This window comes from Bradyrhizobium sp. WSM1417 (assembly GCF_000515415.1).
GTDB lineage: Bacteria > Pseudomonadota > Alphaproteobacteria > Rhizobiales > Xanthobacteraceae > Bradyrhizobium.
Genome location: NZ_KI911783.1, coordinates 5,009,034 through 5,195,730 on the forward strand (window position 1 = coordinate 5,009,034; position 186,697 = coordinate 5,195,730).

General features: G+C 63.4%; 182 protein-coding genes and 1 pseudogene (1 of these 183 running past the window's edge). 80 read left to right on the forward strand and 103 right to left on the reverse strand.

The genetic code is table 11. The annotated features are described in order from the left end of the window. The 4 genes in view from BRA1417_RS0124345 to BRA1417_RS0124360 are tightly spaced (at most 57 nt apart) and all read left to right on the forward strand, a layout consistent with a single transcriptional unit that may run on beyond the window. On the forward strand, positions 1 to 125 hold the 3' end of the coding sequence (locus tag BRA1417_RS0124345; protein ID WP_027518047.1) for a Rap1a/Tai family immunity protein. 232 nt of this gene lie to the left of the window's left edge; only the last 125 of its 357 coding nucleotides appear in the window; its start codon lies beyond the left edge, outside the window; the stop codon is at positions 123 to 125. Between the two features lie 57 nt (positions 126 to 182). After that, positions 183 to 2,144, forward strand: coding sequence for an AAA family ATPase (locus BRA1417_RS0124350; protein ID WP_027518048.1), 1,962 nt, complete (start codon positions 183 to 185; stop codon positions 2,142 to 2,144). 12 nt (positions 2,145 to 2,156) lie between these two features. After that, positions 2,157 to 2,387, forward strand: a complete 231-nt coding sequence (locus BRA1417_RS0124355; RefSeq protein WP_027518049.1) for a hypothetical protein — start codon at positions 2,157 to 2,159, stop codon at positions 2,385 to 2,387. Between the two features lie 36 nt (positions 2,388 to 2,423). Continuing rightward, positions 2,424 to 2,948 (forward strand): hypothetical protein, encoded by a 525-nt coding sequence (locus tag BRA1417_RS0124360; RefSeq protein WP_027518050.1) that lies wholly within the window; start codon positions 2,424 to 2,426, stop codon positions 2,946 to 2,948. Between the two features lie 22 nt (positions 2,949 to 2,970). On the opposite strand, the gene BRA1417_RS0124365 is transcribed toward BRA1417_RS0124360, so the two are convergent. Together BRA1417_RS0124365 and BRA1417_RS44250 are read right to left on the reverse strand one after the other, a co-directional pair. Next, positions 2,971 to 3,267 (reverse strand): hypothetical protein, encoded by a 297-nt coding sequence (locus BRA1417_RS0124365; RefSeq protein WP_027518051.1) that lies wholly within the window; start codon positions 3,265 to 3,267, stop codon positions 2,971 to 2,973. Between the two features lie 994 nt (positions 3,268 to 4,261). Further along, positions 4,262 to 5,332, reverse strand: coding sequence for a hypothetical protein (locus BRA1417_RS44250; RefSeq protein ID WP_156948900.1), 1,071 nt, complete (start codon positions 5,330 to 5,332; stop codon positions 4,262 to 4,264). Positions 5,333 to 6,507: 1,175 nt separating this feature from the next. Here BRA1417_RS44250 and BRA1417_RS0124375 point away from each other — a divergent pair. Then, positions 6,508 to 9,036 carry a hypothetical protein gene (locus BRA1417_RS0124375; RefSeq protein WP_156948901.1) on the forward strand — a complete coding sequence of 843 codons (2,529 nt, stop codon included), beginning with the start codon at positions 6,508 to 6,510 and terminating at the stop codon, positions 9,034 to 9,036. Between the two features lie 125 nt (positions 9,037 to 9,161). Here BRA1417_RS0124375 and BRA1417_RS0124380 read toward each other — a convergent pair whose 3' ends face one another. From BRA1417_RS0124380 to BRA1417_RS44255, 5 genes are all read right to left on the reverse strand, one after another. Beyond that, positions 9,162 to 11,651: a hypothetical protein gene (locus tag BRA1417_RS0124380; RefSeq protein ID WP_027518053.1), complete on the reverse strand. Its 2,490-nt coding sequence runs from the start codon at positions 11,649 to 11,651 to the stop codon at positions 9,162 to 9,164. Further along, a complete protein-coding gene (locus BRA1417_RS0124385; RefSeq protein WP_027518054.1) occupies positions 11,648 to 12,235 on the reverse strand; it encodes a hypothetical protein in 588 nt (195 codons plus the stop codon). Before BRA1417_RS0124385 ends, BRA1417_RS0124380 begins: the two co-directional genes overlap by 4 nt. Next, a complete protein-coding gene (locus tag BRA1417_RS0124390; protein WP_156948902.1) occupies positions 12,232 to 12,525 on the reverse strand; it encodes a hypothetical protein in 294 nt (97 codons plus the stop codon). Before BRA1417_RS0124390 ends, BRA1417_RS0124385 begins: the two co-directional genes overlap by 4 nt. A 182-nt stretch (positions 12,526 to 12,707) precedes the next feature. Next, on the reverse strand, positions 12,708 to 12,977 hold the full coding sequence (locus BRA1417_RS0124395) for a helix-turn-helix domain-containing protein (protein WP_027518056.1): 270 nt from the start codon (positions 12,975 to 12,977) through the stop codon (positions 12,708 to 12,710). A 1,208-nt stretch (positions 12,978 to 14,185) separates the two neighbouring features. Then, positions 14,186 to 14,323, reverse strand: coding sequence for a hypothetical protein (locus tag BRA1417_RS44255; RefSeq protein WP_156948903.1), 138 nt, complete (start codon positions 14,321 to 14,323; stop codon positions 14,186 to 14,188). Between the two features lie 123 nt (positions 14,324 to 14,446). On the opposite strand from BRA1417_RS44255, the gene BRA1417_RS0124410 reads away from it, so the two are divergent. The 4 genes from BRA1417_RS0124410 (at position 14,447) to BRA1417_RS0124425 (ending at position 16,078) form a co-directional block, all read left to right on the forward strand. Beyond that, positions 14,447 to 14,671: a hypothetical protein gene (locus tag BRA1417_RS0124410; protein ID WP_027518057.1), complete on the forward strand. Its 225-nt coding sequence runs from the start codon at positions 14,447 to 14,449 to the stop codon at positions 14,669 to 14,671. A 269-nt stretch (positions 14,672 to 14,940) separates the two neighbouring features. Continuing rightward, a complete protein-coding gene (locus tag BRA1417_RS0124415) occupies positions 14,941 to 15,117 on the forward strand; it encodes a hypothetical protein (protein WP_156948904.1) in 177 nt (58 codons plus the stop codon). A 106-nt stretch (positions 15,118 to 15,223) separates the two neighbouring features. Beyond that, entirely contained in the window at positions 15,224 to 15,580 is a 357-nt protein-coding gene (locus tag BRA1417_RS0124420; protein ID WP_027518059.1) for a hypothetical protein, read from the forward strand. A gap of 114 nt (positions 15,581 to 15,694) precedes the next feature. Further along, positions 15,695 to 16,078, forward strand: coding sequence for a hypothetical protein (locus BRA1417_RS0124425; RefSeq protein ID WP_027518060.1), 384 nt, complete (start codon positions 15,695 to 15,697; stop codon positions 16,076 to 16,078). A gap of 1,063 nt (positions 16,079 to 17,141) precedes the next feature. On the opposite strand, the gene BRA1417_RS0124435 is transcribed toward BRA1417_RS0124425, so the two are convergent. Next, positions 17,142 to 17,348: a hypothetical protein gene (locus tag BRA1417_RS0124435; RefSeq protein WP_027518061.1), complete on the reverse strand. Its 207-nt coding sequence runs from the start codon at positions 17,346 to 17,348 to the stop codon at positions 17,142 to 17,144. Positions 17,349 to 17,511: 163 nt separating this feature from the next. On the opposite strand from BRA1417_RS0124435, the gene BRA1417_RS44260 reads away from it, so the two are divergent. Further along, positions 17,512 to 17,871, forward strand: coding sequence for a hypothetical protein (locus BRA1417_RS44260; protein WP_156948905.1), 360 nt, complete (start codon positions 17,512 to 17,514; stop codon positions 17,869 to 17,871). A gap of 208 nt (positions 17,872 to 18,079) precedes the next feature. Here BRA1417_RS44260 and BRA1417_RS0124445 read toward each other — a convergent pair whose 3' ends face one another. Beyond that, the gene (locus BRA1417_RS0124445) at positions 18,080 to 18,742 is read right to left on the reverse strand and encodes a hypothetical protein (RefSeq protein WP_027518063.1); all 663 of its coding nucleotides are present in this window, start codon (positions 18,740 to 18,742) and stop codon (positions 18,080 to 18,082) included. Positions 18,743 to 19,229: 487 nt separating this feature from the next. On the opposite strand from BRA1417_RS0124445, the gene BRA1417_RS44955 reads away from it, so the two are divergent. Then, the gene (locus BRA1417_RS44955; RefSeq protein WP_007590796.1) at positions 19,230 to 19,400 is read left to right on the forward strand and encodes a hypothetical protein; all 171 of its coding nucleotides are present in this window, start codon (positions 19,230 to 19,232) and stop codon (positions 19,398 to 19,400) included. A gap of 16 nt (positions 19,401 to 19,416) precedes the next feature. Here BRA1417_RS44955 and BRA1417_RS44265 read toward each other — a convergent pair whose 3' ends face one another. Further along, the gene (locus tag BRA1417_RS44265) at positions 19,417 to 19,602 is read right to left on the reverse strand and encodes a hypothetical protein (RefSeq protein WP_156948906.1); all 186 of its coding nucleotides are present in this window, start codon (positions 19,600 to 19,602) and stop codon (positions 19,417 to 19,419) included. A 121-nt stretch (positions 19,603 to 19,723) separates the two neighbouring features. Here BRA1417_RS44265 and BRA1417_RS0124455 point away from each other — a divergent pair, with 121 nt between their 5' ends. The 3 genes from BRA1417_RS0124455 to BRA1417_RS0124465 all read left to right on the forward strand — a co-directional run bounded on the left by BRA1417_RS0124455 (position 19,724) and on the right by BRA1417_RS0124465 (position 20,759). Continuing rightward, the gene (locus BRA1417_RS0124455; RefSeq protein WP_007610592.1) at positions 19,724 to 19,966 is read left to right on the forward strand and encodes a hypothetical protein; all 243 of its coding nucleotides are present in this window, start codon (positions 19,724 to 19,726) and stop codon (positions 19,964 to 19,966) included. Positions 19,967 to 20,122: 156 nt separating this feature from the next. Beyond that, entirely contained in the window at positions 20,123 to 20,362 is a 240-nt protein-coding gene (locus BRA1417_RS0124460) for a hypothetical protein (RefSeq protein ID WP_027518064.1), read from the forward strand. A gap of 106 nt (positions 20,363 to 20,468) precedes the next feature. Further along, a complete protein-coding gene (locus BRA1417_RS0124465; RefSeq protein ID WP_027518065.1) occupies positions 20,469 to 20,759 on the forward strand; it encodes a Zn-ribbon containing protein in 291 nt (96 codons plus the stop codon). A gap of 1 nt (position 20,760) precedes the next feature. Here BRA1417_RS0124465 and BRA1417_RS0124470 read toward each other — a convergent pair whose 3' ends face one another. After that, the gene (locus tag BRA1417_RS0124470) at positions 20,761 to 21,147 is read right to left on the reverse strand and encodes an NUDIX hydrolase (RefSeq protein WP_027518066.1); all 387 of its coding nucleotides are present in this window, start codon (positions 21,145 to 21,147) and stop codon (positions 20,761 to 20,763) included. 60 nt (positions 21,148 to 21,207) lie between these two features. After that, the gene (locus tag BRA1417_RS0124475) at positions 21,208 to 22,317 is read right to left on the reverse strand and encodes an AI-2E family transporter (RefSeq protein ID WP_027518067.1); all 1,110 of its coding nucleotides are present in this window, start codon (positions 22,315 to 22,317) and stop codon (positions 21,208 to 21,210) included. Between the two features lie 224 nt (positions 22,318 to 22,541). Here BRA1417_RS0124475 and BRA1417_RS0124480 point away from each other — a divergent pair, with 224 nt between their 5' ends. From BRA1417_RS0124480 to BRA1417_RS0124490, 3 genes are all read left to right on the forward strand, one after another. Then, entirely contained in the window at positions 22,542 to 22,769 is a 228-nt protein-coding gene (locus BRA1417_RS0124480) for a hypothetical protein (RefSeq protein ID WP_027518068.1), read from the forward strand. 118 nt (positions 22,770 to 22,887) lie between these two features. After that, entirely contained in the window at positions 22,888 to 24,933 is a 2,046-nt protein-coding gene (locus BRA1417_RS0124485; RefSeq protein WP_027518069.1) for an acetoacetate--CoA ligase, read from the forward strand. A gap of 93 nt (positions 24,934 to 25,026) precedes the next feature. After that, complete coding sequence (locus BRA1417_RS0124490) at positions 25,027 to 25,329, forward strand: hypothetical protein (RefSeq protein ID WP_027518070.1); 303 nt, start codon at positions 25,027 to 25,029, stop codon at positions 25,327 to 25,329. Positions 25,330 to 25,332: 3 nt separating this feature from the next. Here the strand turns inward: BRA1417_RS0124490 and BRA1417_RS0124495 are convergent, their stop codons facing one another. Together BRA1417_RS0124495 and BRA1417_RS0124500 are read right to left on the reverse strand one after the other, a co-directional pair. Further along, the gene (locus tag BRA1417_RS0124495; RefSeq protein ID WP_027518071.1) at positions 25,333 to 25,569 is read right to left on the reverse strand and encodes a hypothetical protein; all 237 of its coding nucleotides are present in this window, start codon (positions 25,567 to 25,569) and stop codon (positions 25,333 to 25,335) included. Between the two features lie 336 nt (positions 25,570 to 25,905). Further along, positions 25,906 to 26,193 (reverse strand): hypothetical protein, encoded by a 288-nt coding sequence (locus tag BRA1417_RS0124500; RefSeq protein ID WP_027518072.1) that lies wholly within the window; start codon positions 26,191 to 26,193, stop codon positions 25,906 to 25,908. Positions 26,194 to 26,383: 190 nt separating this feature from the next. On the opposite strand from BRA1417_RS0124500, the gene BRA1417_RS0124505 reads away from it, so the two are divergent. The 3 genes from BRA1417_RS0124505 (at position 26,384) to BRA1417_RS0124515 (ending at position 28,004) form a co-directional block, all read left to right on the forward strand. After that, positions 26,384 to 26,971 (forward strand): formyltransferase family protein, encoded by a 588-nt coding sequence (locus BRA1417_RS0124505; protein ID WP_027518073.1) that lies wholly within the window; start codon positions 26,384 to 26,386, stop codon positions 26,969 to 26,971. Positions 26,972 to 27,169: 198 nt separating this feature from the next. Further along, complete coding sequence (locus BRA1417_RS42980) at positions 27,170 to 27,514, forward strand: hypothetical protein (protein ID WP_084462288.1); 345 nt, start codon at positions 27,170 to 27,172, stop codon at positions 27,512 to 27,514. After that, entirely contained in the window at positions 27,459 to 28,004 is a 546-nt protein-coding gene (locus BRA1417_RS0124515) for a hypothetical protein (protein WP_027518074.1), read from the forward strand. The genes BRA1417_RS42980 and BRA1417_RS0124515 overlap by 56 nt, the downstream gene beginning before the upstream one ends. Before the next feature lie 52 nt (positions 28,005 to 28,056). Here BRA1417_RS0124515 and BRA1417_RS0124520 read toward each other — a convergent pair whose 3' ends face one another. Next, complete coding sequence (locus BRA1417_RS0124520; RefSeq protein ID WP_027518075.1) at positions 28,057 to 28,455, reverse strand: RidA family protein; 399 nt, start codon at positions 28,453 to 28,455, stop codon at positions 28,057 to 28,059. A 151-nt stretch (positions 28,456 to 28,606) separates the two neighbouring features. Between BRA1417_RS0124520 and BRA1417_RS0124525 the strand changes: the two genes are divergently transcribed. Both BRA1417_RS0124525 and BRA1417_RS0124530 read left to right on the forward strand, forming a co-directional pair. Beyond that, on the forward strand, positions 28,607 to 29,482 hold the full coding sequence (locus BRA1417_RS0124525; protein ID WP_027518076.1) for a DMT family transporter: 876 nt from the start codon (positions 28,607 to 28,609) through the stop codon (positions 29,480 to 29,482). 204 nt (positions 29,483 to 29,686) lie between these two features. After that, positions 29,687 to 31,117 (forward strand): caspase family protein, encoded by a 1,431-nt coding sequence (locus tag BRA1417_RS0124530; protein WP_027518077.1) that lies wholly within the window; start codon positions 29,687 to 29,689, stop codon positions 31,115 to 31,117. 75 nt (positions 31,118 to 31,192) lie between these two features. Here BRA1417_RS0124530 and BRA1417_RS0124535 read toward each other — a convergent pair whose 3' ends face one another. After that, positions 31,193 to 31,435, reverse strand: coding sequence for a BrnA antitoxin family protein (locus tag BRA1417_RS0124535; RefSeq protein ID WP_027518078.1), 243 nt, complete (start codon positions 31,433 to 31,435; stop codon positions 31,193 to 31,195). 3 nt (positions 31,436 to 31,438) lie between these two features. Further along, on the reverse strand, positions 31,439 to 32,416 hold the full coding sequence (gene cysK, locus BRA1417_RS0124540; protein WP_027518079.1) for a cysteine synthase A: 978 nt from the start codon (positions 32,414 to 32,416) through the stop codon (positions 31,439 to 31,441). A 222-nt stretch (positions 32,417 to 32,638) separates the two neighbouring features. Between cysK and BRA1417_RS0124545 the strand changes: the two genes are divergently transcribed. Further along, on the forward strand, positions 32,639 to 32,857 hold the full coding sequence (locus tag BRA1417_RS0124545; protein ID WP_026233474.1) for a hypothetical protein: 219 nt from the start codon (positions 32,639 to 32,641) through the stop codon (positions 32,855 to 32,857). A gap of 15 nt (positions 32,858 to 32,872) precedes the next feature. Here the strand turns inward: BRA1417_RS0124545 and tgt are convergent, their stop codons facing one another. Continuing rightward, entirely contained in the window at positions 32,873 to 34,021 is a 1,149-nt protein-coding gene (gene tgt / locus BRA1417_RS0124550; protein WP_027518080.1) for a tRNA guanosine(34) transglycosylase Tgt, read from the reverse strand. Between the two features lie 227 nt (positions 34,022 to 34,248). On the opposite strand from tgt, the gene BRA1417_RS0124555 reads away from it, so the two are divergent. The 4 genes from BRA1417_RS0124555 to BRA1417_RS0124570 all read left to right on the forward strand — a co-directional run bounded on the left by BRA1417_RS0124555 (position 34,249) and on the right by BRA1417_RS0124570 (position 38,424). Continuing rightward, positions 34,249 to 35,433 (forward strand): patatin-like phospholipase family protein, encoded by a 1,185-nt coding sequence (locus tag BRA1417_RS0124555; RefSeq protein ID WP_245286266.1) that lies wholly within the window; start codon positions 34,249 to 34,251, stop codon positions 35,431 to 35,433. A gap of 134 nt (positions 35,434 to 35,567) precedes the next feature. Then, complete coding sequence (locus tag BRA1417_RS0124560; protein ID WP_027518082.1) at positions 35,568 to 36,314, forward strand: TetR/AcrR family transcriptional regulator; 747 nt, start codon at positions 35,568 to 35,570, stop codon at positions 36,312 to 36,314. 249 nt (positions 36,315 to 36,563) lie between these two features. Next, positions 36,564 to 37,166, forward strand: a complete 603-nt coding sequence (locus BRA1417_RS0124565; protein WP_027518083.1) for a PepSY domain-containing protein — start codon at positions 36,564 to 36,566, stop codon at positions 37,164 to 37,166. A 220-nt stretch (positions 37,167 to 37,386) separates the two neighbouring features. Next, entirely contained in the window at positions 37,387 to 38,424 is a 1,038-nt protein-coding gene (locus BRA1417_RS0124570; protein ID WP_027518084.1) for an aspartate-semialdehyde dehydrogenase, read from the forward strand. A gap of 111 nt (positions 38,425 to 38,535) precedes the next feature. Here BRA1417_RS0124570 and queA read toward each other — a convergent pair whose 3' ends face one another. The 5 genes from queA to coaD all read right to left on the reverse strand — a co-directional run bounded on the left by queA (position 38,536) and on the right by coaD (position 41,745). Further along, complete coding sequence (gene queA, locus BRA1417_RS0124575; RefSeq protein WP_027518085.1) at positions 38,536 to 39,609, reverse strand: tRNA preQ1(34) S-adenosylmethionine ribosyltransferase-isomerase QueA; 1,074 nt, start codon at positions 39,607 to 39,609, stop codon at positions 38,536 to 38,538. A gap of 141 nt (positions 39,610 to 39,750) precedes the next feature. Then, complete coding sequence (locus BRA1417_RS0124580; protein ID WP_027518086.1) at positions 39,751 to 40,215, reverse strand: peptidylprolyl isomerase; 465 nt, start codon at positions 40,213 to 40,215, stop codon at positions 39,751 to 39,753. Further along, positions 40,212 to 40,637 (reverse strand): hypothetical protein, encoded by a 426-nt coding sequence (locus tag BRA1417_RS0124585; protein ID WP_027518087.1) that lies wholly within the window; start codon positions 40,635 to 40,637, stop codon positions 40,212 to 40,214. Before BRA1417_RS0124585 ends, BRA1417_RS0124580 begins: the two co-directional genes overlap by 4 nt. An 8-nt stretch (positions 40,638 to 40,645) precedes the next feature. Then, complete coding sequence (locus tag BRA1417_RS0124590) at positions 40,646 to 41,209, reverse strand: peptidylprolyl isomerase (protein WP_007590733.1); 564 nt, start codon at positions 41,207 to 41,209, stop codon at positions 40,646 to 40,648. Between the two features lie 41 nt (positions 41,210 to 41,250). After that, the gene (coaD, locus tag BRA1417_RS0124595; protein ID WP_007610644.1) at positions 41,251 to 41,745 is read right to left on the reverse strand and encodes a pantetheine-phosphate adenylyltransferase; all 495 of its coding nucleotides are present in this window, start codon (positions 41,743 to 41,745) and stop codon (positions 41,251 to 41,253) included. A gap of 247 nt (positions 41,746 to 41,992) precedes the next feature. On the opposite strand from coaD, the gene BRA1417_RS0124600 reads away from it, so the two are divergent. Beyond that, positions 41,993 to 42,250, forward strand: coding sequence for a hypothetical protein (locus BRA1417_RS0124600; RefSeq protein WP_027518088.1), 258 nt, complete (start codon positions 41,993 to 41,995; stop codon positions 42,248 to 42,250). 215 nt (positions 42,251 to 42,465) lie between these two features. Further along, positions 42,466 to 44,319, forward strand: coding sequence for a potassium transporter Kup (locus tag BRA1417_RS0124605; RefSeq protein ID WP_027518089.1), 1,854 nt, complete (start codon positions 42,466 to 42,468; stop codon positions 44,317 to 44,319). A 270-nt stretch (positions 44,320 to 44,589) separates the two neighbouring features. Here BRA1417_RS0124605 and BRA1417_RS0124610 read toward each other — a convergent pair whose 3' ends face one another. From BRA1417_RS0124610 to BRA1417_RS0124620, 3 genes are all read right to left on the reverse strand, one after another. Next, positions 44,590 to 44,967, reverse strand: coding sequence for a BA14K family protein (locus tag BRA1417_RS0124610; protein WP_027518090.1), 378 nt, complete (start codon positions 44,965 to 44,967; stop codon positions 44,590 to 44,592). 127 nt (positions 44,968 to 45,094) lie between these two features. Next, a complete protein-coding gene (gene gyrA / locus BRA1417_RS0124615) occupies positions 45,095 to 47,839 on the reverse strand; it encodes a DNA gyrase subunit A (protein ID WP_027518091.1) in 2,745 nt (914 codons plus the stop codon). 371 nt (positions 47,840 to 48,210) lie between these two features. After that, positions 48,211 to 48,708 carry a single-stranded DNA-binding protein gene (locus tag BRA1417_RS0124620; RefSeq protein ID WP_007590726.1) on the reverse strand — a complete coding sequence of 166 codons (498 nt, stop codon included), beginning with the start codon at positions 48,706 to 48,708 and terminating at the stop codon, positions 48,211 to 48,213. A 459-nt stretch (positions 48,709 to 49,167) separates the two neighbouring features. Between BRA1417_RS0124620 and BRA1417_RS0124625 the strand changes: the two genes are divergently transcribed. From BRA1417_RS0124625 to BRA1417_RS0124645, 5 genes are all read left to right on the forward strand, one after another. After that, complete coding sequence (locus tag BRA1417_RS0124625) at positions 49,168 to 49,950, forward strand: outer membrane protein (protein WP_027518092.1); 783 nt, start codon at positions 49,168 to 49,170, stop codon at positions 49,948 to 49,950. A gap of 229 nt (positions 49,951 to 50,179) precedes the next feature. Beyond that, complete coding sequence (locus BRA1417_RS0124630) at positions 50,180 to 50,869, forward strand: outer membrane protein (protein WP_027518093.1); 690 nt, start codon at positions 50,180 to 50,182, stop codon at positions 50,867 to 50,869. A gap of 277 nt (positions 50,870 to 51,146) precedes the next feature. Continuing rightward, positions 51,147 to 54,128: an excinuclease ABC subunit UvrA gene (uvrA, locus tag BRA1417_RS0124635; RefSeq protein WP_027518094.1), complete on the forward strand. Its 2,982-nt coding sequence runs from the start codon at positions 51,147 to 51,149 to the stop codon at positions 54,126 to 54,128. 119 nt (positions 54,129 to 54,247) lie between these two features. Continuing rightward, the gene (locus tag BRA1417_RS0124640) at positions 54,248 to 54,826 is read left to right on the forward strand and encodes a YcxB family protein (protein WP_156948909.1); all 579 of its coding nucleotides are present in this window, start codon (positions 54,248 to 54,250) and stop codon (positions 54,824 to 54,826) included. Positions 54,827 to 54,867: 41 nt separating this feature from the next. After that, positions 54,868 to 55,542: an HAD family hydrolase gene (locus BRA1417_RS0124645; RefSeq protein ID WP_027518096.1), complete on the forward strand. Its 675-nt coding sequence runs from the start codon at positions 54,868 to 54,870 to the stop codon at positions 55,540 to 55,542. A gap of 49 nt (positions 55,543 to 55,591) precedes the next feature. Here BRA1417_RS0124645 and BRA1417_RS0124650 read toward each other — a convergent pair whose 3' ends face one another. Then, positions 55,592 to 56,545: a cytochrome D1 domain-containing protein gene (locus BRA1417_RS0124650; protein WP_027518097.1), complete on the reverse strand. Its 954-nt coding sequence runs from the start codon at positions 56,543 to 56,545 to the stop codon at positions 55,592 to 55,594. Between the two features lie 2 nt (positions 56,546 to 56,547). Next, complete coding sequence (locus BRA1417_RS0124655; protein WP_027518098.1) at positions 56,548 to 57,129, reverse strand: SRPBCC family protein; 582 nt, start codon at positions 57,127 to 57,129, stop codon at positions 56,548 to 56,550. A gap of 117 nt (positions 57,130 to 57,246) precedes the next feature. On the opposite strand from BRA1417_RS0124655, the gene BRA1417_RS45695 reads away from it, so the two are divergent. Both BRA1417_RS45695 and BRA1417_RS0124665 read left to right on the forward strand, forming a co-directional pair. Then, positions 57,247 to 57,648: a hypothetical protein gene (locus BRA1417_RS45695; RefSeq protein ID WP_035969514.1), complete on the forward strand. Its 402-nt coding sequence runs from the start codon at positions 57,247 to 57,249 to the stop codon at positions 57,646 to 57,648. A gap of 469 nt (positions 57,649 to 58,117) precedes the next feature. Beyond that, on the forward strand, positions 58,118 to 60,190 hold the full coding sequence (locus tag BRA1417_RS0124665) for a DUF1217 domain-containing protein (RefSeq protein WP_027518100.1): 2,073 nt from the start codon (positions 58,118 to 58,120) through the stop codon (positions 60,188 to 60,190). 13 nt (positions 60,191 to 60,203) lie between these two features. Here the strand turns inward: BRA1417_RS0124665 and BRA1417_RS0124670 are convergent, their stop codons facing one another. Beyond that, a complete protein-coding gene (locus tag BRA1417_RS0124670) occupies positions 60,204 to 61,064 on the reverse strand; it encodes a PCC domain-containing protein (RefSeq protein WP_027518101.1) in 861 nt (286 codons plus the stop codon). Between the two features lie 9 nt (positions 61,065 to 61,073). Further along, positions 61,074 to 62,681: an acyl-CoA synthetase gene (locus BRA1417_RS0124675; protein ID WP_027518102.1), complete on the reverse strand. Its 1,608-nt coding sequence runs from the start codon at positions 62,679 to 62,681 to the stop codon at positions 61,074 to 61,076. Positions 62,682 to 62,860: 179 nt separating this feature from the next. Between BRA1417_RS0124675 and BRA1417_RS0124680 the strand changes: the two genes are divergently transcribed. Further along, positions 62,861 to 63,217 carry a hypothetical protein gene (locus tag BRA1417_RS0124680; RefSeq protein ID WP_027518103.1) on the forward strand — a complete coding sequence of 119 codons (357 nt, stop codon included), beginning with the start codon at positions 62,861 to 62,863 and terminating at the stop codon, positions 63,215 to 63,217. A 63-nt stretch (positions 63,218 to 63,280) separates the two neighbouring features. On the opposite strand, the gene BRA1417_RS0124685 is transcribed toward BRA1417_RS0124680, so the two are convergent. After that, positions 63,281 to 64,210, reverse strand: a complete 930-nt coding sequence (locus BRA1417_RS0124685) for a tetratricopeptide repeat protein (RefSeq protein ID WP_027518104.1) — start codon at positions 64,208 to 64,210, stop codon at positions 63,281 to 63,283. Positions 64,211 to 64,313: 103 nt separating this feature from the next. On the opposite strand from BRA1417_RS0124685, the gene BRA1417_RS0124690 reads away from it, so the two are divergent. Beyond that, entirely contained in the window at positions 64,314 to 64,589 is a 276-nt protein-coding gene (locus BRA1417_RS0124690; protein ID WP_018458006.1) for a GNAT family N-acetyltransferase, read from the forward strand. Positions 64,590 to 64,642: 53 nt separating this feature from the next. On the opposite strand, the gene BRA1417_RS0124695 is transcribed toward BRA1417_RS0124690, so the two are convergent. After that, complete coding sequence (locus BRA1417_RS0124695; protein ID WP_027518105.1) at positions 64,643 to 65,032, reverse strand: DUF3597 domain-containing protein; 390 nt, start codon at positions 65,030 to 65,032, stop codon at positions 64,643 to 64,645. 333 nt (positions 65,033 to 65,365) lie between these two features. Here BRA1417_RS0124695 and BRA1417_RS0124700 point away from each other — a divergent pair, with 333 nt between their 5' ends. The 8 genes from BRA1417_RS0124700 to BRA1417_RS0124735 all read left to right on the forward strand — a co-directional run bounded on the left by BRA1417_RS0124700 (position 65,366) and on the right by BRA1417_RS0124735 (position 72,882). Further along, positions 65,366 to 66,274 (forward strand): DUF2189 domain-containing protein, encoded by a 909-nt coding sequence (locus tag BRA1417_RS0124700; RefSeq protein WP_027518106.1) that lies wholly within the window; start codon positions 65,366 to 65,368, stop codon positions 66,272 to 66,274. A gap of 130 nt (positions 66,275 to 66,404) precedes the next feature. Then, positions 66,405 to 67,229, forward strand: coding sequence for a lytic murein transglycosylase (locus BRA1417_RS0124705; RefSeq protein WP_027518107.1), 825 nt, complete (start codon positions 66,405 to 66,407; stop codon positions 67,227 to 67,229). A gap of 473 nt (positions 67,230 to 67,702) precedes the next feature. Continuing rightward, positions 67,703 to 67,855 (forward strand): DUF1127 domain-containing protein, encoded by a 153-nt coding sequence (locus tag BRA1417_RS42990; RefSeq protein WP_007590701.1) that lies wholly within the window; start codon positions 67,703 to 67,705, stop codon positions 67,853 to 67,855. Positions 67,856 to 67,981: 126 nt separating this feature from the next. Further along, on the forward strand, positions 67,982 to 69,409 hold the full coding sequence (trmFO, locus tag BRA1417_RS0124715) for a methylenetetrahydrofolate--tRNA-(uracil(54)-C(5))-methyltransferase (FADH(2)-oxidizing) TrmFO (protein ID WP_027518108.1): 1,428 nt from the start codon (positions 67,982 to 67,984) through the stop codon (positions 69,407 to 69,409). A 7-nt stretch (positions 69,410 to 69,416) separates the two neighbouring features. After that, positions 69,417 to 70,511, forward strand: coding sequence for a serine/threonine protein kinase (locus tag BRA1417_RS0124720; RefSeq protein WP_027518109.1), 1,095 nt, complete (start codon positions 69,417 to 69,419; stop codon positions 70,509 to 70,511). A gap of 105 nt (positions 70,512 to 70,616) precedes the next feature. Further along, on the forward strand, positions 70,617 to 71,168 hold the full coding sequence (locus BRA1417_RS0124725) for a CAP domain-containing protein (protein WP_035969516.1): 552 nt from the start codon (positions 70,617 to 70,619) through the stop codon (positions 71,166 to 71,168). Positions 71,169 to 71,260: 92 nt separating this feature from the next. Further along, positions 71,261 to 71,674 carry a GFA family protein gene (locus BRA1417_RS0124730; protein WP_027518111.1) on the forward strand — a complete coding sequence of 138 codons (414 nt, stop codon included), beginning with the start codon at positions 71,261 to 71,263 and terminating at the stop codon, positions 71,672 to 71,674. A 29-nt stretch (positions 71,675 to 71,703) separates the two neighbouring features. Continuing rightward, the gene (locus tag BRA1417_RS0124735) at positions 71,704 to 72,882 is read left to right on the forward strand and encodes an aminotransferase class V-fold PLP-dependent enzyme (protein ID WP_027518112.1); all 1,179 of its coding nucleotides are present in this window, start codon (positions 71,704 to 71,706) and stop codon (positions 72,880 to 72,882) included. 17 nt (positions 72,883 to 72,899) lie between these two features. Here BRA1417_RS0124735 and BRA1417_RS0124740 read toward each other — a convergent pair whose 3' ends face one another. From BRA1417_RS0124740 to yajC, 6 genes are read right to left on the reverse strand one after another with little or no spacing between them, the layout of a single operon-like run. Then, positions 72,900 to 74,144, reverse strand: a complete 1,245-nt coding sequence (locus BRA1417_RS0124740) for a threonine ammonia-lyase (protein WP_027518113.1) — start codon at positions 74,142 to 74,144, stop codon at positions 72,900 to 72,902. A gap of 45 nt (positions 74,145 to 74,189) precedes the next feature. Next, entirely contained in the window at positions 74,190 to 75,053 is an 864-nt protein-coding gene (locus tag BRA1417_RS0124745) for a phytoene/squalene synthase family protein (RefSeq protein ID WP_027518114.1), read from the reverse strand. Further along, positions 75,050 to 75,433, reverse strand: a complete 384-nt coding sequence (locus tag BRA1417_RS0124750; protein WP_027518115.1) for an Mth938-like domain-containing protein — start codon at positions 75,431 to 75,433, stop codon at positions 75,050 to 75,052. The genes BRA1417_RS0124745 and BRA1417_RS0124750 overlap by 4 nt, the downstream gene beginning before the upstream one ends. A 60-nt stretch (positions 75,434 to 75,493) precedes the next feature. Then, positions 75,494 to 76,519, reverse strand: coding sequence for a protein translocase subunit SecF (gene secF / locus BRA1417_RS0124755; RefSeq protein WP_027518116.1), 1,026 nt, complete (start codon positions 76,517 to 76,519; stop codon positions 75,494 to 75,496). Positions 76,520 to 76,535: 16 nt separating this feature from the next. Then, positions 76,536 to 78,140 carry a protein translocase subunit SecD gene (gene secD / locus BRA1417_RS0124760; RefSeq protein WP_027518117.1) on the reverse strand — a complete coding sequence of 535 codons (1,605 nt, stop codon included), beginning with the start codon at positions 78,138 to 78,140 and terminating at the stop codon, positions 76,536 to 76,538. A 47-nt stretch (positions 78,141 to 78,187) separates the two neighbouring features. Next, positions 78,188 to 78,565, reverse strand: a complete 378-nt coding sequence (yajC, locus tag BRA1417_RS0124765; protein ID WP_027518118.1) for a preprotein translocase subunit YajC — start codon at positions 78,563 to 78,565, stop codon at positions 78,188 to 78,190. Positions 78,566 to 78,745: 180 nt separating this feature from the next. On the opposite strand from yajC, the gene BRA1417_RS0124770 reads away from it, so the two are divergent. Next, positions 78,746 to 79,750, forward strand: a complete 1,005-nt coding sequence (locus BRA1417_RS0124770) for an ATP-binding protein (RefSeq protein ID WP_027518119.1) — start codon at positions 78,746 to 78,748, stop codon at positions 79,748 to 79,750. A gap of 161 nt (positions 79,751 to 79,911) precedes the next feature. Here the strand turns inward: BRA1417_RS0124770 and BRA1417_RS0124775 are convergent, their stop codons facing one another. Further along, positions 79,912 to 81,303 carry a LysM peptidoglycan-binding domain-containing M23 family metallopeptidase gene (locus BRA1417_RS0124775; protein ID WP_027518120.1) on the reverse strand — a complete coding sequence of 464 codons (1,392 nt, stop codon included), beginning with the start codon at positions 81,301 to 81,303 and terminating at the stop codon, positions 79,912 to 79,914. Between the two features lie 109 nt (positions 81,304 to 81,412). Beyond that, a complete protein-coding gene (locus BRA1417_RS0124780; protein ID WP_027518121.1) occupies positions 81,413 to 82,063 on the reverse strand; it encodes a protein-L-isoaspartate(D-aspartate) O-methyltransferase in 651 nt (216 codons plus the stop codon). Between the two features lie 222 nt (positions 82,064 to 82,285). Here BRA1417_RS0124780 and BRA1417_RS0124785 point away from each other — a divergent pair, with 222 nt between their 5' ends. After that, complete coding sequence (locus BRA1417_RS0124785) at positions 82,286 to 82,657, forward strand: response regulator (protein ID WP_007590670.1); 372 nt, start codon at positions 82,286 to 82,288, stop codon at positions 82,655 to 82,657. 24 nt (positions 82,658 to 82,681) lie between these two features. Here the strand turns inward: BRA1417_RS0124785 and surE are convergent, their stop codons facing one another. From surE to BRA1417_RS0124845, 12 genes are all read right to left on the reverse strand, one after another. Beyond that, complete coding sequence (gene surE / locus BRA1417_RS0124790) at positions 82,682 to 83,449, reverse strand: 5'/3'-nucleotidase SurE (RefSeq protein WP_027518122.1); 768 nt, start codon at positions 83,447 to 83,449, stop codon at positions 82,682 to 82,684. Between the two features lie 105 nt (positions 83,450 to 83,554). Then, a complete protein-coding gene (locus BRA1417_RS0124795) occupies positions 83,555 to 83,917 on the reverse strand; it encodes a hypothetical protein (protein ID WP_027518123.1) in 363 nt (120 codons plus the stop codon). A gap of 94 nt (positions 83,918 to 84,011) precedes the next feature. Further along, positions 84,012 to 85,343 (reverse strand): serine--tRNA ligase, encoded by a 1,332-nt coding sequence (gene serS / locus BRA1417_RS0124800; RefSeq protein WP_027518124.1) that lies wholly within the window; start codon positions 85,341 to 85,343, stop codon positions 84,012 to 84,014. Between the two features lie 198 nt (positions 85,344 to 85,541). Next, positions 85,542 to 86,354, reverse strand: a complete 813-nt coding sequence (gene tatC / locus BRA1417_RS0124805; RefSeq protein ID WP_027518125.1) for a twin-arginine translocase subunit TatC — start codon at positions 86,352 to 86,354, stop codon at positions 85,542 to 85,544. Further along, positions 86,351 to 86,920, reverse strand: a complete 570-nt coding sequence (gene tatB / locus BRA1417_RS0124810; RefSeq protein ID WP_027518126.1) for a Sec-independent protein translocase protein TatB — start codon at positions 86,918 to 86,920, stop codon at positions 86,351 to 86,353. Before tatB ends, tatC begins: the two co-directional genes overlap by 4 nt. Positions 86,921 to 87,009: 89 nt before the next feature. Further along, entirely contained in the window at positions 87,010 to 87,246 is a 237-nt protein-coding gene (locus BRA1417_RS0124815; protein WP_007610722.1) for a twin-arginine translocase TatA/TatE family subunit, read from the reverse strand. A 165-nt stretch (positions 87,247 to 87,411) separates the two neighbouring features. Continuing rightward, on the reverse strand, positions 87,412 to 88,164 hold the full coding sequence (scpB, locus tag BRA1417_RS0124820; protein WP_007590655.1) for an SMC-Scp complex subunit ScpB: 753 nt from the start codon (positions 88,162 to 88,164) through the stop codon (positions 87,412 to 87,414). A gap of 21 nt (positions 88,165 to 88,185) precedes the next feature. Continuing rightward, positions 88,186 to 89,025: a ScpA family protein gene (locus BRA1417_RS0124825; protein WP_027518127.1), complete on the reverse strand. Its 840-nt coding sequence runs from the start codon at positions 89,023 to 89,025 to the stop codon at positions 88,186 to 88,188. Then, positions 89,022 to 90,050, reverse strand: coding sequence for a beta-N-acetylhexosaminidase (gene nagZ, locus BRA1417_RS0124830; protein WP_027518128.1), 1,029 nt, complete (start codon positions 90,048 to 90,050; stop codon positions 89,022 to 89,024). Before nagZ ends, BRA1417_RS0124825 begins: the two co-directional genes overlap by 4 nt. Before the next feature lie 45 nt (positions 90,051 to 90,095). After that, entirely contained in the window at positions 90,096 to 91,694 is a 1,599-nt protein-coding gene (locus BRA1417_RS0124835) for an SPOR domain-containing protein (protein WP_027518129.1), read from the reverse strand. A 139-nt stretch (positions 91,695 to 91,833) separates the two neighbouring features. Continuing rightward, on the reverse strand, positions 91,834 to 93,624 hold the full coding sequence (argS, locus tag BRA1417_RS0124840; RefSeq protein WP_027518130.1) for an arginine--tRNA ligase: 1,791 nt from the start codon (positions 93,622 to 93,624) through the stop codon (positions 91,834 to 91,836). 9 nt (positions 93,625 to 93,633) lie between these two features. Next, positions 93,634 to 94,842 (reverse strand): deoxyguanosinetriphosphate triphosphohydrolase, encoded by a 1,209-nt coding sequence (locus BRA1417_RS0124845; protein ID WP_027518131.1) that lies wholly within the window; start codon positions 94,840 to 94,842, stop codon positions 93,634 to 93,636. A 123-nt stretch (positions 94,843 to 94,965) separates the two neighbouring features. On the opposite strand from BRA1417_RS0124845, the gene erpA reads away from it, so the two are divergent. Further along, a complete protein-coding gene (gene erpA / locus BRA1417_RS0124850; protein WP_007610737.1) occupies positions 94,966 to 95,295 on the forward strand; it encodes an iron-sulfur cluster insertion protein ErpA in 330 nt (109 codons plus the stop codon). Positions 95,296 to 95,304: 9 nt separating this feature from the next. On the opposite strand, the gene BRA1417_RS0124855 is transcribed toward erpA, so the two are convergent. After that, positions 95,305 to 97,635 carry an ATP-binding protein gene (locus BRA1417_RS0124855; protein WP_027518132.1) on the reverse strand — a complete coding sequence of 777 codons (2,331 nt, stop codon included), beginning with the start codon at positions 97,633 to 97,635 and terminating at the stop codon, positions 95,305 to 95,307. A gap of 132 nt (positions 97,636 to 97,767) precedes the next feature. On the opposite strand from BRA1417_RS0124855, the gene xth reads away from it, so the two are divergent. Further along, complete coding sequence (gene xth, locus BRA1417_RS0124860; protein WP_035968779.1) at positions 97,768 to 98,565, forward strand: exodeoxyribonuclease III; 798 nt, start codon at positions 97,768 to 97,770, stop codon at positions 98,563 to 98,565. Between the two features lie 15 nt (positions 98,566 to 98,580). Here the strand turns inward: xth and BRA1417_RS0124865 are convergent, their stop codons facing one another. From BRA1417_RS0124865 to BRA1417_RS0124890, 6 genes are all read right to left on the reverse strand, one after another. Continuing rightward, entirely contained in the window at positions 98,581 to 99,405 is an 825-nt protein-coding gene (locus BRA1417_RS0124865; RefSeq protein ID WP_027518134.1) for a tetratricopeptide repeat protein, read from the reverse strand. After that, positions 99,392 to 101,116 carry a dihydroxy-acid dehydratase gene (gene ilvD, locus BRA1417_RS0124870; RefSeq protein ID WP_027518135.1) on the reverse strand — a complete coding sequence of 575 codons (1,725 nt, stop codon included), beginning with the start codon at positions 101,114 to 101,116 and terminating at the stop codon, positions 99,392 to 99,394. The genes BRA1417_RS0124865 and ilvD overlap by 14 nt, the downstream gene beginning before the upstream one ends. Before the next feature lie 1,326 nt (positions 101,117 to 102,442). Continuing rightward, the gene (locus tag BRA1417_RS42995; protein ID WP_007590640.1) at positions 102,443 to 102,700 is read right to left on the reverse strand and encodes a hypothetical protein; all 258 of its coding nucleotides are present in this window, start codon (positions 102,698 to 102,700) and stop codon (positions 102,443 to 102,445) included. 121 nt (positions 102,701 to 102,821) lie between these two features. Next, the gene (locus BRA1417_RS0124880) at positions 102,822 to 103,034 is read right to left on the reverse strand and encodes a hypothetical protein (protein ID WP_027518137.1); all 213 of its coding nucleotides are present in this window, start codon (positions 103,032 to 103,034) and stop codon (positions 102,822 to 102,824) included. A 148-nt stretch (positions 103,035 to 103,182) separates the two neighbouring features. Continuing rightward, positions 103,183 to 103,359, reverse strand: a complete 177-nt coding sequence (locus BRA1417_RS44960; RefSeq protein WP_007590638.1) for a hypothetical protein — start codon at positions 103,357 to 103,359, stop codon at positions 103,183 to 103,185. A 105-nt stretch (positions 103,360 to 103,464) separates the two neighbouring features. Further along, entirely contained in the window at positions 103,465 to 105,201 is a 1,737-nt protein-coding gene (locus BRA1417_RS0124890; RefSeq protein WP_027518138.1) for an adenylate/guanylate cyclase domain-containing protein, read from the reverse strand. A 323-nt stretch (positions 105,202 to 105,524) separates the two neighbouring features. Here BRA1417_RS0124890 and BRA1417_RS0124900 point away from each other — a divergent pair, with 323 nt between their 5' ends. Next, a complete protein-coding gene (locus BRA1417_RS0124900; RefSeq protein WP_027518140.1) occupies positions 105,525 to 107,729 on the forward strand; it encodes a lytic transglycosylase domain-containing protein in 2,205 nt (734 codons plus the stop codon). A gap of 148 nt (positions 107,730 to 107,877) precedes the next feature. Here BRA1417_RS0124900 and BRA1417_RS0124905 read toward each other — a convergent pair whose 3' ends face one another. The 16 genes from BRA1417_RS0124905 to eno all read right to left on the reverse strand — a co-directional run bounded on the left by BRA1417_RS0124905 (position 107,878) and on the right by eno (position 124,537). Further along, positions 107,878 to 108,846 carry a tripartite tricarboxylate transporter substrate binding protein BugD gene (locus BRA1417_RS0124905; protein ID WP_027518141.1) on the reverse strand — a complete coding sequence of 323 codons (969 nt, stop codon included), beginning with the start codon at positions 108,844 to 108,846 and terminating at the stop codon, positions 107,878 to 107,880. 87 nt (positions 108,847 to 108,933) lie between these two features. After that, entirely contained in the window at positions 108,934 to 110,175 is a 1,242-nt protein-coding gene (locus BRA1417_RS0124910; RefSeq protein ID WP_027518142.1) for a threonine synthase, read from the reverse strand. Between the two features lie 134 nt (positions 110,176 to 110,309). Beyond that, complete coding sequence (gene lpdA / locus BRA1417_RS0124915; protein WP_027518143.1) at positions 110,310 to 111,728, reverse strand: dihydrolipoyl dehydrogenase; 1,419 nt, start codon at positions 111,726 to 111,728, stop codon at positions 110,310 to 110,312. Between the two features lie 17 nt (positions 111,729 to 111,745). Further along, complete coding sequence (locus BRA1417_RS0124920) at positions 111,746 to 111,973, reverse strand: hypothetical protein (RefSeq protein WP_027518144.1); 228 nt, start codon at positions 111,971 to 111,973, stop codon at positions 111,746 to 111,748. A gap of 20 nt (positions 111,974 to 111,993) precedes the next feature. After that, positions 111,994 to 113,337: a pyruvate dehydrogenase complex dihydrolipoamide acetyltransferase gene (locus tag BRA1417_RS0124925; RefSeq protein ID WP_027518145.1), complete on the reverse strand. Its 1,344-nt coding sequence runs from the start codon at positions 113,335 to 113,337 to the stop codon at positions 111,994 to 111,996. A 60-nt stretch (positions 113,338 to 113,397) separates the two neighbouring features. Then, a complete protein-coding gene (locus tag BRA1417_RS0124930) occupies positions 113,398 to 113,850 on the reverse strand; it encodes a nucleoside deaminase (protein ID WP_007590624.1) in 453 nt (150 codons plus the stop codon). Positions 113,851 to 113,852: 2 nt separating this feature from the next. Next, a complete protein-coding gene (locus BRA1417_RS0124935) occupies positions 113,853 to 114,155 on the reverse strand; it encodes a DUF5076 domain-containing protein (RefSeq protein ID WP_007590623.1) in 303 nt (100 codons plus the stop codon). Between the two features lie 3 nt (positions 114,156 to 114,158). Continuing rightward, entirely contained in the window at positions 114,159 to 115,547 is a 1,389-nt protein-coding gene (locus BRA1417_RS0124940; protein ID WP_027518146.1) for a pyruvate dehydrogenase complex E1 component subunit beta, read from the reverse strand. A 29-nt stretch (positions 115,548 to 115,576) separates the two neighbouring features. Further along, a complete protein-coding gene (pdhA, locus tag BRA1417_RS0124945) occupies positions 115,577 to 116,599 on the reverse strand; it encodes a pyruvate dehydrogenase (acetyl-transferring) E1 component subunit alpha (protein WP_007590620.1) in 1,023 nt (340 codons plus the stop codon). Positions 116,600 to 116,864: 265 nt separating this feature from the next. Continuing rightward, positions 116,865 to 118,382 (reverse strand): aldehyde dehydrogenase, encoded by a 1,518-nt coding sequence (gene adh / locus BRA1417_RS0124950; protein WP_027518147.1) that lies wholly within the window; start codon positions 118,380 to 118,382, stop codon positions 116,865 to 116,867. 291 nt (positions 118,383 to 118,673) lie between these two features. Next, on the reverse strand, positions 118,674 to 119,636 hold the full coding sequence (locus BRA1417_RS0124955) for a GAF domain-containing protein (protein ID WP_027518148.1): 963 nt from the start codon (positions 119,634 to 119,636) through the stop codon (positions 118,674 to 118,676). A gap of 183 nt (positions 119,637 to 119,819) precedes the next feature. Continuing rightward, entirely contained in the window at positions 119,820 to 120,137 is a 318-nt protein-coding gene (locus BRA1417_RS0124960; protein ID WP_007590617.1) for a septum formation initiator family protein, read from the reverse strand. Positions 120,138 to 120,239: 102 nt separating this feature from the next. After that, on the reverse strand, positions 120,240 to 120,791 hold the full coding sequence (locus BRA1417_RS0124965) for an NADPH-dependent FMN reductase (protein WP_027518149.1): 552 nt from the start codon (positions 120,789 to 120,791) through the stop codon (positions 120,240 to 120,242). 175 nt (positions 120,792 to 120,966) lie between these two features. Further along, complete coding sequence (locus BRA1417_RS0124970; RefSeq protein WP_027518150.1) at positions 120,967 to 121,965, reverse strand: MBL fold metallo-hydrolase; 999 nt, start codon at positions 121,963 to 121,965, stop codon at positions 120,967 to 120,969. Positions 121,966 to 122,085: 120 nt separating this feature from the next. Further along, positions 122,086 to 123,219 (reverse strand): zinc-binding dehydrogenase, encoded by a 1,134-nt coding sequence (locus tag BRA1417_RS0124975; protein ID WP_027518151.1) that lies wholly within the window; start codon positions 123,217 to 123,219, stop codon positions 122,086 to 122,088. 34 nt (positions 123,220 to 123,253) lie between these two features. Next, complete coding sequence (eno, locus tag BRA1417_RS0124980; protein WP_007590612.1) at positions 123,254 to 124,537, reverse strand: phosphopyruvate hydratase; 1,284 nt, start codon at positions 124,535 to 124,537, stop codon at positions 123,254 to 123,256. A 126-nt stretch (positions 124,538 to 124,663) separates the two neighbouring features. On the opposite strand from eno, the gene queF reads away from it, so the two are divergent. Next, positions 124,664 to 125,140 carry a preQ(1) synthase gene (gene queF / locus BRA1417_RS0124985; protein WP_027518152.1) on the forward strand — a complete coding sequence of 159 codons (477 nt, stop codon included), beginning with the start codon at positions 124,664 to 124,666 and terminating at the stop codon, positions 125,138 to 125,140. 23 nt (positions 125,141 to 125,163) lie between these two features. Here the strand turns inward: queF and BRA1417_RS0124990 are convergent, their stop codons facing one another. The 3 genes from BRA1417_RS0124990 to BRA1417_RS0125000 all read right to left on the reverse strand — a co-directional run bounded on the left by BRA1417_RS0124990 (position 125,164) and on the right by BRA1417_RS0125000 (position 127,684). Further along, positions 125,164 to 126,369 carry an MFS transporter gene (locus BRA1417_RS0124990; RefSeq protein WP_027518153.1) on the reverse strand — a complete coding sequence of 402 codons (1,206 nt, stop codon included), beginning with the start codon at positions 126,367 to 126,369 and terminating at the stop codon, positions 125,164 to 125,166. After that, the gene (gene kdsA, locus BRA1417_RS0124995) at positions 126,369 to 127,232 is read right to left on the reverse strand and encodes a 3-deoxy-8-phosphooctulonate synthase (protein WP_027518154.1); all 864 of its coding nucleotides are present in this window, start codon (positions 127,230 to 127,232) and stop codon (positions 126,369 to 126,371) included. The genes BRA1417_RS0124990 and kdsA overlap by 1 nt, the downstream gene beginning before the upstream one ends. Before the next feature lie 125 nt (positions 127,233 to 127,357). Continuing rightward, positions 127,358 to 127,684, reverse strand: a complete 327-nt coding sequence (locus BRA1417_RS0125000; protein WP_007590607.1) for an NIPSNAP family protein — start codon at positions 127,682 to 127,684, stop codon at positions 127,358 to 127,360. A 197-nt stretch (positions 127,685 to 127,881) separates the two neighbouring features. Between BRA1417_RS0125000 and BRA1417_RS0125005 the strand changes: the two genes are divergently transcribed. The 3 genes from BRA1417_RS0125005 to BRA1417_RS0125015 all read left to right on the forward strand — a co-directional run bounded on the left by BRA1417_RS0125005 (position 127,882) and on the right by BRA1417_RS0125015 (position 130,695). Then, positions 127,882 to 128,556 (forward strand): response regulator transcription factor, encoded by a 675-nt coding sequence (locus BRA1417_RS0125005; protein WP_027518155.1) that lies wholly within the window; start codon positions 127,882 to 127,884, stop codon positions 128,554 to 128,556. Further along, positions 128,553 to 129,929, forward strand: a complete 1,377-nt coding sequence (locus tag BRA1417_RS0125010) for a HAMP domain-containing sensor histidine kinase (RefSeq protein ID WP_027518156.1) — start codon at positions 128,553 to 128,555, stop codon at positions 129,927 to 129,929. The genes BRA1417_RS0125005 and BRA1417_RS0125010 overlap by 4 nt, the downstream gene beginning before the upstream one ends. A gap of 103 nt (positions 129,930 to 130,032) precedes the next feature. Continuing rightward, positions 130,033 to 130,695 (forward strand): class I SAM-dependent methyltransferase, encoded by a 663-nt coding sequence (locus BRA1417_RS0125015; protein WP_035968783.1) that lies wholly within the window; start codon positions 130,033 to 130,035, stop codon positions 130,693 to 130,695. A 5-nt stretch (positions 130,696 to 130,700) separates the two neighbouring features. Here the strand turns inward: BRA1417_RS0125015 and BRA1417_RS0125020 are convergent, their stop codons facing one another. From BRA1417_RS0125020 to tpiA, 3 genes are all read right to left on the reverse strand, one after another. Then, entirely contained in the window at positions 130,701 to 132,332 is a 1,632-nt protein-coding gene (locus BRA1417_RS0125020; protein ID WP_027518158.1) for a CTP synthase, read from the reverse strand. 166 nt (positions 132,333 to 132,498) lie between these two features. Beyond that, on the reverse strand, positions 132,499 to 132,885 hold the full coding sequence (secG, locus tag BRA1417_RS0125025; protein ID WP_007590603.1) for a preprotein translocase subunit SecG: 387 nt from the start codon (positions 132,883 to 132,885) through the stop codon (positions 132,499 to 132,501). A 141-nt stretch (positions 132,886 to 133,026) separates the two neighbouring features. Next, complete coding sequence (gene tpiA / locus BRA1417_RS0125030) at positions 133,027 to 133,782, reverse strand: triose-phosphate isomerase (RefSeq protein WP_027518159.1); 756 nt, start codon at positions 133,780 to 133,782, stop codon at positions 133,027 to 133,029. Positions 133,783 to 134,005: 223 nt separating this feature from the next. Between tpiA and BRA1417_RS0125035 the strand changes: the two genes are divergently transcribed. From BRA1417_RS0125035 to moaC, 4 genes are read left to right on the forward strand one after another with little or no spacing between them, the layout of a single operon-like run. Then, entirely contained in the window at positions 134,006 to 135,904 is a 1,899-nt protein-coding gene (locus BRA1417_RS0125035; protein ID WP_027518160.1) for a peptidylprolyl isomerase, read from the forward strand. Between the two features lie 14 nt (positions 135,905 to 135,918). Continuing rightward, positions 135,919 to 136,932, forward strand: a complete 1,014-nt coding sequence (trpD, locus tag BRA1417_RS0125040; RefSeq protein WP_027518161.1) for an anthranilate phosphoribosyltransferase — start codon at positions 135,919 to 135,921, stop codon at positions 136,930 to 136,932. A gap of 7 nt (positions 136,933 to 136,939) precedes the next feature. Continuing rightward, entirely contained in the window at positions 136,940 to 137,761 is an 822-nt protein-coding gene (gene trpC / locus BRA1417_RS0125045; RefSeq protein WP_027518162.1) for an indole-3-glycerol phosphate synthase TrpC, read from the forward strand. 1 nt (position 137,762) lies between these two features. After that, on the forward strand, positions 137,763 to 138,299 hold the full coding sequence (gene moaC / locus BRA1417_RS0125050) for a cyclic pyranopterin monophosphate synthase MoaC (protein ID WP_027518163.1): 537 nt from the start codon (positions 137,763 to 137,765) through the stop codon (positions 138,297 to 138,299). A gap of 9 nt (positions 138,300 to 138,308) precedes the next feature. Here moaC and BRA1417_RS43000 read toward each other — a convergent pair whose 3' ends face one another. Then, positions 138,309 to 138,422 carry a Flp family type IVb pilin gene (locus BRA1417_RS43000; RefSeq protein ID WP_084462509.1) on the reverse strand — a complete coding sequence of 38 codons (114 nt, stop codon included), beginning with the start codon at positions 138,420 to 138,422 and terminating at the stop codon, positions 138,309 to 138,311. A gap of 142 nt (positions 138,423 to 138,564) precedes the next feature. On the opposite strand from BRA1417_RS43000, the gene BRA1417_RS0125055 reads away from it, so the two are divergent. Next, complete coding sequence (locus BRA1417_RS0125055) at positions 138,565 to 141,297, forward strand: EAL domain-containing protein (RefSeq protein ID WP_027518164.1); 2,733 nt, start codon at positions 138,565 to 138,567, stop codon at positions 141,295 to 141,297. A 28-nt stretch (positions 141,298 to 141,325) separates the two neighbouring features. Beyond that, positions 141,326 to 141,448 (forward strand): hypothetical protein, encoded by a 123-nt coding sequence (locus tag BRA1417_RS46050; RefSeq protein ID WP_256379193.1) that lies wholly within the window; start codon positions 141,326 to 141,328, stop codon positions 141,446 to 141,448. 76 nt (positions 141,449 to 141,524) lie between these two features. Here BRA1417_RS46050 and BRA1417_RS0125065 read toward each other — a convergent pair whose 3' ends face one another. Next, a complete protein-coding gene (locus BRA1417_RS0125065) occupies positions 141,525 to 142,862 on the reverse strand; it encodes a S41 family peptidase (protein WP_027518165.1) in 1,338 nt (445 codons plus the stop codon). 306 nt (positions 142,863 to 143,168) lie between these two features. Here BRA1417_RS0125065 and BRA1417_RS0125070 point away from each other — a divergent pair, with 306 nt between their 5' ends. From BRA1417_RS0125070 to BRA1417_RS0125095, 6 genes are all read left to right on the forward strand, one after another. Then, entirely contained in the window at positions 143,169 to 144,302 is a 1,134-nt protein-coding gene (locus BRA1417_RS0125070; protein WP_027518166.1) for an alpha-hydroxy acid oxidase, read from the forward strand. Positions 144,303 to 144,310: 8 nt separating this feature from the next. Next, positions 144,311 to 144,943 (forward strand): HAD family phosphatase, encoded by a 633-nt coding sequence (locus BRA1417_RS0125075; RefSeq protein ID WP_027518167.1) that lies wholly within the window; start codon positions 144,311 to 144,313, stop codon positions 144,941 to 144,943. Between the two features lie 170 nt (positions 144,944 to 145,113). Beyond that, positions 145,114 to 145,305 (forward strand): hypothetical protein, encoded by a 192-nt coding sequence (locus BRA1417_RS0125080; protein ID WP_027518168.1) that lies wholly within the window; start codon positions 145,114 to 145,116, stop codon positions 145,303 to 145,305. A gap of 226 nt (positions 145,306 to 145,531) precedes the next feature. Then, complete coding sequence (glp, locus tag BRA1417_RS0125085) at positions 145,532 to 146,743, forward strand: gephyrin-like molybdotransferase Glp (protein ID WP_027518169.1); 1,212 nt, start codon at positions 145,532 to 145,534, stop codon at positions 146,741 to 146,743. Between the two features lie 175 nt (positions 146,744 to 146,918). Further along, positions 146,919 to 147,620: a transcriptional repressor LexA gene (gene lexA, locus BRA1417_RS0125090; RefSeq protein WP_027518170.1), complete on the forward strand. Its 702-nt coding sequence runs from the start codon at positions 146,919 to 146,921 to the stop codon at positions 147,618 to 147,620. Between the two features lie 458 nt (positions 147,621 to 148,078). Next, positions 148,079 to 148,513 carry a hypothetical protein gene (locus BRA1417_RS0125095; protein WP_027518171.1) on the forward strand — a complete coding sequence of 145 codons (435 nt, stop codon included), beginning with the start codon at positions 148,079 to 148,081 and terminating at the stop codon, positions 148,511 to 148,513. Positions 148,514 to 148,651: 138 nt separating this feature from the next. On the opposite strand, the pseudogene BRA1417_RS40815 reads toward BRA1417_RS0125095, so the two are convergent. The 4 genes and pseudogenes from BRA1417_RS40815 to BRA1417_RS0125115 form a co-directional block, all read right to left on the reverse strand. Further along, a pseudogene (locus BRA1417_RS40815) lies at positions 148,652 to 150,929 on the reverse strand (ComEC/Rec2 family competence protein). Between the two features lie 95 nt (positions 150,930 to 151,024). Next, positions 151,025 to 151,258: a DUF2171 domain-containing protein gene (locus tag BRA1417_RS0125105; protein ID WP_007610829.1), complete on the reverse strand. Its 234-nt coding sequence runs from the start codon at positions 151,256 to 151,258 to the stop codon at positions 151,025 to 151,027. Between the two features lie 85 nt (positions 151,259 to 151,343). Beyond that, positions 151,344 to 151,730, reverse strand: coding sequence for a nuclear transport factor 2 family protein (locus BRA1417_RS0125110; RefSeq protein ID WP_027518172.1), 387 nt, complete (start codon positions 151,728 to 151,730; stop codon positions 151,344 to 151,346). Positions 151,731 to 151,749: 19 nt separating this feature from the next. Beyond that, positions 151,750 to 153,426, reverse strand: a complete 1,677-nt coding sequence (locus BRA1417_RS0125115) for a glutamine--tRNA ligase/YqeY domain fusion protein (protein WP_027518173.1) — start codon at positions 153,424 to 153,426, stop codon at positions 151,750 to 151,752. Between the two features lie 156 nt (positions 153,427 to 153,582). Here BRA1417_RS0125115 and gltX point away from each other — a divergent pair, with 156 nt between their 5' ends. The 10 genes from gltX to BRA1417_RS0125165 all read left to right on the forward strand — a co-directional run bounded on the left by gltX (position 153,583) and on the right by BRA1417_RS0125165 (position 166,854). Beyond that, positions 153,583 to 155,010: a glutamate--tRNA ligase gene (gene gltX, locus BRA1417_RS0125120; protein WP_027518174.1), complete on the forward strand. Its 1,428-nt coding sequence runs from the start codon at positions 153,583 to 153,585 to the stop codon at positions 155,008 to 155,010. Between the two features lie 195 nt (positions 155,011 to 155,205). Then, positions 155,206 to 156,510 carry a citrate synthase gene (gene gltA, locus BRA1417_RS0125125; RefSeq protein ID WP_027518175.1) on the forward strand — a complete coding sequence of 435 codons (1,305 nt, stop codon included), beginning with the start codon at positions 155,206 to 155,208 and terminating at the stop codon, positions 156,508 to 156,510. 158 nt (positions 156,511 to 156,668) lie between these two features. Continuing rightward, positions 156,669 to 159,137, forward strand: a complete 2,469-nt coding sequence (locus BRA1417_RS43005) for a CHAT domain-containing protein (protein WP_051448378.1) — start codon at positions 156,669 to 156,671, stop codon at positions 159,135 to 159,137. 25 nt (positions 159,138 to 159,162) lie between these two features. After that, complete coding sequence (locus BRA1417_RS40820) at positions 159,163 to 160,524, forward strand: triacylglycerol lipase (protein WP_051448379.1); 1,362 nt, start codon at positions 159,163 to 159,165, stop codon at positions 160,522 to 160,524. A 153-nt stretch (positions 160,525 to 160,677) separates the two neighbouring features. Beyond that, the gene (locus BRA1417_RS0125140) at positions 160,678 to 161,856 is read left to right on the forward strand and encodes an ROK family transcriptional regulator (RefSeq protein ID WP_027518177.1); all 1,179 of its coding nucleotides are present in this window, start codon (positions 160,678 to 160,680) and stop codon (positions 161,854 to 161,856) included. A gap of 57 nt (positions 161,857 to 161,913) precedes the next feature. Further along, positions 161,914 to 163,200 carry an ABC transporter substrate-binding protein gene (locus tag BRA1417_RS0125145; RefSeq protein ID WP_027518178.1) on the forward strand — a complete coding sequence of 429 codons (1,287 nt, stop codon included), beginning with the start codon at positions 161,914 to 161,916 and terminating at the stop codon, positions 163,198 to 163,200. Continuing rightward, a complete protein-coding gene (locus tag BRA1417_RS0125150) occupies positions 163,197 to 164,120 on the forward strand; it encodes a carbohydrate ABC transporter permease (RefSeq protein WP_027518179.1) in 924 nt (307 codons plus the stop codon). Before BRA1417_RS0125145 ends, BRA1417_RS0125150 begins: the two co-directional genes overlap by 4 nt. Then, positions 164,113 to 164,970: a carbohydrate ABC transporter permease gene (locus tag BRA1417_RS0125155; protein ID WP_007610848.1), complete on the forward strand. Its 858-nt coding sequence runs from the start codon at positions 164,113 to 164,115 to the stop codon at positions 164,968 to 164,970. Before BRA1417_RS0125150 ends, BRA1417_RS0125155 begins: the two co-directional genes overlap by 8 nt. Before the next feature lie 10 nt (positions 164,971 to 164,980). Further along, positions 164,981 to 166,090 carry an ABC transporter ATP-binding protein gene (locus BRA1417_RS0125160; RefSeq protein WP_027518180.1) on the forward strand — a complete coding sequence of 370 codons (1,110 nt, stop codon included), beginning with the start codon at positions 164,981 to 164,983 and terminating at the stop codon, positions 166,088 to 166,090. Next, complete coding sequence (locus BRA1417_RS0125165; RefSeq protein WP_027518181.1) at positions 166,087 to 166,854, forward strand: SDR family NAD(P)-dependent oxidoreductase; 768 nt, start codon at positions 166,087 to 166,089, stop codon at positions 166,852 to 166,854. The genes BRA1417_RS0125160 and BRA1417_RS0125165 overlap by 4 nt, the downstream gene beginning before the upstream one ends. 134 nt (positions 166,855 to 166,988) lie before the next feature. On the opposite strand, the gene BRA1417_RS0125170 is transcribed toward BRA1417_RS0125165, so the two are convergent. Then, positions 166,989 to 168,116 carry an IS630 family transposase gene (locus tag BRA1417_RS0125170; RefSeq protein ID WP_245286267.1) on the reverse strand — a complete coding sequence of 376 codons (1,128 nt, stop codon included), beginning with the start codon at positions 168,114 to 168,116 and terminating at the stop codon, positions 166,989 to 166,991. A 309-nt stretch (positions 168,117 to 168,425) separates the two neighbouring features. On the opposite strand from BRA1417_RS0125170, the gene BRA1417_RS0125175 reads away from it, so the two are divergent. Continuing rightward, the gene (locus BRA1417_RS0125175) at positions 168,426 to 168,743 is read left to right on the forward strand and encodes a hypothetical protein (protein WP_027518183.1); all 318 of its coding nucleotides are present in this window, start codon (positions 168,426 to 168,428) and stop codon (positions 168,741 to 168,743) included. 456 nt (positions 168,744 to 169,199) lie between these two features. On the opposite strand, the gene BRA1417_RS44275 is transcribed toward BRA1417_RS0125175, so the two are convergent. Continuing rightward, positions 169,200 to 169,349: a hypothetical protein gene (locus BRA1417_RS44275; RefSeq protein WP_156948915.1), complete on the reverse strand. Its 150-nt coding sequence runs from the start codon at positions 169,347 to 169,349 to the stop codon at positions 169,200 to 169,202. Between the two features lie 283 nt (positions 169,350 to 169,632). Between BRA1417_RS44275 and BRA1417_RS0125185 the strand changes: the two genes are divergently transcribed. Then, complete coding sequence (locus BRA1417_RS0125185; RefSeq protein WP_027518184.1) at positions 169,633 to 171,024, forward strand: serine hydrolase; 1,392 nt, start codon at positions 169,633 to 169,635, stop codon at positions 171,022 to 171,024. A gap of 115 nt (positions 171,025 to 171,139) precedes the next feature. Here BRA1417_RS0125185 and lpxB read toward each other — a convergent pair whose 3' ends face one another. From lpxB to lpxA, 3 genes are read right to left on the reverse strand one after another with little or no spacing between them, the layout of a single operon-like run. Continuing rightward, entirely contained in the window at positions 171,140 to 172,324 is a 1,185-nt protein-coding gene (gene lpxB / locus BRA1417_RS0125190) for a lipid-A-disaccharide synthase (RefSeq protein WP_027518185.1), read from the reverse strand. Next, the gene (locus BRA1417_RS0125195; protein WP_035969528.1) at positions 172,321 to 173,178 is read right to left on the reverse strand and encodes an LpxI family protein; all 858 of its coding nucleotides are present in this window, start codon (positions 173,176 to 173,178) and stop codon (positions 172,321 to 172,323) included. Before BRA1417_RS0125195 ends, lpxB begins: the two co-directional genes overlap by 4 nt. Positions 173,179 to 173,197: 19 nt before the next feature. Next, positions 173,198 to 173,989, reverse strand: coding sequence for an acyl-ACP--UDP-N-acetylglucosamine O-acyltransferase (gene lpxA, locus BRA1417_RS0125200; RefSeq protein WP_027518187.1), 792 nt, complete (start codon positions 173,987 to 173,989; stop codon positions 173,198 to 173,200). Positions 173,990 to 174,164: 175 nt separating this feature from the next. Between lpxA and BRA1417_RS0125205 the strand changes: the two genes are divergently transcribed. After that, positions 174,165 to 174,509 (forward strand): KTSC domain-containing protein, encoded by a 345-nt coding sequence (locus BRA1417_RS0125205; RefSeq protein WP_027518188.1) that lies wholly within the window; start codon positions 174,165 to 174,167, stop codon positions 174,507 to 174,509. 6 nt (positions 174,510 to 174,515) lie between these two features. Here BRA1417_RS0125205 and fabZ read toward each other — a convergent pair whose 3' ends face one another. From fabZ to BRA1417_RS0125260, 11 genes are all read right to left on the reverse strand, one after another. Continuing rightward, the gene (gene fabZ / locus BRA1417_RS0125210) at positions 174,516 to 174,932 is read right to left on the reverse strand and encodes a 3-hydroxyacyl-ACP dehydratase FabZ (RefSeq protein ID WP_051448500.1); all 417 of its coding nucleotides are present in this window, start codon (positions 174,930 to 174,932) and stop codon (positions 174,516 to 174,518) included. A gap of 41 nt (positions 174,933 to 174,973) precedes the next feature. Next, a complete protein-coding gene (gene lpxD / locus BRA1417_RS0125215; RefSeq protein ID WP_027518190.1) occupies positions 174,974 to 176,041 on the reverse strand; it encodes a UDP-3-O-(3-hydroxymyristoyl)glucosamine N-acyltransferase in 1,068 nt (355 codons plus the stop codon). Positions 176,042 to 176,165: 124 nt separating this feature from the next. After that, complete coding sequence (bamA, locus tag BRA1417_RS0125220; RefSeq protein WP_027518191.1) at positions 176,166 to 178,700, reverse strand: outer membrane protein assembly factor BamA; 2,535 nt, start codon at positions 178,698 to 178,700, stop codon at positions 176,166 to 176,168. Positions 178,701 to 178,887: 187 nt separating this feature from the next. Further along, a complete protein-coding gene (rseP, locus tag BRA1417_RS0125225; RefSeq protein WP_027518192.1) occupies positions 178,888 to 180,039 on the reverse strand; it encodes an RIP metalloprotease RseP in 1,152 nt (383 codons plus the stop codon). Between the two features lie 44 nt (positions 180,040 to 180,083). Then, positions 180,084 to 181,307: a 1-deoxy-D-xylulose-5-phosphate reductoisomerase gene (gene dxr, locus BRA1417_RS0125230; protein WP_027518193.1), complete on the reverse strand. Its 1,224-nt coding sequence runs from the start codon at positions 181,305 to 181,307 to the stop codon at positions 180,084 to 180,086. A 4-nt stretch (positions 181,308 to 181,311) separates the two neighbouring features. Further along, complete coding sequence (locus BRA1417_RS0125235; RefSeq protein WP_027518194.1) at positions 181,312 to 182,154, reverse strand: phosphatidate cytidylyltransferase; 843 nt, start codon at positions 182,152 to 182,154, stop codon at positions 181,312 to 181,314. Next, the gene (locus tag BRA1417_RS0125240) at positions 182,151 to 182,909 is read right to left on the reverse strand and encodes an isoprenyl transferase (protein ID WP_027518195.1); all 759 of its coding nucleotides are present in this window, start codon (positions 182,907 to 182,909) and stop codon (positions 182,151 to 182,153) included. Before BRA1417_RS0125240 ends, BRA1417_RS0125235 begins: the two co-directional genes overlap by 4 nt. 93 nt (positions 182,910 to 183,002) lie before the next feature. Beyond that, positions 183,003 to 183,566, reverse strand: coding sequence for a ribosome recycling factor (frr, locus tag BRA1417_RS0125245; protein WP_027518196.1), 564 nt, complete (start codon positions 183,564 to 183,566; stop codon positions 183,003 to 183,005). 67 nt (positions 183,567 to 183,633) lie between these two features. Further along, positions 183,634 to 184,350, reverse strand: coding sequence for a UMP kinase (gene pyrH, locus BRA1417_RS0125250; RefSeq protein WP_018455040.1), 717 nt, complete (start codon positions 184,348 to 184,350; stop codon positions 183,634 to 183,636). A gap of 60 nt (positions 184,351 to 184,410) precedes the next feature. Next, the gene (gene tsf, locus BRA1417_RS0125255) at positions 184,411 to 185,334 is read right to left on the reverse strand and encodes a translation elongation factor Ts (protein WP_027518197.1); all 924 of its coding nucleotides are present in this window, start codon (positions 185,332 to 185,334) and stop codon (positions 184,411 to 184,413) included. A gap of 131 nt (positions 185,335 to 185,465) precedes the next feature. After that, the gene (locus tag BRA1417_RS0125260; protein WP_027518198.1) at positions 185,466 to 186,458 is read right to left on the reverse strand and encodes a 30S ribosomal protein S2; all 993 of its coding nucleotides are present in this window, start codon (positions 186,456 to 186,458) and stop codon (positions 185,466 to 185,468) included. Positions 186,459 to 186,697: the final 239 nt, after the last annotated feature.

Sequence of the window (186,697 nt, forward strand, 5' to 3'; positions counted from 1 at the left end):
ACACTAAAGAACAGGCCGCGCGAGTTGTCGTTAGTTACATGCAAAACAATCCCCAGCTCCTCAATGAGCCATTTCGAATCTTGGCGATGACCGCTCTTAGTCAGGCGTGGCGATGCAAACAGTAGTGATCATCCGTCCGACACACTTCATAAGAATTGTAATCGACCTGAAAACGGTGGGAAATGCGGCTGAAATCTTTTCGAGTTAGAGAATTCCAGAGCGTTCGAGATTCCGGCCTGATCGAGGTAGACGATATCGCTTGTCTAGTCGGAAAGAACGAGGCGGGTAAGAGCGCGCTGCTCAAGGCGCTCTACAGGCTTAGGCCGGTCGTCTCATCGGAGGGCAATTTCAGTGTCACCATTGATTACCCACGCATGGACGTTGAGGACTATCGCCACTCCGTTGAAGCCAACAAGCGCCCGGTCGCAATTCCCATATGGGCGGAATACACCCTAGATGAAGAGTTGGCCAATATCGAAGCTACGTTCGGGCGGGAGTGTTTCGTTGAGAAGACGCTCGCCCTATACAAAAACTATCACAACGACCGTTTTTTCACGCTCAAAGTCAACGAGCAGAAGGCGTTTCAATACTACGTCTCCAAGGCGGATATTTCTGAGCCAGCCCGCGAGGCCGTCATCGCAGCGGGCTCAAAACCGTCTGATATCCTTATCGAGTTAAATGCTCTAGAGCAAACGGCTGAGGTCAAACGGTTGACTGACACCTTCGGCAAAATTGCGAAGGCAAGCTTTTCAAAATTTCTTTACGATGAGTATCTAAGCGATAACGTTCCCAGCTTTTTGTATTTCGACGAATACTATCAGCTGTCCGGACACGAGAACATCCCCGCTCTAATCGAGCGGTCGAATGCAAAAAAATTGAAGACGTCAGACCATCCGATGCTGGGTCTGATTAGGCTCGCCAGACTTAGTCTCGACGACTTGGTCGGAGCAAAGAGCACAATCGATCTCAAGGGCAAGTTGGAAGGCGCGAGCAACTACCTATCAAAACAGATTCTGAAGTATTGGTCACAGAACAAGCACCTTCGCATGACCTTCGATGTACGGCCGGGGTTGCCGGAGGATCCGCCCGGCATGCAGTCGGGCATGAACATCTGGGGCGGGGTGTTTGATAGCCGCCACTCCGTCACGACCGAACTCGGTAGCCGCTCTAGGGGTTTTGTTTGGTTTTTTTCTTTCTTGGCCTGGTATTCGGACGTGAAACGCAACGGCGATAAGGTCATTTTGCTCCTTGATGAACCCGGCCTGACGCTCCACGCCAAGGCTCAGGAAGACCTTCTTCGCTATTTCGAGACGGAGCTAAAAGGCGATCATCAGCTTATTTATTCAACCCACTCACCGTTTATGATCGATCCGCGCCGTTTCGATCGTGTGCGTATAGTGCAGGACCTTAGCGTAGAAAGCGATGACGACGGAGAGACGGGAGCGGGAACCACAGTCCTTCCCGATGTCTTTGCTGCAAGCGATGATAGCCTCTTTCCCCTGCAGGGCGCGCTTGGTTACGAAATCCATCAAACCTTGTTCGTTAGCCCGTATTCCGTTGTCGTCGAGGGGGCGGCAGACCTCCTATTCATGCAAGCAATGTCGGGCATTCTGGAATCGTCTGGGCGGACCGGGCTGGATCCAAAATGGACGATCACCCCCGTCGGAGGCGCGTCGAAGGTGCCGACCTTTGTTGCCCTGCTTGGGACCCAACGCGGAATGACGATTGTCACTCTGCTGGACACTCAAAAGGCAGACGAGACTTCGATCGAGGCGATATACAAAGAAAAGCTACTGAAGAAATCCAACGTTCTGACGTTCGCCGACTTCATCGATGGCGCGTCTGAGGCTGACATTGAGGACATGTTCGGCCTGAATTTCTACCTTCAACTCGTTAACGCGGAGTTTTCGAAGCAGTTAGCTGCTCCTATAAAGCCCGCTGCGATCAAGTCGAAACACCCGCGTATCTTAAAGCGGCTGGATGACTATCTCGAAAGCCATCCTTTGAAGAGCGGTAAGTTCGGCCATTTCAGGCCAGCCCGCTACTTCGCCGAAAACATCGCGGGGCTTGCTAACTCTGTGCCGAAAGAAGCTCTAAATAGGTTCGAGAAGGCTTTCACGGCAATCAACAAGCTGCTGTCCTAGAGGGGCCTCAACATGACCACCGACAACATCAACGTGAACTTCAAATGCCCCAATTGCGGCTGCACCGAGATCACCCTGCCCGACAACCACACAGATGAGTCACACGCTTCGTGCAAAGACTGCGGCGCTGATTTCGGTCCATATCGTGAAATCAAGCAGCGCGCCCTTGATCTAGTGAAGAGCGACGTAAACAGAAAGATTAAAGAGGCATTCAAGGGTGTGAAGGGCTTCAAGATAATCTAACTTGTTCTCATCACTTAAGCCTCGAAGCAAATCACAATGTCGAATTGGCAAGTCTTCTTTTCAAACTATGGATCTATCATCGCGGGCTTCTTCGCGGCGGCTGGTGTTGTAATAGGTATTATATCGAGCGTCGCCAGCTCCCAGCTCGCTGAGAAATCAGCGGCGGACCTCACACGCGCAGTTCAAGTCATTGAACGTCTGGAAACTGTGATCGGAGAGCAGTGGAGTCCACTAGATATCGAGCAGATCGAAACATTACGAAAAGCCATTGCGGCGATGCCGTTTAAAGGCAAGATCCACGTTATGTACCTAAATTCCCTTGGCAAGTCTTTCGCTCAAAGCATCGCGACTGCATTCCGCGCGGCCAGTTGGGATGTTCAGTACAGCACAGGCGGCGGATTTGAGGTTGGCGTCGAATATGGTCGTGGAGCAAAATCTACCGAACTGCAAAAGGCACTCTCGTCCGTGATCGATCCGTCGCTACTGGTCGGAAGGGGAGTTGACGAGCAGAGCCAAGAATTCTTCTTTATAGGGGTTGGATCAAAGCCACCCAAGCGCTGATGAACAACCGCGAATTAGTCAATCAGGGCGTAAAAAAGATTGAAAAAGCCGTCAAAGCGGCCGAAATCGCGCTCACCGTGCCTGCGTTCTTGTTCCAACGACCAGATTCCTTGAGATACTTCTGGATATCGCTGGTAGTCATCTGCGGGATGCCGTCGATGTAATGGCCTCCCTTTGTCATTACCGTTCCGACTTTCTGATCTTCGTTCGGTGGCGGGAGGCTGGACTTAGCTTCCACAAGTGCAGAACGAACCCACAGTGCGGACGAAATCGCCCAGCCAAGGGCAGCCGCAAATCCGAAAGCTTTATAGGTCTCCATCTCACGCCCCCGTGCAAAGTATCAAATCACGTATTGAAACGTAGGGAGTGTCACATGCTTCAGCAACCGACCTGACCACTGTTCTCCACTATTGATGGGAAGCATCAGTCATCAGCCCACCTCGACGCTTCCCAAAGCTCCTTGGCCTTCTCCCTATCGGCCTCTCGTTCTTTGTATCGATCATAATGCTCGGCGGCTTCCGCGGTGTGGCCGCTTTGCGCAGGCATCGTTCAGACGAACGAGCTCTTTTTTAGACGTCTCAGATGTCGCTAGCTCTTTGTCGGACAGCCATCCACCTTTAGACATGCTTCCCCTCACCCTAGGATAGATAACTCCGCGCCAAGCAAACACACACCATCCCCCCGTTGTGTAATTGTCTTGTGTACACTTAAATGGTTGATATCCCACCGTTCTTAGAGAGTTACACAATACACAAAGGATGGCGGGGCGCGTACGTGGGTGCAGCAGCGAACGATCTTTTGGTTCAAACTTTTCCAAGTTATAGGCCCCGCCTGAAGCGGCGCGCGCCGTCGCGCCAAATGCGCCACGCCGGACCGGCCAGGCGCTAGGCATGTATGAATGAGTGTATACAGATTGATTGAAGGAAAGAGAGGAGAGACATCTGATGGCGCGCGCGGCGCACCTTCTGAGAAACACTTGATTTTAATGAGTTAAACGGTGCGCCATAGCCGGCGGTCCTCATTGCGCAGCGTGGCGCGCCCATGGCGCAATGACCCGCGTGTCAACCAAGCGATATACCTTCATACCTCAATGATCGCGCATCTTGCCCTGCCTCGGGTCGCGGATCATTTTGCCGTTTCGGTGTGCACGCAATGTATTTCAATGGACGGAGGACTGCTATCACCGAGCTACCAAGGCACCCCTCGTGACGGCAGCGCATGACTTTCAGGTCGCCGTCGAAAGAGCGGTATCCGTGACGCATTTTGTGAACAAAGCGCTCCTGACGGGTTGCATTCGAATTTGATCCGCGATGCTAAGCCGGCGGGTCAGGACTCTTGTTGCCTTCTCGGCTGAATAAATCGCTGTTGTCTCTGGCAATGTAAGTGATCGTGCCCCGTTTGCCGACGCTACCCTGCCGGCCTACACCGTTGTCCGGCCTCGGCAGAGCCGGCATACGTCGGCGGTCTGTACCTGCGCTTCCGCCGTCGCAGAACACCGATCCCTCGCCGCCTGCTCCTCCTGGTCCCCCAACGCCACCAGGTCCCGGCCCACCGGGAGTCCCCGCCTGTCCGCCCTCCTGTCGAACCGAAAAAAACTTCAACGCGTCCTGCTGGCTCATTGGCGTAAAAAAATAGACCCAAGATCCATCCCCGCCCCTGCCGGCATCACCTCCCCTTCCAGGCATTCCGCCGTAGCCACCATCCCCTCCTCTTCCACCAGAGCGGTTACAACTCAAGACTCCATCGCTTGCGCGAGACCCCTGCGCTCCGCCCCCTGCGGTCCCGCCCTTTCCGCCGGTGCCACCATCGCCCCCACGGATGCCATCAAACATTAGGCGAATATTCTCCTGCGTCGGAGAGCCTCCATTCGCAAGCCGTATCGACTGGGCGAAGATCAAGATCGTTGGATTTATAGGCGCTTCACCTCTATTGCCCCTTTGGCCTTCGCCGCCATTCTCGCCGTTGTTTCCATTGCCGTGAGGATCAGTGCCGGAACCATTGCCACCATTCTTGCCTTGACCACCGTTCATTCCGCGCAACGCCCGCGCACAAACCTGGTCGAAAGCTGATCCGAAGGGACGCGTGATCGTCGCTCTGGTAATTGCTGTATCAATCAGAACTTGTTCGGCGGCAATCACCTTCATGTCGCCGTCTTGTGGTCCAAAATTTAGCACCAACACCCCTTCGTCGAATATATTCAAAAGGCTGGTGCGGATGATCTGATCAGAAGTTTCTATGGGAGCACCGGCGATATCAAGCCTGCTCCTTTGAGGCGTCCGCTTGATTTGTTCGATGATGTAGTCCGTACCGTCTCTGATCTTCTCGTCGCGCTCCTTGAGCAGTTCCTGAATTTCATTTGCGTATGACGGATGACCACTATTCATTGATCAATCTCCTGCCAGGAAGGCGGATCAGACGACGAAGCGCATTGAATTGAGATATCGATAATGCGCGCGCCGAACTAGCGCGAGCAAATTGCAATCAATTCCGAAGCACCCGCGCTTTCACGATATGAAGCATTGAACTCCTTCGGATTGAGCGCAGAACCGCCCGCCAAGAAACCAGGCTGCTGCGACATGCCGCGCCCAAAAAGGAACTGCCTAGAGTCAGCCGGTGTCAAACGCGTTCCCCTGTAAAATAAGCATGCTATTCGCGAGTTACCGCCAAAGCACGCGGATGACAGGTCAGCGCTAAAAGCATAGTCACACATCGACGTCCGTGTAGTCTCGACGTCGCATGTCTGTAAAACGGGCCCGCCTAACGCGGAGAACAAGCAACTATAGCGCGCGGCAGCAGCTGTATTCGGGAAACTCACAACTAAGAAAAGTCCAAAGCTGAAAATCGGTCGGCATTTCATGCGGTGCCCCTCCGATGGTGTCTCCTCAGATTAAGATTGTCCCAGTTGGCATTCACCGTCAAGCACTCGCTCTGCGGGAAGTAACATCCCGACCCTATGGGTGCGCTCGTCGAACGGCGAGTGCCGATAGCAATAAGCTCGCGCGCCGCGGTACCCTTCGGAGCCCTGAAAAGCTCCAAGGCCTCGCGCAGATCGGCGGTCATACCAATGCAATCCTTTACCTGGCTATTCGAAGTCCGGTTGCTGCACCTGCGAATAGAGTGCTCTGATCTGCAGTCGGTCGCCAAGCCTTCCTAGGGGGCTTCCGCGTATCCCCGCCGCGAAACTTTAAGCGCAATTTTCCTGCCAAGACCTCCCTTGGTGTAGGAACGCAGCTTTACGGTGAAATTGCTCCGTAGCATTCGCCCTTCGACGAGAAGCTGATTGCGGCTAAAGCAGCCCAACATCATCCTGAAGGAGCGGACCTTGTGCCGGCTCTAAGATTTTATCGCCTACTTAATCTGACCTCCGTAACTCTAACGCAGCATTGGTCCTCGTTGCGCCGCTCGGCGATATCGACGGATTCCCCATCGTAGAGCCGAGGATCTATCGTGCGTCGCGACCGTCCTGCGTCATAGCCGCAAAATTTTGGACAGCGCTAGACGGACCTCAGTAGAGCAGGTTACAACTCTTGCGGGCGTGACCGTATAATTGGGGGGCACTGTGCGCGTTTTGGTTTTTGCAGCCATACTGGGGCTTTCATCGTTCGCTTCCGCCGAAGACTTTTCCGAGACCGAAGGCAAACTTCACGAGGGGGTGCACTCCACTACGATCATGGGCGGCGCCTATAAATTCAAGCTGAAGCCGGACGTAGATGTCGACAAAATCGAAAAACGTGGGTTTTACGTCGAGAAGAATAAGAATGGTGATCGGTTCTTAAACCGTGATTTGGATCCCGAGTGGAAAAAATGCAGTGAGGCCGCGGGCTATAGCTATTTCCTGAAGAGCGTCGCGCGGGCTCCCACCAAAAAGGCTGGAGTACCTGGTGCAGTCGTGGGCCTATTCGATGTTTCCGCCGCCACTGCCTGTAACGAGAAATGGCACCAGCGCGTGAAGGCACTCGCGACGGACACTCGTTTCGAAGCACTCGAAACCTACGTTCAGGTCCGTGACACGAACATGCACGAGTACGTTGATCTTATTTTTGATTCTATAAAGACAGGTGTAGTTGTCCTAGAGAGAGACGGGAAGCAGTTGCGCGCCGAGGTCGATGATCAAAAGAAGGCGATGGATCTGCTTGCGAACGAGTTTGGTATTCTCGTCAAAGGCCATGCCGATCTTGCCAAAAAACTTCGTGAACAGAAAGACAAGCGTGACAAGCAAGAAGAGCTCACAAGACAAAAGGACAACATCGAGGCGGGCGTGATGTCCGTACAACTACTAAGCCGCGCACTTCTTCGAAAACAGCCGGACCTTCAATATCGAGTTTCGACCGGCGCAAAAAGCATCGGAACAATAGCCAATTCAGTTCTGCAACTGAGTCAGCCTGGCTTAAAGACCGGGGCTAAGATCCTCCTAAGTGGAAACATAGCAAATGCAGCGTTGGGTATTATTGGGTTGTTTGGCCCTATGGGGAAGGACCCAACGACCTCTCTGCTGGAGGAGGGTTTTTCAAGTGTACGAAGCGACATAAAAGCGCTTAGCGAAGAAATGCACGATAGATTTGATCAAGTCGATAAGGAGTTAGAGAAGATCTATTCTTCAATGCAGTTAAACTTCATAAATCTGGACAAACGTCTGGACGTCATCGACAAGCGATTGATTGATCTCGACACGTCGGTAGCTAGCCTACGCAAGATAGAGGTGGATGCTTGGAGAACGTTCATATCCAGCGACTACAAGCAGGCCGTGCGCTACTGCTTTAATCCAGAGGCCTACAAGTATCTTGCATACGGCAAATATGCTGAGTGCTTAGAAAAATTTCGATATTATGGAGCTGAGGTCGCTAGCAACCCCGTAGTTACGGGTGCCGTTTACCTAAGCCCCACAGTCAGGCCGGAAGAAGCGTTTCTGATGACGGCGAAGCTCCAACCTGATTTTCGGCTCGGACTGTTGACCGAGTCGCTTTCGCTAACTTCATCCAAGAAGCCGATCGCAGTCGACCGCGCCCCCAACCCGACAGCTTGGTCCGGAGCAGTGGATGCATATATCGCTCTTCGCAATAACTACAAGCGATTGAAGTACTCTTCGGATATCGACATCAAAGCCCTCACGAAAGACGGTTTTGATTCGCTCAATAGTAGCGCCGAACTTATTTTAGATGCCGTGCACAAAATTAGATCGGACGGAGCAAATGCTGCTCTGTCGATTTACGAGCGGAATGCACTAGCTCTTGCGAAGCCAGTCGCCGCATCGTTGCTTGATCGCCTGGCCAGGATGGACTTAGGCTTGATTGAAGTAGCCGATTATCGAGACTTTGGAATTCAATGGATAAATAACGGTAATGATACTGACTTGCACCTATATCGCGGCACGCAGCTCGTCATGAACGCCGGCCCGTCGAAGGGTGCGACCGTCATCATCACAGAAAAGCGCCATAGAATGGTTCATGTAGGAGTAGCTGGACCTGGAAGCGCGGCCGCATCTACAGCGAGGGCTAAGGAAGCACTGCCCAACGACAACCCAAACGAATATGGCTTGAACACATACGAGCCTCCAATCTTCGAGAGCGCGTCCAAAATAGCGGAGGCAAAAATACGAGCAAACAAGGAGTTTCTCACGAAGGTACCGCCCGCCGAGTGGCCACCCACTGTGGGTTCAAAGATTGTTGGCGCACTTCGCACGATGAAAGGCAACTCAACCATTAAGAGCAAGTGCGCCCAGTTAGAATTGTCGAAGCAGTACCTCGCTCAAACCATCTTACTTTATCGAACCGATCTAAGTGTGTCTTCGGTTGGATGGTACGACGAGTTTGTTGATTTGCCCGGGCAAGTCCGAAAGGACGATGAGAGCTGCACCGAATATTTGGGGATTCTACTTTCGGCACCAGCGATGGAAACTTCGTCTTCATCATTTGCAGACGCAGCTGCGGGTTGGATCACGAGCATAGCTAAGCAGAACATAGGCAAGTTTCGAGAGCAATACATGGCGTCTGAGTCACCCAAGAAGGCTCGACAGAATGTTTATGTTCCCGAGATTCACTCGCGCCTGGACCGGATCAAAAACTGCATGCGCACCGCCGAGTCCTGCTGAGGGAGGGCAGCGACTTTTCGATTAATCCAGCAAACACATTGAGAGACGTCTGCGTGGCGCAATTGGTGCACCTTCTAAAACCCTGCTGATCTTATAAGCTAAATGGTGCGCGACGCGTCGCCTCTTCATTGCGCAGCGTGGCGCGCCCATGGCGTAATGACCCTTGTTTCAGCCAAGCGACATACCTTCACGCCCCAATGGTCGCGCATCTTGCGTTGCTTCGGGTCGCGCACCTTTCGGCAGACCACCGCGCGTGAAACCCCTTGTTCGTCTGAGGCGGTGCGGCGGTCTTTGTGCTGCCGCAGCCAAGCCGACAGCCTGTTGTGCAGTTCTCTCGGGTCTTTGGCATCGAAGTGGCGGCGCAGCTCCTGGATGTAGTCCGGCACCGGTCCCGGCGCGACGAACGACGGCAGCTCGCCGGCTCCTGCAATGCGGGCCGCGATGTCATGGGCCAGGACGAACCCGGCCGGGGTCCCGTATGCTGACACCGGGGTCTCAGTGTCCGCTTCGGATCCAATAAGGGCCAGCAGCGCTTCTGTGATTTCGGCGTGCTCGATTGCCTTCTCGTCATTCTGGCGGAGCCGCGCCTGCGTCGCCACCGGGTCCGCCCCCATGACCAGATATGCGACCTCGCGGGGCAGCTCCGACCATCCTTCGAAGTTAGACAGTGGCGGGAGTGCCGGGCCGTTCTGACGGACATGATGGAGCAGCGACAGTACCGCTGAGACGACCTCCGCGCGCGCCTTGGGCTCATTTTTGATGCGGTCAAGTGCCGCCCGCGCTTTGGCCTCCCCAACCCAGCCCCGCGCCTCTGCCTTGTCCCGGTCGAGACGGGCGTGAATTGAACGGCGCACCATGTCTTCCGTGACCCGCACATTGTTACCCGTTGCTACCCACGTGAACTTGTCGGGCTTGACGCCAATCTGGCGGTTTTCTCCAAGGACTCGGATTTGGCATTTTCCTTCGTTCGCCGTGAGGACGGTGCGGAAGCTCTCGACGTTGGGCAGCTCACCACCGGGTACGTCGTCAAGGATTTGGACGCCGGCCTGCCCGGTGAGCAACACCGTCTCGATGCGTTTGCGCATCTCATCTCCGCTGTCGCGGCTCTTGTTCGTACAGGCGATGACGGATGCCGGGGTCCCCGAAAGTCCCGCGATGCGTTCCGCCGCGAAGGTCTTGCCGGCTCCAAATATCGGCGCGTCAATGAGCGTCAGCGGCGCAAGCTTGAACGCCAGACGGCAGAACCCGGTGACCGCGAACGCGGTTAGGACAGCGCCGTCTTCGGGCTCTGCATATGTGAAGAGGTCGATAAAACCTTTGAGCACTGCTTTCGCACGGTGAGGCGGCATCAATTCCAACATGCCTGCGACCTCGCCCACGTCGATGAATGCGACTTCCTGGGCTGCCCTGGCCGTAGCCTCGCGCGCGATGTGCAACCCGCTCGCGGTCACCACCGTGCCGGTTGGGAGCATCTGAGGTCCCTGAAACACGCCAAGCAGCTCTTGCAGCGTCACGCCGTCGAGGGTCGCCATGATGCGTTCAATGGCGAGCTTGAGGATCAGACCGTCCCACTTTTCCATTGGCAGCCACACGGTCGTTTCCGGGTCGTGCCGGGGCTTGCCCGTTGCATCGACCGTTAGCACGGCCGCGGCGTTGTAAGCGTCCGCCACTCCTTCGCAGGTCCACGCCGACTTAATAGCTTTCTCGCCCCTGCGTGGTCCATCTACCACCGTTTTGATTAGCGCCGCCCCTGACGGCACTCTGTCCGCAGCCACCGCGCCCGGCTCGTTTGCCGGCTCGTAAGTCGCCGGCTCAAGGATGACGAAAGCTCGTTGCAGCATTTCTTTCACATGGTCAGCGGTCAAAAAGTTTTCCGCCGTGTGCCTCCCGTTTCCCAGCCCCACCATGGACAGCCGGCCCTCGGTGGAGGATGCGAATACGCGGTCTTTTGACCCCGCTGCAAAGGCCCAACTCATAGTCAGAAACGTGCGATAGTTGTCGCTGCTCCAAAGTACTTTCTTAATTTTCGTCTGCTCCTGTAGCTGCTCAAGGATGAGCTGCCCGGCTGTCTTGACGCCGGCATCAGCCACTGCAGGGGCGTTCGTGGTACCCAGCACTGTCGCCAACGCCGCGTCGCGCTGGCGCATTTTCGACAGTTCGCGCACGGTGAAGTTGGTCTCTGCGTTCGTGGCGGCGCGCAATCCGTTGCGGATGCCGGTCTCTGCCTCGCGGACGTTCCAGCCTTCCCGGCTCGCGCGGCCGACGAAGACCTCCACGAGATGTTCGCTCTCTTCCTCGGCGAAGACGCTGGCGGCGAACGCCGGTCCGTACCGCAGCCCGGTCAGGTAGCACCACTTATTCCACGGTGTTCCGTTCAGCTCTGTCAGCGTCGCCATCGAACGCTTGGCGGCATCGGCGGCAATTGCGCTGCGCAATCTTTCCCTCTCGCTCGCGGTCAACGAGCTGATGAGGTCCGCCAACTCACGAACATCGGTCTCCTCACGTTCCGGCACCTTGATAACGGCCGGCGGGGTGGAGGCAGTCGGGTGCGCAGGCCAATTTGTGGCAAGGATGCGGCGCCCCGAGAACGGGTCGGTCATCAACGCTGCGCTCATGCGTCAGCCCCCATCACGGGGGCGGCGGCGAAGTGGATTCCGACCGGCGTGAGCATTGACGCATCAATGCCGCTGTGCGAGCCCAGCCACGCGCGGCACTCTGCCGACGATAGCGCGCGGTCGAGCGCGAACCATGCGTGCATCTTGAGTTTGCCGCCTAAAATAGGATGGCCGGTCGTCGAACTGAATTGACTGACGTAGTTCACGCCCCTCAGTTCGCGCGGCAAGCGGCTTTGAAGCTCATCGACGCTCGATAGCGGCGGGGCGTCGATATCGACCATAACCCAATCGCGCGGCACGTCTTCGACGCTTGCGGGGTCGCCAGTCTTGGGGCACCGCACGCTCAGCCGGCGGTGCCACCCATTCGGGTCCAAGCCCTGTTTCAGGCGACCGCGGATGACGGCCTTCAACGGATCGCCTTCGATTTCGCGTAGAATTGTCTCAAGCCCCGACAGTCCTTCGAACTCGCGTTCTTCAAAGCGATAGCGATACGGGAACTTGACAGCTGCCGGCTTCTCAGTCGGTGAGTGCCACACCTTGGTGAGAAGCGGTCCATCTGACGTGATGATGGTTAGGGCGCTCATTGGTTCGCTTCCGCGCGCCAGCGACGTTCGAACTCGCCCAAGTGCCCAAAGGCAGCGACGATTGCGCGGTCGCTCTCGTTTGGACAACGCATAAGCAGCGGCCAACCGTAAACGCTGCGCATGCGGATTTGCTTGATCCCGGGCTTGCAAACCCATGAGACAACGATAGCGCGGTATCCGGCCGGCAAACTTCCGACCGCTTCAGGCGGGAACTCGCCCTCGATAAGCTCGCGGCAGTAGAGCCGGCGGTTCGGATTGGCGTCGAAGAACGCGCGGTCGGCGTCAAACACGTGGTCAATTTCGCGACGGCAGCGCTTGCAGTCGCACTGCCAGTTTGCGGGGTCGTGCTTGTGGCGGCCGCGAGCATGCGGTACTTTGTGCATTGCGAAAAACTTTCGTTGACTGTGAGAGATTGACGGTGCCGGCCGGTGGAGTGAAGGCTTCGCTGGCCGTTCGTTTTCTGTGTCAGGCGCTATAGGGCCTGTTCGCCGTCCGCAGGATCATCGGCACGAACGATCGGTTCCATGTCGCTGATGAATTCGAGTAGGTCTGCCGGGCGGATGCGCGGTAGCTTGTCGCCTTGTCCCAGCGCCACAGCCTTGAGCTGGCGACGCGAGACTAGGCGTTCGACATGGCGCGTCGTCGTCTTCAATAGCTTGGCGGTGTCATCATAGGTGAGCAGGCCGAACCCGGGGACGGGCAGCAAGAGCGGCGCGCTGTCGTCAATGGAAATTGCGTTCATGGTATTCCCGTTTTGGTAGGTTGAACGGGAGCATAAAGAACGCATGACGGCCGGGCAGACCGTTACAAGATCGGCGATTTGACCATCCGACTTGGTGCAGGGTAGCGGCCTGACTGCGGCGGTGGTTATGACGGTAGCTTAAGAAAATCGCGCAAAAAGACCGACGATTTATCAGGCACTTAAGCGCATAGCGCGGTGAGCAGCGCGCTCACCAAATAATCCAATACTTACCGCCGAGACGACGCGCTCAGAGAAAACTGTGTGTCTGGAGGGCGGTTGCCGGTGTAGGCACGCGCGGCGCTTTGATGCCCCTCTGCCCCGTCACTCTGTGACTATCGCCGGAATGAATGCTCAATTTTACGCAGGAGCCTCAGCACCGCGTCGGTGTAGCGGCCGTAGGACAACTGCTGGTCCGCAAGACTGCCGCCGCCAGTACGAGAGCAGCTATGGCCACGCCCTTGATCATGAGCCCTTCCGCTTTTGCGCCACCAGTCGCAATGGAATGTTGTGCAAATTCGCGCGGCCTCGCACGGCCGTTTCTGTCCTGCCCAGCGCCTGCGCGATCTCGCTGGGTCGACACCCGGCCGCCGCCATCGCCAGCAGTTGTTGATGCTCCTCCGGTGTCCACCTCCGGATCAACGGATAGCGTGACTGTGCCATCGCCCGGCGTCCCCAGCCTGTTGCCAGTTGATCCTCGGCTGCATTTGCTGAGTCGCGCTTTAACCTATGATAGCGCCCCCCGCAGGACGGGGCGAGCGGATGGCGCCGGACTGGCGCGTCCACAGGGCCAGGGCTTGGACGTAGGCTCCGCGGCGGCGTAAGCCGGTAGTTTTCCGGGCTGTAGATTTTCGCCGGCCTTAATAATTCTGGCGAATGATCGGTCCGATGATTGGAAACCTCGACCATCAAGCAGAAGCCATCGCCGCGATGCAGAAGGCGATCGCCGCGACTTGCCCCGCCGAGCGGTTGAAGTGGTTGCGGACCGCTTTGGCCTGGAAGGACCTTGCAAGCTTGGCGAAGGGCAAGGCAGCAGCGTGAAGGTCACACAGCCAACCCCGGCTAGCCGCTCAAGATCTCGCGCAGTTTTCGATCATCTTCCCGAGTGCGGAGCATCGAACCGGCTTCTCCAATCGAGGAGCATCGCGGAAGCCAACTGGCAATCCATCGGATGTGTGGCCGGTCAGGAAGAAAAATGGCAACCCGCGACCTCAAGTGATCTCCGGCACCAGTTCAGTCGTTTCATCGCCAAGCCTCAGGTCGAGAATGGTCGGATCGAACTCAGCCACCCGCGCGACTTCGATGGCTTCCTTCAGGGTGCCTGCTTCGGCGACGACTTTGTGACCCAACTCCTCCAGTCACGCCTTACCAAATGAGTTAGGCCAAGGCATACGTCGCTCGACAAAGCCGGTGGTTGGCGTGTCCAAGGTGATCTGGAACGATCGGTAACCCGAAATGTTCGGGACTGGGCAATGCCCGTCCACTCCGTCGTTCTCTTTCCTGGGATGATAAAGCCGCTGCGACTGGCCAGCGTCTACGGCTACCTGGTCCAGCGCGCAGATGGCCTGTATCACCCAGGCGGCAGTCAGCCGATATGCACGATGGCTATGGCGCGGAAGATGGTCGAAGGCGGCTGGCTCAAACAGTACGGCCAGCGCTATGAGCCAACAGAGCAAGGGCTGCGAGCCGCGGAATGACCCTGGCGGATCGCAATGCGCCGCCTACCCCAAGGAAACGGCCCCAGGCCAAGGTGGCAGACCCAGGGCTGAGGCCGCTCCCGGCTACCGAACCGATAGCCTTATGCGTCTAAAACGCATGTAGAACCAAGGTCGGCCGACGGGCGTCGTTCCTATAGGGCGCACTTCTGCTTCGCCCGATGACCAGCCGAGCCACGCTTGGCAAATCCCCCCGGGGGAACAAATGTCCACTTTGGGACTTAACGACTGACCTTTGGCAGGGTGAGTTGATGAACTATTTCAGCAGCGATAAATTTTCAGGCGCCAAGACCCGAGAGGAACGTCGCTGTAGCTGCGGCGCTCAACCCAAGCTCAAGCACACGATGATGGACGCCATGCGCGGGCTGACGGTCCGGGTCTATGAGTGCCGGTGCGGCGACCGCACTTGGACTGAGGACAAGGAATAAGGCCGCCTCAGCGGACGGTTTTTTCCGCATAAGCCTTGCCCCTCACGCGGGAACGGAACGATCCCCATGGCAGCGCAATTGCTCTTGTTTGGGTAGGAGTTGCGTCATGCGTCATGCGCCGTCGATTGTGCCACTGGATCGGCTCGACCGTGAGATTTACCTGGTGCTGGAAGACTTCGGCGCGCGCGCCGGCTGCTCTTGGCGCGAGACCGACGAGCAGGACACCGATGTCGAGACCATCATCCGCGACCTGCTCTCCGGGCAGTACGCGTATCCCGTCCGGATTGTCGCCTTCAACGCCATCGAGGGCTGGTCTCGCGATGCCACCAGCGAGATCGCAGATGAGCTTGCCGTGCGTGTCACGAGTAGCGAGATCACGCCGGCCTTGCAGGCCTTCGTCCGGGCAAATGCTTCCCAACCATTTGCTGTACAACTGGCGCTTCCGCTACGGGGCGCCGCCTGACTTCAAATCTGTGATCGTGATGTTGCGCGCGGACTGCGGTGATAGTGCACCAAGCAGGCACAGTCATCGGAAGTTCGCGCTTCCCCTCGGCATGATTTTTTGGTACCAAATAAAATGAAACCGGCAAAAAAGATTCGTGCTAAAAAACATCGCGGCCGCCCTGCGACTGGTCAGGGCGTCCAGATCGGCACACGCTGGCCGGAATCGACTGTCGCTCAGATCGATGACTGGGCGTCGCGGCAGGAAGACACTCCGGTTCGCTCTGAATCCATCCGTCGGCTGGTCGATATGGGCTTGGGCAAACCCGGCCCTGCCCTCGCGGTTACGTCTGCCGCCAAGGCCTCGTCCGAGCGGGCTCGGGAAATGGCGGGTAACGCGATCGACAAGCTCAAGGACAACAAAGCGAGCCCGGATGACCAGGCCAGCCGCAAGCGGCGGCTCGTCAAGGGACCCGAGGAATTCCAGAACGTTCGACGCGACCGGCCAAATCGAAAATGATTTGACCGGCGCCCGCTTGGTCAATCCCGGCCTCAAGGCAAAAAGCAAATGATCAAACCCAAACGGTCGGCCGAGCAACAAGTCGCGGACGAAGCCAAGCGAAGGACCCTCAATCCGATAGGATCGAGACAGACAATAGCGGACAGTCAAGCCACTCCGGAGTTTCAGGAAAACCTGAAACGCCTGAAGTCCGAACGGCTGGAGCGTGAGGCTCGACTGAATCCGAAGCGCAAAGTCTGATTTGAGCTAATCCAGCTTTCGCCTCGCCTCGCCTGGTTGAGCCGGTCAGGCGAACGGCGGCGTTGGATGGAGGGTGCAGAAGGTCATGGGAATGTTGAATCGTCGGTGGATGATCGTCCTGTTGGTTTCCGTGGTGATTGTTTGCTCGATCGTCGCAGGCGCTCGATACTATCTAAGCAAATGCCATGGCATGGATGCGTGCGCGGCCGCCGAAGCCGAGAGCCATGAGCGAGATAAGCCAACCGAGCCACAATAGTTTTCGGGTGAAAAGCCGGCCTGCAATAGCGGCTCCGCAGCCGCGGCGGGTGCAAGGGCGAAGGTGCTAATCCACCGCTTTACAACCTGGGGAAAACTGGCTGCAGGTCAGCGCGCCTGCATTTTCCGAATCGCCTGTGCGTGCTCGCTGCCTCAGTATGTTCTGTTTGTGGGGGGGCACGTGAGCCAGTTCTTGTCCGTGCTGCTGCTGGCGACCGCCATGACTCTGACCCTGTGCTTCGGGGTGGCAGCGTGGCGCCAATCCGCTGTGAGGGACGATATCACTGCAACCATTCCCCAGCAGGAAAACGGCTGGCGGGCGAGGCCGACGAACTAAAGCACCTTCCGTTGCCCTCCTCCCTAGTTCAACCAGTTCGATGAACGGTCTATTGATCTCGCGCTTTGGCCTGTACCCATAACTGGGTACGCGTGAATGCCAGCGGCCGCTGATCGTAGCAATCAACGACCATGTCGAGCAGATCACCGGTAACGGACAAAGCTGCACCACCGCTGCCGATGAAGCGCCGGCGAATTTCGCAAATGCAAGTCAGGAGATCGCGACGGCGGACTACACCACGCCGCCGAAGTCGATGCCTTCCTTGGCGAGTGCCTCGGCTTCCTCGGCGGACGCTGTCGGCTTCGTTTCGAGGTAGGGACGCTCAGTCGCCGGCAGAATGGTGCGAATGTTCTGGCCGTCTGTCCGCGTGATGCGAGCAACCCAGCGCTTGGGACCGTGCTCAACTTGCTGGATATGGTACTGCTTATACGTAATCATGACTCACGGACGCAACTGACGCTGGCGGAAGGCTCCCTTTATAAGCAACGGGACGCCGCCGGACAACGATTTCCTAAACTCAGGTTAGGATCGCCGGTGGGAATCCGTTCAGCGATCATTCAGCCGCTCGGGCGTAGGCATATTGCGATTGGGAGAAGATCCGATGATCGGTGCAGTCGTCGCAACCTTGCTGGCTCTACAGCTCGGTGAGGTTCATCAGGTTCAATACCGCGTCCCTGTGCACCCACCGCCGTGTGGCAACGGCTGGGACGTCGGCGCCCGCGACGGCATGTGCTACCCCAACGGCTACTTGCCGCCGCAAGAACAGGCCGCTCGGCAGTACCATGGTGGCGGCAGAAGCTATGGCCACTATCCCGTTCCTTGCGGAAACGGTGCCGATATCGATTCCCGCGACGGCCAGTGCTACCCGAACGGAACGGTTCCGCCGCAGTTTCAACAGGGCCGGCAAGGCTATTACGGCGATGATTATTACGAGCGCCGTCCACGGCGCCGTTACTATTGAACGGCCCCTCAGGGTAAGCCGACGGGCCCTTAATAATCGCTTCTTCGGATCCGTGGTGACGGTGCCGGACTGCACTGTCACCAGCATTCCGCAATTCCAAGTCGGGCAAAAGCCCCGCTCGCGTGAGCCCGCCTAGTGAGCGCGGGCATGATCCCAGATCACTTGGTCCCAGATCACTTAGTCCTAGATGACTTGCCTGACCCTATCTTCAGCTCTCCGGGGCCGAAACTGTAGCAGGCACGCTCAGCGGCGCTCCTCCAACTGAAACGGGACCTACAGATTTCGACTGCCGGGCGATCCGCTTGCGGATCGCGGCGGACAGTCCATAGCGCGCATGCGCTCTTCGAACGGAGGACGTGACGTCCGACATCATGGCATTTTGCAGCGAGTCGATCTTCGCGATCAGCGTGGACAGCTGCGAAGATACCTTCTTCACATCGACCCGTTCGTCCGTGATGCTCTGCCGCAGCGAAAGCAGCACCATCGAATCCCCCTGCAGCAGAGCCGCGTTTTGCTGCAAAGCCTGATTGCTCTCCTGCAGCGAAGCCGTGTGTTGCTGCTGGGTCGACTGAATGTCCTTCAAGGCAGCGACAACCGGATCCGGCTTTGGCGCTGAAGCCTCTTGCCGCGGTAGCAGATCAGCCAGGCTGCTCAGGTTCAGCGATGGCAGGCCGGACGGCCATGTGTAGATCGCCGCCGCGCCGTTGATGGCGAGGGCACACACCGACAGCGCCATGACCGACGTGTGGCTGGAGCGTTTGATCGGTTCTGGAGCGTCCAAGCTTGCGGGTTCGTCGGCCGCGATGGCCGCAGCCAGTGCGGCAGGGTCGAGCTGTTCGACAAGGCCTTGCGTTTCGAAAGTCGTGGTCATGGCATTGACCCCAAATGAGCGAGCAACAGGAAGCCGTCGCCGGAACGTCCTCGCGACGGCTCCCTTACGCAGCACCCATCTACAACTGGCTAAAATTGTGGGCTTTTCAGCTTAATTCCACGTTAGCGGCCGCGGCCTGCTGCAGACCGCGCCACCCCGGCCGACTACGGGGGCGTGCGACAGACATGACACGCAGGCCGGCGCGAGAGCTCCTCCCGATCCCGGGAAGTCGCCGTGGTCCGAAGCGGATTTTCCGAAGTTGGCAAACTATCCCTGTTTTGCCCGACGAGTCAACCGGCGTCTCCGCCGGATGCAAGACCGCCGTGTGCCAAAAAGAAAGCGTTGCGCCAGCAGGACTTAGCTACTGTGCATGGAGTTGTTTTCGCGATTTTGGCCACCGCCTGCTCGTGCGCCGGGCCCCTGTCCCAAAAGCCGCGAGACAACCCGCTCAAAAAGTGTAGGATTCGACAAAACAGGGAGGAGCGGCATGTTTGAAATCAGCGGTTTCGACACGGCAGGAATCGTCAGCCTCAAGCGGCTGTCACTCACCGCCGCCCTCAAGAAGGCCAAGGAGCTTATCGCCGACGGGTGCTGGGGCGTTCAGGTGATCGGTCCAGGTGGCCAGGTCTACACCTCGTTCGAGGAGCAAGCCGCGTAGCCGCCCGCCTTCGGCATCAATCTTCGGCATCATTCGGAACGCACCCGCCCATCCGATCGCGCGGCGCGCTCTGGCCGTTGCAATGATCGACGTGAAAACCCCAGCGCCTGGTGGAGCGCTGGGGCGTTTTCAAAATATCAATCGGTAAAGCAATGAGGCCTTCGTAGCAGCGATCCCGACCATCGCTTGTGAACTGCTTCACACATCCTCCGATCTTTCCACACCTGACGAGGCTCAACTGCCGCGCGCCGTGCCGTTGCCAATCAACTCGTTTGGGAGCACGCTCCTCTCCAGGCGCGCAGACGCCGCTCAGGGAGAAAGCCATGAAGGAAACGGGCCTGGATCATCGCCACCGCGACAAGGATGGCGCGATCAGTAAGAAGCACGGCAACACGCTGGTCGGTACGTTGCGCAAGATCTACGGCAAGGGATTTGCTGCCGGTTATCCGGATACGACCGAACTCAGCGAGGTCTTGCACCAGTTGAACGAGACATCGCTGAGTCAGTTGCGTCGCGATCACGACACCGGGCATCTCGGACACAAGATCGACCACGTCCCGAAGTGAGGGACTCCCCTCGTCCCAACTTCAGGTAGGTGAATTCCACTCCACCAGGTGCCGGCGGCCCTGCGCGGATAGGCTGCGTTGCGGGTCGTCTCAGCGAATTTGCCGTTTGAGCCCTCGCCGCCCGAGCGCTAGAATGAGCCTTTTACGGAGGCTCATTTGAAACAGTTCATTGTCATCACCGCCCTTGCGCTCGCCGTGACGGCTCCCGCCCGCGCGCAGGCCCTCGTCGATCCCAACAAGGTTGCTCCCGAATATCGCGAGGCGGCCGAGAAGCGGCGGGCCGAGCAGATGCGGCAGCGCGAATGCGCGCTGAAGGCGGATCTTGAGAAGGTGCTGCCTAGGGATCGCACCGTCTACCTCAACCATTGCCTGGACACGATAGCGGCTAAGCAATAGGCGGCTGTTTCAGGCGGCTTGAAGTCCCGGACGCGTTCAAGCTTTCTTCAGACATTTGGGGTCACCTGACGATCCATTTCCATCAGTCATTGTCGATCGACCGCGCATGAGTTTCGTCCAGATTCAGTGCACGCGCTGCAAGACCGTGTTCCGCGACCGCGCGGAACGGTTGCAGGACGGTTATTCCAGGCAATGTCCAAGCTGCGAGGTGGTGCTGTTCTTCGCGGAGGATTCGCCGAACCCTCAGGTCAAGGAGGCCATGAAGCGCGCGCGCAAGGTTCGCAAGGAGCAGCGCGAAACCGAAATGGCCAGGGTGTCCGCGCCGCAACCGCGCGCCAATTTTTCGCGGGCCCACACCGGACGGATACAGCATTCATCGGAGGACGACGGGGACTAGCTCACCCGCGTTTCCGCGGAAACAGGCGGTCGCGGATATAGCGCGAGGTCGGCGTCAGGCGGATGCCGCGCGGCTTCTGCCAGACGGCGCGGTCGATCTCGTTCTTGTCGCCGATCGCGAGCCGGCCCTTGGCGCCCTTGGCGATGAAGATCGCGTCGCTCATCTTGCGGCCGGAGCGCTTGTTCCTGGCCGTCACTTCCTTCCAGAGGCTGATCCGGCCGAGCTTCAGCTTGGGCAGCTCTTCCTTGATCTCCCGCCGCAGGCAGTCCTTGTCGGACTCGCGCGCGCGCTTGCGGCCGCCCGGGAACATCCACAGGCCGTCCGACCGACGCCTGACCAACAATACCTTGCCGCGCTTGGCGGCAACCAGCTTGGAAGACTTCGCCATGTCCGCCGTAATCGAAAACAGAATCGAGCCCATGGTAACTTGTCTAATCGGATAGACAAGTCAGCCCTCGCCCGCCGCTGTCCCCGCCCTCGACCCCGCCTCTGCCCGGTCCTCCGTCCTGATCCAGGCCATCATCATCTCCCAGGCCACCGACAGGATGATCGGGCCGATGAACAGGCCGACGATGCCGTGGGCGAGCGTGCCGCCGATCACGCCGACGAAGATGACGATGGTCGGCGTGGTCAGACCGCGCCCCATCACCAGCGGCTTCAACATGGTGTCGAGGAAGCCGACGACGACGAGAAACACGGTGAGCAGCAGCGCGGTGGTGACGTCCTTGGCGGTCCAGATCCAGATGATCACCGGCAGCAGCACCAGGAAGGCGCCGATCTGCACGATCGAGAGCAGCAGCACGATGAAGGCCAGCAGGCCTGCGCTCGGCACGGCGGCAAGCTTGAAGCCGATGCCGGCGAGCAATGCCTGCACGATCGCGACGCCGATCACGCCTTGCGCCACGGCACGGATGGTCGCGCCCGCGAGTCCCAGGAAATGCTCGCTCTGTTCGGGCACGATGCGAAACAGGAAGCCGCGGCCGGCCGCAACCAGCCTCGGCCCGTGCGGAAACAGGAAGCCGGCCACGAACACCGAGACCAGGAACTGGAGCGTGCCGACGCCGGCGTCACCCGCGAGCCCAAGCAACGGTCCCGCCAGCGGCTGGAGATACGGCGCCACCTCGCGCAGCACCGCGCGGATGTTGTTGTAGGCCTGCTCCCAGAGGTCGAATAGCCATGGGCCAACGACCGGCCACGACTTCAGCTGCTCCGGCGCCGATTGAAGCGCGAGGTCGCCGGTGCCGAGCTGGTGCGCCAGTTCGCGCACGCCGTCTACTGCGCTGATGCCGAGCCAGGTCGCAGGACCGATGACGATGCCGAGCGTGATCAGGGTCAGGATCGCCGCTGCGGTCTTGGGCCGGCCACCGAGGATCTTGGCGACCCAGCTGAAGGCCGGGTAGAACGCGACAGCGAGCACACCGCTCCAGGCAAGGATCGGCACGAAGGGGCGGATGATCAGGAAGGTCCAGATGATCAACAGGCCGAGCAGGCCGACGCGGATCACGAGCTGGATGATGTCCTCGCCCGTCAGGAGCTGACGCAGACTTTTCACGGGCACGGCTTTCCTTGCGGCATTGACGCGGGTTCCGGCACTTGCGCGGCCCAGCGTTATTGCCAGCCGCGCCCCCGGCGTCAAGGCGAGGCGGATCCGAGCCCGGAGCGGGCTCTGTTGCCGACGGATTGGCTAACGGTGATTAACCGGATTTCGGCCGACCGGTTTACGCCGTTGCAAAGGCGCGCACCTAGGCTTCCACCGAAGTCCCCCAAACCACTTTCGGTGCAATGGCCAATACCATCTGGACGATCGAAGAATTCACCTGCCCGGGTTGCAGCATGAACTACACCGCGACAAGGGAGGAGCACGCCGAAGCGCATTCCGGCAGCTTCAAGTGCAGCATCTGCAGCGGCGTGGTGCACACCTGGTCCGGCAAGCACCATTTCTTCGGATGGGAAGCGGTGAAGACCAAGCCACTCGTTTTCGGTAGGCGCTGGGCCGGAGCCGGATGGTAGGCTGCTTGCAGCGGAGCCAGACCAGCTACTCCCGTCAACGCTGCCTGCCCGAACTGCGGCTTCTGCTACTCTGCGGCACCGGTTAAACTCCCCGCCCCGCAACTGAAGCCGATACGCAATGACCGCAGCTTTCGTTCCCCAGATCGCCGTTTACCGCACCTGGCTCGCCGAACGGCGCGGCCTCACCTTCGCCAGCTACGAGGACATGCGGCAATGGTCGGTGCGCGATCTCGACGGCTTCTGGCACAGCATCTGGGACTATTACGATCTGCAATCGCCAACGCCGTTTGCGGCCGTGATCACCGAGCGCAAGATGCCCGGTGCGGTCTGGTTTCCCGGCGCGCAGGTGAATTATGCCCGGCAGGTGTTCCGCCATGTGGAGGCGGCCGACGCGGCCGGCCTGCCCGCGATCGTCAGCTGCGGCGAGGACGGCAGGCTTTGCGAGACGAGCTGGCCGGAGCTGCGGCGCAAGGCGGCCGCCCTCGCGCTGCATCTGAAAGAAAAAGGCATCAGGCCCGGCGACCGCGTCGCCGCCTATCTGCCCAACATCCCCGAGACCATCATCGCACTCCTGGCGAGCGCCAGCATCGGCGCGGTCTGGAGCGTGTGCGCGCCCGATATGGCCGCGCCCGCCGTGATCGACCGCTTCAAGCAGATCGAACCGAAAGTGCTGATCGCCTGCGACGCAGTCACCTATGCCGGACGCCGGCACGATCGCAAAGACGTCCTCGCCGAGCTGCGGCGATCGCTGCCGACGGTCGAGCACGTCATTCTGCACAGCGAGGCCGCCGTCCCTGCAACGGCGGACGCCCTGCTCTCCGACATTGTCGCAACAACGGGCGCCGCGATCGACGCCTTCGAGCCGGCGTGGCTGCCGTTCGATCATCCGCTCTGGATCGTCTATTCCAGCGGCACCACCGGCCTGCCGAAACCGATCGTGCACGGCCATGGCGGCATCGTCATCGTGGTGCTGGCGCTGCTCGGATTGCACAACGATCTCGGCTGCTCCTACCATGAGAACTCGTTCGGCGAGCGCTATCACTGGTACTCTTCGACGGGCTGGATCATGTGGAACAGCCAGGTCGGCGGCCTGCTCAGCGGCACCACCTGTTGCATCTTCGATGGCAGCCCCGGCGGCGCCAAGGACAAGCCGGACTGGACCACGCTGTGGCGCTTCGTCGCGCAATCCAAAGCAACCTTCTTCGGCGCGGGCGCCGCGTTCTTCGCGAGCTGCGCCAAGGCCGAGGTTGACCTCGCCGCCGGCGATCTCTCACAGCTTCGTTGTCTCGGCTCAACCGGCTCTCCGCTGAGCGCCGACACGCAAGCCTGGTTCAACGACCGCTTCGCGGCGCTCTCGAAGACCAACGGCAGCAAGGCGCAGGCCAATATCTGGTGGGCCAACATTTCCGGCGGCACCGATTTCGCCGGCGCCTTCATTGGGGGAAATCGCGAACTGCCGCAGACGCCGGGTGCAATGCAGTGCCGTCTGCTGGGTGCCGCCGTGGAAGCCTTCGACGAACAGGGCCGCGCCGTCATCGGCGAGGTCGGCGAGCTCGTCTGCACCGAGCCGATGCCGTCGATGCCGCTCTATTTCTGGAACGACAAGGGCGATGCGCGCTATCGCGCGAGCTATTTCGAGACCTATCCGGACAATTTCGACGGCAGCGGCCGCGGGCCGGTGTGGCGGCACGGCGATTGGCTCAAGGTCGACCCGGACGGCTCCTGCATCATCTATGGCCGCAGCGATGCCACCATCAACCGGCATGGTCTGCGCATGGGCACGAGCGAACTTTACTCGGCGATCGAGGCCTTGCCGGAGGTGCTGGATTCCCTCGTCGTCGATCTCGAATATCTCGGCCGTGACAGCTACATGCCGCTGTTCGTGGTGCTGCGCGAAGGCGTCGCCTTCGACGGCGCGATGCAGGCGAAGATCAACAAGGCGATCGAGGCGGGCCTCTCCCGCCGCTTCCTGCCGAATGAGATTTTTGCGGTCGCCGAGATTCCGCGCACGCTCTCGGGCAAGAAGCAGGAGCTGCCGATCAAGAAGCTGCTGCTCGGCCAGCCCGTCGAGAAGGTCATCAACCGGGAAGCGATGGGCAATCCCGCCTGCCTCGACTGGTATCTTGCCTTTGCACGCGACTATCTGGCGCGGAGGGGGACCTGAGGGGAAATCGCCCCAATTGCGCCGATGCCGTTTGGACTCCGTTCACCGATCGCCGCTAGAGCAGGATGGATCTTCCGAAAACGAACGCGCGCCATGGCCGACCTCAACGCCGTCCTCACCAGGCTCAACGACCGTCTGCTCCGCCTCGAGGGCGAGCTGTTCGTGCTGCGCTCGCTGGCCCGCGCGACGCTGACGGCGGGCGATGACCACGCGGCGCGAATGCGCAAGCTGGTCGAGGCCGCAAAGGTCGCGCTCGACGACGAGGCCACGCGCCCCCTCGACAAGCCGACGCGCAAATATGTCGATGCGGCGACCGCGCTGGTGGAGGAATTGCTGGTCGAGCCGACCCAGGCACGGCCGTTGTTCACCGTCATCGACGGCGGGCGGCGCGACTGAGCGTCAAACTGGCCGGCTATCGTCCGTCGCAGCGATATCGCCTGCCTTGAGCCGGCTGAGGCCGGCTTCGATGATCGCGATCTCCTCGTCGATCTGCCCGATCGGCAGGCTGAAGTCGTAGCCGGACCTGCTCTTCAGATCGACCGCAAGCCGCTGTCTGTGCATCATCAGCTCGTCGAGGCCGCGCCGGTTCTTCAGCCGGACATAGACGTCGACGATCTGCTCAATCGCGCTCGGCATGAAATCGGTCCCGGCGAAACAGCCCGCACGGCGCACCCACGCCGGCGGGACAATCTCGGTGTCGCGGTACGCAATACAAATCCGCGACGGATTCGTCGATACGCCAAGCTGGTTGATATCATGTTACCGTCGGATGATTTCGTGATGGCCGAGCATGAAAAAGCCGCTGGCAATCACGCCAGCGGCCATCCGGGTTCGAAAACGGATGCGGGTTGAAATGTCGCCAGCCCCGGTGGGTCCACCTTCTAACGGCAAATCCCGGATCTCTGTGTTAAAAACGAAACACAGGAACAGGCGTATCTCTAATCGCCGCCCGACCGTGGCGGCGTGGCACGGCTAGTCTGTGACGCAGAAATATTTGCGCGGCAGCCTGCGGTAGGCGCTGTAGCGGTAATGCGGCCGGTACGCGTAGCCGCGATAAAGAGCCGGCGGCTCCTGGCCATAATAGGCGCCGTGATAGAAATTGATGACCGGCCCTTCCGCGCAACGATAAGTGTCCCAGGTCGGGCCGATGAAGGGCGCCACACCAACCTCGGGCGGAACCACCGGATAGAGCGGACCGCCGGCGCGCGCTGGAGTGGTTGCGGCCAGCGCCGCGAGAAGGACAAACCACGCGCTTCGCATGCGTTCGCTCCGAGCCGATGCCATACGCTCATGGAAGCACCGGACCGGCCGACGCCGCAATCGCGGAATTGATCGCGCACCCCTCGCCCGGTGCATTGTTGATAACCGGCGCAAACCCGGCGCGGGTGGTGACAGGACGTCCGGACGTGTTATCGGGAGATGACGCAGTTGCGAGACGGATCGGACACCCATGCGCATTACCCTTGTCGGCTCCCGCCATTTCGGCGTGACCACCCTGAACATGCTCCGGGAGCACGGTGTCTCGATCGTGCGGGTCGTGGTGGCCGACGCCGAGGATCGTCTCGCCGCGACAGCCAAGGCGGCGGGCATCGACGTCGTGGTCCAGGCCAATCCCAAGCTGGTGGTCGCCTCCGAGATCGCCCCCGACACCGACCTGATCGTCACCGCGCACAGCCACGCCCGGATCGGCAAGGACGCGCTCGAGGCCGCGAAGCTGGGCGGGATCGGCTATCATCCCTCGCTGCTGCCGCGCCACCGCGGCAAGGCGGCCGTGGAATGGACTATCAAGGAAGGCGATCCGATCGCCGGCGGCACGATCTATCACCTCGCCGACCGCATGGACGCCGGCGCCATCGCGGCCCAGGAGTGGTGCTTCGTCAAGAAGGGCGAGACCGCCCGGGAACTGTGGGAGCGCGCGCTCGCCCCGCTCGGGCTCAAATTGCTGGCCGACGTGATCGATTACGCCAAGGTCCACAAGGCGCTGCCGTCCAAGTCCCAGGACGAGCAGTTCGCGACCTCGGCGCCGAGCATTTCCTGAGCCCCTTTCCTGAGTCGCTGTCCTGACGTTTACCCTTAACGTGAAGGGGCGTTGATTCTGCTTCGAAAATTGCAGCCGGAAACCCAAATAAACCATTGTTCCCACAGGAACAATTTTCGATTTGGCACCGCACCAAATTTCCGTCACATTTGGCCCGAATAAGGGTCAGCATATCAGACAAATTCAAGGACGGATTTTATGCGTTTTGCTCGCATTGCGGCGTTCTGTGCCGCTCCAGTTATCACCCTCGCCGCGCCCGCTTTCGCCCAGACTCCCTATGACGGCAACTGGCAGGTCACCATCGTCACCAAGAGCGGTTCCTGCGAGCCGACCGCAAGCTCCTTGCTGACGGTTGCCGACGGCAAGATCACCGCGCCCGGCGCTAACGTTTCCGGCACCATCGGCAGCGGGGGACTTGTGAAAGTTTCGATCAATGGTGCATATGCCAACGGTCAACTCAGCGGCAACGCCGGATCGGGAAAGTGGAATGGAGCATCTGCAGGCATACCGTGCAGCGGGCGGTGGGAAGCATCGCGCCAATAGAAAAATCGTGACCAGCGGTCTGGGCCAGCGGCTCCTGATTGCGGCGGCCGTCATGTTTGCGGCCGGAATTGCCAGCTCGGAGAGCAAGGCCCAGTCGGGCCCGTTCGCCCCGCTGGCAGGCAGTTGGAGCGGCTCAGGCACGGTCACCCTGGATGACGGCTCGACCGAGCGGATCCGCTGCCGGGCCAAATACGCTCCGATCGGACCAACGATGGAGTTGTCTCTGACCTGCGCCAGCGACGCCTACAAGTTCAATCTCGGCGCCAACGTCAAGGCTGAAGGCAACGCCATCGCCGGCAGCTGGTCCGAGGCCAGCCGCAATATCAGCGGCTCCCTTTCGGGCCGCGGCGCCGGCGGAAATTATGAGCTGCTCGCCTCCGCTGCCGGCTTCAACGCCAACATCTCGCTGAAGACGTCCGGCAACAAGCAGAACGTTACGATGCGCGCCGACAGCCAGTTCCGCGGCGCCAACATCTCGCTGTCGCGCTAAACCGATACGAGTAGATTGACAATCGGCCCGGCGATCGCGCCGGGTCGATTTTTTATGTGCCCGGCACGAACGCCGTGACCTCGATCTCGACCTTGGCCCGGTCGTCCACGAGGCCGCCGATGTAGAGCAAGGTCGAGGGCGGAAAATTGCGCCCCAGCGTTTCCTTCCAGGCCGCGCCGATGCCGGCCCCCGCGGCCTCATATTCGCTGCGGCTGGTCAGGTACCAGGTCAGGCGGACGATATGCTCGGGGCTGGCGCCGGCCTCGCCCAGGAGCTTGATGATCCGCTTCAGCGCGGTCCCGACCTGCGCTGCCATCTCAGGCGCGTAATTGCCGGTCTCGTCGCCGCCGGTCTGCCCGGCCAGCACCACCCAGCGGCCCGGCCCCTCGACCGCGACGCCATGGGAAAAGCCGCGCGGTTTTTTCCACTCGGCCGGCTGCAAGATGTGCATGAGCGAAGATCTCCCGATTTTTCTCGTTGTTCAGTGATGCCTTAGCACGCCGCCATGCATCGCTGCACCGGCAGATTTGGCCGTTGCAAACGGCGACGATGTCGCCGATACCGGCCCTCCCTCAGAACCCTCGCCTCCCAAACCTGCGCCGATGAACACCACACCGTCCAAAACGATGGCTGCCCTGTGGATGGCGGGCTGGCTGTCGCTGATGCTGGTCATGGCGGTCGCCGGGCGCGAGACCACGCGCGAGCTGAATGTATTTCAGATCATGGAAGTGCGTTCGCTGATAGGCTTCCTGTTGCTTTCGCCGATCATCTATCGGGCCGGCGGCTTCAAGGTGCTCAGGACGTCGCGCCTGCCGCAGCACATCGGACGCAATTTGGTGCACTATGTTGCGCAGCTCGGCTGGTTCTTCGCGCTGACGCTGATCCCGATCGGACAGGTGGTGGCAATCGAGTTCACCATGCCGATCTGGACGGCGCTGCTCGCAGCGAGCCTCCTCTCCGAGCGCATGACGCCGTGGAAGATCGCCGCCATCGCGCTCGGCCTCTTCGGTGTGATCGTCATCGTCCGACCCGCCACCGGCGAGATCAATCCCGGTCAACTCATCGCACTCGGCGCCGCGATGGGCTTTGGCGTGTCCATGGTGCTCGTCAAATCGCTGACCCGCACCGAAAGTGCGCTATCGATCCTGTTCTGGATGCTGGTGGTGCAATCGGTCGCGGGCCTGATTCCGACGCTGTTCGTCTGGACGTGGCCCTCCGCTTATGTCTGGGCATGGGTCGGCGTGATCGGCGTCTGCGGCACGTTTTCGCACTACTGCCTCGCCAGCGCGATGCGCTATGCGGATGCGACCATCGTCGTTCCCATGGACTTTCTGCGGGTTCCATTGACCGCGACCGCTGGCTGGCTGCTGTATTCGGAGCGGCTTGACACCTGGACGGTGGTCGGCGCCGCGCTGATCCTGTTCGGCAATCTCCTGAATCTAAAGCCGGCTTCGCCGGTTCCCGCCCGCGCGCGCTGAACCTCGCGCCGCCTCGCGCGACAAAACCAAGTGGCCGTGTGATTTGGATCACGTTGGAAGGGTATTCCATCGTGCACATTCTGCCACACAGCAGCGGGTTGAACGCGACGAACTGCCGTTTTGGTGGCGCCGAGGCGGGCACTTCATGTAAGTTCGTTGCCAATTCGTTGCTGCCTGCAATTTCGATTCTGTTGGGGATTCCAGATGCGCACTCTCACCCTCCTCGCGTCGCTGATGTGCATGGCACTGTCGGTCAGTGCCGCGAAGGCCGACCGCCGTGTTGCTTTCGTCGTCGGCAACGGCACCTACAAGAACGTCGCACAATTGCCGAACCCGCCGATCGACGCCAAGGCGATGGCGGCAACGCTGCGCAATGTCGGCTTCGAGGTGATCGAAGGTTCGAACCTGTCGCGCGACCAGATGACGGAGAAGCTGCTGGACTTCGGCCGCAAGGCGCAGGGCTCCGATGTCGCAGTGTTCTATTATGCCGGTCACGGCATCGCGGTCGGCGGCTCCAATTATCTTCTGCCTGTCGACGCCGACATCAAGTCGGAGATGGACGTCAAGCTCGGTGCCGCCATCAACATCGATCTGACGCTCGAGCAGACCATGGGCGACGCCAAGGTCAAGCTGGTCTTCCTCGACGCCTGCCGCGACAATCCGTTCGCCGCCAAGATCAAGTCGAACTCCGCGACGCGCAGCGTCAACGTGCAGAGCGGTCTTGCCGAGATGAAATCCGGCGAAGGCACGCTGATCGCGTTCGCCACCGGCCCGGGCCAGACCGCGCTCGACGGCCAGGAGGGCAACAACAGCCCGTTCACCCGTGCGCTGATCGACAACATCACCAAGCCTGGCATCGAGATCCAGCAGGCGATGACGTCGGTCCGCGCCCAGGTCAACGAGGAGACCCACAAGGGTCAGCTGCCCTGGGGCCACACCAATCTGATCGGCGCGGTCTATCTCAACCAGGCTCCGACGACCCAGGTCGCCAATGCGGCACCGACGGCTGCTGGCAACGTGCCAATGGCGACGAGTGGCAATTCGGACGGTGTCGAGCTCGAATACTGGCGCTCGGTCAAAGAGAGCAACAAGTCGGAAGAGCTCAACGCCTACCTCTCCGCCTACCCTAACGGTCAGTTCAAGGCGCTGGCGCTGGCACGCCTCGCGGCCATCAAGAGCGGCCCTTCGACCGCGACGCGGACTCTCACCGCTGGCGTCGATCCCGCGACCTTCACCGATGAGGCCACCCAGCTTACCGAGGACCAGATCGGCCTCGACAAGAACCAGCGCCGCGACGTTCAGCGTCGTCTGGGCGGGCTCGGCTTCGACAACAAACAGACAGGCGTGTTCGGCGACGAGACCCGGTCGGTGCTCAAGCGTTGGCAGGCGGCGCGCGGCTATCCCGCGTCAGGTTACCTGAACAAGCTCCAGCACAAAGCTTTGCTTTCGGAGGTCGTGGCCGGCCCGCCGACCGCGAGCGACAACGGCCAGAAGGCAGCCCGCCGGGCCGCCGCCCCCGCGGCCAGCGGCGCGCCCGCACCGGCTCCCCATCGCAGCAGCGGCGGCGATCCTGCCGGAGCAGCCTTCGTCGGTGGTGTCGTCGGCGGCATGATGGGCGGCATGTTCCGCCGCTGAGGCGAGGCCAATCGCAGATACAAAAGCCCGGCTCGCGCCGGGCTTTTTCGTTGCGAATAGCCAAACCTTTGGCGTCTACTTGCCCGCGGCCTTTCGCAGCGCCTCGTTGATGCGATCCTGCCAGCCGGGGCCGCCGGCTTGGAAATGCTCCAGCACGTCCTGGTCGATCCGCAGCGTGACCTGCTCCTTGACCCCCGGCGCCACGTTCTGTTTTGGCGGCGCTGCGGCGACCTTCGCCGTCACCTTCTTGAACGCCGCCTCGGCCTCCGTCCTGGCGTCGCCCAACGTCCGCGGCCGCCTCGGTGGTTGATCCGCCATGTCCTAGATTCCCTCAAACAGAGCCGTCGAAAGATACCGCTCGGAGAAGGACGGCACTATAGCCAGGATGGCTTTTCCCGCAGCTTCCGGCCGCTTGCCGATCTCGAGGGCCGCGGCGATCGCGGCGCCCGAGGAGATGCCGCCCGGAATGCCCTCGTGCCGCGCCAGCGCCCGCGAGGTCTCAATCGCCGTCGTCGAGTTGATCTTCACGATCTCGTCGATCACCGAGCGATCGAGGATGTCGGGGACGAAGCCCGCACCGATGCCCTGGATCTTGTGCGGCGTATGCTGGCCGCCGGACAGCACCGGGCTCTCCTCCGGCTCGACCGCGACCACGCGCAGCGAGGGCTTGCGCGGCTTCAGCACTTGGCCGACGCCGGTGATGGTGCCGCCGGTGCCGACGCCGGCGACGAAGAAGTCGATGCTGCCAGCGGTGTCGTTCCAGATCTCCTCCGCGGTGGTGCGGCGGTGCACCTCTGGATTGGCGAGATTCTTGAACTGCTGCGGCATCACCGAATTCGGCGTAGTCTTCAACAGCTCTTCGGCCGTCGCAATCGCGCCCTTCATGCCTTGCGCGGCCGGTGTCAGCACCAGCTCCGCGCCGAGAAAAGCCAGCATCTTGCGGCGTTCGATCGACATCGACTCCGGCATCACCAGCTTGAGCCTATAGCCGCGCGACGCCGCGACGAAAGCCAGCGCGATTCCGGTATTGCCGGAAGTTGGTTCGATCAGCACGGTGTCGGGCTTGACGACGCCGGCCTTCTCCATCGCGATGATCATGGCCGCGCCGATGCGATCCTTCACGCTTGCGGCGGGATTGAAATATTCAAGCTTTGCCAAAATGGTCGCGTTCACGCCGTGCATGCCCGGCAGCCGGCGCAAGCGCACGATCGGCGTGTCGCCAAAAGCATCGACGATCGAGTCATAGATCCGGCCGCGGCCGGGTTGGTGCGCTGCACCCGTGGTGGACGATGCGTCCATGATGAACTCCCTGTGGCGACGATTGTGCTTCTGTCGCAGCTCTTGCGCAGTTAGAGACAGCCTGCGGCGACACGCAAGCGACATTGCGGCACATGTTAAATACGCTGCATCGCAAAATCGCGTGAACTGCAATTATCAGAAAACCAACGCATTTGTGTTGCGACCTCGTCAACTGATTCTGCTTATGTTAGACTTAGGTCTCAAAGCTGGGAGGTCACCACGATGTCAGCAGTCGCTGAAGTGTTGTCGACCGTCGCACCGAACCGCGCTCCGCGTTGCAGTGAGTTGCCGGCCTGTCCCGTCTGCGCCGACTCCATGATCGCCGCCGAAGGTTCTGCGTATCTGTCGGAACACGTGATCAGCTATCTCTGGACCTGCGACAATTGCGGCTACGGCTTCGTGACCAAGCACTCCGTCAAGCAGCGCCTCGTCTGCAACTGACGTTTTGCACTTGACCTAGCGCGGGGCGATGTCGCCCCTCGCCCAGTCCTCGCGCGTACGCCGATAGAACTCCTCGAACGTGCCCTGTGCGATCGCGTCCCTGATGCCCTGCATCAGGAACTGGTAGTAAGCGATATTGATCTCGGACAGCAGCATCGCGCCCAGCGTCTCGCCCGCCTTGACGAGATGGTGCAAATAGGCGCGCGCGTAGCTGCGTGCCGACGGCCATGAGCTCTCTTCGTCGAGCGGACGGGGATCATCGGCGTGGCGGGCGTTGCGCAAATTGACCTGGCCGAAGCGTGTGAAGGCAACGCCATGCCGGCCATTGCGCGTCGGCATCACGCAATCGAACATATCGATGCCGCGCTTGACCGCCTCGAGGATGTCGTCCGGTGTGCCGACGCCCATCAGATAGCGCGGCCGCTCTCTCGGCAGCAGCGGCGCGGTCTCGTCGATCATCGCCAGCATCACCGCCTGCGGCTCGCCGACGGCGAGGCCCCCAATCGCATAACCATGGAAACCGATCTCGACGAGGCCTTGCGCGCTGGCATGGCGAAGCTGGGGTATGTCGCCGCCCTGCACGATGCCGAACAGCATGTAGCCGTCGGGCGCGGTCTCGAAGGCGCGCTTGCTTCGCTCGGCCCAGCGCAGCGACAATTGCATCGCGCGATCGATGTCGGCGCGCTCGGCAGGCAGTCGCACGCATTCGTCCATCTGCATGGCGATGTCGGAGCCGAGCAAACGCTGCACCTCGATCGAGCGCTCCGGCGACAGCTCGACCTTGGCGCCGTCGATATGCGAACGGAACGTCACGGCCTGCTCGCTGACCTTGCGCAAATCCGCCAGCGACATCACCTGGAAGCCGCCGGAATCCGTCAGCATCGGCCCGTTCCAGCCGGTGAATGTCTGCAAGCCGCCAAGTGCTGCGATCCGCTCGGCGCCGGGGCGCAGCATCAGATGATAGGTATTGCCGAGCACGATGTCGGCACCCGCCTCACGCACCTCGCGCCAGTGCATGCCCTTCATTGCGCCGGCGGTGCCGACCGGCATGAAGGCGGGTGTGCGCACCACGCCGTGCGGCGTGGTTAGGCGCCCGGTGCGCGCGGCGCCATCCTTGGCGAGCAGTTCGAAATGGTTGGGCAGACCGGTGTCAGGACGATTCATGACGGTGCTTATTGCGTGTCGGAGCGGGCCGATCAACCCGCTCAGGCGATGCCTCGGCCAGCTTATGCATCAGACCGGAACAACGGACACCAATATTGGGGACACGAAATTGTGCGCCGGCGGCGCTTGTTGAACAAAACGATACAGTGTAGTTTTATCTTGGGGCTGGACGAGCTGCCGCGGCGATTTGCCGGCGGCGGTAGATGCGTGATCGCCAGCCACCGACAATGCCCTTCCCTTCAAGTTCGATTGACACGGCCGGCCGTTCGCAGGGCTGGGCAAGGCAGACCGGCGCCCGCCTGTTCGGATGGCTGGTCCTGACGTGTAGTCTGGCGCTCGGCGCCTGCACCTCCCTGCCCCGCACGCCCTATACGGCCACCGAAGCCAGCACATCGCGCGTGCTCGATATCGACGGCCTGCGGCGCTACGCCGACGAACCCATCACGAAATTCAGCTTCGAGAAGGACACCAGTACCGCGAGCAAGTCCTATCTGGCGCTGTCAGGCGGCGGTGCCGATGGCGCCTACGGTGTCGGCGTGCTGAACGGCTGGACCGCGGCCAGAACCCGTCCCACCTTCTCGGTCGTCTCCGGCGTGAGCACCGGCGGCCTGATCGCACCCTTTGCGTTTCTCGGCTCGCGATATGACGACACGCTGAAGGAGGTCTACACCAGCGGTGTCGCGGAGAGCCTGTTGAGCGATCCCAGCATCATGCGCGTGCTGTTCGGATCCGGCCTGTTCGGCAACACGCGGCTGCGCGAGCTCGTCGCCCGCTATGTCGGGCCGGAGATCATGGCGCAGGTCGCGCGTGAAAACGCCAAGGGGCGCAAGTTGCTGGTGGTGACGACAGATCTCGACACCCAGCGCACCGCGATCTGGGACATGGGCAAGATCGCCACGGTCGGCACGCCTGAGGCGCTCAAGCTGTTTCGCGACGTGATGGCGGCCTCCGCCAGCATCCCCCTGGTGTTTCCGCCCATCATGATCGACGCCGAAGGCGAGGGCCGCAGGTTTCAGGAGATGCATGTCGACGGCGGCGTGACGGCCCCGGTGCTGACACTGCCGGAAGCCCTGCTTTTCCAGGGCAGTCGCCTGCCCGGCCCTGCGATGCTGGACATCTACATCCTCGTCAACAAGAAGATCGAACGCAATTTCGAGCTCGTCTCCAACAGCACCATCGACGTCGCCTCACGCAGCCTGTCGTCGATCACGCAGTCGCAGACCCGTTCGATCATCTTCTCGACCTATGATTTTGCCAGGCGCAACCACCTCGGCTTCCACCTCTCCTACATCGCGCGCGACTATCCGGCGGCTCCCTCGGAAGGCTTCGACACCGCCTATATGCGAGCGCTGTACCAGTACGGATATGAGAAGGCGGCGTCGGGCCAGGCCTGGACTTCGACGCTTCCGTAAGCGCTCGCTGAGGAACAGGGCCGTGCCGAGACGGTTGACGATGGCGCCTATTCGGCCAGATTAGCCATGACGCACCCGTTACTGCGCGTTATAGAGCAATGACGGATGTCACGACCGCGCAGGAATCATTGGGCATGGGATTGACTGCGACCAAGACAAGACCAGCAGCGCCGCGACGCGAGGTGCCGAAATCGCGCGGCGGCCGACCGACGAAAAGCGCCGCGATCGAGCGCGATCAGCGGCTGATCGAGGTCGCCACCCGCCTGTTCCTGGATCGCGGCTTTGACGCCACCTCGCTCGATGCGGTCGCGGAAGCCGCGCGCGTGAGCAAGCCCACCGTCTATGCCCGTTACGGCGACAAGCGCGGATTGTTCGCCGCCGTGCTGCGGCGCGAGATCGCACGATGGCTCGCACCGTTATCCGCGGCCGCCGAGACCCAGCTCAGCAGCGCCTCGGACATCTCGGTCGAACAGCGGCTGGTCGAGATCGGGCGCGAGATGCTGACATTCACCTGCGGTCCCGATGCCGTCGCCTTCAGCCGTATGATGACGTCGCAGGCCATCAACTTCCCTGACATCGCCAAGCTCGGCAAGGAGGAAGGCTGGCTCAAGGCCGTCGCCACCACGGCACGCTTCTTCGACCATCTGGTGGCGCAAGGCGCGCTCGACGTCGACGACACCACCATCGCGGCGGAAGTGTTTCTCGACGTCGTCGTGGGGCACAACCATCGCCTGGCGACGTTTGGAACGCCGCCGGAGATGAAGGCTGCGGAAAAGCGCATGCGCGCTGCGATCAAGCTGTTCCTGGCAGGCGCGCTGGGATCTGCGGACGGCGTCCAGAGCGCTGCCAAGGGCACGCAGCGGCGGCGCCCGTCGCGCTGACAATTCCGTGAGGTTGCGATCTTTCCAGGGGGATCCTGCGCCCACGCCATTGACGAAAACAAAACGATACGGTATGGTTTCATTAATGGGCGATGCGGATCGCTTTTTCACCAGCCCCAAAGAGGTCCGCACCGCCTCGATCGCCGCGGCGGACAGCCCGTCACGACGCTCAGCGGCCGACCGATGCCCAAGGTCGGCCGCAAATTCTTTACGATCATCCGGCATACTCGCTGGCCGAGGGGTTCGAGCATGACGACGGCCAAACGACGGATCTCGGGATTGTTCGCGATCACCCTGTCCGCACTCCTCCTCGCCGCTCCGGCGCGGGCGATCGTGAGCTCGGGTACGCCGACCACGCTTCACAGCGACACAGATGGTGACGCCGAGGCCGATCGCCAAGCGGTCAGTCGCGAGATCGAGCGCTTCCGCGGCTCGTCGATCTCGATCAACCAGGCCATGGCGATTGCGGAAGCTTGTCACGCCGGTGCCACCACGGCGGATGTGAGTTTCGACGGAGCCTCCGGCGTGCCGGTCTACCGGGTGAAGACCCTGCACAACGACCGGATCTGGCGCCACACCATCAATGCCGCGACCGGCGAGCTCGTCGGCGGGGAAGCCGCCCTCCCTCTCGCCGAGCTCGACCTGGACGACCGCAGCAACCTCGCAGCGCTCGGTGCCATCAAGCACCGACTTGCGGATGCCGTGCACGTCGCCGAACGCGCGGCCTCCGGCAAAGCGATCAGCGGCGGACTGGTGCGCGAACGCGGCCGGCTGAATTTCGCGATCGTCGTCATCAGTGGCGACAACCTCAAGGAGGTCATCCTCGAGCCGCCGGGCGTCCGGACCAAATAGCGGCAGCCCCAATCCCGCCGAAAAGCCATTGACGGGCGCAAAACTCTCCCGCATAAGCTCCCGCCATGTTCACGACCACCAAACGCACGACTAAAACCACCACGGCCTTCGGGGCCCGGGGAGGCGTGCGCGTGTAGTCGTCGACTAGAACGCAATCCACTCTACCGAAGCCCCGCCCTCGTTGGTCCGGGGCTTTTTTGTTGTCTGAATTCTCAAATCAATGGAGGACAAAGTGAGTAACGATCCCGTCGTCGCAATTGTCGGCGTCACCGGTGCGGTGGGCGCCGAATTCATCGCCACCATGGACAAGCGCGGCTTTCGCGTCGGCAAGCTCAAGGCGCTGGCCAGCGCCCGCTCGGCCGGCAAGACGGTGTCGTTCTGTGGGCAGGACGTCGTCATCGAGGAGCTGACCGAACGCGCCTTCGAAGGCGTCGACATCGCCCTGTTCTCCGCCGGCGGCAGCATCTCGAAGAAGTATGCCCCGATCGCGGTCAAGGCGGGTGCCGTCGTCGTCGACAACTCCTCCGCCTTCCGCATGGATCCGAACGTGCCGCTGGTGATCCCCGAAATCAACGCGAACCGCATCCGCGACCACAAGGGCATCATCGCCAACCCGAACTGCGCCGCCATCACGGCGCTGGTGCCGCTGTGGCCGATCCACCAGAGCAACCGCATCAAGCGCGTGATCATCTCGACCTATCAGGCGGCCTCCGGCGCCGGCGCTGCCGCAATGGACGAGCTGGTCGAGTCCACCCGCGCCAACCTCAACGGGCAGGTTTATACGCCGAAGGTGATGCCGCATCCCTACGCCTTCAACCTCTTCAACCACAACACGGCGATCGACCCTGACACCGGCTACAACGACGAAGAGACCAAGGTCATCAACGAAACCCGCAAGATCTTCGAGGACGACAAGATCGCGATCGGCGTCACCTGCGTGCGCGTGCCGGTGCTGCGGGCTCATTGCGAGGCCATCACCTTCGAATGCGAGAAGCCGATCAGCGAGGATCAGGTCCGTGCCATCATGGCGCGAGCGCCCGGTGTCAAGGTCGTCGACGACCGTGCCAAGAACTACTTCCCGATGCCGATCGACGCTTCGGGCCAGGACGACGTCCTGGTCGGTCGCATCCGCAAGGACCTCAGCGACCCCTCCGGGCATTCGATCTCGATGTTCGTGGCGGCGGACCAACTGCTCAAGGGCGCTGCGCTCAACGCGGTACAGATCGCGGAGCTCCTGCCGCAGCGGGTGATGGCGTAACGGGAGGTGCGTAGGGTGGGCAAAGGCGCGCAAGCGCCGTGCCACCATTTCCCTCGCGCATCCACGAAAGATGGTGGGCACGCTTCGCTCTGCCCACCCTACGGCGCCGAATTAGTCGCGCGCCCGAAACAACAGACACGCATCGCCATAAGAATAGAACCGATAGCCGGTCGCGATCGCGTGTGCATAGGCCTGCTGCATCATCTCCAGCCCGGAGAACGCCGAGACCAGCATGAACAGTGTCGATTTCGGCAAATGGAAATTGGTCAGCAGAACATCGACGGCGCGGAAGCGATAGCCGGGAGTGATGAAGATCGACGTCTCGGCGGCGAACGGCTCAATGGTGCCGTCCTCGCCGGCTGCGCTTTCGAGCAGACGCAACGACGTGGTGCCAACCGCGATGATACGGCCGCCGTTCTTGCGCGCGGTGTTGAGTCGTTCCGCCGTCTCGGCCGAGAGCGTGCCCCACTCGGCATGCATCTTGTGGCCTTCGGTGTCGTCCACTTTCACCGGCAGGAAGGTCCCTGCCCCGACATGCAGCGTGACGCGATTGATGCCGACGCCGCGCGCGTGCAGCGCCTGCTCCAGCGCGGGCGTGAAATGCAGGCCTGCTGTCGGCGCGGCAACGGCGCCTTCGTTCGCCGCGAACATGGTCTGGTAGTCGGCGAGATCCTGATCGTCAGGCGTGCGTTTCGAGGCAATGTAGGGCGGCAGCGGCGGGCTGCCGAGATCGGCGATGGCTTGATCCAATGTGGGGCCGTGGAACGAAAATGACAGCGTCACCTCGCCTTCCGCGCCCTTGGCCTCGACCTCGGCGTCGAGATGGCCGAGCAGGCAGACCTTGCCCTCATTGCCAAAGCGGATGCGGTCACCGGCCGTGAGTTTCTTGGCGGGCTTCACCAGCGCCTGCCAGCGCGAGCCGTCGAGCCGTTTGATCAGCGTTGCCTCGATCTTCGGCTCGGTCTCGCGGCCGATGCGACGGCCTTTCAATTGCGCCGCGATCACCTTGGTGTCGTTGACGACGAGCTGGTCGCCCGGCTTCAGCCATTGCGGCAGGTCGGCGACGATTTGGTCGCGCAACGTGCCGTGATCGACAACCAGCATCTTCGCGGAGTCGCGCGGTCTCGCCGGGCGCAATGCGATGCGCTCGGCGGGCAGGTCGAAATCGAAGAGGTCGGTGCGCATCGCGGGCTCACGGCCGTACAGTCAGACCCTCATGGTGAGGAGGCGCGGAGTGCCGTCTCGAACCAAAGGCCGGGCTGCAGCAGCGGGGCCTTCATCCTTCGAGACGCGCGTTCCGCGCGCCGCAGGATGAGGGTTGAACGCCTACTCCGCGTCAGCCGCCATCCGCGCCTTGACGATCTTGTCGGGGTTCTGCACGGGCTCGCCGCGCTTGATCTTGTCGACGTTCTCCATGCCCTCGGTGACCTTGCCCCACACCGTGTACTGGTTGTCGAGGAAGCGGGCGTCGTCGAAGCAGATGAAGAACTGGCTGTCGCCGGAATCCGGGCTGGCGGCGCGCGCCATCGAGGTGGTGCCGCGCACATGCGGCTCCTTGTTGAACTCGGCCTTCAGCTTCTGGCCGGAGCCGCCAGTGCCGGTGCCCTGCGGGCAGCCGGTCTGCGCCATGAAGCCGTCGATCACGCGATGGAACACGATTCCGTCGTAGAAGCCTTCGCGCACGAGCTCCTTGATGCGCGCGACGTGGCCGGGCGCCAGATCAGGCCGCATCTCGATGGTGACGGGGCCCTGCGTGGTCTCGAGGATCAGTGTGTTTTCGGTGGCGCTCATGCTCGTCTCTCTTGGGTTGGGGGTGAAGTCCTGTCAGGTGAAGATTTGCGGTTGCGAAACTGGATCGCGAATGGACGCCCCGCAGCCGCGCCAGCCATCGCATCGGTAAATGGCATCGGCGTGCAGCGTTGCAATGCCTCCATCACCGCGACCCGGTATTGCAGCCGGTCCTCGTCGGAGGCCTCTGCGGATTCATAGGTAATCCTCGGATGGCCCAGAATGTTTCCAGCCCGGTTAAAGCTCACGACGACGGTGATGTCGATCGGGCGGGCCTTGGCGGCGGGCGGCGGCTTCCAGCAGGTGCGCAGATGCCGGAAGATGTCCTGGATGGTGTTGACCCGTGCGTCCTCGGCGATTGCGCCGGGGACGCCGAGCAGCAGCACCGCGGCAACCAGCAGGAGCTTGCCACCGCAGCGCGCCATCGCCGCTCCTACTTGATGTCGGAAGCGACCTGCACCTTCACCATCTTGTCGGGGTCGGTGACGGTGCCGCCGCTCGATCCGGGAGGCGCCTTCTTCAGCTTGTCGACGACGTCCATGCCCTGCACGACCTCGCCGATCACGGTGTACTGGTTGTCGAGGCTGCCGCCGTCGGCGAACATGATGAAGAACTGCGAATTCGCGGTGTCGACGCTGTCGCCGCGCCGGGCCATGCCGACGATGCCGCGCGCAAAATGCACCTTGGAGAATTCCTGCTTCAGGTTCGGATATTTCGAGCCGCCGGTGCCGTTGAAGTTTTGACCGTCGCCGGTCTGCGCCATGAAGCCGTCCATGACGCGGTGGAACGGCACGTTGTTGTAATAACCCTCGCGTGCAAGCTGCTTGATGCGCTCGGCGTGCTGGGGCGCAAGGTCCGGCCTCAGCTTGATGACGATGCGGCCCTTGGTGGAGTCGATGACGATGGCGTTGGCCTTGTCGAGGCCGGCCGGCAAGGCTTGCGCGAAGGCCGGCACCGCGAACAGAACCGCGGCAAGAACTGCGAGAATTCGGATCATGATAACTCCGGATCAGAGATGAGAAAGGAAACGCGCCGCTATCAGGCGAATTTTGCCTTGAGCTGGGCCGCAACCAGCGGCGGGACGAAGGCCGAGACATCCCCGCCCATGGCTGCGATCTGGCGCACCAAAGTGGCGGTGATCGGGCGGACCATGGGAGAAGCCGGCAGGAACACCGTATGCACCTCGGGCGCCATGGCCTCGTTCATGCCGGCGAGCTGCATCTCGTAGTCGAGGTCGGTGCCGTCGCGCAGGCCCCGAATCATGATCGTCGCACCGTGCTTGCGCGCCGAGGTCACCGATAGATCGTCGAACGTCGCAGCTTCGAGGACGCAGCCGGCCTGGGCCGCCACCGGCCCGCAAACGTCATGGAGCATCTTCAGCCGCTCCTCGGTCGAGAACAGCGGCTTTTTGCCGGGGTGCACCCCGATCGCGACAACGAGCCTGTCGCACAGCGACACGCTATGCCGGACCACGTCCAGATGGCCGTTGGTGATGGGGTCGAAGGAACCTGGATAGAAGGCAATGCGGGGCATGGCCACGTCCTACCGCGCCCTGCCCGGCCCGGCAAGCCGGTCAGGTTCCCTGGCGGTTTTTCCGCAGAACCGTGTCGGAATGCGTCGAATTGTTTCGTCCTGAGGGCGGCCACGAAACAAAACGGAGCGCGAACGAAACCATTTCCCACGTTCGCGAAGACGTCCCGAAACTGGCCATGGTTACTAATCCAGCCAACGAACGACGGGCCGCACACTGGGCGTAGCGGCCGCATCACAGGGGACTGTCATGATCAAGGCTCTTTCGGCGATCGCGATCTCTGCGTGTGTTGCTGCCGCTCTCACCCTCCTGCCCGGCTTCGCCCCGACCGTCGAGGCGAGCGTGCCGCAGCCGCTCGCCAAGAGCGACCGGCTCGACATCCGCACCATCGGCAAGGACTGCTCGCAGCAGGCCTGGCCGAATTTCGAGGCGACCTGCCTTCGCCAGGCCGGCACCAAAGCAAACATCCGCGAGGCTCGCCTCGTGACCGCCAACCGCACTCCGTAGTGGGGTCTGTCAGTTTCGCGTCAGGAATCCTCGGGATAAGTCCCAACTACAAACCCCAAAGATAACCCATAGATATTTGCGACGTCCCGTCGCAGACTGCCTGATGCTCGCGCCCGCCGGAATGACCCGTCGGGCGCGATCCCATCGAGGGGTCACCATTGTCCAGTACGCCCGCAGTCGCCTCCGGCCATCAACCTGATCCGCTGCCGCTTGCCATGACCATGGGCGCCCTCGGGGTGGTCTACGGCGATATCGGCACCAGCCCACTCTATGCCCTGAAGGAAGCCGCCAAGGCCGCCGCCCACGGCGGCACATTGACGAACGATGCCGTTCTGGGCGTTGCCTCGTTGATCCTCTGGGCACTGTTGCTGATCATCTCGCTGAAATATGCGCTGTTGATTCTGCGCGCGGACAACCGCGGCGAAGGCGGCATCGTCGCGCTGCTGGCGCTGCTGCACGCGCGCAACGCCCAACCCGGCACCTGGCGCGCGCATCTGCTGGTCGTCGGCCTCGTCGGCGCCGCGCTGCTGTACGGCGACGGCGCGATCACGCCCGCGATCTCGGTGTTATCAGCCATCGAAGGCCTGAAGGTCGACGCCCCCTCGCTCGCGCCGGCGGTAGTGCCCGTGACCGTGGTCATCCTGATCGGACTGTTCATGATGCAGAAGCAGGGCACCGGCTTCATCGGCCGCATCTTCGGACCGGTGATGCTGGCATGGTTCTTTGTGCTGGCAGCGCTCGGCATTCACGGCATCGTCAAGGCGCCGGCAGTGCTGGTGGCGCTGAGCCCGCTCTATGCGTTCGACTTCCTGATCCACCAGGATTTTCATGTCTCCTTCGCGATCCTGGGGGCCGCCTTCCTCGCGGTGACCGGCGGCGAAGCCATGTATGCTGACATGGGGCATTTTGGCCGGCTGCCGATCCGGCTGGCCTGGTTCGCGATCTGCCTCCCCGCGCTGGTGCTGAACTATTTCGGCCAGGCCGCGCTGCTGATCACCGACCCCACCATGATCGAAAATCCGTTCTTCCAGCTCTGCCCCGACGCCCTGCACTATCCGCTGGTCGCGTTCTCGGCGGTCGCGACCGTGATTGCCTCGCAGGCCATCATCTCCGGCGTGTTCTCGCTGACGCAGCAGTCGATCCAGCTCGGCTTCCTGCCGCGCATGCAGATCCGTCACACCACGAGCGACGCGATCGGACAGATTTACGTGCCGTTGGTGAACTGGCTGCTCGCCGCCGCAACGCTGGGCGCCGTCCTGAGCTTCGGCAGCTCGGAGGCGCTGGCCGGCGCCTATGGCATCGCGGTGTCGCTGTTGATGGCGATCACCACGCTGCTCGCCGCCCTGGTCGCGATCCAGTGGGGCTATTCGCCGTGGCTCGTGGTGGCCGTGAACGGCTTCTTCTTCGCAATCGATGTGATCTTCTTCTCGGCCAATTCCATCAAGCTGTTCGAGGGCGGCTGGTTTCCGCTGATGCTCGCAGCCTTCGTCGCCTTCCTGATGCTGACCTGGCGCAGCGGCGTGAAGCTCGTCGAAGCGGCACGCGCGAAGCTGCGCCAGCCGGAGGAGGATCTGATCGAGACCGCGGTCAACAAGTGCACCGCAAGACTCCCCGGCACCGCAGTGTTCCTGGCGTCGGCGCCACGCGGCGTCCCGCTGGCGCTGACCCAGTTCGTCAAGCACAACCACGTGCTGCACGAGCGCATCATCCTGGTCACCGTGCTGATCGAGGAGCTTCCTCACATCGCCGACGAAGACCGCATCGAGGTGATCGAGATCATTCCCGGCATTACCCGCGTCGTCCTGCATTACGGCTTCATGCAGAACCCGACGATCTACGATGGGCTGACCCTCGCCTGCCGCCACGGCAAACTGCCCGGGATCGACCTCGACGACATCACCTATTACGTCGGCCGCGAAACCATCATTCCGCGCGAGGACGTGCCCGGCATGTGGGTCTGGCGCGAAACCGTGTTCGCCTTTCTGCAACGCAATGCCGAACGCTCCGCCGCGTTCTTCGGCGTGCCGACCAAGCAGGTGGTGGAGTTCGGCACGGAGCTGGAGATTTAGCTGGTCCCCCGCGCGGCTAAAGCAAGCATCGACGTCGAGCCGCAGCTAGACCGCAAATTATGTAGTTTTGTGCTCGCGGCGGCGAGCTGATGCTGGCCCACGATGACAGTGAATTAAACTGAGGTATCAACGTTCCGACAATGCGTTTCCCTCCGCCGGAGGCTCGCGAGTGGGTATGACCACTTCAATATCGATGCACTGTCACCCGGCACGGAGCTGGAGCGAGGAGCTCGGGAGCCACGTCGATCGCGCGGCTCCCTCGCTTGTCCGTTATGGACAGGCGTAACGCTGCCCGTCGTAGGCCAGATACGTTCCCGAGGCCGGATCGTAGGACTTGTAGCGTTGGGCACAAGAGCTCACAGCATCCTGGCGTGCCTGGCTGTTGGCGATCGCGCCGCCGATAATCGCTCCGGCCGCCAGTCCGCCGATCACAGCTGCACCGGTTCCGTAGCCCCGATGTCCGTAGCCATGGTGATATCCGCGATGGCCATGACGCCAACCGGGGCGATACTGGACGGTCTCGACATTCACTCCATTCACACCGAGCGCTTGATCTGCTTGAAGCGGCGCAGCCGAGACAGATTGCATAGTGGCCAGAGCGGTCGCACCAGCGAGAGCGGCAGCAAGCAGAGTTCGGGATTGTCGCATGATAAACTCCGTCATTTCATCAACGCGGAGCCAACAAGCGTATTTTGATGCAGTTCCTGAATGAAACAGGTTTAATCAATCGCGTCACAAGGTCACACGCATGGACGGAGGCGCGCGGCAGGGCGCATCACTCCCCGTTTGCGTCTCCGTTCGCACCATTTCCGCTCTCGGCCTCTTCGGTGATGTGCTCGACCGAGACGACATGTTCGTCCTCGGCGGTGTCGAACACGATCACGCCCTGGGTCGAGCGGCCGGCGACGCGGATGCCTTCGACCGGGCAGCGAATCAGCTGGCCCTTGTCGGTGACCAGCATGATTTGATCAGCGTCCTCCACGGGGAAAGACGCGACCAGATTGCCGTTGCGGTTGTTGACGCTCATGGCGACGATGCCTTTGCCGCCGCGGCCGGTGGTGCGGTACTCGTAGGACGAGGTCCGCTTGCCGTAGCCGTTGACGGAGACGGTCAGCACGACCTGCTCCTGCGCCGACATCTCGATGTAGCGCTCCTGGGCGAGCTGGAAGCTGCCGGAGGTCTCCTCGGCCTCGGCGTCCGCCGCAGGCTCCTCGGCCGCAGCTTCGCCGGCGACCGCACGACGCATCTTCAGATACGCCGAGCGCTCGTCGGACGTCGTCTCGACGTGGCGCAGGATCGCCAGCGAGATCACCTTGTCGCCCTCGGCAAGCGCTATGCCGCGCACGCCCATGGAGGTGCGGCCGGTGAACACGCGCACGTCGGTGACGGGGAAGCGGATGCACTGGCCGCCGGCGCCGGTCAAAAGCACGTCGTCGTGCTCGGTGCAGATCTGCACGTCGACAATCGCTTCGTTGTCGTCGAGCTTCATCGCGATGATGCCGGAGCGGCGGACATCGACGAAGTCGGACAGCTTGTTGCGCCGGACGTTGCCGCCGGTCGTGGCGAACATCACGTCGAGATTGCCCCAGGTGGACTCGTCCTCCGGCAGCGGCATGATGGTGGTGATGCGCTCGCCCTGCTCCAGCGGCAGGATGTTGATCAGCGCCTTGCCGCGCGCATTCGGCGCGGCCATCGGCAGGCGCCAGACCTTGATCTTGTAGACCTGGCCGCGCGAGGAGAAGAACAGCATCGGCGTATGCGTGGACGCCACGAACAGCCGGCTGACAAAATCCTCGTCGCGGGTCTGCATGCCGGCGCGGCCCTTGCCGCCGCGGCGCTGCGCCCGGTAGGCAGACAGCGGCACGCGCTTGACGTAGCCGGCGTGCGAGACGGTGACGACCATGTCCTCACGCTGGATCAGGTCCTCGTCCTCGACCTCGCCTTCCTGCTCGATGATGACGGTGCGGCGCGGGGTTGCAAACTCGGCCTTCACTTCGGCGAGCTCGGACTTGATGATTTCCAGCACGCGGTCGCGCGAGCGCAGGATGTCGAGATAGTCGGCGATCTCGCCGGCGAGCTTGTCGAGCTCTTCGCGGATTTCGTCGCGGCCGAGTGCGGTGAGGCGTTGCAGGCGCAAATCGAGAATGGCCCTCGCCTGCTCCATCGACAGCCGGATCGTGCCGTTCTCGCTGATGCGGTGGCGCGGATCGTCGATCAGCGTCAGCATGTCCTCAACGTCGCGGGCGGGCCAGTCGCGCGACATCAGGGTGTCGCGCGCGGTCGTCGGGTCGGGCGAGGTCCGGATGACGCGGATCATCTCGTCGATATTGGCGACCGCGATCGCGAGACCGACCAGGATGTGGGCGCGATCACGGGCCTTGGCCAGCAGGAACTTGGTGCGCCGCGTGACGACCCGCTCGCGGAAGTCGACGAAGATCGCCAGCAGGTCCTTCAGATGCATGATCCGCGGACGGCCGCTGTCGAGCGCCACCATGTTGACGCCGAAGCTCGTCTGCAGCGGCGTGAACCTGTAGAGCTGATTGAGCACCACATCCGGCACGGCGTCGCGTTTCAATTCGATGACGACGCGGTAGCCGTCGCGATCGGATTCATCGCGCAGGTCGCCGATGCCCTCGATCTTCTTTTCCTTGACCAGCTCGGCGATGCGCTCGACCATCGTCGCCTTGTTCACCTGGTAGGGAATCTCGGTGATGATGATCGCCTCGCGCTCCTTGCGGATGGTCTCGATCGCGACCTTGCCGCGCATCATGACCGAGCCGCGGCCGAGGTGGTAGGCGGCGCGGATGCCCTGCCGTCCGAGGATGACGCCGCCGGTCGGGAAATCCGGTCCCGGCACGATGTTGATGAGCTCGTCGATGGTGAGCGCGGGGTTGTCGATCAGCGCGACGCAGGCGTCGATCACCTCGCCGAGATTGTGCGGCGGGATGTTGGTGGCCATGCCGACCGCGATGCCGCCGGCGCCGTTGACGAGCAGGTTCGGGAACTTGGCCGGCAAGACCGACGGTTCGGTCTCGTTATTGTCGTAGTTCGGCTGAAAGTCGACCGTGTCCTTGTCGATGTCGGCCAGCAGGGCCAGCGCTGCCTTCGTCAATCGGGCTTCGGTATAACGATAGGCAGCCGGAGGATCGCCGTCGACCGAGCCGAAATTGCCCTGACCGTCGATCAGCGGCACGCGCATGGAGAAGTCCTGCGCCATCCGGACCATGGCGTCGTAGATCGACTGGTCGCCATGCGGATGATATTTACCGATGACGTCACCGACCACGCGGGCGGACTTGACGTACTTCTTGTCCGGCGTGTGCCCCTGCTCGTTCATCGAGTACAGGATGCGGCGATGCACCGGCTTCAGACCATCGCGGGCGTCAGGCAGCGCCCGCGCCACGATCACGCTCATGGCGTAGTCGAGATAGGACTTCTTCATCTCCTCGAAGATGGAGACGGGGCGAATATCCGAGGGTTGCGCCGGCTGGTCGCCGGGCTTGTCGTCGTCGTCAGCCAAGGGGAAATCCGGTGAGGTTTTATCTGGGAATCATATAGCGCATCGAGCCTCTGATAACCACCCTCGCGGCGTTCTGGGAAGCGCTTTTTCCGCCTATTTTTCCAACAACTTAAGCCCTTGCGAGCGGTGTCTCGGACAGCCCCCGCATCGACCTTGCAAAATCGCCGCTCACGCGTGGAAAATCGCGCGGCGGTCTGGCCCCGTCAGCGCGCTTGCGAAGCCGCAATCCGAGCTCACCCGAAACATGAAGCGGGCCCGGAAATTCCGAGCCCGTCCTGCCGATTAGGGGGATTTTCTGACACGAGATGAGAAGCACCGCCCATCCGGCCGGCGCGTCGCATTGAGACGCCGCGTTCTCAGAACGGGATCGCTCAGAACGGGATATCGTCGTCCATGTCGCTGTTGCGGCCACCGCCGCCAGCGGCAACAGGGCGCCGCGGGGCGCTGCTAACCGGACCGGAGGAGCCGAAATCGCCGCCCGGCTCGTCGCCGAAGCTGCCGCCTCCCCCACCGCCGCTACGACCGTCCAGCATCGTCAGGGTGGAGTTGAAGCCCTGCAGCACGACTTCGGTCGAGTACTTCTCGACGCCGCTCTGGTCGGTCCATTTGCGGGTCTGGAGCGCACCCTCGACGTAAATCTTGGCGCCTTTCTTCAGGTACTGTTCGGCGACCTTGCAGAGCCCTTCATTGAAGATCACGACGCGGTGCCACTCGGTCTTTTCCTTGCGCTCGCCGGTTGCCTTGTCGCGCCATGTCTCCGAGGTCGCGACGCTCAGATTGGCGATCGGCCGCCCGTCCTGGGTGCGGCGGATTTCAGGATCCTTGCCGAGATTTCCAACCAGAATGACCTTGTTGACACTTCCCGCCATCTCCGCTCTCCGCTCCGAATGCCACTGAATCCAAGAAGGCCGGTCCGCTCCCCGCGTTCCGCCGTGCCTGTTGAGGCGACCCTATACGCTCGCCGAACGCTTGCGGACGACGATCAGTCCGTCACCCCTCCGGTTATCCCCACCTATAGCATCGACCTCAAATTTGTTCCAGATTTGTTCTTGGCGAACGACCGCATCGAATATGTGGCGTCGATCGGCCAACGTAGTGCCGGAAGGCACGCCTGGGATGGAACCTTTGTAGGTTCCCCAAAACGATAGAAAGAACTTAACATTCAGCAAGTTATGGGTACTCACACTGCTCCGTTCTTGTTGCATTTCGGAGACGGACTTTGCCGCCCCGTAGAGCTACGGTTTCCTCGGACTTAGTTCATATGGGCCCTCGCGCCTGATCAGCCGCTTCGGGGAACAAAGAAGCGGACGAACCTGGGGAGACTGGCAATGAATAAGCTTCTTATTGGTGCAATCGGTGCAGTCGCGATGGGCCTGTCCGCTCCCGCAAGCGCGGCGGACATGGCCGCGCGTCCCTACACCAAGGCCCCCGCGCCGGCGATTGCTACCATCTACGATTGGAGCGGCTTCTACATCGGCATCAACGGCGGCGGTGGCTCAAGCCACACGTGCTGGGACTTCGTCACGCCCGCGACCGGCGTTTTGGTGGGCGAAGGCTGTCACAATGCGACGGGGGGCACCGTCGGTGGCCAGATCGGCTATCGCTGGCAGTCCGCCAATTGGGTGTTCGGCCTCGAAGGCCAAGGCAACTGGGCCGACTTCCGGGGCGACAATGTGAGCACCCTCTTTCCGGGTACGGCTTTGGTGACGGGTGATCGCAACCGTACCCGCATCGACGCTTTCGGCCTTATCACCGGTCAGGTCGGTTACGCCTGGAACAACGTCCTGTTCTACGTGAAGGGCGGCGCCGCCGTCGTCGGCGACAAGTACGACATCTACGCTGCTGCGGGTACACCTGGCGCGGGCGCGCTGCTGGCTTCAGCGCGGGAGACTCGCTGGGGTGGCACGGTCGGGGCCGGTCTGGAGTTCGGCTTCGCGCCAAACTGGTCGCTGGGCCTTGAGTACGACCACATCTTCCTTGGCGATCGCACGATCGGCTTCACAACGCCCGCGGGTGCGGTATTCGGCAGCGACCGGATTCGCCAGGATGTCGACATGGGCCTCATCCGCTTGAACTATCGCTGGGGCGGTCCGGTCATCGCAAGGTACTGATCTCGCTCGACATACCGCACTTCGAAGGCCGGCCTCGCGCCGGCCTTTTGCTGTCACAGTCCTCCGATATTAATCGGTCAATAACCGTTCCCTTTTCCGACAGCTGTTGCTCTTGAGTGACACAACTTGCGGCTTCACTGGTGTAAGTACAGCCCAGTTGGGCAGGTGAGTCCGATGCCTTCCCGATTGCGGAAGGTACAATCAGAAACTGGGACTGGGATTACTGAAAATGAAAAAGGTTTGGTTGGCTTCGGCCTGTTTGTTCGCTCTCGCTGCCCCGGCTTCGGCCGCTGATCTCGCGGCGCGCCCCTACACCAAGGCTCCGGTGGCCATGGCTTCGGTCTACAACTGGACCGGCTTCTACCTCGGTATTGTCGGTGGCGGCGCCTGGGAAAATTCCTCGACCGACCCGAAGATGAAGGGCGGCTTCGTCGGCGGTACCGCCGGCTACAACTGGCAGACCGGCAATGTCGTGTTCGGCGTCGAGGCCGATGGCTCCTGGGCTGATGTCAGCGCGTCGGTCACCGGCCCCGTTGCCGTCCCCGGCTTCGGCCTCGTCAGCACCACCCTTAGCTCGAAGACCGATGCGATGGGCACCGTGCGCGGCCGTATCGGCTACGCCGTCAACAACGTCCTGTTCTACGGCACCGGTGGTTACGCCTGGATCGACAACAAGCTCAGCATCAGCGCGCTCGGCGTGACCGTTTCCGACAGCAAGTGGCACTCCGGCTGGACCGTCGGTGCGGGCGTCGAAGCGTTCTTCGCTCCGCAGTGGTCGGTCAAGGGCGAGTACCTCTTTCGCAGCCTCGGCGGCGAGACCTACTTCTCGGGCGCCCTGCCCACCGGCACGCTCGAGTTTCACACCGTGCAGGTCGGCGTGAACTATCACTTCGGGGGCCCGATCGTCGCGAAGTACTGATCTTCGCTTCGACGCCATCCGCGTTACGAAAGGCCGGCCTTGCGCCGGCCTTTTTGTTTGACCGGCCGTTCCTCCGCAGTTCCGCGGGGCCGTGCTCCTGCCAGATGCCGCCAGCGCGCCAACAATCCGTTGACGATTCGCAAACGCCACTGGAAATCCGTTCCCGTTCTTCCTACGTTCGCTCACATACCCATCGGCGCCGATCCCGGTTCCGGGCGAAGCGCGCCTCTTACGTTGGCGCGATCGCGCGCTTTTGGATTCCCTGAGGACCACCAGGATGGATGAAGTGATCAAGGCGAAGCGCCAACAACAGAACGTGGGATCAAACCTGCGCGCAATTACGATCCGTGGCGCGCGCGAGCACAACCTCAAGAACGTCGACGTCGAGATTCCCCGCGACAAGCTGGTGGTGTTCACGGGGCTGTCAGGCTCCGGCAAATCCTCGCTTGCGTTCGACACCATCTACGCCGAGGGCCAGCGCCGCTACGTCGAATCGCTGTCGGCCTATGCGCGCCAGTTCCTGGAGATGATGCAGAAGCCCGACGTCGACCAGATCGACGGCCTGTCACCGGCGATCTCGATCGAGCAGAAGACGACGTCGAAGAACCCGCGCTCCACCGTCGGCACCGTCACCGAAATCTACGACTACATGCGCCTGCTGTGGGCGCGCGTCGGCGTGCCCTATTCGCCCGCCACTGGCCTGCCGATCGAGAGCCAGACCGTCTCGCAAATGGTCGATCGCGTGCTGGCGCTGCCCGAAGGCTCGCGCCTCTATCTGCTCGCGCCGGTCGTGCGCGGCCGCAAGGGCGAGTACCGCAAAGAGCTCGCCGAATGGCTCAAGAAGGGCTTTCAGCGCGTCAAGATCGACGGCGCCTTCCACGAGCTCGCGGAAGCGCCTGTTCTCGACAAGAAATTCCCGCATGATATCGACGTCGTGGTCGATCGCATCGTGGTGCGCGCCGACATCGGCCAGCGCCTCGCCGAAAGCTTCGAGACCGCGCTGAAGCTCGCCGAGGGCCTCGCCGTGATCGAATTCGCGGACGCGCCGGCTGCGGCAGCACCCGCGGAAGAGAAAAAGAAGACCGCAAAGATCCACGACAAGAGCGGACCCGAGCGCATGCTGTTCTCGGAAAAATTCGCCTGCCCGGTCTCCGGCTTCACCATCCCCGAGATCGAGCCCCGCCTGTTCTCGTTCAACAATCCCTATGGCGCCTGCCCCGCCTGCGGCGGCCTCGGCGTCGAGCAGCATGTCGACGAAGACCTCGTCATTCCCGACAAGGAACTCGCCATCGGCAAGGGCGCGATCGCGCCTTGGGCCAAATCCTCGTCACCCTATTACATTCAGACGCTGACTGCGCTCGGCAAGCACTACAAGTTCACGCTGACCACCAAGTGGAAGGATCTGCCCAAGAAGACGCAGAACGCGATCCTCCATGGGTCCGGCGAGGACGAGATCAAGTTCTCCTACGAGGACGGGGTCCGTTCCTATGACACCAAGAAACCGTTCGAGGGCGTCATCACCAATATCAACCGCCGCTATCGCGAGACCGAGAGCGAATGGGCGCGCGAGGAGCTGGCGAAGTATTTCCACGACGTGCCCTGCGAGGGCTGCAAGGGTTTTCGGCTCAAACCCGAGGCGCTCTGCGTCAAGATCGGCGGCAAGCATATCGGCGACATCTCCGAGATGTCGGTGAAGGGCGCCGGCGCGTGGTTCGAGACCGTCCCGGAGGCGCTGAACACCCAGCAGAACGAGATCGCCGGCCGCATCCTCAAGGAGATCCGCGAGCGCCTCACCTTCCTGCTCGACGTCGGCCTCAACTATCTCACGCTCTCCCGCTCCTCCGGCACGCTGTCCGGCGGCGAGAGCCAGCGCATCCGCCTGGCCTCGCAGATCGGCTCGGGCCTGACGGGCGTGCTCTACGTGCTGGACGAGCCCTCGATCGGCTTGCACCAGCGCGACAACGCGCGCCTGCTCGACACGCTCAAGAGACTTCGTGACCTCGGCAACACCGTGATCGTGGTCGAGCATGACGAGGACGCCATCTTGCTCGCCGACCACGTCCTCGACATCGGCCCCGGTGCCGGCATGCATGGCGGCAACATCATCGCCGAAGGCACGCCCGCCGAGATCATGCGCAACCCGAACTCGCTCACCGGCAAATATCTCACCGGCGAGCTCGAGGTCGAGGTGCCGGAGCGGCGCCCGCCGAACCATCGCCGCACCATCAAGGTGGTCAACGCGCGCGGCAACAATCTCAAGAACGTCACCGCCGAAATTCCACTCGGCCTGTTCACTTGCGTCACCGGCGTCTCCGGCGGCGGCAAGTCGACGCTGCTGATCGACACGCTGTACAAGGCGATCGCACGCAAGCTGAACAACGCCAGCGAAGGCGCCGCGCCGCACGATCGCATCGAGGGCCTCGAGCACATCGACAAGATCATCGACATCGACCAGTCGCCGATCGGCCGCACGCCGCGCTCCAACCCCGCGACCTACACCGGCGCCTTTACGCCGATCCGCGAATGGTTCGCCGGCTTGCCCGAGTCCAAGGCGCGCGGCTACGAGCCCGGCCGCTTCTCCTTCAACGTCAAGGGCGGCCGCTGCGAGGCCTGCCAGGGCGACGGCGTCATCAAGATCGAGATGCACTTTCTGCCCGACGTCTACGTCACCTGCGACGTCTGCAAGGGCAAGCGCTACAACCGCGAGACCTTGGAGGTCCTGTTCAAGGGCAAGAGCATCGCCGACGTGCTCGACATGACCGTCGAGGAAGCCGCCGAGTTCTTCAAGGCGGTGCCACGCGTGCGCGAAACGTTCCAGACGCTGCACCGCGTCGGCCTCGATTACATCCATGTCGGCCAACAAGCGACGACGCTGTCCGGCGGCGAAGCGCAACGCGTCAAGCTGGCAAAAGAACTGTCAAAGCGCGCCACCGGCCGCACGCTCTACATCCTGGACGAGCCGACCACCGGGTTGCATTTCCACGACGTCAAGAAGCTCCTGGAGGTGCTGCACGAGCTGGTCGCGCAGGGCAACACGGTCGTCGTCATCGAGCACAATCTCGAAGTCATCAAGACCGCCGACTGGGTCATCGACCTCGGCCCCGAAGGCGGCGACGGCGGCGGCGAGATCGTCGCCTGGGGCCCGCCGGAAGACATCGCGAAAGCGCCGCGGAGCTATACGGGGAAGTTTCTGGCCCCGGTGCTGGCGAAGGCGCGGAAGCCGAAGCGGAGGCGCGCGGCCAGCGAGGCGGCGGAGTAGCGCGGCCTCGCAGTCTTTGTCGCTCTTCGCAGGCCGCAGAACTCTGACTGATGAGAGACAACCTCTGGTTAAGTTGGCTGTCGGGGTATAGATTACTGACCTCTTCCAGGGGGGCAGACTTGAGCAACGCAACTGATCAATCCAATTTTCATTTTGAATTCAACAGTTCCATAGACGAAGATCGATTCTTCAGAACTCTTCTGACCAAAAGGCTGAAGGCGCACGTTGATCGGCGTGGCTTTTGGATCATCACGCTCATCGTCTCCGGGGTGATTATTGCGGTTAGCTGGATCGGCCTGGATCAGGGTTGGCTAACGTCGCCAACTATATTTGCGTTGTTAATCTGCTTTCTATTGGGGCAGATCTACATGGCTTTCTTAACGACGTGGTCCACACGCCGGATATTCGACAAACTGCATGAGCTAGACGGCATGGCGCAGATGACCTGGCGTGTTACTTTTGATGACCTCTCCATCCTCGTGAGAACTCCCAACATTGAAAGCCGGATGTCTTGGGATACGATTGCGGAAGTTGGGGATACCCAGGTCATGGTCGTAATATGGTACAATACAAAGCAAGGTTTTTTCATCCCAGCAAGCGTCTTCGCCGACTCTGCCGCGCGCACGGCCTTTGCGGAATGGGCCAGTAAACGCTTGCGGTCCGCGACTGCCCTGTCGAGCGTGATTAAATCCGTCTGATCCCGAATCTTATCGGCCCGGTCCGCCGGCACTTGCTCCCCATGCCCTACTCCCTCGCCATCTTCGATCTCGACGGCACGCTGGCCGACAGCTTTCCGTGGTTCCTGCGCACCATCAACGACGTCGCCGATCGCTTCGGCTTCTGCCGCGTCGCCGATGAGGATGTCGAGGGGCTGCGGCATGCTTCGTCGCGCGAGATTCTTAGCCGGCTCGAGGTGCCCCTGTGGAAGCTGCCGGCGATCGCGCGGCATGCGCGGCGGCTGAAGGCGGAGGCAGCGGCGGAGATTGCGCTGTTTGCGGGGGTCGATACGATGCTGCGGACGCTGGCGGAGAACGGCGTACAGCTGGCGCTGGTGACCTCGGACAGCGAGGCCAATGCGCGTGAGAAGCTCGGGCCGGCCGCTGCGCTATTCTCACATTTCGATTGCTCGGCATCGCTGTTCGGCAAGGCCGCGAAATTCCGTCGGGTGATGCGGCGCGCGGGTGTGAAGCCGGCCAAGGTCATCGCGATCGGCGACGAGGTGCGCGACATCGAGGCGGCGCGGGCCGTGGGGATTGCCTGCGGCGCGGTGGGCTGGGGTTATGCGGCGCCTGCGGCGCTGCGGGCGCACGGGCCGGATCATATGTTTGATCAGATGGATGAGATTGTATGGACGCTGTGCCCCGGTGCAGTAGCCCGGATGAGCGAAGCGATATCCGGGAACGCCGGTGGATGAGGGGAGCCCTGTCCCGCATGTCGCTCCGCTCATGCGGGCTACGACGGCCCTACTCCGTCCTGCGCAAGAACGCCCCGAACGCGCGCGGACCGTCGCCGGTCTTGACCTCGCCGGTCACCTTCATCTCGACCGCGTCGATGATACTCAATGTATTGCTCTCCCAGCACGCGACGATGACGCGCTTGCCGTCGGCGGTCGCGGCGATGCCTTCGGGATAGTCGCCGACATTGATGCGCTTGAGCGGCTTCAAGGTCGCCAGATCGAACACGCTGACTGTGCCGCCATACTGATCGGTGACGAAGCCGCGGCCCTGCGTCAGTGCCACCGCATAGGGACGCATCCCGACCGGCGCGCGGCCGATCTCGCGCGCCTCTGCGATGTCGATCACCGAGACATCATCGGAGCCGACATTGGCGGTGTAGGCTCGCTTGCCCTCGGCATCGATAGTGACACCGAACGGACGGGTGCCGACCTGGATGGTCGCCCTGCGCTGGCGCGTCGCCGTGTCCACGACCGAGACGCTGTCGTCGTCGCGGTCGGCCGAGAGCAGCAGTTTGCCGTCTGGCGTCACTGCGAGCCCCGACGGCGAGGCACCGACCCCGATGCTGGCCGTGACGCTGCGGCTCGCCGTATCGATCACCCGCACGGCGGCTGCGTACCAGTCCGCGACATAGACGGCGCGGCCATCCGGCGCGACGGCAATGCCAAGCGGCCCGCCGCCGACCTCGATCCGCCCCGCAACCTGCCGCGTTGCCGCGTCCACCACCGTCACCGCTTTGGCATCCGGGCTTGTCACATAGGCAAAGCGCCCGTCCGCGCTGATGGCGACGCCGGCCGGCTTGCCGCCGATCGGGATCGTCGCGACGCTGCGCGCAGTGGCGAGGTCCACGACCATCAGATCGTCGCTGAGCTGGTTGGTGACGAACGCCTCGTCGGCGCACGCGCTGCCGAGAGCGGCACGGCAAATGCTGGCGACGAGCGCCGCCAGGACCGGCGCCCGCACCGTCAGCTTCCGCTCTCGATCTTCTTCTTCAACGACTCGAGGCCGGCCTTGTAGAGCCCGCTCACCGCAGCCTTGGCCGCCTCGTCGCTCAGCTCCGGCGGCGGGTCGTTGTTGGGGAAGCCGCGATAGAACGCGCCGGCCCATTCCAGGGTCGAGCCCTTGCCGTCAGCGCTCGGCGTCACCGTCAACGTCGAGGAGTAGTTGGTCACCGGCAGCACCTTCACGTCCACATTGGTGATCCGGTAGGAATAGCTCATTGCGGCGGCATCGAACTTGTAGAGTTCCTCGTCGACGGTCGCGCCTCCCGTCAGCGTCAGCTTCCGCGTCGCGCCGATCTCGTTGCCCTTCTCGCCCTCGGTCTTGGTAACAGGCGGCAGCCAGCTCATGTCCTGGAAATTGCCCATTGCGGCCCACACCTTGGCCGGGGCAGCGTTGATCTCGATGGATTCGCGCACCTTCTGACGGGTCGGGCCGTGGGCCCAGGCCGATGTCGAAGCCGGGCCAAACGCCGCCGTCAAAGCCGCCGCGCCCGCGGCAGTCAGCACCGCGGCCAGGACCGTGCGCCGTCCAATCGTCACCCTCATCTCGTTTCCTCATGCGTCTCGTTGATCATGCGCGACTTGAAGCGCGCTGGGGTGATGGTAGCGCATTTTGCGGCCGGGGGGAGACCCGTTCGTGGCCGCGTTGCGGCGGGTGTCCGCGTGCCCCACAACCCCTTGCCGCCCGGCGGGCAAAACACCCAAGCAGAGGGTCAATCACGGCGCGCAAAAATATTTCTCTTTATCCGTATTTCGGATTATCATATAGAGAGCCATCCCAACCCGGCCGAGGGGCGGATCGCGATCGTCACGAACGCGGGATGGGACGTGGTGGACGCAGGCGGCGTCGGCGCGAAGGGCTTTGCAGGGCGGGCAACCGTGAGCGAAGGCGTCGCGCACACGACCGGTGCAGCCTGCGTACGGCAAAATCGTGTGGTCCTGGCGCCCGGGGTCTGTGCGCCAAGTGTTGCGGTGATGTGGCGGCCCGACCGGGTCCGCAGCATCAGCCATCCGCAAGGCGACGGGGGCAATAGTGCATCGCTCCCCGGGGAGAGCACGACATAAGCCGTAAAACCACTGCGCAGGGAAGGCCGTGTGTTGGGCTTCACCTGTATGCCGCTGTGCAGCCTCTTGTAGCGCAACCTTCGCACAGTGGACCGTGGGTGCCAGCCGGCACCCGGCCTTCCCTGCGCCCTCGGCATTTTTGAGGGCAAACAATACCGCAAAGCTCGGGCGCGATGTGCCGCGAGGATGCGAAACCGCGCGTATCACCTGAATAGCAGTGCCAGATGAATTCGGGCTCTCGGTCGGAACATATCCGGAACGCAACCCTCGCGAAAGCTGCATCTGAGAAATATGCAGCAACAAACCCCGACATGCGTCGCGAGGGCAAACTGGAATCTGAGATTGCTGTCCGAAATCGCCTTGGAGAACCCAGCTCTGAGACATTTGAGCGGCATGAGGCCCGCCCTCACCTCACGACCCCGCAATGATTGACGGACGTCCGGGACCGTAAAGCCGCGAGGAGTGCGCGATGGTATCAACGTATTTCAGTTACAGCTACATCACGCGCAATCTCAAGCAGTCCCTGACGCGGGTTGAACAGCAACAGGACGTGGCGCGAGAGGCCGCCTATTACAAAGCCCACATCGGCAAGGTGAAGTCCGTCGACGACTTCATGAAAGACTATCGCCTTTATCATTATGCAACGAAGGCGTATGGCCTGGAAGACATGGCCTACGCCAAGGCCTTCATGAAAAAGGTGCTGGAGAGCGACCTCTCCGACGCAAACAGCTTCGTCAACAAGCTGGTCGACAAACGCTACCGCGAGTTCGCCGCGGCATTTTCCTTCAATGGCAGTGCCACGCCGGTTGCGCAATCGGAGAACCAGACCGACGAGATGATCGGTCTGTACACGGCGACCAGGAAGAGCCAGGTCGATGCACTTGCCGGCGACTCGAATTACTACAGCGCCGAAATCGGCAACATCAGCAGTGCAGACCAGCTCCTGAACAACGACCGCCTTCGCAATTATATCTATTCGGCGTACGGGATCGATCAAAGCAAATGGTCGCGTGACACCATCAGCCAGGTCTTGCGCAGCGATCCATCCGATCCAAGCAGCTACGTCAACACCACTTTCGCCTCTCAGCTGAGTGGCCTCAACGCCGATCTTGCTCAGGCCCGATCGGATGTCACCGCGGCCAATTCAAGGATAGCCGACTACACCACCCAACTCTCACAACCGGGCGCGAACGTGACCCAGTTGAACGTCCAGATCCTGGTCGAAAAGCATCATCTGGAGTCATATGCGAGCAGCATTTCCAGCCTCAGCGACCAGATAGGGACGATTGGCCGGTTCGTCGACCTGGCCGGTGCATTCGAGTTTTCCTCCGACGGGTCGCTTCCGTCAGGTGTGTCGGCGCAGACTGCCGCAAATGTCACGATCACGAAACAGAAGTTCGACGACAGCAAGTCCGCCGTCTATTCGGCGGCAAGTCCGTTGAACGAAGCTTTCGCAATCAGGCAATTCAGAACTGCCATCCTCAAGATCAATTCAGTCCAGGCGTTCGTATCGACACCGGGCGTTTATGATTTTGCGCTGGGAGCCGTCGGCCTCGACCCCGCAAACGTCTCGCCGGCGACTGTCAAGGCCGTGCTCGAAAGCGACATCAACGATCCCAAAAGCTACGTCTATACCCTCAAGGACGATCGATATCTGGAGCTGGCACGCGCCTTCAACTTCGACGCAAAAGGCAATCTGACGACCCCCTTGGTGGCTCAGGACTCGGCTGAAGTCCTCCAGATGGCGAAGGACTACGTCATTGGAGCGGTGAAGAGCGCCAGCACGGCAACGCCCCAACAGCAGGCCGCAGTTCGGGCCCAGGCCACGAAGGATGCGTCGGAATATCAGCAGGCGATCGCCGGCATCGACAGCGTTTCCGATCTTCTCGCAAACAGGCCGATGGTCGATTTCATCCTCCTGGCAAAGGGGTTGGACCCCAGGAAGGTCAGCACCGAATTTCTCAAGAAGATCTTCAGCTCCGATCTCAACGATCCAAAGAGCTTCGCGAACACCGAGAACGATCCTCGCTTTGCCGAAATCGTGGCGTCGTTCAATTTCGACAGTAAAGGCAACGTCGCACGTCTTCCGATGATGGGTCCACAGAAGCGGGATCAGTTTCGGGAAGCACAAGCGAACTATGTCGAGCAAAGCCTGGAGCAGCAGCAAGGGGATGCGAATCCCGGCGTGCGCCTGGCGCTCTATTTCCAGCGAAAGGCGGGGGACATCACGTCCGCATATGACATCCTTGCCGACAAGGCTCTTTCGGAGGTGTTCAGGACCACCTTCGATCTGCCTGACTCGATGGCGGCGATGCCGATCGATCAGCAGGCCAAGTTCGTGGACAGATTCATGAAGATCAAGGATCTGTCCGATCCCGCGAAGGTTACAAAGCTGTTGAGCCGTTTCTCCGCCATGTATGACATCAGAAACAGCCAGAGCACCGGCCAGGGCCAATCCCCCCTGCTCAACCTGTTTCAGGGATCGAGTTCGGGGATCAGTGACTCCACGTACTTGGCCATTGCCAAGCTACGCACTCACTGATCGTTCGCCGGAACTAGTCCAACACCTCGAGCACCAGCTCCATGGTCATCAGCACGGGATTGTCGCCACGGATCAGACGGCCCTCCGCCCTGCCGCCGGTATAGTCGATCAGGGCGACGTCGAGTGCGGCTCCGAGCGCGCCGCAGGAGCCGGCCGCAATCGTGCCGGCTGTGACCGCAAGCTCGGTCGCGAAGGGCTCGGTCACGCCGCCATGGGTGAAGCGCGCCCCGATGGTCGAGCCGACACCGCCGTGAATCTTCCCGCGCGCAATGCCCTGCGCGCGGCAGAAGTCTTCGAGGCAGAAGGCGAAATCCTGATTGGGGCGCAGCCGCAGCGCGAAAGCGCGGCTGGTCGTGCGTGCGCCGGTGCGCGCAGTCGCCACCGGCCCGAACAGCTTGAAATTGGTCTCGGGATCGGGCTCGGCGGCAAACATCGCACCATCGACACCGAAGGCCTCGACCTCGAACGGCTCGGCGACAACAGTTTCGTCCGGCAGCATGTGGCCACCACCGGCGCGGCCATCGGCCTCCGTCCACAGCCCATGGCAATGAAAGAACGGCGCGCCATCGCGCATGCCCAGCGTCATGCTGCCGAGCCTGGTGCGCGTCACGCCGCTTGGCCGGAATGTCTCGCTATAGAACGCAGCATTCTCGCTGGTCTTCGACAGCGCCGGCATGACATAGCCGAACGGCCCGAGCGCGCCGCGCCCGAAGCTGAGCACGCCGCCAGCAAATCCCTCCGCGGCAAAACCGCGGCGCGCCGCCTCCAGCAGCGGGAGACCTGCTTGAAGCGTGAAGGAGAAGGGACGCCCCCTCGCCTCTACCCATTGGATGCGTTCGGCGACCGGCGCGCCGGGCTGCTTGATGCTGCGCATGACCTTCGCTCAGCCCGTCCTTGTCTTGTCGAGATCGAGCAGGCCGCGGGCCTCGAGCTCGTCGCGAACCATCCGTTTGGGAATTTTGCCGTAGCCGGATTTCGGCAAGGCCTCCCAAAAAAAGAACCGCTTCGGCATCTTGTAGCGCGGCACCTTGGGCGACAGGAACGCCGCCATCTCCGCTTCACTCACCGGCTTCGCGCCCTCGCGGGCGACGCAGACGGCAACGCCGACCTCGCCCCAGGTTGCATCGGGCACGCCGAGCACCGCGACCTCGCCGACGCAAGGATGGGTCAGGATTTTCTCCTCGATCTCGCGCGGATAGATGTTGGAGCCGCCGGAGATGTACATGTCGGAGGCTCGTCCCGTGATGTAGACGAACCCCTCCTCGTCCATGTGGCCAAGATCGCCGGTGCGGAACCAGCCGTTGCGGAACGCCTTCGCATTGGCTTCGGGATTGTCGTAGTAGCCGGCCAGCACCGCGGGGCCGATCACGCAGATCTCGCCGCTCTGGTTGGCGCCGAGTTCGCGGCCCTCGTCGTCCTGGATCGAGACCTGCATGCCGGTACGCTCGAAGCCACAGGTGCCGATCTTCGCGTGCGGCCCGTCCTCAGGATCATGCAGCGCCGCCGGCAGCACGGTGATGTTGCCGGTCACCTCGCCGAGGCCGAAATACTGCACGATGACCTTGCCGAGCTTCCTCAGCGCAGCCTTCTGGTCCTCGCGATACATCGGCGCACCCGCATAGATCACCTGGCGCAGCGAGGAGTGGTCGTATTTGTCGGCGGCGGGATGCTCGACCATCATCTTCAGAATGGTCGGCACCACGAACAGATTGCTGACCCGATGCGCCTCGATCAGGCGGAACGCCTCGTCGATGTCGAATTTCTCCGTCGGCAGCAGCACCGTGCGCACGCCGCGCGCGGTTTGAACCAGCTGATGCACGCCGGCGCCATGCGACAGCGGCGCCACCACCAGCGAGGCATCCGCTTCGGTGACGCCAGGGGTGAGATCGGCGAGATGGTTGGTGACGACGAAACCCATCTGGCCGTGGGTGAGCACCGCGGCCTTGGAGCGGCCGGTGGTGCCCGACGTGAAGAAGAACCAGCAGGGATCGTCGTGCTCGACCGCGACGTTCTCGACCACCGTGCCGGCGCGCGACGCGACGGCATCCGCAACCGACGTTTCGGCAAATGGCGCCCGACCGTCGATGCTCCAGGTGAATTCCAGCGCGCCACCGCTCACCGCCGCGGCGTGCTCGGGGAAATCGACATGGCACAGAAACGCCTTCGCGCCGGAAGCCTGCGCGAGATAGGCGACCTCGTCCGGCATCAGTCGGAAATTTGTGGGTACCCAGACCGCGCCGAGCCGGAACGCCGCGAACATTGAGAAGAACATCTCGTCGCCGTTCTTGGAATGGACAAGGATGCGGTCGCCCTTAGTGATGCCCCGCGCTGCGAGGGCTGCCGCCAGCGCCGAGACCTGCGCATCGATCTCGCGCCAAGTCCAGGATCTGTCACCCCAGACGAAACCGGAACGCGCCCCATGCCGCCGCGCATTCTGGGTCAGCATGTGAGCGAGATTCATGACGCGGCGAGACATGCGCAGGGGCTGCATCGGGCTTCCTCTTCGGCGGCGGACGGCACGCGAGCCGCCCGCTCATTGCAGCCCATTTATCGTCATCGCCAGTACCCCTGCAAGGCTGCTGGGCGCAGCGCAGCCCATCCCACCGTTCAGGAAATTTTAAACATGATCGGCGCAACCTCGCTCAGTTCTCGCGTACAGAGTGCCGCATCATGGTCAAAGCGCCCGCCTTCCTCCTGTTGTCGCTGGCGCTTGCCGGATGTGCCGTGGGCCCACAAGCGCACCTCGCCTCCGATCCCGCCTTCAAGACTGCGCGCTATGCCTGGGACGGCGCCGGCGAAAATCCAAATCGCCCGCGCGGGGCCTCAGAACCAGCACGGATCGCCCGATCCGAGCTCAACAGGTCGCAAGCCGGGCTTCAGCCCTATTCGAAGGAATGGTGGCAGGCGCAGGACGGCATCGAGGCGGAACAGGATGCCAGGGTCAACCGTTCCCTCGTCATCTGCCAGGGATGCCTGCGCCCGCAGGCGCAGCCGGAGGATTCCAGGCTCGCCAAGGCGACCGATTGAAGCATCCGGACTCTCAGGACCTGATGGAGGTGCAGCCCCGTCGTCGCGAGAAGCGGCCGAGAGCTACAACGCCCCGAGCTTCCGTAACGACTCCTGCGCCGTCGCCAAGCCCGGCTTGAATTCCAGCGCCTTCCTGAAATCGGCGATCGCGCCCTGTTTGTCGCCGAGCCGCAGCTTGGCCTGTCCGCGATTGTTCCACGAGAACACGTCGGAGGGATCGTATTGCAGCGCCTTGTCGTAGTCGGAAAGGCCGCCCTTGCTGTCGCCCTGATAGAGCCGGATCATGCCACGATTGCGCCAGCCGCGCGCGTCGGTCGGCGCAACACGGATCGCCTCGCCATAATCGGCGGCGGCGCGATCGAGCTGCTCGCTGTCGCGATACACGTTGCCGCGGTCGATATAGGCGAGCAGATCTGGTGCAAGCTTGATCCGCGTGGTGTAGTCGGCGATGGCGTGCGCCATGTCGTGCTTGCGGTAATACACCAGTGCGCGATTGGCGTAGGCCATGGCGTATTTGGGATCGCGCTTGATCGCCGCGTCAAAGTCGGCAAAGGCGCCGTCGAGATCGCCCTTGTTGAAACGCGACTCGCCGCGATTGCTGTAGGCGAGCGCCAGCGACGGATCGAGCTTGATGGCCTGGTCGTAATCGGCAATGGCGCGATCATAGTCGCGCTTGAAACTGTAGACACGGCCGCGATTGTTGTAGGCGCAGGCATAGCCGGGGTCGAGCCTGACCGCCTCGTCGAGATCGGACAGCGCCGCGTCGAGCTCGCGCTTCTCCGTCAGACCATGGCCGCGATTGCAATAGGCGCCGGCCAGCCGAGGTCCGCTCTCGCTCTTGGTATCGATTACGATCGAGCAAGCCTTGATCCGCTCGTCCGGCGTGCTGGCCAGTCCGACGCAGGCCTCCCAGGCCGGACCGCCGGCCGCCAACGCCGGCGCCGGCGAGATCAGCGTGGCGAGCAGCGCGATGAGGCTGAGCGGGACACGCATTTTCCGGATATCTCCCCTGCGGCAACCACTCTTGGTCGCATCTTGGCAAGGACCGGTTCAGGCGCCTAGATCAGAGGCAAGCAGCAGGTCGGAAGGATTTTCCATGGCGCCATCGGTACGGGACAACAAGGACAGAAGCCGCTTCGAGCTCGATGTCGGCAGCGAGATCGCCTTCGCCAATTACCGGCTGACGCCGTCGGCGGTGATCATCACCCACACCGAGACGCCGCGCGCGCTGCGCGGCCGTGGCATCGGCTCCGAGCTGGTCAAGGGCGCGCTGGAATTGATCCGCCGCGACGGCAGGAAGGTGATCGCTGGCTGCGGCTTCGTCGTCGACTATCTCGACAGGCATCCGGAAGATGCGGATCTCGTCGCCTGAATGCAAAAGGGCCCGCGCGATCGCGGGCCCTTGGATTGCGACCGGGCGATCGGTCAGTGCTTGATCTCCGGCGGCAGCTTGCCGCCATTCGCCGCGAGCTTGGACATCACCTGCTTGTGCAGCCAGACGTTCATGGTCGCGGAATCGTTGGTGTCGCCGCTGTAACCGAGCTCCTTGGCGAGGTCCTTGCGCGCGGCGAGGCTGGAATCGATGTCGAGCGCCTTCATCAGGTCGACGATCGAGGTGCGCCATTCCAGCTTTTCGCCCTTGTGCGCGGCGGCCGCCGCGTCGACGATCGAGGCAACGTCCACCGTCGCCGCGGGCGCCGATCCGCTCGGCGCGGCCCCTGCGGGCGCGCTGCCCGACGGTGCGCTACCCGCGGGCGCGGCGGAAGCTGGCTGGCTACCGAAGATCGCGCCCATAATTTTCCCGAAAATGCTCATGTCTGCTCCCCGAAAAGGACCCGCTGGAGGGCCTTGAGTGGCACTTATAGACCAAGTTGCGTCGTTGCACCCGCAAAGTTCCGCGGACCAGCAAGCAGCATCAGCTTATCTACGGCGAAATGACGACCGAATGACATCATCGAGGTTGCGCTGCGGCATCGAATCTCACCCAAGCGTGAGGGACAGGACTCGTGAATGGGCGTACGCTTGACGTTCAGTTCGCGATGCCATCCGGAATTCGCGTCTGGTTGGGGATCGCGAAACTCAGAACAGCGGCCGCTCGCGCCGTTTGCTGGCGCCAGATTCGGCTGCATGGCAAGGGAGCTAGCGACCATGGCCACACTCTACCCGGGCAATGTCCCCTCTATGGCCCAGACCGCCGAAGCGGCTGGACCGGTGATCCGAACGATCCAACTCTCCGATCTGAACGATGCGCTCAAGCGCGGCTGGGACGATTTCAAGGCGGTGCCGAGCCACGCCATCATCCTCTGCGTGATCTATCCTGTGCTGGGCCTCGTGCTCGCCCGCGTGGTGATGGGCTATTCAGTGCTGCCGTTGTTGTTTCCGCTGGCCGCGGGCTTCGCGCTAATCGGCCCGTTCGCGGCGCTCGGTCTCTACGAGCTCTCCAGCCGGCGCGAGCGCTATGAGGAGGCCAGCGCCTGGGATGCTATGGAGGTGCTGCGTTCGCCCTCCTTCGGCGCCATGCTCGGTCTCGGCGCGCTGCTGCTGGCCCTGTTCGTGACCTGGGTTGCGACCGCGCAGGCAATTTACGTCGCTGCGTTCGGCTATGAAGGCGCGTCCGGGATCTCGGACTTTCTGACGCGCGTGCTCACGAGCCGGCAAGGCTGGTGGCTGATCGTGGTCGGCTGCGGCACCGGCTTCCTGTTCGCCCTTGCCGCGCTCTGCATCAGCGCCGTGTCGTTCCCGCTGATGCTCGACCGCCATGCCGGCGCGTTCGAGGCCATGGTGACGTCGCTGCGCGTTGTCGCGAAGAACCCGGTGCCGATGGCGGCCTGGGGCCTGATCGTGGCCGTCCTGCTGGCGCTGGGCACGATTCCGGCCTTCCTCGGCCTTGCCGTAGTCGTCCCCGTGCTCGGCCATGCCACTTGGCATCTCTACCGCAAGGCAATCGCGGCCGATCCGGGCGCGCGTCCGGTGCCGCCTCCGCCACATCGTCCACGCAAGCCGGCCGCCGACTTCCCCGCCAACCTCTTCCCCTGGCGCAATCGGACCGACGTCTGACGATTTCGTGACGTGCGATCCTGCCCCGGAGCGGGCAGGATCGCGCACTGTCATACGCCTTGCTTTGGCCGCGGTTTCCATCGAGATTGCGCCCGCCGTTCAGATCACTTCACGGAATTTATTTGCTCGAATGACCCCGACGATTTCTCGTCTCGCCCTCGCAGCCTTAGCCATCACCGCATCCATCCTATCCGCTCAGCCCGCGCTCGCCGCTGTTGCCTGCGGTTCGGGCAATTTCGACGCGTGGCTTGCAGACTTCAAAACCGACGCCGCGGCCAAAGGCGTCTCGCAACAGGCCATTTCCGCCGGGCTCGCCGGTGTAACGCTCGATCAGAGCGTGCTCAACCGCGACCGTTCGCAGAAAGTCTTCAGCCAGACCTTCGAGGAGTTTTCCGGCCGCATGGTGCCGCCGCGCCTGACGCGCGGCTCCAACATGATGAAGCAATACGGCTCGGTGCTGTCGCGCATCGAGCAGACCTACGGCGTGCCTGGCGAGGTGCTGGTCGCGATCTGGGGTCTCGAGACCGATTTCGGCGTCAATACCGGCAAGTTCGCGACCATCCGCTCGGTGGCGACGCTGGCCTATGACTGCCGGCGCGCCGAGCAGTTTCGCGCCGAGCTGCTGGATGCGCTGCGCATCGTCCAGCGCGGCGACCTCGCACCGGCCGACATGAAGGGCGCCTGGGCCGGCGAGCTCGGCCAGACCCAGTTCATGCCGTCGTCATGGATGAAATACGCCGTCGATTTCGACGGCAATGGCAAGCGCGATCTCCTGCACAACGCTCCCGACGTGCTCGCCTCCACCGCGAACTATCTTGCCGGTTATGGCTGGCAGAAGGGTAAGGATTGGCAGCCTGGCAGTCCAAATTTCGCGGTCCTGCAGCAGTGGAACAAGAGCGAGGTCTACTCCAAGACCATCGCTTATTTCGCGACCCAGCTCGCGCGCGCCCCTTAGATGCTTGCTGGATAACGCGCGTAGGGCCGATCGCTTGGCGCCCGCCGCTTCTCTGGCGCTTTTATCCCTGCTTGCCCATGATGGCGTGCGTCGCCCTGGTACGCATGACCAATGAATGAACATAAATTCATTTTTCGCGCCATTGCATCATGCGATTCGCGCATGCATGACTTGGGTATAGAAGCTATTCAGTCAACTTGCGGACGACCAGAAAGCAACTTATTTCGCCCTGAATGGAACCGTCTCATCCGCAGTAAATCCGTGAATTGACGGGCTTTTTCAGTGCCCGTCTTCCTGTTTCGCCCGCCCTTTGGGCGGGAGTGCTTCCGGGTTAATCGTCCGTTACCAATGCCATGCGTTGAGCGCTTAGCTGCATCGCAACATCGGAACTTTCGCACTGCACCACTCTCACCTATATTCATTTCAACGATGAGGCTCGGGCAAGAGCTGAATCGAACTACAGGAGACTACCAATGCTGCTCTCGCTCATCCGCATGATCCAAGCTTTCCGGGACTATCAGCGCAATGTTGCCGAGCTGTCCCAGCTCAGCGATCGCGAATTGGCCGACATCGGCCTCGATCGCTCGGACATCCCGCGCGTTGCCGCCGGTCAGTATCAGGGCTGATATCGTTCAGCCCTTAACCGGACGAACCGATAGCGCCCGCCTCGTGCGGGCGTTGTCGCATCCGGAGGCAGAAAACTCGATCTCGGCGATTCCACTGATCGCCGAAAAGCGCTACCTGTCCGCCCCATGACAGGACCCCAATCAAATACCGTGCACGTGATCGGCGCAGGCCTTGCCGGCTCCGAAGCCGCCTGGCAGGTGGCCAAATCCGGCGTGCCCGTGGTGCTACACGAGATGCGGCCGACCCGCACGACCGAGGCACACCGCACCGACGGGCTTGCCGAGCTCGTCTGCTCCAATTCGTTCCGCTCGGACGATGCCGCCAACAACGCCGTCGGCCTGCTGCATGCCGAGATGCGCCGCCTCGATTCGCTGATCATGCGCGCCGCCGACGCCAACCAGGTGCCCGCCGGCGGCGCGCTGGCAGTGGACCGCGACGGCTTCTCAGCGGCCGTCACCAAGGCGCTGAACGATCATCCCCTGATCGAGATCGCGCGCGGCGAGGTCGCAGGCCTGCCGCCGGCCGAGTGGAGCAACGTCATCGTTGCGACCGGCCCCCTCACTTCGGCGCCGCTGGCCGACGCGATCCGCGAGTTGACCGACGAGAACGCCCTCGCCTTCTTCGACGCGATCGCGCCGATTGTGCACCGCGAATCCATCGACATGTCGGTGGCCTGGTTCCAGTCGCGCTACGACAAGGTCGGTCCCGGCGGCACCGGCGCCGACTACATCAACTGCCCGATGACGAAGGAGCAGTATGACGGCTTCGTCGCAGCGCTGGTCGCCGGCGAGAAGACCGAATTCAAGGAATGGGAGACCAACACGCCCTATTTCGACGGCTGCCTGCCGATCGAGGTCATGGCGGAACGCGGCCCCGAGACTCTTCGCCACGGGCCGATGAAGCCGGTCGGCCTCACCAATCCGCACGATCCCACCACAAAGGCGTACGCGATCGTGCAGCTGCGCCAGGACAACAAGCTCGGCACGCTCTACAACATCGTCGGCTTCCAGACGAAGCTGAAATACGGCGAGCAGCAACGCATCTTCCGCACCATTCCCGGGCTGGAGAAGGCGGAATTTGCTCGCCTCGGCGGCCTGCATCGCAACACCTTTCTCAACTCGCCAAAGCTGCTCGACGGCCAGTTGCGCTTGCGCGCGCAGCCGCGGCTGCGTTTTGCGGGCCAGATGACGGGCTGCGAGGGCTATGTGGAATCCGCCAGCGTCGGCCTGATCGCCGGCCTCTATGCGGCAGCGGATGTCCGCGGCGAGACGCTTGCGAGTCCGCCGGTCACGACGGCGCTCGGATCCCTGCTCGGACACATCACCGGCGGCCATATCGAGACCATCGAGCCCGGCACGCGCTCGTTCCAGCCGATGAACATCAATTTCGGCCTGTTCCCGCCGCTCGCCAGCGCACCGACCAAGAAGCCCGACGGAAGCCGACTGCGCGGGAACGAGAAGACGGTGGCCAAAAAGCAGGCGATGAGCGCGCTGGCGCTCGCCGATCTCGATCGCTGGATCGCCGATCACCTGCGCATTGCCGCCGCGGCGTGAGTTTTCGATGAACCTTCCCAAAGACGACGCCGCAACACTCTCGGCTCGATGGACCGAGGGCGTGCTGCTCAAGCGCGATGTGTTCTCGACCGTCGAGCGCGGCCGCTTCCGCGACGATGACGGCGAGGTCGACGCGGTGCTGCGCCGCCTCGACGAGGTGCCGTGGTGGTCATTCCTTTTGGCGCGCCATCTGTTCGCCCGCGAGACGCATGCGCTGGCACTCGCCAAGGGACTCAATGTCGGCCCCGAGCTGCTGTGGGCCGGACGCCGCGCGCTGGTGCGCAGCTTCGTCGATGGTGTCGCGCTGCATCTGGCGAAGCCGCATGGGGACCTCGCCTATTTTCGCTCGGCCAAGGCCGCGCTGCGCCGGCTGCGCCGCGCCGGCATTTGCCACAACGACCTTGCCAAGGAACAGAACTGGCTGGTCGGCCGCGACGGGCTCGCCTACGTGACCGACTTCCAGCTCGCGGCTTGCTTCAACCGGCGCGGCCGGCTCTATCGCACCCTCGCCTATGAAGACTTGCGGCATCTGCTCAAGCACAAGCGCTCCTACGCGCCTGAAGCGCTGACGCCGCGTGAGCGCAAGATCCTGGCGAAGAAGTCGTTCGCCGCCAACCTGTGGCTCGCGACCGGCAAGAAGGTCTATCGGGCAATCACCCGCGGCCTATTCAACTTCACTGACCGTGAAGGCGGCGGCCGAAGGCTCGTCAACGACGCGCCGGTGCTGGCGGAATTGATCCGCAAGAATCCTGCCGTGCGCGATACCGCCATCGTCGCCTTTGCCGACCGCCGCTCCGGTGTCGGGCTCTATGCCTTCGTCGAAGCCGATCAGGCCGCGCTCGAAGGCCAGTTGCGGAACGAGCTCACCGCCACCAAGGGGCCGAAGCCCCCGGAACACATCCAGGTCGTGCACGCACTGCCACGCAATCCGGACGGCAAGCCGCGCACGGAGATCCTGCAACTGGTCGCCATGAACCAGCTCGACCTGATCGAGCCGATGATGAAGAACGACCAGGACCGTGCTTTCCTCAAGGACATCCTGGAGCAGCGCAAGAACCTGCGCGATCGCTTCAATTTCGAGGCCGACCTGCCGGCGGGCTAGCGTGGATCACGCCTTGAAGCGTCCACATTGGCGATAGAGAAGCGATCCGATAATTCGAACTTGGCGGGGGGACTTGGCGGGGTCATGGGCACTCGGGGGACGATGATGCATCGTGTGGTTGGCGGCCTGATCGCCGTCCTTCTGCTGCTCGCCACCACGTCCGCAATGGCCGATTCTCCGGCCGAACTGATCTCCAGCTTCCGCCTCAAGCATGGTGAGGTCCGCGTCATCCGCGATTCGACCCTCGACCGCATCGCCATGGACCAGGCGCGCGCGATGGCGACGAAGGACGACCTCAGTCACGACGCCCTCGGCCCGTTCAACCGCCGCGTCGCACCGGCCGGCGCAGGCCGCGCCGCCGAGAACATCGCCTACGGCTACGACAATTTCGAGAAAACCCTGGGACAGTGGATCGACTCGTCCGGACACCGCAAGAACCTGCTGCTGCACAACGCGTCCCGCGTGGGGATCGCGAGCGCGAAAAACGCCAGCGGCAAACGCACCTATTGGGCGATGGTGATCGCCGGCGACTACGAGCCGAAGGGCAAAGGCAAGAAGGATAGGGAGCCCCTCGTTGCCGTGAAACGCGAAGCCGCTCCTGCGAGCAAGCCCAAATCCGGCGGCTGCCACATCAAACTGCTCGGCCTCTGCATCTGAGGCGAGACGCCACGCCGGAAGCATTGTTGCGCGCGCTTCTCCGACCGGCCAATATGATCGCGCCGCTATCCTCAACCAACCTGAGGCGATCAATGGCCAAAAAATACACCGCTCAATGCGCCTGTGGCGCCATCAAGTTCGAATTCAGCACCGATCCGTCCTTCATCGCCAATTGTCATTGCAACGACTGCAAGCGCGCTTCGGGCGGCGAGATGGCGACCTTCTTCGCGGTACCCGATGACGATTTCACGCTTCTCTGCGGCAAGCCGAAGGCGTTTCACTACATCGCCAATTCCGGCAAAGGCCTGGATCGCAATTTCTGCCCGGAATGCGGTTCGCGGGTCTTTACCACTAACCTCGAGAGCTTCCCCAAGACGGTCTTCGTCCAGTTGGGCAGCCTCGACCGGCCCGACCTCGTCGCACCGAAGCTCGAGATGTTCACCAAGCGTCGCATGTCGTGGAACACGCCGCTCAACCTGCCGCAGTTCGAGGAAATGCCGCACTGACGCGACGATAGTCCGAGCCGGAGATTGACTTGATCAACATCGAGCGAGTACGTGCCGACACGCCAGCCACTTCCAGGCTTGCGTATCTGCACAACGCGGGGGCGGCTCTCATGCCTGTCGCTGTCGCCGAAGCCATGAAGCAGCACATAGATCTGGAGAGCGAGATCGGAGGCTATGCGGCCGCCGACCGCGAGGCCCGCCGGCTTGATTCAGTCTACGGCTCAGTGGCGCGCCTGCTGAATGCCGCGCCCGATGAGATCGCCCTGATGGAGAACGCGACGGTTGCCTGGCAGATGGCGTTCTACGCGCTTCCGTTTCGCGATGGCGATCGGATCCTGACTGCGGAAGCGGAGTACGCGGCCAACTATGTCGCCTTTCTTCAGGTCGCCAAGCGAACAGGCGTCGCGATCGATATCGTGCCGAGCGATGCTAGCGGCGAGCTCGACCTCGACGCGCTCGAACGCATGATCGATGAGCGCGTGAAACTGATTGCGATCACCTGGGTTCCGACCAATGGCGGGCTGGTCAATCCGGCTGCAGCTGTCGGCAAGATCGCGCGGACGCACGGCATCCCCTATCTGCTCGATGGCTGCCAAGCAGTCGGACAGATGGTGGTCGACGTCGATGCCATCGGCTGTGACATGTTGTCGGCCACCGGTCGCAAATTCATCCGCGGCCCGCGCGGCACCGGTTTTCTCTACGTCCGCCGGGCGATGCTGCAGCGGCTCGAACCGCCGATGATCGACCACTTCGCCGCACCCTGGGTCTCGCGGGACGCTTATCGGCTGCGTGACGATGCGCGCCGTTTCGAGACCTGGGAGAACAACTACGCAGCCCGGCTTGGGCTGGGCGCGGCGGTCGATTATGCCCTCGATATCGGGATCGGCTCCATCGAGCAGCGTTGCCGCATGCTGGCCGACCGCCTCCGGGGCGGTCTTGCGTCCATTCGCGGCATCAGAATTCGCGACCTCGGACGCGCTCCGGGGGCCATCGTCAGCTTCACGGTGGAAGGGTGCGAGGCGGACGCGGTCGTCAGCGACTCGGCTGCAGCCGGCATCACGATCGGTGCTTCGGATCCGTCGAGCACGCGCATCGATGCCGAAATTCGCTCGCTGCCGCCGGTGGTGCGCGCCTCCCCGCATTACTACAATACGGAAGCCGAGATCGATCGGCTGATCGCCCATTTGGCAGGTTTGACGCCGCGATAGCGGCGGGCGTGCACAGCTCAGGTACAGCGCGCACTCAATCCGGATGCCCCAAGCTTCGCCATGACCTCGTCGAGATGGGCGCTGTCGCGGGTCTCGATCACCAATTGCAGCAACGTCGCCTTGGCCGGAAGATCCGAGAAGGTGCGCTGGTGCGAGACCTCGATGATGTTGGCGCCGGCCTCGGCCAGCAGTGCGGCGACCGCAGCCAACTGGCCGGGCCTGTCGGGGATGTCGAGCGACAGCTGGGTGAGCCGCCCCTCCCGCGCCAACTCGCGGGTCAGAACCGATGCGATCAGCCGTGTGTCGATATTGCCGCCGCTCAGCACCAGCCCGACCTTCTGGCCGGCGAAACGGGACGGGTCGGACATCAGCGCGGCGAGGCCGGCGGCGCCGGCGCCTTCCACGACCGTCTTCTCGATCGAGATCAGGGTCGCCACCGCGCGCTCGAGCTCGGCTTCGTTGACGAGTGCAATGTCGTCGACGAGGCGGCGGACGATTTCGGCCGTAATCTTGCCGGGCGACTTCACCGCGATGCCTTCCGCGAGCGTGTCGCCACGCGCCGGCAGATTGCCGTCATGGATGGCGTTGTACATCGAGGGGTATAGCCAGGCCTCGACGCCGAGGATCCGCAGTGACGGCTTGATCGATTTCGCAGCAATGGCGATCCCGCTGATCAGGCCGCCGCCGCCGATCGGGACGACCAGCGTATCGAGCTCCGGCACGGCCTCGAGTATTTCCAGCCCGACCGTGCCCTGCCCCGCGATGACAAGCGGATCGTCATAGGGATGAACGAAGATCATGCCGCGGGCTTCGCCGTGGCTGCGCGCATACGCAGCCGCCTCCTCCAGCGTGGCGCCCGTCACGACCACCTCTGCACCGTGATGCCTGGTGTTTTCGACCTTCACCATGGGCGTGCCGACCGGCATGACAATGGTGGCGGGAATGCCGAGCCGCTTGGCGTGATAGGCGACACCCTGCGCGTGGTTACCCGCCGACATAGCGACGACGCCGCGCGCGCGCTCCTCCGGCGTCAACGCGGCGAGGCGGTTGAGCGCGCCGCGCTCCTTGAACGAGGACGTGAACTGGAGGTTCTCGAATTTCAGCCAGATGTCGCAGCCGCAGATATTGCTCAGCGTGCGACTGTAGCTACAGGGCGTCTGGACGACCGCGCCGCGGATGGTCGCGGCGGCGGCATAGATGTCATCAGGTGCGACCGGAAGGCCGCTGAGATCAGAGGAGATGCTTTGCGACAACTCAGCCATAGGACAGCATAGGGCATTTGACAGTTTGAGGCGATAAGCCAACCGCTATTTGGTAAATTCCCGCGAACGTGAAGCCCGCCAAAGCGTCCAGAGCGTACGCAGCCGCGATGACGGTTGCGGCGCAAATGGATCACGCCCGGGCTGCGAGAGGCGCTTGAGGTCGGCCCGCGCTTGTCCGAGCGGAAGGAACGCTGGACGAACTGATAGCGGCACCTCCACCAGCAGCGACAAGGCCGTCGTCAAATGTTGCTGCGCCTCGCCCGAGAGTTGCTCCAGCGTGGCGCGCAAGTTTGGCGTCTCCTTGCCGGCGAAGACGTCTTCCACGTCGCAATCGTGGCTCGCCAGCACCTGCTGCGGCAGGAACAATTGCCGGCGCGCCGCATCGCGCGGCAGATTGGCGATGACCTCTACGATGCCCTGCGCCAGCCCGGCATGGCGGGCGAGATGCTCGGCCGCCTCCGATGGTGGTCCCATGATCCGGGCGGCGAGATCGAACAGCGCCGATGAGGTCGCCGCGAGGTAGCCCTCCAGCGCCGTCATGGTCGGCATCGGATCGTTGTAGAGATCGAATTGATGCTCGTCGGCGAGCAGCGACAGCGGGGCGACCGGCAGGTCGAAATCACGGATTGCGCGGAGCAGCTCCGCCGCCACCGGATTGCCCTCGGCGCTGCCATGGAACTGGCCCGACAGCATGTCGGTCCACCATTGCAGGCGGATTTCACCAGGCAAGGGCTGGCTTACCTGGTCGCGGACGCGGACGATCTCGACATTGAAGGCATAGAGCGCCAGCAGCCCGCGGCGCTCGGCAGCAGGCGCGAACAGGGTCGCGGCATAGCGCGAGAAGTCGTGACTGCGCACGAGGTCAGCGCAGAACGCGGCAGAATCCGCCGGCGGCGCGGAGCCGCTCATGGCACAGCGATCAGCGCGGCGGCGACGCGCCGCCGTTCGCCGATCATGATGTTGTAGGTCCGCACGGCGGGACCGGTCTGCATCGTATCCAGAACCACCCTCGCCGCTTTAAGCGCCTGGCGCAGGTCCGGCGGCGGCAGCCAGACCCCGGTTCCAGTGCCAATCAGGAGCGTGTCGATGCTGTTGGCGGACTTGAAGACCCGATCCAGCGAATAGCGGTCGATCTTCGTGGGGTCCGTTATGTCCCAGGCCCAGATCGCGTCGGGCAGGCAAAGCAGCGATCCCCGATGCGACATGCCGGCAAAGGCAAAGCCGCCTTTGCCATAAGCTTCGATCGGCGCCGAGCGTGGGAAATGCGGTGCGTTGGGATCGCCGGCCATGAGCTTCGTCCGAATGAGCTTACTGCCCTCGCAAACTCCTGCGAGGGCATGCGGTTCGGATCATGCCTTGCTTTTCTTCGCCGGCGTAGCCTTATCGACCGCATCTTCGCGATGCTCGCCGACGCCGAGATAGATCAGGATCGGGGCCGCAATGAAGATCGAGGTATAGGTGCCGACCAGCACCACGCCGAACATCATCACCGCGGTGAAGCTGTGGATGGCATGGCCACCGAACAGCAGCAGAGCCAGCAGCGCCAGCGTCACCGTGAAGTGGGTGATGATCGAGCGCGACAGCGTCGAGTTGATCGATTCGTTGAGGAGCTGCGGCATCGGCATCTTCTTGTAGCGCCGCAGCATTTCACGGATGCGGTCGTAGATGACGACGGTGTCGTTGAGCGAATAGCCCAAAATGGTCAGAAGCGCCGCGATGCTGGTCAGGTCGAAATCGACCTGGCTGATCGACATGAAGCCGATCGTCAGCACGATGTCGTGCACGTTGGCGATCATGGCGCCGAGCGCGAACTGCCACTCGAAGCGGAACCAGAGATAGACCAGGATCGAGACGATCGCCAACATCAGGCCGAGCATGCCGTAGCTCAGCAGTTCGCCGGAGACACGCGGCCCCACCACCTCGACGCGGCGATAGTCCACGGAGTCGCCGAGGGCAGCGCGAACCTTGTCGACGGCTGCCTGCTGCGCCTTGTCGCCGCCCGGCTGCTCGGCAACGCGAAGCAGCACGTCGGCGGGGCCGCCGAATTGCTGCAGCTGGACTTCGCCGAGGCCCAGACTGCCGAGGGTGGACCGCATCTGCGCAATGTCCGCCGTGCCCGACTTGGCACGCACCTCCATCAGGGTGCCGCCCTTGAAGTCGATACCGAAATTCAGGCCGTGCGTGAAGAACAGCACGATGGCGAGGATCGAGAGCGTCGCCGAGATCGGGAACGAGATGCGGCGGAACTGGGTGAAGTCGAAATGCGTGTCATCCGGCACGATGCGCAGCGACGGCAGCAGCCCGAGCACGCTGACCACGGTCAGCACAGCAATGACGACGCCGAGGGAGATGAGAACGATTTGAGTAGTGGTCACAGCCGGCCTCGAATGGTCAAATCGGCACGGTCTTCGGCCGCTTCCACTGCACCCACCATGCGACGATCAGGCGGGTCATTGTGAAGGCGGTGAAGACGGTGGTGATGATGCCGATGCCGAGCGTCACTGCGAAGCCGCGCACCGGACCGGTGCCGATCATGAACAGCACTGCAGCGGCGATGAAGGTGGTGATATTGGAGTCGAGGATGGTGGCAAGCGCCCGCTTGAAGCCTGCGTCGATCGCCGATATCGGGCTTCTCCCGCCGCGTAATTCCTCGCGGATGCGCTCATAGATCAGCACGTTGGAGTCGACCGCGATACCGACCGTTAGCACGATGCCGGCGATGCCCGGCAGGGTCAGCGTGGCGCTGAGCAGCGACAGCAGGCCGAAGATCATGGCGACGTTAATACAGACCGCGATGTTGGCGAAGACGCCGAACAGCCGGTACGTCAACAGCATGAATACGACGACCATGATCGAACCGACATAGGCGGCAAGTTCGCCCTTCTCGATCGAGTCCTGGCCGAGGCCCGGGCCAACGGTGCGCTCCTCCACGACAGTCAGTGGCGCCGGCAGCGCGCCGGCGCGCAGCAGGATCGCGAGATCGTTGGCCGACTGCACGGTGAAACTGCCGGAGATCTGGCCCTGGCCGCCGGTGATCGGCTCGCGAATGACCGGCGCGGAGATCACCTTGTTGTCGAGAATGATCGCGAAGCGCAGCCCGACATTCTCCTGCGTGGCCTGCGCAAACTTGCGCGCGCCCGAGCTATTGAACTTGAAACTGACGACCGGCTCATTGCTACGCTGGTCGAAGGTCGCCTGGGCGTCGGTTAGGTCGCCGCCCGCAACCAGCACCTGCTTCTTGACCACCTCGCCGGGCGGCGGCGGCGAGGCGTTCGGCAGATACTCGGTGTCCGGCGGCAACGTGCCCTGCTGCGCCTGGTCCGGCGGCACCGAGGGATCGACCATGCGGAATTCCAGCTTCGCAGTCTTGCCCAGCAGCTCCTTCAGGCGGGTCGGATCCTGAAGGCCGGGGACCTGCACCAGGATGCGGTCGTTCCCCTGACGCTGGATGATTGGCTCGACGGTGCCGAGCTCGTTGACGCGCTTCTCGACGATCTGGATCGACTGCTCGATGGTCTTGCGCAAACGGTCGAGCATCGCGCCCTGCGGGATGCTCAGGCGGATCAATCCGCCCCCGGCGTCAGTCACTTCGAGGTCGCGCTGACCGCTGGATCCCATCAGGCCGCCGAGCGGCTGGGCCAAATCGCGCAGCTTGGCCAGCGCCGGCTGCTGGTCGGTTTCCTTGGTGATGCGAACCTCGACCGCGTCGTTGCGCACGGTGACGCCGCCGGTAAAGCCGATCTTGGCCTCGCGCAGCACGCGACGGACGTCGTCGCGGATCTGATCGAGCTTTTCCTTCTTCACATAGTTGGAATCGACCTCGAGCAGCAAAGAGGAGCCGCCCTGGAGATCGAGGCCGAGCACGAGCTTCCGCTGCGCCCAGGCGGGCCAGGTCTTGACCTGCGCTTCGGAGAAGAAGTTCGGGACCGCGCAGAGGCACACGATCAGCGCCGTCAGGATAATCCCGAGCGCCTTCCACCGCGTGAAATACAACATCGACTGGACCTGTCAGATCAGGGGATTTCAGAGACTCGCGGAAGCGCTCACTTCGCCGCCGCGTCGTCCTTGGCGCTATCCTTGGCGCTTTCCTTGGATTCCTTCGCCGGCTCGCCCTTGGCGCGCACGCCGGAGACCATCGAGCGCATCTGCCGCACGCGCACGCCATCGGCGATCTCGAACTCAATCTGGTCGTCGTCGACGACCTTGGTGACCTTCCCGACGAGACCGCCCGAGGTCACGACGGTGTCGCCGCGGCGAATGTTCTTCACGAGGTCGGCGTGGTCACGGACCTTCTTCTGCTGCGGACGCAGAATCAGGAAGTACATGATCACGAAGATCAGGGCGAACGGCAGCAGCGACATCAACATGCCGCTGGTGTCGCCGGCGCCCGCAGCCTGGGCATACGCAGGGGTAATCAGCATTCGGACGATCCTCGTGAGAACGGGGGAAAACCGGTCAGGCCCAAATGGCGACCGGTTCGGTCAAATTCGCGCGGACTATAGCGGCCATTGCCCCAATTGCAACGCTGCCAGACCGCCCTTTTAGCCACCTTGCGGCGCGCGCTCAGGCCCGATAAGGCTGCATTCTCAGGAACTTCGGACATGCCCCAAAAACCAAGCAAAAGCCCGGCCGGCAAAGGCCCCCGCACCCCTGCCACGAAGCCAGCCCGCGTCGCGGCAAAACGTCCCAAGGCAGCCCTCAGGGCAGCTTCCAAGACCATTTCCAAGGCGAACCAAAACGTCTCCCAGGAGCGCATCGTTCGCGCGCTGGAGACGATTGCGGCGCACCTCTCCGCTCAAGGCAAGCCCGCCGCCGAACGCGAATCGTTCAAGCAGGCTGACGCTTTCGTCTGGCATCCGGACGGCCGCCTTGCGGCGGTGCCGCGCGTCAGCCGCGTCGAACTGTTCCTGCTCAAGGGCGTCGACCGGATGCGCGACATCCTGATGGAGAACACCGAGCGCTTCGCCAACGGACTGCCCGCCAACAACGCGCTGCTCTGGGGTGCGCGCGGCATGGGCAAGTCGTCGCTGGTGAAAGCGGCGCATGCCAGCACCAACGCGGAGCGCAAACCGGCCGACAGACTGAAGCTGATCGAGATTCATCGCGAGGACATCGAGAGCCTGCCGGCCCTCATGGAGCAGCTTCGCGCCTCGTCCTTCCGCTTCATCGTGTTCTGCGACGATCTCTCGTTCGACGGCAATGATGCGTCCTACAAATCGCTCAAGGCGGTGCTCGAAGGTGGCATCGAGGGTCGGCCGGAGAACGTCATCCTCTACGCCACCTCCAACCGTCGCCATCTGCTCGCGCGCGAGATGATCGAGAACGAGCGCTCGACCGCGATCAATCCCGGCGAAGCCGTCGAGGAGAAGGTCTCGCTGTCGGATCGCTTCGGTCTCTGGCTCGGCTTCCACCGCTGCAGCCAGGACGAATATCTCGCCATGGTGCGGGGCTATTGCAGCCATTTCGGCGTCAACGTCGACGATGACGCGCTGGAGCGCGAGGCCCTTGAATGGTCGACGACGCGCGGCTCGCGCTCGGGCCGCGTCGCCTGGCAGTTCGTGCAGGAGCTTGCGGGACGGCTCGGCGTGAAGCTGACGGCGACGTAGCGAGCTGCCGCCACTCCCTCACCTGTCATTCCCCGCGCAGGCGGGGAATCCAGTATTCCAGAGACGGGTTTGATCGATCGAGACGCTGCGGCGTACTGGATCGCCTGGTCGAGCCGGGCGACGACACCGCGTTTGTGGCGATGGCGTGCCCTACTCCGAGCTCACGCGCCGTTCAGGAATTGAAGCGGGTCAACCGGGCTCGATCCCTTACGGATCTCGAAGTGGAGCTGCGGCGACGCCACCTCCCCGGATTGACCCGACTTGGCAATGACCTGGCCGCGCTTGATGGTATCGCCGCGCTTCACCATCAGCTCACTCGCATGGGCATATGCGGTGACGTAGCCGTTGGAGTGCCGAACCAGGACGAGATTGCCATAACCTTTCAGCTCGTTGCCGGAATAGGCAACGACACCGTCTTCAGCCGCCTTGACCGGCGTACCCTCGGGCACCGCGAGATTGATGCCGTCGTTGGACTTGCCGTTGGTCTTGGCGCCGTAGCTCGTGACCACCTTGCCGCGCACCGGCCAGCGGAAGGTCGGCAGCGCGCTGGTGGTCTCCGCAGCTTTCGCCGGAGCTTCAGCGGCCTTGTCTTCGACATTCGCCGTGGCTTGGGCCAGGCGCGCACTCTGCACCGGCGCGGCGACGGCCGCCATCTTGGTGGCGGGCGCAGGTGCGGCCGCAACCGGCTGTAGCGTCCCGGCGACGGGAGCGGCTCCGACCGGAGCCGCGGCAAGCGGTGCTGCGACAGCGGCGGTCTTGGCGCCGGGCACGGCCAGCCGGGCGCCGAGCTTGAGTTTTGCAGAGGGATCGAGACCGTTGGCGCGGGCCAGTTCGGCCGCCGAGATATGGTTCTTGCGGGCAATGCTGGCGAGCGTGTCGCCGTGGTTCACGAAGTGCGTGCTCGACGGCGCTGCAACGGCCGCAACCGGCCTCGCAGCAGGCGCCAGCGCGGGGGCAGCGGCAACGGGAGCAATGAGCGGCGCGGGCGCAGCGGCCGTAGCCTGGTGCGGAATGATCAGTTGCTGGCCGGGCGAGAGCGCGCGCGGCCCCTTGTAGCCGTTGGCGGCGAGGATCGCCTGCGGCGTGACGCGATAGCGTTTGGCAAGCAGGTCGAGCGTATCGCTGGTGCCGACGATGATCTTGGTTCCACCGACCGGCTGGGCGGCTGCAACCGAGCGCGGCGGCACGGTGGCCGTGGTCTCGAGATGCGGCTGCGCCGGGGGCGCGTAGGAGCCGACACCGCGGCCGCCTCCGGACACACCGCCTGCCGCAACGGGGTAGGATTGCGGCGCGGACACCGCCGGCGGCAAAGGCTGCGACTGATAAGAACCGGGCTGCGTCTGCGGCCGCGAATATTGCGGCAACTCACGCTGCGGCGGCGGTGCCTGCTGCACCGAACCGGTCGATTCCTGCGCGAAGGGATTGGAGAAATTCGACTGGGACATGCGCGACGACATGTCGGCGCTGCACCCTGCGAAGCTGAAGGAGATCAGCGCCAGCACCGCGACCTGCGGCACACGGCGCGAGTAAAGCAACTCGGCGGCAACGGACATGGTTACTCACTCGTACGCAACAGAACTGGTGTTTTAAGTAAACACGCGCCGAGTAAATAACGGCTTAACCCTCCCAATAAGATGTTGGCAGCACAGCCAATCCGGAATTCTACAGCTCCCGCGCCACCCCGGGCAGCGCCGGCACGAACCGAACCTCGACGAGTTCCTTGCGCTCGATCCCGGCTTCGGTCCGGTTCAGGCGGATCAGCGTCTGCACCCCCTGATGCGGGCCGACGGGCGCGATCAGGATGCCGCCCACCTCCAGCCGCTCGACCAGGTTCTCCGGGAGCTGCTCCATCGCGGCCGTGACGATGATGCGGTCGAACGGGCCGATATTGGGAGGCAGATTGAGTCCGTCGCCCAGCATCACCTCGACGTTGTGATAGTTGAGCTTTTCAAGCCTGATACGTGCGGCATCCGCAAGCTTGCGGTAGCGCTCGACCGTCAACACCTGACCGGCGAGCCGCGACAGCACCGCCGCCTGGTAGCCCGAGCCGGCGCCGATCTCGAGCACGCGGTGCTTCTTCTGAAGCTGGAGCTGCTCGGTCATGTAGGCGACGACGAAGGGCTGGCTGATGGTCTGCCCGCAGGCGATCGGGAGCGCGCTGTCGCGATATGCGCCGTCGCGATCGGCGTCGTCGACGAATTGATCGCGCGGCACCTCCTCCATGGCCCGCAGGACCGCTTGGTCGCTGATGCCCCGACGCCTCAGCGTGAGCTGAAACATCATCTTTTCCGGCGGGTGCTGATGGGAGGTCATTGCCTGCTTGTGCTGTTTTTTGGGGTCCGGGATGTCAACCTGGGGCGCGAGATTCCTGTTCCGGCTCAGGGAACCCATGATAGGCTTCGGATGGCGTAGTTGACCACAAATTGGCTTGCAACGGGCGAGCCGTGATGGCCATTTTCAGGCATCCGTCGAAACGCGCATTGCGTCGATTCATGTTATCTGCGAACGTTTTTGGCGATGGGCAAGGACTCGACCATGACCGCGACGGGGCTTACCGGCCGCTCTGTATTCCTCGTCGAAGACGAGGTGATGATCAGGATGATGGTCGCGGACATGCTCGAAGAGCTTGGCTACAAGATCGCGGCCGAGGCTGGCGACATCACCGAAGCCATGCGGCTCGCCCAGGCAACCGAGTTCGACATCGCCATTCTCGACGTCAACGTCAACGGCAAGGTCATCTCGCCCGTCGCCGATGTCATCAAGGCGAAGGGCTGCCCGTTCATCTTCGCCACCGGATACGGCTCCTCCGGCCTGCCCGAGCAGTACCGCGATCGGCCGGCGCTTCAGAAGCCATTTCAGCTCGACGCCCTCGGCAAGACCATCGAAGCCGCGCTTCGCGGCGGCTAGACCAGGCCCCGTTCCAGGTCGGACTTACCTCAGCATCGCACTCAGCGCCTCGGAAAACGCCTCGTTGGTGCGGTCGAGCCGGAGCGGCGTGACGGAGACGTAGCGTTCGCGGAGCGCCGCGAGATCGGTGCCGTCGGCCGGCGTATCCATCATCGCGGTGCGCTCGAAGCCGATCCAGAAATACGGATTGCCACGGCCGTCCCTGCGCTCGTCGATCTTGAGGAAGCCGAGATTGCGCTTGCCCTGCCGCGTCACCCGAATGCCCAGCACATCCTCCGGCGCGCAAGCCGGGAAGTTGACGTTGATGACGGTGTCCTTCGGGATGCCGGCGGCGATCACCTTGCGCAGGATATCGGGCCCGAAGTTGCGCGCAGTGTCCCACAGCGGCCGGTCGCGGGTCTCGACGCTGAATTCCTGCGAAAGCGCGAACGACGGCAGCCCCAGGATGGTGCCCTCCAGCGCGCCGGCGATGGTGCCGGAATAGACCACGTCTTCGGCGACGTTGCGGCCCTTGTTGACGCCGGACAGCACGACATCGGGCAGCTTGGCGCCGAGGATGTGGCGGGCGCCCATGATGACGCAGTCGGTCGGCGTGCCGCGCACCGCGAAATGCCGCGGACCCACCTCGCGCAGGCGCAGCGGATCGTTCAGCGACAGCGAATGCGACACGCCGGACTGGTCGAGCTCAGGCGCGACCACCCAGACGTCATCGGACAATGCGCGCGCGATCTCCTCGAGGACCTTGAGGCCGGGGGCATGGATGCCGTCGTCATTGGTGCAAAGAATGCGCATGGGAAAGGTCGATTCCTGAAGCGGGTCTGAGCCGTCTTATCCGGCCGGGGCCGATCAGGCAAACCGGCCGGCTTGGGGCCGGCACCCGGTTGCCGGCTTGGTCGGTTATCGGCGAACGCGCCATTGCGGCAGGAAGCGCGCCAGCCGGCCCTCCGCATGCAGCTTCATCGCCGGCACGACCGGGCTCACGATCGGCGCCTCGATGACGCCGAGCGCCTCCAGCTGTGCGACGAACGGGTCCGCCACCGGCGCCTGCGGAAAGCGTTCGCGCGCCAGCGACAGTGCTTGGTCGAAATCAGCTGCATTCACACCAGGCTTGGCCCGCCGGCTCTGGACGAGATGATCGTCCCAGAGCCGCGTGATATCGATGTCGAGCACGCCACGCAGCCGCTGATCGACAGCCTGGATGCCGGCACCCGTCACCGCCCATTGTCTGCCGACCCAGAAGATGTCGCGGTGCAAGGCCATGAACGATCGGTTCGCGTTGTCGGGTGGCCGGCAGGATAACCGGCCGCCCGATCTTCGCAACCAAACGTTTCTCCGTTTCAGATTGGCAGCACGCCTAGTCGCGTGCGACCACCTTCAGCCCGCCCATATAGGGCTGGAGCACGCTGGGGACTGCAATCGAGCCGTCCTCCTGCTGATAGGTCTCCATCACGGCGATCAGCGCGCGGCCGAGCGCGGTGCCGGAGCCGTTGAGCGTGTGCACGAACCGCGGCTTGCCATCGGGGCCGCGCGAGCGCGCGTCCATCCGGCGGGCCTGGAAATCGCCGCACACCGAGCAGCTCGAGATCTCGCGGAATGCCCCGCCGTCGCCCTGGCCGGGCATCCAGACCTCGATGTCATAGGTTTTTTGCGACGAGAAACCCATATCCCCGGTGCACAGCGTCATCACGCGGTAATGCAGCTCGAGCCGCCGCAGCACTTCCTCGGCACAGGCGAGCATGCGCTCGTGCTCGTCCTTGCTCGTCTCCGGCGTCGTGATCGAGACCAACTCGACCTTGGTGAACTGGTGCTGCCGGATCATGCCTCGGGTATCGCGCCCAGCGGCGCCCGCCTCCGCGCGGAAGCACGGCGTCAATGCGGTGAGCCGCATCGGCAACTGCTTCTCGTCGAGGATGGATTCGCGGACGAGGTTGGTGAGGGCAACCTCGGCGGTCGGGATGAGGCCGAGACGCTCGGTGCGGAGCCGCTCATGGTCGGGCTCGGCGAGCAATTCGCCCTTAATCGCCCAGAACTGGTCGTCCTCGAATTTCGGCAATTGTCCGGTGCCGAACATGATCTCGTTGCGCACGAGCAGCGGCGGATTGATCTCGGTATAGCCGTGCTCGTCGACGTGTAGATTCAGCATGAACTGACCGAGCGCGCGCTCCAGTCTCGCCAACCCCTTCTTGAGCACGACGAATCGCGCACCGGAGAGCTTTGCCGCCGTCTCGAAATCCATGTCACCGAGCGCGGCGCCGAGATCGTCATGGGGTTTTGGCGCGAACGCGTAGTTGCGCCTGTTGCCGAAGACATGGCGCTGCACATTGCCGTGCTCGTCGACACCATCGGGCACCTCGCCGAGCGGCAGATTCGGGATCGCCGCCAGCTCCTTGGCGAGCTCCTCGTCGGCAGCCTTCGCAGTCGCCTCGAGCTCCGGCATCGTGGTCTTGAGCTCGGTAACTTCCGCCATCAGCTTCGCTGCGCGAGCCTCGTCCTTCGCCTTCTTGGCGTCGCCGATTTCCTTGGAGGCCGCATTGCGCCGCGCCTGCGCCTGCTCGGAAGCCAGGATCGCCGCACGCCGGGTCTCGTCGAGCGCAAGCAGCGACGCCGACGTCGGCTTCAGGCCCCGTCGTGCGAGGCCGGCGTCGAAGGCTTGCGGGTTGTCGCGGATCGATTTGATGTCGTGCATGGCCGAGGTCCTGGGGCAGCGCGTAAACAAAAAACGGCAAACGTTGTCAGTTTACATCAGCGCGTCTCCTAGCACGGCTGTCATCATCCGCGAAGGCGGATGATCCAGTATTCCAGAGACGTCCGTGATTTCTCGATGGGCCGCGGCGTACTGGATTCCCCGCCTGCGCGGGGAATGACAGCGGAGGGTCGAAGCGCCCTACTCCGCCGGGTTGGCCGGCGTCGATACGTCAGTGCCGGTCGTGGCCTTTGAAGCTGCCACCTTCTTCTCCACAATTCCCACCGCGATGATCGAGCCCTCGTAGAGCGCGAGCAAGGGGATCGCGAGCGAGCACTGGCTGAGCACGTCGGGCGGGGTCAGAACGGCCGCGATGACGAAGGCAACGACGATGAAATAGCGGCGCTTCTCGCGCAGCATTTTTGACGTGACGATGCCGATGCGCCCGAGCAGCGTCAGTATCACCGGAAGCTGGAAGGCGATGCCGAAGGCAAAGATCAGCGACATCATCAGCGACAGATATTCGCCGACCTTAGGCAGCAGCTGGATCTGCGCGGTCTCGTCGCTGCCGGCCTGCTGCATGCCGAGCGAGAAGCGGACCAGCATCGGCAGCACGACGAAATAGACCAGTGCGGCACCCAACACGAAGAAGAACGGGGTCGCGACCAGATACGGCAGAAAGGCCTGCTTCTCGTGCTTGTAGAGGCCCGGAGCGACGAACTTGTAGATCTGCGTCGCGACGATCGGGAACGAGATGAAGCCGGCGCCGAACAGCGCGAGCTTGAGCTGGGTGATGAAATATTCCAGCAGCGCGGTGTAGATGAATTTCGAGTTCTCGGGACCCGCGACCCACACGAACGGCCAGACCAGCACGTTGTAGATCTGCTTGGCGAAGAAGAAGCAGAAGATGAAGGCAATGCCGAAGCCAAGGAGGGCCTTGATCAGTCGCGAACGCAGCTCGATCAAATGGTCCATCAGAGGAGCTTTGCTGGCCTCGATATCCGCGGCGCTCATGACGCTTTGGCGTCCTTGATCGCCTCGGCCGGCGCAGTGTCCTGGATGACCGAATCTTGCGTAACCGAACCTTGAGCGACCTGCGCCAGCTCGACCTCACGGGTGATGGCGAGCGGCTCGTTCACGGCGGCATGCGCCTCGGCTTCCACGAAGGTCTCGGACGTCGGCGCTTCCGGCGTGGTGGGCGTCGCCGGCGCTTCGCTTGAAGTCGCAAGCGCTTCGCTTGAAGTCGCCGGCGGTTCGACAGCGGCGGAGGTCTCGGCCGGCTTGTCCAGCGCATCGACGCGGAGCGCGTCGCTGACGTCCTTCTGGAGTGAGGTCATCAGATTGTTGCCGGCGAAGCCGGAAGCCGCTTCCTTGACCTCGTCAAAGCTCTTCTTGAGGTCGGCCATTTCGGCCTCGCGCATCGCTTCCTGAAACTGGCCCTGGAATTCGGCGGCCATCTTGCGCGCCTTGCCCATCCACTGTCCGACCATGCGCAGCACGCCCGGCAGCTCTTTCGGGCCGATGGCGATCAGGGCCACGACCCCGATCAGGACCAGTTCACTCCACCCGATGTCGAACATGAGGTCTTCCGTTCACGCCAGCAGCAAGCCGGCCCAATCCCTCGCGCGCAGGATCGGGGCCGCTACCCGCGTCTCGCGTGCTCTCTGGCTTAGACGGCCTTGCTGCCGACGTCGGACCGTGCCGCGGTCGGCGCGGCATTGTTGTGCTCGATGGACTTGGCCGGCTCGGGCTTGTCGGCGACCTTGTCGTCGTCCTGCATGCCCTTCTTGAACGCCTTGATGCCCTGCGCCACGTCGCCCATCAGATCCGAGATCTTGCCGCGACCGAACAGCAGCAGGACCACTGCGATCACCAGGACCCAGTGCCAAATGCTGAGTGAACCCATCCTGCAACCCTCCAAACGCGCATGGCCGGGGACCGGCCGACTTCACCGAAACCTAGGCTTGGCAGGTGTCAAAAACAAGGACCAAGGCAGCGCCAATTCGCTGTTGGCGCTACGTAATTTTGCTAGTGTTAACTGGTCGCAGGGGGCCAGTAGAAGGTTGGGGCGTCAGTCCTCGCTGCCGCCCTCGCCGCCCTCATTGCCGCCTTCCGGGGGCGTCTCGGGCTCGACCGCGGGCGCCAGCGCGAGATCAAGGTCCTCGCCCGGTTCCAGCGGATCCTCGTCCTCACGCAAAGTCGGGTCATCCGACGGCGTCGGCACGCTGAATCCGGTCGGCAGACGCGAATCCAGCAGGCCCGTGCCCTTCAGCTCCTCCAGACCCGGCAGATCGCCGAGCTGTTCCAGAGTGAATTGCGACAGGAAGTCCTCAGTGGTTCCGAAGGTCAAGGGACGGCCCGGCGTCTTGCGACGGCCGCGCGGCTTGATCCAGCCGGTTTCCAGCAGCACGTCCAGCGTGCCCTTCGAAGTGACGACGCCACGGATCTCCTCGATCTCGGCGCGCGTCACCGGCTGGTGATAGGCGATGATCGCCAGCACCTCGATCGCGGCGCGCGACAGGCGGCGGGTCTCGGTGCTCTCGCGGGTCATCAACCAGGCGAGATCGCCCGCCGTGCGGAAGGTCCATTTGTTGGCGACCCGCACGAGATTCACGCCGCGCAGCGAATAGTCGGCCTGCAACTGCTCGAGCGCAGCCTTCACGTCCACGCCCTCGGGCATGCGCTTGGCCAGCGTCGCGGTGTCCAGCGGTTCATTCGAAGCGAACAGCAGCGCTTCCAGCAGCCGCAATTCTTCGGGACGTGCCTGGGACTCGTTCTCCATCGGCTCGGCCTCTTCTACCCGCACTTCAGCCAGGCTTGCCATGGCAGATTCTCCTTGTTGCACTTAAGCGACCGGCGCATCGGGCGCAGGAGCTGCGTCCATGACCGGCTTGGGGCGCCCCTTCCGGAAATAGATGGGCGCAAACGCCTCTTTCTGATTCAGCTCGAGCTGACCTTCGCGCACCAGCTCGAGCGCGGCCGCGAAACTCGAGGCGAGCACCGTCGCGCGCTGCGTCGGATCGGCGACGTGCTGCAGCAGAAAATCGTCGAGAACGCCCCAATCGTCCTGCTCGCTGATGCTGCCGACAAGTCGCTCCAGCGTGGCGCGCGCCTCGGCGAGCGACCACACCGTGCGCTTGGCCAGATGCACGCTCGCCAGCACGCGCGACTGGCGCTGCGCGGCGTAAGCGGTGAGCAGGTCATAGAGCGTTGCGGTGTATTTCGGATGCCTGATCTCGGCGATCTGCTCGGGCTCGCCGCGCGGGAAGATGTCGCGCAGCAATTGCTGCCGGTTCATCAGCCGGTTGGCGGCTTCACGAATGGCCTCCAGCCGGCGCAGGCGGTTGGCGAGCGCCGTCGCCATCTGCTCGGCGCTCGGGCCTTCCGCACTCGGCGGCTCCGGCAGCAGCAGGCGCGATTTCAGGAAGGCGAGCCAGGCCGCCATCACGAGATAGTCGGCGGCAAGCTCGAGGCGGATCTTTCGCGCGGCTTCGATGAAGTGAAGATACTGGTCGGCGAGCGCCAGGATCGATATCTTGGCGAGATCGACCTTCTGCTGCCGCGCCAGTGCGAGCAGCAGGTCGAGCGGACCTTCATAACCCTCGACGTCCACCACCAACGCCGGCTCACCCTCGGCGAGCTCTGCGGGGCGCCCGGTTTCAAACGATAGGATTTCTGCGGTCATGCCGATGCCGTGTTTGCCCGTGCGATCAATGCGTCCAGTTCGGCGCGTGCGGCCGCGCGATCGAACGGCTGCGGTCCCTTGCGCGCCGCGAGCGCGGCCTTCGCCCGCTCCAGCGCCCTGCCCGCCAGTTCGGGTGTCTGGCCGGCGACCTCACGCATCTCCTCGATGTTGCCGTTGCAATGCAGGGCCATGTCGCAACCGGCCGCAAAAATCGCGCGGGTCCGCTCGGCGATATTGCCCGACAGCGCATTCATCGACACGTCATCACTCATTAACAAACCCTGGAACCCGATTGTGCCGCGAATCACCTCAGCGATCATTGTCGCAGATGTCGTCGCCGGATGGGCGGGGTCGACCGCGCTAAACACAACATGTGCAGTCATGGCCATCGGCAAATCCGCCAAAGGCTTGAACGCCGCGAAGTCGGTGCGATCCAGTTCGTCTCGCGACGTGTCGACCGTCGGCAGATTGAAATGGGTATCGGCCGTAGCTCGGCCATGGCCGGGGATGTGCTTGAGCACCGGCAGCACGCCGCCCTCTTCGAGGCCCTCGGTGACGGCGCGGGCGATCGCGGCGACCTTGCCCGGTTCGGTGCCGTAGGCCCTGTTCCCGATGACGGCGTCGGCGCCAGCCACCGGCACATCGGCCAGCGGCAAGCAATCCACGGTAATGCCGAGATCTGCGAGATCGGCCGCAATCAGCCGGGCGCTGAGGCGCGCGGCCGTCAGCCCGAGCGCCGAATCAGTATCGTAGAGGCCGGCGAAAATAGCGCCCGGCGGATAGACCGGCCAATGCGGCGGGCCCAGCCGCTGCACCCGGCCACCCTCCTGGTCGATCAGGACAGGGGCATCAGGAGAGCCCGCAACCGCCCGCAATTCCGCAACGAGTGCAGCAACTTGAGCCGGCGTCTCGACGTTGCGCTTGAAGAGGATGAAACCCCATGGGCGTTCGCTGCGGATAAACTCCCGCTCAGCGGCGGTTAGTTCCGTTCCGGAAACGCCGGTAATGAAGGCCCGCGTGCTCATACGGCCGATTAACCCCGACCCGCGAGAGGGTCAAGGAAACGGCCGTTAATTCCTCTGGACGAAGCAGGCAGACAGGCCAGCGGATTTCAAACTGTTGCAGGCCTGGTTCGCCTCTTCGAGCGAGCCGTAGGGCCCAGCGAAGGCGCGGTAGACGATTCCCTTGCCCTTATCGGTCAGGTCGACCCGCTTGACCACCGGTGCGCGGGAGCCAAGTACGCTGCCGTATTTGCCCTGAAGCACGCGGTAGGAGGCGTGAGCGCTATCCTCGGTCTGCTGCGAGGAGACCTGCACGACGTAACCGCCGCCACCGCTGCTCGCGGGCGCAATTTGCGTCGGATTGGTCGCAGCCATCCGCTGCTGCGGCTCCGCAGCCGGCGCCGATTGCGGCGCCAGCGAGAGCGGCTGATTGGCACTGGCATTGGCGGAGGTCGGCGGCGTGCGTGGTGGAGCCGGTGCCGCAACGGGCTTCGGGAGAGCTGCCGGCTTCGCGGCCGTGGCCGCTTGCGACGCGGTGGCGTCGGTCTGATCGCCCTTCACGGCCACGGTCCTAATCGCGCGCGGCGAATTGTTCGGCAGCGTGCCGTTGCTCGGATTCGGTCCCGCACTCGACAACGGAATGCTGGACGGCGAGACGCTTGCGACCGGCGGCGGGTTCGCGTTCTGGTTCAGCGGCGGGAACACCACGCGGGGACCTCCCGCCTTGGCGTTGACGTCGACAGGCGCCTCCTCGCGCGGCACGATCTTCTCGGCGCCATCTCCGGTGACCATGCGGTCCGGCACCTTGGCCGAGGAGTCCGACGGCGCCGGCACGATTTTGGTCGGCGTGTTGTCGGCCTTGATGATCGGCGGCTCGCCGCTGCGGGGTGAGCCCACATAGGTCTTGTAGGCGAACGCAGCGCCGGTGCCGACGACGGCAAGCGCCACGATCGCCGCGACCGTCATCATGCCGCCGCGCTGCTTCTTCGGCTCGTCGAGATCGGCCTCGGGATAATCGCTCTGGAACGCGTATGGATCGTCGGGATAGGCGGGATCGCGCTGATAGTCCTGCTCGCCCGCCTCCAGCCGTCCGTAGAGCGCATCGTCGTACCGCGCCGGATCGGGCTGCTGATAGGCTTGCTGCTGATAGGCTTGCTCTTGGTAAGCCTGATCGTGCTGCTGGTAGGCCTGATCCTGATAGGCAGGAGCTTGATAAGCAGGAGCTTGAAAGGCCTGATCCGGATAGGCCGGCGGCTGACGAAAATCAGGTTCAGGCTCGGGCGCAGTCGGCTGGGCTGAATAACGATGCAGTGGATGAACCGGGTTTACGGAAGCGGGATAGGCAAGCTCAGCTGGCGCCGTCTGCGGCTGCACATTGGCGCGCCGCATCCATGAGGGCGGTCCGGGCGGCGGCGGGGCCTGCTCGGCATAGTCCTGCTGGTCATCGTCCTGGCGATAGTCGTCCTGGCGATAGTCGTCGTGCTGATAGCTCTGGGCAGGCGCAGGTGCTGCAGGCGGGTGTGCGCCCGGCCGCCCTTGCGCTGCGAACGGATCGGTTTGCCCGATCAGGCGGGCAAGTTCGGCCAAGGGATCGCCGCTCCCATGCTGATCGCCACCGCGACCATAGTCATCGGAAGGAAACGGTCTGTCCTGATATCGTTCGGCCATCGTGATGATGCGTCCCTTCGGGAAAGCCGCGCGCCCCTCGACCAAGGCACGGCTTTCGACCCACAAGGCTTTCAACCAAGTCTAAGCGATCCGGCTTCTGCCGGTTACCCCCGAAATCCCTTAAGTAGTTCGCCCCAAACTACCGCATCTCGTCCGGAGCATGGACGCCGAGGATGGCGAGGCCCGATGCCAGGACAGAGACGACGCCCTGGACCATGGCCAGTCGCGCCTTCGTTAGATCTGCATCATTATTGATAATGAAGCGTAAATAGGGCAAATCGCGCCCCTTCGTCCAAAGTGCATGAAATTCGCTGGCTAAATCATAGAGATAGAAGGCAATTCGGTGCGGCTCGTGGGCGCTTGCGGCCGCTTCCAGCATGCGCGGAAAAATTGCGAGCCGCTTAAGAAGCTCGAGTTCAGCCGGGTCCGACAGCCGTTCCACCGCCGACTCACCAAGCCAGGCGATGCGCTTTGCCGCATCCTGAGGCAGTTCCGGAAACACCTCGGCCCGGGCGTTGCGGAAGATCGAATGGCCGCGGGCGTGGCCATACTGCACGTAGAACACCGGGTTGTCGCGCGACTGTTCCATGACCTTGGCGAGGTCGAAGTCGAGCACCGCGTCGTTCTTGCGGTAGAGCATCATGAAGCGGACGGCGTCCTGGCCGACTTCATCCACCACCTCACGCAAGGTGACGAAGTCCCCGCTCCGCTTGGACATTTTCACCGGCTCGCCGTTGCGCAGCAACTTCACGAGCTGGACGATCTTGACGTCGAGCGCCCCCTTGCCGGAGGTCGTCGCCTTCACCGCCGCCTGCATGCGCTTGATATAACCGCCATGATCGGCGCCCCAGACGTCGATCATCTCCGCAAAGCCGCGGTCGAACTTGTTCTTGTGGTAGGCGATGTCGGCGGCGAAGTAGGTGTAGGAATTGTCGGACTTGATCAGCGGGCGATCGACGTCGTCGCCATAGGCGGTCGCCTTGAACAGCAACTGCTCGCGATCTTCCCAATCCTCGGCCGGGGCCCCCTTTGGCGGCGGCAGACGGCCTAGGTAGATGTCGCCCTTGGCGCGCAGGAAATCGATGGTCTCGGCGACCTTGTTGTTGCCGGCGTCCTGCAGCGAGCGCTCCGAGAAGAACACGTCGTGGCGGATGTTGAGCGCAGCGAGATCGTCCTTGATCTCGTCCATCATCATCGCGATCGCCTTGGCGCGTACCGCCGGCAGCCACGCGCCCTCGCTCATGGCGAGGAGCTTGTCGCCGTGCTCTTTGGCCAGCGCCTGCCCAACGGGCTTCAGATAGTCGCCGGGATAAAGACCTTCCGGGATCGCGCCGATGTCCTCACCGAGCGCCTCGCGATACCTGAGGAACGCGGAGCGTGCGAGCACGTCGACCTGGGCGCCGGCATCGTTAATGTAATATTCGCGCGTGACGTCGCGGCCTGCGAACTCGAGCAGGCTCGCCAGCGCGTCGCCGAACACGGCGCCGCGGCAATGGCCGACGTGCATCGGTCCGGTCGGGTTGGCGGAGACATATTCGACGTTGACCTTGGAGCCGCCGCGGACGCGGCCGTAATCGGCGCCCTCGCGCAGCACGGTCCGCAGTGCCTCGGCCCATGCGGCCGGCTTCAGCGTCAGGTTGATGAAGCCCGGACCGGCGACGTCGACCTTCGTGATCAGCGGGTCCGCGCGCAGCCGTTCGGCGATCTGCTCGGCGAGATCGCGCGGCTTTGTCTTTGCCTCTTTCGCAAGCACCATGGCCGCGTTGGTCGCCATGTCGCCATGGGAGGCATCGCGCGGCGGCTCGACCACCACGCGCGAGAAATCGATGCCCTCGGGCCAGTTGGCTTCCGCCGCAAGCGCGCGGCAGACCGCGTGCACGCGTGCGAGCACGTCGGCGAACAGGTGCAGTGCTGAGGATGTGTCGGGCATGGGCGCCGCCTAACGCAAATCCGGGGTCGAGTCAAAGAGCCGCTGGTGCTCGGTCAGGGCGAAACGGTCGGTCATTCCTGCAATGAAATTCCCGATCCGCCGGGCCCGGTCGCCCTCGTTGTCCGCCTCCGCCCCGACCAGCCATTCCGGCGGCAGCTCGCCGGGCGATGTCAGGTATTTTGCGAACAGGTCGAACAGGATCTGTTCCGCCTCGCTCATCACCCGCATGACCCGCTTGTGGCGGTACATGTGCTGATAGAGAAAGCGCTTGATGGCAGCCTCCTCCTCGGCGACCGCGGCGGGGAACGCGATCAATGCCCGGCTCTGCTGGCGCACGTCCTGGGCGGATTGCGGTTTCACGGCGGCAAGGTTTGTCTGCGCCTCGGCGAACACGGCACCGATCAGGTGTGAGATCAGCTCACGCACCAGCTCGGCACCGCGCCTGACGTCTTCGAGATCGGGATAGTGCGCTGAAGTCTCGGCGATGATCTCCGCGGTCAGCGGCATCACCTTGAGGTCGTCGAGGTGAAACAGGCCGGCGCGCAGGCCGTCGTCGATATCGTGGGCATCATAGGCGATGTCGTCGGCGATCGCGGCGACCTGTGCCTCCAGCGAGGCGAAACTCCATAATTCGAGATCGTAGGCGTCGATGTAGTCGGCGATGCCGATCGGAATGCCGTGCTCGCGATAGCGCCCGACCGGCGCACCGCTGCGATCGGTCAGCGGGCCATTGTGCTTGACGATGCCCTCCAGCGACTCCCAGGTCAGGTTGAGCCCGTCGAATTCGGGATAGCGATGTTCCAGCGCTGCAACGACGCGGAGCGTCTGGGCGTTGTGGTCGAAGCCGCCGAAATCCTTCAGGCAGGCGTCCAGCGCCCGCTCGCCGGCATGCCCGAACGGCGGATGGCCAAGATCGTGGGCGAGCGCCAGGGTTTCCGTGAGGTCCTCGTCGAGCCCGAGCTGCCGCGCCAGCGCCCGGGCGATCTGCGCCACCTCCAGCGAATGGGTCAGTCGGGTGCGGTAGTGATCGCCCTCGTGGAACACGAACACCTGGGTCTTGTACTTCAGCCGGCGGAACGCGGTGGAATGGATGACCCGGTCGCAATCCCGCCGGAACGGGCTGCGGGTCCGGCTCGGCGGTTCCGCGACCAGCCGGCCGCGGCTGCGATCGGGATCGCAGGCATAGGGCGCGTGGGGGGCAGCCATTCCGACGGACACGGCGAATTTAGTCCCTATCCATTTGATTCTGCGTATGGTGGCACATAACTATGCCGGACGCGGGATACCAACTGAATTGGGCAGGCTACCTTCAGGTGACCGCGGGGCTATCGGAGACGAACGATGACGACTGACGTGACCATCAGTGACAAGGCCGCGCGCCGGATTGGGGAGATCCTCAAGGGCGAAGGGTCTGGCGCGATGCTGCGGATCTCGGTCGAGGGCGGCGGCTGTTCCGGTTTCCAGTACAAGTTCGACATCGACCGTGCCCGCACCGACGACGATCTCGTGATCGAGCAGGACAATGCGGTGGTGCTGGTCGATTCCGCCTCGCAGCCGTTCCTGGCGGGGTCGCAGGTCGATTTCGTCGACGACCTGATCGGCGCCTCGTTCCGCGTCAACAATCCGAACGCCACAGCGTCCTGCGGCTGCGGGACCAGCTTCTCGATCTGACGTCGCCGGCTAAGCGCCGGTGATCTGCCTTTCCTCGTCCGTCCAGTCCGACTCGACCGGCATCTGCTCTGGCTGAAGCGGAGCGTCCTCCGACACCCATTGGCCGTCCAGCGCACGCAGCAGCGCCGTGACCAGCGCGGGCTTGCGCAGCGGTTTGGCCAGGAAGTCCGACATGCCGGCCTCGCGGCAGATCCTGACGTCCTCGGGGAAGGCATTGGCGGTCAGCGCGACGATCGGCAAGGCCGCGAAGCGTCCGCCTTCGGCGCGGATCGCGCGGGTCGCGGCAAGGCCGTCCATCTCGGGCATGCGCACGTCCATCAGCACAATATCGTAATCGCCTTCGGACACGGCCGCGACGGCTTCGACACCGTCGGTCACCACGCGCAACTCGACGTCGAAGGCACCGAGCATCTTGCTCACGACCATGCGGTTGACGGCGTCGTCCTCGGCGACCAGCACCTTCAGCGGTCGGTCGAGGCCCGCGATGCGCGCCTTGAGATCGTCGGCTTCCTCGCGGCCTGCGTCGTGATCGGACGTTTGCACCTGGCTCCACGGCAGCACCAACGTGAAGCGGAAGGTCGAGCCTTCGCCCGGCGTCGAGGTGACGCCGATGGTGCCGCCCATCTGCTCGATGATGCGCCGGGAGATCGCAAGCCCAAGCCCGGTGCCGCCGAAGCGGCGGCTGATCGAGGCGTCGGCCTGGGCGAAGTCGGAGAAGAGCTGGGCGAGCTTCTCGGGGGCGATGCCGATGCCGCTGTCGGTCACGCTCCATTCGACGGTGGCGAGCAGATCGCGGCGGGCCTGACAGACAGCTGCGATCGTGACTTCGCCTGCGTCGGTGAACTTCACCGCGTTCGAGGCGAGATTGAGCAGGACCTGGCGGATACGCGCGACATCGCCGCGCAGCGTCGGCGGCAGGTTGGGATCGAGTTCGACCTTGACCACGAGCCCCTTGCTCTTGGCGCTCGCGCGCACCACGGTCGCCACTGCCTCGACCAGCGCCTGCGGCGCGAAGTCGATCACCTCGAACGCGAAGCGCCCGGCCTCGAGCTTGGAGAGGTCGAGGATGTCATTGAGGATGCGCTGGAGATTGTCACCAGACTCGCGGATCGTGGTGACGGCCTCGCGCTGTTCCGGATCAAGTTTTGTCTCCAGCAGCATGCTGGCAAGCCCGAGCACGCCGTTCATCGGCGTGCGGATCTCGTGGCTCATGACCGCGAGGAAATCCGATTTGGCGCGGCTCTCGGCCTCAGCCTTTTCCGCGCGCCAGCGCTCGGTCACGTCGCGGCCGAAGCCGCGATAGCCGAGGAATTGACCGTCGCGGTCGTAGGCCGGCTTCGCAGTGAGCGACCACAGCCGCGCCTCGCCGCCGGCGACGACCTTGAGGTTCATCTCGTGAAGCGGTTCGGCGTGCTCCATCAGGCCGACGACGTTGTAGGCCGCGCTCTTGTCTTCGGGGCACAGCATGTCGAGCACGTCGGCGAAATGCGCGCCCTTCAGCAGCGGCAGCGGCAGCTGTGCGACCGCGGCGAAGCGCTCGGGCACATCGACCAAATGCCCCTCGGCGTCGGTCTGCCACAGCCAGTCGCTGGCGTTCTCCTGAAAATCCTTCAGCAACAGCGAAATGATCTCGGTCTGCCGCTCGAGCTCGAGCTGGGCCTTGAGATTGCCGAGAAACAGATTGCCTTGGGAGACGATGTTGCGCGCCATGAAGAATGCGAACAGCAGCAGGAACACCGCGGTCACGAGATACGGCCCGGCGCCGCACGACAGCAACGCCGCGACGCAGGCGATCGTCGTCGTCGCGAGATAGACGAGGCCCGCGCGCGGGAAGGTCGAGAGCGTGAAGGCACCGCCGGACATCATACCGACCATCAGGCAGGCCAGGACGAGCTGGCCGGTCGGCTCGATGCGGCTGAACAGCGCGACCGGCAGCGTGCCCCAGATCGCGGCGAGGAAAAACGCCTGCCGCAACATCTGCCGCGCGGCGCGGGGCGAGGCTTCCTGCGGCGGGCTCTGGTGGGAGCGCCGCCACGCGCGCACCGCGAGCGAGGCGGCAGTCGCGAGGGTCATGCCCCAGATCGCGAGAAAGTCGTTCCAGCCCCTGCCCCAGAACAGAATCAGCACAACGGCGACGTTGAGCATGGTGACGGCCATCGTCACCGGGATCAAGCGTATTACCGCATCGATCTGCTTGGCGCGGATGCGGCTCAGCTCGCGCTCGCTGAGACCGGCGGTCAGGCCGTCCTCGATCTCGTAGCCTCCGAGCCAGTACAGGAACGCGCCGATCAACCCGTCGCGGGGCTCGGTTCGCTTCATGGATTTGTCGGGCCGTCCCATTCGAAAACCTTTTCACGATCAATGGCCCAGGCCCGACTTAAGCCGGGTTAATTTTGTGGGAGATTTCGCAGCGTCCTTGACGGGCGCGTTTGCATTTTGTTCTAACCATGGCCCCTGCCCGGAGCCGCCAAGATGCCCATCAGAATAGCCACGTGGAACGTGAACTCGGTCCGGCAGCGGATCGATCTCCTCCTGACCTGGCTGAAGGAGTGCCAGCCGGACATCGTCTGCCTGCAGGAGATCAAATGCGTCGACGAGGCGTTCCCGCGGCTGGAGATCGAGGCGCTCGGCTACAACGTGGTCACCCACGGGCAGAAGACGTTTAACGGTGTCGCCCTGCTCTCGAAACTCCGGTTCGACGAGACCAAGTCGGGGCTGGCCGGCGACGACGAGGATGCGCATGCCCGCTTTCTCGAAGGCGTGGTGACGCTCAAGCGCGGAGTGCTGCGCGTCGCCTGCCTCTACCTGCCCAACGGCAACCCGGTCGGGACCGAGAAATATCCCTACAAGCTCAAATGGATGTCGCGGCTTCTTGAGTATTCGAAGGAGCGCCTCAAGACCGAGGAGCCGCTGATCCTCGCAGGCGACTTCAACGTCATCCCGCATGCCCGGGACGTCCATAATCCCGCCGCCTGGACCGAGGACGCCCTGTTCAAGGCCGAGACGCGGGAGAGTTTTCAGTCCCTGCTCGGCCTCGGCCTGACCGATGCGCTTCGGGCCGTCACCGACGAGCCCGGGCTCTACACGTTCTGGGATTACCAGGCCGGCGCCTGGCAGAAGAACCATGGCCTCCGGATCGACCACCTTCTGCTGTCGCCACAGGCCAGCGACCGGCTCGCCAATGTCGGCATCGACAGCTATGTGCGCAGCTGGGAGAAGCCGTCGGACCACGTGCCGGTGTGGGCGGATCTCGACCTTGAGGCGGCGTGAGGCCGCCTCAACCCATCACTCCCGGCGACCCTGCACCCATTGCTCTAGCATCTGCAGGCACATGGCGCGATCGTCGTCGGAGGCCTTTGCGAAGGCGCGGTTGTAGTTTTCCTTGATCCAGGTCTCGTCGCTGCCTGCGCTGTCGCGCGCCAGCGTCAGCCACATCAGGCCGCGCGCGGCCTGCCGCGGCAGGCGGTCGCCGTTGAACAGCATCTGGCCGAGCAGCGCCTGGGCTTCGTGCTGGCCCTTCTGCGCGGCGAGCCCAAGCCAGCGCGCGCCATAGCGGAAATCCTCGCGCGAAGCGTCTGGCGTCTTCAGGTACAGGCGGGCGAGATCGTATTGCGCATCCGCGTTGCCGAAATAGGACGCGGCATAGGAGAACATCTCCCGCGCCCGCTCCTGGTCCGGCTTGACCTTCGAATTCGGGATACCGCTAAGATAATAGCGGCCGAGCGCCACAAAGGCGTTGGCGACGATCTGCGCCTGCGGCGCCGACGGGCTGTCCTCGGCGTGCGCGTTGGCGATGCGGGTGAAATACTCGAACGCACGCACATCGTCCTGGGCGACGCCGTCGCCATTGGCGTACATGCGGCCGAGCTTCCACTGCGCGATGGGGTGGCCCCCCTCCGCGGCATATTGCAGGGCGCTGAGCGAGGTTTCCTGGGGCACGACCGCTGGCGGCACATTGCGGACCTTGCCCGCTGCACCCGGCAAGCTCGTGACCACCGGGATGGTCGCATCCTTGGGGCTGACGGGTGCGCCGTCAAAGGCGAGCGCCGGCGCGGCCAGCGCGGTAGCCCCCAACACAAACGCAACGATGGTACGCCTAGATGTCCGCATAGCACTGTTTCTCGTGCGCGCCGCCCGGATGGGTCACTGCCCCACCGACCGCTGGTCCAACCTGCTGAGCATATTTCCAGAGCGCGCCCGTCGTGTGGTTAGTCGCGCGAGCGGTCCATTTGGTCTTGCGCTGGGCAAGCTCCTGGTCGCTCAATTTTACGTTAAGGGTACCGGCGACCGCGTCGATCTCGATTATATCGCCGTCCTCGAGCAGCCCGATGGGGCCGCCGATGGCGGCTTCCGGCCCGACATGGCCGATGCAGAAGCCACGGGTGGCGCCGGAGAAGCGGCCGTCGGTGATGAGCGCGATCTTGCCGCCCATGCCCTGGCCGGTCAGCGCCGCGGTGGTCTGGAGCATTTCCCGCATGCCGGGGCCGCCCTTCGGCCCCTCGTAGCGGATCACGATGACTTCGCCTTCGCGGTAGGTGCGCTTCTGGACGGCCTCGAAAGCATCCTCCTCACGGTCGAAGCACCTGGCCGGACCGGTGAACCTGAGGTTGGACATTCCCGCGACTTTCACGATCGCACCTTCTGGCGCCAGATTGCCCTTCAGACCAACCACACCGCCCGTGACGGTGATGGGCTTGTCTGCCGGGTGCACCACGTCCTGGTGCGGATTCCACTTCACGCTTTTGAGGTTTTCGGCGATCGTTCGACCGGTGACGGTCATGCAGTCACCGTGGAGAAATCCGTTGTCGAGCAGCGTCTTCATCAGAAGCGGTATGCCACCTACTTCAAACATGTCTTTGGCGACATAACGGCCGCCCGGCTTCAAATCCGCGACGTACGGTGTCTTTTTGAAGATTTCGGCGACGTCGAACAGGTCGAACTTGATGCCGCACTCGTGCGCGATTGCTGGCAGGTGCAGTGCAGCATTGGTCGAGCCACCGGACGCGGCGACCACGGCAGCGGCATTCTCCAGCGCCTTGAGGGTGACGATGTCGCGCGGCCGGATGTTTTGGGCGATCAGCTCCATGACCTGCTCGCCCGCGGTCATGCAGAAGGCGTCGCGAATTTCATAGGGTGCCGGAGCACCGGCCGAGTACGGCAGCGCCAGCCCGATCGCCTCGGAGACGGTCGCCATCGTGTTGGCTGTGAACTGGGCGCCGCAGGCGCCCGCCGAAGGGCACGCCACGCGCTCAATCTCGTCGAGGTCCTCGTCCGACATCGCGCCGACCGAGTGCTTGCCGACGGCTTCGAACATGTCCTGCACGGTGACCTGCTGGCCCCGGAAATTGCCGGGCAGGATCGAGCCGCCATAGATGAAGATCGAGGGCACGTTGAGGCGGACCATCGCCATCATCATGCCCGGGAGCGACTTGTCGCAGCCGGCGAGGCCAACGAGGGCGTCATAGGCGTGGCCGCGGATCGTCAATTCGACGGAATCGGCGATGCATTCCCGCGACGGCAGCGAGGAGCGCATGCCGTCATGGCCCATGGCGATGCCGTCGGTCACGGTGATGGTGCAGAACTCGCGCGGCGTGCCGCCGGCGGCTGCGACGCCCTTCTTCACCGCCTGCGCCTGGCGCATCAGGGAGATGTTGCAGGGCGCGGCCTCGTTCCAGCACGAGGCGACGCCGACGAAGGGCTGGTGGATCTGGTCGGTGGTCAGACCCATGGCGTAGAGGTAGGACCGATGGGGCGCGCGCGCAGGGCCTTCCGTCACGTGACGGCTCGGCAGCCTCTGCTTGATGTTGCTCTTCGCGTCCATCGCCAACCAGTTTCCCCGGCCAACCCTTTCAGACCCGAAAAATCAGAGCCAAGATTTAATCGACCTTTTGAATCGACCTTGGGGATTTCCCGTCGCCTTCCAGGACCACCGCTGCCGCTAAAACATTTGAGTGATTTTATTCATGTTCGGGTGTGGCCAAAAAGCGGCGTCGATGCGAACGGACAGAGATGATGGTTAAATCTGTGAGCAGTGTTGCGCGGACGGCACAATCGTGGCCGGGAGGACACGACTGAGCTTACTGCGATACCCCCGGCGGGAGGACAATCCACAACTTCAGGTTTCCAGTACGTGCCTGCGCCACAACTTCGGCGCGCCGACGAGGCGCAGCCAGGGTGAGTCGGCGCCTTCCCCGCTTGTCCGGACGCGCTAAATCCTCCCCGTACAGGATGAATTCGATCAGCGAATTAGTGAACATGCACAGCAATGACGGAGCAAGGGGCGGCATCGCCTTCCTCCAATGCAGACTCAACTTGAAGACATGCCTTCGCGTTCTCGCGGCTGATTTCGCCCGAGTTTTGCTTCGTCACTCCGCCCTCAAATCCAAGAGGGCGCAGGGAAGGCCGGGTGCTGACCTCGCACCCGCGGTCCGCTGCGCGAAAAGCACACGCAGGAAAACCGCACAGCAGCATACAGGTGTAGCCAATCACTCGGCCTTCCCTGCGCGATGGTCGGACGGCTTATGCCGTGCTCTCCCGGGAGCCGAACTCTCCTTCTGGCCTCCCTCGCCTCGCGAATTTGATGATGCTGTCTGCCCGGTTGGGCTCGCACACACCTCCGCGAAAACTTGACCGTAGCAACGACGGCCAGGACCACACGGTTTTGCCGTACGCGCATTCGCCATTTCGCCGCAGGGTTCGATGGCATCGTGCACGTAGCCATCGAAATACCGACGAGACGAACTCACAGCGCCGCTCGTCCGCACGTGGCCACGGGCTCACAGGGACTACCCGCCCTGCCCGCACTCTCATGCCGACGCTGCCGCGTCCACCGCAAGCCCGGCTCGCAATCAAGACGACAACGAGATCGCCCCTCAAGGATGAGCCGGGATGGGCGACACATACGCCAAAACCGAATTTCGGTAAAACGGAATCTTTTTGTATGTATGCATTGACACAGGGGTCTCGAGAAATGGTCAGGTGTTTTGCCCGACGGGCAACCGCGACGACTTCGTGAAAGTCACATCAGGCCGCCCGGCCGTTCGGGTATGTCGTGACGGTCCGGACGGCGGTCGCCTTGCGGCGCTGGGTCCGTCATCGCCATGACTAGACCTCAGCGCCTCGCCCTTCTTCTCCTTAAACGGGCGGGCTACGCTCGTCCTCTTGCGCGCTGGGCTTGAGCCCAAGCCGCGGTGACGTCGCGCGGCGGGACGTCGACGCGCCGGATCGGCGTCAACTCGCCGGAGGCGGAGATGATCGCGGTCTCCTCGCGGCGGCAGCGCGGGCATACGAAGCGGACCTCATTTGGCGAAGCCGACCAGCTCGAACGTTTCACATTGGCCGCCATCGGCCAGGCCGCGCAATGCGAGCATGACACCAGGAACCGACCGGGATCGAGCATACCCATTCCAAAGGACTCCGCGTCCTGCCTTCCCTTCAATGATTAATCCATGTGAATCGTTCCGGTGCCAAAACACCGTTGAGGCACCGTCAAGGCGCCCTAGGTCGTCACCATGAGGCGGAGCGGCTCAGTGGGCGCCCTTGAGCGTGCACGACGTGGTGCAGGTGACCGTGTTGCCGTGGTCGCACGCCTTGCAGGCGGCAACGCACTGGTTCATGTCGCGGGGATTGAAGGAGGTGTAGTTCCGCATCGCGCAGACCGGGGTCGTGCCGGTGATGTCCTGCTCCTGGTTGCAGGCTGCCGTCATGAGTCCAAACATGATCACCACAAGGAGGCGCATGGGATCGCCCTGTAACGCACGACAAAACAATCTCGCGAGGCGCGCTGCACCGCAACGAGCCCGGCATTTCTACAGCGGAAAATCGCCGTAGGCGTCCCCGCATCTGCATTGAGGATGCGCGCCAAGTATTAAGAACGGATTGTCGGCGTCAGGCCGCAGCTTTGCTCGCGATGGCCTGCCGCATGTCCACCGCCAATTGGCGGTACTGCTCCGAAAGTTTCAGATAAAACTCGCGCTTGGTGCTGTCGGTGGCCAGCCTGGCGATCAGCTCGCATTCGGCGGTGAGCGTCTCGAACCGTTCGAGCCTGTTCTCAAGTTCTGTCATCGGCGTGTCCCCATCAAACGCCTCAAGGACACCAAACCTAAGCCCGGGAAATAGGTCACGGCGAACATCGTTATCGAGTAGAATCAATTTTTCCCGCGAGGCCGGCTATTTCTGCTCAAGCCGCCACGCGCCGTCCCAGCCCTCGCCCGGCGGATTGGCTTCGAACTGCGTGATGCGGGTAAGCATTGCCCGCGAGGGGCCGTCGCCGGGGACGGCTTCAAGTGCCACGTTGAAGGCGGCACGGGCCTCGTCGAAGCGGCGGGCTCGATAGGCGGCGAGGCCTCCGGCGTAGTGCGAACGCAGGCTCTCATGCGCGGCAGTGAGCTCGCCTGACCGGCCCATCACCTCGAAAATCGTTTGCGGCACGCTCTGGCCGGCGACCGCAAGACGATCGACCTCGCGCAATTCGAGGTGCGAGCCGATCGCGTCCGCCGTCGCCTGCGAGATCAGAATACGGGTGCCGTAGGTCTTGTTGACGGCCTCCAGTCGCGAGGCGAGATTCACCGCATCGCCCATCACGGTGAAGCTCATCATCAGCTCGGAGCCAATGCTCCCGGTCAGGACCTCTCCGGTCGCGATGCCGATGCGCAGATCGCAAAGCCCCGGCATGGCGCGGATGCCGAGGAGATCCGGCAATTGCTTCTGCAGCGCGGGCACCTGATCGGCCATGTCGATGGCGGCAAGGCCTGCGAGCAGCGCCGGCTCGTCCTCCTCGATGAAGGGCGGGCCCCAATAGGCCATGATGGCGTCGCCGATATATTTGTCGATGATGCCGCGATTGCTCCTGATCGGACCGGACATCATCGTGAAATAATGGTTCATCACCCTGACCAGGCCGCGCGGGGTCATGCCCTCGCTCATCGCGGTGAAGCCGCTCATGTCGCAGAACATGATGGTCATCACCCGGCGCTGGCCATCGATGGCGACCTCTGGCCGATCGATCAGGCCCTGCACCACCTTGGGATCGATGTAGCGACCGAACGTCTCGCGGACGCGCTCATTGTGCCTGAGCTGCTCGGTCATGCGGTTGAAGGCTGCGGCCAGCTCGCCGATCTCGTCCTGGGTGGAGACGGTGATGGTCTTGTCGAAGCGGCCGGCCTCGACCTCGCGGGTGCCGGCGAGCAGCAGCCGCACCGGGCGCGTAATGCCGCTGGACACCAGAAGCGCAAAGGCAAATCCGAGCACCGCTGCCAGCAGGGTCACGACTCCCGACACGATAATCGCTTGGTATTGCCGACTGATCACCTGCGACGTCGAAAAGAAGACCTGCGTCAGCATGTCGCCGCGGATCGCGTCGACCTTCCGGTTGAACGCATCGCGCAGCAAGTCGAGTTGTTCCAGGGTGCCGCGGGCCTCGGCCATGTCCTTGGCCTCGATCTGCTTGAGCAGTTTCGTATTGCCCTCGTCCAGATTGCGCCGCAGCTCGGTGACAGCGCTCTCGATACGAACGTCGAGCCGTGCCAGTGCGGCGTTGTCGGAAGAGGTCCTGGGGTCGTCGATGATGGCGTTGATGAGCTTGCGCGCGGTCTCGGCCTCCTCCTCAAACTTGCGGTCCAACGCCTCGAACTCGCGAAGCCGCGCCGCGTAGGCCTCCTCGTCCGACGCCGATCCCATCCTCGTCATGACCATTCGCCGCAGCGCCAGCGCCCGCTCCAGCGAGCGGATATTGGCGCGGGCAAGATGGCTATAGGCCGGAATGTAGCGGTTGGTCAGTTCGTCGAGTAGGACGCCGACCTGGCCCGACATCACCATCGACAGGATCGAGGTGACGAGCATCAGGACGATCAATCCGAGGGCGATGCCGACGATTTTGCGCCGGATCGACTGGTTGAAAAGCGGCATGGGTGTGAGGCAAAGGCTGAAAGAATGGTTTGAGGGAACTCAATACACCGGATTTGTCCGAGGGAACACGCGCAATCTGGCCCTCCGAGGCGTCCTGAACCGTCGCAACCGTCGCGCGAGCCGTGTTCGTTAATGAAGGTTAAGAGACCCGCTCGCCCCGCCGTTGCACAGGTTCCCTGGCTCCATCCGTATTTCGCCGCATTGTTGGAACAGCCTGAGGATGCGAAACGACGTCGTGTCACCATTTTTGACGCCGTTTTGATTCTCGAGCCGCATCTCGTCGCGGACTTTGGTTTGTACTGGTTTCGCAGGGGGACCACGGAATGAACCAGTGCCTACGCTCGCTCGCGTGTGTCGTTGCCGTGGCCGCTTTGGCCTTCATCCCTACCGAGCTGGCAGCGAAGAGCAGTCACAAATCGTCCGCGCCCAAATCGTCCGCGCCGAAGAAGACGCATGAGGCGAAAGCCGGCAAGCAGCGCCATGCCTCCGCCGGCAAGGCGCGGCACGGCAAGCATGCCGAGGCCAAGCGCAAGTCGAAGAAGCAGGACGACACCCCTTCAGACAAGCCGGCAGCCCCGCCGCTGACCGGCGATCTCGCCGCGTTGAAGGATGCCATCGATCTCGCGCGGAAGGGCAAGACTGAGGACGCGAGCGCGGCGCGCGACCGCATTGCCGACCCGGCGGGGCAGAAGCTCGCCGACTGGTTCATGCTGCGCCATTCCGAAAGCACGGCGAATTTCAAGCGCTACGCCGCCTTCCTCGCCGCCAATCCGGACTGGCCGAGCAGCGCACTGCTCCGCCGCCGCGCCGAGGCCCGGCTGTGGCAGGAGAAGGCCGACGCGGCGACCGTGCACACATTCACGATGGACCGGCCGACCAGCGCCAAGGGCAAGTTCGCGCTCGCCCGCGTGCTGATGACCGAGGGCGACAGCGACAGGGCCGCGCGTCTGGTGCGCAATGCCTGGCGCTCGGACGAATTGTCCGAACGCAGCGAGGAAGATTCCTACGAAGCGTTTCGCGATCTCCTGACCAGTGAGGATCATCGTGCCCGCATGGACAAGCGCCTCGGCGCCAAGGACTATGCGGGGGCGCGGCGCGCAGCCAAGCGCCTCGGCGAGGATGCGCTCGCGATCGTCAAGGCCTGCGCCGCGGTCACCGGCAAGGCCAGCAAGGCCAAGGATTACCTCGATGACGTCTCAGCCGAGGCGCGCCGTGACCTCGGCTATGTGCTGTGCCGCGCGCAATGGCATCTCCAGAATGACCGCATCGACGACGCGGCCGAGGTGATCCTGGCCGCCGCGCCCGATACGATGGCGGCGCAAGACACCGACGCCTGGTGGCGCGAGCGCCGCCTGCTCGCGCGAAAGCTGCTCGACCAGGGCAAGTTCAAAACCGCCTACGACGTCGTGCGCTCGGCGGCCGTGCCTGCGATGGAAGTCTATCGTGTCGACTATCACTTCATGTGCGGCTGGATCGCGCTGCGCTATCTCGACGATCCCAAGGCAGCGATGACGCACTTCGCCGCGATCGACGAAGGCTCCGCCAATCCGATCGCGCTGTCGCGCGCGCATTATTGGCGCGGCCGCGCGGCCGAGGCGATGAACGCACCGGCCGATGCGCGCCTGAGCTATCAGGCGGCGGCGCGCTATCCGACCGCCTATTACGGCCAGCTCGCCCGCGCCAGGCTCGGTCTCGACCGCATCGAGCTGCGCGCGCCCTCGCCCGTCCTGGCAGCAGTCGACGCGCCGCCCGCGGACGAGCGCGTGCGCGCCGCCGACATGCTCTACGGCGTCGGTGAGCGCGACATGGTGTTTTACTACGCCGAGGATTTCGCCAAGGAGAGCACCGACGTCGCGGCACTCGAAGCGCTCGGCGAGCTCGCCGGCCGGCGCAACGATGCGCGCGTGATGCTGGAGGTCGGCAAGTCGGCGCTGGCGCGCGGGCTCGCGCTCGATCACTACGCCTTCCCGACCATCGGTATCCCTGAACATAAGCAGGTCGCGCCCGCGATCGAGCCCAGCGTGATCTATTCGGTGGCACGCACCGAAAGCTCGTTCGACCAGCGCGACAAATCGGCCGCCAACGCAGTCGGCCTGATGCAGGTGACGCCGGAAGCGGGCCGCGACACCGCAAAGCGCTTCGGCCTGACCTATGATTGGGACAAGATGGTCTCCGATCCCGTCTACAACACGCAGATGGGCGCGGCCGAGCTCAGCGCGCTGATGTCGGAATACCGCGGCAACCAGATCATGACCTTCGCCGGTTACAATGCCGGCCGCGGCCGCGTGCGCGAATGGGTGCAAGCGCGCGGCGATCCCAGGGATCCCAAGGTCGATCCGGTCGACTGGGTGGAGCGCATCCCGCTGTCGGAGACGCGCAATTACGTCCAGCGCGTGATCGAGAACGTGCTGGTCTACCGCGCCCGGTTCGAGGGCAGCGGCATGATCGCCGGCAAGAGCGATCAGCGTGTGGTGACGAAGGACGCGACGGCCGTGGCGACGCCGGTGGGATTTACGGGGACGGAGTGAACGCTTCCAATCCTCATGGTGAGGAGGCCGCGTAGCGGCCGTCTCGAACCATGAAGGCCCAGCTGCCCGCGGCCATCCTTCGAGACGGCCGCTTTGCGGCCTCCTCAGGATGAGGTCGAAGGGTGTGGCGCGCAAGCGCCGCGCCGCCTCAATCCACCTTGATATTCGCCGCCTTGATCATCGGCCACCACTTCGCGATCTCCGCCTTCTGGCGCGCGCCAAGCGCTTCGGGCGTGAGCTGATCCTGGGGTGTCATCTCCAGCCCCTGGCTTTCGAGCTGCTTCTTCACGCCGGGATCGTTCAGCGCTTCCACGGCTGCGGCATTGAGTTTGGCGACGATCGTCTTCGGCGTGCTCTTCGGCACCCACATGCCGGACCACAGCGTCATGTTGAACCCCTTCAGGCCCGCCTCCTCCGCCGTCGGGATGTCGGGGGCCGAGGACAGGCGCTTGTCGTCGGTGATGGCGTAGGCGCGAATGGTGCCGGCGCGAACCTGGTTAATGGAGTTCGAGGTCTGGTCGACGATGACGTCGATCTGGCCGGCGATCAGATCGTTCAGGGCGGGCGCAGTGCCGCGATACGGTACGTATTGCAGCTTGATGCCGCTGACGCTCTCGAAATAGACCCCGGCGATGTGGCTGCCGGAACCCGCGCCGGCAGTGCCGGCGGTCGGCGGCGACGGCCGCGATTTCAGCCAGTCCAGCAGCTCCTTCAGCGAGGTTGCGGGCACCGCGTTCTTGCTGACGACGATCATCGGATTGCTCGGCAGCAGCACCACCGGCTCCAGGTCCGCGACCAGGTCGTAATTGAGCTTGTAGACGGCGCCGTTGGCAACGTGGGTGCCGAGATGGCCGAACGAGATCGTGTAGCCGTCGGGAGCCGAATGCACGGCGCGGCCGACGCCGATCGAGCCGCCCGCGCCAGTGACGTTCTCGATCACCAGCGGCTGCCCAAGCGATGTCCGCATCCGCTCGGCGAGCACGCGCGCCATCGCATCCGAGGGCCCGCCCGCCGCGAAGGGGACGATGATGGTGATGGGACGTGAAGGGTAATCGTCGGCGCGCGCGGCGCCTGCAACAGCGAGAATAGCAATCAGCGCAGCCCAGGCGGCCTTCATTGTGTTCTCCCCAGCAATGTCATTGTTGTTTTTGTCTCTTCCCGCGTACGGGAAGAGGGATCGTTCGTGAAGAGGCGAAATGACGCGCTAGAACTGCGAATAGTCGATCGGCTTGTGGCGATCGAGCGTCCGGGTGACCGGCGGCAGCGGATATTTCAGGCCGGTGGCGCAATTGAACAGCATCACGCGGTCGGTTTTGCTGACGCGGCCGTCGGCGAGGCTGTCCTTGTAGGCGGCGTAGGTCGCAGCGCCTTCGGGGCACAGCAGCAGCCCCTCCTCGCGCGCGACCTCGTTCAGCGCCGACGAAATCTTGTCGTCGTCGACCGCGATGGCAAAACCCTTGCTCTCGCGGACCGCGCGCAGAATCAGAAAGTCGCCGATCGCCTGCGGCACGCGGATGCCTGACGCGATGGTGTGAGCGTCCTCCCAACGCGTGGCATGCTCGGTGCCGGCTTCGTACGCGCGCACCATCGGCGCGCAGCCGGAGGCCTGCACCGCGACCATGCGCGGGCGCTTCGAGCCGATGAAGCCGATCTTCTCGAGCTCGTCGAACGCCTTCCACATCCCGATCAGGCCGGTGCCGCCGCCGGTCGGATAGAAGATCACGTCGGGCACGTCCCAGCCGAGCTGCTCGGCGAGTTCGAGCCCCATCGTCTTCTTGCCTTCGATCCGGTACGGCTCCTTCAAGGTCGAGGTGTCGAACCAGCCGACTTTCGCCTTGCCCTCGCCGACGATCTTGCCGCAATCGTCGATATAGCCGTTGACGCGGTACACGGTCGCGCCCTGAAGCTCGATCTCGCTGACGTTCACCTCGGGCGTATCGGCCGGGCAGAAGATCGTGGTCTTGATGCCGCAGGAGGTCGCATAGGCTGCGAGCGCCGCGCCGGCGTTGCCGTTGGTCGGCATCGCCATGTGCTTGATGCCGAGCGCCTTGCCCATCGACACCGCCATGACGAGGCCGCGCGCCTTGAACGAGCCGGTCGGCAGCCGCCCCTCGTCCTTGACGATAATCTCGCCGCCGCCGAGCTTTGCGCCGAGCTTGGGCAGCCGGATCAGCGGCGTGGTGACCTCGCCGAGCGAGACAATGTCCTTGCATTTGCGCACCGGCAACAGCTCGCGGTAGCGCCACATGTCGGCAGGGCGCTGCGCCAGCGCGTCCTTGGTCAGCGCCTTTTTCACGCCCGCGAGGTCATAGCGCACGAGGAGCGGCTTGCCGGCCTTGGAGAGGTTGTGGACCTGGTCGGCGGGATAATGGTCGCCCTCCATCGCGCATTCGAGATGGGTAACGAAGCTCGGGCGTTCGATGGTGAGGTTATCGTTGTCGTGCATGGGGTGGTTTCCTTCTTGTTTTGCAAAGAGATCCCTCCGCTCGTCATTGCGAGCGCAGCGAAGCAATCCAGAATCTTTCCGCGGAGGCAGTCTGGATTGCTTCGCTTCGCTCGCAATGACGGCGGCAGTGGCCGTCAAATATTCAGCACCCGTCCATACGCATCCAGCACGGCTTCCTTCATCATCTCCGACAGCGTCGGATGCGGGAATACGGTGTGCATCAGCTCCTCTTCCGTCGTCTCCAGGTTCATGGCGACGACGTAGCCCTGGATCAACTCGGTGACCTCCGCGCCGACCATGTGGGCGCCGAGCAGCTGACCGGTCTTCTTGTCGAAGATGACCTTGACCAGGCCCTGGTCCTCGCCGAGCGCGATCGCCTTGCCGTTGCCGACGAAGGGGAAGCGGCCGACGCGGATCTCGCGGCCATTCTCCTTGGCCTTGGCTTCGGTCAGGCCGACCGAGGCGACCTGCGGGTTGCAATAGGTGCAGCCGGGGATCATCAGCTTGTCCATGGGGTGCGGATGCAGGCCCTTGATGGCCTCGACGCAGATTACGCCCTCATGCTCGGCCTTGTGGGCCAGCATCGGGGGACCCGCGACGTCACCGATGGCATAGATGCCGGGAACGTTGGTCTTGCCGTAGCCGTCGATCACGATGCAGCCGCGCTCGGTTTTGACGCCGAGCTTTTCGAGACCGAGATTCTCGATGTTGCCGACGACGCCGACGGCAGAGATCACGCGCTCGAACTCGGCGGTCTGCTTCGCCTTGCCATCATCGAGCGTCGCGACCACGCTGTCGCTCTTCTTCTCCAGCTTCGTCACGCCCGTGTTGGTGAGGATCTTGATGCCCTGCTTCTCGAGGCGCTTGCGGGCAAGCCCGGCAATCTCGGCGTCCTCGACGGGCAGGATCTGCGGCAGCACCTCGACGACAGTGACATCGGAGCCCATCGTCTTGAAGAAAGATGCGAACTCGATCCCGATCGCGCCCGAGCCCATCACCAGTAGCGATTTCGGCATCCGCTCCGGCACCATCGCTTCAAAGTAGGTCCAGATCAGCTTCTTGTCCGGCTCGAGTCCCGGCAGCACCCGCGGCCGTGCTCCGGTCGCGACGATGATGTGCTTGGCCTGATACGTCCCCTCGCCCAGCGTGCCCTTTGGGCCCTCGACGTCGGACTTCTTCACGGTGACTTTGCCGGGCGCGTCGATCGAGGCCGCGCCCCAGATCACGCTGACCTTGTTCTTCTTCATCAGGAAGCCGACGCCGTCGTTCAGCCGCTTCGAGACGCCGCGCGAGCGCTGCACCACGGCCTTCGGATCGAACGAGACGTTATCGGCCGACAGGCCGTAATCCTTGGCGTGCTGCATGTAGTGGTAGATCTCGGCGGAGCGCAGCAGCGCTTTGGTCGGGATGCAGCCCCAGTTCAGGCAGATGCCGCCGAGATAGGATTTCTCGACGATCGCGACCTTGAAGCCGAGCTGGGCGGCGCGGATCGCGGTGACATAGCCGCCCGGACCGGAGCCGATGATGATGATGTCGAAGGATGTATCGGCCATGGCGGCTCCCGTTCAACTCAAGAGGTGCCGCGGGCGCGGCGCCTGGAAATCAAAACCCTGACCAGCCATTCGAGCAGGATCGCGCCGGCCATGATAGCCAGCGCGATCAGAATGACCGCCTGGCCGATGCTCCGTGCCAGCTGCTCGCCGGCAAAGAACGCGGAATGCAGAATATCGAGCCCGACCGGATTGAGTGCAACCACGGCCGAGAGCAACACGGAGATCCAGGGCCAGCGCGTTCGCATTCACCCCGCGCCTCCCCGGGCTACACCATCATCATCACGGGGTTTTCGATCAGCTGCTTGAAGGCGCCGATCAGCTCGGCGCCGAGCGCGCCGTCGATGGCACGGTGATCGCAGGACAGGGTCACGCTCATCATGTTCGCGATCTCGATCTTGCCGCCGCGGACCACAGGCCGCTCCTCGCTGGTGCCGACCGCGAGGATGGTCGCATGCGGCGGGTTGATCACGGCGGTGAAGTGGCTGATGCCGAACATGCCGAGGTTGGAGACGGCCGTCGTGCCGCCCTGGTATTCTTCCGGCTTCAGCTTGCGCGAGCGGGCGCGTGTCGCAAAGTCCTTCATCTCGTTGGAGATGGTCGAGAGCGTCTTGGTCTCGGCCTTGCGGATGATCGGCGTGATCAGGCCGCCGGGCATCGCCACGGCGACGCCGACGTCGGAATGGTGGTGCTTGACCATACCGGATTCGGTCCAGCTCACATTGCAATTCGGGATCTTCTGCAGCGCGACCGCCATCGCCTTGATGACGAAGTCGTTGACCGAGATCTTGTAGAGCGGCTTCTTCTCCTTGTCCTTGGGAGCAGCCGCATTGATCTCCTCGCGCGCAGTAAGCAGCTTGCCGATGTCGCAGTCGATGGTGAGGTAGAAGTGCGGGACGTTCTGGATCGACGCGGTCAAACGTTGGGCAATGGTGCGGCGCATCCCGTCATGCGGGACGACCTCGTAAGAGCCCGGCTCGAACAGCGACAGAATCTGCTTGTCCGACATGGTCGGCGCGGTCGAGGGCGCGCCTGACGGCGTCGCCGCGGGAGCCTTGAGGCCCTTGCCGGACTTGGCCTGCTCGACGTCGCGGGCCACCACGCGGCCATGCGGGCCGGTGCCAGTCACCATCGACACGTCGAGGCCGGCTTCCTTGGCGAGCCGGCGCGCCAGCGGCGAGGAGAACACGCGGCCAGCATGGCCGTTGCTCTGCGTAGCCGGTACTGCGGCCTGCGGTGCAGGTGCGGCGGCGGCCGCGGCCTTGGGCGCAGCAGGCGCAGGAGCCGACGCAGCAGCGGGAGCTTCAGCAGCTTTCGGAGGTGCGGCGGAAGCACTGGGCTTGGCGGCACCTGCCGCCTTCACGTCCTCGCCCTCGCCGGCCAGCACCGCGATCACGTCATTGACCGGGACGTCCTGCGTACCCTCGGGCACGAGGATCCTGGCGATCGTGCCCTCGTCGATGGCCTCGACCTCCATGGTCGCCTTGTCGGTCTCGATCTCGGCGATGACGTCGCCGGATTTGACCTTGTCGCCTTCCTTCTTCAGCCACTTGGCGAGGTTGCCCTTCTCCATCGTCGGCGAAAGAGCGGGCATCAGGATGTTGATGGGCATGCTGACCTCAAGAAGAACTTTGCAAAAATCCGTCTCCGGACCGAAGACGGACAGACCAGGTTAGTTGCCGATATCGCCCTGCCACAGGCGCTCATTGGCAGGGATGGAACGCCAGTTCTTCATCATGGTGATGGAGCGGTCGTCCGCAAGATCGATCCAGGGGATGCCGAACTTGTCGAGAATGTCCTTGGAGCCCTCGAAGGTGACGGACTCTCCGATCACCACGAGCTTGACCTTGAACAGCGCGAGCGCACCGGCACACATCGCGCATGGCGACAGCGTGGTGTACATGACGGTATCATGGAACGAAATCGCACCCGCCTCGCGCAGGCAGCTCATCTCGCCGTGCAGGATCGGGTTGTTCTCCTGCACGCGATTGTTGTGGCCGCGGGCGATCACCTTGTTGTCGCGGGTCAGCACGGCGCCGATCGGCAGGCCGCCTTGCGCGATTGAGGCTTCCGCCTCGCGGATCGCCTCCAGCATAAAATCGAAATGATAGGATTCGATCGCCACGGTCAGTGCCCCTTCCCGCGCGGCGTCGTGGTGCCGGTGTCGGTGGGACGCTCGATCTCGGCCTGGAACATCTCGATGATCCGGTTCAGCGCGTCCTCCTCGGTGTATTCGCTCTCGCGCGCATAGGCGCGCGCTGCGTGACGCGCGAGATCGACGAGCAGCAGGCCCCACATGTCCGGCTCGTCGAAGGCCCGCTGGAATGCCATCGACAGCCCGCCGTCCAGCACGAACACGCGCAGGATCTCGACCGCATCATCGCGGACGAGGACGTCGGGTGGTAATGGCTGCTCCTTCGGACCCGCCATGGTCTACCTGTAGCAGACGGCTTTGGCCGCCTCGACAACTTCGGCAGCCGAAGGCAGCGCGAGCTTTTCCAGGTTCGCGGCATAGGGCATCGGCACGTCCTTGCCGGAGACGCGGGTTACAGGCGCATCCAGATAGTCGAAGGCATGCTCCATGATCCGCGCGGTGATCTCGGCGCCGACGCCGCTCTGGGCCCAGCCCTCTTCCACCGTGACGGCGCGGCCGGTCTTCTTGACCGAGTTGACGATGGTCTCGGTGTCCATCGGACGCAGCGTGCGCAGGTCGATCACCTCGGCCTCGATGCCGTCCTTGGCGAGTTCGTCGGCGGCCTTCAGCGCGTAGCTCATGCCGTTCGACCATGAGATGATCGTGACATGGCTGCCCGAGCGCACGATGCGCGCCTTGCCGATCGGAATCACGAAGTCATCGAGCTTCGGCACCTCACCGGTGTGGCCGTAGAGCATCTCGTTCTCGAGGAAGATCACCGGATTGGGATCGCGGATCGCAGCCTTGAGCAGGCCCTTGTAATCAGCGGCCGAGAACGGTGCGACGACCTTGAGGCCCGGGACGTTCGAATACCAGGACGAATAGTCCTGACTGTGCTGGGCGGCCACGCGGGAAGCGGCGCCGTTGGGCCCGCGGAACACGATCGAGCAGCCCATCTGGCCGCCGGACATGTAGAGTGTCTTGGCCGCGGAGTTGATGATCTGGTCGATCGCCTGCATGGCGAAGTTGAAGGTCATGAATTCGACGATCGGCTTCAACCCGCTCATCGCAGCGCCGACGCCGATACCAGCAAAGCCGTGCTCGGTGATCGGCGTGTCGATGACGCGCTTGGCGCCGAATTCCTGAAGCAGCCCTTGCGTCACCTTGTAGGCGCCTTGGTATTCGGCGACCTCTTCGCCCATCACAAAGACGTCGGCGTCGCGGCGCATCTCTTCGGCCATGGCATCGCGCAGGGCTTCACGGATGGTCTGCGTCACCATCTCGGTGCCGGCGGGTACTTCCGGGTCGGGCTCTGCGACGGCCTGCGGTGCCGGCGCAGCTTTGGGCGCTGGCGCTTCGGCTTTTGCAGCGGCAGGAGCTGCGGACTCGGCGGCCTTCTGCTGCTGGGCAGGCGCCGGCGCCTTGGCGAGATCGGCGGCACTCTCGCCATCGGCCAGAATCGTCGCGATCGGCGTGTTCACGGCCACGTCGGCGGTGCCCTCGGGGATCAGGATCTTGCCGAGCGTACCTTCATCGGTCGCCTCGACCTCCATGGTCGCCTTGTCGGTCTCGATCTCGGCGATGACGTCGCCGGACTTGATCGTCTCACCCTCTTTTTTCAGCCATTTGGAGAGGTTGCCCTTCTCCATCGTGGGCGACAACGCGGGCATCAGCACTTGAATTGGCATATCGACTCCAAAAGAAAGCTTGCGCGCGTTCAGCGATAAATATCGGTCCAGAGCTCGGCGGCATCCGGCTCGGGATCATGCTGGGCGAAATCGGCGGACGCGTTGACGATGTCGCGCACCTCGGCGTCGATCGCCTTCAAATCCTGCTCGCTGACCTTGGCGGCCAACAGGCGATTGCGCACCTGCTCGATCGGATCCTGGTCGTGGCGGACTTTTTCGACCTCCTCGCGAGTTCTGTACTTTGCGGGATCGGACATCGAGTGGCCGCGATAACGGTAGGTCTGCATCTCCAGGATGAAGGGTCCCTTGCCGGCGCGGCACCAGGCCGCCGCCTCGTCGCCGGCAGCCTTGACGGCGCGGACGTCCATGCCGTCGACCTGCTGGCCGGGAATGTTGAAGGAGGCGCCGCGCTTCGAGAAATCCTGCTGCGCCGAGGCGCGCGAGACCGAAGTGCCCATGGCGTAGCGGTTGTTCTCGATGACGTAGATCACCGGCAGCTTCCAGAGCTCCGCCATGTTGAAGCTCTCATAGACCTGGCCCTGGTTGGCCGCACCGTCGCCGAAATAGGTGACGCTGACATTGTCGTTGTCGCGATAGTGATTGGCGAAAGCGAGCCCGGTGCCGAGCGAGACCTGGGCGCCGACGATGCCGTGGCCGCCGTAAAAGTGCTTCTCCTTGCTGAACATATGCATGGAGCCGCCCTTGCCCTTGGAATAGCCGCCACGACGGCCGGTGAGCTCGGCCATGACGCCGTTGGCCTCCATGCCGGTGGCGAGCATATGGCCGTGATCGCGATAGCCGGTGATGACCTGGTCGCCCGGCTTCAGGGCCATCTGCATCCCGACCACCACGGCCTCCTGGCCGATATAAAGGTGGCAGAAGCCGCCGATCGCGCCCATGCCGTAGAGCTGGCCGGCCTTTTCCTCGAACCGCCGGATCAGGAGCATATCGCGGAGCGCCTTGAGCTCCTGCTCTCTGGTGAATTCCGGGGGCGAACCGCCGTCGGTCTTGTCCTGTGCAGTGCTTGCGGCGGCTTTCTTGGGTGCGGCCATGGGAATTCCGGGTCAGAGAAAACTTCAGCCCTCTCTAACCCAAGTCAAACGCCCTTGGAAAGCACCGCGGCGGCATGGCACGCCTTTCATTATGCCGCACTGCAACGTGATCGTAATATTGCAAAATCTTTGACGCGGATCGGGCAACAAATCGACACGGTCGCCGCACGCGCAGATTCGTGACCTCATCAAAAAGCGTCGAGCCGATAAAGTCCCGCCATTTGGAACGGGCGACGCCGAAGCGGCGCCGCCCACTTCCGTCCGATCAGAAGAAGCCGAGCCTCTTGGGGCTGTAGCTGACCAGCAGGTTCTTGGTCTGCTGGTAGTGATCGAGCATCATTTTGTGGGTCTCGCGCCCGACGCCCGACTGCTTGTAGCCGCCGAAGGCCGCATGCGCGGGATAGGCATGGTAGCAGTTGGTCCAGACCCGGCCGGCCTGGATCGCCCGGCCGAAGCGATAGCAGCGGTTGGCGTCGCGGCTCCAGACGCCGGCCCCCAGCCCGTAGGGCGTGTCGTTGGCGATCTCGAGCGCCTCCTCGTCGTTCTTGAAGGTCGCGACCGAAACGACGGGGCCGAAGATCTCCTCCTGGAAGACGCGCATCTTGTTGTGGCCCTCGAGCACGGTCGGCTGGACGTAGAAGCCACCGGAGAGATCGCCACCGAGCTCGGCGCGTCCGCCGCCGGCCAGCACCTTTGCTCCCTCCTGTTTACCGATGTCGATGTAGGAGAGGATTTTTGCGAGCTGCTCGCCGGAAGCCTGCGCACCGATCATGGTGTCGGCCGCGCGCGGATCACCCTGCTTGATTGCGGCGACGCGCTTCAGCGCCCGCTCCATGAAGCGGTCGTAGATGTCGGCATGGACCAGCGCCCGGCTCGGACAGGTACAGACCTCGCCCTGGTTCAGCGCGAACATGACGAAACCTTCGATCGCCTTGTCGAAGAAATCATCGTCTTCGGCGGTGACGTCGCTGAAGAAGATGTTGGGCGACTTGCCGCCAAGCTCGAGCGTGACGGGAATGAGGTTCTGGCTGGCATATTGCATGATCAGCCGGCCCGTCGTGGTCTCGCCGGTGAAGGCGATCTTGGCGATGCGCGGGCTGGACGCGAGCGGCTTGCCGGCTTCCAGGCCAAAGCCGTTGACGATGTTGAGGACACCGGGCGGCAGAATGTCGCCGATGATCTCGGCCCAGACCATGATCGAGGCCGGGGTCTGCTCGGCCGGCTTGAGCACGACGCAATTGCCGGCGGCGAGTGCGGGCGCGAGCTTCCAGCAGGCCATCAGCAGCGGGAAGTTCCAGGGGATGATCTGGCCGACCACGCCGAGCGGTTCGTGGAAATGGTAGGCGACGGTGTCGTGATCGATCTCGCCGATCGAGCCTTCCTGGGCGCGGATGGCGCCGGCGAAATAGCGGAAATGATCGATGGCGAGCGGGAGGTCCGCTGCGCGGGTCTCGCGGATCGGCTTGCCGTTGTCCCAGGTCTCGGCGATGGCGAGACGCTCGAGATTATCTTCCATGCGGTCGGCGATCCGGTTCAGCATCGCAGCGCGCTCGGCAACGCTGGTGCGGCCCCAGGCGGCCTTCGCGGCATGCGCTGCGTCGAGCGCTGCCTCGACGTCCTGCGCGTCGGAGCGCGCGATCTTGCAGACGATCTGGCCCGTCACCGGCGAGGCGTTGTCGAAATACTTGCCGGAGATCGGCGCGACGAATTTGCCGCCGATGAAATTGTCGTAGCGTTCGGCGAAGGGAATTTTGGTGACGCTGAGGAATTCTACCTTGTTCATTGATCACTCCCGATGTTTGCTGTTTGCGCAATTCGTCGCGTGGTCGCGACTTGCGCCGACGATGTCGCGGGAGGCGTCTTCTGTCAGCCCTGATAGAAGCGATGACGGAGCCGACCTGTCGCAGTTCTGCGACAGGTGACGAGGCTGCACGTCGTGCTATCGGACATACTGACCTCAACCTGAGAGCGCGCTCTTGCGCGCGTCTCGAAGGATGGCTTGGGTGACAGCTGGGCCTCTTGTGGTCGAGACGACCGCTTCGCGGTCTCCTCACCATGAGGATCTACCAGCAGCTCAATGCGCGTTCAGCCCGAACCGCTTCAGCTTCCGGTGCAACGTGGCACGGCTGACGCCGAGGGCCTTGGCGGCCGCCGAGACATTGCCGCCTGCGCGCAAGAGCGCCCGCTGCAACACTGCGCGCTGTCCGCCGGCAAGATGGTCGCGCGCGGTGTCGCCGCCGAGGAGATCGGCGGCAGGCATCGGCTGCAACGCCCGGCCGGGCGCAATCCCGAGTCCCGCTCGGGCGGACCGGGTCGCGCCGATCACGAGATCGTCCGCGTCGACCGCAACGAGGCCGCCGCACTGGCCGTCCGCAGCCTGCGTCAGCACGATGCGGGCATGGGCGAAAGCCCTGCGAAACAGATCGGCTTCGATACGTTTGGCCGCCTCACCGGCCGCGAGTGCGATCAGACTGGAAAACACGTCGGTGCGGTCCGCGCGGCAGGAGGAGACGTCGAGCACGCCCGCGAACGCAGCTTCATGGTCGTAGATCGGAACGGCGGTGCAGCTCAGAAGCGTGTTGCGGGTGAAGAAATGCTGGTCGCGGTCGATCGTCAGCGGACGCTGCTCGACGAGGCAGGTACCGATGCCGTTGGTGCCCTCATGCTCCTCGCTCCAGAGCGCGCCGGTCCAGAGGCCCCAGGACTGAAATGTCGCGTCGTCCGCCGGGGTGCCGCGGCGATCGACCGGCACGCCCTCGCCGTCGGCGAGCAGTACGCAGCAGCCGCTGGCGCCGATCGCCTGGTAGAGGCGGTCCATCGCACCTCGAGCAGCGGCGAGCAGCGGCGCGATGCGCTCGCGCGCGCGGTGCAGCTCGGCTTCGCTCAGCCGGTTCGGCGAGCTACGGCCGGCGGGATCGAGACGATGCAATCTGGATGAACGGCGCCACGAGGCCACGACCGACGAGCGTGCCGCCTGGCCTGAAGTAATGGCGGCCTCGACACGGGCCGCGTGATGCCGGGGGGATTGCCCATTCATCACTGTTTCCTCCGGGTGGCAATCTAGAGCGTGCCGGCACGGCCCAGTTGATCTGCGTCAACCCTGGCCATGGCGCTGGAAGCCATGAGCCGGTTGCGGCGCTGCCATCAAGGCGGCAGTTCGGTTCCAGGCCTTCAACTTGGAGGTCTTCAACTTGGAGGTCTTCGAGTTTCGGAAGAGTTGTCAGTTCGCCGGGATCGTCCGGACGAGATCGCGCGGATTGACGTAGTCGAGCTGGAAACGCGCCCGCTCGTCCAGCATGTCGGGGTCGATCTTCGCGGAGCGCAGCAGCGAAACGCGCTGCTCGCTCCTGGCGCGCTCGCGCTTGAGCTGGGCCAGCTCGCTGGTCAGCGCCACGATCTCCTGGTCGAGCTCCTGGCGGGCGTTGAGGCCGTATTTGCCGGTATAGGCGTTGACGCCGAAATAGCCGACGATGGCGGCCGCCATCGCATAGAGGGCAAGACCGGTCAGGATCGATTTCAGGCGCGCGCGGGAGACCATCTTGGGAAGATGGGACAGGTTGGTTAAGGGCGTGCTAATTGCCCGCCCCCACCACCAACTGTCATGCCCGGGTTTGTCCCGAGCATGACCAGGATGGCGGCCTCAGCCGTGGTGCTTCGCCACGTGCGCCGCAAACGCGTCGATATAGGCCTGGAGCACGGGCTTCAGGGACTCCTTGGTCAGGTTGCCATCGGCATCGAACGCGTCGCCCACCCCGTTCAGATAGGCCTCCGGCTGCTGCATAATCGGACCGGAAATGCCCGGCAGGATGGTCTGGAGCGTCTTGGCGGCGCTGACGCCGCCGAGCGGGCCCGGCGAGTTCGCGATGATGCCGATCGGCTTGCCGTTGAACGAGCTCTTGCCATAGGGCCGCGAGGCAACGTCGATGGCGTTCTTCAGCACGCCCGGGATCGCGCGATTGTATTCCGGCGTGACGAAGATGACGCCGTCCGACTTCTGGAGTTTTTCGCGGAAAGACAACCAGTCGGCCGGCGGCGCACCCTCGAGGTCCTGGTTGAAGAACGAGATGCCGGCCGGCGTGATGACCTCGAGCTTGAGCGAGGCCGGCGCGAGCTTGGCGAGCGCATTGGCGATCTTCAGCGAAAAGCTGTCCTTACGCAGGCTGCCGGCGATCGTGACGATATTGTAGGCCATGGGATGTCCTCAGGACTTGAGCGGGAGTGCCGGGGCGGGACTTAAGCGATCCTCGGCGATGGATGCAAGTGCATGGACCGACGCCATTTGGAAACGCTGAGTTTCTGAACGGTCGCCCAAAACAATCAGGCCGCCAAGCGGCGGCCCGATTTTTCGTACAAATCTGCAGATCGGCTCAGATCGTCGGATTCCACGCCGACGGGATCAGGCGATATTTGGCGCCGTCCTTCTCGACATGGCCGACCGAGGGGAAAGTGAAGTGGAAGCCGATCACGGTCGCCTTCTCGGCCGCCGCCATGTCGTAGAACTTGTGACGCGTCTCCTGCGCCAGCGCAGCATCGGTGTCGAACACCACGTGCCAATCCGGATTGCGCAGGAAGAACTCCGGGATGTTGGTGACGTCGGACTGGATCAGCACCTTGGCATCGCCGGAGGCGACCGCGAACGACGTGTGCCCGGGGGTGTGGCCGGGCGTCGCGATCGACGTGATGCCCGGCGCGACCTCCTTGCCCCACTCGTACTTCGTCACCTTTGACTCGAGGCCGGCAAAGGTCTTCTTCACGTTGGCGAAGTAGTTCTTCATCATCGGGCTGGACTCGGCCTTGGCGGCGTTGTCCTCGCTGGTCCAGAACTCCCAGTCCTTGCCCGGCACCATGATCTCCGCATTGGGGAAGGCAAGCGCGCCGTCGGCGAGACGAATGCCGTTGGTGTGGTCGGGATGCAGATGCGAGAGCAGCACGACGTCGATGCTCTTGGGGTCGACGCCGGCGGCCTGGAGATTCTGCAGCGTGCGACCGACCGCGCCCTTGCTGGGCTCGAGATTGGCGACACCGTTGCCTGTATCGATCAGCACGAGCTTGGAGCCGGTGTTGATGAGCTGGGGGTTGAACGGCACCGTGACCATGCCCTTCGGCATGTAGGCCGCCTCGCCCGCGGCCAACGCTTCCTCCTTGGGAGCGTTGACGACGAACTTGTCCGGCATCGGGAACGTGCGCGCACCGTCATTAATCGAGGTGCACTCGTAGCTGCCGACCTTGTATCGGTAGAAGCCCGGCGCCTGCGTGCCGGCTTGCGGCACCGCGGCATTGGCAGTGGTCGATCCAAGCTTGGTCACGGCCGCCGCACCGAGGGCGGCGGCACCTGCGAGCAAATGGCGGCGGTTGAGATCGGTCATGGAGAAGTCCCCTTCTGAGCGCGCCTTGCGGTTTTTCCGCTTTCAATGGCGGCGGAATAATCTCCCGCTTCGCTCAGAAGGCAAGACCTTCTTTTGGTGACGTGCCGTCGCACATCACGATTATTTATTTGGGTTGATGAGGAATTTTTCGCCGGTAGCGCGTTTGGCATAAACCGCGATGTTGGCGGGATCGAGCGCCTCCGAAAGCGACACCACCTTGGTGTAGTGGCTGGCAAACGTGGTCTTCAGTTCGTCGACCACGCGCTGGCGCAACCTGGCCCCGTCCGCCTGCCCAATCTTCATCAGAAACGGAAACAGCAGCCAGCCGCCGACGCCCCAGGCCATGCCGAAGCCGCGCGGCAGCTCAATCGGGCGGACATCGAGCGCGCCATAGACGTAGACCTGCTTGTGCACGTTGGAGCCGTAGCGGCTGTATTCCTTCGCGGTCTTGTTGATCGCAACTTCCATGCAGTTGAGGATGTCACCGGCGAGCTTGCCGCCGCCGATAGCGTCGAAGGCGATGGTGGCGCCGGTCTCGACCAGCGCGTTGGTGAGATCGCCGAGGAAGCTCGGCGCGGTGGAATCGACGACGTATTTGGCGCCGATCTTGTGCAGGATGTCGGCCTGCTCCTTGCTGCGGACGATGTTGACCAGCGGGATGCCGTCCTTGATGCAGATCTTGTTCAGCATCTGGCCGAGATTGGATGCGGCCGCGGTGTGCACCAGTGCCTTGTGACCCTCGCGTCGCATGGTCTCGGTCATGCCGAGCGCGGTCAGCGGATTGACGAAACAGGAGGCACCTTCGGCCGGCGTGGTGCCTTCCGGCAGCGGCAGGCACTCGCGCACTTTCAACGTGCGATACTGGGTGTACATCGCCCCGCCGATCATCGCGACGGTCTTGCCCATCAGCGCCTTCGCGGCATCCGACGAGCCGGTCCTGATCACAACGCCTGCGCCTTCGTTACCGACCGGCATGGACTCGTCGAGCCGGCCTGCCATCGCCCGCATCGCGCCTTCCGGCACCTTCGCGGTGATGACGGGAGCGCCCTTGTCGCCGGAAGCCTTTGCCGTGCTCATATCAGCTGCGCCGATCAGGAGCCCGAGGTCGGACGGATTGATCGGCGCTGCCTCGACGCGGACGACGACCTCGTCCGCGGCGGGTTCGGGGGTCGGCACGTCGAGCAGCGAGATCTCGAGCTCACCGCTCTTTTTGATCAGCGAACGCAGTTGCAGGCCGTTTTTGCCGTCGCTCATGTCGATCCTCCCCTGTCCTTGTCCAAGCGCTGGCTTATGCCAGCGCCTTCAGTGCCGCCTTGCCGCCGTAGAGCGCCTGCTTGCCGAGCTGCTGCTCGATGCGCAGGAGCTGGTTGTATTTGGCGGTGCGATCGGAGCGTGCAAGGGAGCCGGTCTTGATCTGTCCGCAATTGGTGGCGACCGCGAGGTCGGCGATGGTGGAATCCTCGGTCTCGCCGGAGCGGTGCGACATCACCGAGGTGTAGCCGGCCTTGTGCGCCATCTCGACGGCGGCGAGCGTCTCGGTCAGCGTGCCGATCTGGTTGACCTTGATCAGGATCGAGTTGGCCCGTCCGGCCTTGATGCCTTCGGCGAGGCGCTTGACGTTAGTGACGAAGAGATCGTCGCCGACGAGCTGGCACTTCTTGCCGACAAGGTCGGTCAGCTCCTTCCAGCCGTCCATGTCGTCTTCCGACATGCCGTCCTCGATGGTCACGATCGGATAGCGCGAGACGAGATCAGCAAGATACTTGGCCTGCTCGGAGATCGAGCGGGTCTTGCCCTCGCCTTCGTAGACGTACTTGCCGTCCTTGAAGAACTCGGTCGAGGCGCAGTCGAGGCCGATGACAATGTCGGAGCCCGCCTTGTAGCCGGCCTTGCCGATCGCGTTCATGACGAATTCGAGCGCGGCGTCCGCCGACGGCAGGTTCGGGGCAAAGCCGCCCTCGTCGCCGACATTGGTGTTGTGGCCGGCCTTCTTCAATTCGGACTTCAGGGTGTGGAACACCTCCGCGCCATAGCGCAGGCCCTCGGCGAAGGAGGATGCGCCCACGGGAAGGATCATGAACTCCTGGAAGTCGATCGGATTGTCGGCGTGCATGCCGCCATTGATGATGTTCATCATCGGCACCGGCAGCAGCCGCGCCGAGGTGCCGCCGACGTAACGGTAGAGCGGCATGTCGAGCGAGTTCGCGGCCGCCTTGGCGCAGGCGAGCGACACGCCGAGGATGGCATTTGCGCCCAGCCGGCTCTTGTTCGGCGTGCCGTCGAGGTCGATCATGATCTGGTCGAGCTGGGCCTGCTGCTCGACATCGAGGCCGCTCAGCGCCTCGAAGATCTCGCCGTTGACGGCGCCGACCGCCTTGGTGACGCCCTTGCCGAGATAACGGGCCTTGTCGCCGTCGCGCAGTTCCACCGCCTCATGGGCGCCGGTGGAGGCGCCAGACGGCACGGCAGCACGGCCAAGCGCGCCATCTTCCAGCACGACGTCGACCTCGACGGTGGGATTGCCACGGCTATCGAGAATTTCGCGGCCGATGATGTCGATGATGGCGGTCATGAGAGCCTCTTTTCGGGGACCAAAGGGGGCAGTTGGCGGTGCTTCTACCGCAATGCGTCGAAGTGGAAAAGGCCGGGTGACGGCCGCGTCGCGATTGGCTAAGAGGGCCGCTACGGAGGCGGCCTGATGTCGAAAAAACCCAGCAAATCGAACAACTCCCCTGCTTTGCAGCTTGGCCGCGCCGTCGAATGGCCGGATACGCCCGAGAAGGCGAAACTCGACCGCGTGCCCAATCCGCAAGGAGGCACCGATTATCTGGTCCGTTTCACCGTGCCGGAATTCACCTCGCTCTGCCCGGTCACGGGACAGCCGGATTTCGCACATCTGATGATCGACTACGCGCCCGGCCAATGGCTGCTGGAGTCGAAGTCGCTGAAACTCTACATCGCGAGCTTCCGCAATCACGGCGCCTTCCACGAGGACTGCACCGTAATGATCGGCAAGCGCATCGCGAGCGAGATCAAGCCGAAGTTCTTGCGCATCGGCGGCTACTGGTATCCGCGCGGCGGCATCCCGATCGACGTGTTCTGGCAGACCGGCCGCGCGCCGAAGGGATTGTGGGTGCCGGAACAGGGCGTCGCGCCCTATCGCGGGCGGGGCTGAGCTCTCTCTCTCGTGTCCAGGCCTCAGCGCGCGTCCGATGGCGCCCGCTGCTTCAACAGCCGGGCACACACGAAACCGAGCGCGACCATGATCGCGGCGCTCGCGAACAGGGTCGGCATCTTGCCGCCATGCTGGAGGCCAAGGCCATAGGCGAGTGGCCCGACCGTCTGCCCCATGAAGAAGAAGAACGAATGCAGCGACAGCGCGGTCGCGCGTGCTTCGACCGAGAGCTCGCTGGCAAACATCTGAAGGCAGCCATGGGCGATGTAGAAGCCCCACCCCATCACAATGAGATTGAGTGCCTGCACTTCCCAGCGCAGGCCGAAGGCGACGACAACCAGTTGCGAGGCCACCAGCGTCATCCCCGCGATCATCATTCGCTTCATTCCCAGCCATGGCAGCAGGCGCGACACGGTCAGCGTGTAGAACAAGCCGCCGACCGCAAAGCCCGCGATGACGACGCCCGCGATCGAGAGCGAGGTCTGACCGAGCTCGAACAGGAACGAAGCGATGTAGGGAAACAGGCCGAGCACGCAGCAGCCTTCGATGAACACCGCCGCATAACAGACATAGGCGTTCGGGTTTGTGAAGATGGTGCGATAGCCCGCCTTCAGCGCCGACAGGCTCGTCTTCGGCGGATGCTTGACCTTGGCGCCACGAAAACCGGCGGCGACCGCGATCGACGCAACGATCACGAGCACGCCGAGCACCGCCAGCACGCCGCGCCAGCCGAGGAAATCGCCGATCAGGCCGGAGGCCGAGGCGCCGAGCAGATTGCCCGTCATCGCGCCGGCGAGCGTGCGGCTGATCGCAACTTGGCGCTTCTCCGGACCGACGAGATCACTGGTCAGGCTGAGCGCCACCGGAAACACGCCGCCGGAGCCGATGCCGGCGAGGATACGGGTCGCGAACAGAACCGAGAACGAGGTCGAGAGCGAGCCGAGGATGTTGGCAAGGCCGAGCAGCGCGAGGCAGCCGATCATCAGCCGCGTCTTGCCGAACAGATCGGCGGCGGCGCCGACGATCGGCTGGATGATCGAGAAGGTGAAGGCGAACACCGCGGCAAAGCCTGCAGCGGTCGCGATGCTGACGCCAAAGTCCTCGGCGACGTGCGGCAGCACAGGATCGAGCGCGCGCGCCGAGAGCGCCGCGGCAAAGCTTGCACCGGAGATGACGTAAAGCGCGGCCGGCAGGCCGTGATCGTGCGGCCGCGCTGCGCCTTGCTGCATCAGCGCGGATCGGCTTTGGCCGAATCTTTGGCGAGCGCGTCGAACGCCATCAGCTTTCGGATCAGAGCCTCGAACTCACGCAGCGGCACCATGTTGGGTCCGTCGGACGGCGCCCTGTCAGGGTCGGGATGCGTCTCGATGAAGACACCGGCAACACCGACAGCGACGGCTGCGCGTGCGAGCACAGGCACGAATTCGCGCTCGCCTCCGGACGACGTCCCCTTCCCGCCCGGCTGTTGCACCGAATGAGTAGCGTCGAAGATCACGGGTGCGCCGGTGGTCCGCGCCAGGATCGGCAAGGCGCGCATGTCGGAGACCAGCGTGTTGTAGCCGAAGGACGCTCCGCGTTCAGTGACGAGCACGTTGGGATTGTTCGCGCTCGTGATCTTGGACACGACATTGGCCATGTCCCAGGGCGCGAGAAACTGGCCCTTCTTGACATTGACGACCTTGCCGGTCGCGGCGGCCGCCAGCAGCAGATCGGTCTGGCGACACAGGAAGGCCGGGATCTGCAGGACGTCCACCGCCTGCGCCACCTCGGCGCACTGCGCGGCGTCATGCACGTCGGTCAGGACCGGCAGGCCGAGCGACCATCGGATTTCGGCGAAGATCGGCAGCGATTGCGCAAGTCCCAGTCCACGCGCAGCCGACGCGCTGGTGCGATTGGCCTTGTCGAACGAGGTCTTGTAGACGAGGCCGATCTGCAGCCGCGCGGCTATCTCCTTCAGCGCGGAGGCCACCTCGAGCGCATGCTGGCGGCTTTCGAGCTGACACGGCCCGGCAATGATCGAGATCGGCAGATCATTGCCGAATTTGACCTCGCCAATGGTGACGACCGGCGCCGCTGACGTCGAAGAGCTCAAGGCAAATCCCTCGTTTCGGCGCGACCATAGCCGCGATGAAGGGCGGATCAACCCCATTCGGCCTGGGCTCCCAGAATATCAGGGTTGCGCCCAGGCTCTCGGCGACGCCCTCGCGCCGGCCGCCGCTACTTCACCGCCGAGAAGGCGGTCGGCGCCAGAATCTGGCTGACGATGTTGCCGACGATCTGGCCGTCCGCCTCGCTCTCGGCGCGCCCTTTCATCCAGTCCGGATCGGTCATGAAGGCGGCCCACTTCTTCTCGCGCTCGGCGAGCGACTCCCAGGCCAGGAAATAGGTCAGCTCCTGGTTGGATTCACCGATCAGGGTCGTGAAAAACCCGGCCTGCCTGATGCCGTGCTTTTCCCAAACCTTCAGCGTGACGGTCTCGAATCGCTTGAGCAGTGCCGGCAGGCGGCCGGGCACGCAACGATAGATGCGCATTTCGTAGATCATTCTTGTTCCTCCCTGATCAGGTCCGGCGGTTATATCGGCTGGCCCTGACGGTGTCTTGAGGCCCGCTCTGCCGGCCCCGGTGGCGTTCCGCGCATGGCTGGGGTCCGGTCAAGCCGCTTCATCGAGAGCCGGTTCCCGCAATGCTTCCGCAATGATACGGCCGCTAGATTGGCGCGATTGAGGTTGAGGTGCGGATCATGCGGATTTTGCTCGTCGAGGACGAGGCCGAAATGGCCGACGCGCTGGCGTCGGCGCTGAAGCGCTACGACATGGTCGTGGACCACGCCCCCACGCTCGCCGAGGCGGAAGAGGCCATTTCTGCCGACGTCCACGCCGCCGTCCTGCTCGATCGCCAGCTTCCCGATGGCGACGGTCTCACCCTGATCCCGAAACTGCGGGCGCGCGCCGACGGCGTGCCGATCATCGTGTTGACGGCGCGCGGCGAACTCGCCGACCGCGTCGCCGGACTGGACTGCGGGGCGGATGATTATCTGGCGAAACCGTTCGCGGTGGAGGAATTGCTGGCGCGGTTGCGCGCCGTGCTGCGCCGGCCCGCCGGGCTGCAGCCCGACATCATGCACGCCGGCCGCCTCGCCTTCGATTTCGGCCATCGCGAGGCAAGCATCGACGGGGCTCCGCTCGAGCTGCCACGGCGCGAACTCCTCGTGCTGGAAGCCCTGGTCCGTCGCATGGGCCGAACCGTGCTGCGCTCGGCATTGGAAGAAGCCGTCTACAGTTTCGACGACGAGATCCAGTCGAATGCGCTCGATACGCATGTGTCGCGCCTGCGCCGCAAACTCTCGGAAGCCGATGCGCGCGTGGAGATCCATGGCATCCGTGGCGTCGGCTATCTCCTGAAGAAGCTGCCATGAGCAAGCACCACGATCCCTATTGCCTGCGCTCGCGGCTGAGCTGGCGCCTGCTGTCGCTCCAGGCAGTGCTGCTCACGGCGCTCGTTGCCGTCATCGTCGGGGCGTTGAGCGTGTCGGGGTTCGTGCTCGCCGGGCGCGACGAAGATCGCGTGATCGAAATCGTCCAGCGCGCGCTCGCACGCGACGCGCAAGGCGACCTGGTCCTGCGGTCGACGACCGAGCTGAAACAATTGCGCAGCGAGACCCCCGATCTCTGGTTCCTGGTCCGCGATAGGCAGGGACATTCGCTCAGCGAAGGCGCCGTGCCGGCCGAATTCGCCGCCATCGGCAGCGGCCTCGACCAGATCAGCCAGGCCCGGCTCGGTTGGCAGCTGTTCGAGGACGATCCGCGCAAGCCTCCGGCGCGGCTGAAGCGGGTCGACACCGATGCCGGCAATGTGCAAATCATCACGGCGACGCAAGGCAAGCTCACCGGCGCCAAAGCGTTGTTCATGACATCGCTTGCATTGCTCGGCATCGCGCTGCCCGGCCTGCTTCTCATGGGGACGGCGACGTTCATCGCGACGCCAATGATCGTGCGGCGCGCCTTCGAGGCGCTCGATGCGACGGCGGACCAGGCGCGGCGCATCGACATCCATCAACGTGGAGCGCGGCTGTCGCTGGACCGGATTCCGTTGGAGGTCGTGCCGCTCGTGACCGCGGTCAACGACGCGCTGGCGCGGCTAGACCAGGGCTATGCCCGCCACAAGCGTTTCGTCGCCGATGCCGCACACGAGTTGCGCACGCCGATCGCAATCCTGAACACGCGGCTGGAGTCGCTTCCGGCGGGGCCGGACAAGACCCGGTTACTGGAGGATTCCGCGCGGCTGGCAACGCTTGCCGAGCAATTGCTGGACATTCAGCGGCTCGACCGCTGCGGCCATCCCTTCACGCGCGTCGACCTCGTCGCAATCGCGCAAAGCGCGGCCGCAGATCTTGCGCCGCTGGCCATTGCCGCCGGCTACGAGCTGGCGCTCGACGCCCCCGGCACGCCGGTCGAAACGATCGGCGATGCGGCGGCGCTGGAGCGCGCGCTCACCAACCTCGTGCAGAATGCGATCCAGCACGGCCCTCGCCGCGGCACCATCGGCATTCGTGTCAGCAGGCCCGCGAGCATCGAGGTCACGGACGAAGGCGCCGGCATTCCGGCCGATCAGCGCGAACAGATATTCGAGCCGTTCTACCGGCTGACACCGCTCGATCGCGGTGCCGGCCTCGGCCTCAACATGGTGCGCGAGATCGTGCTCCTGCATGGCGGCCACATCTCCGTCGCGGACGGAGCGATCGGCGGCGCGTGCTTCAGGATGTCACTGCCACCCGTCCGGGAGAATTGACGCAATCGGCATGCGGCCCGCAATGCTGTCGCAATGCACTCGAGCGATTGTTCGGCCGCCTCACCTCTGACCTGCGAGGCGCAACCAAGATGCCGGAGTGCGCATGCCCAACGATTTCCTCTCATTCTTCCTGTCATGGATGTCAGCCCCGCGCCGTGTCGGCGCGATCGCGCCGTCAGGCGCAGCGCTCGCCGATCTGATTACGCGCGAGATCGATGCGGCGACGGGGCCGATCCTCGAGCTTGGACCGGGCACTGGCGCGTTCACCTACAAGCTGCTCAAACGCGGCGTGCGTCAGCAGGACCTCACGCTTGTCGAATACGGCTCCGACTTCATGAAACTGCTCCAGATGCGTTTCCCCAACGCGCGCGTCTTGTGGATGGATGCGGGGCGGCTGGCAACTGAGCGCCTCTATGACGGCGCGCCCGTCGGCGCGGTCGTGAGCGGCCTGCCGCTGCTCAACATGTCGACGCGCAAGGTGGTTTCGATCGTCGGTGGCGCGTTCAGTCATGTCCGCCCCGGCGGCGCCTTCTACCAGTTCACCTACGGTATGAGTTGCCCGATCCCGCGGCCCGTGCTCGATCGGCTGGGCTTGCGCGCAAAGCTGGTGGATCGTGCCCTGCTGAACGTGCCGCCGGCCGCCGTCTACAAGCTGACGCGCCGGCCGCAGATGAAGCTTGTCACGGGGTCGCTTGCGCCTAATACGTCCACGCCGGTCTCGGCGGAGCCAATGCATCTCGCGCGTGACTGCACCGCCACGCCCTGAGCCGATTACACCAACCGGCTCTGCACCATCGCCGCGCGAATGAACGACGCGAACAGCGGATGCGGCTCGAAGGGGCGCGACTTCAGTTCGGGATGGAACTGGACGCCGATGAACCAGGGGTGATCCTCGTACTCGACGATCTCCGGCAGCACGCCGTCGGGCGACAGGCCCGAGAATTTCAGCCCGTGCTGCTCGAGGCGGTCCTTGTAGGCGGTGTTGACCTCGTAGCGATGGCGGTGGCGCTCGGAAATCTCGGTCGCGCCGCCATAGACCTCGGAGACGCGGCTGCCGCGATTGAGCGCCGCGGGATAGGCACCCAAGCGCATCGTGCCGCCGAGGTCGCCGGCGTTGGTGCGCTTCTCGAGCTCGTTGCCGCGCAGCCATTCCGTCATCAGGCCGACCAGGGGCTCCTTGGTCGGGCCGAACTCGGTGGAGTTGGCCTCCTCGATCCCGACGAGATTCCGCGCGGCCTCGATTACCGCCATCTGCATGCCGAAGCAGATGCCGAAATACGGCACGTCGCGCTCGCGCGCGAACTGCGCCGCGCGGATCTTGCCTTCGGCGCCGCGCTGGCCGAAGCCGCCGGGCACCAGAATGCCGTTGACGTGTTCGAGGAACGGCGCGGGATCTTCCTTCTCGAAGATCTCACTTTCGATCCAGTCGAGATTGACCTTCACCTTGTTGGCGATGCCGCCATGCGAGAGCGCCTCGATCAGCGACTTATACGCATCCTTCATGCCGGTGTATTTGCCGACGATGGCGATGGTGACGTCGCCCTCGGGATTGCGGATGCGCTCGTTGATCTGCTGCCAGCTGCGCAGCTCCGGTGGAATCCGCGAGCCGATGCCGAAGGCGGCAAGCACTTCGTCGTCGAGGCCTGCGGCGTGGTAAGCCTGAGGGACAGCGTAGATGCTGTCGGCGTCGCGCGCCTCGATGACGGCGCTCTCGCGCACGTTACAGAACAGCCCGAGCTTGCGCCGTTCCTCCTTCGGGATCTCGCGATCGGTACGGCAGAGCAGGATGTCCGGCTGGATGCCGATCGAGCGCAGCTCCTTGACGGAGTGCTGCGTCGGCTTTGTCTTCAGCTCACCGGCGCTCGGGATATACGGCAGCAGCGTCAGATGAATGTAGATGGCGTGATCGCGCGGCAGCTCGTTCTTGAGCTGGCGGATCGCCTCGAAGAACGGCAGGCCCTCGATGTCGCCGACGGTGCCGCCGATCTCGACCAGCACGAAGTCGTAATCGTCGTTGCCGTCGAGGACGAAATCCTTAATGGCGTTGGTGACATGCGGAACCACCTGGATGGTGGCGCCGAGATAATCGCCGCGCCGCTCCTTGGAGATGATGTCCTGGTAGATGCGCCCGGTCGTGATGTTGTCGGCCTTGGTCGCCGGCCGCCCGGTGAAGCGCTCATAGTGACCGAGATCGAGGTCGGTCTCCGCGCCGTCATCGGTCACGAACACTTCGCCGTGCTGATACGGCGACATCGTTCCGGGATCGAGATTGAGATAGGGATCGAGCTTGCGGAGGCGGACCTTGTAGCCCCGGGCTTGCAACAGGGCACCGAGTGCCGCTGAAGCCAGACCCTTGCCGAGCGAAGAAACCACGCCGCCGGTGATGAATATGTACCGCGCCATGGGGCTTAACCTCTAATCCCTCGAACTCGATTCGCCAAAGCGATTCGTATTCCGCCCCAAACATTCTGCGGGGCTGTGGGTGAGCCAGAACTGAGAGTGGTGACAGAGCCTTGATGGGGATTGTTGATGCAGGACGGTAGAAGCCACCCTGCATGGCCCCCCTGCTTTATTGCGAACGTGGGACCTGCGGGCCGCTCGGTGCCGGAGCCTGCTGCTGCTCGTCGGCCTTCTTCAGCGAATCCAGGATACCGCCCGAGGTCGGTGGCGCGATCGGTCCACCACCGGCCGGCTGGGTCTGCGACGCCGGCGCGCCGATGATTGACGACGGCTTGCGGTCGTAGCCGGCATACCAAGACAGGAACAGGCTGGTGAGAAAGAAGCCGACGGCCAGGATCGCGGTGGTCCGCGTCAGAAGGTTCGCGGTGCCGCGGCTCGACATGAAACCTGCGCCACCTCCCATGCCCAGGCCGCCGCCTTCCGACTTCTGGAGCAGGACGGCGCCGATCATGACGGTGACAATCATGAGGTGAATGACGATGACAACGGTCTGCATAGTGTCCTTCCGTCACAAGCCGACAGCGCCGAGACGGCGGCCAATCGTGCTTCGCGGGGTTTTCCTGAAGTTGCGCGGTGTTACACGATCGGACGGGTCATTGCCACCCCCGATCGGCCGGGTTCTAAGGTTTGAAGTTAGCTAGGGACAGCCCTGCGCAATCGCAAGGAAATCGACCGCCTTCAGGCTGGCCCCGCCGACCAGCGCGCCATTGACGTTCTTCACGGCCATCAGCTCGGCGGCGTTCGAGGGCTTGACCGAGCCGCCATAGAGGATGCGCATCCGGGCGCCGTCGGCCTTGAACCTGGAGGTCAGAAACTCCCGGATAAAGCCATGAATCTGCTCGACATCTCCGGACGTCGGGGTCAGGCCGGTGCCGATTGCCCATACCGGCTCATAGGCCACGACCAGATTTGCCGCAGTGGAGCCGTCCGGCAGCGAGCCGTTGAGCTGGCCGCGCAGGATATCCAGGGTCTGGCCCGCATCGCGCTGCGCTTGCGTCTCGCCGATGCAGACGATCGCCGTCACCCCGGCGCGCCAGGCGGCCTCGGCCTTCTGCCGGATCAGAGCATCGCCCTCACCATGGTCGGCGCGGCGCTCGGAATGGCCGACGATGATCGCGGTCGCACCCGAATCCGCCAGCATTTCGGCGGCGATATCGCCGGTATGGGCGCCGGAGGCCTTGGGGTGGCAATCCTGGGCCCCCACCGCGATCTTCTTGCCGCGTGCTTTCTCGGCAAAGGCAGCGATCAGCGTCGCCGGCGGGCAAACCAGCAGGTCGGCTTTGCCGGCCACCTCTGCCGCGCCATTGAGCATGGCGTCGAATTCGGCAGTCGAGGCCTTCAGGCCGTTCATTTTCCAGTTGCCGGCGATCAGGGGGCGGATGGCATCGGTCATGTCAAATTCCAGCAAAATTTGGTTTGCGCATGCGCTAGCAGAGGTCCCGTGGCAGTTCCAGAGACCAGGGGCTTTTAACCGCAGGGATCGAAAGCCTGCTAGACCCGAGGTTGCGGGGGGAAAGCCACCACTTTATGATGATTGATCAATTTGGTGACGCGCTTTTGCGGAATCTGCATTAAGACGCGCTCCCGTTCCCCTCCTGCCAAACAAGTTGGACCAAATGCTTCGAGGAATGCGCAAGGCCTCATCAAACTGGCTCGGCAAGACCATTATGGCCGTTGTGATGGGCGTGCTGATCATCAGCTTCGGCGTTTGGGGCATTGCCGACATCTTCAAGGGCTTCGGGCAATCCACCGTGGCCAAGGTCGGCGGCACCGAGATTTCGTTGAACGAGTTCCGTCAGATTTACACCGATCGCCTCCAGCAGATCAGCCGCCAGTTCGGCCGGCCACTGTCGCCTGAACAGGCGCGCGCCTTCGGCCTCGACCGTCAGGTGCTGCAGCAGACGATCGCGGAAGCCGCCCTCGACGAAGAGGCGCGCCGGCTCGGGCTCGGCCAGTCCGACGACCAGATCCGCCAGCTCATCATGAACGACCCGAACTTCAAGGGCGTCGGCGGCAACTTCGATCCGAACCGCTTCCAGTCCGTGATCCGCAACTTCGGCTATACCGAGCAGCGCTACGTCTCGGAACAGCGAAAGGTCTCGCTGCGTCGGCAGATCACCGGCACGATCGGTGCTGGCCTCGAGCCGCCGAAGGCGATGCTCGACGTGCTGACGCGCTTCCAGAACGAGCAGCGCGCCATTGAATTCGTCAGGCTCGACGCGGCCCAGGCAGGCACCATCGACGCGCCATCGCCCGAGGCGCTCGCCGCCTATTTCGAGGATCACAAGGTCCAGTTCCGGGCGCCCGAATATCGCAAGATCGCGTTCGTCGTGGTCTCGCCGGAGGAGATCGGCAAGTGGAGCGAGGTGTCGGACGAGGATGCCAAGAAAACGTTCGAACAGCGCAAGGACCGGCTCGGCACGCCGGAGAAGCGCCAGATCCAGCAAATCGTATTTCCCAACGCCGCCGAGGCGCAGGCCGCACGCGAGCGGCTCACCAGCGGGACGTCGTTCGAGGACCTCGGCAAGGAGCGCGGACTGAGCGCGTCCGACGTCGATCTCGGGCTCGTGACCAAATCCTCGCTCGATCCTGCGGTTGGAGATGCCGTTTTCGCGCTTCCCTCCGGTGAAATCAGCCAGCCGATCCAGGGCCGTCTCGGCACGTCGATCGTGAAGGTCGAAAAGATCGAGCCGGGCACTGAGGCGAACTACGCCAGCGTTGCCGCCGACATCAAGCGCGAGATCGCCACCGAGCGTGCGCGCGTCAAGGTCGCCGATCTCCGCGACAAGATGGAAGACGAACGCGGCGGCGGTGCCAGCGTGATCGATGCGGCACAGAAGCTCGGCCTCACCGCCGTGACCATCGACGCCGTCGACCGTTCCGGCCGCGCCCCGAACGGCCAGCCGGTCTCCGGCATTCCGCAGGGCCTCGACGTGGTGTCGCAGGCCTTCAACACCGATGTGGGCGTCGACAACGACTCGATCTCTTTCAAGGGCGGCTATGTCTGGTATGACGTGCTTGCCATCACGCCGTCGCGCGATCGCAATCTCGACGAGGTCCGCGACCAGGTCGAGGCGCGCTGGCGTCAGGACCAGATCGCGACCAAGCTGAAGGCCAAGGCGACCGAGGTGGTGCAGAAGCTCGAATCTGGCGGCAAGCTCGCCGACGAAGCAGCCGCGATCGGCGCCAAGGTCGAGACCGCCACCGGCTTCAAGCGGGACGACTCGCCCGCCAGCGTGCCCGCAACCGTCGTGTCAGCCGCCTTCCGTGTCGCCAAAGACGGCGTCGGGCAGACGGCAGTGACCGGCGGCACCGAGGTGATCGTGTTCCGCGTCACCGAGATCGTCGATCCCACGGTCGATGCCGCTTCCGAGGCGGTCAAGAAGCTGAAGGACAGTCTCGACCGCGCGCAGACCGAGGAGCAGGTCGCTTCCTACGTCAACAAGCTTGAAACCGACATCGGGACCACCATTAATCAGGCCGCCTTCGCGCAGGTGACCGGCGCGAACCAGTAAGTTGAAAGCACGCGATGGACGACCTGAAATCGATCATTGGAAAAGTGGCGACCGGCGCCAGCCTGTCGCGTGACGAAGCGGCTTCCGCCTTCGACGCCGTGATGTCCGGCGAGGCCACGCCCTCGCAAATGGGCGGCCTGCTGATGGCGCTGCGGGTGCGCGGCGAGACCGTGGACGAGATCACCGGCGCGGTCGCGGCAATGCGCTCCAAGATGCTCACGGTCGATGCGCCCACCGACGCCGTCGACATTGTCGGCACCGGCGGCGACGGCTCCGGCTCGGTCAATGTCTCGACCTGCGCCTCCTTCATCGTTTCGGGCGCCGGTCTGCCAGTGGCCAAACACGGCAACCGCGCACTGTCGTCGCGCTCCGGCGCCGCCGACGTGCTGGCTTCGCTCGGGGTGAAGATCGATCTGAGGCCGGAGCAGGTCGGCCGCTGCATACGCGAATGCGGCATCGGCTTCATGTTCGCCCCCGCCCATCATCCCGCCATGAAGAACGTCGGCCCGACCCGGGTGGAGCTTGCGACACGCACGATCTTCAACCTGCTCGGCCCCTTGTCCAATCCGGCGGGCGTGAAGCGACAGATGGTCGGCGTGTTCTCCCGGCAATGGGTGCAGCCGCTGGCGCAAGTGCTCAAGAACCTAGGCTCCGAATCCGCCTGGGTCGTGCACGGTTCCGATGGCCTCGACGAAATCACCCTCACCGGCCCGACCTTCGTCTCCGCGCTCCACAACGGCGAGATCCGGAATTTCGAGGTGACGCCGGAGGACGCGGGCCTGCCGCGCTGCGAGGCCGGTGCACTCAAAGGCGGCGACGCCGACGCCAACGCTATCGCCTTGCAAGGCGTGCTCGACGGCAAGCCGAGCCCCTACCGTGACGTCGCGCTGATCAACGCCGCTGCCGCATTGGTCGTGGCGGGGCGAGCCAAGGACCTCAAGGAAGGCGTCGTGATCGGCGCAAAATCACTCGACAGCGGCGCGGCGAGCGCGCGGCTGAAACATTTGATCGCGGTCTCGAACGGCTGAGCCTGACATGTCGGACATCTTGACCAAGATCGAAACCTACAAGCGCGAGGAAATCGCGGCGGCCAAGCGCGCGCAGCCGCTGTCGGCGGTAGAGGCGAAGGCCAAGGCGCAAGCAGCACCGCGCGGCTTCCTCCGCGCGATCGAGGCCAAGCACGCCGATGGCGACTACGCGCTGATCGCGGAGGTCAAGAAGGCCTCGCCCTCAAAGGGCCTGATCCGCGCCGATTTCGATCCGCCGCTGCTCGCAAGGGCTTATGAGGCCGGCGGTGCTGCCTGCCTGTCGGTGCTGACGGACACGCCCTCGTTCGAGGGCCATCTCGACTTCATGGTGGCGGCCCGCGCGGCAACGTCACTGCCGGTGCTGCGCAAGGATTTCATGTTCGAGACCTATCAGGTGGCGGAGGCCCGCGCGCACGGCGCCGACTGCATCCTGATCATCATGGCGGCGCTCGATGACGCCACGGCAAAAGAGCTCGAGGATGCCGCCATCGCCTATGGCATGGACGTGCTGATCGAGATTCACGACCGCGCCGAGCTTGACCGCGCGCTGAAGCTGCGTTCGCCGATGATCGGCGTCAACAATCGCAATTTACGCACCTTCGAAACCACGCTTGCGACCAGCGAAACATTGGCGCCGCTGATCCCCCGGGATCGGCTGATGGTCGGCGAGAGCGGCATCTTCACGCCCGCCGATCTCGCCCGGCTCGAGCGCGTCGGCATGTCGACCTTCCTGGTCGGCGAGAGCCTGATGCGGCAAGCCGACGTTACCGCTGCGACGCGTACACTGCTGGCGCGCGAGACGACGGCGCGCGCGACGGGCACGCGCTGATATGGCCCGCAAGCCGACCGCGACGAAACCAGCCAAGTCCGAGTCCAAGACCAAGACCAAGACCGGCCCTGCCCTCACCCATATCGGCGCCTCCGGCGAGGCGCGGATGGTTGACGTGTCGGACAAGCCTGCGAGCGAGCGGCTCGCGGTCGCGGAAGGACGCGTCGTCATGACCAGGGCGACGCTTGACCTGATCGTGTCCGGCAACGCCAAGAAGGGCGACGTGCTCGGCACCGCCCGCATCGCAGGCATCATGGCCGCCAAGCGTACCTCGGAGCTGATCCCGCTCTGCCATCCGCTCGCGCTGTCGAAGGTGACGGTCGAGATCGAGCCCGACGCAACGCTGCCGGGCTGCCTCGTCCGCGCCAGCGTGAAGGTCACGGGCCCAACCGGCGTCGAGATGGAAGCGCTCACCGCGGTCTCGGTCGCCTGCCTCACCATCTACGACATGATCAAGGCGGTGGAACGCGGCGTGCGCATCGAAGGCATCCACGTGGTCGAGAAGCTCGGCGGCAAGTCCGGACATTACCGCGTCTGATTGCCGCTGCTACTTCAGCGAAGCGCTGATCGACCCGAATTTTGAATTGAGCTTGCCGCCCAGGCCGTTCACCACGGTGATGATCGCAAGCGCGATGCCGGCGGCGATCAGGCCATACTCGATCGCATATTGATTGCTTTTGTGAGCGCCTGTTCACGGCGCATTAACCCAGCTTGCTAACTTCGCCTCCACTCCGTTCCCGTAAACCAACGGATGTTTTCGGGGTCAAGAATTGACCCTGACGTGTGCACGACAACGATCGATCATGATGACGGGATTCGGCAGTCGCCTTTTTGACCAGGCCTTCGTGCGCAGCGGACCGATCCGCTGGCTGGTGGTGGGCGGCACGCTGCTGATCGCTGCGATTGCCGTCGGCGCGACGCTGATGGCGCAGAATTTCCGCGAACGTGCGCTGCGCAGTTCCGGCCGCGAGCTGGAAAACACCGTGCTGATGCTGGCCCATCATTTCGACCAGCAATTGCAGGATTTCGCGGTCATCCAGAAGGATTTCGTCGACTACGTCCGCGCGAGCGGCATCACCAGTGCGGCGGACTATCGCAAGCGCCTCTCCGGCCAGGACCTCCACCGGATGTTGCGCTCGAAGATCGAGGCACTGCCCTACATAGGCGGCGTCAATATCATCGATGCCGAAGGCAATCTGATCAATTCGTCGACGGCATGGCCGGCTCCGAACGTGAACGTTGCCGATCGCGCCTATTTCCAGACCTTCCGGTACGATCCCGACGCTCCCGACGTCCTGATCGAGCCACTTTACAGTCGCATCTCCGGCGCCTGGACTATCCTGATCGTGCGCAAGATCGTCGCACCGAACGGCGAATTCATGGGTGCGGTCGGACGCGGCATCGAGCCGGCAAATTTCGAAAAATTCTTCGAGTCAGCCGTGCTCGGCGAAAGCACGACGATCTCGATGCTGCACCGGGACGGCACGATGCTCGCCCGTTATCCCCATTCCAGCGAATTGATGGGACGGAATTTCAAGAACGGTCCGTTCGCGCATCAACGGGTTTTCGGGCTCGACCATTTTACCGGCCGCTTCATGAGCCCCGTCGACGGCGAGGACCGGCTGATTTCCTCACACGCCCTGCCTCACTTCCCGATCCTGATGATGGCCACCACGACGCGCGCGACGGCCCTGACGGACTGGCGCGAGCAGATCGGCATCCTGATCTCAGTCGCCGCCTCTTCCGCGCTCGCCATCGCGGGCGTGCTGATCGCGATCGTACGCAAGCTCCTGGAGCAGCATCGTCTTTCGCGGGAACGGCTGACGCTGGAGAAGCAGCGTCTCGACCGCGCTGTCAACAACATGACCCAGGGTCTGCTGCTGTTCGACGCCTCGCAGCAGCTCGTGATCTGCAATCAGCGCTACATCGAGATGTACGGGCTGTCGGCCGAAGTCGTGAGACCCGGCTGCAGCTTTCACGATATCATCGCGCATCGCAGAGCCACCGGCTCGTTCACCGGCGATGTGGACCAATATGTCGCGCGGGTCCTGCGTGACATCCATGTGCGCAATTCCATGGTGGTCGAGACCTCCGACGGTCGCTCGATCCAGATCGTCAACGAACCGCTCACGGACGGCGGCTGGGTGGCGACGCATGAGGACATCACGGAGCGCCGGCGTATCGAGGAGCGCATCACCCATCTCGCTCACTACGACGCGCTGACCGACCTGCCCAACCGCACCCTGTTCCACGAGCATCTGCGTCAGGAACTCGATCTAGTCGCCGGCGGCGAACAACTCGCGGTGCACTACATTGACATCGACGAATTCAAAGGCGTCAACGACGCGCTCGGGCATCTCGTCGGCGACGAACTCCTGAAGTCGGTCGCACAGAGCCTCCGCCGGTGTGCGGGTCCGGCGGACTTCGTGGCGCGCCTCGGCGGCGACGAATTTGCCATCGTCCAGAGCGCGGTGACATCGCTGGATCAGGTCAACGAGCTCGTCGCGCGGGTATTCGAGGCTATCCGCGCGCCGTTCGACTGCATGGGACATCATCTTGCCACTGACGCCAGCATCGGCATCGCGCTGGCGCCGCAACATGGAACGGCGCTGGACCAGATCCTGAAGAACGCGGATATGGCGATGTACGCCGCCAAAGCGGCAGGGCGCCGCACCTATCGCTTTTTCGAGCCGGACATGGACGCCAAGATCCACGAGCGGCGGCAGCTCGAGATCGATCTGCGCCACGCCATCGCCCAAGGCGGGCGCGAAGGCGGCCTCGAAGTTTATTACCAGCCATGCCTCAGCCTTAAGGACGACCGCATCACCGGCTGCGAGGCGCTGGTGCGCTGGCGCCATCCCGAACGCGGCATGGTCTCGCCGGCCGAGTTCATTCCGATCGCCGAGGACACCGGCCTGATCAACGAGATCGGCGAATGGGTGCTGGCGACCGCCTGCCGGGACGCGGCGAACTGGCCCGACGACATTCGCCTCGCTGTCAACGTCTCGCCGGTCCAGTTCAAGAGCGGCACGCTGGCGCTGAAAATCATGGCGGCGCTTGCCGCCTCCAATTTGCCGGCGAGCCGGCTCGAGCTCGAGATCACCGAGGCGGTGCTGATCCGCGACGACGACACGGCGCTTGCGATCCTGCATCAACTCCGCGCCATCGGCGTCCGCATCGCGCTGGACGATTTCGGCACCGGCTACTCCTCGCTGAGCTATCTGCACCGCTTCCCGTTCGACAAGATCAAGATCGACCGCTGCTTCGTCAACGACATCGCCGGCCCCGACGGCTCCGCCAGCATCGTGCAGGCCGTCGTCAATCTCGCGGCCGCCCGCCGCATGACCACCACGGCCGAGGGCGTCGAGACCGAGGAGCAGCAGCGGCTGCTGCGCGCACTCGGCTGCTCCGAGATGCAGGGCTATCTGTTCAGCGCCGCAAAGCCCGCCGACAAGGTGCTGGAGCTGTTCGCAGCTCATCGCAGCCGTCTCGCCCAGCGCAATGGCAACGAAGGCCGCCGCCGCGAGGCAAGCTAGGGCCAGGATCCGCCCGCCCAGCTTGACGGTGAGATCAGACCAAAGTGTCCATCCCGGCGACGAGGTGCTGGTCGAGCGCGACCGCGCCCGCCGCTGGGCCGAGCGCGACGGCTGCTACGAGGCCACCTTCGCGGCCATGAACCCGAGCTGACGCAGCATCCCGAAACAAGATCGCCCGGGAACGGCTATCCGCTCCCGGGCGATCAATACCTTACCGTCGCGAGCGCCTAGTTCGGCACCGCAGCCTTCGGCGCCGGCTTGGCGGCGACCGCATTTCCGGTTTGGCCGTGCAGGAAGTCGTAGGCCGTATGCAGGGCCTTGTCGTCTTTCGCTTCCGGCGGGACATAGGACTGCGACCCGGTCTGCTCGGTGCCATCGGCCGCCTGGAGATGGCCGCGCATCTGGGACTCCGCCATGGTGTCCATCCGGCCCTTCAGCTCGGGCGGCACGTCCTGGAGGATTTCGATGTCGGGCGCGATGCCCTGGGCCTGGATCGAGCGGCCCGAGGGCGTGTAGTAGCGCGCCGTGGTCAGCGCCAGCGCGCCGTTGCCGGTGCCGAGCGGAATGATGGTCTGCACCGAGCCCTTCCCGAACGAGCGGGTGCCGATCAGCGTCGCGCGCTTGTGGTCATGCAGCGCGCCGGCCACGATCTCAGAGGCCGAGGCCGAGCCGCCATTGACGAGAACCACCAGCGGCTTGCCCTTGGTGAGGTCGCCACCACGCGCGGTGAAGCGCTGGGTCTCTTCCGGATTGCGGCCGCGGGTCGAGACGACCTCGCCACGCTGCAGGAACGCGCTCGACACCGACACGGCCTGGTCGAGCAATCCGCCCGGATTGTTGCGAAGGTCCATCACGTAGCCGACCAGCTTCTCCGGCGGAACGTCCTTGGAGATCGATGCGATCGCCTTCTTCAGGCCATCGGTGGTCTGCTCGTTGAACGAGGTGACGCGGATATAGCCGATATCGCCGTTCTCGACATGGAAGCGCACGGGGCGCACATGGATGATCTCGCGCTTGATCGCGACGTCGAGCGGGGCGTCGGCCCCCTTGCGCACGATCGTGAGCTTGGTCTGGGTCTCGACCGGCCCCTTCATCTTGTTGACGGCCTGCTCGAGCGTCATGCCCTGCACGGCATCGCCGTCGATCTTGCTGATCAGGTCGCCCGACATGATGCCGGCCTTGGAGGCCGGCGTGTCGTCGATCGGCGAGACGACCTTGACCAGCCCCTCCTCCATCGTGACCTCGATGCCGAGCCCGCCGAACTCGCCGGAGGTGGTCTCCTGCATCTCGGTCCAGGCCTTGTCGTTCATGTAGCGCGAGTGCGGATCGAGCGAGGTCACCATGCCGGTGATCGCGCCTTCGATCAGCTTGGCATTGTCCGGCTTCTCGACGTAGCTCGCCTTCACCCGCTCGAACACTTCGCCGAACAAATTGAGCTTGGAATAGGCGTCATCCGCGCTCGCTGCCGCCCGTGCCGCCCACACGCCGCCGTGCGGACTGGCTACCAGAAGGGTCAGACACGCTCCGGTGAGCGCGCCCAGTGGAAACAGCAGGGTTTTCCGCATGGATAGGCTGGCCTTTTTGCTTCGCGGTTCGGTGGGGCTGGAGAGCCGCCATGCAAATGGCGATCCAGCCTGCTTCTCACAATACCATTCTGGTTTCTTCAAGGCCGGGATGCCACGCCGGCGGGTACACCGTAAAAATCGCTTCGTCCGGACCTAAACTTTCGGCAACGTTGCAGGACCCGGTTCGTGCGCAGCGGGGGTCGGCCGGCCGGCCCACGCCTCGCAGCCATGCCATTTTAGGATGGTTTTGGCGCCCCGGACGGGTTAGGCGATGAGGGAAGGCTTCAAATTCTCGGGAGGATAACAATGAACGAAGCACCCCGCATCCAACCGGACAGGAACGTCGAGCTCGGCGCCAGCACCGAGCCGTTCCAGAATCTGCATGAATTCATCCGGAAAGCCCGCGCCAACCTCAACCAGAATGCCTGGGATTATATCGTCGGCGCGGCCGAGACCGAGACCACGATGCGTCGCAACCGCATGGCGCTGGACGAGATCGCCTTCCGCCCGCGCGTGCTGCGCGATGTCCGCAAGGTCACCGGCGCGGTCGAGCAGTTCGGCCGCAAGATGCGCCTGCCGGTGGTGCTCGCTCCCGTCGGCGCGCTCGAGATCTTCGACCCGGATGGTGCCGCGAGCGTGGCACGCGCCTGCGGCACTTTCGGTGCGGCGCACATGCTCAGTTCGGTGTCCGAGCCCGGCCTCGAGAAGACCGCCGAAGCTGCACCCGACGCGCTGCGCCTTTACCAGCTCTACGTGCGCGGCGACGACGCCTTCGTCGCCGACGTCGTCAGCCGGGCCGAGAAGAACGCCTATGCCGCCTTCTGCCTGACCGTCGATACCGCTCATTACAGCCGCCGCGAACGTGATATCGCCAAGCGATACGTTCGCGAGAGCCGCCTGCGCGCCACCGGCGGCGATTACCAGAAGGGTCTGGAGTGGCGGACGGTGAAGATGATCAAGGACAAGTTCAAGATCCCGCTGATCCTCAAGGGCATCGCGACGCCAGAGGACGCGCTGATCGCGATCGATCACGGCGTCGAATGGATCTACGTCTCCAACCACGGCGGCCGTCAGCTCGATCATGGTCGCGGCGCCATGCACGTGCTGCCCGAGATCGTCGAGGCCGTGAACGGCCGCGCCAAGATCATGGTCGATGGCGGCGTCTGTCGCGGCACCGACATCGTCAAGGCGATCGCGGCGGGCGCCGACCTCGTCGGCATCGGCCGGCTGCAATGCTGGGCGCTGGCGGCGGCCGGCGAAGCCGGGGTGGCCCGCATGCTGGAGCTGCTCGAGGACGAAGTGCTGCGCTGCCTCGGCCTCCTGGGTGCGACCTCGTTCGCCGAGGTTAACAAATCCTGCCTGCACCAGGCGACCGCAACCAACGCGCCGAGCGTGTTCAGCGCGTTTCCGCTGTTCGACCACGAGCCATATCGATACTGAGCGAAAGGATGCAGGTGACACCGCTCTCTCCCGGCAGCGCGGATGCGCTTCTGTTCGATCTCGGCCGCGTCGTGCTCGATATCGATTTCTCCAAGGCGATCGCCTGCTGGGCGGGACATGCCGGCTGCCAGCCCGAATCCATCGTCGCGCGCTATGTGCGCGACAGCGAAGCCTATCGGTTGCACGAGATGGGGAAGATCAGCGATGAGGATTATTTCGCCTCATTGCGAGCATCGCTCGGAATCGGCATTTCGGACGCGCAGTTCCTGGAAGGCTGGAACGCGATCTTCGCCGGCGAAATGCCTGACGTCGCCGAGCTGCTGCCGCGGGCAGCGAAGCAGATGCCGCTCTACGCTTTCTCCAATACCAACCGGCCGCACGTGGACCATTTCTCGCGGGAATATGCCGACCTCCTCGGCCATTTCCGCGAGCTGTATTTGTCGTCCAGCATTGGCCTGCGCAAACCGGATGCGGAGGCCTTCGACCACGTCGTTGGGGCGATCGGTGTACCCGCCCGGCGCATCGTGTTCTTCGACGATCTTGCCGAAAATATCGAGGGAGCGCGCGCGCGCGGCTTGACGGCGGTGCATGTGACCTCGCCACGTGACGTCGGGAACGCATTGAAGGCATTGGGCATCTGACGACGAGGCGTCGTCGCGAAACCCTTGGAGGCACGGCCCAACGGGAACAATTTTGAAAAAAATTGAGGAACCCAATCACTTTGTGCATTTTTATACAGAGTTCCCGGAACGGAATACCGCCTTCCGGACTCTTAGAGTCCGTTGGGACTTCTACGGACGGATGCATCATCGTGCTGGGCAAAACCTACCTCACCAAGCAGGCCTCTCTTCTTCTTGAATTCGCGAGGACAACTTCAGATTCGGACCTTTCCGCCAAGCTTGTGAGCAAGGCCGCCGACCTGAAATCCCAGGCCGATCCGCTGCCCGATAAGGATCAGGGACCCAAGGCGCCCGACGTAACTCCCGGGCAGCCAGGGAGCTGATCGATCCAGGCCCGGGGCGCTCGTCGTTCTCGCCCTTCCATGACCAGTCTCCTGCCGATCTGTCGGGCTCTTCGGATCATGCCACGACGCGCGTAATCCTGCCTTCCGGAACTATGTGAAGCGGCGGGATGACTGCGCGCGCTCAGCCGTTTTTGCCTCTGCGCCCGCGCTCGGCTAGAAGACGTGCGGAACATTCGCCCGAACGTGCCGAGCAGGAGTTTTCGCCGTGGCCTTGATGCCGGTTTCCGACGCGCTCGCCGCGGTGCTGGCGGGTGCAGAGCCGCTGCCGGAAGAAATGATTTCCCTCGACGAGGCCTACCATCGCGTGCTCGCGCGTGACGTCGCGGCTAGGCGCACGCAGCCGCCGCAGGCGATGTCGGCGATGGACGGCTACGCGGTGCGCGCGGCCGATGCCGCGACGATCGATTCGGAGCTCACCGTCATCGGCGAAGTCGCGGCGGGCCGACCGTTCGCGGGGACGGTCGGCGCCGGCGAGGCCGTGCGGATCTTCACCGGCGGCGTCGTTCCCGGTGGCGCGGACGCCGTCGTGATCCAGGAGGACACGGTCGCCGCCGGCAAGCGCATCACGATCAAGGAAGCCGCGATCGCCGGACGGCACATCCGTCCCGCCGGCGTCGATTTCCGCGAGGGCGACGTGCTCCTGCGCAAGGGAAGTCGTCTCACCGAGCGCGACCTCGCGCTCGCCGCCGGGATGAACCATCCGCACCTTGCCGTTTTCAGGCGTCCGAAGGTCGCCATTCTCGCCACCGGCGACGAGCTGGTGATGCCGGGCACCACCCCCGGCCACGGCCAGATCGTCTATTCCAACGGCTACGCCCTGCACGCGCTCGCCCGCAGCGAGGGCGCCGAGACCATCGACCTCGGGATTGCCGCCGACACGCTGGAAGCGACCACCGCCGGCATCCGCCGCGCCCGTGAGAGCGGCGCCGACATCCTGATCACGACCGGCGGCGCATCGGTCGGCGACCACGATCTGGTCCAGCAGGCACTGCGGGACGAAGGCATCGCAATGGCGTTCTGGAAGATCGCAATGCGGCCAGGCAAGCCGATGATGCACGGGCGGCTCGGCGCAATGGGTGTGATCGGCCTGCCGGGCAATCCCGTGTCGTCCTACGTCTGCGCTTTCCTGTTCATGGTGCCGCTGATTCGCGCCCTGTCGGGCCGTTCAGTGATTCACCATCGCCGTGAACGCGCCGTGCTCGGCCGCGAAATCGGCGCCAACGACCAGCGCGAGGACTATCTGCGCGCGCATCTGGACGAGCGTGACGACGGCACACGCATCGTTCTTCCCGTCGATCATCAGGACTCTTCGCTGCTTGCGAATCTCGCTGCAGCACAGGTACTTCTCGTGCGCGCACCGTTCGCGCCGAAGGCCGAGACCGGCGCGGCTTGCGAAGTGTTGCGACTCCCCGTCTGAGCGCCCGGCCAAGCGCGTTCCGCCAACTTTGCTCCGTTCACGGTAAATTAAGCAGTTGCGGAACATGTATCGAACATATAGTGTCCGTTCATGATTTGTTTCGAGCATGTAGCGGCTTATTGCCGAATTCAGCGTCTCGGAATCGGACGACATCAACCGGGGGACTTTGGTCGAGATGTTAACGCGCAAACAATACGAGCTTCTGCGGTTCATCAGTGAACGTCTGAAGGAAAGCGGCGTGCCGCCCTCCTTCGACGAGATGAAGGATGCGCTCGACCTGCGCTCGAAGTCGGGCATCCATCGCCTGATCACGGCGCTCGAGGAGCGTGGCTTCATCCGACGCCTGCCCAACCGCGCCCGTGCAATTGAAGTCATCAAGCTGCCGGAGCTCCAGGCAGCCGCTGGCAGCCGCCGCGGCTTCACGCCGAGCGTCATCGAGGGCAATCTCGGCAAGGTGCGTGCGAGCTCCAGCCTTTCCGCGGACGAGGGCGAACGTCCCGTCGCGGTGCCGGTGATGGGCCGCATCGCGGCCGGCACGCCGATCGAGGCGTTGCAGACCCGCAGCCATACGATCAGCGTACCGCCTGACATGCTCGGCTCCGGAGAACATTACGCGCTCGAAGTGCGCGGTGATTCCATGGTCGAGGCCGGCATCCTCGACGGCGACATGGCGCTGATCCAGCGCAACGAGAGCGCCGATACCGGCGACATCGTGGTGGCGCTGATCGACGACGAGGAAGCGACGCTGAAGCGCTTCCGCCGCCGCGGCGCCTCGATCGCGCTCGAGCCCGCCAACGCAGCCTATGAGGTCCGCATCCTGCCGCCCAACCGGGTGAAGATTCAGGGCAAGCTGATCGGGCTTTACCGGAAGTACTGATACCGGGAGTACTTGATACAGGAGTGCTTCATACGGGAAGTACTTCATGCCGGCTATCGCCGGTCAGAGATAGAGCGGATCATCGTCCGCTCCGGCTGGATAGTCTTTCTGGTTCTGCACAGACTATCCGGCCCTTCGTCCGGCGCTGGCTCCTCGCGACGCCCAGGAAACAGCACCGCTTCGCGGCTCGCGTATTCGCGGAAACAGCGGCCAGCGATTAAATTCGCACGGGCCGAATGCGATCGAGCGACCGTTGCAGTATTCGCGTACGCGCCTCCCAAATGCATCGTAGCGAGCTTTGTTCCTATTGAGTTCGGGAAAGATAATGTGATCGCGGCTCGCGGAAACCAGCCGCAGATTTGCCCACAACCAAGCAGAGCGTTCGTGCTTCAACTCTGATAGAGGCCTGCGCCTCGATTGAGAGACGCGGGTTGCTATCCCAGCATGAGGAGCACCCGATGTGTGACTACAGCCTGCATGCCGTCGCGTCGCGCCCCGCCGAAGTCGGCGAGACGATCGTCACGACAAGCTTCCGCGGCACCTCGACGCGCGGCTTCGCCTCCGCAGCCGATCCGTCTGTTGCCGTTTGCCTGCTGCCGGGAACGGAGCTCGCCTTCGCCGACGACGTCCGCTACGACAATCGCTGGATCTGGACGCGCACCATCAATTCCCGCGTGGGCAAGTTCGGCAAGATCGATCCGCACGTTCCCGACCGCCATCACGACGCGATCGAATTTCCCGACGGCAAATACGTGCTGGTGACGCAGCTCGTCGAAGGCCAGCGTGCGACCGTGCTGCAATTGCCTGTGACCCAGCCGGTCACCGAGCGCGAGCACAAGGCGCAGATCATCGCCGACAGGCAGCCGACCGTCACGCACCTGCCGATCGGCTGACAGAGCCGCCCTCCGGCTGCAAGGTCGGAGGTCAGGATTGAATCGCCATCGCCGGCCGCGGCCGGCGAGATGGCGTGGTTTGCGCCAGCGAAATCCGAGCGGATGCACTAACCCACTGCATCTCTCGGCACCGTCCGATCAATCGTCGGCCTGCAAGTCCGTCTCCGCCGGCGTTGCGTCCTTGATGCGGGCGCGGTTGCCTTCGGCGCAAGGCTGCCGTCGAAATCACCCTCGCCCGCGCCGGCCGGCAACCAGGGGCGGCTCGTGCCTCTCGCCCTCACCGCCTGAACCACAAACCCGTCACCACGCTGCGTCAGCGCCAGCGCACTCTGGCTGGCGAGCCGTTGCCGATCGACCACCATCGCCGCGCAATCGGGTGGCGCGGGGCGTGTCGTCACCACCAGCGCGGCCCGACTGCAATCGTCCGCGAGAGCGTCGACGCGCAGTGCCAGCGCGACCAGTCTCCCGTCGGCCAGTGGCGTCACGCAGCCGGATTCGTCACAGGACACGCCATCGGCCAGCGAGGCTCTGCCTGCATCGCGCGGATCGGCGTCGGCAGCGAGCCATTCCTTGAGCAGAAAGCTCTCCTTGTTCGTCCTGATCAGGTGCAGATATCCGTCCCTGCCCCGCACCGCGACGCTCGCGCCATCCCCGGCAATCAGGATGTCGGGCTGCCGCGCCGACAGTGCCCAGAGGATCGCTGCCAGCAGCACCAGGGCGCCGGACCAGCGCAGCGGCGTGCGCAACAAGCCCAGCACGACGATTCCCAGGCTCGCCGCGATCAGCGGCGCGATCCCGAACGCCGGGATGCGACCGACGGCGCCCGGCAATGCCGCGACCCAGCGCGAGACCGCGACCATCCAGTCGATACCGATCCCCATCAGCCACCAGAACACGCTGTCCAGCCCGAACGGCGCAGCAAGCAGCCCCAACAATCCCGCCGGCATCACCAGCGCCGAGACCACCGGCATCGCGCCAAGATTGGCAAGCACGCCGAACGGCGTGACACGGTGGAAATGGAAAGCGGCGTAGGGCGTGGTCGCAAGTCCCGCAATCAGCGAGGCCATGAACAGCATCGCGATCTCGCGGCCACCCCACATCGCAATGCGAGCGGTCGCCGAATGGTCCGGCGAGGCAAACAAATTGGGCATGCCGATCTGCACCAAGGCGACGAGCCCGAGCGTTGCCGCAAAAGACATCTGAAAACTCGGATGCACCAGCGCTTCCGGCGCGACCGCCAGCACGATCATTGCGGCGACAGCAAGCGTGCGGAAGGTAATGGCCCGGCGATCGACCATCACCGCGATCAGCACCACCGCCGTCATGAAGAACGACCTTTGCGTGGCGACCTCCGCGCCCGACAGCAGCAGGTAGAACGCAGCAGCGACCAGCGCCGCGGCCGCCGACCATTTCTTGATGGCGAACCCTGCCGCAAGTCCCGGGATCAGAGCGAGCAGCGCGCGCACCGCGAAGAACACGACACCGGCCACGACGGCCATGTGATAACCGGAGATCGAGAGCACGTGGCCGAGGCCGGAGATGAACATCGCATCGTTGACGGGCGTGGTGATCGCATCGCGCCGCCCGGTGAGCAGCGCGGTCGCGATCGCCCGATTGTCGCCGTCGAGCGTCGCGCGGATGCGGGCATCGATCGCATCGCGCAGTCCTTGCATGAAGGCCGCGTAACGCAGCCGCAAGCCGGCGGTCTCAGGCGGCGGCGCCACCGTGATGGCGCCCATCGCGAAGCCGGAGGCGCCGATGCCCTGGAAGAACATGTCACGTGAAAAGTCGTAGCTGCCGGGCCGCACCGGCGCGAGCGGCGGCATCAGCCGCGCCTTCAACTGGACGAAGCTACCGACCTCCGGCGCGGTGCCCTTGCGGACCGACAGGCGCACGCGCTCGAGCCTGACGTCGCTGCGTTGCGCCTCCATCGCGGTGACGCGCAGCACGAAACGGTCGGTGCGCTCGCGGATGTCGCGGGCCTCGACGAAACCCGACAACGACACCGAATAGAGCGCCGCGCCAGCACCGGGTGGGCGATGCGCGCCGTCTTCCAGGTCGCGACGGCAAAGCCGGCCGCGACCGCCGCGATCATGATGGCCGGGGCGAACAGCCGGCTCCGCCGCAGCACAGCCGCGCCGAGCAGGAGTGCGACGGCGGTCGCGGCAACGACCCACAGCACCGGCTCATGATCGGCGGAGAAATAAAGCGCGATGCCGCAGCCAAACGCGACGGGCACCCACGGCAACAGCCGCCCGGCGCCAGCCTCGGCGCGTAGCCACGCGCGCAGGGTCTCGGCCAGCGATGTCCAGAGGTCGAGACCTGCAGGCGCAAGGCCGCCCGCAGACGCGGGGCGGCCCACGGGCCACGTGCCCGCGATCCCTTGCGACCGTACCGGCCGGCCCGGCTCCGCCATTCCCTGCACTCGATGATACGCAACGAAGCCAGAAGCTACCGGAACGTGCAGGCGGGCGGATAGCGGTACGGATCAGGAACGGAAGGGCGCGACCGCTACTTTTCCTCTTCCATCGTCACGGCGACATCCGCCTTGGCCGACAGCCGGACCTTGTTGCCCTCGATGTCGGCGACGAGGCCCTTGTCGATGAAGTGATGATGCCCCTTGTGGCTGCCCTCGCCGCTGTCCTTCTTGGTCAGCTTGATGCGATTGCCTTCGACCTTGTCGACGGTGCCGATGTGGACGCCGTCGGCGCCGATGACTTCCATATGCTCTGCGATGTTCTGCATGGGGGGTTCCTTGTTGGACCCAGCCCAACGCGTGAGGCGCACGTTCGTTCTCTCGCGAGAATGACGAAGCCGTGTGCCCCGCCGGTCAGATCAGCGGCGCCTGCGACGAAGCATGGTGATTGACGATCTTCCAGTCGCCGTCCTCGCGCATGATGACCCAGCTCATCTTGACCGAAAAATCCGGACGTTCGCCGGCGAGATCGAATGAGATGGTTGCGGCCATGTTGATGAGGTCAGGACCTGACTGCGCCGCCTTCACCTCCGAAAACACCGCGCTCGGTTTGCGCCAGCGCGGCAGGCCGTTGAAATAGTCTGCGACGCCGTCCCTGCCCCGGTAGAGCTTTGGGTTCGAGCCGAAGAAGAACGTATTCTTCGCATAAAGCGACGACAGCGCGGCCGCATCGAGCCTGGCGAAGCCAGCGCGCCATTTGGCGATGATGGCGGAAACGATCGCGTCGGCTTCGTCGCCCATTGTGGTCTCGCAGCCCTTTTCAGCCCTTCGCAACTTCCTTCGCGAACGAGTCGCGCAGACCGATGGTCCTGGAAAATACCGGCTTGCCGGGCGTCGAGTCCTTGTCGCGCACGAAATAGCCCTGGCGCTCGAACTGCATCGGCTCTGTCGAATTGCTCTCGGCGACCGATGCTTCGATCCGGGCATCAGCGAGAATTTCCAGCGACTGCGGATTGAGGTCGGCGGCGAAGTTCGAGGCGTCCGGGCTCGGGTTGGCAAACAGCTGATTGTAGATGCGGATTTCCGCAGGCACTGACGTTGCCGCCGACAGCCAGTGCATGGTGGCCTTGACCTTGCGGCCGTCGGGCGCGTTGCCGCCCTTGGTCGCGGGATCGTAGGTGCAACGCAGCTCCACCACTTCGCCGGCATCGTTCTTGATCACGCCGCTGCACTTGACGAAATAGGCGTAGCGCAGCCGCACCTCGTTGCCCGGCGACAGACGGAAGAACTTTTTCGGCGGGTTCTCCATGAAGTCGTCGCGCTCGATATAGAGCTCGCGGCCGAACGTGATCTTGCGCGTGCCGGCGCTAGGATCGTCCGGATGGTTGATCGCGTCGAGCTCCTCGGTCTGCCCTTCCGGATAATTCTCGATCACGACCTTGAGCGGCTTCAGCACCGCCATGCGCCGCTGCGACGTGCGGTTCAATTCCTCACGGATGCAGAATTCCAGCATGCCGACGTCGACGACGCTATTGGCTTTCGCAACGCCGATGCGCTTGACGAATTCGCGAAGGGCGGTCGGCGGTACGCCGCGGCGGCGCATCCCCGCCATGGTGGGCATACGCGGATCGTCCCAGCCTGCGACATGGCCCTCGCGCACCAGCTGGGTCAGCACGCGCTTGGAGAGCAGCGTGTAGGTCAGGTTCAGCCGTGCGAATTCGTACTGGTGCGGCTTCGACGGCACCGGCAGCTTCTCGATGAACCAGTCATAGAGCGGCCGGTGATCCTCGAACTCCAGCGTGCAGATCGAATGCGTGATGCCCTCGATCGCGTCCGACTGGCCGTGGGCATAGTCGTAGCTCGGATAGATGCTCCACTTGGTCCCGGTGCGCGGATGGTGCGCATGCAGGATGCGGTACAGCACGGGGTCGCGCAGATTGATGTTGCCCGCACCCATGTCGATCTTGGCCCGCAGCACGCGCGCGCCGTTCGGGAATTCGCCCGCCTTCATGCGACGGAACAGGTCGAGGTTTTCATCCACCGTGCGATCGCGGAAGGGCGAGTTCTTGCCGGGCTCGGTCAGCGTGCCGCGCGCAAGACGAATCTGCTCCTGGGTCTGGTCGTCGACATAGGCGAGCCCGTCGCGGATCAGCTGCTCCGCCCATTCATAGAGGCGGTCGAAATAGTCCGAGGCGAAGAACAGGTTCTTGCCCCAGTCGAAACCGAGCCAGCGCACGTCGGCCTGGATGGAATCGATATATTCCTGCTCTTCCTTGACCGGATTGGTGTCGTCGAAGCGCAGATGGCAGCGGCCCGGAAACTCCTGGGCGATGCCGAAATTGAGTGCGATCGACTTGGCGTGGCCGATATGCAGATAACCGTTCGGCTCCGGCGGGAACCGGGTCACGATCTCCCGGTATTTGGCCTGATCGAGGTCGGCCTGGATGATGTCACGAATGAAATCGCGCCCAACCTCAGTCGCCACCGGTTCTGTCATTACGAAAATCCTGTAGGGAAATCAGCGGCCCTTCTGCCAAATTCGGGACGCTGAGCCAAGTGCTTAAGCGAGGCCTTAAGCCGTCCGCTGCCGGGCTTTAGTTATGTACCGGTCCTGCTATATACCACCGCCTCCAATGCATAGGCCTTGCCAAGAATGACCTCTCCCGTCGTCACCCGCTTCGCTCCCTCGCCGACCGGCTTCCTCCATATCGGGGGCGCGCGCACAGCGCTGTTCAACTGGCTCTATGCGAAGAAGCACGGCGGCAAGATGCTGCTCCGGATCGAGGACACCGACCGGGAGCGCTCCACGGAGGCGGCGATCGGCGCCATCCTCGACGGCCTGAAATGGCTCGAGCTCGGCTGGGATGGCGACGTCATCTACCAGTTCAGCCGCGCCGCCCGCCACCGCGAGGTCGCCGAGCAGCTGCTCGCCGAGGGCAAGGCCTATCGCTGCTACGCCACCGCCGAGGAGCTGACCGCGATGCGCGAGAAGGCGCGCGCAGAGGGGCGCACCCGCCTGTATGACGGCCTGTGGCGCGACCGCGATCCGGCGACGGCCCCAACCGACGTGAAGCCCACCATCCGGCTCCGCGCGCCCCAGACAGGCGAGACCGTGATCGAGGACCAGGTCCAGGGCCGCGTGGTCTGGCAGAACGAAAATCTCGACGACCTCGTCCTGCTGCGCGGCGATGGCAACCCGACCTACATGCTCGCGGTGGTCGTCGACGACCGCGACATGGGTGTCACCCATGTCATCCGCGGCGACGACCATCTGATCAACGCGGCCCGCCAAAAGCAGATCTACGACGCGATGGGCTGGACGCTGCCGAGCATGTCCCACATCCCCCTGATCCACGGCCCGGACGGTTCGAAGCTCTCCAAGAGGCACGGCGCGCTTGGCGTCGATGCCTATCGCGCCATGGGGTACCTCCCGTCCGCGCTCCGCAACTATCTCGTCCGGCTCGGCTGGAGCCATGGCGACCAGGAAATCTTCTCGACCGAGGAGATGATCGCGGCCTTCGACCTCGCCAGCGTCGGCCGCGCAGCAGCGCGCTTCGATTTCGCCAAGCTGGAAAACCTCAACGGCCATTACATCCGCAATGCCGACGATCAATCACTCGTGAGGATGTTCGAGGACGTGCTCGACCATGTCGTGCCCAGCCGCGACGAGCTTAAGGCCAAGTTAAACGCCACCACGCGCGCGCAGCTGCTGAAGGCCATGCCGGCCCTGAAAGAGCGCGCCAAGACGCTGATCGAGCTGATCGACGGCGCCTATTTCATCTTCGCGGACCGGCCGCTGGAGCTCGATCCGAAGGCGGCAGCGCTGCTGACGCCTGAGAACCGCAAGCTGATCGGCCAGCTTCATTCCGCGCTGGAGAAAGTCGAGACGTGGAGCGCAGCCAATGCGGAAGCCGCGCTGCGCGCCTTTGCCGAGGAAAATAGTCTGAAGCTCGGCGCGGTCGCCCAGCCGCTGCGGGCTGCGCTGACCGGACGGACGACGTCGCCCGGCATATTCGAGGTTTTGGACGTCCTGGGACGCCAGGAAAGCCTGGGCCGGCTTAAAGATCAGGCCAAGGAGTAGGCCGAGGAGTAGGCCGAGGACCGAGCCGAGGGACCAGGCTACGACGTAAGTCGACCATGCGCGGCGCCATCTTGCAGCGCACACAGCAATAATATACCCATCTCAGCCGTACCTTCTGGAACATCCGGCCTGCCCCGCGATATCTCATCGGGGCCTCCGGGTCCGGCCCGTTTCACCATACATCGGGGACCTCTGATGGACGCAAAACCAAGCAATAAGACCGCCACACTGACGGTCGGAAACAAGAATTTCGATCTTCCGATCCACAGCGGCAGCGTCGGGCCCGACGTCATCGATATCGGCAAGCTCTACGGCCAGTCCGGCCTGTTCACCTACGACCCGGGCTTCACCTCGACCGCAAGCTGCCAGTCCAAGATCACCTATATCGACGGTGACGCGGGCGTGCTGGAATACCGCGGCTATCCGATCGAGCAGCTCGCCGAGAATGGCGACTTCCTCGAGACCTGCTATCTGCTGCTGTTCGGGGAGCTTCCGACCGCCGCGCAGAAGAAGGATTTCGACGACCGCGTGATCCATCACACGATGGTGCACGAGCAGATGGCCCGCTTCTTCCAGGGCTTCCGCCGCGACGCCCATCCGATGGCGATCATGGTGGCGGCTGTCGGCGCGCTCGCCGCGTTCTATCACGACTCAACCGACATCAACGACCCGAAGCAGCGCATGATCGCCTCCATGCGCATGATCGCCAAGATCCCGACCTTGGCTGCGATGGCCTACAAGTACACGGTCGGCCAGCCCTTCGTGTATCCGAAGAACTCGCTAAAGTTCGCCGAGAACTTCCTGCACATGTGCTTCGCCGTGCCGTGCGAGGACTACAAGATCAACCCGGTGCTGGCTGACGCGCTGGACAAGATCTTCATCCTGCACGCCGACCACGAGCAGAACGCCTCGACCTCGACGGTGCGTATCGCCGGCTCCTCCGGCGCCAACCCGTTCGCCTGCATCGCCGCCGGCATCGCCTGCCTGTGGGGCCCGGCGCATGGCGGCGCCAACGAAGCAGCGCTGGCGATGCTCGCCGAGATCGGCTCGGTCGACAAGATCCCCGAGTTCATCTCCAAGGTGAAGGACAAGAACTCTGAAGTCCGCCTGATGGGCTTCGGTCACCGCGTCTACAAGAACTACGATCCGCGCGCCAAGATCATGCAGAAGATGTGTCACGCCGTGCTCAAGGAGACCGGCCATGGCGACGATCCGATGCTGAAGGTGGCGCTCGAGCTCGAGAAGATCGCGCTCAGCGACCAGTACTTCATCGACCGCAAGCTCTACCCGAACGTCGACTTCTATTCGGGCATCACGCTGAAGGCGATGGGCTTCCCGGTCTCGATGTTCACCGTGCTGTTCGCGGTCGCCCGCACCGTCGGCTGGATCAGCCAGTGGAGCGAGATGATCGAGGATCCGCAGCAGAAGATCGGCCGGCCGCGCCAGCTCTACACCGGCGTCACCAAGCGCGACTACGTCGCGATCAACAACCGGAAGTAAGGTCGAATCCGGTGGTCCAACGGTTCGGCGCCACCCCAACGGGTGGCGCCGTTTCTATTTTGGGTCGGTACGGATGAGCCGACCAGCACCATTTTCTTTCTATTTCTGCGAGTTCTCTGGCATGATGCATCCGTGGTCGCGAACCCCGGAGACCGGTCATGTCCGCGAAGAAGGCTGCTTCCTCACGAGCGAAGGCCGGCCGTCGCAAAGCCAGAAGGCCCGTCCGCGCACGAGCGCGGCGCAGCACGATCGACACGGCCGCCGCCGACGCTATCCAGGACTCGTTGCAAGTGCCCTCCGACAAACAATCCGGCGAGTACGAGGTACGAATACGCTACAGCAACAACCGGGACCTGGACGAGCTCGTTATCCCAATTGACGATCAGAGATTTTACCCGTCCGTCCATCGCTGGCGCTACGTGATCGCCAACCGACGACGGATCGTCCGCTCGACCCGCGACGACCTTAGTCGGGATTTTCAGAAGCTGATCAAGGACCACGCTCGCATTTACGACGAAGGCCAGATCCTGTCGCGGATCAAGGCGATAGCAGCTGCCAAGCTCGTCGAGGTCAGAATTCCCTACAGCACGGAGACCATCGGATGGTCGGCAAGACTATTCCCCTGGGAAAGCGCTCTATGGTTGGCGACAGCGCCCTATCGCAGCGAGCCAAGCGAATTCGCAGTCGTCCGCCATCTTGTCGTTGCATCACCACACAATCATCAGTTGACACCTACGACGGCGCTCGCAGTTGACAGCGGTCCCGGAAAGCTGCGCTCGCTTTACGAGTTCACGCGAGAAATCGACATGGTCACGGGCGCGCTCAAGGAAATCCCGACCACGCTCCTTCGAGATCCCGACCGCCAAGGGCTTCGCTCGACGATCGAAGCGCTTTCTCCCTCGATCGTGCATCTTGCGGGCGTAGACCCGATGTCGTTGGTGGAAGAAAAGCTGATTGACCAGCCGCCCGACGGAGAGGACGGCTTTATCCTCCGCGCGGGCCCTCAAGGAAATGCCCAAGGAAACGCTCAGGCCTACGACGCCGTGGGATCGGTCGCCCTGGCCGACATCATCACGGCCGGCGCACAAAAGCCCCTGCTGGTAGCGATCAGCACCTGCTACAGCGCACAGCGCCTTGCTCCCCTTGCCACCGCGCAAGGTGCCAGGCACGCGATCGGCTTTGTCGATACCATCACCGACGCGGACGCCATGCTTTTCTTCAGCGTATTCTATCGCACCTTGACGCAAGATTGGAGCGTCAAGGACGCTTTTCTTCGCGCCCGGCAACAGTGGATGTCCCAGACCGGCAGCGACAACGAGCAGCGCTCTGGAGTCGCACTTTGGAGTCAACTTTCGCTCCTCGACAGCCCCCCGGCTGGAACGATCACTGCGCGGCCTGCGCTGTCGCGAAAGGCCGCGAGGGGCGGCGCAACCTACAGGGACCTCAAGCTGGACATCACTCTAGTCCAGGACAAATCGATTCCCGGCCGCATGCGCAAAACCTCGAGCGTGAGTTTGAACTACTCGTTGCTCCATAACGACCGTCCGCCCTTCAGCATCTTCACGGTCCACAAGACCAAGGCGGGGCCGCTCGACCTGCTTCAAGTCGAGGTCGTGCTGGAAGTCGGCACGGAATCGTGCCGCTGCCGCTTCTCGGAGGAGCTGCCCGAGGAAGACGCCACACTCGACCTTCTCGACAAGATCCGGCTTCCCCTTGTTGCCGGCATGCTTCGACAGACGAGCGAGAGCTTGAGAAGCAATCTCTACATCAAAGTCCAATGCGGCAACCGGATACTGCGCGAGTCCAGCGAGCGCGTGACGGTGCTTCCGGCGGATGAGTGGCGGGATGATGGCGAGGACCATCGGTGGCTACCGAGCTTCGTTCTGCCCCGCGACCCGACGGTTCTGAAGGTCGTCGCCTGTGCACAGCGTTATCTGCAAACACTGCTTGATGACTGTTCCGCCGGATTCGACGGCTACCAGCAGGTCCTTGATGACGACTCCAATGCGCCCAATGTCGTCGATCCTCAGGTGCAAGCGATCTGGGCGGCCCTTCAGCACGATCTGCCCGTCAGCTATATCAACCCGCCGCCATCCTACACGAGCCAGTCGCAGCGCCTTCGAACGCCAACTGAAATTTTCAAAGGTAATGCGGCGACCTGTATCGACCTTGCGCTTCTGTTCGCGTCATGCCTGGAGTTCGTCGGCATCTATTCGTCAATCTTCCTGATTACCGGCCATGCGTTCCCGGCCTACTGGAGAAGCAACAAGGCCTGGTGGCGCATGAAGAGCTTCCGATTTGACCAAAACGAGCAGCAGACGCCTGGACCAATCGGCCGAAGTCAGGACGGCTTCACAGGCACGGTTCAGTCGACGAACGCCAAGGGCCAGACGGAGAGCTGGATGTTCACGGGCACCGACAATCTCGCAGAACTCCTGAGCTACGTGCAAAAGAGTGAGCTCGTGCCGTTCGAGAGTACCTTTGTGACCGCCCGGAAGGGCTTCTTCCAGGCCCTTGAGCGGGGCGCTAGCAATCTGCATCCGCAGAGCTTCGACGCAATGATCGATATCCAATCCGCCCGCGGCGAAAGCGTCACCCCACTTCCCTTGCTCGACCGGCTTGGCTGAGCCGGCGACAAAACACGGAGCCTTCATGACCACGCCCCTTACTTTCGACGACTGGCTCGCCTCGATGCCGGAAATCGAAGGCGTCCGGCCGGTCGATCGGCTTACAGACGTCATGCGGATCCAATCCTACCGGCCGACCTATCGGCGCCAGCGCCCACCGATCGATCCGACGGATCGGCTTCCAGAGCAGCAGATCATCTCGCTTGTGCGCGAGGGCGGGATTCTCAGATGGCGCCTCGGCGCCGCCATTCCAATAATGTCCGGTCGCGCCGGATCGCGTGGGGCGCTCCCGACGGGACAAATCGTCAAACAATACGCCTTTGAGACACTCGAAACGTCGCAGGTCTATGATGCACTCCTCAAGCTCGATAGGACGCTGACACCGGATGCGTCTTACGCGACCAAGACATCGACAGGCCTCAGCCGGCTCGTTCATGGTCAACTCCAGCCGTTGACGCTGGCCGACCTTTCCGATGTGGCAAACAAACGCGTATTGGTGTTGATCCACGGTACGTTCAGCGGATCCGCAGCTCTCATCAAGAACGGATTGGCACGGATTCCTGAGGGCCAACAGCTGCTGGCGAGAGCGGAGGCTAGATATGATCTCGTGCTCGCCTATGACCATCCGACACTCAGCGTGAGCCCGGTGATGAATGCATTCGATCTGGCCGCGTTACTGCGACCGGCGCCGAAGGAACTCGACATCGTCTGCCATAGCCGCGGCGGACTCGTGGCCCGGTGGCTTTGTGAGGGATTCTGCGACGTCGCACTGAAGCGCAGGGTGATCTTCGTCGGCTCTCCGCTGGGCGGCACCAGCCTTGCGGCTGCTCCGCGCCTGCGCAGCACACTCGACCTCCTGACGAACGTTGCGGACATCCTGCGGGCCGGCGCGGATCTCGCCGCCGCTAACCCCTTCTTTCTTGCCGCGAGCGGACTTCTGCGGGTGTTCAGCACCGTCACCAACCTGGCCTCCAAGACACCGGTATTCGACGCCGCCCTGGCTCTCGTTCCCGGGCTAGATGCGCAGTCACGCACCGGCAACAATGAGGAGATCCGCCGGCTGCGCATGAATACCGGTAGCGGCGAGTTTGGCGCTCAGCCCATTCAGTACTTCGCGATCAAGTCGAATTTCGAGCCGACGGAGATCGGTTGGAATTTCCTGCGGATATTCTCCAAGCCGATGCAGCGCCTTGGTGACCTCGGTGCCGATATCATCTTTGAGGCCGAAAACGATCTCGTCGTCGACACTTCATCGATGTCAGAGGTCGCGGATTTGCGCCAAGTAAAGATCATCCATGATTTCGGCACGAATCCGAACGTGCACCACACGAACTATTTCATTCAAAAGGAAACGGCCGCGGCTATCGCACGGACGTTCACGATCTGACGTGCGTGCCGATATTGCGCCATTGCGGGGGCATCTTCGCGGATAGGCGGCCCGAACAGACGCCCGCAGTCAGGTGGGGCCCTCACGCCGGCTAACGCTTGACAGTGAAACGCTTGGCGCGCATTCTTACTCTAAGTAAGAATGACGACAGGGATGGAAATGCCGGAGCAGCCGAGAAGTCGGCGGCAGACGCGTGCTGCCATTTTGACTCATCTGCTTCAGTCGGGCGGGACGTTTCGGCCGCCGCTGGCCAAGGCCGTGCGCCTGTCGGAAGCGAGCCTGTCGCGCATCCTGTTCGATCTGAAGACCGAAGGCCTGATCGAGGAAGTGCGGCGCCCTGCCCCTTACGTCGGTGGCCCGACGGGCCTCGTGTCGCTCGACAAGGCGGTGGCGCTCGCGGCGTTTGAGCTGACCACCCAGCGGCTCAGCGTCGGCGTCGGGGGCCTGTCGGGCGAACTGCACGACATCGGGCATGTGCCGCTGCCGAAGACGCCGACCGTCGCAACCGTCGGCCGGGCGTTTCGCGAGGCGCTGACATTGTTGCGCGACTGGACGCGGCGCCGACGCATCCCCCTCGCGCAGATCGGCGTCTCCATTCCGGGCCTCGGCCGGCTGGGCGCGTCAGGCAATCCGATCATTCCCTGCGACCTCGGGCGGATCAGCGAGATGTTCGGCGAGACGTTTGGCGGCGTGCCGGTCGAGTTCACCAATTCGGTCGTCGCGCACGCCATTTTTCACCGTTGCCGCACGGAGAACTATCCATTCAGCGGCGCGCATCTCTTCGTCTTCGTCGGTCAGGGCGTCGCGGGCACCTGGATGGATGATCCGATCGAGGACGATGCCCTCCAGCCGGTCGAGCTCGGCCACATGGTGTTCGAAGCCGACGGACCAATTTGCCGCTGTGGTCATCATGGTTGCGTCGAGGCCTATACGTCGCTTCCGGCCCTGGCCGAGCTTCTTGGCGTCGCGGAAGCGGAGTTGCTTGAACTCGGCAGCGAATGGGTGACCGCGATGCCGCTCTCGTCGCGCGTGCGGCAGGAATTGCGCCGGCGGCTGTTCCGGCTTGGCCTTGCGATCGGCAACACGCTGAACGTGAAGCCCTGCAAGGGCGTCGCGATCAGCGGCTGGCCGTCGCTTCTCGCCGAGGACGATCGCAACGCGCTCGTCGAGGGGATCGACGCCTGTCTGTTGGGCGGCCGCAAGCACGCGCAAGTGTCGCTCGCTTTCGTGCCGCCGTCGAATGGCAACGATCCGCGGGCGGCGCTGGCCTTCGCGGCTTTCTGCCTCGCTTGCCGCGGCGGCATGCCGGCCGCATCGAGCGAGGCCGCCTGAGATACCTGATGCCGCGCGGCGCTCGCGCGAAAGAGTTCACACCGGGAGGAACTTGCCATGCCGATCACGACAACAAGGCGCCAACTGCTCGCCGGATCTGCGGCCGCGCTCGCGCTGCCGGCATTTGCCCGCGCGCAAAGCGCGGTGAAGCCGCGTCTGACTGCGATCTCGCAATGGTCCGCAGGCAGCGACGGGGCGGCCATCACGGCGCTCGGCAAGAAATTCGAAGAGAAAGGCGGGGTTTGGCAGCACTCGCCCGTCCCCGGCTTCACCACCGAGATGATGAACAAGTTGCGTGCCCAGATCATGGCCGGCGATCCACCGGCCTGCTCGCAGCTCAAAGGTCCCGAGATCGCGGCCTGGTCCAAGATTGCCCCAACCGTCGATCTCGACGCCGTCGTCGCTGCCGCCGGATACGAAAAGGTTGTCGCTCCAGACCTTGCAAAATTGCACAAGCCGGGGGGAAAGTGGATTGCACTGCCGTTGCAGATCTACAGCACCAACATGCTGTTTCTCTCCAAACGCGCGATGGACAAGGCCAAGGCCGACAAGATCCCCGTCACATGGGCTGAGTTCAACGACCTCGCCGAGAAGATGAAAGCAGGCGGAGTCCCCTATCCCATCGCCAACGGTGGCACCCGCGCGGACGACGGCCAAAAATTCGAGGCCGCTTTGGCAGGCATCAGTCCCACCGCATACCGCGCAGCCATCATGAACCTCGACAAGAAGGCCCTGGAAGGCCCCGAGATAAAGGCGGCCTTCGTCCAAGTGCGCAAGATTGCCGACTGGATGGACCCCAACGTCGGCGCCCAGCATTTTTCGACCAACCTGAAGCGCTTCGTCGACGGCGACATGGGCGTGATGATCATGGGCGGGTGGGCGCAGGGCGTCTTGCGCAACGCCGGCTTCAAGTTCGAGGACTTCATCATCGCTCCGGGCCCGAGCGACAATAGCAAGCCCGTCTTCCTGTTGAATGCCGATGCCTTCATATTCTGGCAGCGCAAGGAGCCCGACCTGCAAGCCGGTCAGACGCTGATGGCCCAGCTCGTCATGGATCCGGCGATCCAGACCATGTATTCGCAGATCACGGGATCGATCCCGGTGCGTACCGACGTCGATCTCTCCGGCGAAGGCTGGTCGGACGGTCAACGGCGGACCGCAGCAGCCCTGAAAGACGCGATCGCCAGCAATCAGGCCGTCCTCAGCCTTGCGCACAACATGGCGCAGGAAAACGGCATGACCGCAGCGATCATCGACGTGATCACGGAGTACGTGAAGAACAAGACGATCAAGCCGGAGCAAGCGGCCATACGCCTCGCCGACGCCGTCGAGAGCTCACGTTGACGATCGCCGTCTCGACAACACCGAGCCGGCGGGCGGCCGCTGACTGGGTACGCCGGCTGCCCGAATATTTGACGATCTGGGTGCCGCTGCTGCTGTCCGCCGCGCATCTCATTGCGTTTACGCTGTGGACGATCTGGATGTCGTTCACGCCGTCCACTCTGGTCCCGGTCGCGGGCTGGGTCGGCTTGCGCAACTATTCTGCGGTTGCAGCATCGCGGAACTGGCAGATTGCCCTGGACAATCTGCTGCTGTTTGGCAGCGCCTTCGTGTTGCTGAGTTTGGCGACCGGCCTCATCCTTGCGATCCTGCTCGATCAGCGCATTCGCGGCGAGAATCTGCTGCGGTCTATCTTCCTCTATCCTCTGGCGGTGTCGTTCGTGGTCACCGGCACGGTCTGGAGTTGGCTGCTCAATCCTGGCCTCGGGATCCAGAAGCTGGTCCGCGACCTCGGCTGGACCTCGTTCCGGTTCGACTGGCTGATCGATCGCGACATGGCCATTTGGACCATTGTCATCGCTGCGATCTGGCAATCCTCCGGTTTCGCCATGGCGCTGTTCCTCGCCGGCCTCCGCTCCGTCGACGCCGACCTGATCAAAGCCGCGCAGATCGACGGCGCCGGACCGATCCGAATGTACCGGAGGGTCATCTTGCCGACCCTTTGGCCGATCACCATCACCGTCATCGTCATCCAGCTGCAGTTTGCGATTTCGACCTTCGACCTCGTCCGCGCACTCACCAATGGTGGACCCGGGATCGCCACCCAGCTGCCGGCCCTCGTCGTCTACGATTTGATGTTCCAGCGCAGCCTGCTCGGGCGGGGAGCGGCAGCGGCAGTGCTCATGTTGCTCATTCTTCTCGCGGTTTTGCTGCCCTATGCAGCGTGGCGTTATGTCCAGCGGCGGCGGGCGATCCATGCGTGAGCGAACCCTCGCGCCAGGCCGGATTTTGATCTATCTCGTGGTGTCGCTGATCGCTGCAGCCTGGCTCGCGCCATTGGCCGTCGTCGTGCTGAACTCGCTGCGCACCAACGAGGAGATCGCGCAGGCCTCGATGATCGGCTGGCCGAAGCAATGGGCATGGAGCAACTACGCCGCGGCCTGGAGCGGTTTCTGCGTCGCCGAGACCTGCGCCGGCATCCGGCCGTACATGCTGAACTCCGCGCTGGTCACGATCCCCGCGACGATTTTCTCGACCCTGCTCGGTGCTGTCGCCGGCTACGCCGTGTCGCTCTGGCGTTTTCGCGGCGATAGCTGGATCTACGGCATCGTGACCCTTGGCCTCTTCCTTCCGCAGCAGATGCGCTTGCTTCCCTGGACCATCGTGTTGCGCGATACGGGCCTGATGAATACGCTGACTGGCCTGGTCGTGATCCACACGATCCAGGGGCTCTCCTTTACCGTCTTGTTCTGCCGAAACTACTACACTGCGATCCCGCAGGATTTGATAAGAGCTGCGCGCATCGATGGCGCCGGGTTCTTTCGTATTTTCTGGCGCATCATCCTGCCGCTCTCGCCGCCCATTCTGGTCGTCACCGTGATCTGGCAGTTCACGCATATCTGGAACGAGTTTCTCTACGGCGTGACATTCACGACCGGTCAGCAGCAGCCGGTCACCGCCGCGCTGATCGCGCTATCCGCTGCGGTCGCCGACATCCCGCAGCATGGCGTGCAAAGCGCGGCGGTGATGATCGCCGCCCTGCCGACCCTGCTGATCTATCTGATCGGCGGCAAGTATTTCGTACGCGGCCTCACCGCCGGAGCCGTGAAATGATCGGATCGTCATGGCAGCCCTAAGCATTCGCTCCCTGTCCAAGCGCTACGCCAATCTGGAGGTGCTGAAGGGCATCGATCTCGACATCGAGAGCGGTGAATTCACCGTGCTCGTCGGCCCATCGGGCTGCGGCAAGTCCACGCTGCTCAACATCATCGCCGGGCTCGACCTCCCGAGCGCAGGCACCGTGGAAATCGGCGGACGTATCGTCAACGACATTCCGCCAAAGGACCGCGACATCGCCATGGTGTTCCAGTCCTACGCGCTCTATCCGTCGATGACGGTGCGACAGAACATCACCTTCGGCATGGAATGCCGCCACGTACCGAAGACGGAGCAGGAAAAGGCGCTGGCGAATGTGGCCAGGCTGCTCCAGATCGAGCCGCTGCTCGGCCGCAAGCCGTCGCAGCTCTCCGGCGGCCAGCGCCAGCGTGTGGCGATGGGCCGGGCGCTGGTGCGCGATCCCCTGCTCTTCCTGTTCGACGAGCCGCTCTCCAATCTCGATGCCAAGCTGCGCGTCGAGATGCGGATGGAGATCAAGCGGCTGCACCAGCGCATCGGCGCCACCATCGTCTATGTCACCCACGACCAGATCGAGGCGATGACGATGGCGACGCGTATCGCCGTGATGCATCGGGGCGTGGTGCAGCAGTTTGCCGACCCTGACACCGTGTATCGCTATCCCGCCAATCTGTTCGTGGCCCGTTTCATGGGTTCGCCGCCGATGAACACGATGCCGGCACGGCTCGAGGCCGATGCCGGCGGCCCGGTGGTCGTGATCGGCGCGGGACGGCCGGACGAGGTCCGCCTCCGCCTTGGTCAATACGACGCCGCCGCCCCCTTCGTCGGCCGTGACGTGGTGGTCGGGATCAGGCCGGAATGCATCGCCGAGGGCAGCCGCCTATTTTCGGCCGATCCGCCCGTCGTCATCAACGCGCCGGTGGAGATGGTCGAGCCGACGGGAGCAGAAACAATCGTGCTGCTGCGGCTTGGCGGCGAGCCTGCGCTGGCGCGCATCACGCCGGATATCCGCCCCACACCGGGCGCCGCCGCCCCGTTCGCGCTCGACACGCGCCGCATCTGCCTGTTCGACCCCGAGACGGAGCGACTGATCGCATGACAAGAACGAGCTATGCCGGTCTTAGGGATCGCGTGGTGTTGATCACCGGTGGCGCCAGCGGCATCGGTGCCGCCTTCGTGCGGGCGTTCGCGGCCCAAGGGGCGCGCGTCGCGTTCCTGGATCTCGATGAAGCAGCCGGCAGCGCGCTGGTCGCCGAAGTGAAGGCCCAGGCTGCAACTGTACCCCTGTTCGTGCCGTGCGATCTTCTCGACATCGACGCCTTGCGCGGCGCCATGGCGCAGGTTCGGGGATCGCTTGGCGATGCCGCGGTTCTCGTCAACAATGCCGCCAATGATCAACGCCAGGTGCTGGCCGAGGTAACTCCGGCCGAGTTCGACTGGATGATCGGCGTCAACCTCAAGCACGTCTTCTTTGCCGCGCAAGCGGTGGTGCCGCAGATGCAGGCGCGCGGCGGCGGTTCGATCATCAACATGTCGTCGATTGCCTGGATGCGCGGCGCGCCGGGGCTGCCGGTCTACGCCGCGGCGAAGGCCGCGATCGTCGGCTTCACCAACTCCCTGGCCCGGTCGCTCGGGCCCGACCGCATCCGCGTCAACGCGATCGCGCCGGGGATGGTGATCACGGAGCGTCAGCGCCGGCTGTGGTATCCGGACGACCAGGCGATCGCCGAGTTGCGCACGCGTCAGGCCATTCCCGACGCCGTGACGCCAGAGGACATCGCCAGCATGGCGCTGTTCCTCGCTTCCGATGAGAGCCAGCGCATCACGCGCCAATGTTTTCAGGTTGATGCTGGTCTCGGCTAGAGCGTGATCCGAGCTGCTGTCGTAGAGGTCCGCTCCGTCTCCGAGAGCAGCCGCGTGAGCGCACCCCACCTTGGGTCCGAGTTGGGCCATAAGCAGACCTCTTTTACGTTGCATCAGCGGCTAGGGTTTTAGCTCTACCTATATCGCGGGTCCTTGTGATTACTGCTCTCCGAAAATGCTGTCGTTTCCCGCTCGCCACCCCAAATCTTATTTCCCGCCCGTTTTCGATGCTCGCGAAAGTACTCGTTACGCTCCGCGAAGTACCGATCGATTGCTCGTTTGGCCTCGCCAACAGACGAATAGTCGCTGTTGTGAAGAATAGCCCGTGCCATTCCGCTGAACACTGCTTCGATGACGTTTAAGAATTGCGCGCCTGCAGGTAATGGCGCGGTCTCTACTCGGGGAGAACCCGTTACCTCTGCCATTACATTGTTTGACTCAATCCGGCGCACGAGCTGGTTGGACATGTGCCACGAAGCCGCGTCCCAAGATAGATAGAGTCGCGTCAGATGGCGATTGCGGGCGAGCAATTGGTCCAGCAGCTTGATGATTTCTGCCGTGTTCTTCTTCTCTGAGTAAAAGTGTGTCACTTGATTTGTGGAAAGCTCTAGGGCTGCGGTGATAATCAACGTTCCTTTGGACCTTTGCCACTGAGGTACTGTCGCGTTAACGCCGGGAGCTACAAGTCTGCGCCCGCCGCGCTTTAAGACTGCGACCGGCCCGAACTCGTCAATCGAGAAGAACCCCTCGTCGCTCCTTAAGCCTCGCAGAATGGATTTCACGTTGTCGAGCTTACTTCGATACTCAGGGTCTTTGCTTGTTAAGACCTGCCTCGCTTTCAACCATCGATAACCTGCCGCCTTGATAATGGATTGAATGTTCCGCTTACTCAGTAGGACACCTGTTGCCTTTAGAGCTTGCTGCAGTTCGGCACGCTTCCATGTCACCCGATTGAAGCCGGCGTCAGACGGCGGAGAATGCAGCATTTTGAACACTGCGCCTCTCGCTTCGGCGACCTCGGCCTCTGACTTGACTCGGTGTTTCGGGCCGCGCCGTCTCGGGAGCAGATCACTCGCAAGCCCGCTCGCCGAATAGCGGTTGTAGTACTTACGAAAGGTTTGCGAGCAAGTGCCGTGGTGCGTGTAGAAGTCTCGCACATTGGTGAATGCTGTGGACTTTCCCGATTTAACGGCTTCGTATTCCACGATGAGCAGGCGCCATTGGTGGAGATAAGTTCTCTCAACTGTTCGATCGGCTCTCATTGGGGAGTCCCCCTTGAACCACGAGGCGGGAAATCGAGAGTATATCAAGACGTAACGACGAGCAGCGCTGACCTATGGCACGGGTGTAATCCGCTGAAAGGTCGTCCAGTTCCGCTCTGGGTCAAAATCGGTCTTGTCATAGATCGAACTGGACACAAGTACGTCTTCAATCTTCTAGAAGCGGTCATCGTGTGGCCAGTCAACCAGATAGCAACCATAACGAATTGGACGCGAGCGACGCCATTCAGACAAGCATAGATTGAGCGGCCACTTCACGATAAGCTGGCTGCATTCTGAAAGGTGCAAAGCATGCTACCCGCAGATTACGTCTTTGGCATTGCCGTTGCACTCGTCGTCGCATTCAACTTTTATCTAGGCCCTCGGATCGAACGCGAGCACGTTGCAATGCAATGGGGCCCTAGCGGCGAGCCAACCTGGTACGCTCCAAAATGGTTGGCGATGTGGGGCATGCTCGCTTTCATGGTGGCAGTACGGCTCCTTATCTGGCTGGCGTCGACATATGCGCCGCAGAGTGTGCACGGTGTTGAACTAGGCATAGTTATTTTTTCGGTAATCGCCGTCGGCTCCCACCTCTTCGTGTTGATGAAGGCGAGAGCGGTGCGCTGAACGACGGCTAGGGTCTCGGACCATCGCCTTTCAGCCTACACTGCCATCCGGACAATCCAGGAACGGGCACATGCCTTTCGCCGCAATCGGGCTGGGCTGCGAAAAGGAGAATTTCTGCGACAATCAGTGCCATCAAAGCCAGAGACCACAGGGCACGCACATCCAAATCCCGCTAAATATTGGATGTGCTCAACCTATACGCGACTTCCGGTCTAGTAAAGGCGAAGCACTTACATTCAAAATGTATCAATCGATTGACGCGGGTATTTCCAAGCGGTTGGCTTGGAGGTGATGATCGCGAAGAGTCAGCTATGGGTCAAAGGCTGCCTGGGAAAGCTTGCATGCCCTGTTCCGGTGAACTTCAGGAAGCAGACCTCGCGACACTGAGCTAATGGAGGACTCCGCACGGTTTTTCCCATGCTGACCGACATGACATAGGTTCAGGCGGCTCGTCGGCTAGGCGATCAAATAGAAGGTGGTTGCCAGCGCCGCGGCGGGGACCGCCAAGCGAGTGGCTGCTTTCATCATTTTCGTCATGGACGATTTTTCGATGATTAAGTTTAGCCCGCTAACGACCACGACCATGAAAGCCACAAGCAACCACATGACGCTCCTCCTCTGATTGAGCACGTGGCATCTGTATCGGGCCAAGTGTCCTAATTTATCGCTGCTTTATCTAACCAGACAGCACCCAACAAAGGTCTGCTCAGAGTCACAAGCGGTCATGGGCCGGCTGCGCGGGACAGGTCAGCTATGGGCCAACAAGATACGTCGGTATGAGGATGGTTGGCGGGGATCCAAAGAAAACACTTCAAGGGCGTTCTGCCCAATTCCCTTAATGATTAGTGTGTAGCAATCTGGTCAAGATCGCAACGGGTGGGATCATCCTATGCATATTCGCCAGATTGTTTTCGCCGTCGCGCTGCTCGGCGCTTTGGTTCGGTTCGAGCATGCCAAAGCTGAAGATGGCTTCCCAGTAGCGGAGTGGGAGCGCGTCGCCCCCGCAGCATCGGGCTGGTCAGAGACCGAATTGGCCCAAGCGCGATCCTTTTCGGATCAGATTGGCTCAAGCGCGGTTGTGATCGTCCAGCACGGAAAGGTGGTGGCCGAGTGGGGCAATACGACGAAGCCAATGGAACTCGCTTCAATCCGCAAGAGCCTGCTCAGCGCCCTGATCGGCATCGCAGTGTCGGATCACCTGATCAAGCTCGACAGCACGCTTGGCGAACTCGGCATCGACGATAATCCGCCTGGTTTGACCGGGATCGAGAAGAGCGCGACGGTGCGCGAACTCCTCGAAGCGCGTTCCGGGGTCTACCACGCGGCGCTTTATGAGACGCCAGACATGGCCAAGATGAGACCGCCGCGCGGTAGCCACCCTCCCGGCACCTTCTGGTATTACAACAATTGGGACTTCAACGTGCTAGGCACGATCTACGAGCACGCAACTGGCACCGATATCTTCGAGGCGCTCGACCAAAAGATCGCAAAGCCAATCGGCATGCAAGACTACCGGCAACAGGATGGCAGCTACGTCCGCGGCGAAGCGTCTATCCACCCCGCCTATGCGATCCGCATGAGCGCACGGGACTTGGCGCGTTTTGCACTTCTCTATCTTCATAAAGGCAATTGGGCCGGACGCCAGATCGTGCCGCGGGAGTGGGTGGAAGAGAGCACGCGCAGCTATTCGAAAGCAGTGTTCGGGATGGGCTATGGCTATCTCTGGTGGATCGGTTTTCTGGGTGGTGACGTTGCGCCTACGGTGACTTTGCCCGAGGGCAGCTTTATGGCCCAAGGTGCCGGCGGCCAATACGCCTTAGTCGTACCCGCACTCGACCTTGTCGTGGTGCATCGTGTCGACCGCGACGCGCCTTACGTTGAACCTTCATTTCGTAACATGGCCAGGCTCTTTTGGCTCATCCTGAAGGCCGATGGCTATAATCCGGGGCCCGACGCCTCGCTCACCGCAGCAACCGGCGAAAGACCGACAGGTGAGACCTTGGCCGCAAATTTCAAAGGCAAGACGATCAGCTTCGGTCCGAAGCTCAAGAATGGTCCGTTATCCATGCGATTCGAGCCCGACGGCCGGATGACTTATCCGCACTGGGACGAGTCCTTTGGACCTGCAACCGGGACATGGGCGGTCGCGGAGGATAAGCTCTGTATCTTGATCTCGGCTGCTAGACGTCGTTGCTACATCCCAGTGCTGAACGGTGAGCAAATTGAGTTGTTCGACGAGCTTGGCGTTATGCAAATCGCCGGAGTGGCGCTGCCTCAGTGATCTGCAAGCAGCAATCGGCTCGCGACGTCCGTTCAGGGTCGCAAGCGGCCGATCACGCCCAAGGTTAGGAGGCTTCCGCTTTGCGCTGGCAAGCCGACGTTTGTGAGTACACGTCCTAGCTAGCCCGCCTGCCCTTTCGCATGGTCGCCAGCACGATGTCGGCTGCGAGCACGCTCGGCGATTTGTTGCCGGTCGACATGATCGTATCGAGCTGGGCGAACGCTTCCACCTGCTGTCGGCGCAACGGTGAATCGGTCAGAAGCTGCAAGAGCGCGGGCGCCAGCTTTTCCGGCGTGCAGTCTTCCTGCAGGAACTCCGGGACGACATCCTTCCCGATCACGAGATTGGCGAGGATCACCGAGGAGACGCGGATCGCACGGCGCAGGATGAAGGCTTCAATCGCGCCGACGCGATAGGCCGTCACCATCGGGATGCCCGATAGCGCGAGCTCCAGCGTCACGGTGCCGGATTTTGCCAGGGCCGCGCGCGCGACGCGGAAGGCGGCGCGCTTCTCGTTCTCGCCGACCACGATTTGCGGCTTGACCGGCCAGTTCGCGATGCCTTCGCGAATGGTGGCTTCGAGATGCGGCATGGTCGGCAGCATCAGTTCGAACGCATGGCCGTCCGTCCGCAATCGGCCGAGCGTCGCGCCAAACACGTCGAGATGGTGCCTGATCTCGCTGCGGCGGCTGCCGGGCAGCACCAGCAAGACTGGCGGCCCGCCGTCGCGGCGCGCCTGCTCCTCCGCGTTCGGCCGCAGCGAGGGCAATTGCTCGATCAGGGGATGGCCGACATAGCTGCATGGTGGCCCGCCGAGCTTGCGATATTCCTCCGGCTCGAACGGCAACAGGCCGAGCACATGGTCGACATAGCCCAGCATGGTCCGCGCCCGTCCCGGCCGCCAGGCCCAGAGCTGTGGCGAGACATAGTCGACGATCGGGATCGCCGGATTGCGTGCCCGCACGCGGCGAGCGACACGGTGGGTGAAGTCGGGGCTGTCGATGATGACGAGCGCGTCCGGCGCGGCTTCGGTCACGGCCTCCGCGGTCTCGCGGATCAGCCGCAGGATCTTCGGCAATTGCTGCACCACCGCGGCGAAGCCCACGATCGAGAGCTGCTCGATCGGAAACAGCGTCTCCAGCCCCTGGCGCGCCATGGTGTGGCCGCCGACGCCCACGAACTGCACGCCGCCGCCGAGGCGCTGCCGCAGCACCTTCATCAGGGCGCTGCCGAGCCGGTCGCCGGATTCCTCCGTGGCGATCAGGAATATCTTGCGCTTGGGATCGCGGCCCTGCATCACGCCGGCAGGCCGATGACGAAGAGATATTTGGCGTCGGCGAGCGCGATCATCGCCTGCGGCTCGGCGGCGATGGTGTTGCCGGCGACGACGGCGATCCCGGCCAGCCCCGCGGCGACGACGCCCTCGAGGGTGCGTGGGCCGATCGTCGGCAGGTCGAAGCGCAAATCCTGCCCGCTCTTTGGTACTTTCACCAGCACGCCCCGCCCGGTGGCGGCGCGGATGCGGCCCTCTTCGCGCAGCCGTGCCACGCGCGCGAGCAGCGCATCGGTGCCCTCGATATCCTCAACCGCCACCACATGACCGTCGATCACGACCGCGGCCTGGCCGATGTCGAACGGACCGAGCGCGGTCAACACCGCGCGGCCGCGCTCGATGTCGGTCTTGCCGGTGTCGCTCGGCCAGGCGCGGCTGATGCAGCCCTCGGGCATCAAGAGGTCGGGCGCGACATCCTTGATGCCGACCATCCGAAAGCCGCCCTGCTCGAGAATGCGCCCGACGCCGGACAACAAATGATCGTCGCCGCCGCGGAAGGCGCGGATGACATTGCCGAGCAGCCGGAGCGTCGTGAAGTCGACCCGGACCTCCGAGAGCGAAGGCCGTATCAGCGTGCCGATGAAGATCAGGTCGCGGCAGCCCTCCTCGCGAAACAGCCGCATGGCGCGGCCGAGCTGGCCGACCGAGATCCAGCGATGACGGAATTTTTCCACCCGTGCCGGATCGCAGGCCCCCCGAAGGGGAAACAGCACTGGTGTAATGCCGCGGGCAGCGAGCGAGTCGGCAACCGCGAACGGCATCGCGCCGCCGCCCGCGACCACGCCGACCGGCGATGAAATCTCCGAAGCCGCCGATGTCATGCCCGGGGCCATCCCATCATCACTTCGCGATGGCGGGAAGACAGAGCGGGCGCTTGCCCTTGCCGATGAAGTCGAGGATTTCGCCGATCGCCGGATCTTCACCGGCGAGCGGCCGCGCCGCCTCCAGGCGTTCGGCAAAGGTAGCGGGGCCATGGAAGAGCTTCTGGTAGAACGCGCGCACGGTCGCAAGCCGCTGCTTGGTGAACTTGCGCCGCTTCATGCCGATCAGGTTGAGGCTCTCCAGCACCGCATATTGGCCGTTGACCAGCCCATACGGGATGACGTCGTCGCGTACGCCGCAGACACCGCCAACCATCACATAGGGGCCGATGCGGGTGAACTGGTGCACTGCGGACAGGCCGCCGATATAGACGGCGTCACCGATCTCGCAATGGCCGCCGAGCGTGGCCGAGGTTGCGAAGATCACGTTGTTGCCGACCATGCAGTCATGCCCGACATGACTGTTGTTCATAAAATAGCCGTCGTTGCCGACGCGCGTCAGGCCACCGCCCTTGATGGTGCCGACATTCATGGTCGCGCCTTCACGGATGGTGCAGCCCGAGCCGATCTCAAGCTTCGTGGGTTCGCCCTTGTAGCTGAGATCCTGGGGCGCCCCGCCCAGCACCGCGAACGGCGAGATCACGCAGCCATCTCCGATCGAGGTGTGGCCGATGACGGTGACCTGTCCGATCAGCTTGCAGTTTCTGCCGATCACGGCGTTCTCGCCGATGATGCAGAAGGGCCCAATGTCGGTGCCCTCGCCGATCACGGCGCCGTCCGCGATCCGTGCGGTGGGATCAATCTTACTCATCAAGCAATCTGACTCATCAAGAAGGTCTGATTAGGTGTTGAAGTCGCTCGGTTTTCCGCTGGTTAGCGCGACTATGCCCGATCTGTCCAGTGACGTATGATCTCTCCGTGTTTCAAGTGCCGGGTGAAGCAGTCTTCCCGGCTCATCAACAAGTTCACGCGGAGCTTCAGGTATCGTGGTCAGGGCCCTGGCACTTCTCCTCGCACAGCTTGTGACCGCGCCGATCGTGTCCGAGACGATCGAGACCGCCGAACACCGCCCCATCGACCTCGCGACATTCGAATGCCGCGACATCAGCCGCAGCACGGTGCTCCAACGGGTCTGTTACGACCGTGCGCAGCAGACCCTCATCGTGGCTGTGGACGGCGCTTATGACCGCTATTGCGGCGTGCCGGTCGACACGATCGAGCGCCTGCTAGGCGCACCGTCCATGGGACAGTTCTTCAACCAGAACATCAAGCGCGAGGTCAGCGGCGGCCGGTACGCGTGTCCTGCACGCGAGCGTATCCAGAGGAGTTGATCCCGCTCAGTCGGTCAGCATGGCGCCGACGTCGGCCTCCGCAACCACCTGGCCGTTGACCTTGGCGTCGCCGTGAAACCACCACATGGCCTTGCGGCGGCCGATCGAGCGCATGTGATATTCGATGGTATCGCCGGGCAGCACCGGCTTGCGGAACTTGCACTTGTCGATGGTCAGGAAATACACAGCGCGCGGCTTATCGGTGCCCTCGACCGACTTGATGCCGATCACACCCGCGGTCTGCGCCATCGCTTCGATCATCATGACGCCGGGATAGACCGGGCGATCGGGAAAGTGGCCCTGGAACGGCGGCTCGTTGAAGGTGACGTTCTTGATGCCGATGCCGCTGTAATCGGTGCGGATCTTGATCACGCGATCGATCAGCAGCATTGGAAAACGGTGCGGGAGCGTTTGCAGGATCATGTTGATGTCCACAAGCTCGAACCTGACCGGTGCTTCGTCCGTCACTCCCGTTCCTCCTGCTTCGGATCGGCCTTGCTGTCGCGCGCCAAGCGCTCGACGGCCAAGATTTCCTTGAACCATTGCCGGGTCGGCTTGGCGAAAAAACCACCCCAACGTCCGTTGGGAGGGACGTCGTCCTTGACGCCGCTCATGGCAGTCACCTGAGCTCCATCCCCGATCTTGACGTGATTGTTGATGCCCACCTTCGCTCCCAGCGCCACGTTGTCGCCGAGGGTCAGGCTGCCGGCAAGGCCGATCTGGGCGGCCAGCAAACAGTGCCGGCCAATGGTCACATTGTGGCCGATCTGGACCTGATTGTCGATTTTGGTCCCCTCGCCGATCACGGTGTCGCGCAAGGACCCGCGATCAATGGTGGTGCCGGCGCCGACCTCCACGTTGTTCTGAATCAGCACGCGGCCGGTCTGGGGCACCTTCAGATGGCCCTCAGGGCCGAAGAAGATGAAGCCATAGCCGTCCTGGCCGATCGAGCAGCCGGGATGGATCAGCACGTCGTTGCCGATCAGCGCGCACTGGATGGCCGTGCGTGCGCCGACATTGCAGTCTCGGCCGATCTTGACGCCGGGGCCGATCACGGCCCCCACACCGACCACCGTGCCGCTGCCGATCTCCACGTCGGGGCCGATCACGGCCAAGGGATCGACGATCACGCCGTCCTCGAGCCTGGCCGTGGGGTCGATGATGGCCGACGGCGCGATACCCTCGTTGCCGGTCCAGGATTGCGGCCGGAGCGCGTCGCCGTGCCACTCCCGCGCGATCCTGACGAAGGCGCGGAACGGCTGCGGCGCCCGCAGCACGGCCACATGCGCGGGCACCCGGGCCTCGAAGCGTGGGCTCACCAGGCAAGCACCGGCCTTGGTGGCCTTGAGCTCATCGGCATATTTGAGATTGTCGAAGAACGTCAGGTGCATCGGGCCGGCTTCGTCGAGCGAAGCAAGGCCCCTAATGATTTGGCCGCCCCTGGCGGGATTAACCAGCTCCGCCTTGGTCAGCGAGGCTATGTCAGCCAGCGCTGAGGCGGGCGGTTGTATGAAGAAGGTCGGCTGCGCCATTCCACCCCGTCGCGGTCCGGCTTCGGCATGAAGCGGCCAAGCCGCATCATGCCTCATCTCCTGGATTGGCACGATCCCTTTCGGAAACCGGCTCCGTAGTTCGGATCGTGCCGTGCTGTTCGAATTAGAACGAGGTGCCGCCGCCGAACCGGAACTCCTGCGTGCGGTCGTTCTTGCCCTTGGTCAGCGGCACGGCGTAGTCGAAGCGCAGCGGACCGAACGGCGAGGCCCAGATCAAGCCGACACCGACCGACGACCGGACCGCATTGCCGTTGTCATACACCAGGCCGGTGCAGGTTCCAGCCGAGGCTGGATTGACGGTCGACGGCGTGCAGCTCGAGTTCTTGGTCGTGGTCATTTCGTTGGTCACTGACCACGTCGTCGGGCCCTGATAGTCGAACAGTCCGCCGGCGTCGGCATAGACGGCGCCCTTCAGACCCACTTCCTTCGGCAGGAACCAGAACGGCATCTGCAATTCGAGCGAAGCACCCCAATACTTGGTGCCGCCAAGCGCGTCCTGCGTACCGAAGGGGTTCAAATCGCGCGGTCCGATGCCGTTCGGGGCAAAGCCGCGGACGAGGTTCGGGCCCATCTGGAAGTGGTCGAGCATGCGCAGATCGCTGCCCATCTTGTTCAGCATGCCGCCCTGCAACCGGACCAGGCCGACGATGTCCGAGACGAGCGGAGTGTAGTACTTCGCATCGACAACCGACTTCAGGTATGAGACGTCGCCGCCGACGCCGGCGAAGTCCTGACGGAAGTCGACCAACAGACCGTCGGTGGGGTTCTTGTTGTTGTCGAGCGTATTGTAGCTCAGCGTGTAGCCGAGCGCCGAGGTCAGGGTCTTGCCGTTAGCGAGCTCCTTGCGCACCGGCAGTGAGGCTTCACCGTCGCTATAGCAGCCGAGGCCGTTGGTCGAGGGATCCAGAGGAATACCGCTCGCCGCCGAGAAAGCCGGGCTTGGATTGAATGCCGCCGACCCAACTACGTTGTTACAGTTCGCCAGGTAGGACGGCAGCGTGATTTCCTGCCTGTAGATCGAATAGCGCACCTGCAGCGACAGATCTTCACGCAGGGAGAAGCCGAGGCGCGGCGAGAAGCCGAGCGTCTTGGTGCCGTAGGAGATGTAGCTGTTGGACTTCTGCTCACGCTGATAGAGGTCGAGACCCAGCGCGACCCGGTAGTCGAGCAGATAGGGTTCGACGAACGACAGCGAGTAGCCGCGAGCATACTGGCCGTAGGTCACCGCCGCCTTGGCGAACAGGCCGCGGCCGAGCAAATTGCGCTCGGAGACCGAGACTTCGGCCAGCGCGCCGTCGGTGGTGGAGTAACCACCCGAGACCGAGAAGTCGCCGGTCGATTTCTCTTCCATGTCCACGAGCAGGATCACGCGATCGCTCGACGAGCCGGGCTCCGTCGTGATCTTCACGCTCTTGAAATAGTCGAGGTTCTTCAAGCGGCGCTCGGCACGGTCGACCAGCGCGCGGTTGTAGGCATCGCCCTCGGAGACGTCGAACTCGCGACGGATCACGTAGTCGCGCGTGCGAGTGTTGCCGCGCAGGTTGATGCGCTCGATATAGGTGCGCGGACCCTCGTCGATGTTGAACACGACCGACACGGTGTGCGCCTCGAAATTGCGGTCGCCGCCGGGACGGACCACGGCGAAGGCATAACCGCGACGCGATGCTTCGATCTGCATCTCCTCGACCGATTTCTCGACCGATTCGACGTTATAGAGCGAGCCGACATTGACGCGCGAATAGTTGCGCATCGAGGTGGGATCGAAGTTCGGAATGCTGGAGCGGAAGTCGATCGAGCCGACCCGGTATTGCGAGCCTTCCTCGATCTTGAAGGTGACGTTGAAGCCCTTCTTCTCCGGATCGTATTCGGTCAGCGCGGCCACGACCTGGACGTCGGCGAAACCGTTCTTGAGATAGAAGCGGCGGATCAGGTCGCGGTCGGCCTCGACCCGATCGGGATCGTAGATGTCGCTGCTGGCGAGGAAGCTCAGCAGATTCGACTCGTGCGTCTTGATGACGTCGCGCAGGCGGTAGGACGAGTACGCGTTGTTGCCGACGAACTCGATCGACTTGACGCCGGTCTTGGCGCCCTCCTCGACCGTGAAGATGAGATCGACGCGGTTGTTCGGCTGCTCGATCACTTCAGGCGTGACGCGGACGTCGTAGCGGCCGGAACGGCGATAGATTTCGGCGATTCGCAGCGTGTCTGACTGCACCATGGCGCGGGAGAAGGTGCCGCGCGCCTTGGACTGGACTTCACCGGTGAGCTGCTCGTCCTTGATCTTCTTGTTGCCCTCGAAGGCAATGCGGCCGATCACCGGGTTTTCCACCACGGAGACGACGATCTGGCCACCGGCACCGCGGTTGATCCTGACGTCCTGGAACAGGCCGGTCTCGATCAGCGCCTTGAGGCCGTCGTCGATGGCACCCTGATCCAGGCGACCGCCGGGACCCGGCTTGAAGTAGGAGCGGATCGTCTCCACCTCGACCCGGCGATTTCCCTCGACGGAAATCGACTGCACGGTCTGAGCAAGCGCAGACGAAGACACAAAGGCAGCCCCAACCGGGGCAAGCACCGGCGCGCCGAACATGATCAGGGTTGCGAGCAAGCCCCCCCGGAGTCGCAGTCCAAACTTCATTGCGCAACGCGCCCTTATCATTCCGTACCAGACCCAACCCCAACGCCAGTCTGGAGATTCCCCAAGTTCAAGCCGCTTGTAGACAATTTCACCGACGCCGCAAACGGTCGAGCGCGCCGTAATTTCATTTTCATTCCAAGACGTTGCCCAAGAGCAACGCCCGGGCAACGCCACAAAAAAGCCCCTATCAGGATGCGGCCATCCGCAGGATGTCGTTATAGGTCGCAAACACCATCAACATCAGCACCAAGCCCAGCCCGATTCGGAACCCCATCTCCTGAGTCCGCTCCGACAGGGGCCGACCACGGGCAACCTCCGCCGCATAGAACATCAGGTGACCGCCATCGAGCAGCGGGATCGGGAACAGATTCAACAGGCCGATCGACACCGAGAGCACCGCGCAGAGGTTGATCACGAACTGGAACCCGGCGCTGGCCGCCTGCCCCGACATCTTGGCAATGCCGAGCACGCCGCTGACCTCGTTCGGATTGCCGTTCCCGACGAACAACGAGCCGAGGAACTTGAAGGTGCTGGTGATGATGAACCAGACCTGCTCAACCCCGATCTTGAGCGCTTCGCCGACACCGACCGGCGACGTCGAGGCCTCCCCGGCCTGAGACTTGTGTTCGACGCCGAGCACGCCGAGACGGTGGCTGTTGCCGAAGGGATCCTTGCGCTCGAGCAGCGCCGGCGTCGCGGTCAGCGACACGATGGCGCCGTCGCGCTTGACCTGGAAGGCAAGCGGCGAACCGGCATTCATCGCAACCATGCGCTGCATGTCGGCAAAGCTTTCGATCGGCTTGCCGTCGATCTGGACGACGACGTCGCCGATCTTGAAGCCGGCTGCCGCCGCCGCGCCATCGGCGACGACACCGTCGACGCGGGCAATCGTGCTCGGCTTGCCGTAATACAGCGCCATGCCGGCGAAGATCAGCGCGCCCAGGATGAAATTGGCGATCGGTCCGGCGGCAACGATGGCGGCGCGCGGGCCGACCTTCTTGTGATGGAAGCTGCCGGCGCGCTCCTCGGCCGTCATGGCCGCAAGCTTCTCGGTCGATGGCGTCGAAGCCTCGCTCTCGTCGCCGAAGAACTTGACGTAGCCGCCGAGCGGGATCGCCGAGATCTTCCAGCGGGTGCCATGGCGGTCGTTGAAGCCGACCAGCTCAGGTCCGAAACCGAGCGAAAAAGTTAACACGCGAACGCCCGCCCAGCGCGCGACCAAGAAATGGCCGAGCTCATGGAAGAACACGACGATGGTCAGGACGAACAGGAAGGGAACCGCGTAGCCGAGGAGCCCATGGCTCAACGTATTGAAACTATGGACGAAAAAGTCGATCATCGAATTCCCTCATCCAGCGCCGCAAGGCCCTGGCCCCGAACCATCTAGGATGCCTTTAAGGCAATTTGAGGCAATAGGGCGGCAGCCCTATTTCGCGCAACATGGTCAACAGCGATTGCATCGTCGGCCGACGTCAGCGGGGCCTGGTTCCCGCCACGAACCCAGTCGTCCAGCGTCGCCTCCACCAGCCGGGCAATCGCGCCGAACCGGATCTTGCCGGCGATGAAGGCGGCCACCGCGACCTCGTTGGCGGCGTTGTAGACGGTGGTCGCCCCCTTCCCGGTCCGGAGCGAATCGAAGGCCAGGCGCAGCCCGGGGAAGCGCTCGAAATCCGGCGCCTCGAAGGTCAACTGGCCGATCTTGGCCAAATCGAGCTTGGCAGCCGGACCCTTGATGCGGTCGGGCCAGCCGAGGCAATGCGCGATCGGCGTGCGCATGTCGGGTGAGCCGAGCTGGGCCATGACCGAGCGGTCGGAGAACTCGACCATGCCGTGGATGATCGACTGCGGATGAACGAGGACGTCGATCTCGTCGGGCGAGAGCGCGAACAGATAGGAGGCCTCGATCACCTCGAGCCCCTTATTCATCATCGAGGCGGAATCGATCGTGATCTTCTGGCCCATGCTCCAGTTCGGATGCTTCAGGGCTTGCGCGAGTGTCGCCTGCTCGATGTCGGCGGGCTTCCAGGTCCGGAACGGGCCGCCGGAGGCCGTGATGATGACACGGACGAGTTCGTCGCGATTGCCCGAGGCGAGCGCCTGGAATAGCGCGTTGTGCTCGGAATCCGCGGGCAGGATGCAGGCGCCCGCTTTCGCCGCGCGCTGCATGAAGAAATCACCGGCGCAGACGAGGCATTCCTTGTTGGCGAGCGCGACATGCGCGCCGCGATCGACCGCCGCCAGTGCCGGCTTCAGCCCGGCCGCGCCACTCACGGCGGCCATCACCCAATCGGCCGGACGCGCGCCGGCCTCGATCACCGCGCTCTCGCCGGCGCCGCATTCGATGCCGGTGCCCGCGAGCGCGGCCTTGAGCTCGGCAAATTTGGAGGTGTCGGCGATTGCGACATAGCGCGCGGAAAACTCTTTCGCGAGTTTTGCCAGCGCCTCGACATTGCTGTTCGCCGTCAGCGCTTCGACACGGTAGCGCTCGGGAGAGGCGCGCAGCAGATCCATCGTGCTGTCGCCGATCGAGCCGGTGGCGCCGAGAACCGTGACGCTGCGGACGGTCGATGCCGCAGCCTTGTTGTTACGCAATGGAACCGCGCTCATATGTTCACCAAACCATAAGACCGCTTCCGGCGCTATGCACACCATGGCGGAGGAAGCCGATAATCCATGCCACCAGGATGGCGGCGACAAAACCGTCCAGACGGTCCAATAGCCCGCCATGGCCGGGAATTAAGTGACTGGAATCCTTGACATCGAAGCGCCGCTTGACCGCGGATTCGAACAGATCGCCGCAGGCCGACACGACCGAGAGGACCGCGGCGACGAGCAGCAATGGAGCCATCTTTCCGATCCCGCAAGCGGCAAAGCCGGCCGCGACCAAAAGGCTTGCGGCAAAGCCGCCGAGCGCCCCTGCCCAGGTCTTCTTCGGGCTGACGCGCGGCCACAGCTTCGGTCCGCCGATGCCGCGACCGGCGAAATAGCCGCCGATATCGGTCGCCCACACCACGAGCAGCACGAACATCAGCGCGGCGAAGCCGTTCACGAGATCTTTCCGCAGCAGGATCGAGGCGAGTAGCGCCGCCGACGCATAGGCGAATCCGGAGGCCGCCCAGACGAACTTGCCCCGCGCGATCACCGTCACGACCGCGCCGCCAATCAGGCCGGTGATCACGGCGCTCTTCAGCGCGCCGAAGGCAACGCACAAGCCCATCGTGGCGATGACGATCGTCCCTGCCCCGGTCAGCGCGGTCGAGCCTGCGCCCACCACCATCAGCCATTCCGCGAACAGTCCGATCGACACCAGGGTGACGAGCAGCGCCCACAGCCAGCCGCCGGCATAAGCCAGCGCAATGGCGAGCGGCGCCAGCACCAGCGCTGCGAGGATTCGCATCACGAGATTGCTCGGGGCAGGCTGAGAGCCGGCCGGTGCGGTATCGGGTTCGCTCACGAGGCGGTTTTCGCGACCAGACCGCCGAAACGGCGCTCGCGCCTGGCGAATTCGGCGATTGCACCTTCCAGCGCCGCCTTGTCGAAATCGGGCCAGTGAATCGGCACGAAGACCAGCTCGCTATAGGCAGCCTGCCACATCAGGAAGTTGGACAGGCGCTGCTCGCCACTGGTGCGGATGATGAGATCGGGATCGGGAATGTCGGGCGCGTCGAGATGCGCGCCCAATGTCTCGGCATCGATCGTATCAGGATTGCGCCGGCCCTCGGCGACTTCGCGCGCGAGCTTCTGCGCCGCCTTCGCGATCTCCTGGCGCGAGCCGTAATTGAAGGCGACGACGAGCGTGAGGCGCGTGTTGTCGCGCGTCAATTCCTCCGCCTCGTTGAGAAGTGCGCAGATGTCGCCCTCCAGCCCGTCCCGCTCACCGATGATGCGTACCTTGACGCCGTCGCGATGCAGGCTCGCCAGATCATTGCGGATGAAGCGGCGCAACAGGCCGAACAGATCGCCGATCTCGCTCGCCGGACGCGACCAGTTTTCCGAGCTGAAGGAGAAGATGGTGAGATAGCGGATGCCAAGCTCATGCGACGCGCGAACCACGCGGCGCAGGGCCTCCACGCCGCGGCGATGGCCTTCCGCCCGAGGCAAGCCGCGCGCGGCCGCCCAACGTCCGTTGCCATCCATGATGATGGCGACATGCGCAGGCGCATCGGACCGATCGGGTCCTTCCGTTGCGGGCGCGGCGGCGTTGGACATGAGGCTGCCTTAAAGCATGATCCGGAAGAGTGCGAAGCGGCTTTCCGAAAAGACCATGCGCGAACAATAACCTAAAGCGCGATCCATCGCGCTTTAGACGGTGAGGATTTCTTTTTCCTTGGCGGCCAGCAACTGGTCGATCTCGGAGATCGTGCCGTCGGTCGCCTTCTGCACGTCGTCGGCGTGGCGCTTCTGATCGTCCTCGGACATCTCGTGATTCTTCTCGAGCTTCTTGAGGACGTCGAGACCGTCGCGGCGGACATGGCGCGCGGCGACCTTGGCGGCTTCCGCGTATTTGTGCGCGACTTTGACGAGCTCCTTGCGACGCTCCTCGTTGAGCTCGGGGATGCGCAGGCGCAGCACCTGGCCTTCGGTCGCCGGCGACAGGCCGAGATTGGAATCGACGATCGCCTTCTCCACCGCCTTGACCATCGACTTGTCCCAGACCTGCACCGAGATCAGGCGCGGCTCAGGCACGCTGACGGTGGCGAGCTGGTTCAGCGGCATGTGGCTGCCATAGGCGTCGACCTGCACCGGATCGAGCATTGAGGCGGAGGCACGACCGGTGCGCAGGCCGCCAAGTTCATGCTTGAGCGACTGGATCGCTCCCTGCATGCGGCGCTTCACTTCGTTGAGATCGAAATTATCCGTGGCCATCACGTTTCTCCTTCAAAATCCCGGCGACCTCTCCGCACCCCCTCTTGAAGGGCGCAACGACAAGCCGTCAGCCGGCGACAATGGTTCCGTGGCCGCCGCCACGCAGTACAGCACCGATCGAACCCGGCTCCGCGATCGAGAACACGATGATAGGCAGCGACGTCTCGCGGGCAAGCGCGAAGGCGGTCGCATCCATCACCTTGTAGCCACCCTCGATCGCCTGCGAATGGGTCAGACGGTCGAATCGCGTCGCCGTCGGGTCCTTCTTCGGGTCGGCCGAGTAGACGCCGTCGACATTGGTCGCCTTCAGCACCGCCTGGGCGCCAATCTCGGCGGCACGCAGCACCGCGGTGGTGTCGGTGGTGAAGAACGGATTACCGGTTCCGCCGCCCAGCAGCACGATCCGGCCCTCGGCGAGGTATTTGTGCGCCGCGGTGCGGGTGAACAGCTCGGAAATCTCGGGCATGACGAACGCCGACAGCGTGCGCGCAGGCGTGCCCTTGCGCTCGATCGTGGCTTCGAGCGCGAGACAGTTCATCATCGTAGCGAGCATGCCCATGGTGTCGCCGGTCGGGCGCGACACGCCGCGCGAGGAGACCTCGACGCCGCGAAAGAGATTGCCGCCGCCGATCACGACGGCGACTTCGGTACCGAGATGGCGGGCTGCGATCAGATCGTCGGCGACCCGGTCGATGGTCGGCTGATCGATGCCAAAACCCTGCGGTCCCGCGAGATATTCGCCGGACAGCTTGATGACGACGCGACGATAGACCGGATCAGTCATGAGCACTTTCCTTGTCCGGCCGCCGCTTCCGGCGGCACGCCGGAAGGAACGTTCCGGCGCTTACTTCTTGCCGCTGGCCGCCGCGACCTCGGCCGCGAAGTCGCTTTCCTGCTTCTCGATTCCCTCACCGAGAGCATAGCGCACAAAGCCCGCGATCTTCACCGCGCCGCCGACCTTGCCTTCGGCTTCCTTCACCGCCTGCGCCACCGACTTGCCGGTGTCGTGGATGAAGGCCTGCTCGAGCAGGCAGACTTCCTTGTAATAGGTCTTCAGGCCGGACTCGACGATCTTCTCGATCACGTTCTCTGGCTTGCCCTGCTGGCGATATTTGTCGGCAAGCACGTCCTTCTCGCGCTTGACGACCGCCGGATCGAGACCGGACGGGTCGAGCGCCAGCGGGTTGGCGGCCGCGACATGCATCGCGATCTGGCGGCCAAGCGTTGCGAGCTCGTCGGCCTTGCCCGGCGATTCCAGCGCCACGATCACGCCCATCTTGCCGGCGCCCTCGACGACCGCGCCGTGGACGTAGCTCGACACCACGCCCTGGCTGACTTCGAGCGAAGCTGCGCGGCGCAGCGTCATGTTCTCGCCGATGGTGGCGATCGCGTCATTGATCGCAGTTTCGATCGTGACGTCGCCGACCTTGGCCGCCTTGATCTTCTCGACGTCGGCGCCGACGTTGAATGCGACCTGCGCGATCATCTTGACGAGGCCCTGAAACTGGCCGTTGCGCGCCACGAAATCGGTCTCGGAATTAACCTCGACCACGACGCCCTTGTTGCCCTTGGTGAGCGCGCCGATCAGACCCTCGGCGGCGACGCGGCCCGACTTCTTGGCGGCCTTCGACAGGCCCTTCTTGCGCAGCCAATCCTGCGCCGCTTCCATGTTGCCGTCGTTTTCGGTCAGCGCGGCCTTGCAGTCCATCATGCCTGCGCCGGTCGACTCGCGCAGGTCCTTGACCATCGCAGCTGTGATCGTTGCCATCGTTCAAAATCCTTTTTGCCTGCCGGTTTGCCGCGGCGCGGCCAGATCGCCTCGCCGCGGTCCATCTCAGGAATTCGCGTCAACTGAAATGGTGGCCGGAGCTTGTCCGGCCAACCCATCGCTCTTTTTGACTATTCCGCTTCCGCGGTCAGCGCCTTGGCCTTCGCCACCCAGGCGTCCGCGCGGCTCGGCAGGCCGACTTCTTCGCCGATCTTGTGCGCGGTGTCGTGATCGAGCTCGGCCAGCTGCCAGAAGTGGAAGATGCCGAGGTCGTTGAACTTCTTCTCGATCGCGCCCGAGACGCCCGGGAGCTTCTTGAGGTCGTCGGAGGTGCCGCGCGGACCGGCGAGGCCCTGGAAGCCGCTCGTGGCGGTCGGCAGCTCCTCTGCGACCGGCCGAACCGAAGCGCCGACGTCGATGCCGGAATCGCCCTGGGCGCGCGAAATGCCGTCAATCGCTGCACGCGCGATCAGATCGCAATAGAGCGCAATCGCGCGGCCGGCGTCGTCATTTCCCGGCACCACATAGGTGATGCCCTTCGGATCCGAATTGGTGTCGACGATCGCCGCGACCGGGATGTTGAGCCGCTGGGCTTCCTGGATCGCGATGTCTTCCTTGTTGGTGTCGATCACGAAGATCAGGTCGGGCAGACCGCCCATGTCCTTGATGCCGCCGAGCGAGCGGTCGAGCTTGTCGCGCTCGCGCTGAAGCGTCAGGCGCTCCTTCTTGGTGTAGGAGGAGGCATCGCCGCCGGCGAGCACGTCGTCGAGATGACGCAGGCGCTTGATCGAGCCCGAAATCGTCTTCCAGTTGGTCAGCGTGCCGCCGAGCCAGCGCGAATTGACGAAGTACTGAGCGCAGCGCTTGGCCGCGTCGGCAACGCCGTCCTGCGCCTGGCGCTTGGTGCCGACGAACAGGATGCGGCCGCCCTTGGCGACGGTGTCGCTGACCGCCTGCAAGGCGTTGTGCAGCAACGGCACGGTCTGCGCGAGGTCGACGATGTGGATGTTGTTGCGAGCGCCGAAAATGAACGGCGCCATTTTCGGATTCCAGCGGTGAGACTGGTGACCAAAGTGCACGCCGGCTTCGAGGAGCTGGCGCATAGTGAAATCGGGTAGTGCCATCGTTCTAATTCTCCGGTTGGTTCCTCCGGAAGCGTGTGAGCAGGACAGAGCGTTGTCGCCCCGGCTGCCACCGGACGGCCTTGTGAGCCATGCTTCCGTGTGAGATGGCGCGGTGTATAGCGCGATTTCGACCAGAAGCAAGGAAATAAGGGCCTTTCGGGGCGGCTTTCGCCCGCGAGAGGCCCCCTTCCGTAAAGACCACGCTGCGGCCTAGCCCCTGCCTAGCATCTGGGCTGGTT

Excerpts from the sequence above, each read along its gene's own strand:
- BRA1417_RS0124350 (WP_027518048.1), top strand. The coding sequence starts at position 183 with ATGCGGCTGAAATCTTTTCGAGTTAGAGAATTCCAGAGCGTTCGAGAT.
- BRA1417_RS0124355 (WP_027518049.1), top strand. The coding sequence starts at position 2,157 with ATGACCACCGACAACATCAACGTGAACTTCAAATGCCCCAATTGCGGC.
- BRA1417_RS0124360 (WP_027518050.1), top strand. The coding sequence starts at position 2,424 with ATGTCGAATTGGCAAGTCTTCTTTTCAAACTATGGATCTATCATCGCG.
- BRA1417_RS0124365 (WP_027518051.1), bottom strand. The coding sequence starts at position 3,267 with ATGGAGACCTATAAAGCTTTCGGATTTGCGGCTGCCCTTGGCTGGGCG.
- BRA1417_RS44250 (WP_156948900.1), bottom strand. The coding sequence starts at position 5,332 with ATGAATAGTGGTCATCCGTCATACGCAAATGAAATTCAGGAACTGCTC.
- BRA1417_RS0124380 (WP_027518053.1), bottom strand. The coding sequence starts at position 11,651 with ATGAGCGCAGCGTTGATGACCGACCCGTTCTCGGGGCGCCGCATCCTT.
- BRA1417_RS0124385 (WP_027518054.1), bottom strand. The coding sequence starts at position 12,235 with ATGAGCGCCCTAACCATCATCACGTCAGATGGACCGCTTCTCACCAAG.
- BRA1417_RS0124395 (WP_027518056.1), bottom strand. The coding sequence starts at position 12,977 with ATGAACGCAATTTCCATTGACGACAGCGCGCCGCTCTTGCTGCCCGTC.
- BRA1417_RS0124410 (WP_027518057.1), top strand. The coding sequence starts at position 14,447 with ATGCCCGTCCACTCCGTCGTTCTCTTTCCTGGGATGATAAAGCCGCTG.
- BRA1417_RS0124415 (WP_156948904.1), top strand. The coding sequence starts at position 14,941 with ATGAACTATTTCAGCAGCGATAAATTTTCAGGCGCCAAGACCCGAGAG.
- BRA1417_RS0124420 (WP_027518059.1), top strand. The coding sequence starts at position 15,224 with ATGCGTCATGCGCCGTCGATTGTGCCACTGGATCGGCTCGACCGTGAG.
- BRA1417_RS0124425 (WP_027518060.1), top strand. The coding sequence starts at position 15,695 with ATGAAACCGGCAAAAAAGATTCGTGCTAAAAAACATCGCGGCCGCCCT.
- BRA1417_RS0124435 (WP_027518061.1), bottom strand. The coding sequence starts at position 17,348 with ATGATTACGTATAAGCAGTACCATATCCAGCAAGTTGAGCACGGTCCC.
- BRA1417_RS44260 (WP_156948905.1), top strand. The coding sequence starts at position 17,512 with ATGATCGGTGCAGTCGTCGCAACCTTGCTGGCTCTACAGCTCGGTGAG.
- BRA1417_RS0124445 (WP_027518063.1), bottom strand. The coding sequence starts at position 18,742 with ATGACCACGACTTTCGAAACGCAAGGCCTTGTCGAACAGCTCGACCCT.
- BRA1417_RS44955 (WP_007590796.1), top strand. The coding sequence starts at position 19,230 with ATGTTTGAAATCAGCGGTTTCGACACGGCAGGAATCGTCAGCCTCAAG.
- BRA1417_RS0124455 (WP_007610592.1), top strand. The coding sequence starts at position 19,724 with ATGAAGGAAACGGGCCTGGATCATCGCCACCGCGACAAGGATGGCGCG.
- BRA1417_RS0124465 (WP_027518065.1), top strand. The coding sequence starts at position 20,469 with ATGAGTTTCGTCCAGATTCAGTGCACGCGCTGCAAGACCGTGTTCCGC.
- BRA1417_RS0124470 (WP_027518066.1), bottom strand. The coding sequence starts at position 21,147 with ATGGCGAAGTCTTCCAAGCTGGTTGCCGCCAAGCGCGGCAAGGTATTG.
- BRA1417_RS0124480 (WP_027518068.1), top strand. The coding sequence starts at position 22,542 with ATGGCCAATACCATCTGGACGATCGAAGAATTCACCTGCCCGGGTTGC.
- BRA1417_RS0124485 (WP_027518069.1), top strand. The coding sequence starts at position 22,888 with ATGACCGCAGCTTTCGTTCCCCAGATCGCCGTTTACCGCACCTGGCTC.
- BRA1417_RS0124490 (WP_027518070.1), top strand. The coding sequence starts at position 25,027 with ATGGCCGACCTCAACGCCGTCCTCACCAGGCTCAACGACCGTCTGCTC.
- BRA1417_RS0124495 (WP_027518071.1), bottom strand. The coding sequence starts at position 25,569 with ATGCCGAGCGCGATTGAGCAGATCGTCGACGTCTATGTCCGGCTGAAG.
- BRA1417_RS0124500 (WP_027518072.1), bottom strand. The coding sequence starts at position 26,193 with ATGCGAAGCGCGTGGTTTGTCCTTCTCGCGGCGCTGGCCGCAACCACT.
- BRA1417_RS0124505 (WP_027518073.1), top strand. The coding sequence starts at position 26,384 with ATGCGCATTACCCTTGTCGGCTCCCGCCATTTCGGCGTGACCACCCTG.
- BRA1417_RS42980 (WP_084462288.1), top strand. The coding sequence starts at position 27,170 with ATGCGTTTTGCTCGCATTGCGGCGTTCTGTGCCGCTCCAGTTATCACC.
- BRA1417_RS0124515 (WP_027518074.1), top strand. The coding sequence starts at position 27,459 with ATGGAGCATCTGCAGGCATACCGTGCAGCGGGCGGTGGGAAGCATCGC.
- BRA1417_RS0124520 (WP_027518075.1), bottom strand. The coding sequence starts at position 28,455 with ATGCACATCTTGCAGCCGGCCGAGTGGAAAAAACCGCGCGGCTTTTCC.
- BRA1417_RS0124525 (WP_027518076.1), top strand. The coding sequence starts at position 28,607 with ATGAACACCACACCGTCCAAAACGATGGCTGCCCTGTGGATGGCGGGC.
- BRA1417_RS0124530 (WP_027518077.1), top strand. The coding sequence starts at position 29,687 with ATGCGCACTCTCACCCTCCTCGCGTCGCTGATGTGCATGGCACTGTCG.
- BRA1417_RS0124535 (WP_027518078.1), bottom strand. The coding sequence starts at position 31,435 with ATGGCGGATCAACCACCGAGGCGGCCGCGGACGTTGGGCGACGCCAGG.
- cysK (WP_027518079.1), bottom strand. The coding sequence starts at position 32,416 with ATGGACGCATCGTCCACCACGGGTGCAGCGCACCAACCCGGCCGCGGC.
- BRA1417_RS0124545 (WP_026233474.1), top strand. The coding sequence starts at position 32,639 with ATGTCAGCAGTCGCTGAAGTGTTGTCGACCGTCGCACCGAACCGCGCT.
- tgt (WP_027518080.1), bottom strand. The coding sequence starts at position 34,021 with ATGAATCGTCCTGACACCGGTCTGCCCAACCATTTCGAACTGCTCGCC.
- BRA1417_RS0124555 (WP_245286266.1), top strand. The coding sequence starts at position 34,249 with ATGCCCTTCCCTTCAAGTTCGATTGACACGGCCGGCCGTTCGCAGGGC.
- BRA1417_RS0124560 (WP_027518082.1), top strand. The coding sequence starts at position 35,568 with ATGGGATTGACTGCGACCAAGACAAGACCAGCAGCGCCGCGACGCGAG.
- BRA1417_RS0124565 (WP_027518083.1), top strand. The coding sequence starts at position 36,564 with ATGACGACGGCCAAACGACGGATCTCGGGATTGTTCGCGATCACCCTG.
- BRA1417_RS0124570 (WP_027518084.1), top strand. The coding sequence starts at position 37,387 with ATGGAGGACAAAGTGAGTAACGATCCCGTCGTCGCAATTGTCGGCGTC.
- queA (WP_027518085.1), bottom strand. The coding sequence starts at position 39,609 with ATGCGCACCGACCTCTTCGATTTCGACCTGCCCGCCGAGCGCATCGCA.
- BRA1417_RS0124580 (WP_027518086.1), bottom strand. The coding sequence starts at position 40,215 with ATGAGCGCCACCGAAAACACACTGATCCTCGAGACCACGCAGGGCCCC.
- BRA1417_RS0124585 (WP_027518087.1), bottom strand. The coding sequence starts at position 40,637 with ATGGCGCGCTGCGGTGGCAAGCTCCTGCTGGTTGCCGCGGTGCTGCTG.
- BRA1417_RS0124590 (WP_007590733.1), bottom strand. The coding sequence starts at position 41,209 with ATGATCCGAATTCTCGCAGTTCTTGCCGCGGTTCTGTTCGCGGTGCCG.
- coaD (WP_007610644.1), bottom strand. The coding sequence starts at position 41,745 with ATGCCCCGCATTGCCTTCTATCCAGGTTCCTTCGACCCCATCACCAAC.
- BRA1417_RS0124600 (WP_027518088.1), top strand. The coding sequence starts at position 41,993 with ATGATCAAGGCTCTTTCGGCGATCGCGATCTCTGCGTGTGTTGCTGCC.
- BRA1417_RS0124605 (WP_027518089.1), top strand. The coding sequence starts at position 42,466 with ATGACCATGGGCGCCCTCGGGGTGGTCTACGGCGATATCGGCACCAGC.
- BRA1417_RS0124610 (WP_027518090.1), bottom strand. The coding sequence starts at position 44,967 with ATGCGACAATCCCGAACTCTGCTTGCTGCCGCTCTCGCTGGTGCGACC.
- BRA1417_RS0124620 (WP_007590726.1), bottom strand. The coding sequence starts at position 48,708 with ATGGCGGGAAGTGTCAACAAGGTCATTCTGGTTGGAAATCTCGGCAAG.
- BRA1417_RS0124625 (WP_027518092.1), top strand. The coding sequence starts at position 49,168 with ATGAATAAGCTTCTTATTGGTGCAATCGGTGCAGTCGCGATGGGCCTG.
- BRA1417_RS0124630 (WP_027518093.1), top strand. The coding sequence starts at position 50,180 with ATGAAAAAGGTTTGGTTGGCTTCGGCCTGTTTGTTCGCTCTCGCTGCC.
- uvrA (WP_027518094.1), top strand. The coding sequence starts at position 51,147 with ATGGATGAAGTGATCAAGGCGAAGCGCCAACAACAGAACGTGGGATCA.
- BRA1417_RS0124645 (WP_027518096.1), top strand. The coding sequence starts at position 54,868 with ATGCCCTACTCCCTCGCCATCTTCGATCTCGACGGCACGCTGGCCGAC.
- BRA1417_RS0124655 (WP_027518098.1), bottom strand. The coding sequence starts at position 57,129 with ATGAGGGTGACGATTGGACGGCGCACGGTCCTGGCCGCGGTGCTGACT.
- BRA1417_RS0124665 (WP_027518100.1), top strand. The coding sequence starts at position 58,118 with ATGGTATCAACGTATTTCAGTTACAGCTACATCACGCGCAATCTCAAG.
- BRA1417_RS0124670 (WP_027518101.1), bottom strand. The coding sequence starts at position 61,064 with ATGCGCAGCATCAAGCAGCCCGGCGCGCCGGTCGCCGAACGCATCCAA.
- BRA1417_RS0124675 (WP_027518102.1), bottom strand. The coding sequence starts at position 62,681 with ATGCAGCCCCTGCGCATGTCTCGCCGCGTCATGAATCTCGCTCACATG.
- BRA1417_RS0124680 (WP_027518103.1), top strand. The coding sequence starts at position 62,861 with ATGGTCAAAGCGCCCGCCTTCCTCCTGTTGTCGCTGGCGCTTGCCGGA.
- BRA1417_RS0124685 (WP_027518104.1), bottom strand. The coding sequence starts at position 64,210 with ATGCGTGTCCCGCTCAGCCTCATCGCGCTGCTCGCCACGCTGATCTCG.
- BRA1417_RS0124690 (WP_018458006.1), top strand. The coding sequence starts at position 64,314 with ATGGCGCCATCGGTACGGGACAACAAGGACAGAAGCCGCTTCGAGCTC.
- BRA1417_RS0124695 (WP_027518105.1), bottom strand. The coding sequence starts at position 65,032 with ATGAGCATTTTCGGGAAAATTATGGGCGCGATCTTCGGTAGCCAGCCA.
- BRA1417_RS0124700 (WP_027518106.1), top strand. The coding sequence starts at position 65,366 with ATGGCCACACTCTACCCGGGCAATGTCCCCTCTATGGCCCAGACCGCC.
- BRA1417_RS0124705 (WP_027518107.1), top strand. The coding sequence starts at position 66,405 with ATGACCCCGACGATTTCTCGTCTCGCCCTCGCAGCCTTAGCCATCACC.
- BRA1417_RS42990 (WP_007590701.1), top strand. The coding sequence starts at position 67,703 with ATGCTGCTCTCGCTCATCCGCATGATCCAAGCTTTCCGGGACTATCAG.
- trmFO (WP_027518108.1), top strand. The coding sequence starts at position 67,982 with ATGACAGGACCCCAATCAAATACCGTGCACGTGATCGGCGCAGGCCTT.
- BRA1417_RS0124720 (WP_027518109.1), top strand. The coding sequence starts at position 69,417 with ATGAACCTTCCCAAAGACGACGCCGCAACACTCTCGGCTCGATGGACC.
- BRA1417_RS0124725 (WP_035969516.1), top strand. The coding sequence starts at position 70,617 with ATGCATCGTGTGGTTGGCGGCCTGATCGCCGTCCTTCTGCTGCTCGCC.
- BRA1417_RS0124730 (WP_027518111.1), top strand. The coding sequence starts at position 71,261 with ATGGCCAAAAAATACACCGCTCAATGCGCCTGTGGCGCCATCAAGTTC.
- BRA1417_RS0124740 (WP_027518113.1), bottom strand. The coding sequence starts at position 74,144 with ATGGCTGAGTTGTCGCAAAGCATCTCCTCTGATCTCAGCGGCCTTCCG.
- BRA1417_RS0124745 (WP_027518114.1), bottom strand. The coding sequence starts at position 75,053 with ATGAGCGGCTCCGCGCCGCCGGCGGATTCTGCCGCGTTCTGCGCTGAC.
- BRA1417_RS0124750 (WP_027518115.1), bottom strand. The coding sequence starts at position 75,433 with ATGGCCGGCGATCCCAACGCACCGCATTTCCCACGCTCGGCGCCGATC.
- secD (WP_027518117.1), bottom strand. The coding sequence starts at position 78,140 with ATGTTGTATTTCACGCGGTGGAAGGCGCTCGGGATTATCCTGACGGCG.
- yajC (WP_027518118.1), bottom strand. The coding sequence starts at position 78,565 with ATGCTGATTACCCCTGCGTATGCCCAGGCTGCGGGCGCCGGCGACACC.
- BRA1417_RS0124770 (WP_027518119.1), top strand. The coding sequence starts at position 78,746 with ATGCCCCAAAAACCAAGCAAAAGCCCGGCCGGCAAAGGCCCCCGCACC.
- BRA1417_RS0124775 (WP_027518120.1), bottom strand. The coding sequence starts at position 81,303 with ATGTCCGTTGCCGCCGAGTTGCTTTACTCGCGCCGTGTGCCGCAGGTC.
- BRA1417_RS0124780 (WP_027518121.1), bottom strand. The coding sequence starts at position 82,063 with ATGACCTCCCATCAGCACCCGCCGGAAAAGATGATGTTTCAGCTCACG.
- BRA1417_RS0124785 (WP_007590670.1), top strand. The coding sequence starts at position 82,286 with ATGACCGCGACGGGGCTTACCGGCCGCTCTGTATTCCTCGTCGAAGAC.
- surE (WP_027518122.1), bottom strand. The coding sequence starts at position 83,449 with ATGCGCATTCTTTGCACCAATGACGACGGCATCCATGCCCCCGGCCTC.
- BRA1417_RS0124795 (WP_027518123.1), bottom strand. The coding sequence starts at position 83,917 with ATGGCCTTGCACCGCGACATCTTCTGGGTCGGCAGACAATGGGCGGTG.
- serS (WP_027518124.1), bottom strand. The coding sequence starts at position 85,343 with ATGCACGACATCAAATCGATCCGCGACAACCCGCAAGCCTTCGACGCC.
- tatC (WP_027518125.1), bottom strand. The coding sequence starts at position 86,354 with ATGAGCGCCGCGGATATCGAGGCCAGCAAAGCTCCTCTGATGGACCAT.
- tatB (WP_027518126.1), bottom strand. The coding sequence starts at position 86,920 with ATGTTCGACATCGGGTGGAGTGAACTGGTCCTGATCGGGGTCGTGGCC.
- BRA1417_RS0124815 (WP_007610722.1), bottom strand. The coding sequence starts at position 87,246 with ATGGGTTCACTCAGCATTTGGCACTGGGTCCTGGTGATCGCAGTGGTC.
- scpB (WP_007590655.1), bottom strand. The coding sequence starts at position 88,164 with ATGGCAAGCCTGGCTGAAGTGCGGGTAGAAGAGGCCGAGCCGATGGAG.
- BRA1417_RS0124825 (WP_027518127.1), bottom strand. The coding sequence starts at position 89,025 with ATGACCGCAGAAATCCTATCGTTTGAAACCGGGCGCCCCGCAGAGCTC.
- nagZ (WP_027518128.1), bottom strand. The coding sequence starts at position 90,050 with ATGAGCACGCGGGCCTTCATTACCGGCGTTTCCGGAACGGAACTAACC.
- BRA1417_RS0124835 (WP_027518129.1), bottom strand. The coding sequence starts at position 91,694 with ATGGCCGAACGATATCAGGACAGACCGTTTCCTTCCGATGACTATGGT.
- argS (WP_027518130.1), bottom strand. The coding sequence starts at position 93,624 with ATGCCCGACACATCCTCAGCACTGCACCTGTTCGCCGACGTGCTCGCA.
- erpA (WP_007610737.1), top strand. The coding sequence starts at position 94,966 with ATGACGACTGACGTGACCATCAGTGACAAGGCCGCGCGCCGGATTGGG.
- BRA1417_RS0124855 (WP_027518132.1), bottom strand. The coding sequence starts at position 97,635 with ATGGGACGGCCCGACAAATCCATGAAGCGAACCGAGCCCCGCGACGGG.
- xth (WP_035968779.1), top strand. The coding sequence starts at position 97,768 with ATGCCCATCAGAATAGCCACGTGGAACGTGAACTCGGTCCGGCAGCGG.
- BRA1417_RS0124865 (WP_027518134.1), bottom strand. The coding sequence starts at position 99,405 with ATGCGGACATCTAGGCGTACCATCGTTGCGTTTGTGTTGGGGGCTACC.
- ilvD (WP_027518135.1), bottom strand. The coding sequence starts at position 101,116 with ATGGACGCGAAGAGCAACATCAAGCAGAGGCTGCCGAGCCGTCACGTG.
- BRA1417_RS42995 (WP_007590640.1), bottom strand. The coding sequence starts at position 102,700 with ATGGGTATGCTCGATCCCGGTCGGTTCCTGGTGTCATGCTCGCATTGC.
- BRA1417_RS0124880 (WP_027518137.1), bottom strand. The coding sequence starts at position 103,034 with ATGCGCCTCCTTGTGGTGATCATGTTTGGACTCATGACGGCAGCCTGC.
- BRA1417_RS44960 (WP_007590638.1), bottom strand. The coding sequence starts at position 103,359 with ATGACAGAACTTGAGAACAGGCTCGAACGGTTCGAGACGCTCACCGCC.
- BRA1417_RS0124890 (WP_027518138.1), bottom strand. The coding sequence starts at position 105,201 with ATGCCGCTTTTCAACCAGTCGATCCGGCGCAAAATCGTCGGCATCGCC.
- BRA1417_RS0124900 (WP_027518140.1), top strand. The coding sequence starts at position 105,525 with ATGAACCAGTGCCTACGCTCGCTCGCGTGTGTCGTTGCCGTGGCCGCT.
- BRA1417_RS0124905 (WP_027518141.1), bottom strand. The coding sequence starts at position 108,846 with ATGAAGGCCGCCTGGGCTGCGCTGATTGCTATTCTCGCTGTTGCAGGC.
- BRA1417_RS0124910 (WP_027518142.1), bottom strand. The coding sequence starts at position 110,175 with ATGCACGACAACGATAACCTCACCATCGAACGCCCGAGCTTCGTTACC.
- lpdA (WP_027518143.1), bottom strand. The coding sequence starts at position 111,728 with ATGGCCGATACATCCTTCGACATCATCATCATCGGCTCCGGTCCGGGC.
- BRA1417_RS0124920 (WP_027518144.1), bottom strand. The coding sequence starts at position 111,973 with ATGCGAACGCGCTGGCCCTGGATCTCCGTGTTGCTCTCGGCCGTGGTT.
- BRA1417_RS0124925 (WP_027518145.1), bottom strand. The coding sequence starts at position 113,337 with ATGCCCATCAACATCCTGATGCCCGCTCTTTCGCCGACGATGGAGAAG.
- BRA1417_RS0124935 (WP_007590623.1), bottom strand. The coding sequence starts at position 114,155 with ATGGCGGGTCCGAAGGAGCAGCCATTACCACCCGACGTCCTCGTCCGC.
- BRA1417_RS0124940 (WP_027518146.1), bottom strand. The coding sequence starts at position 115,547 with ATGCCAATTCAAGTGCTGATGCCCGCGTTGTCGCCCACGATGGAGAAG.
- pdhA (WP_007590620.1), bottom strand. The coding sequence starts at position 116,599 with ATGGCCGCACCCAAGAAAGCCGCCGCAAGCACTGCACAGGACAAGACC.
- adh (WP_027518147.1), bottom strand. The coding sequence starts at position 118,382 with ATGAACAAGGTAGAATTCCTCAGCGTCACCAAAATTCCCTTCGCCGAA.
- BRA1417_RS0124955 (WP_027518148.1), bottom strand. The coding sequence starts at position 119,636 with ATGAATGGGCAATCCCCCCGGCATCACGCGGCCCGTGTCGAGGCCGCC.
- BRA1417_RS0124960 (WP_007590617.1), bottom strand. The coding sequence starts at position 120,137 with ATGGTCTCCCGCGCGCGCCTGAAATCGATCCTGACCGGTCTTGCCCTC.
- BRA1417_RS0124965 (WP_027518149.1), bottom strand. The coding sequence starts at position 120,791 with ATGGCCTACAATATCGTCACGATCGCCGGCAGCCTGCGTAAGGACAGC.
- BRA1417_RS0124970 (WP_027518150.1), bottom strand. The coding sequence starts at position 121,965 with ATGACCGATCTCAACCGCCGCCATTTGCTCGCAGGTGCCGCCGCCCTC.
- BRA1417_RS0124975 (WP_027518151.1), bottom strand. The coding sequence starts at position 123,219 with ATGAGCGACGGCAAAAACGGCCTGCAACTGCGTTCGCTGATCAAAAAG.
- eno (WP_007590612.1), bottom strand. The coding sequence starts at position 124,537 with ATGACCGCCATCATCGACATCATCGGCCGCGAAATTCTCGATAGCCGT.
- queF (WP_027518152.1), top strand. The coding sequence starts at position 124,664 with ATGTCGAAAAAACCCAGCAAATCGAACAACTCCCCTGCTTTGCAGCTT.
- BRA1417_RS0124990 (WP_027518153.1), bottom strand. The coding sequence starts at position 126,369 with ATGCAGCAAGGCGCAGCGCGGCCGCACGATCACGGCCTGCCGGCCGCG.
- BRA1417_RS0125000 (WP_007590607.1), bottom strand. The coding sequence starts at position 127,684 with ATGATCTACGAAATGCGCATCTATCGTTGCGTGCCCGGCCGCCTGCCG.
- BRA1417_RS0125005 (WP_027518155.1), top strand. The coding sequence starts at position 127,882 with ATGCGGATTTTGCTCGTCGAGGACGAGGCCGAAATGGCCGACGCGCTG.
- BRA1417_RS0125010 (WP_027518156.1), top strand. The coding sequence starts at position 128,553 with ATGAGCAAGCACCACGATCCCTATTGCCTGCGCTCGCGGCTGAGCTGG.
- BRA1417_RS0125015 (WP_035968783.1), top strand. The coding sequence starts at position 130,033 with ATGCCCAACGATTTCCTCTCATTCTTCCTGTCATGGATGTCAGCCCCG.
- BRA1417_RS0125020 (WP_027518158.1), bottom strand. The coding sequence starts at position 132,332 with ATGGCGCGGTACATATTCATCACCGGCGGCGTGGTTTCTTCGCTCGGC.
- secG (WP_007590603.1), bottom strand. The coding sequence starts at position 132,885 with ATGCAGACCGTTGTCATCGTCATTCACCTCATGATTGTCACCGTCATG.
- tpiA (WP_027518159.1), bottom strand. The coding sequence starts at position 133,782 with ATGACCGATGCCATCCGCCCCCTGATCGCCGGCAACTGGAAAATGAAC.
- BRA1417_RS0125035 (WP_027518160.1), top strand. The coding sequence starts at position 134,006 with ATGCTTCGAGGAATGCGCAAGGCCTCATCAAACTGGCTCGGCAAGACC.
- trpD (WP_027518161.1), top strand. The coding sequence starts at position 135,919 with ATGGACGACCTGAAATCGATCATTGGAAAAGTGGCGACCGGCGCCAGC.
- trpC (WP_027518162.1), top strand. The coding sequence starts at position 136,940 with ATGTCGGACATCTTGACCAAGATCGAAACCTACAAGCGCGAGGAAATC.
- moaC (WP_027518163.1), top strand. The coding sequence starts at position 137,763 with ATGGCCCGCAAGCCGACCGCGACGAAACCAGCCAAGTCCGAGTCCAAG.
- BRA1417_RS0125055 (WP_027518164.1), top strand. The coding sequence starts at position 138,565 with ATGATGACGGGATTCGGCAGTCGCCTTTTTGACCAGGCCTTCGTGCGC.
- BRA1417_RS0125065 (WP_027518165.1), bottom strand. The coding sequence starts at position 142,862 with ATGCGGAAAACCCTGCTGTTTCCACTGGGCGCGCTCACCGGAGCGTGT.
- BRA1417_RS0125070 (WP_027518166.1), top strand. The coding sequence starts at position 143,169 with ATGAACGAAGCACCCCGCATCCAACCGGACAGGAACGTCGAGCTCGGC.
- BRA1417_RS0125075 (WP_027518167.1), top strand. The coding sequence starts at position 144,311 with ATGCAGGTGACACCGCTCTCTCCCGGCAGCGCGGATGCGCTTCTGTTC.
- lexA (WP_027518170.1), top strand. The coding sequence starts at position 146,919 with ATGTTAACGCGCAAACAATACGAGCTTCTGCGGTTCATCAGTGAACGT.
- BRA1417_RS0125095 (WP_027518171.1), top strand. The coding sequence starts at position 148,079 with ATGTGTGACTACAGCCTGCATGCCGTCGCGTCGCGCCCCGCCGAAGTC.
- BRA1417_RS0125105 (WP_007610829.1), bottom strand. The coding sequence starts at position 151,258 with ATGCAGAACATCGCAGAGCATATGGAAGTCATCGGCGCCGACGGCGTC.
- BRA1417_RS0125110 (WP_027518172.1), bottom strand. The coding sequence starts at position 151,730 with ATGGGCGACGAAGCCGACGCGATCGTTTCCGCCATCATCGCCAAATGG.
- BRA1417_RS0125115 (WP_027518173.1), bottom strand. The coding sequence starts at position 153,426 with ATGACAGAACCGGTGGCGACTGAGGTTGGGCGCGATTTCATTCGTGAC.
- gltX (WP_027518174.1), top strand. The coding sequence starts at position 153,583 with ATGACCTCTCCCGTCGTCACCCGCTTCGCTCCCTCGCCGACCGGCTTC.
- gltA (WP_027518175.1), top strand. The coding sequence starts at position 155,206 with ATGGACGCAAAACCAAGCAATAAGACCGCCACACTGACGGTCGGAAAC.
- BRA1417_RS43005 (WP_051448378.1), top strand. The coding sequence starts at position 156,669 with ATGTCCGCGAAGAAGGCTGCTTCCTCACGAGCGAAGGCCGGCCGTCGC.
- BRA1417_RS40820 (WP_051448379.1), top strand. The coding sequence starts at position 159,163 with ATGACCACGCCCCTTACTTTCGACGACTGGCTCGCCTCGATGCCGGAA.
- BRA1417_RS0125140 (WP_027518177.1), top strand. The coding sequence starts at position 160,678 with ATGGAAATGCCGGAGCAGCCGAGAAGTCGGCGGCAGACGCGTGCTGCC.
- BRA1417_RS0125145 (WP_027518178.1), top strand. The coding sequence starts at position 161,914 with ATGCCGATCACGACAACAAGGCGCCAACTGCTCGCCGGATCTGCGGCC.
- BRA1417_RS0125155 (WP_007610848.1), top strand. The coding sequence starts at position 164,113 with ATGCGTGAGCGAACCCTCGCGCCAGGCCGGATTTTGATCTATCTCGTG.
- BRA1417_RS0125160 (WP_027518180.1), top strand. The coding sequence starts at position 164,981 with ATGGCAGCCCTAAGCATTCGCTCCCTGTCCAAGCGCTACGCCAATCTG.
- BRA1417_RS0125165 (WP_027518181.1), top strand. The coding sequence starts at position 166,087 with ATGACAAGAACGAGCTATGCCGGTCTTAGGGATCGCGTGGTGTTGATC.
- BRA1417_RS0125170 (WP_245286267.1), bottom strand. The coding sequence starts at position 168,116 with ATGAGAGCCGATCGAACAGTTGAGAGAACTTATCTCCACCAATGGCGC.
- BRA1417_RS0125175 (WP_027518183.1), top strand. The coding sequence starts at position 168,426 with ATGCTACCCGCAGATTACGTCTTTGGCATTGCCGTTGCACTCGTCGTC.
- BRA1417_RS44275 (WP_156948915.1), bottom strand. The coding sequence starts at position 169,349 with ATGTGGTTGCTTGTGGCTTTCATGGTCGTGGTCGTTAGCGGGCTAAAC.
- BRA1417_RS0125185 (WP_027518184.1), top strand. The coding sequence starts at position 169,633 with ATGCATATTCGCCAGATTGTTTTCGCCGTCGCGCTGCTCGGCGCTTTG.
- BRA1417_RS0125195 (WP_035969528.1), bottom strand. The coding sequence starts at position 173,178 with ATGACATCGGCGGCTTCGGAGATTTCATCGCCGGTCGGCGTGGTCGCG.
- lpxA (WP_027518187.1), bottom strand. The coding sequence starts at position 173,989 with ATGAGTAAGATTGATCCCACCGCACGGATCGCGGACGGCGCCGTGATC.
- fabZ (WP_051448500.1), bottom strand. The coding sequence starts at position 174,932 with ATGATCCTGCAAACGCTCCCGCACCGTTTTCCAATGCTGCTGATCGAT.
- lpxD (WP_027518190.1), bottom strand. The coding sequence starts at position 176,041 with ATGGCGCAGCCGACCTTCTTCATACAACCGCCCGCCTCAGCGCTGGCT.
- bamA (WP_027518191.1), bottom strand. The coding sequence starts at position 178,700 with ATGAAGTTTGGACTGCGACTCCGGGGGGGCTTGCTCGCAACCCTGATC.
- rseP (WP_027518192.1), bottom strand. The coding sequence starts at position 180,039 with ATGATCGACTTTTTCGTCCATAGTTTCAATACGTTGAGCCATGGGCTC.
- dxr (WP_027518193.1), bottom strand. The coding sequence starts at position 181,307 with ATGAGCGCGGTTCCATTGCGTAACAACAAGGCTGCGGCATCGACCGTC.
- BRA1417_RS0125240 (WP_027518195.1), bottom strand. The coding sequence starts at position 182,909 with ATGTCCAACGCCGCCGCGCCCGCAACGGAAGGACCCGATCGGTCCGAT.
- frr (WP_027518196.1), bottom strand. The coding sequence starts at position 183,566 with ATGGCCACGGATAATTTCGATCTCAACGAAGTGAAGCGCCGCATGCAG.
- pyrH (WP_018455040.1), bottom strand. The coding sequence starts at position 184,350 with ATGACTGATCCGGTCTATCGTCGCGTCGTCATCAAGCTGTCCGGCGAA.
- tsf (WP_027518197.1), bottom strand. The coding sequence starts at position 185,334 with ATGGCAACGATCACAGCTGCGATGGTCAAGGACCTGCGCGAGTCGACC.
- BRA1417_RS0125260 (WP_027518198.1), bottom strand. The coding sequence starts at position 186,458 with ATGGCACTACCCGATTTCACTATGCGCCAGCTCCTCGAAGCCGGCGTG.